At 55.3% G+C, this 230,686-nt stretch carries 210 protein-coding genes, 1 tRNA gene and 1 other RNA gene (2 of these 212 only partly in view); 90 read left to right on the forward strand and 122 right to left on the reverse strand.

Annotated elements, in window-relative coordinates; genetic code table 11:
• The 5 genes from ACFQPC_RS09375 to ACFQPC_RS09395 all read left to right on the forward strand — a co-directional run.
• Positions 1-916: the 3' portion of a Bug family tripartite tricarboxylate transporter substrate binding protein gene (locus ACFQPC_RS09375; protein ID WP_382271600.1), read on the forward strand. Its footprint begins 59 nt before the window's first position; the window shows 916 of its 975 coding nt (coding positions 60-975); its start codon lies beyond the left edge, outside the window; it ends in the stop codon at positions 914-916.
• Positions 917-993: 77 nt separating this feature from the next.
• Positions 994-1,425: a GlcG/HbpS family heme-binding protein gene (locus tag ACFQPC_RS09380; protein WP_382271601.1), complete on the forward strand. Its 432-nt coding sequence runs from the start codon at positions 994-996 to the stop codon at positions 1,423-1,425.
• 36 nt (positions 1,426-1,461) lie between these two features.
• Positions 1,462-1,905 carry a cupin domain-containing protein gene (locus ACFQPC_RS09385; RefSeq protein WP_382271602.1) on the forward strand — a complete coding sequence of 148 codons (444 nt, stop codon included), beginning with the start codon at positions 1,462-1,464 and terminating at the stop codon, positions 1,903-1,905.
• A gap of 43 nt (positions 1,906-1,948) precedes the next feature.
• Positions 1,949-2,845 (forward strand): NAD(P)-dependent oxidoreductase, encoded by an 897-nt coding sequence (locus ACFQPC_RS09390; protein WP_382271603.1) that lies wholly within the window; start codon positions 1,949-1,951, stop codon positions 2,843-2,845.
• A gap of 64 nt (positions 2,846-2,909) precedes the next feature.
• Positions 2,910-3,848, forward strand: coding sequence for an alpha/beta hydrolase (locus tag ACFQPC_RS09395; protein WP_382271604.1), 939 nt, complete (start codon positions 2,910-2,912; stop codon positions 3,846-3,848).
• A 164-nt stretch (positions 3,849-4,012) separates the two neighbouring features.
• Here the strand turns inward: ACFQPC_RS09395 and ACFQPC_RS09400 are convergent, their stop codons facing one another.
• The 5 genes from ACFQPC_RS09400 to ACFQPC_RS09420 form a co-directional block, all read right to left on the reverse strand.
• Positions 4,013-4,939, reverse strand: coding sequence for a CysB family HTH-type transcriptional regulator (locus ACFQPC_RS09400; RefSeq protein WP_382271605.1), 927 nt, complete (start codon positions 4,937-4,939; stop codon positions 4,013-4,015).
• 62 nt (positions 4,940-5,001) lie between these two features.
• Entirely contained in the window at positions 5,002-6,069 is a 1,068-nt protein-coding gene (locus ACFQPC_RS09405; protein WP_382271606.1) for a sulfate/molybdate ABC transporter ATP-binding protein, read from the reverse strand.
• Complete coding sequence (cysW, locus tag ACFQPC_RS09410) at positions 6,066-6,974, reverse strand: sulfate ABC transporter permease subunit CysW (RefSeq protein ID WP_382271607.1); 909 nt, start codon at positions 6,972-6,974, stop codon at positions 6,066-6,068. Before cysW ends, ACFQPC_RS09405 begins: the two co-directional genes overlap by 4 nt.
• A 1-nt stretch (position 6,975) precedes the next feature.
• Positions 6,976-7,839: a sulfate ABC transporter permease subunit CysT gene (gene cysT / locus ACFQPC_RS09415; RefSeq protein WP_382271608.1), complete on the reverse strand. Its 864-nt coding sequence runs from the start codon at positions 7,837-7,839 to the stop codon at positions 6,976-6,978.
• A 390-nt stretch (positions 7,840-8,229) separates the two neighbouring features.
• Positions 8,230-8,925, reverse strand: a complete 696-nt coding sequence (locus ACFQPC_RS09420) for a TetR/AcrR family transcriptional regulator (protein ID WP_382271609.1) — start codon at positions 8,923-8,925, stop codon at positions 8,230-8,232.
• Between the two features lie 120 nt (positions 8,926-9,045).
• Between ACFQPC_RS09420 and ACFQPC_RS09425 the strand changes: the two genes are divergently transcribed.
• Complete coding sequence (locus tag ACFQPC_RS09425; protein WP_382271610.1) at positions 9,046-10,341, forward strand: NAD(P)/FAD-dependent oxidoreductase; 1,296 nt, start codon at positions 9,046-9,048, stop codon at positions 10,339-10,341.
• A gap of 13 nt (positions 10,342-10,354) precedes the next feature.
• On the opposite strand, the gene copD is transcribed toward ACFQPC_RS09425, so the two are convergent.
• From copD to ACFQPC_RS09445, 4 genes are all read right to left on the reverse strand, one after another.
• A complete protein-coding gene (gene copD, locus ACFQPC_RS09430; protein ID WP_382271611.1) occupies positions 10,355-11,287 on the reverse strand; it encodes a copper homeostasis membrane protein CopD in 933 nt (310 codons plus the stop codon).
• Positions 11,288-11,290: 3 nt separating this feature from the next.
• Positions 11,291-11,677, reverse strand: a complete 387-nt coding sequence (gene copC, locus ACFQPC_RS09435; RefSeq protein ID WP_382271612.1) for a copper homeostasis periplasmic binding protein CopC — start codon at positions 11,675-11,677, stop codon at positions 11,291-11,293.
• 83 nt (positions 11,678-11,760) lie between these two features.
• Positions 11,761-12,753, reverse strand: a complete 993-nt coding sequence (locus ACFQPC_RS09440; RefSeq protein WP_382271897.1) for a copper resistance protein B — start codon at positions 12,751-12,753, stop codon at positions 11,761-11,763.
• A gap of 14 nt (positions 12,754-12,767) precedes the next feature.
• Positions 12,768-14,654: a copper resistance system multicopper oxidase gene (locus tag ACFQPC_RS09445; protein ID WP_382271613.1), complete on the reverse strand. Its 1,887-nt coding sequence runs from the start codon at positions 14,652-14,654 to the stop codon at positions 12,768-12,770.
• A gap of 239 nt (positions 14,655-14,893) precedes the next feature.
• Here ACFQPC_RS09445 and ACFQPC_RS09450 point away from each other — a divergent pair, with 239 nt between their 5' ends.
• Both ACFQPC_RS09450 and ACFQPC_RS09455 read left to right on the forward strand, forming a co-directional pair.
• Positions 14,894-15,577 carry a heavy metal response regulator transcription factor gene (locus ACFQPC_RS09450; RefSeq protein WP_382271614.1) on the forward strand — a complete coding sequence of 228 codons (684 nt, stop codon included), beginning with the start codon at positions 14,894-14,896 and terminating at the stop codon, positions 15,575-15,577.
• A complete protein-coding gene (locus tag ACFQPC_RS09455; RefSeq protein WP_382271615.1) occupies positions 15,567-17,009 on the forward strand; it encodes a Cu(+)/Ag(+) sensor histidine kinase in 1,443 nt (480 codons plus the stop codon). The genes ACFQPC_RS09450 and ACFQPC_RS09455 overlap by 11 nt, the downstream gene beginning before the upstream one ends.
• A gap of 41 nt (positions 17,010-17,050) precedes the next feature.
• Here ACFQPC_RS09455 and ACFQPC_RS09460 read toward each other — a convergent pair whose 3' ends face one another.
• Positions 17,051-17,389, reverse strand: a complete 339-nt coding sequence (locus ACFQPC_RS09460; protein WP_382271616.1) for a hypothetical protein — start codon at positions 17,387-17,389, stop codon at positions 17,051-17,053.
• A gap of 160 nt (positions 17,390-17,549) precedes the next feature.
• Here ACFQPC_RS09460 and ACFQPC_RS09465 point away from each other — a divergent pair, with 160 nt between their 5' ends.
• From ACFQPC_RS09465 to ACFQPC_RS09475, 3 genes are all read left to right on the forward strand, one after another.
• On the forward strand, positions 17,550-17,777 hold the full coding sequence (locus ACFQPC_RS09465) for a ParD-like family protein (protein ID WP_382271617.1): 228 nt from the start codon (positions 17,550-17,552) through the stop codon (positions 17,775-17,777).
• Positions 17,777-18,568, forward strand: coding sequence for a type I methionyl aminopeptidase (map, locus tag ACFQPC_RS09470; RefSeq protein WP_382271618.1), 792 nt, complete (start codon positions 17,777-17,779; stop codon positions 18,566-18,568). Before ACFQPC_RS09465 ends, map begins: the two co-directional genes overlap by 1 nt.
• Before the next feature lie 86 nt (positions 18,569-18,654).
• Entirely contained in the window at positions 18,655-18,903 is a 249-nt protein-coding gene (locus tag ACFQPC_RS09475; protein ID WP_012078653.1) for a DUF3297 family protein, read from the forward strand.
• A gap of 75 nt (positions 18,904-18,978) precedes the next feature.
• On the opposite strand, the gene ACFQPC_RS09480 is transcribed toward ACFQPC_RS09475, so the two are convergent.
• The 20 genes from ACFQPC_RS09480 to ACFQPC_RS09575 all read right to left on the reverse strand — a co-directional run bounded on the left by ACFQPC_RS09480 (position 18,979) and on the right by ACFQPC_RS09575 (position 41,357).
• Complete coding sequence (locus ACFQPC_RS09480; protein WP_382271619.1) at positions 18,979-21,765, reverse strand: autotransporter family protein; 2,787 nt, start codon at positions 21,763-21,765, stop codon at positions 18,979-18,981.
• Between the two features lie 554 nt (positions 21,766-22,319).
• Positions 22,320-22,895: a phospholipase D family nuclease gene (locus ACFQPC_RS09485; RefSeq protein ID WP_382271620.1), complete on the reverse strand. Its 576-nt coding sequence runs from the start codon at positions 22,893-22,895 to the stop codon at positions 22,320-22,322.
• A gap of 103 nt (positions 22,896-22,998) precedes the next feature.
• Positions 22,999-23,697, reverse strand: a complete 699-nt coding sequence (locus ACFQPC_RS09490) for an alpha/beta hydrolase (RefSeq protein ID WP_382271898.1) — start codon at positions 23,695-23,697, stop codon at positions 22,999-23,001.
• Positions 23,698-23,909: 212 nt separating this feature from the next.
• Complete coding sequence (locus tag ACFQPC_RS09495; RefSeq protein ID WP_382271621.1) at positions 23,910-24,365, reverse strand: GFA family protein; 456 nt, start codon at positions 24,363-24,365, stop codon at positions 23,910-23,912.
• 164 nt (positions 24,366-24,529) lie between these two features.
• Positions 24,530-25,960: a DUF1254 domain-containing protein gene (locus tag ACFQPC_RS09500; protein WP_382271622.1), complete on the reverse strand. Its 1,431-nt coding sequence runs from the start codon at positions 25,958-25,960 to the stop codon at positions 24,530-24,532.
• 83 nt (positions 25,961-26,043) lie between these two features.
• Positions 26,044-27,495 (reverse strand): DUF1254 domain-containing protein, encoded by a 1,452-nt coding sequence (locus ACFQPC_RS09505; protein WP_382271623.1) that lies wholly within the window; start codon positions 27,493-27,495, stop codon positions 26,044-26,046.
• A gap of 313 nt (positions 27,496-27,808) precedes the next feature.
• Complete coding sequence (locus ACFQPC_RS09510; protein WP_012078650.1) at positions 27,809-28,000, reverse strand: DUF1427 family protein; 192 nt, start codon at positions 27,998-28,000, stop codon at positions 27,809-27,811.
• 55 nt (positions 28,001-28,055) lie between these two features.
• Complete coding sequence (locus tag ACFQPC_RS09515; protein WP_012078649.1) at positions 28,056-28,268, reverse strand: XapX domain-containing protein; 213 nt, start codon at positions 28,266-28,268, stop codon at positions 28,056-28,058.
• A gap of 91 nt (positions 28,269-28,359) precedes the next feature.
• Positions 28,360-29,784 (reverse strand): acetamidase/formamidase family protein, encoded by a 1,425-nt coding sequence (locus ACFQPC_RS09520; RefSeq protein WP_382271624.1) that lies wholly within the window; start codon positions 29,782-29,784, stop codon positions 28,360-28,362.
• 254 nt (positions 29,785-30,038) lie between these two features.
• Positions 30,039-31,082, reverse strand: a complete 1,044-nt coding sequence (locus ACFQPC_RS09525) for an XdhC family protein (RefSeq protein ID WP_382271625.1) — start codon at positions 31,080-31,082, stop codon at positions 30,039-30,041.
• A gap of 9 nt (positions 31,083-31,091) precedes the next feature.
• Complete coding sequence (locus ACFQPC_RS09530) at positions 31,092-31,796, reverse strand: ABC transporter ATP-binding protein (RefSeq protein WP_041296370.1); 705 nt, start codon at positions 31,794-31,796, stop codon at positions 31,092-31,094.
• Complete coding sequence (locus ACFQPC_RS09535) at positions 31,783-32,577, reverse strand: ABC transporter ATP-binding protein (protein WP_382271626.1); 795 nt, start codon at positions 32,575-32,577, stop codon at positions 31,783-31,785. Before ACFQPC_RS09535 ends, ACFQPC_RS09530 begins: the two co-directional genes overlap by 14 nt.
• Positions 32,574-33,614 carry a branched-chain amino acid ABC transporter permease gene (locus ACFQPC_RS09540; protein ID WP_382271627.1) on the reverse strand — a complete coding sequence of 347 codons (1,041 nt, stop codon included), beginning with the start codon at positions 33,612-33,614 and terminating at the stop codon, positions 32,574-32,576. Before ACFQPC_RS09540 ends, ACFQPC_RS09535 begins: the two co-directional genes overlap by 4 nt.
• A gap of 2 nt (positions 33,615-33,616) precedes the next feature.
• Positions 33,617-34,489: a branched-chain amino acid ABC transporter permease gene (locus tag ACFQPC_RS09545; protein ID WP_012078643.1), complete on the reverse strand. Its 873-nt coding sequence runs from the start codon at positions 34,487-34,489 to the stop codon at positions 33,617-33,619.
• 101 nt (positions 34,490-34,590) lie between these two features.
• Positions 34,591-35,748 carry an ABC transporter substrate-binding protein gene (locus tag ACFQPC_RS09550; RefSeq protein WP_382271628.1) on the reverse strand — a complete coding sequence of 386 codons (1,158 nt, stop codon included), beginning with the start codon at positions 35,746-35,748 and terminating at the stop codon, positions 34,591-34,593.
• 65 nt (positions 35,749-35,813) lie between these two features.
• The gene (locus ACFQPC_RS09555) at positions 35,814-36,425 is read right to left on the reverse strand and encodes an SRPBCC family protein (RefSeq protein ID WP_382271629.1); all 612 of its coding nucleotides are present in this window, start codon (positions 36,423-36,425) and stop codon (positions 35,814-35,816) included.
• Positions 36,415-36,951: a (2Fe-2S)-binding protein gene (locus tag ACFQPC_RS09560; protein ID WP_382271630.1), complete on the reverse strand. Its 537-nt coding sequence runs from the start codon at positions 36,949-36,951 to the stop codon at positions 36,415-36,417. The genes ACFQPC_RS09555 and ACFQPC_RS09560 overlap by 11 nt, the downstream gene beginning before the upstream one ends.
• Positions 36,948-37,766, reverse strand: a complete 819-nt coding sequence (locus tag ACFQPC_RS09565) for an FAD binding domain-containing protein (RefSeq protein ID WP_382271631.1) — start codon at positions 37,764-37,766, stop codon at positions 36,948-36,950. The genes ACFQPC_RS09560 and ACFQPC_RS09565 overlap by 4 nt, the downstream gene beginning before the upstream one ends.
• Positions 37,763-40,162 carry a xanthine dehydrogenase family protein molybdopterin-binding subunit gene (locus tag ACFQPC_RS09570; protein WP_382271632.1) on the reverse strand — a complete coding sequence of 800 codons (2,400 nt, stop codon included), beginning with the start codon at positions 40,160-40,162 and terminating at the stop codon, positions 37,763-37,765. Before ACFQPC_RS09570 ends, ACFQPC_RS09565 begins: the two co-directional genes overlap by 4 nt.
• Positions 40,163-40,841: 679 nt before the next feature.
• Positions 40,842-41,357 (reverse strand): MarR family winged helix-turn-helix transcriptional regulator, encoded by a 516-nt coding sequence (locus ACFQPC_RS09575; RefSeq protein ID WP_382271633.1) that lies wholly within the window; start codon positions 41,355-41,357, stop codon positions 40,842-40,844.
• Between the two features lie 180 nt (positions 41,358-41,537).
• Between ACFQPC_RS09575 and ACFQPC_RS09580 the strand changes: the two genes are divergently transcribed.
• From ACFQPC_RS09580 to ACFQPC_RS09600, 5 genes are read left to right on the forward strand one after another with little or no spacing between them, the layout of a single operon-like run.
• Positions 41,538-42,803 (forward strand): amidohydrolase/deacetylase family metallohydrolase, encoded by a 1,266-nt coding sequence (locus tag ACFQPC_RS09580; RefSeq protein ID WP_382271634.1) that lies wholly within the window; start codon positions 41,538-41,540, stop codon positions 42,801-42,803.
• Positions 42,800-43,183 (forward strand): oxalurate catabolism protein HpxZ, encoded by a 384-nt coding sequence (hpxZ, locus tag ACFQPC_RS09585; RefSeq protein ID WP_382271635.1) that lies wholly within the window; start codon positions 42,800-42,802, stop codon positions 43,181-43,183. The genes ACFQPC_RS09580 and hpxZ overlap by 4 nt, the downstream gene beginning before the upstream one ends.
• The gene (locus ACFQPC_RS09590) at positions 43,180-44,397 is read left to right on the forward strand and encodes an amidase (protein WP_382271636.1); all 1,218 of its coding nucleotides are present in this window, start codon (positions 43,180-43,182) and stop codon (positions 44,395-44,397) included. The genes hpxZ and ACFQPC_RS09590 overlap by 4 nt, the downstream gene beginning before the upstream one ends.
• Before the next feature lie 19 nt (positions 44,398-44,416).
• Complete coding sequence (locus ACFQPC_RS09595) at positions 44,417-45,550, forward strand: oxamate carbamoyltransferase subunit AllG family protein (RefSeq protein ID WP_382271637.1); 1,134 nt, start codon at positions 44,417-44,419, stop codon at positions 45,548-45,550.
• 39 nt (positions 45,551-45,589) lie between these two features.
• The gene (locus ACFQPC_RS09600) at positions 45,590-46,189 is read left to right on the forward strand and encodes a nucleotidyltransferase family protein (RefSeq protein ID WP_382271638.1); all 600 of its coding nucleotides are present in this window, start codon (positions 45,590-45,592) and stop codon (positions 46,187-46,189) included.
• Here the strand turns inward: ACFQPC_RS09600 and ACFQPC_RS09605 are convergent.
• On the reverse strand, positions 46,186-47,100 hold the full coding sequence (locus ACFQPC_RS09605) for a LysR family transcriptional regulator (protein ID WP_382271639.1): 915 nt from the start codon (positions 47,098-47,100) through the stop codon (positions 46,186-46,188). The two genes, ACFQPC_RS09600 and ACFQPC_RS09605, sit on opposite strands and share 4 nt — an antisense overlap.
• Before the next feature lie 258 nt (positions 47,101-47,358).
• Between ACFQPC_RS09605 and ACFQPC_RS09610 the strand changes: the two genes are divergently transcribed.
• The 3 genes from ACFQPC_RS09610 to ACFQPC_RS09620 are packed head-to-tail and all read left to right on the forward strand — an operon-like array spanning position 47,359 to position 51,217.
• Positions 47,359-47,820, forward strand: a complete 462-nt coding sequence (locus ACFQPC_RS09610; RefSeq protein ID WP_012078630.1) for a (2Fe-2S)-binding protein — start codon at positions 47,359-47,361, stop codon at positions 47,818-47,820.
• Position 47,821: 1 nt separating this feature from the next.
• Entirely contained in the window at positions 47,822-50,164 is a 2,343-nt protein-coding gene (locus ACFQPC_RS09615; RefSeq protein ID WP_382271640.1) for a xanthine dehydrogenase family protein molybdopterin-binding subunit, read from the forward strand.
• Positions 50,165-50,176: 12 nt separating this feature from the next.
• Complete coding sequence (locus tag ACFQPC_RS09620; RefSeq protein WP_382271641.1) at positions 50,177-51,217, forward strand: XdhC family protein; 1,041 nt, start codon at positions 50,177-50,179, stop codon at positions 51,215-51,217.
• A gap of 19 nt (positions 51,218-51,236) precedes the next feature.
• Here the strand turns inward: ACFQPC_RS09620 and ACFQPC_RS09625 are convergent, their stop codons facing one another.
• From ACFQPC_RS09625 to ACFQPC_RS09645, 5 genes are all read right to left on the reverse strand, one after another.
• On the reverse strand, positions 51,237-52,616 hold the full coding sequence (locus ACFQPC_RS09625) for a putative bifunctional diguanylate cyclase/phosphodiesterase (RefSeq protein WP_382271642.1): 1,380 nt from the start codon (positions 52,614-52,616) through the stop codon (positions 51,237-51,239).
• A gap of 166 nt (positions 52,617-52,782) precedes the next feature.
• Entirely contained in the window at positions 52,783-54,486 is a 1,704-nt protein-coding gene (locus ACFQPC_RS09630; RefSeq protein ID WP_382271643.1) for a ShlB/FhaC/HecB family hemolysin secretion/activation protein, read from the reverse strand.
• A gap of 55 nt (positions 54,487-54,541) precedes the next feature.
• Positions 54,542-58,051, reverse strand: coding sequence for a two-partner secretion domain-containing protein (locus ACFQPC_RS09635; RefSeq protein ID WP_382271644.1), 3,510 nt, complete (start codon positions 58,049-58,051; stop codon positions 54,542-54,544).
• 143 nt (positions 58,052-58,194) lie between these two features.
• Positions 58,195-58,839: a response regulator gene (locus ACFQPC_RS09640; protein WP_382271645.1), complete on the reverse strand. Its 645-nt coding sequence runs from the start codon at positions 58,837-58,839 to the stop codon at positions 58,195-58,197.
• A 72-nt stretch (positions 58,840-58,911) separates the two neighbouring features.
• On the reverse strand, positions 58,912-59,718 hold the full coding sequence (locus ACFQPC_RS09645; protein ID WP_382271646.1) for a ParB N-terminal domain-containing protein: 807 nt from the start codon (positions 59,716-59,718) through the stop codon (positions 58,912-58,914).
• Positions 59,719-59,865: 147 nt separating this feature from the next.
• Between ACFQPC_RS09645 and ACFQPC_RS09650 the strand changes: the two genes are divergently transcribed.
• Positions 59,866-60,009 carry a hypothetical protein gene (locus ACFQPC_RS09650; RefSeq protein WP_382271647.1) on the forward strand — a complete coding sequence of 48 codons (144 nt, stop codon included), beginning with the start codon at positions 59,866-59,868 and terminating at the stop codon, positions 60,007-60,009.
• Between the two features lie 78 nt (positions 60,010-60,087).
• Here ACFQPC_RS09650 and ACFQPC_RS09655 read toward each other — a convergent pair whose 3' ends face one another.
• From ACFQPC_RS09655 to metE, 7 genes are all read right to left on the reverse strand, one after another.
• Positions 60,088-62,550 (reverse strand): TonB-dependent siderophore receptor, encoded by a 2,463-nt coding sequence (locus tag ACFQPC_RS09655; RefSeq protein ID WP_382271648.1) that lies wholly within the window; start codon positions 62,548-62,550, stop codon positions 60,088-60,090.
• Positions 62,551-62,644: 94 nt separating this feature from the next.
• Positions 62,645-63,649: a FecR domain-containing protein gene (locus tag ACFQPC_RS09660; protein WP_382271649.1), complete on the reverse strand. Its 1,005-nt coding sequence runs from the start codon at positions 63,647-63,649 to the stop codon at positions 62,645-62,647.
• 17 nt (positions 63,650-63,666) lie between these two features.
• Complete coding sequence (locus ACFQPC_RS09665) at positions 63,667-64,203, reverse strand: sigma-70 family RNA polymerase sigma factor (protein ID WP_012078618.1); 537 nt, start codon at positions 64,201-64,203, stop codon at positions 63,667-63,669.
• 85 nt (positions 64,204-64,288) lie between these two features.
• Positions 64,289-64,825 carry an AAA family ATPase gene (locus ACFQPC_RS09670; RefSeq protein ID WP_382271650.1) on the reverse strand — a complete coding sequence of 179 codons (537 nt, stop codon included), beginning with the start codon at positions 64,823-64,825 and terminating at the stop codon, positions 64,289-64,291.
• A 26-nt stretch (positions 64,826-64,851) separates the two neighbouring features.
• Positions 64,852-65,775 carry a DUF2145 domain-containing protein gene (locus tag ACFQPC_RS09675; RefSeq protein WP_382271651.1) on the reverse strand — a complete coding sequence of 308 codons (924 nt, stop codon included), beginning with the start codon at positions 65,773-65,775 and terminating at the stop codon, positions 64,852-64,854.
• Positions 65,772-66,227: a hypothetical protein gene (locus tag ACFQPC_RS09680; protein ID WP_012078615.1), complete on the reverse strand. Its 456-nt coding sequence runs from the start codon at positions 66,225-66,227 to the stop codon at positions 65,772-65,774. The genes ACFQPC_RS09675 and ACFQPC_RS09680 overlap by 4 nt, the downstream gene beginning before the upstream one ends.
• Before the next feature lie 280 nt (positions 66,228-66,507).
• Complete coding sequence (gene metE, locus ACFQPC_RS09685) at positions 66,508-68,799, reverse strand: 5-methyltetrahydropteroyltriglutamate--homocysteine S-methyltransferase (RefSeq protein WP_382271652.1); 2,292 nt, start codon at positions 68,797-68,799, stop codon at positions 66,508-66,510.
• A 109-nt stretch (positions 68,800-68,908) separates the two neighbouring features.
• Between metE and ACFQPC_RS09690 the strand changes: the two genes are divergently transcribed.
• From ACFQPC_RS09690 to ACFQPC_RS09705, 4 genes are all read left to right on the forward strand, one after another.
• Positions 68,909-69,820, forward strand: coding sequence for a LysR family transcriptional regulator (locus tag ACFQPC_RS09690; protein WP_382271653.1), 912 nt, complete (start codon positions 68,909-68,911; stop codon positions 69,818-69,820).
• Between the two features lie 286 nt (positions 69,821-70,106).
• The gene (locus ACFQPC_RS09695) at positions 70,107-71,258 is read left to right on the forward strand and encodes a formyltransferase family protein (RefSeq protein ID WP_382271654.1); all 1,152 of its coding nucleotides are present in this window, start codon (positions 70,107-70,109) and stop codon (positions 71,256-71,258) included.
• 193 nt (positions 71,259-71,451) lie between these two features.
• Positions 71,452-72,579 (forward strand): aminotransferase class V-fold PLP-dependent enzyme, encoded by a 1,128-nt coding sequence (locus ACFQPC_RS09700; RefSeq protein WP_382271655.1) that lies wholly within the window; start codon positions 71,452-71,454, stop codon positions 72,577-72,579.
• Between the two features lie 72 nt (positions 72,580-72,651).
• Positions 72,652-73,020 (forward strand): c-type cytochrome, encoded by a 369-nt coding sequence (locus tag ACFQPC_RS09705; protein WP_382271656.1) that lies wholly within the window; start codon positions 72,652-72,654, stop codon positions 73,018-73,020.
• 8 nt (positions 73,021-73,028) lie between these two features.
• Here ACFQPC_RS09705 and ACFQPC_RS09710 read toward each other — a convergent pair whose 3' ends face one another.
• From ACFQPC_RS09710 to ACFQPC_RS09750, 9 genes are all read right to left on the reverse strand, one after another.
• Positions 73,029-73,580 (reverse strand): RBBP9/YdeN family alpha/beta hydrolase, encoded by a 552-nt coding sequence (locus tag ACFQPC_RS09710; RefSeq protein WP_382271657.1) that lies wholly within the window; start codon positions 73,578-73,580, stop codon positions 73,029-73,031.
• A complete protein-coding gene (locus ACFQPC_RS09715; RefSeq protein ID WP_382271658.1) occupies positions 73,577-74,422 on the reverse strand; it encodes an EAL domain-containing protein in 846 nt (281 codons plus the stop codon). The genes ACFQPC_RS09710 and ACFQPC_RS09715 overlap by 4 nt, the downstream gene beginning before the upstream one ends.
• 73 nt (positions 74,423-74,495) lie before the next feature.
• Complete coding sequence (locus ACFQPC_RS09720; protein ID WP_012078607.1) at positions 74,496-74,714, reverse strand: TOBE domain-containing protein; 219 nt, start codon at positions 74,712-74,714, stop codon at positions 74,496-74,498.
• Between the two features lie 47 nt (positions 74,715-74,761).
• Complete coding sequence (locus ACFQPC_RS09725; RefSeq protein WP_382271659.1) at positions 74,762-75,595, reverse strand: ATP-binding cassette domain-containing protein; 834 nt, start codon at positions 75,593-75,595, stop codon at positions 74,762-74,764.
• Positions 75,596-75,875: 280 nt separating this feature from the next.
• On the reverse strand, positions 75,876-76,706 hold the full coding sequence (gene ssuC, locus ACFQPC_RS09730) for an aliphatic sulfonate ABC transporter permease SsuC (protein ID WP_382271660.1): 831 nt from the start codon (positions 76,704-76,706) through the stop codon (positions 75,876-75,878).
• A gap of 9 nt (positions 76,707-76,715) precedes the next feature.
• Positions 76,716-77,864, reverse strand: a complete 1,149-nt coding sequence (gene ssuD / locus ACFQPC_RS09735; RefSeq protein ID WP_382271899.1) for an FMNH2-dependent alkanesulfonate monooxygenase — start codon at positions 77,862-77,864, stop codon at positions 76,716-76,718.
• A gap of 75 nt (positions 77,865-77,939) precedes the next feature.
• Entirely contained in the window at positions 77,940-78,920 is a 981-nt protein-coding gene (locus ACFQPC_RS09740) for a sulfonate ABC transporter substrate-binding protein (RefSeq protein ID WP_382271661.1), read from the reverse strand.
• Positions 78,921-79,055: 135 nt separating this feature from the next.
• The gene (ssuE, locus tag ACFQPC_RS09745; RefSeq protein WP_012078602.1) at positions 79,056-79,646 is read right to left on the reverse strand and encodes an NADPH-dependent FMN reductase; all 591 of its coding nucleotides are present in this window, start codon (positions 79,644-79,646) and stop codon (positions 79,056-79,058) included.
• A gap of 24 nt (positions 79,647-79,670) precedes the next feature.
• The gene (locus ACFQPC_RS09750; RefSeq protein ID WP_382271662.1) at positions 79,671-80,675 is read right to left on the reverse strand and encodes a sulfate ABC transporter substrate-binding protein; all 1,005 of its coding nucleotides are present in this window, start codon (positions 80,673-80,675) and stop codon (positions 79,671-79,673) included.
• A 220-nt stretch (positions 80,676-80,895) separates the two neighbouring features.
• Here ACFQPC_RS09750 and ACFQPC_RS09755 point away from each other — a divergent pair, with 220 nt between their 5' ends.
• Positions 80,896-81,945 carry an NADP(H)-dependent aldo-keto reductase gene (locus ACFQPC_RS09755; RefSeq protein ID WP_382271663.1) on the forward strand — a complete coding sequence of 350 codons (1,050 nt, stop codon included), beginning with the start codon at positions 80,896-80,898 and terminating at the stop codon, positions 81,943-81,945.
• A gap of 78 nt (positions 81,946-82,023) precedes the next feature.
• On the forward strand, positions 82,024-82,578 hold the full coding sequence (locus ACFQPC_RS09760) for an NADPH-dependent FMN reductase (RefSeq protein ID WP_382271664.1): 555 nt from the start codon (positions 82,024-82,026) through the stop codon (positions 82,576-82,578).
• Positions 82,579-82,666: 88 nt separating this feature from the next.
• Here the strand turns inward: ACFQPC_RS09760 and ACFQPC_RS09765 are convergent, their stop codons facing one another.
• Complete coding sequence (locus ACFQPC_RS09765) at positions 82,667-83,068, reverse strand: diacylglycerol kinase (RefSeq protein ID WP_012078598.1); 402 nt, start codon at positions 83,066-83,068, stop codon at positions 82,667-82,669.
• A gap of 225 nt (positions 83,069-83,293) precedes the next feature.
• Here ACFQPC_RS09765 and ACFQPC_RS09770 point away from each other — a divergent pair, with 225 nt between their 5' ends.
• A complete protein-coding gene (locus tag ACFQPC_RS09770) occupies positions 83,294-84,070 on the forward strand; it encodes an IclR family transcriptional regulator (protein ID WP_382271665.1) in 777 nt (258 codons plus the stop codon).
• Between the two features lie 80 nt (positions 84,071-84,150).
• Here ACFQPC_RS09770 and ACFQPC_RS09775 read toward each other — a convergent pair whose 3' ends face one another.
• From ACFQPC_RS09775 to ACFQPC_RS09785, 3 genes are all read right to left on the reverse strand, one after another.
• A complete protein-coding gene (locus ACFQPC_RS09775) occupies positions 84,151-84,462 on the reverse strand; it encodes a hypothetical protein (RefSeq protein WP_382271666.1) in 312 nt (103 codons plus the stop codon).
• 82 nt (positions 84,463-84,544) lie between these two features.
• Entirely contained in the window at positions 84,545-85,762 is a 1,218-nt protein-coding gene (pbpG, locus tag ACFQPC_RS09780; protein ID WP_382271667.1) for a D-alanyl-D-alanine endopeptidase, read from the reverse strand.
• 227 nt (positions 85,763-85,989) lie between these two features.
• Complete coding sequence (locus ACFQPC_RS09785; protein ID WP_382271668.1) at positions 85,990-86,874, reverse strand: DMT family transporter; 885 nt, start codon at positions 86,872-86,874, stop codon at positions 85,990-85,992.
• A gap of 238 nt (positions 86,875-87,112) precedes the next feature.
• On the opposite strand from ACFQPC_RS09785, the gene ACFQPC_RS09790 reads away from it, so the two are divergent.
• Positions 87,113-87,679: a phasin family protein gene (locus ACFQPC_RS09790; RefSeq protein ID WP_382271669.1), complete on the forward strand. Its 567-nt coding sequence runs from the start codon at positions 87,113-87,115 to the stop codon at positions 87,677-87,679.
• A 105-nt stretch (positions 87,680-87,784) separates the two neighbouring features.
• Here the strand turns inward: ACFQPC_RS09790 and ACFQPC_RS09795 are convergent, their stop codons facing one another.
• Positions 87,785-89,422, reverse strand: coding sequence for an ABC transporter permease (locus tag ACFQPC_RS09795; RefSeq protein ID WP_382271900.1), 1,638 nt, complete (start codon positions 89,420-89,422; stop codon positions 87,785-87,787).
• A 104-nt stretch (positions 89,423-89,526) separates the two neighbouring features.
• Here ACFQPC_RS09795 and ACFQPC_RS09800 point away from each other — a divergent pair, with 104 nt between their 5' ends.
• The gene (locus tag ACFQPC_RS09800) at positions 89,527-90,612 is read left to right on the forward strand and encodes an ABC transporter ATP-binding protein (RefSeq protein WP_382271670.1); all 1,086 of its coding nucleotides are present in this window, start codon (positions 89,527-89,529) and stop codon (positions 90,610-90,612) included.
• Positions 90,613-90,628: 16 nt separating this feature from the next.
• Here the strand turns inward: ACFQPC_RS09800 and ACFQPC_RS09805 are convergent, their stop codons facing one another.
• The gene (locus tag ACFQPC_RS09805; protein WP_382271671.1) at positions 90,629-91,429 is read right to left on the reverse strand and encodes a competence/damage-inducible protein A; all 801 of its coding nucleotides are present in this window, start codon (positions 91,427-91,429) and stop codon (positions 90,629-90,631) included.
• Between the two features lie 16 nt (positions 91,430-91,445).
• Positions 91,446-92,366, reverse strand: a complete 921-nt coding sequence (locus ACFQPC_RS09810) for an EI24 domain-containing protein (RefSeq protein ID WP_382271901.1) — start codon at positions 92,364-92,366, stop codon at positions 91,446-91,448.
• A 186-nt stretch (positions 92,367-92,552) separates the two neighbouring features.
• On the opposite strand from ACFQPC_RS09810, the gene ACFQPC_RS09815 reads away from it, so the two are divergent.
• Entirely contained in the window at positions 92,553-92,909 is a 357-nt protein-coding gene (locus ACFQPC_RS09815) for an FKBP-type peptidyl-prolyl cis-trans isomerase (protein WP_382271672.1), read from the forward strand.
• A gap of 61 nt (positions 92,910-92,970) precedes the next feature.
• Complete coding sequence (locus ACFQPC_RS09820) at positions 92,971-93,225, forward strand: acyl-CoA-binding protein (protein ID WP_382271673.1); 255 nt, start codon at positions 92,971-92,973, stop codon at positions 93,223-93,225.
• A gap of 58 nt (positions 93,226-93,283) precedes the next feature.
• Here ACFQPC_RS09820 and ACFQPC_RS09825 read toward each other — a convergent pair whose 3' ends face one another.
• From ACFQPC_RS09825 to ACFQPC_RS09835, 3 genes are read right to left on the reverse strand one after another with little or no spacing between them, the layout of a single operon-like run.
• Positions 93,284-93,568: a polyhydroxyalkanoic acid system family protein gene (locus tag ACFQPC_RS09825; protein WP_382271674.1), complete on the reverse strand. Its 285-nt coding sequence runs from the start codon at positions 93,566-93,568 to the stop codon at positions 93,284-93,286.
• A gap of 4 nt (positions 93,569-93,572) precedes the next feature.
• Positions 93,573-94,556, reverse strand: a complete 984-nt coding sequence (locus ACFQPC_RS09830; RefSeq protein ID WP_382271675.1) for a 2-hydroxyacid dehydrogenase — start codon at positions 94,554-94,556, stop codon at positions 93,573-93,575.
• A gap of 10 nt (positions 94,557-94,566) precedes the next feature.
• A complete protein-coding gene (locus ACFQPC_RS09835) occupies positions 94,567-95,973 on the reverse strand; it encodes a sodium:proton antiporter (RefSeq protein WP_382271676.1) in 1,407 nt (468 codons plus the stop codon).
• A 275-nt stretch (positions 95,974-96,248) separates the two neighbouring features.
• Here ACFQPC_RS09835 and fdxA point away from each other — a divergent pair, with 275 nt between their 5' ends.
• The 7 genes from fdxA to ACFQPC_RS09870 all read left to right on the forward strand — a co-directional run bounded on the left by fdxA (position 96,249) and on the right by ACFQPC_RS09870 (position 103,843).
• Positions 96,249-96,572 (forward strand): ferredoxin FdxA, encoded by a 324-nt coding sequence (gene fdxA, locus ACFQPC_RS09840; RefSeq protein WP_012078583.1) that lies wholly within the window; start codon positions 96,249-96,251, stop codon positions 96,570-96,572.
• A 232-nt stretch (positions 96,573-96,804) separates the two neighbouring features.
• On the forward strand, positions 96,805-98,040 hold the full coding sequence (locus ACFQPC_RS09845; RefSeq protein WP_382271677.1) for a polyhydroxyalkanoate depolymerase: 1,236 nt from the start codon (positions 96,805-96,807) through the stop codon (positions 98,038-98,040).
• Between the two features lie 113 nt (positions 98,041-98,153).
• Positions 98,154-98,846, forward strand: a complete 693-nt coding sequence (gene rsxB / locus ACFQPC_RS09850; protein ID WP_382271678.1) for an electron transport complex subunit RsxB — start codon at positions 98,154-98,156, stop codon at positions 98,844-98,846.
• A complete protein-coding gene (gene nth / locus ACFQPC_RS09855; RefSeq protein ID WP_382271679.1) occupies positions 98,847-99,497 on the forward strand; it encodes an endonuclease III in 651 nt (216 codons plus the stop codon).
• A gap of 113 nt (positions 99,498-99,610) precedes the next feature.
• Entirely contained in the window at positions 99,611-100,129 is a 519-nt protein-coding gene (locus tag ACFQPC_RS09860) for a sigma-70 family RNA polymerase sigma factor (RefSeq protein ID WP_382271680.1), read from the forward strand.
• A 1-nt stretch (position 100,130) separates the two neighbouring features.
• The gene (locus tag ACFQPC_RS09865) at positions 100,131-101,132 is read left to right on the forward strand and encodes a FecR domain-containing protein (protein ID WP_382271681.1); all 1,002 of its coding nucleotides are present in this window, start codon (positions 100,131-100,133) and stop codon (positions 101,130-101,132) included.
• Positions 101,133-101,347: 215 nt separating this feature from the next.
• Positions 101,348-103,843 (forward strand): TonB-dependent siderophore receptor, encoded by a 2,496-nt coding sequence (locus ACFQPC_RS09870; RefSeq protein WP_382271682.1) that lies wholly within the window; start codon positions 101,348-101,350, stop codon positions 103,841-103,843.
• 114 nt (positions 103,844-103,957) lie between these two features.
• Here the strand turns inward: ACFQPC_RS09870 and ACFQPC_RS09875 are convergent, their stop codons facing one another.
• The gene (locus ACFQPC_RS09875) at positions 103,958-104,575 is read right to left on the reverse strand and encodes a malonic semialdehyde reductase (protein ID WP_382271683.1); all 618 of its coding nucleotides are present in this window, start codon (positions 104,573-104,575) and stop codon (positions 103,958-103,960) included.
• Between the two features lie 135 nt (positions 104,576-104,710).
• Between ACFQPC_RS09875 and ACFQPC_RS09880 the strand changes: the two genes are divergently transcribed.
• A complete protein-coding gene (locus tag ACFQPC_RS09880; RefSeq protein WP_382271684.1) occupies positions 104,711-105,133 on the forward strand; it encodes a DUF1841 family protein in 423 nt (140 codons plus the stop codon).
• Between the two features lie 63 nt (positions 105,134-105,196).
• Here the strand turns inward: ACFQPC_RS09880 and ACFQPC_RS09885 are convergent, their stop codons facing one another.
• From ACFQPC_RS09885 to ACFQPC_RS09895, 3 genes are all read right to left on the reverse strand, one after another.
• Positions 105,197-105,550: a c-type cytochrome gene (locus ACFQPC_RS09885; protein WP_012078577.1), complete on the reverse strand. Its 354-nt coding sequence runs from the start codon at positions 105,548-105,550 to the stop codon at positions 105,197-105,199.
• A 12-nt stretch (positions 105,551-105,562) separates the two neighbouring features.
• Positions 105,563-105,883: a c-type cytochrome gene (locus ACFQPC_RS09890; RefSeq protein ID WP_012078576.1), complete on the reverse strand. Its 321-nt coding sequence runs from the start codon at positions 105,881-105,883 to the stop codon at positions 105,563-105,565.
• 171 nt (positions 105,884-106,054) lie between these two features.
• A complete protein-coding gene (locus ACFQPC_RS09895) occupies positions 106,055-108,193 on the reverse strand; it encodes a site-specific recombinase (RefSeq protein ID WP_382271685.1) in 2,139 nt (712 codons plus the stop codon).
• 114 nt (positions 108,194-108,307) lie between these two features.
• Between ACFQPC_RS09895 and ACFQPC_RS09900 the strand changes: the two genes are divergently transcribed.
• Together ACFQPC_RS09900 and ACFQPC_RS09905 are read left to right on the forward strand one after the other, a co-directional pair.
• The gene (locus ACFQPC_RS09900) at positions 108,308-109,162 is read left to right on the forward strand and encodes an AAA family ATPase (RefSeq protein WP_012078574.1); all 855 of its coding nucleotides are present in this window, start codon (positions 108,308-108,310) and stop codon (positions 109,160-109,162) included.
• A gap of 9 nt (positions 109,163-109,171) precedes the next feature.
• On the forward strand, positions 109,172-110,341 hold the full coding sequence (locus ACFQPC_RS09905) for a vWA domain-containing protein (RefSeq protein ID WP_382271686.1): 1,170 nt from the start codon (positions 109,172-109,174) through the stop codon (positions 110,339-110,341).
• A 6-nt stretch (positions 110,342-110,347) separates the two neighbouring features.
• On the opposite strand, the gene ACFQPC_RS09910 is transcribed toward ACFQPC_RS09905, so the two are convergent.
• Positions 110,348-111,178 (reverse strand): response regulator, encoded by an 831-nt coding sequence (locus tag ACFQPC_RS09910; RefSeq protein ID WP_382271687.1) that lies wholly within the window; start codon positions 111,176-111,178, stop codon positions 110,348-110,350.
• Positions 111,179-111,559: 381 nt separating this feature from the next.
• On the opposite strand from ACFQPC_RS09910, the gene ACFQPC_RS09915 reads away from it, so the two are divergent.
• The 5 genes from ACFQPC_RS09915 (at position 111,560) to ACFQPC_RS09935 (ending at position 118,556) form a co-directional block, all read left to right on the forward strand.
• Complete coding sequence (locus ACFQPC_RS09915; RefSeq protein ID WP_382271688.1) at positions 111,560-113,545, forward strand: DNA topoisomerase IV subunit B; 1,986 nt, start codon at positions 111,560-111,562, stop codon at positions 113,543-113,545.
• Between the two features lie 43 nt (positions 113,546-113,588).
• Positions 113,589-115,904 (forward strand): DNA topoisomerase IV subunit A, encoded by a 2,316-nt coding sequence (gene parC, locus ACFQPC_RS09920; RefSeq protein ID WP_382271689.1) that lies wholly within the window; start codon positions 113,589-113,591, stop codon positions 115,902-115,904.
• 13 nt (positions 115,905-115,917) lie between these two features.
• Entirely contained in the window at positions 115,918-117,018 is a 1,101-nt protein-coding gene (locus ACFQPC_RS09925; RefSeq protein ID WP_382271690.1) for an MBL fold metallo-hydrolase, read from the forward strand.
• Between the two features lie 414 nt (positions 117,019-117,432).
• Complete coding sequence (locus ACFQPC_RS09930) at positions 117,433-118,026, forward strand: hypothetical protein (RefSeq protein WP_382271691.1); 594 nt, start codon at positions 117,433-117,435, stop codon at positions 118,024-118,026.
• A 47-nt stretch (positions 118,027-118,073) separates the two neighbouring features.
• The gene (locus ACFQPC_RS09935; RefSeq protein WP_382271692.1) at positions 118,074-118,556 is read left to right on the forward strand and encodes a DUF2846 domain-containing protein; all 483 of its coding nucleotides are present in this window, start codon (positions 118,074-118,076) and stop codon (positions 118,554-118,556) included.
• Between the two features lie 43 nt (positions 118,557-118,599).
• Here ACFQPC_RS09935 and ACFQPC_RS09940 read toward each other — a convergent pair whose 3' ends face one another.
• The 5 genes from ACFQPC_RS09940 to ACFQPC_RS09960 all read right to left on the reverse strand — a co-directional run bounded on the left by ACFQPC_RS09940 (position 118,600) and on the right by ACFQPC_RS09960 (position 122,543).
• On the reverse strand, positions 118,600-118,860 hold the full coding sequence (locus ACFQPC_RS09940) for a PAS domain-containing protein (protein WP_382271693.1): 261 nt from the start codon (positions 118,858-118,860) through the stop codon (positions 118,600-118,602).
• A 258-nt stretch (positions 118,861-119,118) separates the two neighbouring features.
• Positions 119,119-120,312, reverse strand: a complete 1,194-nt coding sequence (locus tag ACFQPC_RS09945; RefSeq protein WP_382271694.1) for an aminotransferase-like domain-containing protein — start codon at positions 120,310-120,312, stop codon at positions 119,119-119,121.
• A 68-nt stretch (positions 120,313-120,380) separates the two neighbouring features.
• Complete coding sequence (locus tag ACFQPC_RS09950) at positions 120,381-120,839, reverse strand: RidA family protein (protein ID WP_382271695.1); 459 nt, start codon at positions 120,837-120,839, stop codon at positions 120,381-120,383.
• A gap of 202 nt (positions 120,840-121,041) precedes the next feature.
• Positions 121,042-121,935 carry a DMT family transporter gene (locus tag ACFQPC_RS09955; RefSeq protein WP_382271696.1) on the reverse strand — a complete coding sequence of 298 codons (894 nt, stop codon included), beginning with the start codon at positions 121,933-121,935 and terminating at the stop codon, positions 121,042-121,044.
• A 17-nt stretch (positions 121,936-121,952) separates the two neighbouring features.
• Positions 121,953-122,543 (reverse strand): LysE family translocator, encoded by a 591-nt coding sequence (locus ACFQPC_RS09960; RefSeq protein WP_382271697.1) that lies wholly within the window; start codon positions 122,541-122,543, stop codon positions 121,953-121,955.
• A gap of 139 nt (positions 122,544-122,682) precedes the next feature.
• Between ACFQPC_RS09960 and ACFQPC_RS09965 the strand changes: the two genes are divergently transcribed.
• From ACFQPC_RS09965 to ACFQPC_RS09990, 6 genes are all read left to right on the forward strand, one after another.
• Positions 122,683-124,149 (forward strand): aminotransferase-like domain-containing protein, encoded by a 1,467-nt coding sequence (locus tag ACFQPC_RS09965; RefSeq protein WP_382271698.1) that lies wholly within the window; start codon positions 122,683-122,685, stop codon positions 124,147-124,149.
• Between the two features lie 151 nt (positions 124,150-124,300).
• Complete coding sequence (gene htpG / locus ACFQPC_RS09970; RefSeq protein ID WP_382271699.1) at positions 124,301-126,217, forward strand: molecular chaperone HtpG; 1,917 nt, start codon at positions 124,301-124,303, stop codon at positions 126,215-126,217.
• Positions 126,218-126,496: 279 nt separating this feature from the next.
• Positions 126,497-127,387, forward strand: a complete 891-nt coding sequence (locus ACFQPC_RS09975; protein ID WP_382271700.1) for a CsgG/HfaB family protein — start codon at positions 126,497-126,499, stop codon at positions 127,385-127,387.
• Between the two features lie 158 nt (positions 127,388-127,545).
• Positions 127,546-127,935, forward strand: a complete 390-nt coding sequence (locus ACFQPC_RS09980) for a DUF1090 domain-containing protein (RefSeq protein WP_382271701.1) — start codon at positions 127,546-127,548, stop codon at positions 127,933-127,935.
• Between the two features lie 57 nt (positions 127,936-127,992).
• On the forward strand, positions 127,993-128,499 hold the full coding sequence (locus ACFQPC_RS09985) for an FUSC family protein (RefSeq protein ID WP_382271702.1): 507 nt from the start codon (positions 127,993-127,995) through the stop codon (positions 128,497-128,499).
• Positions 128,489-129,058, forward strand: coding sequence for a GNAT family N-acetyltransferase (locus ACFQPC_RS09990; protein WP_382271703.1), 570 nt, complete (start codon positions 128,489-128,491; stop codon positions 129,056-129,058). The genes ACFQPC_RS09985 and ACFQPC_RS09990 overlap by 11 nt, the downstream gene beginning before the upstream one ends.
• 64 nt (positions 129,059-129,122) lie before the next feature.
• Here ACFQPC_RS09990 and ACFQPC_RS09995 read toward each other — a convergent pair whose 3' ends face one another.
• Together ACFQPC_RS09995 and ACFQPC_RS10000 are read right to left on the reverse strand one after the other, a co-directional pair.
• Entirely contained in the window at positions 129,123-129,599 is a 477-nt protein-coding gene (locus ACFQPC_RS09995) for an ecotin (protein WP_382271704.1), read from the reverse strand.
• Positions 129,600-129,671: 72 nt separating this feature from the next.
• Positions 129,672-130,421: an SDR family oxidoreductase gene (locus ACFQPC_RS10000; RefSeq protein ID WP_382271705.1), complete on the reverse strand. Its 750-nt coding sequence runs from the start codon at positions 130,419-130,421 to the stop codon at positions 129,672-129,674.
• A gap of 66 nt (positions 130,422-130,487) precedes the next feature.
• On the opposite strand from ACFQPC_RS10000, the gene ACFQPC_RS10005 reads away from it, so the two are divergent.
• Genes ACFQPC_RS10005 through ACFQPC_RS10020 form a run of 4 tightly spaced genes read left to right on the forward strand, consistent with a single transcriptional unit; the run spans position 130,488 to position 134,549 of the window.
• Positions 130,488-130,985 carry a DNA-deoxyinosine glycosylase gene (locus ACFQPC_RS10005; protein WP_382271706.1) on the forward strand — a complete coding sequence of 166 codons (498 nt, stop codon included), beginning with the start codon at positions 130,488-130,490 and terminating at the stop codon, positions 130,983-130,985.
• Between the two features lie 25 nt (positions 130,986-131,010).
• On the forward strand, positions 131,011-131,841 hold the full coding sequence (locus tag ACFQPC_RS10010; RefSeq protein WP_382271707.1) for a spermine/spermidine synthase domain-containing protein: 831 nt from the start codon (positions 131,011-131,013) through the stop codon (positions 131,839-131,841).
• Positions 131,842-131,896: 55 nt separating this feature from the next.
• Positions 131,897-133,696 carry a type IV pilus assembly ATPase TfpB gene (tfpB, locus tag ACFQPC_RS10015; protein WP_382271708.1) on the forward strand — a complete coding sequence of 600 codons (1,800 nt, stop codon included), beginning with the start codon at positions 131,897-131,899 and terminating at the stop codon, positions 133,694-133,696.
• 58 nt (positions 133,697-133,754) lie between these two features.
• Positions 133,755-134,549 (forward strand): alpha/beta hydrolase, encoded by a 795-nt coding sequence (locus ACFQPC_RS10020; protein ID WP_382271709.1) that lies wholly within the window; start codon positions 133,755-133,757, stop codon positions 134,547-134,549.
• Positions 134,550-134,857: 308 nt separating this feature from the next.
• Here ACFQPC_RS10020 and ACFQPC_RS10025 read toward each other — a convergent pair whose 3' ends face one another.
• Together ACFQPC_RS10025 and ACFQPC_RS10030 are read right to left on the reverse strand one after the other, a co-directional pair.
• Entirely contained in the window at positions 134,858-136,327 is a 1,470-nt protein-coding gene (locus tag ACFQPC_RS10025) for a sensor histidine kinase N-terminal domain-containing protein (protein WP_382271710.1), read from the reverse strand.
• A complete protein-coding gene (locus ACFQPC_RS10030; protein WP_382271711.1) occupies positions 136,324-137,007 on the reverse strand; it encodes a response regulator in 684 nt (227 codons plus the stop codon). The genes ACFQPC_RS10025 and ACFQPC_RS10030 overlap by 4 nt, the downstream gene beginning before the upstream one ends.
• Before the next feature lie 290 nt (positions 137,008-137,297).
• On the opposite strand from ACFQPC_RS10030, the gene ACFQPC_RS10035 reads away from it, so the two are divergent.
• From ACFQPC_RS10035 to ACFQPC_RS10055, 5 genes are all read left to right on the forward strand, one after another.
• A complete protein-coding gene (locus ACFQPC_RS10035) occupies positions 137,298-138,269 on the forward strand; it encodes a Bug family tripartite tricarboxylate transporter substrate binding protein (RefSeq protein ID WP_382271712.1) in 972 nt (323 codons plus the stop codon).
• A 126-nt stretch (positions 138,270-138,395) separates the two neighbouring features.
• Positions 138,396-139,496 carry an ABC transporter substrate-binding protein gene (locus ACFQPC_RS10040; RefSeq protein WP_382271713.1) on the forward strand — a complete coding sequence of 367 codons (1,101 nt, stop codon included), beginning with the start codon at positions 138,396-138,398 and terminating at the stop codon, positions 139,494-139,496.
• A gap of 137 nt (positions 139,497-139,633) precedes the next feature.
• A complete protein-coding gene (locus ACFQPC_RS10045; RefSeq protein WP_382271714.1) occupies positions 139,634-141,439 on the forward strand; it encodes an ABC transporter permease in 1,806 nt (601 codons plus the stop codon).
• 13 nt (positions 141,440-141,452) lie between these two features.
• The gene (locus ACFQPC_RS10050; protein ID WP_382271715.1) at positions 141,453-142,547 is read left to right on the forward strand and encodes an ABC transporter ATP-binding protein; all 1,095 of its coding nucleotides are present in this window, start codon (positions 141,453-141,455) and stop codon (positions 142,545-142,547) included.
• A gap of 113 nt (positions 142,548-142,660) precedes the next feature.
• Entirely contained in the window at positions 142,661-143,728 is a 1,068-nt protein-coding gene (locus tag ACFQPC_RS10055) for a porin (RefSeq protein ID WP_382271716.1), read from the forward strand.
• A gap of 108 nt (positions 143,729-143,836) precedes the next feature.
• Here the strand turns inward: ACFQPC_RS10055 and ACFQPC_RS10060 are convergent, their stop codons facing one another.
• The gene (locus ACFQPC_RS10060; protein ID WP_382271902.1) at positions 143,837-144,550 is read right to left on the reverse strand and encodes a TerC family protein; all 714 of its coding nucleotides are present in this window, start codon (positions 144,548-144,550) and stop codon (positions 143,837-143,839) included.
• A 540-nt stretch (positions 144,551-145,090) separates the two neighbouring features.
• Positions 145,091-145,996: an SDR family oxidoreductase gene (locus ACFQPC_RS10065; RefSeq protein WP_382271717.1), complete on the reverse strand. Its 906-nt coding sequence runs from the start codon at positions 145,994-145,996 to the stop codon at positions 145,091-145,093.
• Between the two features lie 12 nt (positions 145,997-146,008).
• Here ACFQPC_RS10065 and ACFQPC_RS10070 point away from each other — a divergent pair, with 12 nt between their 5' ends.
• The 4 genes from ACFQPC_RS10070 to ACFQPC_RS10085 all read left to right on the forward strand — a co-directional run bounded on the left by ACFQPC_RS10070 (position 146,009) and on the right by ACFQPC_RS10085 (position 149,664).
• The gene (locus ACFQPC_RS10070; protein ID WP_382271718.1) at positions 146,009-147,037 is read left to right on the forward strand and encodes a CDP-6-deoxy-delta-3,4-glucoseen reductase; all 1,029 of its coding nucleotides are present in this window, start codon (positions 146,009-146,011) and stop codon (positions 147,035-147,037) included.
• A gap of 253 nt (positions 147,038-147,290) precedes the next feature.
• Positions 147,291-148,493, forward strand: coding sequence for an acetylornithine transaminase (locus ACFQPC_RS10075; protein WP_382271719.1), 1,203 nt, complete (start codon positions 147,291-147,293; stop codon positions 148,491-148,493).
• Positions 148,494-148,501: 8 nt separating this feature from the next.
• Positions 148,502-149,029, forward strand: a complete 528-nt coding sequence (locus tag ACFQPC_RS10080) for a C40 family peptidase (RefSeq protein WP_382271720.1) — start codon at positions 148,502-148,504, stop codon at positions 149,027-149,029.
• A gap of 20 nt (positions 149,030-149,049) precedes the next feature.
• A complete protein-coding gene (locus tag ACFQPC_RS10085; RefSeq protein WP_382271721.1) occupies positions 149,050-149,664 on the forward strand; it encodes a DUF459 domain-containing protein in 615 nt (204 codons plus the stop codon).
• Between the two features lie 72 nt (positions 149,665-149,736).
• Here ACFQPC_RS10085 and ACFQPC_RS10090 read toward each other — a convergent pair whose 3' ends face one another.
• From ACFQPC_RS10090 to aceE, 6 genes are all read right to left on the reverse strand, one after another.
• Complete coding sequence (locus tag ACFQPC_RS10090) at positions 149,737-150,243, reverse strand: hypothetical protein (protein ID WP_382271722.1); 507 nt, start codon at positions 150,241-150,243, stop codon at positions 149,737-149,739.
• Between the two features lie 186 nt (positions 150,244-150,429).
• Positions 150,430-150,996, reverse strand: coding sequence for a hypothetical protein (locus tag ACFQPC_RS10095; protein WP_382271723.1), 567 nt, complete (start codon positions 150,994-150,996; stop codon positions 150,430-150,432).
• Positions 150,997-151,103: 107 nt separating this feature from the next.
• Positions 151,104-152,918: a dihydrolipoyl dehydrogenase gene (lpdA, locus tag ACFQPC_RS10100; protein WP_382271724.1), complete on the reverse strand. Its 1,815-nt coding sequence runs from the start codon at positions 152,916-152,918 to the stop codon at positions 151,104-151,106.
• Positions 152,919-153,005: 87 nt separating this feature from the next.
• Positions 153,006-153,575: an Ntn hydrolase family protein gene (locus tag ACFQPC_RS10105; protein WP_382271725.1), complete on the reverse strand. Its 570-nt coding sequence runs from the start codon at positions 153,573-153,575 to the stop codon at positions 153,006-153,008.
• 16 nt (positions 153,576-153,591) lie between these two features.
• Entirely contained in the window at positions 153,592-154,953 is a 1,362-nt protein-coding gene (gene aceF, locus ACFQPC_RS10110; RefSeq protein ID WP_382271726.1) for a dihydrolipoyllysine-residue acetyltransferase, read from the reverse strand.
• A gap of 120 nt (positions 154,954-155,073) precedes the next feature.
• A complete protein-coding gene (aceE, locus tag ACFQPC_RS10115) occupies positions 155,074-157,770 on the reverse strand; it encodes a pyruvate dehydrogenase (acetyl-transferring), homodimeric type (RefSeq protein WP_382271727.1) in 2,697 nt (898 codons plus the stop codon).
• A gap of 304 nt (positions 157,771-158,074) precedes the next feature.
• Here aceE and folD point away from each other — a divergent pair, with 304 nt between their 5' ends.
• The 6 genes from folD to ACFQPC_RS10145 all read left to right on the forward strand — a co-directional run bounded on the left by folD (position 158,075) and on the right by ACFQPC_RS10145 (position 163,992).
• Entirely contained in the window at positions 158,075-158,926 is an 852-nt protein-coding gene (gene folD / locus ACFQPC_RS10120; RefSeq protein WP_382271728.1) for a bifunctional methylenetetrahydrofolate dehydrogenase/methenyltetrahydrofolate cyclohydrolase FolD, read from the forward strand.
• Positions 158,926-161,001 carry a M3 family metallopeptidase gene (locus tag ACFQPC_RS10125; protein WP_382271729.1) on the forward strand — a complete coding sequence of 692 codons (2,076 nt, stop codon included), beginning with the start codon at positions 158,926-158,928 and terminating at the stop codon, positions 160,999-161,001. Before folD ends, ACFQPC_RS10125 begins: the two co-directional genes overlap by 1 nt.
• 53 nt (positions 161,002-161,054) lie before the next feature.
• A complete protein-coding gene (locus ACFQPC_RS10130; RefSeq protein ID WP_382271730.1) occupies positions 161,055-161,669 on the forward strand; it encodes a glutaredoxin family protein in 615 nt (204 codons plus the stop codon).
• A 58-nt stretch (positions 161,670-161,727) separates the two neighbouring features.
• Positions 161,728-162,153, forward strand: coding sequence for a DNA polymerase III subunit chi (locus tag ACFQPC_RS10135; protein WP_382271731.1), 426 nt, complete (start codon positions 161,728-161,730; stop codon positions 162,151-162,153).
• Complete coding sequence (locus ACFQPC_RS10140; RefSeq protein ID WP_382271732.1) at positions 162,150-162,539, forward strand: hypothetical protein; 390 nt, start codon at positions 162,150-162,152, stop codon at positions 162,537-162,539. The genes ACFQPC_RS10135 and ACFQPC_RS10140 overlap by 4 nt, the downstream gene beginning before the upstream one ends.
• A gap of 136 nt (positions 162,540-162,675) precedes the next feature.
• Positions 162,676-163,992: a D-amino acid dehydrogenase gene (locus tag ACFQPC_RS10145; RefSeq protein WP_382271733.1), complete on the forward strand. Its 1,317-nt coding sequence runs from the start codon at positions 162,676-162,678 to the stop codon at positions 163,990-163,992.
• Positions 163,993-164,063: 71 nt separating this feature from the next.
• Here ACFQPC_RS10145 and ACFQPC_RS10150 read toward each other — a convergent pair whose 3' ends face one another.
• A complete protein-coding gene (locus ACFQPC_RS10150; RefSeq protein ID WP_012078530.1) occupies positions 164,064-164,573 on the reverse strand; it encodes an Lrp/AsnC family transcriptional regulator in 510 nt (169 codons plus the stop codon).
• Between the two features lie 143 nt (positions 164,574-164,716).
• Between ACFQPC_RS10150 and ACFQPC_RS10155 the strand changes: the two genes are divergently transcribed.
• A complete protein-coding gene (locus ACFQPC_RS10155) occupies positions 164,717-165,862 on the forward strand; it encodes a branched-chain amino acid ABC transporter substrate-binding protein (RefSeq protein WP_382271734.1) in 1,146 nt (381 codons plus the stop codon).
• A 107-nt stretch (positions 165,863-165,969) separates the two neighbouring features.
• On the opposite strand, the gene ACFQPC_RS10160 is transcribed toward ACFQPC_RS10155, so the two are convergent.
• The 10 genes from ACFQPC_RS10160 to ACFQPC_RS10205 form a co-directional block, all read right to left on the reverse strand.
• Entirely contained in the window at positions 165,970-169,287 is a 3,318-nt protein-coding gene (locus ACFQPC_RS10160; protein ID WP_382271735.1) for an autotransporter family protein, read from the reverse strand.
• 586 nt (positions 169,288-169,873) lie between these two features.
• The gene (locus tag ACFQPC_RS10165; RefSeq protein WP_382271736.1) at positions 169,874-170,470 is read right to left on the reverse strand and encodes a helix-turn-helix domain-containing protein; all 597 of its coding nucleotides are present in this window, start codon (positions 170,468-170,470) and stop codon (positions 169,874-169,876) included.
• 153 nt (positions 170,471-170,623) lie between these two features.
• Complete coding sequence (locus tag ACFQPC_RS10170; protein WP_382271737.1) at positions 170,624-171,913, reverse strand: M20 family metallo-hydrolase; 1,290 nt, start codon at positions 171,911-171,913, stop codon at positions 170,624-170,626.
• A gap of 14 nt (positions 171,914-171,927) precedes the next feature.
• A complete protein-coding gene (locus tag ACFQPC_RS10175) occupies positions 171,928-173,223 on the reverse strand; it encodes an amidase (protein ID WP_382271738.1) in 1,296 nt (431 codons plus the stop codon).
• A 13-nt stretch (positions 173,224-173,236) separates the two neighbouring features.
• The gene (locus tag ACFQPC_RS10180) at positions 173,237-173,944 is read right to left on the reverse strand and encodes an ABC transporter ATP-binding protein (protein ID WP_382271739.1); all 708 of its coding nucleotides are present in this window, start codon (positions 173,942-173,944) and stop codon (positions 173,237-173,239) included.
• Positions 173,941-174,765, reverse strand: coding sequence for an ABC transporter ATP-binding protein (locus tag ACFQPC_RS10185; protein ID WP_382271740.1), 825 nt, complete (start codon positions 174,763-174,765; stop codon positions 173,941-173,943). Before ACFQPC_RS10185 ends, ACFQPC_RS10180 begins: the two co-directional genes overlap by 4 nt.
• Positions 174,765-175,928 carry a branched-chain amino acid ABC transporter permease gene (locus ACFQPC_RS10190; protein ID WP_382271741.1) on the reverse strand — a complete coding sequence of 388 codons (1,164 nt, stop codon included), beginning with the start codon at positions 175,926-175,928 and terminating at the stop codon, positions 174,765-174,767. The genes ACFQPC_RS10185 and ACFQPC_RS10190 overlap by 1 nt, the downstream gene beginning before the upstream one ends.
• A gap of 1 nt (position 175,929) precedes the next feature.
• Positions 175,930-176,859, reverse strand: coding sequence for a branched-chain amino acid ABC transporter permease (locus ACFQPC_RS10195; RefSeq protein ID WP_382271742.1), 930 nt, complete (start codon positions 176,857-176,859; stop codon positions 175,930-175,932).
• A gap of 91 nt (positions 176,860-176,950) precedes the next feature.
• Entirely contained in the window at positions 176,951-178,126 is a 1,176-nt protein-coding gene (locus tag ACFQPC_RS10200) for a branched-chain amino acid ABC transporter substrate-binding protein (protein ID WP_382271743.1), read from the reverse strand.
• A gap of 626 nt (positions 178,127-178,752) precedes the next feature.
• Complete coding sequence (locus tag ACFQPC_RS10205) at positions 178,753-179,061, reverse strand: c-type cytochrome (RefSeq protein WP_382271744.1); 309 nt, start codon at positions 179,059-179,061, stop codon at positions 178,753-178,755.
• A gap of 151 nt (positions 179,062-179,212) precedes the next feature.
• Between ACFQPC_RS10205 and ACFQPC_RS10210 the strand changes: the two genes are divergently transcribed.
• A complete protein-coding gene (locus ACFQPC_RS10210) occupies positions 179,213-179,428 on the forward strand; it encodes a TIGR04438 family Trp-rich protein (RefSeq protein WP_382271745.1) in 216 nt (71 codons plus the stop codon).
• A gap of 164 nt (positions 179,429-179,592) precedes the next feature.
• Complete coding sequence (locus ACFQPC_RS10215) at positions 179,593-180,972, forward strand: sensor domain-containing diguanylate cyclase (protein WP_382271746.1); 1,380 nt, start codon at positions 179,593-179,595, stop codon at positions 180,970-180,972.
• Positions 180,973-181,209: 237 nt separating this feature from the next.
• Here the strand turns inward: ACFQPC_RS10215 and ilvD are convergent, their stop codons facing one another.
• A complete protein-coding gene (ilvD, locus tag ACFQPC_RS10220; RefSeq protein WP_382271747.1) occupies positions 181,210-182,883 on the reverse strand; it encodes a dihydroxy-acid dehydratase in 1,674 nt (557 codons plus the stop codon).
• A gap of 187 nt (positions 182,884-183,070) precedes the next feature.
• Between ilvD and ACFQPC_RS10225 the strand changes: the two genes are divergently transcribed.
• From ACFQPC_RS10225 to ACFQPC_RS10235, 3 genes are read left to right on the forward strand one after another with little or no spacing between them, the layout of a single operon-like run.
• Entirely contained in the window at positions 183,071-183,964 is an 894-nt protein-coding gene (locus ACFQPC_RS10225) for a LysR family transcriptional regulator (RefSeq protein ID WP_012078515.1), read from the forward strand.
• A 3-nt stretch (positions 183,965-183,967) separates the two neighbouring features.
• On the forward strand, positions 183,968-184,765 hold the full coding sequence (gene lgt / locus ACFQPC_RS10230; protein WP_382271748.1) for a prolipoprotein diacylglyceryl transferase: 798 nt from the start codon (positions 183,968-183,970) through the stop codon (positions 184,763-184,765).
• A 25-nt stretch (positions 184,766-184,790) separates the two neighbouring features.
• Positions 184,791-185,402: a phosphatase PAP2 family protein gene (locus ACFQPC_RS10235; RefSeq protein ID WP_382271749.1), complete on the forward strand. Its 612-nt coding sequence runs from the start codon at positions 184,791-184,793 to the stop codon at positions 185,400-185,402.
• Here the strand turns inward: ACFQPC_RS10235 and ACFQPC_RS10240 are convergent.
• The 25 genes from ACFQPC_RS10240 to ACFQPC_RS10360 form a co-directional block, all read right to left on the reverse strand.
• Positions 185,399-186,850 carry a lipopolysaccharide biosynthesis protein gene (locus ACFQPC_RS10240; protein WP_382271750.1) on the reverse strand — a complete coding sequence of 484 codons (1,452 nt, stop codon included), beginning with the start codon at positions 186,848-186,850 and terminating at the stop codon, positions 185,399-185,401. The genes ACFQPC_RS10235 and ACFQPC_RS10240 overlap by 4 nt on opposite strands.
• Entirely contained in the window at positions 186,847-188,076 is a 1,230-nt protein-coding gene (locus tag ACFQPC_RS10245) for a hypothetical protein (RefSeq protein WP_382271751.1), read from the reverse strand. The genes ACFQPC_RS10240 and ACFQPC_RS10245 overlap by 4 nt, the downstream gene beginning before the upstream one ends.
• On the reverse strand, positions 188,076-189,494 hold the full coding sequence (locus ACFQPC_RS10250) for a mannose-1-phosphate guanylyltransferase/mannose-6-phosphate isomerase (protein WP_382271752.1): 1,419 nt from the start codon (positions 189,492-189,494) through the stop codon (positions 188,076-188,078). The genes ACFQPC_RS10245 and ACFQPC_RS10250 overlap by 1 nt, the downstream gene beginning before the upstream one ends.
• A gap of 11 nt (positions 189,495-189,505) precedes the next feature.
• The gene (locus ACFQPC_RS10255; RefSeq protein WP_382271753.1) at positions 189,506-190,663 is read right to left on the reverse strand and encodes a sugar phosphate nucleotidyltransferase; all 1,158 of its coding nucleotides are present in this window, start codon (positions 190,661-190,663) and stop codon (positions 189,506-189,508) included.
• Between the two features lie 52 nt (positions 190,664-190,715).
• Positions 190,716-191,735, reverse strand: coding sequence for a UDP-glucose 4-epimerase GalE (galE, locus tag ACFQPC_RS10260; RefSeq protein ID WP_382271754.1), 1,020 nt, complete (start codon positions 191,733-191,735; stop codon positions 190,716-190,718).
• A gap of 235 nt (positions 191,736-191,970) precedes the next feature.
• Entirely contained in the window at positions 191,971-193,149 is a 1,179-nt protein-coding gene (locus tag ACFQPC_RS10265) for a WecB/TagA/CpsF family glycosyltransferase (protein ID WP_382271755.1), read from the reverse strand.
• Positions 193,139-194,326 (reverse strand): glycosyltransferase family 2 protein, encoded by a 1,188-nt coding sequence (locus tag ACFQPC_RS10270; protein ID WP_382271756.1) that lies wholly within the window; start codon positions 194,324-194,326, stop codon positions 193,139-193,141. Before ACFQPC_RS10270 ends, ACFQPC_RS10265 begins: the two co-directional genes overlap by 11 nt.
• Positions 194,323-195,567, reverse strand: a complete 1,245-nt coding sequence (locus tag ACFQPC_RS10275; RefSeq protein ID WP_382271757.1) for a glycosyltransferase family 4 protein — start codon at positions 195,565-195,567, stop codon at positions 194,323-194,325. Before ACFQPC_RS10275 ends, ACFQPC_RS10270 begins: the two co-directional genes overlap by 4 nt.
• Positions 195,564-196,124: a serine O-acetyltransferase gene (locus ACFQPC_RS10280; RefSeq protein ID WP_382271758.1), complete on the reverse strand. Its 561-nt coding sequence runs from the start codon at positions 196,122-196,124 to the stop codon at positions 195,564-195,566. The genes ACFQPC_RS10275 and ACFQPC_RS10280 overlap by 4 nt, the downstream gene beginning before the upstream one ends.
• A complete protein-coding gene (locus ACFQPC_RS10285) occupies positions 196,124-197,551 on the reverse strand; it encodes an Atrophin-1 multi-domain protein (RefSeq protein ID WP_382271759.1) in 1,428 nt (475 codons plus the stop codon). Before ACFQPC_RS10285 ends, ACFQPC_RS10280 begins: the two co-directional genes overlap by 1 nt.
• A gap of 20 nt (positions 197,552-197,571) precedes the next feature.
• Positions 197,572-198,546: an acyltransferase family protein gene (locus tag ACFQPC_RS10290; RefSeq protein ID WP_382271760.1), complete on the reverse strand. Its 975-nt coding sequence runs from the start codon at positions 198,544-198,546 to the stop codon at positions 197,572-197,574.
• On the reverse strand, positions 198,543-200,024 hold the full coding sequence (locus ACFQPC_RS10295; RefSeq protein ID WP_382271761.1) for an O-antigen ligase family protein: 1,482 nt from the start codon (positions 200,022-200,024) through the stop codon (positions 198,543-198,545). Before ACFQPC_RS10295 ends, ACFQPC_RS10290 begins: the two co-directional genes overlap by 4 nt.
• Positions 200,025-200,028: 4 nt before the next feature.
• Positions 200,029-201,105, reverse strand: a complete 1,077-nt coding sequence (locus ACFQPC_RS10300) for a glycosyltransferase family A protein (protein WP_382271762.1) — start codon at positions 201,103-201,105, stop codon at positions 200,029-200,031.
• Between the two features lie 12 nt (positions 201,106-201,117).
• Positions 201,118-202,137: a polysaccharide pyruvyl transferase family protein gene (locus tag ACFQPC_RS10305; protein ID WP_382271763.1), complete on the reverse strand. Its 1,020-nt coding sequence runs from the start codon at positions 202,135-202,137 to the stop codon at positions 201,118-201,120.
• 16 nt (positions 202,138-202,153) lie between these two features.
• Positions 202,154-203,056 carry a chain length determinant protein tyrosine kinase EpsG gene (gene epsG / locus ACFQPC_RS10310; RefSeq protein ID WP_382271764.1) on the reverse strand — a complete coding sequence of 301 codons (903 nt, stop codon included), beginning with the start codon at positions 203,054-203,056 and terminating at the stop codon, positions 202,154-202,156.
• 44 nt (positions 203,057-203,100) lie between these two features.
• A complete protein-coding gene (gene epsF / locus ACFQPC_RS10315) occupies positions 203,101-204,504 on the reverse strand; it encodes a chain length determinant protein EpsF (protein ID WP_382271765.1) in 1,404 nt (467 codons plus the stop codon).
• Between the two features lie 13 nt (positions 204,505-204,517).
• Positions 204,518-205,306: a polysaccharide export protein EpsE gene (gene epsE / locus ACFQPC_RS10320; RefSeq protein ID WP_382271766.1), complete on the reverse strand. Its 789-nt coding sequence runs from the start codon at positions 205,304-205,306 to the stop codon at positions 204,518-204,520.
• 37 nt (positions 205,307-205,343) lie between these two features.
• Positions 205,344-206,747 carry an undecaprenyl-phosphate glucose phosphotransferase gene (locus ACFQPC_RS10325; protein ID WP_382271767.1) on the reverse strand — a complete coding sequence of 468 codons (1,404 nt, stop codon included), beginning with the start codon at positions 206,745-206,747 and terminating at the stop codon, positions 205,344-205,346.
• Positions 206,737-207,939 carry an XrtB/PEP-CTERM-associated polysaccharide biosynthesis outer membrane protein EpsL gene (epsL, locus tag ACFQPC_RS10330; protein ID WP_382271768.1) on the reverse strand — a complete coding sequence of 401 codons (1,203 nt, stop codon included), beginning with the start codon at positions 207,937-207,939 and terminating at the stop codon, positions 206,737-206,739. The genes ACFQPC_RS10325 and epsL overlap by 11 nt, the downstream gene beginning before the upstream one ends.
• A 685-nt stretch (positions 207,940-208,624) precedes the next feature.
• Positions 208,625-209,083, reverse strand: a complete 459-nt coding sequence (locus tag ACFQPC_RS10335) for an EVE domain-containing protein (RefSeq protein WP_382271769.1) — start codon at positions 209,081-209,083, stop codon at positions 208,625-208,627.
• A 127-nt stretch (positions 209,084-209,210) separates the two neighbouring features.
• Positions 209,211-209,390: non-coding RNA, 6S RNA (gene ssrS, locus ACFQPC_RS10340), on the reverse strand.
• Positions 209,391-209,427: 37 nt separating this feature from the next.
• A complete protein-coding gene (locus tag ACFQPC_RS10345; RefSeq protein ID WP_012078491.1) occupies positions 209,428-209,739 on the reverse strand; it encodes a cell division protein ZapA in 312 nt (103 codons plus the stop codon).
• Positions 209,736-209,999 carry a DUF904 domain-containing protein gene (locus ACFQPC_RS10350; protein WP_382271770.1) on the reverse strand — a complete coding sequence of 88 codons (264 nt, stop codon included), beginning with the start codon at positions 209,997-209,999 and terminating at the stop codon, positions 209,736-209,738. Before ACFQPC_RS10350 ends, ACFQPC_RS10345 begins: the two co-directional genes overlap by 4 nt.
• A 133-nt stretch (positions 210,000-210,132) precedes the next feature.
• A complete protein-coding gene (locus ACFQPC_RS10355) occupies positions 210,133-213,408 on the reverse strand; it encodes a UvrD-helicase domain-containing protein (RefSeq protein WP_382271771.1) in 3,276 nt (1,091 codons plus the stop codon).
• Positions 213,408-216,086, reverse strand: a complete 2,679-nt coding sequence (locus tag ACFQPC_RS10360; RefSeq protein ID WP_382271772.1) for a PD-(D/E)XK nuclease family protein — start codon at positions 216,084-216,086, stop codon at positions 213,408-213,410. The genes ACFQPC_RS10355 and ACFQPC_RS10360 overlap by 1 nt, the downstream gene beginning before the upstream one ends.
• A gap of 298 nt (positions 216,087-216,384) precedes the next feature.
• On the opposite strand from ACFQPC_RS10360, the gene trxA reads away from it, so the two are divergent.
• A complete protein-coding gene (gene trxA, locus ACFQPC_RS10365; protein ID WP_012078487.1) occupies positions 216,385-216,711 on the forward strand; it encodes a thioredoxin TrxA in 327 nt (108 codons plus the stop codon).
• A gap of 108 nt (positions 216,712-216,819) precedes the next feature.
• Positions 216,820-218,085, forward strand: coding sequence for a transcription termination factor Rho (rho, locus tag ACFQPC_RS10370; protein ID WP_012078486.1), 1,266 nt, complete (start codon positions 216,820-216,822; stop codon positions 218,083-218,085).
• Positions 218,086-218,181: 96 nt separating this feature from the next.
• On the opposite strand, the gene ACFQPC_RS10375 is transcribed toward rho, so the two are convergent.
• Positions 218,182-218,790, reverse strand: a complete 609-nt coding sequence (locus ACFQPC_RS10375) for a trimeric intracellular cation channel family protein (protein ID WP_382271773.1) — start codon at positions 218,788-218,790, stop codon at positions 218,182-218,184.
• 218 nt (positions 218,791-219,008) lie between these two features.
• Here ACFQPC_RS10375 and ACFQPC_RS10380 point away from each other — a divergent pair, with 218 nt between their 5' ends.
• From ACFQPC_RS10380 to ACFQPC_RS10430, 11 genes are all read left to right on the forward strand, one after another.
• Positions 219,009-219,275 carry a type B 50S ribosomal protein L31 gene (locus ACFQPC_RS10380; protein ID WP_382271774.1) on the forward strand — a complete coding sequence of 89 codons (267 nt, stop codon included), beginning with the start codon at positions 219,009-219,011 and terminating at the stop codon, positions 219,273-219,275.
• A 170-nt stretch (positions 219,276-219,445) separates the two neighbouring features.
• Positions 219,446-221,182: an ArnT family glycosyltransferase gene (locus ACFQPC_RS10385; protein ID WP_382271775.1), complete on the forward strand. Its 1,737-nt coding sequence runs from the start codon at positions 219,446-219,448 to the stop codon at positions 221,180-221,182.
• A 108-nt stretch (positions 221,183-221,290) separates the two neighbouring features.
• A tRNA-Leu gene (locus tag ACFQPC_RS10390) sits at positions 221,291-221,375 on the forward strand.
• 714 nt (positions 221,376-222,089) lie between these two features.
• A complete protein-coding gene (locus tag ACFQPC_RS10395) occupies positions 222,090-222,392 on the forward strand; it encodes a hypothetical protein (RefSeq protein WP_382271776.1) in 303 nt (100 codons plus the stop codon).
• Positions 222,389-223,621, forward strand: a complete 1,233-nt coding sequence (locus ACFQPC_RS10400; protein WP_382271777.1) for an efflux RND transporter periplasmic adaptor subunit — start codon at positions 222,389-222,391, stop codon at positions 223,619-223,621. The genes ACFQPC_RS10395 and ACFQPC_RS10400 overlap by 4 nt, the downstream gene beginning before the upstream one ends.
• Positions 223,614-226,751 carry an efflux RND transporter permease subunit gene (locus ACFQPC_RS10405; RefSeq protein WP_382271778.1) on the forward strand — a complete coding sequence of 1,046 codons (3,138 nt, stop codon included), beginning with the start codon at positions 223,614-223,616 and terminating at the stop codon, positions 226,749-226,751. Before ACFQPC_RS10400 ends, ACFQPC_RS10405 begins: the two co-directional genes overlap by 8 nt.
• Positions 226,752-226,771: 20 nt before the next feature.
• Positions 226,772-228,088 (forward strand): TolC family protein, encoded by a 1,317-nt coding sequence (locus tag ACFQPC_RS10410; RefSeq protein WP_382271779.1) that lies wholly within the window; start codon positions 226,772-226,774, stop codon positions 228,086-228,088.
• A gap of 14 nt (positions 228,089-228,102) precedes the next feature.
• Positions 228,103-228,591, forward strand: a complete 489-nt coding sequence (locus tag ACFQPC_RS10415; RefSeq protein WP_382271780.1) for a hypothetical protein — start codon at positions 228,103-228,105, stop codon at positions 228,589-228,591.
• Positions 228,592-228,603: 12 nt separating this feature from the next.
• The gene (locus ACFQPC_RS10420; protein WP_382271781.1) at positions 228,604-229,329 is read left to right on the forward strand and encodes an MgtC/SapB family protein; all 726 of its coding nucleotides are present in this window, start codon (positions 228,604-228,606) and stop codon (positions 229,327-229,329) included.
• A gap of 59 nt (positions 229,330-229,388) precedes the next feature.
• Entirely contained in the window at positions 229,389-230,459 is a 1,071-nt protein-coding gene (locus ACFQPC_RS10425; RefSeq protein ID WP_382271782.1) for a sensor histidine kinase, read from the forward strand.
• On the forward strand, positions 230,456-230,686 hold the start of the coding sequence (locus ACFQPC_RS10430) for a response regulator transcription factor (RefSeq protein WP_382271783.1). The gene runs 411 nt beyond the window's last position; 231 of the gene's 642 nt are visible here — the first part of the coding sequence; the start codon lies at positions 230,456-230,458; its stop codon lies off the right edge, out of view. Before ACFQPC_RS10425 ends, ACFQPC_RS10430 begins: the two co-directional genes overlap by 4 nt.

The raw sequence follows: 230,686 nt of genomic DNA on the forward strand, positions 1-230,686 counted from the left end.
CCACGCCGATGATGCCTATCCGCAGCAAACGATACGGCTGATTGTTCCGGCATCGCCGGGGGGCGCTGCAGATGCCATTGCCCGCCTGGTCAGCCCCGGCCTGTCGGCAAGCCTGGGGCAACCGGTGGTGGTCGATAACAAGGCGGGGGCATCCGGCACCATCGCCGGTGCGGCGGTCGCCAAATCGAAACCAAACGGCTATACCTTGTTGATGGCGCAATCGACCAGCATCGTGATCGCCCCACACATCTACGAACAACTCTCCTACAACACGCTGAAGGATCTGGTGCCGGTAACGCAAGTCGTGCGCGTACCAAATATCCTGGTCGTTAATCCACAGGTGCCGGCAAAGACTGTTGCCGAATTCATTGCCCTCGCCAAAACCAAACCAGGCGTGTTTAACTTTGGCTCGGCCGGCATCGGCTCGCCCAGCCACGTCGCCGGCGAAATGTTCGACCGGCAAACCAAGATCCAGATGATGCATGTCCCCTACCAGGGATCCGGCCCTGCCGTCATCGCATTGCTCGCCAATCAGATCCAGGTGATGTTCGCACCGATCACCGCGGTACTGCCCCTTATCAAGTCCAACAAATTGCGCGCACTGGGGGTTACCACCATCGTACGCCAGCCGGCATTACCGGACGTGCCAACTATTGCAGAATCGGGCGTACCCGGTTTTGACATCAATTCGTGGTTCGGGGTTTTCGCTGCCGCGGGTACCCCACCTGACATCATCGCGCGTCTGAACCGCGACATCATCCAGGTACTGAAGGATCCCCACGTCGCCAACGCGATTGCGCTGCAAGCATCGCAAGCAGTCGGCAATTCACCGCAAGAATTTGCCGCATTGGTGCGCAACGAAAACCAGCAGTTCGCCACACTGATAAAAGAAATCGGCCCGCAAACCATGAGGTAGCTCCGCCATCCCGGGGCACATGTGCCCCGCTCCAACTCCACCTTCAACCTAACCGCAACATTAACGGGAGATCACGCATGTCCGCTCTAAGCTTGAAACAGGCCAACAACATTATTGAAAGCGCCCTCGCGCATGCCCATGAAGTCGGCATCAAGCCACTCGCAGTGGTCGTACTCGATGCCAGCGGCAACATCATTGCCGCACAACGCGAAGACAACGCCAGCATGTTCCGCCTCGACATTGCACTGGGCAAAGCCTGGGGCGCCGCAGCCATGGGTTGCTCCAGCCGTGCGCTCGGCCTGCGCGCCAAAGACAACCCGGCCTTTTTCACGACACTGGCGGCGACTGCAAAAGGTCGCTTCCTGCCACAAACCGGCGCCGTACTGATCAAAGGTGAAGACGGTGCGATTCTGGGCGCAGTCGGTGCCAGTGGTGGTACCGGCGATGAAGATGAAGCCTGCTGCCTCAAAGGTGTGGAAGCTACCGGCCTGCTTAGCAATGCAGCATGAATGGCAGGATCGCCGCAATCTCAAGGAAAGAACAATATGACTACCAATACCAAAAACAAGGGTGCGGTTAAAGCAGGTAACGGCACATACATCTTCGCCTTGCCGGAGATGGCGGGCATGGCTGCCGGTATCGGTTACTCGACCGCTTTCGGCCCGGTTGTCGAAGGCGAACGCATGCAGGTCGGCCTGATCAGCAAGCCTCGTGGTACTGGTGCGAAACCACATACCCATCCAAACGAGCAATGGAATTACATCGTGCAAGGCACCCTGCGCGTAAGCATAGGCGATCAGCCCGAGCGGCTATGCGGTCCCGGAACATTGTTGTACTTCCCGGCCAATATCGTGCACTCGACAGTCGCAACGCCGGATGAAGACGTGGTTTTCCTCACCGTCAAGGATTTGTCACACGGCATCCATGGCAAGGCTGTCGATGGCACGACGGACGGTGGCTATTTCGAACCCGGCTTCGGGAGCAAGTAACACAACAACACGCAATCCGGGCGGCCACAGGAGAAACACAGCGATGGATAACATCAGGAATATCGGTTTCATCGGCATAGGCAATATGGGGACGCCTATGGCCGGACAGCTCGCGCGCAAAGGTTTTAACCTGACCGTATACGACAGGCAGGCGGCGACCGCCAATGCATTCGCACGCGAACATGGGGCACGCGTCGCACGCAGCGCGGCAGAAGTGGGAGCAGGCGCCGATGTGGTGATTTTCATGTTGCCCAGTGATCAGGTGGTGCGGCAAGTATTGTTTGATGATGGACTTGCGACGCAACTCGCACCCGGCAGCATCGCCATCGACATGGGCACTTCCGCTCCGGCGGTAACACGCAGCATCAGCGCCGAACTTGCCGCGCTGGGTATCGGCTACCTGGATGCACCGGTCATGGGCGGGGTGGTATTCGCGCAGGATGCCAGCCTCGACATCATGGTCAGTGGTGATGACGCATCGATAGAGCGCTGCCGGCCATTGTTCGATGCGATGGGGCGCAAGCTCTGGCCGTGCGGCGACATCGGCAGTGCGCATGTACTGAAGGCGATGACCAATTACATCAATGCATGCGCACTCATCAATACGCTGGAAGCGATGACGATAGGTCGCAAGTTTGGCCTCGACAGCAAGGTCATGGCCGAAGCCATCGATGTGATGTGCAACGGTCGCCAGCATCCGGTCGTCAAAAAAATCATCCCGCATGTGCTGACGCAAAAATTCGGCACCGGCATGGCGATGCAACTCATCGCCAAGGACGTAAAGATCGCCGTCGACAGTGCACATAGCGTGGGCGCAGCGGTACCGTTAGGTGAAGCGACCGAGCAACTGTGGCGCGCCGCCTGTGAACAAATCGGCGGCAGCCGCGATCACTCGGAAATCGTCAAGTACTGGGAAACCGCAAGCGGTGTCCAACTCTGACGCGTCACAAGCAACTGTTTCCCATCACGTGGTTTCAATTGAAAAATAACCTTAGGAGAATTGAATGAACGCAGTACACAAGATATCTGAAAACACTGTGCAAGGTGTCGAGCATTGGACCAACAAGGGTGACGTCCGTTTGTTTTTATGGGAAAAATTTGTCGATACACCGGAGGATAAACCTGCGGTACTGTTTGTCCACGGTTCGTCGATGGCATCGCAACCGACCTTCGACCTCAAAGTACCGGGCCGGGCCGATTCATCGGTAATGGATTGGTTCGCCAAGCGCGGCTTCGTTTGCTGGTGCGTCGATATGGAGGGATATGGCCGCTCTGATAAAACACGTGATATCACTTGCGACATTTCCAACGGTGCTGACGATCTTGCTGCCGCCACCGACTATATCCGTCGTACACGCGGCATTGAAAACTTCCTGACCTACGGCATTTCCTCGGGTGCCCTGCGCGCCGCCTTGTTTGCACAACGCTTTCCCGACCGCGTATCACGGCTGGCACTCGACGCCTTCGTCTGGACTGGCGAGGGTGCACATACGCTGGAGCAAAGACGCAAGAAGCTGCCTGAATTCCTCGCGTCGAATCGACGCCCTATCGATAGGGCTTATGTCTATTCGATCTTTGAGCGCGATCACGCCGACTGCGCAGAAAAACGCGTGGTGGAAGCGTTTGCAGATGCGATCCTGGCACTCGACGACTCCATGCCGAACGGCACGTATATCGATATGTGCTCCAAATTACCATTGGTTGATCCGGAGAAAATTACCGTGCCTACCGTCGTGTTACGCGGCCAGTTTGATGGCATCGCAGCCTTTGACGACCTGATTGAGTTCTTCAAACGCCTGCCCCACCCCGACAAACAGTTCACCATGTTGAACGGAATTTCCCATGCCAGCTTCCAGCAAAAAAACTATCTGATGGTTTATCAAATACTGCACGCATACTTTACGCAACCAGTGCCGGTATACGTTTCAGCAGGAGAGCATTGAGATACAGTCCGCTGCTGAAGAAAACGGCATAGTACAAGGCCACGGCTGCTTGTACATCGCATCTGGCTTGAATCCCTGTTTAAAGTGAATGTAAAAAAAAGCGTGCTGCCTGATCCGGACAGCACGCTTTCATTTTTTTCGCCCTGACAACAGCAGCCAACTAATCAGGCATGTACCTTCATCGCTTCATCGATATCCGCACGCGTCAGGTCCGGTGCAAATTGCTGGATGAAGTCATATGTGTATTGACGCAGGTAAGCACCACGACGTACCGCCAGGCGTGTCACGTTTTGTGCAAACAGGTGTGAAGCATCAATCACCTTCAGGCCATTACTGCCATTGTGCTGCAAGGCCATCGAAGCGACTATGCCGACACCCAGGTTGAGCAACACGTATTGCTGAATAACGTCCGAGTCCATCGCGGTCAACACGATATCGGTAGTGATATCCGCCTGCTTGAACGCATCATCGATGTGACCACGACCGGTAAAGCCGAGATCATAAGTAATCAATGAATACTGCGCCAGGTCAGCCAGCGTGATCAATTTCTTTTCCAGCAAGGGATGACCGTCCGGTACGACTACCGAGTGATGCCAGCGGTAGCATGGGAAAGACACCAAATCTTCGAACTGGCTCAAACCTTCGGTTGCGATACCGATATCCGCCTTGCCGGACAAAACCCACTCAGCGATATGTTCCGGCGTGCTTTGTTGCAGGGCGATACGCACTTTCGGGAATTCCTTGCGGAACACCTGCACCACCTTAGGCAGCATGTAACGTGCCTGCGTGTGGGTAGTCGCCACTGCCAATGTGCCGATTTCCTGTCCTGCGTATTCCTGGCTCGCACGTTGCAGGTTTTCCGCTTCCAGCAATAAACGGTCGATGATTTGCAAAATGCCGCGACCGGGATCGGTCAGGCCGGTCAGGCGTTTGCCATTGCGTTCAAAGATATCGACGCCCAGCTCTTCCTCCAACTCGCGAATCTGGCGGCTGACGCCAGGCTGCGATGTGAACAGCACATTCGCCACCTCGGTCAGGTTGTAACCGCAACGCGCGGTCTCGCGGATCGATCGTAGTTGTTGAAAATTCATATCCAGGCACCTCTATCTATACTTGCGCAATAGTGCGGTGACTAACGGTCAGCGTTTAACGCTTACACCGATTCGTCAACAAACACTTGCAAACGTTTAGGACGAACGATCAGCGTTTCGCCCTCTTTCAATTTCAAATGACCAAAGCGTTCATTCGAGATCACGGCTTCAATCAACTCGCCGTTATCGTCACGCTCCAGCTCCAGTTGTGCCAGCGGGCCGATCGCATGGGCGCGGCGCAATTGCACCACGATGCCTTCCGCACCAGTCGTGTACCTGTCCACTTCCAGGTCATGCGGACGCACATAGCCGATACCCTTGGTATCCTGTGTTTCTGCATGCTCGGGCGCCTCGAATGCGATGCCTGACGATTGCAAAATGCCTTCATGTACGCGACCGTGGAACAGGTTCACATTACCGAGGAAGCCATAGACGAAAGGCGAAGCCGGGTTGTTATATACATCCTTGGGCGCACCGATCTGCTCGACATTGCCCTTGTTCATCAGGACGATCTGATCCGCCACTTCCAGTGCTTCTTCCTGGTCATGCGTCACGAAAATACTGGTGACATGCAGGTCGTCATGCAGGCGACGCAACCAGCGACGCAATTCCTTACGGACTTTTGCATCCAGCGCGCCAAATGGTTCATCCAGCAACAAGACGCGTGGTTCCACTGCCAGAGCACGGGCCAGCGCAATACGCTGACGTTGGCCACCGGACAATTGCGGCGGATAACGATCAGCCAGCCAGTCCAGTTGCACCAGTTCCAGCAATTTGGTGACTTTTTCCTTGATCTGCGCCTCCGATGGACGGGTCGCCGCCGGGCGCACGCGCAAACCGAAAGCGATGTTTTCAAACACGGTCATGTGCTTGAACAATGCGTAATGCTGGAATACGAAGCCGACCTGGCGTTCGCGCACATGGCGCGCCGAAGCATCTTCGCCATCCAGCAACACTTGCCCGTGGTCCGGTTGCTCCAGACCGGCAATGATGCGCAACAAGGTGGTTTTGCCGCAGCCCGAAGGGCCCAGTAATGCAGTCAACTCGCCCGCCGGAAAGTCCAGCGATACATTGTTAAGTGCGACAAAATTGCCAAATTGCTTTTGAATATTCTTGACTTCGATGCTCATGATCCCTGCTCCTGAAACTGTTCGTGTGTATCTCGTAAACGCCATTCGATGAATGATTTGAGCGCCAGTGTAACCAGTGCCAACATTGCCAGCAACGATGCTACCGCGAATGCCGCTGAAAATTGGTATTCGTTATACAGAATCTCGACCTGCAAAGGAATCGTATTCGTCTGGCCGCGGATATGGCCGGACACCACCGAAACTGCACCAAATTCACCCATCGCACGGGCATTACACAAAATCACACCGTATAACAAACCCCACTTAATATTCGGCAAGGTCACATGCCAGAAGGTTTTCCAGCCGGAAGCGCCCAATACCAGCGCCGCCTCTTCTTCTTCACTGCCCTGCGACTGCATCAGCGGGATCAATTCACGCGCGACAAACGGGAAAGTCACGAAAATTGTCGCCAGCACAATGCCGGGAACCGCAAACAGGATCTTGATATTGTGTTCCTGCAGCCAGCCGCCGAACCAGCCCTGGGCGCCAAACAGCAAGACATAAATCAGGCCCGAGATGACAGGTGAAACTGAAAACGGCAAATCGATCAGTGTCAGCAAGATGCTTTTGCCACGGAAATCAAACTTGGCGATACACCAGGAAGCCGCCACACCGAACACCAGGTTCAGCGGCACGGCAATCGCCGCCGTCAGCAAGGTCAGCTTGATCGCCGACACCGCATCTTCTTCCAGGATCGCCGCAATATAGGCATCCCAGCCTTTTTTCAACGCTTCGGCAAACACCGATGCCAGTGGCACAAACAGGAATAGCGTCAGGAAAGCCAGCGCAACAATAATCAATAAAGTGCGTACCCAAGTTGGCTCCAGCGTTGCTGCGGGAACGCGCGGCGCACGCGCCAAGCTAACCGGAAGCGCACTACTGGAAGGAGGAGCGATCGCCGCCATATCAAACTTTCTCCGCCTGACCACGCTTGCGGGTCCAGGCTTGCAATAAATTAATCGTCAATAACATCAGGAAGGAAGCCAGCAACATCACCACCGCAATTGCTGTTGCACCTGCATAGTCATACTGTTCCAGCTTGGTCACGATAAACAGCGGCGTGATCTCGGACACCATCGGCATATTGCCGGCAATGAAAATCACGGAACCGTATTCACCGGTGGCACGTGCGAACGCCAGCGCAAAACCGGTCAGCAAGGCCGGGAATACCGTCGGAAAAATCACCTTGGTAAAGGTTTGCCAGTGGCTCGCACCGAGGCTGGCTGCGGCCTCTTCCAATTCACGCTCAGCATCTTCCAGCACCGGTTGCACGGTACGCACAACAAACGGCAAACCAATAAAAGTCAAAGCGATGATCACGCCCAAAGGGGTAAAGGCAACCTTGATGCCGATCGCTTCCAGGTAACGACCGATCCAGCCATTTGGCGAATACAGTGCGGTCAATGCGATACCCGCAACCGCGGTCGGCAATGCGAACGGTAAATCAACCATCGCATCAATAATCTTCTTGCCGGGGAATTTGTAGCGCACCAGGACCCAGGCCACGATGCCGCCAAAGAAAGCATTCAACACCGCGCCGATCAGCGATGCGCCAAAGCTCAGCTTATAAGAAGCAATCACGCGATCCGAAGTGACGGCCGCTATGAAAGCGTCCCACGTCATCGTGAATGTTTTCAGGAAGACGGCCGACAGCGGTATCAGGACGATCAGGCTGAGATAAAAGATCGTAAAGCCAAGCGACAAATTGAATCCGGGCAAAACCCTGGATGCGGTTTGTTTCCTGACAGGAAGGGCAAGGACGGCTGACATAAGCTCTCTTATTACAAATATGGCTAACAGGCTGCAATAATCACACTTAGGCGTTATAAAGAAAACGAATCTTTTTGCATTTTGTTAGAAGAAAAACGTATATAGAAATCAGTCATAACTATTCACAGCAGCCTGACCCCTACAGTCAAACAGAAAAATAATCCATTAAAATCAAATACTTAAAATAAAAATTGCAGATGAAGCAACTCGTGTGCAGATAACGATCATTCCTGGTAGACCTTGCCATACCCCCAATGCCACCTCCCAAACCTATGCCGCGATGGTCATGACTGGGTGTAAACGGTAACGACAAACACATGTAAAAAAGGGCGATCATCGATCGCCCTTTCTTTAAGTATGTTGCGCGGTGATAGCACACCGTATTCAGCGCTATGATTTTTTCATGCTCGCAAGCACCCGGCCGCATAAATCGCAGGCTTCTTCAAGATGTTGCGCCAGATGTAAATGCCTGGAATTGGCTTGCCACTCCTCCATCGCGGATCTGAATGTAGCAACCCACAGAGTCGCCACCATGCGCAACTCGCTACGCCGTTCGGGCTCCGGCCACACCATAGTCAGAGCCTGTAACAATGCCCGCTCCCATTCCATGAACGATGCATGAAAGCTCATGCGCAATTTTTCGGTAATGTGCATCAACTCTTCCATTGCAACGATTTCATCGTTTGCATGCCTGGAAAGGTGTTCTTTAAATACCCTGTGTATGAGCTGAAATGGAACGTTATCCCGCGACGCGGCTGCAATATCTTCCAGCAAGGGTGACCAGCAGCCCCGGTGCCAGGCAACCAGGAGCTCTTCCTTGCCCGCGAAATATGAAAAGAAAGTCCGGCGCGAAATCGCGGCCGCTTCAGCAATCGCATCCAGGGTAGTAGCGTGGTAACCATGTTCGACAAACAAGCTCATACCCGCATCAACTATGCGTAGATAGGTATCGCGCCGTTTCTGTTCGCGCAATCCGAGCGTGGCCGGAGAGTCAATTTGCTGATTCGTATTCACCATGGCTCCTTGCAATTTTGCACTTAGTGCAATAATATTTGCACTAAGTGCAAATATTTTACTCAATTTCATCCGCCTTACCGTCGTCACCAATACTATTTTTCAGCACCTGTTGCGAAATCGATGCACACGCAATGTTGAATGGAAATGCAGGAACGATAGCAAGCGCCGGGTACGGCTCAGGGGAACAAGTTGAAGCAAGAAAACATAGTAGTGGTTGGCGGCGGCATCGCCGGCCTTGAAATCGCGAGCTCACTAGGCCGGAAGTTCAAATCCGGCAATTCGAATTCACCGTCAATTACCGTACTTGATCGCGATTCTGCCCACATCTGGAAGCCGATGTTGCATACCATTGCGGCAGGTACGCGAGACATCTCGCAACAACAAACAACATACGCGGCGCAAGCCAGGGATTGTGGCTTTACATATCAACCGGGCGAATTGAACGGTTTGGATCGTACCGGCAAGCACATATCCATCGCCGCGCTGTATGCACCGGATGGGCGCTTGCTCATTCCGGAACGCACCCTTCCCTACGATAAATTGATACTGGCAGTCGGCAGCCAGGCCAACGACTTTGATACTCCGGGTGTCAAAGAGCATTGCTACATGATCGACTCCCGGGTGCAGGCGGATGCATTTAATCGTGAAGTGCGCTTGCGCATGTTCCAGTGCCTGGGTCTCGATCAGGAATTATCGATTGCCATCGTGGGTGGCGGCGCGACTGGGGTCGAGCTTGCAGCGGAGCTGATCCAGCTGGCTGAAATTGCAGAGAGCTATGGTGCCGTCGGTCTGGGATCAAAAATCCACATCACTTTGATACAGAGTGGGCCGCGTTTGCTGGATGCTTTCCCGGAATCCATTTCGCAGGCGGTCAGGGACAAGCTGGAAGCACTGGGTATTAAAGTATTGACCGATACACGTGTACTGTCAGCTTCGGTGGACGGGCTAAACACTGCGGATGGCAACTTCATTCCAGCAGCCATGTTGGTGTGGGCAGCGGGTGTTAAAGCGGCCGAAGTGATGAGCCAGCTGGATGGATTGGAGTGCAATCGCAACAACCAGTTGATAGTCAACAATCGTTTGCAAACCACGCTGGATGATTCAATCTATGCGGTCGGCGACTGCGCGAGCCTGACCTTGCCGGGTTCTGCGCGGCCACTTCCGCCAACCGCACAAGTGGCACACCAGCAAGCCGTTTACCTGATCCGTCATTTCAACAAGATACTGAAGGAACAAAAAATACCGGACTTCCGCTATCGCAATCTCGGCGCACTGGTAGCGCTAGGCGAATACGATGCCTATGCTTCTTTGGGCCAGTTTGGTCTTTTCAAGAATGGTTTTATTCGCGGCAAAATTGCGCAAATAAGCCACGCGATGCTGTACAGAAGTCATCAATCCAATTTGCATGGTTTCTGGCGCGGGAGTTTGCTATGGATGGTAGATCAGCTGAATAAAAAAGTACGTCCTTCCATACGACTGGATTAATGCACCAAGCTAGCTAAACAGGACGAAGCTGTGTGGGCGACAGCACCCCTAACCACGCCACGCAGGCAATCACGAGTACAACCAATGCCGTTTCCGTCAACATGGCTCTGCGCAGCAAGCTCACAGCCTTGAGTTGATTCCCGGCTTGCAAGGCTATCTCTACACGCGGCCCCAGGAAGAAACGATTCGCCGCCGCGAGGGCCAGCATACCTGTGAACAGTGCCAGCTTAAGCGATAACAATATACCGTACTGTGTTGTGATCAAGCCTTTGATCGATGGCCCTACGATCAATAGATAGTTCGCGATGCCTGTAGTCATCAAGGTCGCTACGATCACCGTTCCGAAGTGGGCAAAGCCGTTTGATGTCTTGCTCAGTACTTCCGCCGCATCGGGATAAAACCTGGGCTTCATCAGCGCCAGCATCACAAAAGAGAACAGCGCGCCGACCCAGGCTCCTGCCGCAAACAAATGCGCGATATCTGAAACCAAGTGGATCATCCCTTGTACGCCGTCGTTCATTGCGGCATGGCCGGACCAGGCGAGCGTCGCCAGTGCAAGTGCGGAAAATGCAGCCAGCCAGCCGTAATGAAAGCGCGCCCCCGAGCTGGCCACGATGATGACACATGCAAGCAAGGCCACGATACGCAACGCCCACGCCAGGCCCATGTCCGTGCCGGTAATAACCATGCCCAGGATATGGATAGACAATTCACTGTAACTCTCCGCACCTGACATCGCCTTGGCCATCACCAGCATGGACGCGATAGACAGTATCAGGCTGAGGATAGCTGCTGCCGCTGTGAGGATGGTGTATTGCCTGTCAAAGTAAGCAAACTTCACCGTTAGCCGCAGCGCATAGAGTCCGAATACGGCGACGCCAAACAGCGCAGCCATGCTGACGTAAAGACCAAATCGCAATGCGATGTTGAGTCCGTCGTCAGCCATGGCTTACTTCACCTCGAAGGAAATAGTACCTTTGACCGGATGCGTGTCCGATGAAACCGCGCGCCATTCAACACGATAGCTGCCGGCCACCAAAGGTTTTGCAGGTGTGATCACCATGGTCTTGTCATCGCTGCCGCCGGATACGCTGGCTCCCATTTTCATGGAACCGTGATTCGCCATACCCGGCATTTCCGTCATGATGAGTGTCGCACCGGAAAATTTCTTGTTCAGCGCTTCCGTAAATTTCAGTTCTATCGTGGCAGGCGCTACACCTTGGGATTTATCAGCCGGATTGGAAGAAACCAGTTCAGGATGGGCAAAGGCCGATGCCGCAACAAACATCGCTGCTGCAGCGAAGGCGAGTTTGGAAGAAAAATGAGGGGCAGACATAAGGATTCCTTTCTTTTAGTAATTGATACATCAAGGCTTAAAAATTTCGTTGTATGCCCTGCATCCGGCATCCATTCAATTGCTTAGAACCAGAAGCGTAAACCGGCAACGACGCGGGTCTTGATTGGTTTGCCGCCATCTGCGCGAACGAAGTCAGCCGTTTCGCCAAAGCTGCCGGCGCGCTCGACACCGATGTAAGGTGCAAACTGACGCGTGAATTCATAGCGCAGACGCAAACCCGCGGATGCTTCAGCCAAACCACTACCGAGCCTGAGTGCCGGATCGCGTTTACCGAATGCCTGCAGTTCCATCTTCGGTTCGAGTATCAGTTTTTGTGTAATCAAGAGTTCGTAACTGGCTTCGAGTCGAAGTGCGGTACGTCCGCCACTCCCCACATAGGCGGTCGCATCCACTTCAAACCAGTACGGTGCCAGTCCCTGGATACCAAATGCCGCCCATTGGCGGTCCGGGCCTTCGCGGCTGGAGTCCAGGCGTACACCAGCCTGTACATCCCAGTAAGAAGCAATCGCGCGACTCCACAGCAACTCGGTACGAGATTCCTGGATCCGACGTTTTTCCGCATCACCTTCGGCCTTGATGACAAAACGGTTGTAGGTAGTGCCATACCAGCCTTGCAAGCTGTATGCGGTCGAGTCATTGCCACCGTCGTTAAACCTGCGCTCCAGTTGCTCGCCGCGTATCGATGCAAATGTATGTTCGTCTGCCAGCATCAGGCGATCAACACCAGGCACCATGTAGTCGCCGTCGCCCAACTTGATACCGTTGGAATAGGCGTGCGGATCACGCGCATCTGCCGGGGCCGAACCACCCTGCATCTGCATGGCACCATGGTCCATCGCAGCCTCGGGAGCCGCGGCACCCGACATATTGTGACCTGCGTGTGGATCGGCCACCTCCGGTTTCACGCCCATAGCATGTCCGGCATGCGGATCAGCGGCGTCCATCTGCATGGCGCCATGACCTGCGTGCGGGTCTGCTGCCTGCGCATACACCGCCCCGCTCACAAAAGACGCACAGACTACCGCCATGGCCTGAAGATTTTTTGCTCTGAATATCATCTCTTTCCCCATCATCTTTCAGACACCACGACCTCGCGGAACATGCCCGCGTCCATATGGAACATCAGGTGGCAATGCCATGCCCAGCGTCCAAGTGCATCGGCTGTCACCAGGAAGCTGATGCGTTGCGCCGGTTGTACCGGCAAGGTGTGGCGACGTACGAGGAACTCACCATCAGGACTTTCCAGGTCACTCCACATACCGTGCAAATGCATCGGATGCGTCATCATGGTGTCGTTATGCAGGATGACGCGCAGACGTTCGCCATAGCGGAAATGGATGGGTGTCGAGCTGCCAAATTCCAGTCCGTCTATCGACCAGCTATAGCGTTCCATATTGCCGGTCAGGTGCAGCTCGACTTCGCGCCCGGGTTCACGTTTGTCTATCGGGCCTGATGGCGTGCGCAAGTCGGCCAGTGTCAACACGCGACGACCGTTGTTACGCAAGCCTATGCCCGGATCATCCAGATTGGTACGCGCCATATCCACACGCATATCGGTACTCGGGCTATACTCGGTGCGTGCATGTCGTGCGGTCTTGGACGGTACCGCCAAACCTGATTTGCCTGACATGGAATCGCCATCCATCATGCTCATGCCATCCATGCCCGTCATGCTGTCATCGTCCATGCCGGACATCGCACTATGATCCATGGTCATACCACCCATGCCAGCCATGTTGTTATGGTCCATCCCGGCCATACCGCCGTGGTTCATGCCACCGTGACCGCCAGAACCGTGCTGCATGTCACCCATCATGTCGCGCATGGTCAGCCATTCAGCCTTGTCCAGCGCCGGTACCAGTGCTTGCAAACCTTCACGCACCGCCAGCGTGCCGCGCGCAAAGCCGGTTCTGTCCATGGACTGGGCAAACAGGGTGTAAGCCTCATCCTTGGGTTCCACCATGACGTCTATGGTTTCACCGGGACCGAAGCGGAATTCATCTACCGTCACCGGCTCGACATCCAGGCCATCGACATGCACCACCTTCAATTTAAGGCCGGGGATGCGCACGTCATAGAAAGTATTGCCGGTGCCGTTGATCATGCGCAAACGCACGCGCTCGCCCGGGCGGAACAAGCCCGTCCAGTTACCGGCAGGCGTGATGCCATTGGTAAGGTAAGTCAGGGTCTTCGAAGACAGGTCCGCCAGGTCGGTCGGACTCATGCGCATCTCGTTCCACATCTTGCGTTTGTCGAAGGCAGCACCAAATCCTTCGCGGGCTGCGTCACGGAAGAAATCGACGACGGTCGGCTGGTTATAGTTGTAGTAGTCGCCCTGTGACTTCAGTTTGGCGAAGACGCGCATCGGATCTTCGTCGGTCCAGTCGGACAACAGCACCACATGATCGCGGTCGGCACGGATGGTTTCGGGACCTGCAGGATCGATGATGATGGCACCATACATGCCGGTCAGTTCCTGCATGCCGGAGTGCGAGTGATACCAGTAAGTGCCGCTTTGCTGGACCTTGAAGCGATAGGTGAACGTAGTTCCGGCAGGGATACCGGCAAAGCTGATGCCCGGCACGCCATCCATTTGATACGGCAGGATAATGCCGTGCCAATGGATAGAAGTGCTTTCTTTCAGTTTATTGTGCACGCGGATAGTGACGGTCTCGCCTTCGCGCCAGCGCAGTGTGGGTGCCGGGAGTGAACCATTGATGGTCGAGGCCAGGCCCGGCTTGCCGGTGAAGTTGACCGGTAACTCTTCCACCACCAGGTCAAATTCATTGCCACGCAAAACCGGCGCAGCGCCGCGACTCACCTGCTCGCCACGCGCGACAGCACTCAGGGCCGACACCGACAGGCTGGCCAGCACCCCGCCCGCAGCCAGGCCCTGCACAAACCGCCTGCGGCTCAAGCCGGCAGAAGGAAGGATGATCGGTAATCGACGTGACATGTGTAATTCCTTATTAATAGAATTGCGTCTTGCAGAATCGCCAGTGATATTGCCTGACCCGACGCGATGGTAGCTATCCTATGTGCCGGCTACTGTCAGGGAAATTACGACTTCATTACATTCCTGTAATGTTGGTGTCATCTGGATGCCGGATTCCATCAAGTAGATGCTTAGCCGTGTAAAAATACGTCTGCACGCGGGCTTGCCCACCAGTGGCCGGACTACCTACAGAGGAAGTAATGAAAATATTGGTTGTGGAAGACGAGAACAAGACTGCGGACTATATCCGGCAAGGCCTGCGGGAAGCCGGATTCGTGGTTGATGTCGCGCGCAACGGCCTGGACGGTCACCACATGGCCATGAACGAGTCTTACGACTTGGTATTGCTGGACGTGATGCTGCCCGATGTGGATGGCTGGCATATAGTCAAAGCACTGCGCGATGCGGGTCACCAGGTGCCGGTACTGTTCCTGACCGCACGTGGCAGCGTCGATGACCGCGTCAAGGGACTGGAGCTGGGTGCGGACAGCTACCTGATCAAACCTTTTGCCTTTTCTGAATTGCTGGCGCATGTTCGTACCCTGTTGCGCCGCAGGAATGTCCCCGCCCAGGCTGACCAGTTGCAAGTCGCCGACCTGGTGCTCGACCTCGCGCGCCGTAAGGCAACACGGATGGGCCAACGCATCGTGCTGACCAATAAGGAATTTGCCTTGCTTGAGTTGCTGGCACGGCGGCGTGGTGAAGTACTGCCGCGTTCACTCATCGCTTCCCAGATCTGGGACATGAATTTCGATAGCAATACCAATGTCATCGACGTCGCGATACGCCGCCTGCGCGCCAAGATGGACGAACCCTATGAGCCCAAACTTATCCATACCGTGCGCGGCATGGGCTACACACTGGATATCCCGGATGAAAACTGAGATGGCCGGCAATACCGCGGAAAAACGTCGCCCGGCGTCACTCGCCTTACGCGTGACCATACTCGTCGGTATTACTACAACACTGGTATTCATGGCATTCAACTGGGTCATCGTCCGATCCCTGGAAATGCACTTCGCCGAGCAGGATACAACCGAACTGCAGGCTGTCGCCGGAGCGGTAGTCAAAACCTTGACTGAAGTACCGCACGAGGAAGGCAATGACTCTGCGATGGTGAAACAGCTTGCCGCCATCGCCATCGGACGGCACGGCGTGACCTACAGCGTGTACGCCAAGTCAGGCACCCCGGTCTATATCGGTCACGGCGCCGACCTGAGCCTGCTGCTCAAACGCGGCAAGTTTGACTCGACCATCGCGGACGACGACGTGATCATCTGGCAAGACGACGGCAGGTCCTATCGCGGTGCGGCGCTGGAAGTGGGGCCTGAAGCAACACCCGGTGGCATTCCGTTTGTGGTGGCGATTGCGATGGACATCGATTTCCACCTGGATTTCCTGACGATGTTCAAGACCATCTTGTGGTGGGCCACGCTGATCGTTTCCGTCATCGCACTCATCGTTGCCTGGTGCGCGGTGCAATGGGGCCATCGTCCAATACGCAAAGTATCCCGCGATATCCGCGCCATCCGCTCGTCCCGCCTGGATGTGCGGCTCGACCCGACCGAGGTACCGATCGAACTGGCAGAGCTCGCCGCATCATTTAACGATATGCTGGGCCGCATAGAAGACGGCTTTGCAAAGCTGGCGAATTTCTCTGCCGATATCGCACATGAACTGCGGACACCTGTCACCAACCTGGTGATGCAAACCGAAGTCGCACTCAGTCAAAGTCGTTCATCAGCCGAATACCGCGAAATCCTCTATTCCAACCTGGAAGAGTTCGAACGCATGAGTCGCATGATCAGCGACATGCTGTTCCTGGCGCAGACGGAGAACGATCCGCACAACCTTCATTTGTCGGATATCTCCATCGCTGCGATGATCCAGGATCTGTTTGACTACTTTGAAGCGCTCGCTGAAGAAGCCAACATCACCCTTACGCTGGCGGGGAATGCGGCACCTGTCAAAGCCGACCGCGAAATGATGCTGCGCGCGCTCAGCAACCTCATCTCCAACGCCATCCAGTATTCAGCTCCCGGCTCTATTGTCATCGTGCGCTTGTCGCAGGACAGGCAAGTGACGACGGTAAGCGTGGAAAATCCGAGCGAGCAGATAGTCAAGGAAGACTTGCCGAAACTGTTTGATCGCTTCTTCCGCACTGATCCATCGCGCAAGCGGAAAGCCTCGGGCGCTGGACTGGGCCTGGCTATCGTGAAGTCCATCGTTGAAGCACACGGCGGGACGGTACAGGCCACTTCAAAACAGGCGCGGGTTAAATTTGAAATCAGCCTGCCGCATATCCAGAAGGCGTAAGCCCGCAGGACTTTGCCTGCGTGTATACAGGCCAAGCCACCTTAGTCACGCAAGGGCACGAGTAAATGTATCGGCGGAAGCTGTAAGGCGTTTGCCTCTCCCATAGACCAAAGATCCAGACCTCCTAGCAAGTTGTCCTGTTCGAAAACGAATGCGCCAAACTGATGGCCATGCTCATCCGTCCATTGATAGTCAGCCAGTATGCGCATTCCAAACGTTTGAGGACGCTTTCCATCAATGGAAAAATCGATGCTGGCGCAACCACACTGGCAGTGAGAAAACACTTTCGCTTTATCCAGTTGCGGCAGGAAATCTTCAGCACCGTCTATGCCGTGACGCAACAGCCACGCCGTTAACTCGAACTCTTCCTGGGTGAGCAAGCGTGGCTCGGCTAGCACTCCTAGTTGGCGTGTCGTGGGTGTTGGTAGGCCAGGTTGAACCGCAGGCCTCGGCATAAACCGTTTCCGGCTCAGCCATGATAATATACGTTTCATATACGTTTCATATACGTTTTATACATACTTTATATAAACACACATCATGGGCATCGTCAAAATCACCGAAGAAATGCACACCAATCTGCGCCTGACCAGCGGCGCGATGAGCCGCTCCATCAATTCTCAAGCCGAGCACTGGCTGCGCGTAGGCATGATTGCAGAATTGAATCCCGGACTTTGTTATAACGATATCTGTCAAAAATTGATAGAGGCCGAGCAGCAGGCAGGAACATCCAGTCGCGACCTCAGCCTCTCACTGGAAAAAACCTGATGCCTAAAGTCGAACTCAAAAGCGCAGCCGATATAGCGATGCTGCGCATTTCCGGCGGTCTGGCGGCAGATGTCCTGCGCATGATTGCTGAACACGTCAAACCCGGCGTCACGACCAATCAGCTGGATAAGCTATGCCACGACTACATTGTTGATGTGCTGCATGCGGTGCCTATTAACATCGGTTATCACGGTTTTCCTAAAACGATATGCACCTCGGTCAATCATGTCATCTGCCATGGCATCCCTTCCGACAAGGTATTGCGGGATGGCGACATCATCAATATCGACGTCGCATTGACGAAGGATGGCTGGCATGGCGATACCAGCCGCATGTATTGCGTCGGCCAGCCGAGCATCCTGGCACAACGACTGGTGACCACGACCTATGAAGCGATGCGCGCAGGCATACTCGCGGTCAAGCCGGGAGCGACCTTCGGCGATATCGGTTATGCCATTCAATCCGTCGCACACAAGGAAGGTTTCAGTGTGGTCCGCGAGTATTGCGGTCACGGCATAGGCCGGATTTACCACGAAGACCTGCAGGTGCTGCATTACGGCCAGCCGGGTACGGGACTCACCCTGCAAACCGGGATGGTATTCACGATAGAGCCGATGATTAATGCAGGCAAACGCCATTCGAAGGAATTGGCGGACGGCTGGACCGTCGTCACCAAGGATCACTCCCTCTCTGCACAGTGGGAACATATGGTCGCGGTAACGGAAACCGGCTTTGAAGTCCTGACGCCATGGCCGGATGGCTATGGGGAATATTCAGCGCTTTCGGCCTGAGCAATGCGGGATGGCTGATTGATGACGATTAGGCAAAACCAAGCAAAAACTTGTTTTGCTTAATCCAGTAGTTGATAATTGCCGGCATGAACGACACTACACAACTCCCCCCGCTCCCTGACCGCCTCTCCATTGATCCGCGCAGCCCGTTCCACGTCGCCGCCATCTTTGAACACGAGGTTGGCATCAAACTCAACGATAAAGAACGCTTTGACGTTGAAGAATATTGCATCAGCGAAGGCTGGGTCAAAGTCCCTGCCGGCAAGACTCTGGACCGCAAGGGTAATCCCTTGACGATCAAGGTCAAAGGCAAGGTTGAAGCTTTTTATCGTTAAGTAGATGCCTGCTGTGGGTCGATGCCGGAATAACTGCAAGCGACCCACAGCCACCATTCGTTAAAAGCATTGCGCTTACCACTCTACCCTTAAGCCTAATTTCGCTTCATAGGCATAACTGTTTCCATCAAACGCACGTTGATAACCCAGCGTGCCGTACAGGAATTTCCCACGGCTAAGCTGTTTGGTAAGTCCGCCTTTGATTTCGCCCCAATTGCCACCCATATCCGCCGGGAAAGAGACAGATCCATTTGGCCCGGTAAAGTCGACCTTCGGTTGACCACTGAATTCCCGCAAGACACTCAATCGTACCCAGCCCGTCGAATCGCGCAGCTCCGCATTTTTTTCCTTCGTCCGGCTGCGTCCGATACGTACGCCCAGACGTCCAATCATGGAATGCCCATCGCGAAAAGAAACACTACCGCCGGCATCATTGGTATCGTCCAGATCAAGTTTGCTATAGATGACTTGTGCCTGCGGTTCAATCAGCCAGTCATTCTGCAAATGGAAGGGATAACCGCCTTCCAGTGACAAGGTATAGCCCATTCCTTGTGTCTTGAGTTCGGACAAGCCACGCCTGCTATCGCCTTTGGCGTCATACCAGGTTGCCTGCACCACACTGTCGATGTACCAGTTGGTCGGGCCGAAATGTGTCCAATAGCCGCCTATCGTGTAAGCGTTGAAACTATTGCGCCCTGCCGCAGTGCCATCGAAGTGGGTCACGTTACCCTTGCCGTAACCGATTGCGCCATACACACCCGCATGCTGGTGGCCGTTGCTATCTTTGGAGCGATACAGATCCATACCCGCCTGCATCGCATAAAAGTCATGGTTGTAACTCGGACCGACACCGAATACATTATTTGCCTGTCCATCACGTTTACCGTGCTGTCCTATTACGCGTCCCCACATGCCGTCCGGATAGTTCTTGGAACCAAGTTCATTCATGCTGTCGCCACTGCTCAAGCCGGTCGCGCCGCCACCCATCCATTGCGTATCTTCACCCCAGCGTTCATCCAACGTATCGATAAGCTTGCCACCGTACAGGATGCCCAATACCGGCAACACCGCATACAAGGACGTTTCCGGACGAACGCGGGTTGAACGGAGATACCAATTATCCGGCGCAATGGCATTGCCGCTACCGCGGAATAAACCATAGTCATAGATACCGGCTACGGCCGGTGCACCCAGTGCAAAGGCATTTGCGGCAGTCGTACCGCCATTAATTGCCTCGACGACCAGAATGCCACTGCCTGTGGTTTCTGCACCGGTGCCGCCTGCATTGGCAATACGCAGGAAGGAGTTTCCACTCGCAGTGCCACCATTAATGATGAGTTTGTCTGAGGGCGAGACATCGGTACCCAGCTGGGTATGGAGACTGATAGTGCCACCAGCTCCCACATAACTATTCGTAGTAAGCGTCTTGAATACACCACCCGACGGCGCAGAAAAATTAATCTGGCTTGCACTATTTGCCAGGCTGCTGACGACTGAGCTATCCGTCATATTCCAGCGACTGGCGCTCGCAAACTGGAAATTATTCCCCTTCGGAGTCGCACCTGTCCAGGTAGAGCTATTGGACATCGCCAAATTAACCTGACTACTACCGTCGGCGAGGATGTTGCCATTGAGCGTAACGTTCTGGTTTGCGAGCAGGCTAAGCTGGCTATTCGTTAGCGCCGACACCAGGGTCGGGCCACTGACACTGGTACCGTTCTGCAAGCTCACGGATGTAATCGAGTTTGTACTCTTTATGGCGAGCGCCTCACTACTGACACGTGCACCGTCAAAGACCGCGCTTGTTCCTATGTTTTGCGTACTAAGATCGATTGCCGTGCTGGTGCCGCTCACCGTGAGATTGCCACGCGTCATGTTTACAGTCGAACCACCTGCGATACTAATGCCCTCGCTATTTGTGCCCGTCGTGATGTCGGTATCGGTCAATTTCACCACCGCCCCGCCCGCCACATATGCGCCCCAGCTGTCACTGCCCAGGTTGAGACGCGAATTATTGGCAGTGACAGACACTGGATTCCCGCTCGCCCAAATACCTACACTTTGATTGCCCGTTGTGAGCGCAACATTATTCCAATTGGCGGCCGCACCTGTCGTGATGCCGGTATCGGCAGCGATGACGAATACATAGGCACCCACACTTTGATTGCCTGAAGTGAGATTGACGTTGGTGAAATTGGCAACTGCTTGTCCCCTGACCCATGACGCATACGAGTAGTTGCTGCCACTGCCGTTCCCGACAGTCACGTTCGAATTGCTTAAGTTGACAGTCCCCTGTGCATTCGACGACGGCAGCCCGCCACCCGGTGCCGTGTTGGAAGCTTGCACTGCAAATGCCCTGCCATAAGGAAGATAGATATTGATACCATCAGCATCTATGATGCCACCACCAAAGGCGGCAACGCCGGCCACAGTGGCCGTTGACGGGAAGCTCGGCTGTTGTGTAACCAACACTCCGCTCCCCAGTTTGAGGTAGCCGGTAGTCGACGCAGTCACAATGGCTAAACTCGCTTGCTGTGCTGCATAAATCGTCGTGTTCGTAAACGTGGCACGTGCGTTACCTTCGTAAACTGAAACCGGGGTGTAATAGGCACCCGGCGAGCCTGCCTGGCCAGTAATGGTGAAATTATCCGCAGTAAGGTTGGCACCGTAAGAAGAACGCACAGTCCCCCATGTTTCGCCATTGCGCGTTTCCGGTGTTCCGCCCACTATAAACAAGCCGGCGGTAGGACCACTGCCCGGTGCGCCGACACCCGGGTCGCCATATAGTTGTTCACTGTTGGGCGGGGGCTCACCATGTAAGGGCGGTGCTGCATAAATATAGGAGGCGATGCAGCTTTGCACCGCAATGCATAACAAGGTTCGTCGTACGCCGGATAAGCGATGAAAACTTCGATGTGGCAGTTTGATAGAGTCCGCTTCTCTCGCAACGGACGGCGAACAATTCGTGAAACAAGTACTGATACGAGAATGCGAAACCATATCGATATCTCCTTGACTACCAGTCTGTTGATCCCACTGTTGCGCGCTACAGGCACGCACTTCCTTGTAACGACGTCTTTAATTTTTTAGCTACCGCCGTGTAGCCATCTATCGAGGTAAGTCGGACAATGAGAAGCATCGTTGGCAAGGGCTAGCAGCCGCCCTGCGTTCCTGCAATTTTTTCTTTTATTTCTGCGCTTCGGTATAAGGATGAGGAGCGATCCAGGATGGTGCAGCTTTTCAGCATACGGGGAGCGTGTCAATTGCCCTCTAGTGCATGCTCGAGAGCACTTATGGGAGCCTCCACACGTTCGGCACAATGGCGTGACGCGAATAGTGAGTACCTGCTTTGGGCCGATATTGAACATCGGCGCGCGAATGAAAAACCTGTCTGGCTTGTCGGTATTTGGTGTTCTTTAATTTTGTACAGGGAATATCACTCCCTGTTCCCAACGCGAATCCCAATGCTTTACATAGGCGGCTGCCAACACGGGATCATTCCACACCACCAAAACGTTTTCACTATTCGAATCGGCTGCACCGGCGGTGTAGTTATAGCTGCCGCTTTGCACGTGTTGACCATCGACCACAATATATTTGTCGTGATGCAAGGCATAAAATGCATTCGTCTTTACTGCAATGCCCGCATCCGTTAATTGGCGCAGCGCTGACAGGCTCGACTTTCCGAGATTTCTTTTGTAATCAACAATCACACGCACATCAACGCCACGCTGCCTGGCAGCGAGCAGCGCTTTGACCACTGTGGGCGAAGTAAAAGAGTAAGCAGCAAGGCGTAACTCTTTCTTCGATGCATAGATCACTTTAAGCACAAGATTCTCCCCACCCGCTTCCGGCGAGAATGCACTTTCGATGACAGGAGCTGCGGCCGCCATCTCCACCGGCGGCGCTGCCTGCCTTTGATCTGCCATGGACTGCGTGGTGTAAACGCCCAGGAACAGGATCAGCGACAAAGCGGGTATGATTTTCTTCATATCGGTTATTACATTTAAATTTGATTTCAACGCTGATGAACTTGGCCCCATTCCCTGCTCTTATGACAAGCGATGAGCTGCGGGGCCTCTTGGAACAGACACGTTAAGTTTGCGATGTTGCCCTGCCGGCCTCATCGATCAAAGCCGTTACCTCTGATGGTTGGGATGCCAGGGAGGCGTGACTCGCTTTCAAGGTGATGACCTTTTTTGCACCAAGCCGCGCTGACATCCTCTCCTGGTTTTCCGGAGAGATCATCCTGTCCTCGCTTGAAATTTGATACCAGGATGGCTTTGCTTTCCACGCCGGTGTGCTGATCGTGTCACCAAAGGTTCCGGCAAGCGGGGCTTTTTGCGTCGCCGCCATCACAAGTCCTTCATCCCGGGTCATATCTTGGCAAAAACTCTCATGGAATTTATCACGCTTGATCCACAGGTAACCGTCACTATCAGGTACCAGATTGGGCGCAGCAACAGGCAGGTGTTCTTGCGTAATGCCGCCGGGACTTTCTCCGGCATCCGGCGCAAACGCGGCAATGTATACCAGACCGACGACATTAGGCTGGTTCCCCGCTTCAGTAATGACCGCCCCACCATATGAATGGCCGACCAGCAATACCGGACCTTGTTGCTGGGCAATCATTTTCCTCGTACGTTCGACATCATCTGCCAGTGAAGTCAGGGGCAATTCCACAGCGTAAACGGACGTATACGCCTTGCGTGAAAGTTCGAGTATGACCTTGCTCCAATGCGCGGCTCCTCCCCAAAACCCGTGGACCAGGATAATCGCAGGCTTGTTGCTCATCGTCTTTCTCCTTATCAAGAAAAGAAAATTACAGCTTCTTTTTAAACCATTGAACAAGGATATGCGAATGCGCAAAAGATTACGAGGTCGAATTTTCGACAGCAATTCGGAGGCCATACCATCCGGACATGGACACAAGGATAAGCTTGCATAGGCAAGCAGCGAGCTAAGGACTGCTTACAAGCCGGAGCGGGTCTCCTTTAATTCAAGCATCAGTTTTCAGGTATTTCCGGATTGGCCTGATAACGTAGCCAGCCTGCAATTCCTGAAGTACCGCCAACGCTATCCTTTGGGTGTGACCTGCCTTCATTCACAGGAACTTCCGCAAAATCAAAGGGGCTCATTCCTTCAATGCAGGCAACATTGACACCGTACTGATGCGGAGAAGAACGACGTTGATGAAAAGTGTAAATGCCACAGCATGAACAAAAGTAGTGCTTGGCCTCGCCAGTATTAAACTGATAAAGCGTCAGCACCTCTTCACCCTGTAGTACCTTGATGTCGTCCAGGTTGGCAGACACAGCCACCGCACCACGCATGCGGCAATATGAACAATTGCATCTGCGCACAGTGCGCAAGCCATCAGTCAGTAGCACGGTAAAGCGGACGGTGCCACAGTGGCAAGCGGCATGATAGACAGGCCTGTTATCAAGATTATTTTCAGTCATTTGCCAATTCTAATCGAAGTCTGCTTTCGGCCAAGAGCAGACGCAGTGAGAGGGGATGCCACTGGCATCCCCTCTCAATCGCTTAGCTTATCAATTCCAGTGTGGATAGTGCTGATGCACAAACTGGACCGCTTATTCGGACGAGTAAGCAGTGATCAATCAGTTTATGGTTTGATCCGTTCGACGTCGGGCAATTTCCAAATCTTTTCGGCAAATTCTTTCTTCGGCCCATAGAGTCGGAACAGCAATTCGAACTGCCCCTTGGGATCGGTCGGTACCCAATTGGATTTCTTGCCGGCCGGTGCAACCGGGCCAAAGTAGATATCCGTCGAGCCATCCGCGTTTTTCTGTACTGAGGTATCGTTCGAAGCCAGGCTCGGGCGAGACATCCGTTTGATGAGCGCATGTGTCGCGCGATCATAAACCGTCACCGACCAGTACTGCTCAATCGGTGCATTCGGTGGTACCGTCAGGCGATAGGTACTTTTTCCGTCCAGCGGCTTGCCCGTACGATCGACGATGTTGATGAGGTAGAACTGGCCGGCACCGAGTACCTTCGCGCTGAAATAAGCCATGTGGTACATCACCGCACGGCCATCAAGGCCATATTCGTTGGGATCTGCAAAGTTGCTGCTCAGGCCATCCCGTGTTTCAGGTGGGACAGGCACCGACCAGTGTGTTCCATCGAAGAATGCTGGTACGAAGTTACCTTCGTATTTCATGCCGATGACTGCGTGCGCCTCCTGCGCAGCCTTGCTTAAAATCGCTTTAGTCTTGGCATCCGGTTTGAAGGGCTTGCCTTTCTCTATGCCCAGCGTCTTCAATGCATCGATCATGACTTTATCGCGCGTGAGCCAGGGCTCCAGTTGCACAAAGCGATTAAGCAATTCGAAGAAAGTCGCATCATAAGGAATTGTGGAGTCGAATGATTTGTCATAGGCATCCACGAATACTGTCGAATTCGGATCGCCGCCCAGTGGATAAACTTTTACCCGCTTGCCGTGATCAACGGCAGACTTGATATCCGCATCGCTGCGGCTCTTGAAGTTGGAGCGCAGGATCACAAAGCCACGGTATGTTTCGGATGGCAATACGATGTAACCATCCGGGGCTTTTTCCTTATATCCCGGCGGGGTGACCAGGTACTTGGCACCCTTGCCCTTATCCATGCCGGCCGGACCGACGTCGGCCAGTGCGTTTTGCCATGCGACGTCGAAACTACCCACGATCACATGGTCCGCATCAGCCTGTGGAATTTCCACCACGACCGGGCCGTTCTTCGTGTCATAAAAAGGATTGAGGTAAATCGTGTCCGGATTTGGCGTCAGCGTCTGGTTTTTCCAATTCACCGGCCGCGACCAATAGACGACTTGATTCGGCTTGGCACCGTTATCAGCCGCCGCCTGCAGCATGCGCTCATAGTTGACTGCCGGCATGCCCCAGATGACCGCCTCGACCGCACGACGATAGATGGTTCGCTCGACCACCTGGCCGGCAGAAGTGGCGGCCTTTTCCCTGGACGTTGAGTCTGCAGCAAACGCGGAAGACGAGCAAATGGCGCACAGCGTGGCCAGGAAGGCGACGATCTTTTTCACGATACTTCTCCTTTATTTTTCAGACGAAAAATCCGCCGCCAGGAAGGCTGCATACAAGCTTCCCGGCATCAAGGCACAGCGTTCTATTTCACGATTTCAAAGTCGGCAGGCTTCCACGCACCATTGAAGGCGGCTGCTTCCGGGCCATAAATCCGGAAATAAGCGAACCAGCCCTTGCCCGGCCTGGTCTGTATCCAGTGATTTTCTTTACCCTTCGGTGCCTTGGGGCCGAAATACAACTCTGTTACCCCGGTCTTCGGTGCGTCTTTCAATTCGAACAGGGAGCGCAGTGCAGCCTTGCCCTGGTCCGCCACTACCTGGCTGCGGGTTTCCGCATCGTAGACAGTGACCGACCAGAATAAATGGCCCGGCACCGGTTGCGGGACGACCAGCTTATAGGTCTTGCCGCCATCAAGAAATGCTCCGGAACGGTCGCGCTGCGCCAGCCAATACAGCGATCCCGCCTGCGGATCACGGCGGAACATGGCCGGTGAAGAACCGATCGCCTGGAAGAACCATTTGTCGCGTGCATAGGTATCGACAAAGTTCGCCGCATTGAAATCACCATCCTCGAAACGCAGCGCAGCCCATTCCCATTTGCGGTCCGGCCATACGATGCGATCTGCCCGACGGTCGGCAAAGGACTCTACGCGCATCTGGGCATTAGCGATTTTTGCAGCTTCGGTCAGGATGCGTTTGATACGTTCATCAGGTTGAAACGGTTTGCCCTTTTCGATACCGAGTGCGGCGAGTTCACCATAAGCATCGCGATAACCGTCGAAGGGTGCCTCTTTCTGTATCACTTCATTCAGTGCTTCCCAATATTTGAAATTATTTTCCCAGGCCAGCGGGGTCGAATCTTGCGGCTTGGGTGTCAGGTCTTTCCAAGCTGAGGCGCTCCATTCCGTCCAATTCGCGTCCGGGTTGAGCGGTCGTACCTTGATCGTCTTGATACGCTCAATAGCACCGGGAACATCACCAGCTACCGGTAGTGAACGTACACCTACGAGCATTTGATAAGTCGTGGAGCGGGCGACGCGGTAACCCTTGGGTTCCTCTCCCTTATAGCCAGGAGGCAGGAATACCACTTTATCGCCCTTGCCGGCAGCCGGGCCGGGCACGCCAAGATCGGCAACCCAGCGCTGGTTGATATCCATCGCGATGCAGATGAGCGGGCCGGCCGGCAATTCCACCACCATCGGCCCGTTAGTCAGATCGAGAAAGAGCGGTGCATAAGGCGTGTCGGAATTCAGTGTGTAACCAATATGCTTGGGCTGGGTGTCGAGCGTGCCGGAAACCTTGTTGGGGAAGATGCCGATCTTCTCATTACCCTTGAGCATTGCATAACCCGAAACCGTCGGATAAAAAATGCGATAGGCCTGGATGGCGCGATTCATGTCGAGGCTGTCGTATGCTTTACGCACAGTCTCCGGTGTCGGGTAGCCACCTTTAAATTTGTAATCATCTGCGTATGCAGGTGAAAAAGTGAATGCGCCCAATAGCGTCAGGCCGAGCAATGTAGTTCCGGTTTTCATGCGATGTTTCCTTTCGTTTGTAGGCGCAAACAGATCAGAATGTGAGGGTCAGGAATTCAACTTGTGAAATGCCATCGTCAACACCACAAGACCAGCCACTATGCCGCGATGCCCTGACAGAAACGAAACTCAAAATAGCAAAATGAAAGGGGCTGTGCTATTGCCTGTATGGCCTTGCGCCATTGCCCTTTGGTGCAGAATGCTGGACTGAATAGCCCGGGCACCCCATGAATATAGGGCGCGGAAAAGAAAAGCCCGCATCCTGGTTCAGGATGCGGGCTTTTGCACGCGGAATGCTTTTGACGGTAGCTAATTACACAAAAACCAGCTGACCACGCAAGGCGGCAACAAAAACATAACCAATGAAAGTACCAAGGATGGCAAAGATGCCGCCGAGGACGTTAGGTGCCGGGATCGGTGCGCGTACGGATGTGTAAATCAATCCGGTCACCAGACCGACGCAAGATGCCAGAATTTCGGTCTGACCAAAGCCAATTTCAACCATGAGAGTCTCCTGTTTTCTTTAAATAACGATTGCTGTTTTTTGCTTGGCTGTGTGTTTAATCGTTCTTTGGACGACCGAAGACAACCGCTTTGCGTATTTTTTGTACGATCAGGTAACCGATGTAGGTAAAGATGATCGCGAAAATCCCGCCGAGGACCGGTGGCGCAGGGATAGGCAGGCTCAGCCAGGAATACAGGGTGCCGGTGATCAGGCCGACGACCAGGGCCACGATTTCATTTCGGCCTACATAAACGTGTTCAGGTTTCATTGCTTTTTCTCCTCCAGGATGGACGGCAAATATTTGCCGCTTACATTTTTTAAATTTGATGCTGACGGGTGTAGCCCGTCAGCGCACTGCATTACTTTGGAAAGATGGCCTTCTTGATGATGGCGTGCACGCCCCAGTTGCCATCGACGACTTGCGTAATACCGAAGTCGACCGATACCGAGATCAGCGAAATCGCTTCGTCTTCAGTCAGGTTGCGGGTATCCATGAAGAAGCGACGGGTCTTGTTGAAGGCGTCGGTCATTGCGCTATCGAGCGAGGACTTCTTGAAGATCTCCGACGCATTGTCGGCACCGAATTCCTTCAGGTAGTTCGGGCTGCTGAAGCCATGCACGATCAGTTCGCTTGCGGTTTCCAGCAATGGATAATCGAGACCCTGCAGCTTGGTACCCGCCAGGTCGGCTTTCTTGTGCACGATGAACTGGAACAAACCGGTCAGCGAGCATTCGATAGCGGTACCGCAGAGTTCTGCATCGCCTTGCGAAGCATGCGGATCGCCGACCGAGAACATGCCGCCGGCCACAGCGACCGGGAAGAATGCGGTAGCACCTTTGCCCATACGCCAGTTATCGAAGTTGCCGCCGGTGTAGTTCGGCACAATCGACGACACCATATCGGCTTCAGACGGTGCGACACCTATCGTGCCAAAGTGTGGACGCACAGGGATTTCATAGCCCTTCAGCACGTCGTAATTTGGCTTGATCGTATTTCTGTCGACAGGTACACCCGGATAATCGATGATCGGATGCACGGTGCCAAAAGGATCGGTTTGCGGTGTCCAGCGATAGTTATAGACCGCCTTGGCCCAGGTCTGGTCCCCCTTGGCATCCACTTCATAAATAGTGATGACTTCACGGCCCTTAGGCTCGGTGATCAGGTTATTGTAGTGGTAGCCCCAGTTACTGGCGACGTTGGAACCAAAGGTCTTGCCACGGTAATCAGGATTAGCGGATGGACGTTGCATGGTGTCGATGATGCGTACTTCCAGCACATCGCCCGGCTCCGCGCCGTTGACGTAAATAGGACCGGTACACACGTGTACACCAAGGCCGCCGCCGGCACCCAATGGATCATCCATCGCACCTGCACCACGGCGATTCACCGCCTTGCTCTTCGCATCCCACTGGAAAATGCTTTCCGCACCGGCATCACCCTTGACCATGCGTTCGATATCGTCGTTCGCATGATGGGTCACGGTTTCTATCGTCGCGTAGTCGCCGGATTCCAGTTTCAGCAGCGGCTCCATGGTCTTGCTGAAATAGCCCCAGTGGATGGTCTTGTTGTTGGCCGGAACGTAGTAATGGCTGACTTGTTCGCCGGCTTTTTTGGACGGCAAGGGACGGTGCGTCACGCCAGCCAAACCTGCTGTGCCGGTAGTTGTGTTTCCGCCTATGCTGCTACGCAGGCTTTGACGGGCTTCCTTGAATTCGCCTTGCAGATCGGCATCGTTCAGGTGTGAAAAGTGCTGGCAGCCAGCACCACAAGTATGATCTGACATATATCTCCTAATTTTTCTAAGTAACCACTGGATCGTGGTCTTGCTCAGATCATAGGAGCGGGGAATTTTTTATTCTTGTCTGCAGGCGCACGATTCGTTGTCAAACCAGGCTGCACGCCTTGTTTGCAATGCAACAAATGGCCGTTATTGAGAATAGTCTTAGTGGATATGCGGGAAACGCGCAGGTACCCATGTCCGCAGGTAAAAAAATGCAGGTACAAAGTATCCTTTGCACCTGCAAAAACGGAGAAAAACTAGGAAAAATGCATGAGGGTGTCAGTCTTCATGCGAAAGTCATCTTTTTGCTTGTTGCTCGCCACATCCAGGTCCGCGCGCTGCACACCATTCTTGGCTGCGACCACTTCGGCCATGATGCTGATGGCGATTTCAGATGGGGTCTTGCTGCCTATATAGATACCTACCGGGCCGTGCAGTTTGGCCAGGCTGGCATCGCTGAGTGCGAAATGCTCGGCCAGCCGGCTCCGTCGTGCGGTATTGTTGCGACGACTGCCGATTGCACCAACATAGAAAGCAGGACTTGCCAGCGCTTCTATCAATGCCAGGTCATCCAGCTTCGGATCATGCGTCAATGCGACCACGCAGCTGCGTTGATCCAGTTTCATCGCCAGCACCGCATCATCCGGCATGCCTTCGATGAACTGCACATTCGGCACGCTCCACGCACGGCGGTATTCTTCACGCGGATCGCAAACCGTGACCGCAAAACCACTGAACACCGCCATCGTCGCCAGGTATTCAGTCAACTGCCCGGCACCTATCAGCAACATCCGATAACCAGGCCCGAACACTGCTTTCATGTCGTGTTTGGTAACGCTCAAGGCAGAAGGACGTTCAGCCGGTGTCAATACGACTTGGCCGCTGCTGAGATCGACCTGGCGTTGCACCAGCGCCCCACCCTCCAGTTGCCTGACCAATTGCGTCAATAGTGCTGCGTCCGGATTGAATTCCAATAGCAATTCCAGCGTCCCGCCGCAGGGCAAGCCGAAGCGATGCGCCTCATCTGCCGACAAGCCATAACAATCCCATTGCGGACGCCGTGCCTTGCCTTCCGCAGTGACAAAAGTCTCCCACGTCGCGAAGCGCCGGATCAGGTCATCCTCGATGCAACCGCCGGAAACCGACCCGACCACGCTGCCCGTTTCGCATAAAGCCATCAGCGAACCCGGCGGTCGCGGTGACGCGCCCCAGGTTCGCGTCACCGTTGCGAGTACCGCATTCTTTCCCTGCAGACGCCAGTCCCGCAAGGTCCTCAGTACGATCAGGTCGAGGTTTTCCATCAGGACTCCTTATCCGCCCAGATAGGCGCGACGAATTTCCGGATTGGCACGCATTTCTGCAGAACTGCCCTGCGTCACGATATGGCCGTTTTCCAGCAGATAACCACGGTCACACATCGCCAGTGCGGCATATGCATTCTGTTCAACGATCAGCACCGTGGTTCCTTCACTGCGGATTTCGCGGATCAGGCTGAAGATCTGTTCGACGATATTCGGTGCCAGTCCGAGTGACGGTTCGTCAAACATGACCAGGCGCGGACGCGACATCAGCGCACGTGCAATCGCCAACATCTGTTGTTCACCACCGGACAAGGTGCCGGCTACCTGCTGCACGCGCTCACGCAAGCGCGGGAACTTGTCGAACATGCGTTCCATATCGTCGCGTACCTTGGCTTTATCCTTGCGCCGATACGCGCCCATCTCCATGTTTTCGCGCACCGTCAGTTGCGGGAAAACACGGCGTCCTTCCGGACAATGCGAGATGCCGTGGTCGATGACTTCGGCCGGTGACGCACCGGATACCAGATGGCCATTCATGCGGATACTGCCATGTGCCAACGGCTCAAGTCCGTTGATGGCACGTAGCGTGGTCGACTTGCCGGCGCCGTTGGCACCAATCAGCGTGACAATTTCACCTTCATGGACTTCCAGCGAGATCTTGTTGATGCCGGTGGTAGCGCCATAACGTACGGTGATTTCTTCAATTTTCAGCATGTTCGATCCCCGATCCAAGATAGGCGCGAATGACTTCAGGGTCATTCTGAATTTCCGATGGTGAACCGGTGGCGATCAGGCGGCCATAGTTCAGCACCACGATGTGATCCGAGATTGACATCACCATATGCATGTCATGTTCGACCAGCAATACGGTGACGCCGCTCTGTCCGATACGCCTGACCATTTCCTTGAAGGCTTCGGTCTCAGAAGGATTGAGGCCGGCCGCCGGTTCGTCCAGCAACAAGACCTTGGGCTTGGCCGCCAGCGCCAGGCCTACACCCAACAGGCGCTGCTCGCCGTAAGACAGATTGGATGCCAGGGTATTGGCGCGTGCGCTCAAACCGAGGAAGGCCAGCAAGTCATTTGCCTGCGTGCGCAAGTCGGCTTCTTCGCGACGGAATTTCTGCGTCCGCAACAAGGCTTGCAGCACACCGCACTGCCCTTTCAGGTGCAAGGCGGTCAGGATGTTTTCCGCCACCGTGCAAGCTGAAAAGATACTGGTGCGCTGGAAGCTGCGCACCAGGCCGAGTTGCGAAATCTGTTCCGGCGCCATACCGGTGATGTCATGGCCGAATAATTTGACGCGACCCGAAGTCGGTTTCATATAACCGGAAATGACGTTGTAAGTCGTTGTCTTGCCGGCACCGTTCGGACCGATCAGGCTGACGATCTTGCCGGCCGGGACGATGAAACTGGCGTTATCCACCGCCGTCAAACCGGCGATGCGCATGGTCACGCCCTGCAGTTCGAGCGCGGCTGTCGTGTTGGATTGGCTCATGCTATTTTCCTCCGTACGACCGGTGTTTGTTCACTCATGGACTTGGCGGAATAGCGACGCAGCAAATTACCGGCCGATGGCACCACACCTTTAGGCATGAAGACCAGTACTGCGATCATCAACACACCGTAAATCATCCACTGGATTTCCGGCGACACCACACCGCGCAGTACTTCCGGCAACAGGCCGAACAGCAAGCCGCCGACCACCGGTCCGGCCAATGTGCCCTTGCCACCGACGATGACCATGATGACCATCATGATGGTGAACATGAACATGAAGACATCTGGATCAATAATCCTGACCGTATGCGCGTACAGCCCACCGGCGGCACCGGCGATACCGGCGGCAAAGATGGTGGCAATGCCGAGATAGTGGGTAACGCGTATGCCGACCGAACGCGCGAGGGTTTCGTTTTCACGCAGGGCTATCATCGCGCGACCGATCCGGCTATGCACAATCGCCGCAACCAGCAGGTAGGACAGCACGGCCACCGCCAGCACCAGCCAGTATGTGGAGACCTTGGATGCAAGGTCGATGACGCCCTCGCCCGGTACCCACATCGTCAGCGCCGGGATATTGTTCAGCGCCATCGGTCCTTCGGTCAGGTCGACCCAGTTCAGCGACACCATGCGCATCACTTGCGCGAAGCTGATGGTGACGATCACAAAGTAGGCACCGCGTACCCGGAACGCCAGCTTGCCCAGCAACCAGCCGGCAATGGCGGCAAACAAGATACCGCAAGCGAATGACAGCCAGACCGGCTTGGCCGTTACCACCAGCGGTTCGGTCATCCCCCACAGCGTGACGTCAAAGCCGAGCGACAACAAGGAAGTGGTGTAAGCACCGAGGCCAAAGAACGCCACATGGCCGAGGCTGAGCTGGCCGGTGTAACCCAGCAACAGGTTCAGGCTGATCGCGGCAATCACAAAGATACCGACCGAGGCCACTACCGACAGCAGATAAGGGTCCGGCCAGACCAATGGCAGCAAGGCCAGCGCCAATACAGAGACAAGAAAAGTGATTTTCTTTTTCATGATCAACCTACTCTTTCCCGAATAGTGAACAAACCTTGTGGCCGGAAAATCATGACCGCAAGGATGACAAGGAAGCCCAGTGCATCGCGATACGCGGTAGAGATATAGCCGGCGCCAAACTCTTCCACGATGGCGAGGATGAAACCACCCAGTGCCGCGCCCGGCAGATTGCCGAGTCCGCCTAGGATGACAATGGCAAATGCCTTCAGGCTCGCCAGGTCACCCATGGTCGGCGTCACCACGAACACCGGTGCCAGCAAGGCACCCGCGACCGACGCCAGGCAGGAACCCAGCGCAAAGGTCAGCGTGTAGACATGCGATACATTGACGCCGACGATCTTCGCTGCATCCTTGTCCTGGAAGGTGGCGCGCATTGCCAGGCCGAGACGCGAACGTTCGATCAGCAGGTAGAAAATCACCAGCAGGGCCAGCGCCGTCACCAGTACGAACAGGCGGATCGGGGAAACAGAAATCGCACCCCAGACGATAGGTTCCTGGCTGAATGGTGAAGGTACCGACTTGGCGACACCGCCCCACATCAACAATTCCGCGTTCTGCATGATGATCATCACGCCTATCATGATCAGCATGACTTCATCGATGGCCTTCAGGTCACGCCGTCGCAACAGGAAATATTCAATTGCAGTGCCAAACAGGAAACCAACGATGGCCGCCACAATCAGCGAGCCGAAAAAGTTCATGCCAAACATGGCCACCACGCCATAAGCGACATACGCACCCAGTGCATATAATTCGCCGTGCGCAAAATTCACCACCCGCATGATCCCGAAGATCAGTGTCAGGCCGATCCCGAGCAAGGCGTAGGTCGAGCCCAGCACGAGAGCGTTAAGCGTATGCTGTAATAATTGGTCCACAGGATTCCTCCTGCAGGCGGCGTGATCAAAGAGATGTCACGCACTGCCCACGTGTAGGTGAGTAAGGGCGAAGTCGCAACAGCGACTCCGCACGCCATGCATTACTTGACCGTGACCTGGCCGTCTTTCAGTTCGACGACATAGACATTCGGATTCGCCTGGCCGCTTTCCTTGCCGGCCACACCGACCTTGCTGAAGGCGATATCACCATTGGTACCCTTGACCTGCACCTTCCACAGCGCATCACGGATGGCGGCAGGTTCAGCTTTACCGGCCAGCTTGATCGCTTCGGCGATGGTCAGGATTGCGTCAAAGCCACGGAAGCCCTCAACCTGGCCTGCGAGTTCCAGGCCGCGTGCTTTCCAGCCATCCATGAAGGCTTTTGCCACTGCCGGATGCTTTGCACGTTCTGGTGCCCACGGTGCGAAGAACAAGAGATGCTGGCTGACATAACCTTTAGGGCCGGGCGTTTTCAACAGTGGTTCCGGGAAGGCGCCGCCGGTAGTAATGATGCGTTGTGGCAGGCGTTGTTCCCCGGCCTGGCGGATCGCCAGTGTCAATTGTTCGATACCCGAGGTAACGAATACCGTATCCGAGCCACTACCCTTCAGGGCTGCCAGCTGTGCCGACAGATCGGTCATATCAGGGGTCATGGTTTCGGTACGACCGATGGCAATACCTTTTGCTTCCAGCATCTTCTTGAACTCGACTGCCGCGCCCAGGCCCCAGTCATTGTTCACAACGAGGAAATCAGCCTTTTTGCTTGCCGGGTTATAGCCGTCTATCACTTTGGAAAATGCCTGTGCTTCCATCGCGGAAGTCGGGCTGGTGCGGAATACCCATGGATTGCCCGCGGTGGTGATTTTGCTGGACGATGCCGCTTCTACTACCAGCGGCACTTCGTATTCGATCAGCTTAGGCATGATGGCGAGTGTAAAGGTCGAGCTCCAGGCACCCATCAGGACCGGTACCTTGTCTTTCAAAATCAGTTTCTCCACCGAGTTGACGGCTTCACGTGGATTGGACTTGTTATCCTCGATCACGAGCTGGATTTTCTTTCCCAGTACACCGCCGTTTTGATTGACATAGTCGGCGGCGATCCGCGCACCGTTGGTAACGTAGGTACCGGCCGCTGCGACCGGCCCGGTCAGGGGTTCGGTTACACCGATCTTGATGGTTTCCTGTGCATATGCGGAAGTTGCTGCAAACATGGCCATGCCGATACAGGCTGCCAGGGATTTTTTAATGTGCCAGTTCATAATAAGTATCCTTTGTGTCCGAATTAATGGAGTAATTGAGTAAGTTGTTGGGTAACTAAGTGCGTTTAATTTCGACGACTGGAAAACAGACCGGCCAGCCATGCCTTGAGTAAGGTCCAAAGGTCTATCGAAGATGTATCCCTGTGCGCCGGGCGTGGTGTTGCTGGTGCTGCTCCCGCATCCGCGACGCCACTGCCATGCACAGCACCGGCTGTGGCAGGCAAAGGCAAACGCGCTTGCAGGTTTTCAGCGAACTGCTTGGTCAACTGCTCGGCCAGTGCCCGCACTATCCCTTCGCGGCTGAACTGCGCCAACGAACCGGTAATGCTGTGATCGACCTTGACCTGGACATCGGTGCCGCCGGCTGCTGCCGCTGTGACGGTAAAGCTGGCTTCACCTTTCACCCGGCTATTGCTGCGCGCGTCCACTGCGGTGCCAATGATCGCGCCGCTGTTGGATGTCTCATCCAGGTTCAGGCGTCCCTGTCCGGCAAAACTGGCGGCGATAGGGCCGAGCTTGACCTTGAACAGCAAGGGGATAGCGCCCTCTTCGCTGGCTGTCGCCTCTCTGTTAATGGAAGCGCCGGGCAAGCAATCGACCAGCAATTCGATATCGTGGAAAGCTTTCCAGACAGTGTCGGTCGGAGCTGCGATGTGAAAGGATTGTTCAAGCTGCATGAGTATTCTCCTGAGATGAAACTGATTGGGCGCGTTCATGCAGCACACGCAGGATTGCGCGCACGATGCCGAAGTAACCGGTACAGCGGCACAGATTGCCCGCCAATTCTTCGCATACCCTGGCCTCGTCGGCATCAGGCAAACGCAATACGATGTCGCGCGCGGTCATCAACATGCCGGGGGTGCAGTAACCACACTGCAACGCATGTTCGGCAGAAAAGGCCGCGCGGAGTTTGGCCATCAGCGGATCGTCGTCGAAAGCTTCCAGCGTACGTATCTGCTTGCCTTCGAAACGCTTGGCAGACTGCAGGCAACTACGCTGTGGCGCACCGTCTACTTCGATGGTGCAGGCACCGCAGACACCCTGTTCGCAACCGATATGCGTAGCAGTCAGGCCGCAGTGGTCACGCAGGGCATCGGCCAGGTGGGTACGCGGTTGTAAGGTCAGCTGGTAATAACGGTCGTTGACATTCAGTTCCACTGCAGTGGTTTCCACCGTCGGAAAATCTATCGGTAATGCGCTCATCGTGTTTTCCCCATATCCAGTGCCACCAGCCTCAACATCTCCATCAAGGTGTGGCGACGATCAAGTTCCAGCTCGGGCGCAGCCTGCCGCACGATCTGTTCACGTACTGCGCCTTGCAGCAATTCCGTCATCAGGCCCGGTCTTTCAACGACGAAGGGCGCGCCATCCAGTGCTCCCACCACGACCCGCTCGGTACCGTCGCTGCTATCGCGTATGCCGGACGTCATCGCATGCGAAAGTTCACCGGTCTTGCGGCATAACTTGCGATACGACCATTGCATGCTGGTGGTGCGCTTGGGCACGCTGACCGCGATCAGGATTTCACCGTCCACCAATTGGGTTTCATACGCAGAAGTCATGAAATCGCGTGCGGCGATATCACGCTGACCGGCAGGACCGAGTACATGCAGGGTGGCTCCCAGCAAAGGCATGGTGCTGATCCAGTCTGCAGCCGGATCGGCGTGGCACAGGCTGCCACCGAGGGTGCCGCGATTACGTACGGCACGGTAGGCAATGCCGCGTGCGACGAATGGCATCAGGCCCTGGCTGGGATCCGGCACGCGCTTGTCTTCTATTGCTGCATGCGTGGTCATCGCACCGAAGCGGATTGCAGTGCCGGCATCCGTCACTGCGCGCAGTGATTCAAAGGCATCGAGATCAAGCAGGGTTTCCGGTTGTGCCAGGCGCAAATTCAACATCGCACCCAGTGACTGGCAACCAGCGACCGGTTTGCTGCCCCAGCCACTTTCAGCAAGTTGCGCGGCAGCTTGCGCGAGGTCATCGGCCCTGATCAGGCTATAGGCTGAAGGTTTCATGCGTGTACCTCCTTCGCTGCGGCGATGGCTTCCAGTACCCGGCGCGGATTGGCCGGACACTGCAACAGTTCAGCGCCCAGTCCATACAGCGCATCATTGATGCCGTTGATGATGGCAGCCGGTGGCGCAATCGCACCACCTTCACCTATGCCCTTTTGCCCGTACTTGCTGTTCGGGCTCGGGGTTTCCATATGCAACATCTTGAGCGGCGGCATCTCACCGGCACCCGGCAACAGGTAATCCTGCATCGTCGAAGCCAGCGGCTGACCTTCGCTATCGAAAGGCATTTCTTCGTACAAGGCGGTACCTATGCCCTGCGCCAGCCCGCCATAAATCTGGCCTTCGACGATCAGCGGATTCAGCAACACACCACCGTCTTCACAAATAACGTAATCGAGAATGGCGACATGACCGGTGGCGGTATCGACTTCAAGCAGGCAGGTATGGCAGGCATAGCTGAAGGTACCGGCGTCCGGCATCATCTTGTAACCGGCCACCACTTCCAGTCCGCCCGGATCGACCGAGCCGACCGGCAGTTTTTGCGGGGCGCGATACCAGGTATGCGCGATCTCGCTTAATGACAGGCGTTTGACGCTGTCTTGCACCCCGACCGAACTGTCTTTCAAATTCATCAGGCCTGCATCGCTATCGAGCAGTACCGCCGCCATGACCTTGACGCGCTCTGCCAGTTGTTCACAGGCGGTACCTACCGCACCCCCAGCCATCACCGCACAACGCGAACCCCAGGTACCGGTGGAGTACGGCGTCATGCCGGTATCACCGTGGATCACGCGCACTTTTGCGATATCTATGCCGAGTACCGTATGCGCGATTTGCGCCATCGAGGTTTCCAGCCCCTGTCCGTGTGAATGCACGCCGATACGCAATTCGAGGATGCCGTCAGGAGTAAAGCGCGCGGTACATTGTTCGTAACCCGGCACCATTGGTATGCCCCAGCCGTGGTAAACCGATGTGCCGTGCGCGCCCTGCTCACAAAACACCGCCATGCCGAGGCCGAGGCGTTTCTGTGCCGGGTCGTCGCCATTTGCAGCGTGACGTTCGCGCTGCTTTGCGCGGCAGCCTTCCCAGTCGATCGCAGCAACTGCCTTATTCATGCAAGTCGTGTAATCGCCGGAGTCAAATAGCTTGTTGGTGATATTTGCGTATGGCATCGCAGCGGCAGGCACCAGACTCTTGGCGCGTAGCACATGTGGCTCGATGCCGAGTTCACGCGCTGCAATATCCAGCATCACTTCCAGCGCGAAACAAACACCGGTACGCGCCACGCCGCGGTACGGCAGGATCGGAGGTTTGTTGGTAGCAGCCGAACGTGTGCGACAAACAAAGCTGTCCATCACATACGGACCGGGCAGGATAGAACCGATCTGCGCGGCTTCCAGGCAGGCACTGAATGGATACGATGAGTAGGCGCCAGAATCGACCACTGCATCACAACGGATGCCGGCCAGGCGGCCTTCGCCGGTCACATCGACCGCAATGTCGTAGCCGTGTTCACGGCAATTGGCATTGGCAGTCAATTGTTCACGCCGGTCTTCCAGCCAGCGGATCGGACGCTTCAGGTGCATTGCCAGCCAGGCACAGCAGATTTCTTCCGGCAGCAAGATACCCTTGTAACCGAAGCCACCACCGACATCCGGTGAGATAACGCGTATCTGTCCTTCATCCAGGCCCAGGCATTCAGCCAGGCCGGTGCGATTGATGTGCGGTACCTGCGCCGCTGTGTACATAATCAGTTGGTCGACACGGGTATCCCACCAGCACAACACCGCGCGCCCTTCCATCGGCGCCATGCATTGGCGTGCCATACGTAGTTTGCGGCTGACGCTGTGGACTGCTTCATCCGTCGGGCTGACGCGCTTATCTATATTGGTTTCGGCAAAGACGTTTTCGCTCCAGTCGTCATGTACGCGGGTATCGCTTTGCAGCGTGCCGTACATATCGGCCATCACCGGCAGTTCCTGGTAATCAACGAATACAGTCGCTGCGATATCTTCCGCCCGTGCCCGATCCGGTGCGATACAGGCTGCGACCAGTTCACCGACATGGCGTACTTTGTCTTGTGCGAGTGGGTACTGAGCTGAAAGTTTGAAACCGGGCAATGAGGATGCCGCGACGATGGGACGGACGCTGGTCAGGTCCGCCATCGTGTAAACCAGGTGTTCCATGCCTTGCGGCTTTTCTATCTGCCCCAGACGGGCATGTGCCACCGGCGAACGGACAAATGCAACTTCAAGCATATCCGGCATGCGCATATCGCCGACGTATTTACCCTGGCCCAATAGCAGCCGTTTGTCTTCCTTGCGCAATACCTCGCGACCAATCCCTTGATCGGTACCGGATTGCATGAGCAAATCGGGCATCACCAGATCATTCATCGATATCTCCTGAACATTGCCGAAACATGAAAATGAATTCCATGTTCCTGCATCTCCAATAATTATGTGGCATACCACATTTATGTTGTTATATGTGATTCATTTTTGCGTTACGAGCGTGAATTATTTTCACCTCCTTTGCGCCGTACTACGATTTAATTTCAGTGAACCCCATCCTGCAAAAACCAAGAACAGGGTGCTACGGAACTGTCGTGATACTGAATACTAAACATCAACCTAAATGTGCTTTTCCAAGCTATGCCCACATACATAAAACTGACGGAATACCTTTAGCAATGACCATGCCAACCTTGCAGACATGTCAGATACTACGCCAGTCAAGTCATTGATTTCAATAAAAATTATTGAATTTCAATTTATGTGGTACAGCACATTTATTGGACTTGCATCAAACAATATTCTTGAATGAGTACCGATATTTGCTGTTGTACATGAAAATCACACGCTTTGCATCAAATTGGAAAAAATTTGTGTCAAAAAGGTGCAACAACATTTTGATTTGCGCACCACTTTGATCACAAGCAAATTCAACGTGACGTAAAACCGCATGCATCATGCCTGCCATACACATACCGCATGAACGTGATGAATCATCTCAAAGCAAATGAGAAAATGCACGCTGCAGTGCAATGCAAATTTTTTTAGTGAGGAAAAATTGTTAGCGCGCTTTGAGTAAAGGCACTCTGTCTGTAGCTTCGCTTTCCACCAGTCGTACCATCAACAGAATGAATAGCTTGCGCTCTTCCGGTGTGAGGCTTTCGATTGTGCGATCGTGCGCATTTTGCACTGAAGGACGCATCTTCTTTACCAATGCCCGCCCCTTGCGCGATAACTTGACGTACTTGACGCGCTTATCGTGCTCGGACTGGCTGCGCACGATCAGCTCACGCTGCTCCAGTCGCGGCAATACTTCCGCCACACTGGTGCGTTCCAGGCCGATATGGTGCGCCAGCGAGTTCTGGTCCAGCTCGCCGTACTCTTCCAGCGCCGTCAGCAGGCTGTACTGCACCGGCGTGATGTTGTGTTCCAGTGTTTCTTCCATGAACAGGGCACTGTGGATTTGATGCAAGCGACGAATCAGGAATCCCGGCCGTGTAAACAACAGGGAGCGTGCTTGTACTGACTCCATTTCGCTCATCAGGGAGGGCAAGGCTGCTTCTTCAATCTTGTTCATGGATAATTTATATATAAGGGAACTGGATGGAATCCGATGTGCCGCAAACCAGAAGTATATGTGAATCTGCAACAAAACCGGCAATAAAAATAGTTTATAAATGTGGTGCACCACATTTATTTAAACTTGGCATAGAATATGCGGTGCACCACATATTATCCCAACCATGAAGGACTTGCCATGAATCATATAATTCTCAAAGGCGGCCGTGTAATTGATCCAGCAGCCAATCGCGATGGTGTCTTCGATGTATTGATCAAGGACAATGTCATTGCTGCGATAGACCGCGACATCGCGGCACCGGACAGCAAGACAACAATTGTTGACTGTCGCGACAAGCTGGTCTTGCCCGGCCTGATCGACACGCATGGGCATGTGTACCAGGGTGTCACCGGTCGCTTCGGCCTCAATGCCGACATGTGCGGCGTGTATTCAGGCGTAACCACTTTGGTCGACCAGGGTGGTGCCAGCTGCATCACCCTGCCCGGCTTCCGCCAGTATGTGATCGAACCGTCGAAGACGCGGGTCGTCTCATATATGTCGGCCTATCTGGTCGGCGGCCTGGAAGGACATTTCTATCCTGAGCTATATCGTCCGGATTGCCTCGACGTGGAAGCAACGGTTACCGCCGCCAAAAAGAACAGCGATATCGTGCGTGGCCTGAAAGCACATGCGGAGATCGGTGGCTTTTCACGCTGGGGCGTGGATGTCATGCGCATCGCCTCGCAAATCGGACGCGAAGCGGCCCTCCCTGTTTATATCCACTTCGGTCAATTGTGGCCCAAGCCGGAAGACGGTGGCGCGCCGGTCAATCCGGACAGCATTTTCAACCAGGTCGTCGATATGTTGAAACCGGGCGACGTCCTGGCCCATCCTTTCAGCCGCCATCCGGGTGGCTTCGTTGAAGTGAATGGTTCCATCCATCCGATGGTCAAGGAAGCGATTGCGCGCGGACTGAAGATAGACGTCGGCCATGGTTCACACTTCAGTTTCAAAACCGCGCGCATCGTGCTGGATGCCGGTGTCGTGCCGGATACCCTGGGTGCCGATATGCATGGCTATAACACCATCGTCCCGCCACCAGCCGGCACGCCATCCTGGCACCCGGATGAAAGCGTCCATATCTTCAAGGGCAATGAACGCTTCAGCCTGGTATCTGCGATGACCAGCATGCTGGCGCTTGGCATCCCACTCAATCACGTAGTTGCCATGGTGACCAGCAATGCCGCCAAACTGGCCCGCATGGAAGATGAGATCGGCACCCTCAAGGTGGGTGGTGTCGCCGATGTCAGCGTACTGGATGACCTGCGTGGGCGTTGGGTAATGCATGACAATGAAGGTACGCAAGTCATTACCGATCGCATGCTGCATCCTGCGTTCTGCTACCGCAATGGCCAGCGCTACGATGCCACTGCCACCATCCTCCCTGTTGCAAAGGCCGCATGATGAAAATCAACCAGCCACTTACCCTGCAAGAAGTCGAACAAGTGTTCGACGCCTACGAAAAAGCATTGGTCGGCAATGACGTGGTCAAGCTTGATGAGTTGTTCTGGGATGATGCCGCAACCTTGCGTTACGGTGCGACGGAAAACCTGGTTGGCTATGAAGAGATACGTGCCTTCCGCCTGCAACGACCGTCCGCCAACCTGGCGCGCACCGTGACCAGTCGGCACATCACGACCTTTGGTGACAATTTTGCGGTGGCCAACATTACCTTCACCAAAGAAGGTGTGACCCGCATCGGACGACAAACCCAGACCTGGGTCAAATTCCCGGATGGCTGGCATGTCGTCGCCGCGCACGTCAGTTGGATGGATGCCAAATGAATAATCCACATAGTTCATACAACAGCGAGCTGCAACCCGGTACCGGCGGTGCCTTCCTGGCCGAAGCCTTCGGCCTGCCCTTGCAGGCGCATCTGCCGCTCGGCAATAAACTGGAAGGCGTGCGCTTCGCCGTCAAGGACGTGTTCGACATCGCCGGCACGCGTACCGGTGCCGGCAATCCGGTCTGGCTCTCCGGCAACTCGGCAGCGAGCAAGCATGCGGCGGCGGTTGAGCGCTTGTTGTCAGACGGTGCCAGATTCGTCGGCAAGACACTGACCGATGAACTCACATACAGCCTGGCAGGTATCAATGCGCACTATGGCGTACCGCGCAATCCTGCCAGCCCGGATCGCCTGCCCGGCGGCTCTTCGTCCGGTTCGGTCGCTGCAGTCGCGGCTGGCCTCGCCGATATTGCACTGGGTACCGACTGCGGTGGCTCGGTGCGCTTGCCGGCCAGCTACTGTGGTGTATGGGGCATGCGCCCTACACATGGCCGCCTGTCCGGACACGGTTGCCTCACACTCGCACACAGCTTTGATACGGTAGGCTGGTTTGCCGATACGCTGGAGCACCTTGAGCAAACCTTTTGTGCACTGGCCCATGCTGAAACCACCAGCATGCCGGCGACGTTCCTGACGCTCAATGATGCCGGCATCAACGGTTTGCTGGATCCCGCAGTATGCAATGCATTCAGCAGGCTGAAAAGCGCACAAAGCGATTTTCTTGCAGTAGACAGTGAACTCGACCTGGCATCCTGGGCGGCCGCCTTCCGCGTCCTGCAGGCATCCGAAGCGTGGATGGAACATGGGCTGTGGGTGACGCAGCATGCGGATGAACTGGGTGTCGATATCCGCCAGCGTTTCAATATCGCCGCCGGTGTCACCGCAACCCAGGTCCGCGCCGCGCAGGAAGTCCGCATCGCCGCCATCCGTGAACTCAATCGCATCCTGGACAGCCAGCACAAGGTCATCGTGCTGCCTACCGTACCGACACCCGCCCCCTTGCTCAGCGCTGACGGTGCCACGGTCGACGACGTGCGCATGCGTTCGCAACACTTGTTGTGTATTGCCGGGCTGGCTGGTTTGCCGCAACTCAGCATGCCATGGATACAAGTCAATGGCGCACCAGTCGGCCTCTCCATCATCGGCGGCCGCGGCTGCGATGAAATCGTGCTGCATGCGGCACACAAGCTGCAAGCGCGCATTACGAATTAAACCCTGACGGAGACGCAATATGAATCCCAATAAATTCGATGAAGAGATCGCATTGATTGCCAGCCGTTTCGACGACATATTCTGGACGGATATTCAATTGCGCTCCGCAGTTTTACCCGCTTTGCCTGCCACCGCCATGCTGCATGCGGGGCCGCCGCTGACAGGTGTAATCCCTGCGGCGATCAGGCAAGCCGCGCTGGAAGCGATCCTGTTTGAAGGATGGGCGGAGAACCACGAGGCCGCGGCACAATTGCTTGCGCAGGGAAAAGTCACCTTGCTGCCGGCGCAAGACCATGGTGTCGTCACACCACTGGCGCAAGTTGTATCGGCATCCATGCCATTATTCGTCGTCACGCGGCAAGGTACAACGCGCTATGCGCCGATGGTAGAAGGCACACCGCCTGCGCTGCGCTTTGGCAAACCGGGAACCGCTTCACGCACGCAATTACAGTTGCTCGCGCAATTTGGCCAGCATGTGCTGCAGCCCATACTGGCACGCCGGCCCGTTGCGCTATCCAGGTCGATTCATCACGCGCTGGCCGGCGGCGAGGAATGCCATGCATTAACAGCACGCGCCAACGTCGCCCTTGTGAAGCAGCTGGATGGACTCAAGCCGCAAGACCGGCAGGTGATCCTTTCCAATCCGGGTTTCGTATTACCACTGTTGATGGCAGTGTGTGCCGTGCGTCTCGAACAAAGCGGGCATATCGTCGCTGCCGGTGGCAACGGACTAGTGTTTGGTTATCGTTTGCGCGAATCGAATGAGTGGCAGGCTATCCCGGCCACACCGCCACAAGGTACCCGTTTCAGCGGACATGAAAACACGATCGCACTGGGTGCGATAGGCGATAGCGCCGTCATCGATTTCTGCGGCCTCGGCGCCCAAGCACTCGCGTTTGTACCAACGCTGGCAAACGACTGGAAAGAATTCCTGCCGCTCGACCTGCATGTACATCGCACACAATTATTGAATGAACACAGCGGCATGGTCGACCTGAAAAATATCCTGAGCCGTGATTGTGCACCGATGGTCAATCTCGCGATCCTCGACAAGACAGCGGAGGCAGGCCTGATCGGACGCGGCGTATTCACGGTGCCGACGCAATTGTTTGCGGACCCGCAGGAGCAACTTAAGGATGTCCTGATCAGTTAGCGTTTAGAATCGACTATCATCTTCGCCATGAACCCAGCCATGCAGTCACATGACCATGAACAGATAGTCGGCATTTTGCTGGCAGCCGGTAAAGGGCTGCGCTTCGACCCGTCCGGTGCGCAAAACAAATTGCTGCAAACCACCATCGACGGCGACACCGTTGTGATCGCCGCCGCCACTGCCTTGCTCGCCGTATTGCCACAAGTCACGGCGGTAGTGCGCAATGCAGAAGATGCCGTAGCGAGTGAGTTGACGCAGCTCGGATGCAAGGTAGTCGTTTGTCCTGATGCTGAACAGGGCATGGGTGCCTCGCTGGTTTGCGCACTGGAACAAAACCAGCAAGCCACCGGCTGGATCATCGCCCTGGGTGATATGCCACGCGTGCAAACCAGCACGATAGCGGCACTGGCGAACGAACTAAGGAATGGAGCCGGCATCGTCGCACCGTTTTACCAGGGCGAACGCGGCAATCCGGTCGGCTTTGGCAAGCAGCACCTGCCCGCACTATTGATGCTGGGCGGCGACCAGGGCGCACGCTCCTTGCTGAAAAATCATCCGGTCACCAAAGTCGCGGTCGACGATCGCGGCATCCATTACGATATCGACACCGTGGCAGACCTGCAATCCCGGGCAGATTAAACTGTCTTTTCAAAAGTTGCCGGATCCGACAATATCTCGACGATACGATCAAACACCAACCTGATGCGCGCCGGCACCGGTCCACGCTGCGGACGATAGACATACAAATCCCAGGGCTCCGGCTGGTATTCATCCAGCACCGTCACCAATTGACCGGAACGTATATACGGCTCGGCCTGATGACTCGATAGCTGGCCGTAGCCGACGCCGGCTAGTACGGCATTGCATTCCACCTCAGGATCGTCAGTGACAAAAGTCGATGCGGTAGGTGTCAGCAAATGATTCTCGGCAAAATACCAGGGCCAGATCCGCCCGGTATTACCGTCCATCAGCGCCGTCGTTGGCAGTTTCGATAAATCCTGTGGCGTCTTCGGCTTGCCTCGGGCGGCGACCAGTTCCGGCGTACCAACTATATGGAAAGAGATTTTTGCCACCGAGCGCGCAACAAAGCCGCTATCGCGTAGCTGCCCTATCCGCACCCCGATATCTATTTTCTTATCGACGACGTCTGCCACCAGGTTGGTCACACCCAGCTCCAGCCTTAAACCGGGATGACGGTTAATCAAAGGCAGCAAAGACTGTAATAGATGATGACGCCCGATGATGCTGGGAGTGGTAATCCGCACCAGGCCGGCCAGATCCTTGTCCGATTGTTTATCGCTGTGATGAAACAGACCGTCAACCCCTGTCACCATTTCACGCGCGTGTTCGGCCAGATGGGTACCAAACTCGGTGATCTGGATGCCACGCGTATTGCGGTGGAACAGCAATTCGCCTACCGCCTCTTCCAGTTCCTTGACGGCACGGGTGATGGCCTGCGGCGATGTGCCCAGGCGGGCGGCGGCCTCCTTGAAGCTGTTTGAGTCTGCGGCGGCACAAAAAAGGCGCAGCATCTCCAGGCGGTTCAGCACGTTTTGTCCCCTTTTCTATCCGTTATACGCCAAACAGATAGCGCACATGCGAATTCCAGATTTTGGAATTCTCAAATCTTAACATTTTCATTTATTGCGCGTGCGGGACTGCAGATACTACAACTCGTTATCACCACTCGTTTCACAAATGTTTGCGAGACGAGCATGGATGTTTGTGAAATGATTTTCATTACCAACTTCGCTCAAAACAGGCAACTTGGTCAACCGTATTCCATCCCACCTCACTCCAAAAAAATCATGGCGACTCTCACTATCAACGGCAAACAACATCAAATGGACCTGTCTGACGACACTCCCTTGCTGTGGGCATTACGTGACCACCTGGGTATGACGGGAACGAAATTCGGTTGTGGCATGGCTTTATGCGGTGCCTGTACCGTCCATCTGAACGGCCAGGCTATCCGATCCTGCATCACACCGGTTTCGGCGGCAGTCGGGCAAAACATTACGACCATCGAAGCAATGTCGGAAGACAGTGTAGGCAAGCGTGTACAACAGGCGTGGACCGAACTCGGTGTGCCGCAATGCGGTTACTGCCAGTCCGGACAAATCATGTCCGCCACCGCCCTGCTGAAAACCACGCCGCATCCGACCGATGCCGAGATTGAATCGGCGATGAGCGGCAATATTTGCCGCTGCGGCACCTACACACGCATACGCGCTGCGATCAAGCAAGCTTCCGCGAAGAAGGGACAATAATATGAGCACAGTATTCGATAATGAAAATGGCAATGGCGCACCGGCGCTGCCCGCTTTGCCATCCATGACACGCCGCACCTGGCTCAAGGGCGCAGGCGCCCTCACCGGTCTCGCACTCACGGTCGGTGCCGCCGGCATCGTACGTGCCGCCACCAGTGATGAAATCAAAAAATACGGTGGCGACGGTATGCCGGGTGGCCTGGTCGATGACACCCTGGTGTTCGTCTCGATCGCTGCCGATGGCATCGTCACCATCGTCGCCCATCGTTCCGAAATGGGACAAGGCGTGCGTACCAGCCTGCCTATGGTGGTAGCTGACGAACTCGAAGCAGACTGGAGCAAGGTGCGCGTAGCCCAGGCCCTCGGCATGCAGGAAAAGTACGGCAACCAGAATACCGATGGTTCGCGCAGCATGCGCCACTCATTCGAACCCATGCGCCGCGTCGGTGCGGCGGCACGCCAGATGCTGGAACTGGCGGCGGCACAACAATGGAATGTAAAGCCGACGGAAGTGCAGGCGAAGAACCACGAAGTCATCCACACCAAAACCGGCCGCCGCCTCGGCTATGGTGCATTGGCCGAAGCTGCCGCAAAAATCACACCGCCTGCGGCCAAGGACTTGCGCCTGAAAAAACCGGCCGAATTCCGCTACATAGGCAAGGAAAGCACACGCGGCATCGACCTCAAGAATATCGTCACCGGCAATACCCAGTACGGCATAGATACCCGCCTGCCCGGCATGCTGTATGCAGTCGTCGCGCGTCCTATGGTGATGGGTGGCAAAGTGCGCAGCTTTGATGCGTCGGACGCATTGAAAGTGCCTGGTGTCATTCAAGTCGTGGAGCTAAAGAGCAGCCCCGCACCGGCCGGCTTCAATCCACTCGGAGGTATCGCCGTCATCGCCAAAAATACCTGGGCCGCGATCAAGGGACGTGAAGCACTCAAGATCACCTGGGATGATGGCAAGCATGCCAGCTATAACTCGGTCGAATATAAAAAGACTTTGCAGGATGCAGCACGCAAACCGGCCAAGGCCGTACGCAACAATGGCGATACGATGAGCGTGTTGTCCAAGTCTACGCGTCGGATGGAGGCTGAGTATTACCTGCCGCATATCGCCCACGCGACAATGGAGCCACCGGCCGCCACAGCACATATCGTAGATGGTAAATGCGAAGTCTGGGCTTGCGTCCAGGCGCCGCAGGCAGCGCGTGAAATCGTCGCCACCCATCTCAAACTCAAACCGGAAGATGTCACAGTGCATGTCACGCTATTGGGCGGCGGCTTCGGTCGCAAGTCCAAACCCGACTTCGCGGCAGAAGCAGCCTTGCTGTCACAAGCGATGAAAGGGGTGCCGGTCAAAGTGACCTGGACGCGTGAAGATGATATTCATAATGACTATTTCCACACGGTTTCCGTCGAACGACTGGAAGTGGCGCTGGACGCTGGCGGCAAACCCACGGCCTGGCTGCATCGTACCGCTGCGCCGACCATAGCATCGATCTTCAGCGAAGGCGCCAAGGGTGAACAGCCGTTCGAACTCGGCATGTCGGCGGTCAACATCCCGTTTGTCATACCCAACTTCCGCGTGGAAGCACCGGAAGTTGAAGCACACACCCGCATCGGCTGGTTCCGTTCGGTCTCCAATATTCCACATGTGTTTGCAATCCAGTCATTCGTAGCCGAACTGGCGGCGGCAGCCAAGCGCGACCACCGGGATTATTTGCTGGACCTGATCGGACCGGCACGCAAAATCAATCCGAAAGATATGGCGGATGAATGGAATTATGGCGAATCGCCTGAACGTTATCCATTGGATACCGGCCGCATGCGCAACACCATCACGCTGGCCACCAACAAGGCCGGCTGGGGTCGCAAGCTGCCCAAGGGACATGGCCTCGGCCTCGCGGTTAGCTACAGCTTCGTCACCTATGTGGCGGTGGTCATCGAAGCGGTGATTTCGGACAAGGGTGAACTCTCGATTCCACGCGTTGATATCGCCGTCGATTGCGGCGCACAAATCAATCCGGATCGTGTCCGCTCGCAAATTGAAGGCGCCTGCATCATGGGCCTGAGCCTGGCGCTGACGGGTGAAATCACTTTCAAGGATGGTCGTGCCGAACAAGGCAATTTCCATGAGTATGAAGTCATGCGCTCGATGGATGCGCCGCGTGAGATACGCGTGCACTTTATCAAACATGATTTTGACGTACCGTTGGGTGGCGTCGGTGAACCGGCTACGCCACCGATTGCGCCCGCCTTGTGCAATGCAATCTTCGCGGCAACCGGCAAGCGCATACGCGACCTGCCACTGCGCAATCAATTGCAGGCATCTGCAAAATAGTGAGAAATCGCCATGGATAGCATCGACCTCGAAGTACTCAAAGCCGCCGATAGCTGGCTGGATGCCGGTCACGCTTGCGAGCTGGTCACTGTCGTGCAGACCTGGGGCTCCAGCCCGCGTCCGGTCGGCGCAATGATGGTACTGCGCGAAGATGGCCTGGTCATCGGCTCGGTCTCCGGCGGATGCATCGAAGACGACCTGATGGCACGTGTGCGCAATACCGGACGAAAGCAGGAAACGCCTGAATTGCTGACGTATGGCATCAGTGCGGAAGAGGCTTTTCGTTTCGGCCTGCCGTGCGGTGGCACTATCAAACTGGTAATCGAACCACTATCAGGCAAAAGCCGGATCAAGCAATTGCTGGCACATGTCATGCACCATAATCTGGTCATGCGCCAGCTGGACCTGGTCAGCGGCGCAGTCCGGCTCGCACCTGCACAGGCAGGTGCGGTGCTGGACCTCACGCTCAGTGTATTGACGACCATCCATGGTCCGCGCTGGCGCTTGCTCATCATCGGAGCCGGACAGCTATCGCAGTTCCTCGCGCAAATCGCGACCGGCCTCGATTACCAGGTGGTGGTGTGCGACCCACGCGAAGAGTATCGCCTGGCCTGGCAAGTAGCCGGCGTAGACGTCATCCATGCGATGCCGGATGACCTGGTGCTGGAAATGAAAATGGATAGCCGTACTGCAGTGGTCGCCCTCACCCATGATCCCAAGTTGGACGACCTCGCCTTAATGGAAGCCTTGAAATCCGAGGCCTTCTATGTCGGCGCGATTGGTTCGCGCATCAACAATGCGCGTCGCCGCGAACGGCTGAAAGAATTCGATCTCAGTGATGCACAGTTGCAGCGTCTGCACGGCCCGATCGGTCTGTATATAGGCAGCAAGACGCCGGCTGAAATTGCGATTTCCATCCTCGCCGAACTGACTGCAATACGCAACGGCGTCGCCCTGCCTGACAAGATGAGCGTCGCCAGCGCCAAGGATGAGATTGAGCTGCCACTGTGGTCACCAGCGGGGCGCGAGGTAGTGCCGACACAACTCAACTGAAGATTTTCTGCACGGATTATCAGGACAGGTTTTCGCTCAGTGCCGGCTTGTCGGCGGCAAGATGCGGTGGCTTGAGCGCTGCATTATGTGCCAGTACCACTACTTCAAATTCGGCATTTGGTACCGGTCGGCTCAGCAGGTAACCCTGGAATGACAGGCAGCCGAGCTCGGCCAGGAATTGCCTTTGTTCCTGCGTTTCCACGCCTTCCGCTATCACGTGCAAACCCATGCCACGCGCCAGCTCCACTACCGTACGCACAATCGCGACATCATTCGAATCGAACAGCATGTCACGCACAAAGGACTGATCGATCTTGAGCTGGTCCAGCGGCAGTTTTTTCAAGTAGTTGAGCGATGAGTAACCGGTGCCAAAATCATCCAGCGACAGGCGTATCCCTTTCGCTTTCAGGGCATTCATCTTGGCGATGATATCGTCCACATCATTGACCAGCATGCTTTCTGTCAACTCGAGTTCCAGCAAATGCGGATCTGCGCCTGACCGGTCCAGTACCGATACGACCTGGCTGACGAAATCAGCTTGTTTGAACTGCAGTGCGCTGACATTGATCGCCAGGCTTAAATGCGCCATCGCCGGATTTTTTGACCATGCGATCAATTGCGCACAAGCCATGCCGAGCACCCAATGCCCGATCGGCAGGATCAAACCGGTTTGTTCCGCCAATGGAATAAAATCAGCCGGCGACACCATGCCTTTGACCGGATGCCGCCAGCGCAACAATGCCTCCGCCCCCACAATTTTCCCGTCATTCCCGGTTTGCGGCTGGTAGTACAGCATCAATTGATTATCCCGCAGCGCCTCGCGCAAATCCGCTTCCATGGCATTGCGTTCCGACAGGTCGGCCTGCATCACCCAGAGCAGCGCCCACAACAGGCCGCTGACCAATATATTGTGCATCCACGTTCCGGCTACCCGCACATCCGCACCCAGCGCATAATCGCGCGTTGGCACCCATGCGGTGCTGGCGAAGAAAATAAAACCGAGCAAAGCCAGCAAGACCATGCCGTGCCGCAGCCATCGCTTATCACCCTTGAAGACCAGCCATGCAAACAATCCGACAACCAGGAAATAATTATGATTGGAGCGCGGCGCTTCCGGTGTCGGTACGTCAAGGAAGGCACAGAACACACACAGGATGAGATAGACCGCGCAAAACAGGATGATGGACGCTGCACGTATATGTCCGCGCAAAGTCAGCACCGCGGCAGCCACGGCAACTGTGATGGAAACCACATTGAGGGGCCAGATATCCCAGTTACCCTGCATCACAAAATACAGGCCCCACAACAAAGACACGCCGGCCAACACGATAGAACTCAGCAGCAAAGCGCGGCGCATACGGAGCGACTGCGTACTGCTGGAGTTGACCGGCATACCCATGAATAGCTTCCCCTGTCCGGGCCCGGCATTTGGTCACCGAACCTGCTTGCAGAAAAGTCTACGCTTGCACAAAGTCTGCAGCAAGGAAAACCGGATGGGAAGGGAGCGGCGTTAACATTAATTAACTGCCAGGCCGCGGCGAACGTATATGGCCGCGCCAGGGCGCTTAAAACATGAAAGCCAGCATGCCCCAGATCCGACCGGAGCGGTCGGTATCGCTGCGGGCGACCGCATTGCCGACTTTATGGGCGTACATCAGGCGCAATTCAAGTCTGTTTTGCATCGCAAAAGACAGGCCCACGCCTGCGCCGGACAAGCGGCGCTGGTTGTCACCATGGATGAATGGTCGGGCATTGGTCTCGACCATACCGCTATCGATAAAGCCGCTCAGCATCAACTGGCCCGGGAATAATTGCTGGTCCAGCGTATGACGAATTTCCGCAGTCGCCACATAACCTTTATCACCCGACGCCTCACCGCTCGGATAGGCACGCACCCCGAATGGGCCGCCGAGGGACATTTTTTCCGCTGAATCGAGATTCTTTGACGCCTGTTGTCCATTGAGCGACAACAGTAACATGGTGCTGTTACTCAGCCATTGATACTGCGCCAGCGCGTAAGTGTAGCGTTGATAAGCACCATTGGTGCGCGCTGATAAAGCATCAATATCGCGTGCCAGCGGCGTTTCGATATCGAGTCGTCCGCTTTCGGCACGCAGGCTGAAGGTAGTCGTGCCTTCGGATGAAGCGATACGATTCCGCACATCACCGCTCAAACCCAGGCCGGCAACCTGATTACTTTTACGTGTACTGCTGGCAAAGGCACCGACATTATCCTGCAAGGATTTTTGATCCAGCCCTGCTTCCAGGTTCAAATTGAAATCACGTGAGCGTCGCAACGGATAGCTGGCGGTCGCTGACCATACACCGGCACGACCGTATGCATCCAGTGCGGCGAAATTACCGCCAACCTGATAGCGCGATTCAACATAGGCCAGACCCAGGCGCAAGCCGTCACCGCCGACTGCGATGCTATAGCCCAGGCGCGCGTAATCCTGCCCGTCGGCAGTTGTAAACACACGGGCATCCAGACGATCTGCATTGCCGCTAGGATTGTTCCATTGCACGGCACCGCCGAAACGGTTACGGCCGGTATTGCGCACGCCATAGTTATCGGCTTCGAGTCTTGCCTGCCAGCCCGCAGCCGGCCCGACCTTGAGGGTAAGGTCAGTTGTGCCAGGTAACGCACCGGGTTGAAGGTTGCCGCCAGCCTGGGCCGCCTGCGTGACATCCTGTATCAGCAGGATGGCGCGCTCCAGCTTTGCATCACTGACCGTTTCACCCAACTGTTGCGGTGTCAGGTAGCGCTGCAGGATGGCATCGGAAAAACCGGACTGATTGTCCAGCCTGACCTTATCGTAATGACCTTCCAGCACGGCGATCTCCACCACACCATTCTGGATATCCTGTGCCGGAATATAAGCACGCGCCACCAGATAACCATGTTCACGATAGTAGGCCGTGATGCGTGACGCAGCCTGCTCCAGTTCACCCAGGCTGCGCTCGGCGCCGGTGACATCCTGCACCAGCGGCAACAGCAGCGCGCTATCTATGGACTGATTCCCGCTGATGCGAAACGCCTGGACCTGGAAGCGTATGCTATCAACCGTCGGCACCGGTGCCGCCGGCTCCGGTGGCAACTGGATAGTGCCCGTCGCAGGCATGGGCAAGGCCGGTGCCGATTGCTGCGATTCGCGCAAGGTGCTGCCGGCATTCGGTATCAATTGTGCGACAGCGGCGGTAGTAAAGGTGCTGCCCAGGTACAAGGCCAGGACAAGCAGGGACGGCGTAGCGCTACGGCAAGACGACATGCTGGCTTTCTTCATTTTGGGTAATACTCAGGTTGAGCTGGTGAAACCATGTATTTCATCGCTTGGAAGCGGAATTTGTGGCCGCCCTGCTATCGCCCAATAGCTCGGCAATTTTGTTCGTGAGTTGTCCGATATGCACCATGGCCTCAGCGCCGAATTTTTGCAACTCCTGACTGTTGGTAAATGTCTGCTGATTGGCCGCTGTAGCGGGGGTATTTGGCCGCGCTCCGCCAGAGCTCGGTAACACATCGCGCAGGCTAGGCCTGACGCCATTGCGTGGATTAGTCGCTGCCGCAGATTTGTCATCGGCAAGTCCTGTGGCGGCCTTGGCCACTGCGGCTATCCTTGCCGCAGATGACAAACTGCCCGCACCATTTGCAACGGCATCCGTTCCATCCTTCACCGCATCCTGCATCTTTTGCTTGGCCGCATCCACAAGTGCGCTAGCCTCCTGCGTGGCGGCTGCCACTCGCTCACCACTTGTTTGTCCTTTATCAGCGGCTGACTGCGCCGCTTTTGCGTCATTTTCAGCTTTTGCTTTCGCCATCGCTTCCTGGAATTTTTGTAGCGCTGTATCCTTGGCATTTGTATCACCGGCGCCGGCTTTTTTATCCGCCTCCAGCCTTGCCTGTGCGTTTTCTTTGGCTGCCGTTGCTGTTGCATCCAAAGGTTTATCCAGAGGCGCGACTTGGTTCAAATCCAGCTTGCTCGCAACATCACTGAGTGTATTATTGATAGCGTCAATCCTGGCCTGTACAGTAGCCGGATCTACTTTGCTATCCGCCTTCGCCTTCTTCGTAAGATCTTCGAGCAACTTAGTAAATTCGCTCATAAGTTTATTGAATGCTTCGACGGCAGCCGGAGACATTTGTGAAACATCGGTGTCACCTGCCGCAGCGTTTATCTTTGCCTTCTGCTGCGCGATAAACGCGTCATTTTCGGCATCAATCGTTGCCTTGTCCTTCACGATGGATTCGATGAGCTTGGTATCGCTCGACTTAATCAGGGAATCCATGTAATCGGCGATGTCGGCTATTTGTTTAAGAACGCCCAGTGTCGTTGCGTGTATTGCGTTGACGCTTTCGGACAAAGCAGGATTATTGGTATTGGGAGTGAGTACTCCTGTTTGTGGAATGAAGTGCCATTGGAAAACCGGGCCAGTGCCGACACTTTTCCAGACATTCGCAAAATCCCAACCGACGAAGGTTGGACGCGCACCGCCATTACCCTGCATTTCCTGGGTAGTCCGACCTTCGCCGCCGGCACTGCTTGCTTGTCCCGAGGTTTGCGTATTCCAATAGCTGGCATCAACGATGGCGAGGGCGTCGCCTGGTATCAGGACCGTATTGCTGCCGGCAAGTCCGCCGACATTGCCGCCGCTGCCGCTGACCGCACCGCTTGCATATGTATTGCTGATGCGCCCGCCATTTTGCATATTGCCTATCAGGCCGCCGATGCCATTCATGCCACTGACCGCACCGCTCGCATAAGCGTTGCTGATATGGCCACCGTCATTCAGTCCGACCAGGCCACCCACACCCTGCTGTCCATTTACATTCCCGCTCGCATACGCCTGGATGATCTGGCCGTAGTTCCAGCCGACCAGGCCGCCCACATTATTGATGCCGCTCACCGAACCGGTGGCGAAGGATTTCGTGATACTGCTGTTGTGATAATTGACGCCGACCAGGCCGCCGACGAAATCACTGCCACCGGCATTACCACTGGCATTGCCGGTGCCATGGGCATTGTAGACATGCGCATCCAGCAAGGAACCAGCCAACGGCCCGACATAACCGGCACCAACAAAGCTACCGCCTATGACACCGATATTGCTGAGGGTGCCGCCTTCCACCTGACCAAAGAGACCGACATATTGCTGCGCCAGGCGATTGATCGTCATATTCGCGACGACGTGTCCCTGCCCATCGAAATTACCTTTGAAAGAATCTACGCCATTACCAATCGGTACAAAGCCTGCGCCACTATTCCATCCTGCGGTACCGCCTGCTTCGATATCATTCATCAGCCGATAACTGCCCGCCAGCAAAGCCGCACTGCTGCCTACACCTTGCAAGCCATAGACATCGGTGATTTTGTAAGCATTTGCACTGCTGCCGTCACCACCTGCCGCACGCAGGAAGCTGCCGCTATTGATACGGAAATCCTGCGCGCTGAAGGCAGCCAGATTGCTGCTGTTTTGTATCCAGTTGCCACCATTCAGTGTGAAGGTTTTGACGTTCACCGCTGCCGGTGCGCTGATGGTATTAACCGCATTCAGTGTCAAACCGCCCTGTCCTGCATTGATCGCGGCATTCAGGTTGATATTGCGCTCTGCTTCCAGCGTCAGGGTATTCCCCGAGTTCCAGCTCACAGCATCATTGACAAAGATGTCGCCATTACCGGCATGACCATCAGTAACGGTCTTGAACGTTATATTGGTGCCGCCCAACAAGCTGCTCAGGCTAGTGGCAGCAATGTCGCCGCCGCTGTTGGCGATGACGAAGTCGTTCGGGTCTATCAGCCACATGCCGGTCTTGCCATGCGTTGCTGTTGTCGTGACTTGCACGCTGTCTGCGATCTTGACCTTGCCGCCGGACGTATCGATGAAGCCGCCATTGCCACCAGCTGTGGCGGACGCATCCAGTGTGCCGTCGACCAATGCGGTACCGCCATGCGCCATCAAGCGGATTTCACCATTTTGATTGCTGACTGTGCGTGCCTGAATGACGCCCGTGTTGTTGACCACGCCGGACAACACCGCGTCCTGCCCTTTGCTGCTCAGCAGTACCACGCCACCGTCCGCCTGGATCAGGTGATGGTTGGCGGCCAGCGCATCCACCGCGCCCTGGTCTATGCTCAAGGTCAGCAAATTATGCGCTGCCAGTGTCAGGGTCATTTCCTGACCGGCTGCCAGCGTCACATTGCCGCCATCTGCAATAAGTTTTCCTTCATTAATGACTTTCGGTGCCAGCAAGGCAATATAGCCACCGTTAGCTGTAATCTCACCCTGGTTCACTACACTGGCTCCGGCCACGCCGCCCGGTGTAAATACGTACTTGCCATTGCTGTTCATGAAGTCGCTGTCACTCAGCTTCATGGTCGTTGCGACCAGACCACCGACATTGACTTGCGCACCGTTGCCGAACAGGACGCCATTTGGATTCAGGATAAATACCTGGCCGTTGGCTGACAGGTTGCCGAGGATTTTTGACGGGTCCTGGCCCAGCACACGATTGAGTGCAATCGCATGCGCACCGGGCTGGTTGAAGCGCACGCTCTCATTCGCGCCGATATTGAAGCTGTTCCAGTTGAGCGCTAGGCGATCGCTGTTTTGCTGGATGGTGGTGGTATTGCCGCTTTGAGAAATAGTGCCGCTGCCCGCGCTCACTTCGCCACCGACCGGCGCTGCACAGGCCAGCGCTGCCGGTAGCAGGCCGGACAGGAGTGCCGCCAGGCGTCGCGCACTGCGACGCTTGTTACGCCTGCCGCCGGCAGACAGTTCGGAGACGGCGATTAATGCACCGTGGGTCCTGCTCCTGATCACGCGGTAGATATGGTTCATGCCGGCCTCGCTCGATTGCTGTAAGTGCAGGCATGATAGGAAACTTTCCCTGTATCCACATTGGACTAAAGTCTCATGCGGACCAAATGGTATTGTGAGTATTTTTGCAACAAGCAGTTGCGGATAAACGCTGCGGTAAGCAGTTAGCGCGGTTTGCCCAGCAAGCCCGCGCGCCGCGCCACCACGGTCGCCTGCGTGCGGTTGAGGACATCGAGGCCGGACAGGACGGCGCTGACATGGGCTTTCACGGTTTTTTCCGTCATGCCCAATTGTGTGGCGATTTCACCGTTACGCAAACCATCACACATCAGGCGCAATACTTCCATCTGGCGCGGCGTGAGCCGGCTCAACAGGGATGCATCATCGTTACTGCCACCATCCTGCGTATCCAGGTGGCTAAATGCAGGCGGCAGGTAGCCATGCCCCTGCATCACGCTGGTCAATGCAGCGAACAAGGTTTTGCTGTCCGCCGATTTATGAATGAAGCCATGGGCGCCACTGGCCAACGCATGCCGCACATCGTCCGGATCTTCCGAAGCCGACAGTGCGAGTATGCGCAGCCCGGGGCGCAGTTGCCGCAAGCGTTGCAGCAAAGCGCCGCCGCCGATATCGGGCAGGTAGTAATCCATCATGGCAGTGCTGATGGCTGTTTCAGTTTCCAATAACTGCAGGGCTTCATTGCCGCTGGCAACGCAATGGATGTGCAGCGTCGGATCAGCCTGCGTCAATGCCAGTGTCAGTCCCTCGCGGAACATTGCATGATCGTCGATCAACAAGACTGATGACACTGGTGCTTCTCCCCGGCTTTTAGCTGACCCGTATTATCGCTTAGTTCAAAAGAACCTCACCCGAAGGCAGCTTTACTGCGCGCCACGTGCCTCTGCAAGCGCGATAGTCAGGTGCTGCACTTTCTTTTTCAATTGATCGCGCTCTTCGTTCAGTTCGATGATCTGCAAATTCAATTTATGAATGGTGATCTGGTCCGGCGTTGCATCGGCCGGCGGCGGGACCGGCTCCGGTTTCGGCGGCAACCTGGCTTCACGTACCTGGCGCGCGACCTGACGCAATTCCTTCTTGCCGCCGGCCACTGCTTCTTTCTGCTGTTCTTCCGGCAACGATGAAATCACGGCAGCGGCATTAATCGACACCACGCCGGTCTTCACCGCATTGACCAATTCAGGAGTCGCGGTTTTCTGGATCTTTTCGATTTGTCCCAGTGTCACGCTGCTGACGCGCGCGGCGCGCGCAATCACGTCACGTGTCAGCGCCGGTTCATCTGCAGGTGGCGTGGCTGCTTCCGCATCCGTTGTTGTCGCTGCCTCTTTCGATTGCGCCACACGCGTCGATAGGATTTCCTTCTTGCGCAAAGCCAGCACACCGCGCTGGAAGTCCGATACGCTGCGCCGTCCCAGATGATTATCAATCATCCAGAGGTGGACATCATCCATCGATTTGAAGGTTGCGTTTTGGACCGTATTAAAGCTGATGCCATGCTTCTGGCAGATACCGTAGCGATTGTGACCATCGATCAACAGCTCACCCCACAGCACCAGTGCATCACGGCAACCTTCCGCTAGCAAGCTGCGTTCCAGCGCTGCATATTCGTCGCTGGTCAGTGGATCAATATAAGCCTTCAGTTCATCATTGACGGTAATGTTGGTGGTCATGGTTCTGTTAAAAATGAGTAAGGCGACAGTTTACACACAGGCATGTCCTTGTCGCAAAGTAATTCCTAGCATCTCCATACCGCGATAGTTGGCATTTCCACAATCACAGGAGTATTGTTAAGCCGGATATTGGCCAGTAGCGTGCACATGATTATCTGGTACTTCGGCAACGCGATTGGTTCTTCGGTTGGCGCATGGGCTTATGCACATGGCGGCTGGGAACTGGCGTCGCGGGTTGGACTATCGTTGCCGGTGATCGGCCTATTGTATTTCGCGACTGAAAAAAAATAGAAGCACTGACTGTGCGTCACTCTCGCGAATGTGGGTCGGGCAGCATGCGGTGCCCGACCCACATAAACAGCTTCTGATTTAAAACGGCATCTGTGCCGAGAACGCTACACTGCGCGGAGTACCCAGGTAGTAGCTGTTAAGCCAGTAATCACGATCAGCTACGTTGTTGACATTCAGGCGTAGCGTCAATGGACGACCTGATACCTGCGTAACATAGCGCATACCCAGGTCAACTGTCGTATATGCAGGCAAGCGACTGGTATTCGTCTCGGATGACCACTGTTTTCCGACATGATAAACGCCGCCGCTCACGCTCAAACCCGTCACCCAGGGCAATGCATATTCCGAATACAGCTTGGCCAGCATCTTCGGCACATTTGCCGGCGCACCACCATCAAACTCGCCGCCCTCGACTTTCGCTGTCAGCATGGTCACGCCGCCCACCACACTCCATGCATTAGTCAGTTTACCGAATGCCGATACTTCGGCACCTCGATTGCGCTGCTTGCCATCCTGGCGGTAAGTACCGCTCGCGTCAGTGAATTCATTAGCCTTCTCAATATCGAACAGTGCGCCACTTAGGAGTACGCCACCCAGCTCCGCCTTCACGCCGATTTCTTTTTGCTTGCTTTGCATCGGTGGCATGATCGCCAGCTGATTGGTCGCGGTCAGGGGTGCTGTGCCTCCTTGCTCCAAACCTTCAATATAAGTAGCGTAGGTTGTCAGCCATGGCACCGGCTTGAATATCAGCGATGCGCTGGGTGAATTGCGTGAGCGCTTATAGTCTGGCTGTTCGACGTTGGTGCTACCATCCGGCTCCCGGCCTATGGTCTTGATCGTGCTGCGATTGACTCCCACCAGGGCAGACCATTGATCATTGAATTTCACCAGGTCACCGATCATAAAATTGTCATTGGTGGTGCGGCTGGCGTAGTACATGGAGTTTGGCGGAACCGCCGGCCACACTGGTTGTGCTACATGCGTAGGCGTGCCGAAGCCATAGGGCCCCTGCCAGCCAGTGTTCGGGGAATAGGAAGTCTGCCATTGGCTATCGGTATATCCAAAATAACCCAACGTTACCTTATGACTGATTGATCCTGTAGCGAAAGAGAGATCGGCGAGTGCCTGCTTGCTTTCGGATTCCGTTTTGGAGTAACCGGAATGGATGCGGATCTGTGAGTATCCGGTCGGCGAGCTGACAGAATTCATGGTGTGATCCTGCTTGGGCCGATCCTGATCCTCGCGTATATATGCCACACGCAAAGTAAGATGTTCGTTGGCCTCGAAAGTCGCCTTGGCCATTAATTTCCTGGTTTCCATCTCATCCCGGATCCATGGCTGGCTCCAGTTCTTGCTCGAGTCCGGTGCCTTGATGCGCGGCACCCCTTCTTCAAAGAACCAATAGGCAGTGGGTGCCTGCATCTTGTAGTCGCTGTAGGAGCCACCGAGCTCGACCTTGAACCGATTCGTAATATTGAAGTCCAGCGCCACACTCGCCAGCGTCCGGTCTATCTTTTGATCATCGACTGCGGTCTCGCCATCCTGGCGTACGAGGTTGACGCGATAGCCGATCTTGCCGTCGGCGTCGAACGAACCACCGAAGTCACCGTGGATGTAGTTCTGGCTGCCTCCGTAATTACCAACCGTAATGCTGTTCAGACGATCTTTGGTGGGACGCTTGTTCACATAGTTCACCATGCCGCCAGGCGACGCTGCACCAAACAGGAAGCCGGAAAGACCATTCAGCACTTCGACGCGCTCTTTGTCTTCCATTGACACTGCAAAGCCATATGAACGGCGCAGGCCATCTTCGGCACGATCGTAACTACCGAAGCCGCGTATCTTCACCATTGGCGCCCAGCCACTGCCTTGCGGTGTTTGCGACAAGGTGGATGGACTGATTTTGTACACATCGTCAGGCGATTGTGCCTGGATATTTTTTATTAACTCTTGCGATACGACGTTGACGGAAAACGGCGAATCAAGCAAATCCATATTGCCCAGTGCGCCCATCGACGATACCGACCTTGTGCGATAGCCATCGGCCGCTTTGCCTTCCCCCTGCAAGGACTGTGTATAGCTTTCATTTACCGCCAGCACCGTAACCGCCGGCAGCAAGCCGCTATCAGGTGTCGTTTGCTTCTTCAATGTGTATTTACCGCTGCCGTTATTAACGATTTCGAGATTACTGCCCTGCAGGATCCTGGCAACGCCATCATTGATGCCGAACTCGCCCTGCAAACCCGGGCTGTTCAGGCCTTCTACCAGCGCCGGCGGATAAACCAGCAACACACCCGAGGTCTTGGCAAACGAGGTCAAGGCAGCCTCCAGCGATCCGGCCGGAATGTTGTAACGTTTGCTGGCCGGACTGGCTTGCGCGGTTTGCGCCAACGCTGCGGTGCTGGCCGCAAGGGTGCCTAAAGCGAGTGCTACCGCCGCCATCCTGAATACGGCGAGGCGCACCGAGTGGGCCAATGGTTGAAGTTTCAATGGTGCAGCGAGGTAAAGAGTGCCGTGACGGCTCTTTGTAGCGAATTTCATGGTTACCTTTTCTTGCGTCAATGGAGTGTTCTTATCTCTGTTGTCGCGCTGCTCGGGAAAAGGTACAGAAATTAATTGAAATATTTTTAAACGATCATGAGGCTGCCGTATCCACCGGCCCTGCCGGCACTATCCGCGTCCAGTACCTGGTAAATGTTTGCACCCGTACCGGTAATACTTCAGTCAGGGAAGTCAGTATCTTTTGCATATCATTCAACGGAAATACGCCGGACAGGCGCAAACTAGCGCTGGCCGGATCGCACGACAGATGGCCGGGACGATAACGCTTCAGCTCTGCAATAAAATCATCGAGCCGCATATCAGATGCAATCAGCACACCCTCGGTCCATGCGGCCTGTGCACTAATGGCGTGTGGCGGCGTCACCACGCCTTCGGCGTTGAAGCTGCCTGCCTGTCCCGCATCCAGCCGCACTACCTGCCCCGGCTTATTGGCAGGGATTAATTCCACCGCTCCTTCCAATACTGCTACCTGGCTAATATCGCCATCGTGTCGCACCGTAAACTTTGTACCCAGCGCAAGGATGCGGCCGGCAGCGGTTTCCGCCATGAAAGGACGTGCCGGTGATGCACTATCTTTGGCAGTGGTGATCAATAATTCGCCACGCACCAGTTGCACCAGGCGCAAGGCCGAGTCATAGCGCACATTCACTGCGGTATCGGTATTGAGCTCCAGCTGCGTACCATCAGTCAGCTTGAAATTGAGCTGCTCGCCGGTCGCGGTGCGTATTTCACTGCTGAGGGTTTTCCACAACATGGTTTCTGATGACAACCATGCGGCGGTACCCACGGTCACAACAGCAGAGAAAGTCTTGAGCGCTTTACGGCGGCTGCGCGAAGCCGGCTGCGCAATGCTCGCTATCGCGGTGTCGGCAGACACGCCATTCATACGCCCGCGCAATTGCTGGTTGACGTCTTCAATATGCAACCACGCACGTTCATGTTCCGGATCTGCCGCGCGCCATTTCTGCCATGCGGCGCGACTATCCGAGTCGGCGCTGCCCGACCACAGATGCACCAGCCATTCGACAGCTTTATCGATGACTTGCGGATTGAGTGTTGCGGTGTTTGATTCAGGCATGAGTTTTGTGTCGACAATCAGGCTTGCGCGCCAGGAAAATAAATCTGGCGTATCGCACGTGCCATGTACTGCTTGACGGAACTGAGGGAGACATCCAGGCGTTCCGCAATCTCGGCATAAGGCATGCCGTCAATCTGCGCCCACAGGAAAGCCGTCCTGACCTTGGCTGGCAAACCGTCGAGGATGCGATCGATTTCAAGCAGGGTTTCAATCACGATGGCTTGCGTTTCCAGTGACGGCACCAAAGGCTCGGGCAGATCGGCAATGCTATCGAGATAAGCACGCTCGACTTCGAGGTGACGGAAATAACTGGCGAGGACGCGCTTGGCGATGGTGGTCAAAAAGGCACGCGGGGTATCGATCTCGACCGCATTGCGCGTTTCGATCACACGCATATAAGTGTCATGCGCCAGATCCGCCGCATTGTGTGGACAGCCGGTTTTTTTACGCAACCAAGCCTTCAGCCATCCGTGATGGTCACTGTAGAGCCGGGTAAGCGAATCAGAAGAACTTGCGGTATGCACGACATGCTCCAGGGCAGATGCACTAAGCATCATTAAATTGGCTGGCGGCACAAAGGCGGGGCTGGCTGGTCTAGTTGAGAACTGTTCTCATTATTCCAGTGCGGCTGGTACAGCGTCAATGTTTTGCGGCGAATGTGTTGTAGTCGTGCGAATGGCGTAGCGCAAGCACCCGCTGCAAGCGCTCTTCCGTAGTAAGGTCACCTTCCAGGTACAGCACCGTGCACTTTCGCATACCCAACCATTGCCTGTGGCGTTCCAGGCTGCGACCTTCAGCCGTGCCTTCGTCATATTGCGCGGCCCAGGCAAGGAATTCCGGATCAGCCTTACCGAAGCGGTGTTCTTCGCGTAGCTTGAGGCGTGCCAGCCTGAGTTCGGTCGGGATGTACAGGAAAACCACCAGGTCGAAAACATCTTCCAGCTCCTGCCCCCAGCCGATCAGCGAACCCGCAACGACGGCGTCTGGCTTGCTGCGGATATCCTGCAACAAGACGCCGCCACGTTCAGCTTCTGCGCGCTTGTGTTGATAGGGTGGATCGCTGGGCAGCCAAAAGTAATCATCGGTTTCAATGAAAGTCGCATGGGTGGCTTCAGCCAATGCTGCTGCAAGCGTGGAAGTGCCGGAGCCGGCAGCGCCGGTAATGAGGATATGCATAGAACCAAGAAAAGGCGTGGGTAATATTAGCCGTCAAGCGGAACCACGCGGTCACCCTCGCCCGGCACGCAACCATCGGCAATCGGGGTCCAGCCGCGATGCACGACAACCTGCTTGCCGTCATGGCAGATTTCCACGCGCTCACTGCTGGGGTATTGCTCATGGACGAAGGTTTCCACCGTCGACGGCAAACTGATTTTCAACTTCAGCGCATAGCGGTCTTCGGCCGGATGATCATCCAGATGCAGCAGCGGAACGAAGCTCGATGCAAACATCAGCCAGTGTGAGTTAACAGGTGTCGGCTCCGGCGCGTAATGCGCCTGCTGCAACCAAAGCTGTGCACGCTTGCGCAAGTCTGCGCCATCGTCCAGATGTCCCCAGCCGGCCGCCATGGTTTCCATCACCCACTGATTGCAGTTCTGATAGTTGAGGCCGTAGGCATAGGCATTTGCACTATAGGTCGCCGCCAGCAAACGCAATACGCGTTGCTTGTCCAGCGCCGCTTCCTTCAGCATTTGTGCCGCTTCGGCCGGAACCTTGACGATGGAAATATAGCCCAGCGCAGGATTATCGATGCCCATCGCAAACCCCGCCATGCCCTGGTCGTAAATGCGCGGACGTTCTTCTTCACAGGCATAGTAAAGCTGGCGAGCAGTCCACACTTTGTCTTCATCGCGCCAGGCAATGGCGGCATGCGAATAACGAATATTAAAGCGTGACAGGTCGAGGCCGGAGCGGCTGATCAGGACGGTATCCGTGTTGGCAAGTGCCAATTCCTCGCGCACGACAGCCGCGAAACGCAATATGCGATCCTGCTGTCCGGCCGTGAGTTGATGCGCGCGATCACAGAAATTGGAGGCGGCTGACGAGCCGGAAGCGGCGTGTGCCGCACCGGCTGCGGTAAAGACCGCAACCGTCAGCGAAGAGTAAAAGAATTGCCTAAACCTCACAGACCGACAATACGCGGCGCGAGTTCTTCATGCCATTTGTCGGCAAGTACCAGATAGAAAGCTTCGCGCGTATCGCTACGGGCGAACTCGAGGCCATACACGCGATGCTGTGCATATACCAAGTCACCACGGCCGAGGCCCTGCTTGTCCAGGATATTGACCGGCAGGTCGAGCACGATGCGTTGCTGCGTTTCATCAGCCTGCATCGTTACACGACGAAAATCACCACGCTCCGGCGCTTCAGCCACATCGATGATGCGGTAATCGCCATCGGCGCGCTTGTCATCCTTACTCGAACTATCGCTGGATTCATGCAGCGAAGCGGAGACACTGCCGCTGGAAGCCGAACCTGCACTCGAAGCCGATGAAGGCAGGCTTTCAGCATGCGCCTGAAAGGCAAGACTCGTTATTGCAGCAAAGCAAGCAAGGCGAAGACCGTGGGGGAAATTCATGAAAGACTCCTTTTTATTATGCAAAACCAATATGAGATATCTGACTGGCAAGAAGCTGCAGAGTTCTCATAAGCGGCGGTTTCGGCACAATTTCTGGTACTCGACGCACTGAGTAGACATCGACATCTTATATTGTCTGCACAAATTTGAATGAGAAACCCGTCATTAAATTTGTATATGACAGGAAATCCCACCCTTGCCATTTGCCAACATCTGCAAATCGCCGACGACGCAAATAAAAAAGCCCGCTGAAAAGCGGGCTTTTTACTCTTGCAGACAATCAGGCTGATTGACGCAGGGTCTTGGCTGCTGCCACCATATTGTTCAGTGCCGGCAAGACTTCCGCCCATTGACGTGTTTTCAAACCGCAATCCGGATTGACCCACAGGCGCTCCGCAGGGACACGTTCTGCCGCTTTCTTCATCAGTTGCACCATGTGCTCCTGGGTCGGAATGTTAGGCGAGTGAATGTCATACACACCAGGGCCGATCTCATTCGGATAGTTGAAGTTATCAAACGCATCCAGCAACTCCATATCCGAACGCGATGTTTCGATCGTGATTACGTCGGCATCCATATCGGCGATCGACGCGATGATGTCATTGAACTCCGAATAGCACATATGGGTATGGATTTGTGTTTCATCTTCCACGCCATTGGCCGTGATACGGAACGATTCCACCGCCCAGTCCAGATATTCCTGCCATTGCGATTTACGCAGCGGTAAACCTTCACGCAGTGCAGCTTCATCAATCTGGATCACGTGCACACCGGCTTTTTCCAGGTCCAAGACTTCTTCGCGAATAGCCAGCGCCAACTGTTTGCATGAAACCGAACGCGGCTGATCATCACGCACGAAAGACCAGTTCAGCATCGTCACCGGACCGGTAAGCATGCCCTTCATTGGCTTCTTGGTCAGGGATTGGGCGTAAGTGCTCCATTCAACTGTCATCGCTTGCGGACGGCTGATGTCACCGAACAGGATAGGCGGTTTCACGCAACGCGAGCCGTAGGATTGTACCCAGCCGAACTGGCTGAAGGCATAGCCTTGCAGTTGTTCACCAAAGTATTCAACCATGTCATTACGCTCTGCTTCACCGTGCACCAGCACGTCCAGGCCCAGTGTTTCCTGTTCACGTACGCTGCGCTCGATCTCAGCCTGCATTGCAGTTTTATAGCTCGCATTGTCCAGGCGGCCGGCCTTGAATTCGCTACGTGCATGGCGAATCTCGGCGGTCTGCGGGAAGGAACCGATAGTCGTGGTCGGGTATGCCGGCAACTTAAGCAATGCAGCCTGTTTCTTCGCACGCAATGCGTAAGTGTTGTCACGTTTGCCCAAGCCTGCATCGATCTTGGCGATAGCTGCCTGCACTGCCGGATTGTTGACACGTGGCGACGCACGGCGTGCTGCCAGTGCTGCCTTATTCTCAGCCAACTCTGCTTTAACCGAATCACGCCCGCTACGCAGTGCTTTACCCAATACACGCAATTCATCCAGTTTCTGGATCGCATAGGCAAGCCAGGACTTGATCTCTGCATCCAGCTTTTGTTCGCTGTTCAGATCGACCGGCACGTGCAACAGGGAGCACGACGGTGCAACCCACAAGCGCTCACCCAGGCGTTTCGCCAACGGCTCTATCCAATCCAGCACGGCAGTCAGATCGGTTTTCCAGATGTTGCGACCATTGATCACACCCAGCGACAATACTTTGTCGGCGGACAGCAAATCGATCAGCGGCAATACATCATCACGACCATTGATGGCATCGACGTGCAAACCTGCAACCGGCAGGCTGGCGGCCAGTGCACGGTTTTCCAGCAATTGTCCAAAGTAAGTCGCCAGCAACAATTTGACGCGGCTGTTTTTCAACTGCTCGTAGGCAGCCTTGAAAGCGTTTTGCCAATCAGTGTCCAGTTCGGTAACGAGGATAGGTTCGTCGATCTGCACCCATTCCACACCTTGCGCGGCCAAAGCATCCAGCAATTGCGCATACACCGGCAACAAACGTGGCAACAAAGCGAGTTTGTACAAATCGTCCTTGGCCTTGCCTTGCGCCAGGTAAGTGATAGGGCCGATGATGACCGGCTTCGCCTTCACGCCTTGCGCCTTGGCTTCTGCCAGCTGCTCCAGCAAACGCGTGGTATCGAGCTTGAATTCGGTTGCAGCTGTGAATTCCGGCACGATGTAGTGATAGTTGGTATCGAACCACTTCGTCATTTCGCCGGCAGCAACACCGCCACAGCATGTGCCATGGTCTTCCGCGCCTTGTGCGGAACGGCCACGTGCAACGCGGAAGTAGTTGTCCAGCGTGTCACCGTGGAAACCACGTACACGTTCCGGCAGGTTGCCGAGAGTGAAGCTCATGTCGAGCATTTGATCGTAGAACGCGAAATCGCCGACCGGAACGAAATCCAGGCCTGCCTGGTTATCCCAATGGCGCTTGCGCAGTTGCGCGCCCAGATCTTTCAGGGCGTCGCGTGTAGACTCGCCCTTCCAGTAGGATTCGAGTGCAAATTTCAATTCACGCTTTGCGCCGATACGCGGAAAGCCCAGGTTATGTATGGTGGTCATTCGTTCGCTCCAAAAAACAAGAACAAACATGGTAGGCCGCGCAATCCATGAAGTAAAATGGTATTATCTCAGACATACATGAATTTCACTCATGCATTGAATTAGGCCCATGTTAGAGCGCATCCACCTCGCCGTCGTCCTCGAAGTAGAAAAACAAGGTTCCCTGACCGGTGCCGCCAACGTTCTGCACGTCACACAATCCGCACTGAGCCACAGTATGAAAAAACTGGAACAGCAACTCGGCACCGACATCTGGGTGCGCGAGGGACGTGCGTTGCGCCTGACGCAAGCCGGGCAATACTTGCTGGCGGTTGCCAATCGCGTGCTGCCGCAGCTGACGCTGGCCGAAGAACGGCTGCGCCAGTTTTCGCAAGGTGAACGCGGTGCCTTGCGCATAGGTATGGAATGCCACCCTTGCTATCAATGGTTGCTGAAAGTGGTGTCGCCTTACCTCACGGCCTGGCCGGATGTCGATGTCGACGTGAAGCAGAAATTCCAGTTCGGTGGCATCGGCGCCTTGTTTGCATATGAAATCGATTTGCTGGTCACACCGGACCCGCTGTACAAACCCGGCCTGCACTTCGAACCTGTATTCGACTATGAACAAGTACTGGTGGTACCGCGTAAGCACGCGCTGGCGAAGGTGAAGCATGTCGAACCGGAACAGCTGATGAGCGAAGTCCTGATCACTTATCCGGTGGCAACCGACCGGCTGGATATTTACAACCAGTTCCTGCTGCCGGCAGGCATCACACCCCGGCGCCACAAGACCATAGAGACGACCGACATCATGCTGCAAATGGTGGCCAGCGGCCGTGGAGTGGCGGCATTGCCACGCTGGCTGGTGCAAGAGTACGCCAGCAAAATGGACGTCGTACCGGTACGCCTGGGACCGGACGGTATCGCCAAACAGATTTTCCTCGGCGCGCGTGAAGCCGACCTCGATACCGACTACCTGCAGGCCTTTATTGCACAGGCACGGGAGCCTGTAGCCTCGTTTGCAAAAGGGAAAAAATCATAAGCCTGGCCGCCGTCCGGCCAAGCGGAAGCTGGCTGGTCGGTGCTGCCTTTCTGGTATCCTTGCGCGCTAGATGCTGCAAATTCGCTGTAAATTCAGTACCTGCAAGCATCCTGTTCCGGTCCCGGTGCGCCGCATGTTTCCGGGCGATCAGGCAGTCTCGGGCACAAGTTCATATCGTCATATGGCTAGCGTATAGCGCTAGTTTTAAAGGCAGTGCATCACACCTTGCACGCCGGGTTTCAAATTTGTATTTAACGGTTTTAAATAAATTGAGGGATAGATAAAAATGAAATGTGCATTGGTAGGTTCGCGCTATTTCGGCGCCTTGGTATTTGAGACGCTGCGCAAGGAAGAAGGTATCGAATTCACCAGCGTCGTCGCGCCGTCGGAAGATGACCGCCTGGCACAAGCTGCGCGCGCTGCCGGTGTACCGCTGCATGTGATGGAAAACCCGCGCTTTGTCCCGGGCGAAGCAATCGCAGAAGGTACCGACGTCATCCTCGCCGCCCACACCCATGCCCGCGTCAGCGATGAAGCACTGGCCCGCGCACGCCTCGGCGGTATCGGTTATCACCCATCCCTTTTGCCTAGACACCGTGGCATTGCTGCAGTCGAATGGACCATCCTCGAAGGCGACCCTATCGCCGGGGGCTCCATCTATCACCTGGCCGATGGCTGGGATGCCGGTGCGATTGCCGCGCAAGACTGGTGCTTCGTTGAAAAAGGTGAAAGCGCACGTGAACTGTGGGAGCGTGCACTCGCACCTATGGGCCTGAAACTGTTGAGCCAGGTCATCCATTACGCGGCTGAACACAATGCACTGCCAGCGTTTGAGCAAGACCAGCGCTTCGCAACCAAGGCACCGATGATCCGTCGCTCGGTGGTGCTGGCGGAAGAAGTCGAATCCAACACAGTTTCCCTTATCGTTTCCATCGTCGGTACTGACCGTCACGGCATCGTGCGCTCGCTGGCAGAACGTGCAGAACGCTACGGCGCGAACTGGGCCGCCAGCCGCATGACACGCCTGGCAGGTGAGTTCGCCGGTATGGTGCACTTCGAAGTGCCACGCGAAAACGCCGATGCCTTGACCAACGCATTGCGCAGCCTGGATTCCAGCGGCCTGCAAGTGGTCGTGGCGAAGAGCGATGGTGCAAATCTGTCCGATTCGATCAAGAGTGTCGAGCTCGAACTGGTCGGCGACGACCGCGTCGGCATCGTCAGCAGCCTGACCAAGATGCTGGCCGAGCGCAATATCAGCATCGAGAGCATCCACACTGAAATCGTACGCAGCGGCGTCTCCGGCAAGCAAACCTTCAAAATCGGCGCGCACCTGCTGGTCCCGGGCAAGCTGTCCATCGATGAGCTGCGTCAGGAACTGGGCGCACTGGCCCATGAAATGACAGTCGATATCGCCTTGGGTGAGAAGCCTGCGGCATAAAACTGAATTCCGCCGGATTAGCATTCCGACATGCCAAATAGATAATTAAGTGGCAATTCGGCGGACATTCTGAGCTTTACCCGGAGTTGGACGCCCGACTTTGGTAAAATCTACCCTTTTCGGTATTTCAATGTGTGGCCTGGCCAGGTAATCCCTGTTCAGGCCGAATTTCTTTATTATTGCTGGAGCAAACGTGCCAGGTCTCTTACCCAACGTCGATCCCGACGGTCTTCTTGAATACTCCGTCGTCTACACAGATCGTGCGATCAATCACATGTCCGAACGCTTCCAGGGCGTCATGCGTGACATTTCCAAGACTTTAAAACATGTCTACAAGGCGCAGTCCGCCATCGTCATGCCAGGCAGCGGTACTTTCGGCATGGAAGCGGTCGCCCGTCAGTTCGCTACCAAGCAGCAATGCCTGATCCTGCGCAATGGCTGGTTCAGCTATCGCTGGACCCAGATCCTGGACACCGGCAGCATCCCTGCCGCGACTACAGTACTGAAAGCACGTCAGTTGGAAGACTCGGCACAAGCGCCATTCGCACCGGCACCTATCGCTGAAGTCGTCGCAACAATCAAAGCGGAAAAACCGGCAGTGGTATTTGCGCCGCACGTGGAAACCGCTTCCGGCATCATGCTGCCGGACGATTACCTGCGCCAGGTTTCGGATGCAGTGCATTCGGTCGGCGGTTTGTTCGTACTCGATTGCATTGCTTCCGGCACCATCTGGGTCGATATGCAAGCGACCGGCGTCGACGTCCTCATCAGCGCACCGCAAAAAGGCTGGAGCGCTTCCGCTGGTTGTGCCTTCATCATGTTGAGCGCACTGGCCCGTGAAAAAATCGAATCCACGCAAAGCACCAGCTTCGCCTGCGACCTGCGCAAGTGGCTGCAAATCATGGAATCGTATGAACAAGGTGCAGTCGCCTACCACACCACCATGCCTACGGATGCATTGACCATCCTGCGCGGTGTAATGGAAGAAACCGCAGCTTACGGCTTCGACAAGGTCCGCGCCGAGCAACAGGAACTGGGCGACAAGGTCCGTGCCTTGCTGGTCTCCAAGGGTTTCAAGAGCGTGGCAGCCGAAGGCTTCCAGGCACCAGGCGTGGTCGTCAGCTACACCAACGACGACGGCATCCAGTCGGCCAAGAAGTTTGTCGCAGCCGGTTTGCAAACCGCTGCTGGCGTGCCATTGCAATGTGATGAACGCGCTGACTTCAAATCCTTCCGCGTCGGCCTGTTCGGCCTCGATAAGCTGCACAACATCGAGCGCACCGTAGCAAACCTGTCGAAGGCTTTGGACACGATCGTTTAAATACTGTCGTTTCCATTGCCGCTATGCGTGGTGGCTGTTCCAGCCATCACGCATGTCAGGTTCTGATCAAACATGTTCAAGAAATTATTCCTGTCGCTAGCACTTGGATTGCTGGCATCCGCCAGCCATGCAGCGGGTGATGTCGCCGCCGGTAAGCGTGTGTTTGCGAAATGTGCAAATTGCCATCAGGTCGGGCCTTCCGCCCGCGGCAACTTTGGACCACAGCTCAACGGTATAGTCGGACGCACGGCGGGAACGACGAAGGATTACAAGTATTCGGCGGCGATGAGTTCTTCCCGCGTGGTGTGGACTGAAGCGAAATTACGCGCCTTCATTAAATCGACGGATGATGTGATACCGGGTAACAAGATGCGCTTCTTTGGTATCAGCGATGAAAAGCAGATCACCGACTTGCTGGCTTATCTGCAAACCTTCAAATAAATCCATCCTCAGTTGCAGCTCGGATGCACCATATCCAGCAGTGTCTGCAACTGGCGCAAGCCCTGCTCCCAATCGCCCAGATCGGATTCCGCATTGATATGTCCGAGCGCACCGGCGCTAAGGAAACCACAACCCCAGACATCGGCCCAGTAAGCGGCGCGATTGCTCGCCATCCAAGGATCATTGCTACTGCCGATGACGATGGACGGGCATGGCAGGCGTGCATCGCGCAAGATATCGTCGACGCCGAATTTCTCCGGATCTGCCGGCGCTACCAGTAAGGCACCGGCCAAATCGAAACGACCATTGCTGGCCGCCTGCATCGTGGTCAGGCAACCGAAGCTGTGCGCGACGATCAATGTGGGTTGGTCCGATTCGCTGAGTACCTCTGTCATGCGCTGCGCCCAGCGCGCCAGGTCAGGCTGCGACCAGTCATCCTGCACGACGCGCTGGAAACTCGGATACAGGCGCTCCCAGCGTGATTGCCAATGTTCGGGGCCACTGCCATGCAGGCCCGGCACCACCAGTACACGATAATCGGATAAATAAGGAAGGGTCATGATTCCTGGCCTGCCGTCGCAATTGCTTCCGGCTCGCTTGCATCCTGCGCAAAGCTGGCCTTGGGTTGATCCCACAAATATCCCTGCGCCAGTATGGTTTGTTGTGCCTGGGCACCCAGCTTGCGCAGCTTGTCATAAATCTGGCTTGATTCTACACGTTTGAAAACCAGCTTCACATTCTTCTCACCGGCTACGCAGAGCAAGTCCAGGGTAGCGGCTTCATCCGTGATTTCCCGTACATCAACCTTGATCACATCCGGCTGCACCTGCTCCAGCAAGTCCAGCCCCTGCCGTGCATCAGCGGCATTCACTGCGAGGCGGAAACCGTTGCGCCGATAGTTGTCAGCGACATAGTTCATCAGCCAGGCCTGGTCCGGCTGGATCAGCGGCAATTGCAAAACGATTTTTTTATGCGGCAAACCGAGTACATCGAGTACACGGCGAAAGGACATGCCGTGATTGCTGTCGACTGCTGCCAACAGGCGTGCATGTACGCTGAGGTAGAGATCGTAATCAGCCATTTCCGGCTGGCGGTAAAAATTCACTGCATGCAGCAAGCGGCACAGTCTATCCAGTTCCACCGATTGTTCATCAGTGGCACCGGTATCCAGCAGTTTCCAGATACTCAGGCCGGTGTCGTTCCTGGAATAGCTGCGCATGAAGCCCTGCACACCTACGATGCTACCGGTTTCCGGCGTGCGTATCGGCTGGAAGGCGCTGGTCAGCGTCGAGTTGAAGTAGCGTCCGTGGGCTCGCCCCTGCTGGTCGAGCCACAAGGTACTGTCGGCTTGCGGGGCATCGTGCAAGCGCGATAAATATTGCTGCAAGGCGGGGAAACTCATGCTGCTCTTCCTTGATCATCAAGGAGACATCTGAAGGCGCATCGATGACACGTCTTTCAGACGCGCCTTAGGTTCATAACAATTTGGCGATCGATACTTCGGTTGCCTTGACCAGCGCCACTACTTCGGTACCGATCTTCAGTTCCAGATCCTTGACCGAACGTGTCGTGATGACCGAGGTAACAATACCGGCCGGTGTTTCGACATCGACTTCCGATACGACGTCGCCCAGGATGATGTTGCTGATCTTGCCTTTGAACTGATTGCGTGCGTTGATTTTTTCGATACTCATGGTGTTTCCTTTGTGTGGGTTAAAAATTCATTCAAATAAAAATCAGATCAAACTGCCCAGGCAAACTGGTTCACTGTTTTCAACAGTGATACATCGCCCAGGGAAGAATCTTGTGCATCCGCGGAAGGCGGAATCTGCAATACATGCGCCAGTATCCGTTCTTCCAGTTGTGCAAAGGTGGCATTGCCGCGCGCACGTGGTCGCGCCAGCGGGATACGTTCATCCAGTGTGATACGACCGTCTTCGATCAGGACCACACGATCGGCCAGTGCAATCGCTTCCTGCACATCGTGGGTTACCAGCAAAGCAGTGAAACCACGCTTTTGCCACAAGGTCTCGATCAATTGCTGCATCTCGATACGCGTCAATGCATCCAGCGCACCGAGTGGCTCATCCAGCAATAACAATTCAGGGTCATGCACCAGTGCACGCGCCAACGCGACACGCTGACGCTGACCACCGGACAATACGGCCGGCCATTCACCGGCACGTTCTTCCAGCCCGACTTGCCGCAAGGCCTTGAGCGAATCGTCCTTCTTCGGCAAACCGAGAGCGACGTTGTCTAGCACCCGCTTCCATGGCAACAGGCGCGAGTCCTGAAACATGATGCGGGTTTCCGGTTTGGTCTTGCCGTCACCGAAAGTGAGCTTGCCGCTGTCTGCCGTTTCCAGTTCCGCGATCAGGCGCAACAAAGTACTTTTGCCGCAACCGCTACGACCCACTACGGCGACAAACTCGCCCGGCTCCAGTACCAGTTCGATCGACTTCAGCACCTCACGTCCGGCATAGGACTTGTAGAGATTTTCTACCGCGACGCGGATACCGCGCCCGGCCGTCGGCGCAGTCGCCACCGCTGCTTGTTCTGTCTGATTAATTTGCATGGTCTGTCCCATCTTAGAACTCATTTCACAAATATCCGTGAGTGCGAACGCGGCTATTTGGGATGTAGTGCAAGGCGTGTCGCGCCGCCAAGGGTGGTCCCCTTGGCAAGCGGCGCAACGCAGCAGTACGCCCAAATAGCCCGTTCCCTTCGGGTTCTTACCAAAAGCGGCGCTGGCCGCGTTGTGCTCCTTGCGCATAGGCTACTATGCGACGCGTCGCACGCCTTGCCAGCACCGCTTTTGGTAAGAACGCATCTCACGGATATTTATGAAATGAGTTCTAATGGCGGTAACCCGGATGCCAGCGCAACCAGTAACCTTCAAGCGTGCGCGATACCACATCGGCCAGCTTGCCCAGCAATGCGTATAGCAGGATGCCGACCAGCACCACATCGGTTTGCAGGAATTCGCGTGCATTCATCGTCATGTAACCGATACCCGATTGCGCCGAAATCGTTTCTGCCACGATCAACAACACCCACACCAGGCCCAGCGAGAAACGCACGCCGACCAGGATCGATGGCAAGGCCCCTGGCAAAATGACATCGCGATACAGCGACCAGCCGGACAAGCCATAGCTCTTCGCCATTTCGATCAAGCCCTTATCGACTGAACGTATGCCGTGGAAAGTATTCAGGTAAACCGGGAAAAACACGCCGACCGCCACCAGGAAAATCTTCGATGTCTCTTCAATGCCGAACCACAGGATCACCAAAGGAATCAGGGCCAGAGCAGGAATATTGCGGATCATTTGCAGCGTGGTATCCAGCAGCGTTTCCGCAGTCTTGAATGTGCCTGTCAGCAAGCCCAGCAACAAACCCAATCCGCCGCCAACTGCAAAGCTGGTAGTCGCACGCCACAGGCTGACCTTGACGTGCGTCCACAATTCTCCGGAGAGTGCCAGCTCCCATGTCGCCTTCGCTACCGCAAACGGCTCCGGCAAGATACGGCTCGAGAGCCAGCCAAGTTGCGACGCGAGTTGCCACACGCTGATCAGCAGGACCGGCACGATCCACGGCACCAGTTTCTTCAAACCGCTGGCACGCCAGCTTGATGCTGTTTTGCCGCCGGTATTACTGCCAGTCGCAAGAGTCGGGAGAACTGCACTCATGGGAATTCCTTAGCTCTGTGAAACTTTAGGCAGGATGTCATTGGAAATGACTTCGCCGAATGGACCGGTCAAGACCGCTTCACCCGAACGTGCCTTGCCCTTGCCCAGCAATGGGAATACCAGTTCGGCAAAACGATACGATTCCTCCAGATGCGGGTAACCGGACAGGATGAAGGTTTCGATACCCAGGTCTGCGTATTCCTGCATACGTGCGGCCACCGTTTCCGCATCGCCTACCAATGCAGTCCCTGCACCGCCACGTACCAGCCCTACCCCGGCCCACAAGTTAGGCGACACTTCAAGCTTGTCCTTTTTACCGCCATGCAAGGCCGCCATGCGGCGCTGGCCTTCCGAATCCATCTTGTTGAATGAAGCCTGTGCCCGTGCGATCAGATCGTCGTCAACATACTTGATCAGTTCATCGGCGGCTTTCCATGCCTCTTCATTGGTTTCGCGCACGATCACGTGCAGGCGTATGCCAAACTTCAAGGTACGGCCGTGTTTGGCCGCACGTGCACGCATGTCGGCAATTTTTTCCGCCACCGCTGCCGGTGGTTCACCCCATGTCAGGTAGACATCGACTTGTTCTGCAGCCAATTCATGTGCCGCTGGTGAGGAGCCGCCGAAGTACAGCGGCGGATATGGTTTTTGTACCGGCGGGTACAAGGTTTTCGCGCCCTTGACCTGGATATGCTTGCCTGCGAAATCGTAGCCGGCATCACCGCCCTCACCAGACAAGGAGGCGCGCCATACTTTCAGGAATTCATCAGTGATTTCATAACGTTCTGAATGGCTTGCATGCAGGCCATCCGCTTCCAGTTCGGCTTGATCGCCACCGGTCACGACATTGATCAACAAACGGCCCTTCGACAAACGATCGAAAGTAGCAGCCATGCGCACGGCCAGGCCCGGGGTACTCAAACCCGGACGTACCGCGACCAGGAATTTCAATTGTTTGGTTTCACCGATCAGGCTCGACGCGGCAACCCATGCGTCTTCGCACGAACGGCCGGTCGGCAGCAAGACGCCGTCGTAACCCAGCGTATCTGCCGATACCGCGACCTGTTTCAGATAATCGAAATCAACCTGACGCGCACCTTTTGAGGTCCCCAGATAACGACTGTCGCCATGGGTCGGCAAAAACCAAAATACATTCAAACTCATGATCTCATTCCTTAAAACAAACTGGCGCCGTCATAACCATGCCTGCTGACTGACGCCCTGCTGCATTACTTAACGCTTGGCCGTAACCAGCGCATCCTTGACTGTGATTTTTTTCGGAATCAGTTTCAGATTGCTGAATACATCCGCAATCTTTTGCTGCTCGGCGATCACTTCCGCCGTCACCGGTTTGACGCCGTACGAATAACGTTTGGCTGCCAGTTCGACGCTAGGCTGATCGAGGCCGGTCTGGGCCGCCAAAATATTGGTGACTTCTTTCAGATTCTTGCTACTCCACTGGTCAACCTGGTCCAGTTCGTCGAGCAGGATAGAAACGATCTTCGGATTCTTTTCCGCATACGCACGCGAAGCGAGGAAGAACTGATGGTTGGCCACGATGCCGGTGCCATCCGCCAGCACGCGCGCACCAATCTGCTTTTCGGCAGCGGCGAGGAAAGGATCCCAGATCACCCACGCATCCACGCTGCCGCGTTCAAATGCAGCACGCGCATCGGCAGGAGCGAGGAAAATTGTTTCAATATCCTTGTAGTCGAGGCCGGCTCTTTCCAGCGCCTTGACCAACAGGTAGTGCACATTCGAACCCTTGTTCAGTGCAACTTTCTTGCCTTTCAGGTCGGCCACTGTTTTCAGCGTCGAGTTTTTCGGCACGATGATCGCTTCGCTGGTCGGCGAAGGCGGTTCATTGCCGACATACACCAGGTCTGCACCGGCCGCCTGCGCGAAAATCGGCGGCGCTTCACCTACGGTACCGAAATCGATACTGCCTACATTCAAACCTTCCAGCAGTACCGGGCCGGCCGGGAATTCGGTCCATTTGACTTCGATATTTTCTGCCGCCAGGCGTTTTTCCAATGTGCCGCGGCCTTTCAGGATCACCAGCGTGCCGTACTTCTGGTAACCGATACGCAAGACACTCTTGTTTTGCGCGCCGGCAAAATTCGGTAAACCAGCGCTCAGTGCACCTACCGCGGCAGCCGACAAATAACCCAGTGTGCGGCGTTTAGCCAGGCGCTTCTCGTTAGCATTGCTCATGTCGTTTTCCTTGTTATGCAAAAAATTGGCGAAAAAACTTCCCCATCGGTGCCTGGGCACCGATTTTTTCAAACTACCGGATAGAGATTTGTGCGGCTAAACTGCTTGCGCAGCTGTGTTCAAGCTAAGGCTCAATCAAACACTGCAGCGCACGCTGGAGAAAGGAATCGAGTCGAACTCGTTAAGCGCCACATCATTCAGCGCCGACAAGCTGGCGGAAAGGTTCTCTATACCATCGCTTACTCGCTTGGCAATCGCGGCATCCAGTGTCAACCCCTGCTCCGCAGACCAGTTGATCTGCAAATCAGTCGCATAAATGCTCGGCAATACATGCTTGGCATCCAGCGCCGACAACACAGGGCGCAAACCGTAATCGAGGGCCAGCATATGGGACTGGCTGCCACCTGTTGCCAGGGGCAAGACCAGCTTTCCACGCAAGCCGTCTTGTGGCAGCAGGTCGAGGAAGGCTTTCAGTATCCCGCTGTACGCCGCCTTGTAGACCGGCGTAGCAATCACGACCGCATCAGCCTGCGCCACCTGCTCCCGCGCAACCCGCAACAACTCATCATTAAAATCTGCATGCACCAGCGCCTGGGCAGGCAAATCACGTACATGCAGCTTCACATAACGGTGTCCCAGCAAAGCCAGTCTTTCGCCTACGTGATGCAGCAAGCGGGTAGAACGTGATGGTGTTGAAGGACTACCCGCGAGCAACAAAATATTCATTTCTGTTCCAAAGAATGATGCAGATTATTTTTTACCTGGTTGATAGATTTGGTCGAATACGCCGCCATCAGAGAAGTGCTTCTTCTGTGCTGCAGTCCAGCCGCCAACATCCGCAATCGTGTACAGCTTCACTTTTGGAAATTGCGATGCGTATTTTTTAGCTACTTTTTCATCAACAGGACGATAGTAGTTTTGCGCTGCGATTTCCTGGCCTTCGGTCGAGTACAAATACTTCAGGTACGCTTCAGCAACTTTACGTGTGCCGCGACGATCAACGACTTTGTCGACAACTGCAACTGGTGGTTCAGCCAGGATGCTCGACGAAGGAGCGACGATTTCCACCTTGTCCGGGCCCAGTTCCTTGATAGCCAGGATCGCTTCGTTTTCCCATGCCAGCAAAACGTCACCGATACCGCGTTCTACAAAGGTAGTGGTCGAACCGCGTGCACCGGAATCCAGCACAGGTACGTTTTTGTACAGTTTCGAGATGAACTCGGTGGCCGTTGCTTCAGTACCGCCCGGTTGTTTCAATGCATACAACCATGCAGCCAGGTGGTTCCAGCGTGCGCCACCCGATGTTTTCGGATTTGGTGTGATGACCGATACGCCTGGTTTCACCAGATCGTTCCAGTCCTTGATGCCTTTAGGATTGCCCTTGCGCACCAGGAATACAATGGTCGAGGTGTAAGGCGAGCTATTGTGCGGCAGGCGCTTTTGCCAGTCTTTGGCCAGCAAACCGTGTTCTGCAATCGCGTCGATGTCATATGCCAGTGCGAGGGTAACTACGTCTGCTTCCAGACCGTCGATCACGGCACGACCTTGTTTACCGGAACCGCCATGCGATGTCTTCAGCTTGAGGTCGTCACCGGCTTTGGCTTTCCATTCTTTGGCGAAAGCTTTATTGAATTCCTGATACAGTTCGCGTGTTGGATCGTACGAAACGTTCAACAACGACACTTCGGCAGCGTGCACGCCAGGCGCAACCAATGCGATTGCGAAAGCAGTGCCGAGCAGTTTTTTGAGCAACATTTTCTTCCCCTTGGGCGATTTCGTTTTCTGGAGATTGAAGATTAAATTGCCGCCGAAAAAAACAAAACGAATTGTTTCATCGTTCCTTATGCGTTTTATGCATAAGGAATATCTGCCCTTCTGCTGAAGAATCTCTTCTTTTCCAGCTTATAACCCCGCCGTACCTCATTCCTTAATTGTTGCTAGACTAAAAAAGCCAACCCTGAAAGGAATGCATGCAATGAAGTATCAGCAACTTGGAAAAACAGATATCAAAGTAAGTAATATCGCACTAGGCACCATGACCTGGGGCGAGCAAAACACCGAAGCCGAAGCACATGCCCAGCTCGATATGGCGATTGCCGCCGGCGTCAACCTGATCGACGCAGCCGAGATGTACCCGGTACCACCCAAACCTGAAACACAAGGCCTGACCGAACGTTATCTCGGCACCTGGCTGAAGAAATCCGGCAAACGTGATCAATTGATCATCGCCACCAAGGCCGCCGGCCCGGCCCGCCTGCCGCACCAGCCACAACATGTACGGCATGGCAAAACCAGCTTTGACCGTACCAGCCTGACCGAAGCCCTGCATGGCAACCTGGAACGCCTGCAAACGGATTACATCGACTTGTATCAACTGCACTGGCCGGATCGCAGCGTGAATATCTTTGGTCGGCAAAACTACACGCACTTCGCGGATGAAGATACCGTCCCTATCGCCGAGACCCTGTCGGTACTGGCCGACTTCGTCAAACAGGGCAAGATTCGCTATATCGGCGTGTCGAATGAAACACCGTGGGGCCTCGCTCAATTCCTGCGCGCATCCGAGCAATTAAACTTGCCACGCATCGTCAGCATCCAGAATCCGTACAGCCTGGTGAATCGTTATTTTGAAATCGCGCTGTCGGAATTCTCGCATCAGGAACAGATAGGCTTGCTCGCATATTCACCCCTGGCCTTCGGTGTCTTGTCCGGTAAATACCTGAATGGCGCGCGTCCTGCCGACGGTCGCATCACGCTGTTTGAACGCTTCGTACGCTATAAGGCACCACAAGTGGAAACCGCGGTGGCAGCCTATGTCGCACTGGCGCACAAACATGGCCTGGCCCCCGCGCAAATGGCTTTGGCATATGTCAACACACGACCGTTTTTAACGAGTACGATTATCGGTGCAACCACGCTTGGGCAATTGCAAAGTAATCTGGACAGCATCGATCTCGAACTGGATAAAGCAGTCCTGGACGGCATCGAAGAAATTCACTCCCGGCATCCGAATCCCGCTTCGTGATACCGGGTATCAGCATCAATAGAAGCAGCACTACACATCAATAAGTAAACGCAGCACTTCTCCCACGAAAGGAAGGTCATGAGTAAAACTTATAACGTCGCTGTTGTCGTCGGCAGCCTGCGCAAGGATTCGATGAATCGCAAGATGGCACATGCGCTCATCAAGCTGGCGCCGGAATCATTGAAACTGAGCATAGTGGAAATCGGCGAGCTGCCGCTTTTCAACCAGGACCACGAAGAAACGCCAACGCCTGCCATCAGCGATTTCAAGCAAAAGATCAAGGCGGCGAATGCGGTACTCTTCGTGACACCTGAATACAATCGTTCAGTACCGGGCGTCCTGAAGAATGCGATCGATACCGGCTCCCGCCCATATGGCCAAAGTGCATGGAGCGGCAAACCCGGTGCGGTTGTCAGCGTCTCGCCCGGTGCTGTCGGTGGCTTTGGCGCGAATCATCACCTGCGCCAGGTGCTGGCTTCGGTCAATGTGCCAACCATGCCGCAACCGGAAGCCTATATCGGTAACGGCAATAAATTATTCGATGCCAACGGCGATATCACAGAACAATCGACTGCCGATTTCCTGAAGAAATTCCTGATCGCGTTTGATCTCTGGATAGAACGTAATATCTAAGCAGGCCGATCCCGGGTTACAAATAAAAACGGCGTAGCAAGGAGGACATCCTTGTTACGCCGTTTTTTATTCGAATACCTTTACAGCATCAGCCGCCGGTAAATAAAGGCCACAGGATTACCAGCCAGGTTGCACCCGCCAGGAACAGGGCCAGCATCACTGCGGCACTACCAAAGTCTTTCGCATTCTTGGACAAGGGATTGCGCTCCAGCGAAACACGATCCACCACCGCTTCGATCGCCGAATTCAACAACTCGATGATCAAGACCAGCACAAAGACACCAATCAGCAATAACTTCTGCAACGCCGGTACCGGCAGCAGCAATGCCGCGATGGTCGCGATCACGACGACGAACAATTCCTGTCGGAAGGCATGCTCGCCCTTCCATGCAGTCTTGAAGCCGGCAATCGAATAACCGACTGCGGAAAAGATGCGCTTCAAGCCGCTTTTGCTTTTGAATTCGCTAACAGGTTGTTCTTGATTGATCATGCGATTCACAGGATAGGGATAAGGGAAAATAATGCCGCGCAACAGGCTGCTGCGATTATCGGTGCAAGACCGGCCGGACACAAGCGCGGCCAAGCCGGAATTATCCGTATCCAGCTGTCAACACCGCGTTAAGAAAGCTTGCTTTCACTCAATAAAACGAAAGTAGACTTTTGTCATCTTTCACAATGTGATATAAAGTCTGGACTGCAATGCACAAACCAGAACATGAAAACAGCAGCAGATACGGATAAAACCTCGATTCAAGTCATAGAGCGCATGGTTGCGCTATTGGATGCCTTGGCGCTCTACCCTGACCCGGTCAGCCTGAAAGAACTCTCCAGCGTGACCGGCCTGCATCCTTCCACCGCGCATCGCATCCTCAACGACCTCGTCATCAAGCGTTTTGTTGATCGTTCCGAGCCTGGCACTTATCGCCTCGGCATGCGTTTGCTCGAGCTCGGCAACATCGTCAAGAGCCGCCTCGACGTACGCGAAGCAGCATTGGACCTGATGCGCCACCTGCATCGCAAAACCAATCAAACCGTGAATTTGTCGGTACGACAAAACGACGAAATCATTTACATCGACCGCGCCTTCTCCGAACGCTCGGGCATGCAGGTGGTGCGCGCAGTCGGCGGTCGCGCGCCCTTGCACCTGACCTCCACCGGCAAATTATTCCTGTCGATAGACGAGCCACGCATGGTGCAGGCGTATGCAACGCGTACCGGCCTCGCCGGCCACAACAAGAATTCGATTACCGACCTGAAGAAGCTCGAAGGCGAATTGAATCAGGTGCGCCTGCATGGCTATGCCCGCGACAATGAAGAACTCGAGCTCGGCGTACGCTGCATGGCGGCGGGTATCCATGACGACACCGGCAGGCTGATTGCCGGCTTGTCGATCTCCGCACCGGCAGATCGCCTGCAGGAAGAATGGCTGGCTGATTTGATGGATACGGCCAAGCAAATTTCTGCAGCGCTTGGTTATAGCGAAGCGGCGTAGATTTATTCCCCGCTCAGTCAGTGAGCGCCAATAAAAAAGGCGAACCGCAGTTCGCCTTTTTTATTGCCGGGATGCCTGGTTTAATCAGACTTTTTTCGTACAAGCGCTTTGCTTCCCTGCAACACGCCATATACAAGCATTGCTGTGTAAAACCACACTCCCCAAATGAAGATAAACAACAATGAATTCCACTCCAATGCAGACGGGGACGGATCGCTTTCACCGACGAGCATGAGTATGCCCAGCACTAGCAAGACCAAGATGCCAACAAGTACGCACGCCCGGCTGAATCTGCTTACCGACCAGAATCGAATCGCAACTATAGTGGACGGCAGCACCACGGCAATGAATCCGACCAAGAGCAAAACAAAATATCCGGCACTGAATTCCATTTCATCATCCATCAAGTAAAAACGGCAGGATCCGAAATCGAATCCTGCCGTTAGAAATTTAGATAGTTCTTTAAACCAAAGATCAGCTCTCAACCGCTCTGCGCTTGCCCGCAATATTTTGCGGGTGCTGGGTTTCCAGCCATTTGCGTATACGCGCTGCGTCACCGAGACGGGAGAGCTTGCCCTTGGAATCCAGGAAGATCATGACGATAGGACGACCATTGATATTGGCTTGCATCACGAGGCAGCGACCTGCTTCAGAGATGTAGCCCGTCTTCTGGATACCGATTTCCCAATCAGGATTATTGACCAGACGATTCGAGTTTGCGTATTGCAGGGCACGACCACCTGGCTCAACTACATATTTGGTATCGGTCGAATACTGGCGCAGTATCGAGTGATTGGAAGCTGCGATCACCAGCTTGGCCAGGTCGGCAGCGCTTGCCACGTTGTTGCTGGACAGGCCGGTCGAATCTACATAGTGGGTACCGTTCATGCCGAGCGTACGTGCTTTTGCATTCATCGCCGCAACGAAGGCGCGGATGCCGCCCGGATAGTGACGACCCAGCGCCGATGCCGCGCGGTTTTCCGAACTCATCAGTGCGATGTGCAGCATGTTTGCACGTGACAATTGCGAACCTACTCGCAGGCGCGACGAACTATTCTTTTCGCGATCGATATCTTCTTCGGTCACTTCCAGGATTTCATTCATATCCTGCTGTGCTTCGACCACAACCAGGCCGGTCATCAGTTTGGTGATCGATGCAATCGGCAAAGTCACGTTGGCATTTTTTTCAAACAGCACAGCCGATGTCGATTGATCCAGTACCAGTGCGACGTTCGATGCGAGTGCCAGCGAATCGCGCGTCATGTTGAGGCCGGCGATATCGCCTGCAGTCAGCACCGGTGGCACCACCGTCATTACGGGTTTCGCTACGCGTTGGTAGATGACTTGCTTTTTGCCGCGCACGACGACTTCTTTCTTTACCAGCTTTTCATTGCTGTTAAGGGAAGTGGTGGTGCGTGCCTGTTTGGAGTTTTTGCCGGAAGCAGCTGCTTGTTTGCTGCCGGCCTTGCCTGATTTGCTTGCGCTTTTTGCTGGAGCTGCGCTCTTCTTGCTGTTCGCAGCTTTTTTGGTGCTGGTAGTTTTTTTGGCCGCGGCTTTGGATGGCGTAGCCGATCCAGCTTTCTTCGCAGTCGACTTTTTAGCCGTGGCAGAGCTCGGCTCTTTAGCCAGCGCCGTGGGGGCGTTGAAAACGACAAATAATGAAAAAAATATCCCCAGCGCGGACTTAAGCATCTGCGACTCCCCAAAACGTACGATGAAATATGGCTTGCAGTTTAGCAAATATCGGAAAATGTGCAAGATAATTAGATAGTTAGCTGTTTTCATTAATCTATTTTCTAACTAACGATATCTTTTTTCTCACACTATTGGTGCATTTTTCCATCGAAAAACGCTGGAAAAACACCGGATTTTATTTCCGCAAACCAATATCCGTCATAGGGAGAAAAGCCCTGCCGGGCTCACTTTTTCACGACAAACGCCACCCCTATCACAGCAAGCAGCATGCCCGCGATGCCGACCAGGCTAAACACCTCGCCAAACGCCACCCAGGCCATCAAAGCCGTGGTTGGTGGCGTCAGATACAAAAGGCTGGTGACCTGGGTCGCTGCGCTTTTCCGTATCAAAGCGAACAGCAGGAAGATTGCACCTATCGACAGCGCAACCACGGACCATAGCAAGGCCCCGATAAAACTCGGGGTCCACTGCACGCCCTGCAAGGCCGGTGAAAAATCTTCGAAGTAAATTGCAAACGGTACGACCACCGCACAGGATGCCGCGAACTGGATGATGGTGCCGGTACGCAGGTCAAAGTGCGGACAATAACGCTTCTGGTACATGGTACCTATCGTGATCGACAGCAAAGCCATCACGCACAGCGCAATGCTTTCCCAGGTCAGGCCGATTACCGTGATCTTGTTGGCGACTACCAGCGCGACGCCGCACAGGCCGAAGATCAAACCTATCCATTGGCGCGGCCGTACCCGCTCCCCTATCAAGGGTGCGGCAAAGGCGGTCAGTACCGGCTGCATGCCGACGATCAGCGCCGATAAACCGGCCGGCATGCCGAGCTTGATCGCGCACCAGACGCCGGCCAGGTAACCGGCTTGCACCAGGATGCCGGCCACCGCGATATGCCGCATGGTTCCGACCGGCCATGGCGCACGCAATAACAACACCAGCGGCAGCAGGATGATCAGTACGCCTATGAAGCGCAAGGCAAGGAAGGTCAGCGGCGGGGCATAGGGCAAACCGAATTTCGCCACGATGAAACCCGTACTCCAGATCAGTACGAAGAAAAACGGCATGGCGGCCAGCCAGGGGCTACTACGTGCATCTGTGGACATTTCTACTCTCTGTGCGGCGTCTATGTGCGCCTGCATTATCTTTGTCGCCGTTTTCCCTCGAGAAACGGCCTCTCTGCAGCGGGAAACCACTGTTTCCGGCTTGAATATTTATTTTGTGCAACGCAACAAAAAAGACTTGACAGGCTATTTGCAATGCCTAAAAATAAGTCATGCTGCAACGCACAACAGAATTTTAACCCATGTAGTGAGATATGCCCTTCATATAAAGGAGTAACCCATGTTTACTATCCCGGAACAGTTTTCCGCCGCCACCAAGCATCAATTCGAATCCCAGCTGGCGATCCTGAACTCGCTGACCAGCACCGCTTTCGATAGCGTACAGAAAATCGTCGACCTCAACCTGAATGCAGCCAAAAGCTCGTTGCAGGAATCCAGCGCTGCCGCACAAAAACTGGCAACCGCCAAAGATCCACAAGAATTCTTTTCGCTGAGCGCCGCACATGCGCAGCCGAATGCTGAGAAAGCACTGGCTTACGGCCGTCACCTGGCAAGCATTGCCAGCAGCACGCAAGCCGAGTTTACCAAAGCAGCAGAAACCCAAATCGCTGAAACCAATCGCAAGGTATTGTCGCTGATTGATGAACTGAGCAAGAACGCACCGGCCGGTTCGGAAAATGCAATCTCCATCCTGAAATCGGCTATCGGCAATGCCAGCGCCGGTTACGATCAATTGTCGAAAACCACCAAGCAGGCAGTTGAAGCTTTGGAAGGTAATTTGAATGCGGCTGCCAATCAGTTTGTCAGCGCCGCTGAAAAAACCACTACACGCTCACGCAAATCGTAAGTCGTCACCGAGTCTCCTCACTGGCCGCAGACTCACACTGCAGCGCCACTTCAATGCCCCCTTCTGCGGGGCATTTTTTTATCCTGCTATTCCTTGCGCTTTCCTTCAGCGCCGGCCGACCGCAATCGCACGCGCAAGGATGATGACCGGCACAATGGCGATCATCACGATGGTCAATGCAGGTAGCGCCGCTTCACCCAGGCGCTCATCAGATGCCAGCTGATGCGTGATCACGGCCAGCGTATCAAAATTAAAAGGCCGTATCGTCAGCGTCGCCGGCAACTCCTTGACCACATCGACAAACACCAGCAAACCCGCAGTCAACACACTGCGCCACAGCAAAGGCATATGGATGCGCATCAACATCGCGCCCAGCCCATCACCCAGACTACGCGCGCTGGCATCCATCGCCGGTGTGATCTTCAGCAAACCGGCTTGCACCGTCTGGAAAGAAACCGCGAGGAAGCGCACCAGGTAGGCATACACTAGGGCAATCACACTGCCACTCAAGACCAGTGCCACGCCATGTTGCGCATTCCAGTTATCGAGATAAGACAAGGGAATCAGGATGCCAACGGCAATCACCGCCCCCGGAATCGCATAACCCATGCTGACGATGCGGTTACAGACCGCTTGCACCTTGCTGTTGGACACACGTGCCGCATACGCCAGCAAGATGCAAATCGCGACTGCGATCAAAGCCGTCACACCGCCGAGCACGATAGTGTTTTTGAACCAGCCGATATAACGTGTACTGAAGCTGATGACTTCTTCCTGCCACAACAGGTGCAACAGGATAGACAGCGGCGCGAAGAAGCCGAGGACCACAGGCAAGGCGCAGAAAGCCGTCGCCGCCCAGCCCTGCCGACCTTGCAGCGTTGTCAGTCTTTGTGCCGCACTACGCGCACCCACCGCGTAGTAACGTGCGCGCCCGCGACTCTTTTGTTCCATCAGCATCAAAGCCATCACTGCCAGCAGGAGTACGCCGGCGATTTGTGCTGCGGCATTGCGATCAGAAAAGATGTACCAGGATTTATATATCCCGGTCGTCAGTGTCGGCACACCGAAGTAAGCAACCGCACCGTAATCTGCCAGCGTTTCCATCAGCGCCAGCGCAATCCCGGCGACGGCAGCAGGCCGCGCCAACGGCAGGCTGACCTGGAAGAAAGCTTGCCACGGACTCGCACCCAGTGTGCGCGCCGCATCCCACATACGCGGACTGCGTTCTATGAAAGCATTGCGCGCCAGCAGGTAGACATACGGATACAGGACAAAGGCGAATAGCAAACCAGCGCCGCCGACCGAACGAATTTGCGGGAACCAGTAAGTCGGCTCCTGCCAGCCAAACAAGGCGCGCAAGCCGCTTTGCACCGGGCCGGTGAATTGCAGGAAATCGGTGTAGGCATACGCGACCACATACGCCGGCATCGCCAGCGGCAGGATCAGCGCCCACTCAAAGAATTTTTTACCGGGAAAATTGAAGACGGCGACCAGCCAGGCACAGCCTACACCCAGCACCGCGGTCAGTACGGTGACAATCAGGGCCAGCAACACGCTGTTGCCTATGTACTCCGGCAATACCGTCGCCCACAGGTGCGCGAAGGTGCTGAGTTCGGCGCCAGTACCACCGGACAACAGGTTGGACAGCACACCGGCGACCGGCATGCCGACCAGCACGGCGATCGCAAGCGTAACCAACAGCAAGGGATGCAGTGATCCGCTTTGTCCTTTATGCACGCAAATGACCCTGTATATAAAAAAGCATGAATACGCCGCGATGAGCGAAACGAGAATTATAATCAATAGCCCATTTCACCCAGCCAATTATTTCCGGGACACTGTGCCTCATGTCAGCCATTCCTCCTCCGTCAGCGCATTTACAGGTTGAAACGATCCGTGTCGGTTACCAGCTCGGCGCACATATGCATGAAATCGTGCACAGCTTGTCCTTCGCCTTGCAACGTGGCGAAATCGGCTGCCTGCTCGGGCAATCGGGGTGTGGCAAGACGACAGTGCTGCGCGCCATTGCGGGATTTGAATCACTGATCGCAGGCCGCATCGCACTCGGTGGCAAGGAACTCAGCAACGCACAGCACACGACTGTGCCGGAAGCACGTCATGTCGGCGTGGTATTCCAGGACTACGCGCTCTTCCCCCATTTATCCGTCAGTGACAACATCGGCTTCGGCTTGCGCAAGCTGGGGGCCAGCGAACGCAATGTACGGATTAAGAAATTACTGGAACTGGTCGGATTGCAGGCGCAGGAAAAGAAATTCCCGCATGAGCTGTCCGGCGGCCAGCAACAACGCGTGGCATTGGCACGCGCACTGGCGCCGCAACCGGATCTCCTGTTGCTGGATGAACCGTTCTCCAACCTTGATGTGGATTTGCGCGAGCGCCTCGCCAGTGAAGTGCGCGACATCCTGAAAGAAGTCGGCACCACTGCGGTACTGGTGACACATGACCAGCATGAAGCATTTGCCATCGCCGACCAGATCGGTGTGATGCAAAACGGCGTCATCGTGCAATGGGACCAGGCTTATAACCTCTACCATCGTCCGGCCAGCCGTTTCGTCGCTGACTTTATCGGGCAAGGTGTATTTGTATCCGGCACCGTGAATCAACATGATGTTGCGATAGAACTGGGAACCTTGCCGCTGTGCCAGGGCTTGCCGGTTTGTGACGTGGACGAACAAGGAGAAGTGGATGTCTTGCTACGCGCGGATGATGTGATTCATGACGACAGCAGTCCACTCAAGGCAGAAGTTGTACGCAAGGCTTTCCGCGGCGCGGAATTCCTCTACACCCTGAAGCTGCCCAGCGGCCAGCAATTGCTGGCGCTGGTGCCCTCACATCACGATCATGCATTGGGTGAACACATAGGCATACGCGTCGAAGCCGACCATGTCGTGACCTTCCCACGGCAAGACTAGGCTTGCCTGCCGGTCCTTACACGTGTTGTAGTTCCAGCTTGCGCTGTTCCAGCTCTGCCAGCAGTTTGTCAAAGGCCAGCGCGCCCTGCTCTGCATCACCCTTGACGCCCAACTCTATGTGTCGGCGCGTATTCGCGTCACCCACGCTAGGCAGGCTGAATACTTTCACCTGCGGGAATTCGCTCTCTATCTCTTCCATCAATGGCGTCAGTGCCGACTCCATCGCCTGATAGACCAATACCGATTTTTCAAAATGGGCGAACTGATGGAATAGATGCGGATAGTGGGTGTCGAGTATCCACGCTATCATCGGCCACGCCATCACCGGGAAGCCCGGCATGAAGTAATGTGCACCACCCTTGCCGTGATGGATCGCAAACCCCGGGATCTTGTTATACGGATTCGGCACGATTTCCGCACCTTGCGGGAATTCACCCATCTTCAGGCGATGCAGGTTTTCCGGCTTATTCAAATCAAACGGCACGTTCGCTTCCTGTGCCATTTCCAGCATGCGTTCCTGGATTTTTTGCTTCGCCTCCGGATGCAATTCGATAGGTACGCCCAGTGCCGCCGCAGCACATTGCCGAGTGTGGTCATCCGGCGTCGCGCCGATGCCGCCGCAACTGAAAACAATATCGTCAGTGGCAAAGGTACGCTTCAGGGTCGCGGTAATACGCGCCCTGTCATCACCCACCACTTCCGCCCAGGACAAGGACAAACCGCGTGCTGCCAGCAACTCCACGACTTTGGGGAAATGTTTGTCACTGCGTTTGCCGGAGAGGATTTCGTCGCCGATGATGATGAGTCCGAATGCCATGATCTTCCTTCTTGTCTCAGGTTTGCGGGTTCTGTGGGTTACCTGGCTTATCGTCGGCCGGCGGCGGCAATACGATGACAGCTTCGGCCGGGGTCGGTGCAATGGCCTGGGTGACAGCCTGTTCGGCGGCTTTTGCCGCAGCTTGTTGCGCGCGGTACTGCGTCAATGCATCCATACAGTAATGCTGGAACCACAAACCGCTGAAGATAAAGACCAGCACATACAACCAGATCGCACCGGCGGCCAGCACCGGGAAAAATATGACCGACAAGGCGCCACCCAGCCACAGCAAGGTCGGTGCAGCGCCCATCGCACCGGTAATCGCACCGATCACCAGCAACTGCCAGCGGTGGATGCGCAGGATAATTTTACGTTCCTCCGGATCGGCGTGATCGGCCAGTGCGTCATACGCCATCACCCGATACGTCAGCCAGCCCCACAACACGGGCTGGATCACGAAAGTCAAAGGAGGGATCAGTGACAGCGGCAACGTAATCAGCCACAGCACCAGGAAAATCGTGAAGGATGAGGTCGACATCCACAGGCTGCCGAAGAAAGTTCCGCCCTTGCGTGCTTCCAGGTCCTTGTAGCGCCGGCTGCCTACATGCTTGACGATGACCGGCATCGCCATCACGCCGACAAAGATGAGTGCCGTCAATATCATCAGCGGCAACAGTATCCACATCGCAATCAGCGGCACCACTACGGTCTTCAGTGCACCCAGGCCGAGCCACATGAGTAATTCATTGGTGACACGGAAGCCGTCATTTTCCACGAAGTAATTTTGCAGCCAGTCAATCATGGTTTGCAGGTAGAGCCACAAACCTATGCCCCACACAATGATAGACAGCACGAATGGAATCACGCTCAGCATCAGCATCCTGAAATGCAGCTGGGACAGCAAGGCTCGTCCGAAGGAGGTCAATACCTGGCGCATGGTGAAAATATCCTTAGAAAATCCGTTTGCAGCGGCTGGCAGCATGCCGATAGCCGGGCCAGCCATTTTACCGTGCCGGCCTGTCGCGCGCCTGCCGCCGCCCCGTCGTCAGCGCCAAGGCTGATAAAAGCAGGCTCACCTGCTACAATCTGCTGCACTTTCTGATCTTATTTTTAAAGGACCAACATGGCTACCACCTCGACCTCCTCCGGCCTGCAATACGAAGACAAAGTTGTCGGCGACGGCGCAGAAGCAACTGCAGGCGCGCACGTTACCGTGCATTACACCGGCTGGCTGCAAAACGACGACGGCAGCGCCGGCGCGAAATTCGATTCGAGCAAGGATCGCGGCGACCCGTTCCAATTCCCGCTCGGCGCCGGCCATGTCATCAAAGGCTGGGACGAAGGCGTACAAGGGATGAAAATCGGCGGTACCCGTACCCTGATCATCCCATCGTCGCTCGGCTACGGTGCACGCGGCGCAGGCGGCGTGATCCCGCCACACGCTACGCTGATTTTCGAAGTAGACCTGCTGGGCGTATAAAAGTCCGTATGGCGATGCCTGCATCGCCGGTTTGACTGTCAATTTTCGCAAAGGACTATGTATGAGCCTGCAAGAGCAATTCGATCAAGCACTAGCCGATTCCAAAACCTTGCCGGAACGTCCGGACAACCTGACGCTGCTGAAAATCTATGGCTTGTTCAAACAAGCCAGCGGTGGCGACGCGACCGGCGAGCAGCCTGCCATGACGGATTTCGTCGCCCGTGCCAAATGGGATGCATGGAATAACCTGAAAGGCGTCTCGCAAGACGATGCCAAGCAACAGTACATAGACCTGGTGAACGAGCTGAAAGGCTGATGCACCGCTCCAATAAAAAAGCCCCGTTAGTACGGGGCTTTTTTACGTGTGCCGCAACTTATGCTGCTTCGGCAAAATACTTCTTCATATTGCGCGCCACTTTTTCCTGCAACGGACCGGCGAAAGCCTTGAACAGGAAATCCAGCGTGATATCGATTTGCGCCTCTTTCTCGCGCAAGGCCAGTGTACCGGCCACGCCGCTGCGCTTGAACGACAAGGTGTCGCCATCCCACTGCGTCGTCATATCGAATTCCGCCGCCATCTTGTCTGCCACTTTTTGTGCTGCGTCTTTTGCCTGTTGCAGCGGAAGCTGATGCTCCTGCCTGATGCTGATATCTGCCATGTGCTTACTTCTTCGCTTTCACTTCCGGGTTGAGTAAATTCGGCGGTTGCTGGCCGCTCATCGCCGCCGCCAGGTTGGCCGATGCGCAATCAGCCATCGCCCTGCGGGTTTTTTCCGAGCCGCTGCCAATATGCGGTGTCAGCACCACATTCGACAAGGTGAGGAAATCCGGATGCAAGGCCGGTTCATTTTCGAATACGTCCAATCCCGCCGATGCAATGCGGTTTTCACGCAATGCCGCTATCAGCGCGACATCGTCGACGATGCCGCCACGCGCAATATTGACCAGCGTTGCAGTCGGCTTCATCAATGCCAGTTCTGCTGCACCTATGATGTGATGCGTCTGCGGCGAATATGGCAAGACCAGGATCAGGTGATCCGCACTGCGCAGCAATTCTTCCTTGCTGACATAGCGCGCATTGTTGGCATAGGCTTCCTGCTCCGGCGTCGCACGTGAGCGATTGTGATAAATCACATTCATGTCGAAACCGGTGGAGCGACGTGCAATCGCCTGCCCGATACGGCCCATGCCCAATATGCCGAGCGTCGCGCCATGGATGTCGGCACCGAGGAAGCTATCGAAGCGCCAGTGTTTCCAGTTGCCGGCGCGCAGCCAGTGTTCGGATTCACAGACCCGGCGCGCATTCGCCATCAGCAGGGTCCACGCATAATCGGCCGTGGTTTCATTCAGGACGTCAGGCGTGTTGGTCACCATCACACCGGCTGCAGTCGCTGCCGCCACATCGATATTGTTGTAGCCGACGGCGACGTTACAAATTGCCTTCAATTGCGGATTGGCGACGATGACATCTGCCGACATTTTTTCGCTGGCGGTAATCACTACTGCATCCTTGCCCTGCATTTTTTGCAGTAATTCGGCAGGAGAAAAAATCTTGTCTTCCTGATTCGATTCAACCTCGAACTGTTGCTGCAAGCGTTCAATCACGTCGGGAAACGTTGCGCGCGCGACGAGTACTTTCGCCTTCATATATCTCTCCTCAGGTGAAAAAAATGAACGTCATTAAAACGAATAAAGGTATCAGGATCGCACAAGACCAGGCCATGTATCCAAAGAAAGAAGGCATCTTGATACCACGCTCTTCGGCGATCGCCTTGACCATCATGTTCGGTGCATTACCGATGTAACTGTTTGCACCCATGAACACTGCGCCGCAGGAAATCGCGGCCAGGGTTGCACCCAATGTAGTCATCAGGGTCTGGGCATCGCCACCGGCCGTATTGAAGAAGACCAGATAAGTCGGCGCATTATCGAGGAAGGAAGACAGGATGCCGGTCGCCCAGAAATACATCGCATTGATCGGCTGGCCATTGCCATCGGTCACCGCCCGCACGATAGCGGAGAAAGCGCCGGATTCACCGGCGCGCAACATCGCAATCACCGGGATGATCGTGATGAAGATACCGGCAAACAGTTTGCCGACTTCCTGTATCGGTCCCCAGGAAAACTCGTTGCCGCTACGTGCGGTTTTCGGTGTCACCGCCAGCGACAGGAACACCACCGCGATCAGGGCGACGTCGCGCAACAGGTTTTGCAATTCAATCGTGTTGCCGACGAATACATACGAAATACCCGGTTTCCAGAAACCGCTCATCAATACCATCGCCACGATAATGCCGAGCAGGATGAAATTGATTTTTCCTTCGAAGCGGATCGCCGAGTCCGGCGTCGGGTCCAGCTCCGGCGGCTTCACTTCTTCACGCTTATGGTAGTAGTGGCTGTCCAGGACATAAAAAATAATCAGTAGCGCCACGCATACGAACAAGGTAGGTGCAAACAAGTGGCGTACGGTCCAGAAGAAATCCACGCCTTTCAGGAAACCCAGGAACAGGGGCGGGTCGCCCAGCGGCGTCAAGGCACCGCCGGCATTCGCCACCAGGAAGATAAAGAACACGACGATATGCGCACCGTGCTTGCGGTTATCGTTGGCGCGGATCAGCGGGCGGATCAGCAGCATCGCGGCACCGGTGGTTCCCATGAAGCTGGCGAGTACCGTGCCGATTGCCAGCAAGCCGGTATTGAGTGCGGGCGTCCCATGCAAATTACCGCGCACACAAATCCCGCCGGCAACCACAAACAGGGAAGTGATCAGGATCAGGAAAGGCAGGAACTCGGCGACAAAGGCATGTACCGCACCATGCACCGCGGTCGACGCGCCAAAGTAGTACGCACATGGCAGCAGGAAGGCGAGCGACCAGGCCAGTGTCAGCTTGCCGAAATGGTGATGCCAGAAACCAGGCGTCAGCAAGGGACAGAGTGCAATCGAAAGCAGCAGGCCGGCAAAAGGAATTCCCCACAAAATGGACAAGCCGCCGCCGTTTAATTCTGCCGCACCACATAGGGCCGGGCTCAGGGCAAGCATGCCGACGAAAAAATTTGCGCGCATGGGGACTCCGTATTGAGGGGATGCCATTTTAGCCCAGAAAAATTATGTCTACGCAGCAATGCCTGTCAGCACGGCAAGCGATGAAATATGTGCATCCGGCATGCACATAAGATGCCCTGCGCATTTGCTTATTTGGAATCGGTATAAGGGTGGTTTGTGGGAAACAGCGATTTGCCTTAAAATACAGGGCTTTCCGGCTGCGATCCGGCGGTATGAAATGCCGCACGCGACTGAGTAGCCGATGCTCAAATCAAATATTTACTGTTAGGACTGGTATGACCCACGTAGTGACCGAATCCTGCATTCTTTGCCGTTACACAGACTGCGTAGATGTGTGTCCGGTGGATTGCTTTCGCGAAGGCCCGAATTTCCTGTCTATCGACCCGGATGAATGTATCGACTGCGCAGTGTGCGTAGCTGAATGCCCTGTCAACGCCATCTTTGCCGAAGAAGACGTGCCGGCCGACCAGCAGGTATTCATCAAGCTCAACGTCGATTTGTCGCGCGAATGGCCATCGATCACCAAAACCAAACCACCTATGGCGGAAGCCGAAGAGTGGAAAGACAAAACAGACAAGCTGCAGTACCTGGCACGCTAAGCCGCTGCTGTTATCCTGCTAAAACGCCCTCTGGTTCGCCACAGGGCGTTTTTTATTATGCGTACCCTTGGTGTGCAGCAATAATGAGCAGCACATATTGCAGCAATAGCAACAAATCGAATTATTGCATCTGATATGCGTTGTTAAACGTAGAATAGTTATCAATGGTGCATTGCAATATAATAGCTTTGTCCTGACAATCAATTGACTAACGCCAACGAAAGAAGTCTCTATGCTTTATCAATTGCATGAGCTCAACCGCAGCCTGCTTAATCCCTTGATCCAATGGGCGGAAGCATCGTCCAAGCTGTTCAGCGATCCCGTTTCCCCCCTGGCTTACACGCCATTCGCACAACCGATCGCCGCCGGCTACGAGTTGATGTATCGCCTCGGCAAGGATTACGAAAAGCCACATTTCGACATCAGCTCGGTCAGCGTCAATGGCAAGGACGTCAAGATTATTGAAGAAGTGGCAGAAGAGAAATCCTTCTGTACGCTGCTGCATTTCAAGAAAGACATGAGCGCCAAGGCTTATGCCGCGCTCAAACAACCAACCATCCTGCTGGTCGCCCCGCTATCCGGACATCACGCCACATTGCTGCGCGATACCGTGCGCAGCCTGCTGGTCGAACACGATGTCTACATCACCGACTGGCGCGATGCGCGCATGGTGCCGCTGAGCGAAGGCCCGTTCCACCTGCATGACTACATCTACTACATCCAGGATTTCATCCGTCAACTCGGACCCAACCTGCATGTGATCTCGGTGTGCCAACCAACGGTACCGGTACTGGCGGCGATTTCGCTGATGGCCAGCGCGCGCGATGCGCACCTGCCGAAATCGATGACGATGATGGGCGGCCCTATTGACCCGCGCAAATCGCCAACGCAGGTGAATAACCTGGCGACAGAGAAGCCGTACTCATGGTTTGAAAACCAGGTCATACACAGCGTGCCGGCCAGCTATCCGGGCTTTGGCCGCAAGGTTTATCCGGGCTTCCTGCAACACGCGGGTTTCATCGCAATGAATCCGGGCCGCCATGCGCAAAGTCATTGGGACTTCTATATGCACTTGCGCGAAGGCGACAATGAATCTGCCGAAGAACACCGCAAGTTTTACGATGAATACAACGCGGTGCTGGATATGCCTGCCGAGTATTACCTCGAAACCATCAAAACCGTGTTCCAGGAACATCGCTTGCCGTTGGGTACCTGGGAAGTCGAAGGCAAGCTGGTCAAGCCGCAAGATATCAAGACCGTTGCACTGTTCACCATCGAAGGCGAACGTGACGACATTTCCGGTCTGGGCCAAACCCATGCGGCACAAGACTTGTGTTCCTCGATTGCCAAATCCAACAAACAGCAATTCACTGCACCGCAGTGTGGGCATTACGGTATCTTCTCCGGCCGCAAATGGCGCGAGATCATTTGCCCGAAAATTACCGACTTTATTGCGAAGCATTCTTAATTAGCACAGCCCGAAGATAAAAAATCGGGCTGTTCTTCCCTTCCTGCCGTTTTCTATTTGGCGCAGTCGCCCGGATAAGACGATAATCTTGTTTTATCCTTTACACGCCTGCTGTGTCACCACCTAGCCCAAAATCGCTCGCTGATCAGCTGGAAGATCTGCTACCCCAAACGCAATGTACGAAATGCGGCTATCCCGCATGCCGTCCGTATGCGCAAGCGATAGCCGACGGTAGCGCCAATTACAACCAATGCCCGCCCGGCGGCCTCGAAGGCGTTGCGCGTATGGCGCAATTGCTGGGCAAACCTGTCATCCCCATCAATCCGGTCAATGGCCATGAACGGCCGCGCCCAGTTGCCGTCATCGATGAGAGCCTGTGCATCGGTTGCACACTCTGCATCCAGGCCTGCCCGGTCGATGCCATCGTCGGCGCCGCCAAGCAAATGCATACCGTCGTCAACGATCTCTGTACCGGCTGCGATTTGTGCGTTGCACCCTGCCCGGTCGATTGCATTGCGATGGTCGATGTCACGCCCGGCAAAACCGGTTGGGATGCATGGTCACAGGCGCAGGCCGATGATGCGCGCGCGCGGCATGACTTCCGCACGCAGCGCCTGCAACGCGAAAAAGACGAGAACGATGCCCGCCTGGCCGCCAAGGCCGCAGCCAAACTGCAATCCGTGCAAGCTGAAACACCGGCCTCGGATGAAGAGAAAGCCGAACAAGCACGCAAGAAAGCCATTATCCAGGCCGCGATAGAACGTGCCCGCCTGAAAAAAGAACAAGCGGAAAAGGACGCCAAGTAAATGAATGCAGAAAAACGCCGCGAAATTTTCAACCGATTACGCGCTGCCAATCCGCACCCCACCACCGAACTCGAATACCAGACCCCGTTCCAGCTACTCATCGCTGTCTTGTTGTCGGCACAGGCGACCGACGTCTCGGTCAACAAGGCGACCCGCAAGCTGTATCCGCACGCCGGCACGCCCAAGAAAATTTATGCGCTCGGCGTCGACGGCCTGATTCCCTACATTCAAACCATAGGCCTGTACCGCACCAAGGCCAAGAACGTCATCGAAACCTGTCGCATCCTCATCGCCGAACATGGTGGTGAAGTACCGCGTACGCGTGAAGAACTGGAAGCATTGCCGGGTGTGGGCCGAAAAACCGCCAACGTGGTGATGAACACCGCATTCGGCGAACCGACGATTGCCGTCGATACGCATATCTTCCGCGTCTCGAACCGCACCGGCCTGGCACCGGGCAAGAACGTCGATATCGTCGAGCAGAAGTTGATGAAATTTGTCGCACCGGAATTCCAGCAAGATGCCCATCACTGGCTGATCCTGCACGGACGTTACACCTGTATCGCCCGCACGCCGAAATGCTGGAACTGCGTAATTGCCGACTTGTGCGAATACAAGGCCAAGACACCGCTACCGGCCAAAGGCGTCTGACACCCCGCTTAGACCGGCAAGTCGCATTTCCACAACGCCGCACAGTCATTGATTGTCGGCGCAGCACTCCTCAGCTATTATGAGAACAATTCTCATTTAGATTGAGCTGTTCCATGCTTGCCGCCCCTCCTGCATCAGCAGATATCCAAACCCTATACGTCGATCATCATTCGTGGCTCTTACGCTGGCTGCAGCGACGCCTGCATGACGCCGGACTGGCCAGCGACCTCGCGCAAGACACCTTCGTCAAGATACTGGTCTCACGCAGCTGCAGCGAAATTATCCAGCCACGTCCTTTCCTCGCCACCGTTGCCAGCCGCCTGATTGCCAATCATTGTCGACGCGAAGAATTGGAGAGGGCATATCTGGATGCGCTATTGCATCTGCCGGAAGCCAGCTATCCATCGCCGGAAACCTTGTCTATCCTGGTCGAATCGCTGCAGTTGATAGATCGCGCGCTGGATAAACTGTCGAGCAAAGCGAGATCGGCTTTCCTGATGGCACACCTGGATGGCATGAGCTATGTCGAGATTGCGGAGCAACTTGATGTCAGTACACATTCGGTCAAAAAATACCTGAGCAAAGCCAACCTGCTCTGCTTCTTTGCCGTGCCTGACTTTGCTTCGCCCTGATATGCGCACTGCGACCAGCAATCAGTCGGGGCGCGTCTATGCCGATGGCCAGTTGATCGATATGGATATCGCGATGCAAGCCGCGGAATGGCTGACCACGCTGATGAGCGGACAGGTAACGTCGGCCGAGAAAAATGCGTGGACCAACTGGCGGCAATCGCATCCGGACCATGAGCGCGCATGGAAGCATATTGAAAAAGTCAGCGGCAACTTCCAGGGACTGGACAGCACTGCCAGCCGCCAGGTCCTGACGCAGCGCCCGATGACACGCCGCAAGGGCTTGAAGATGCTGTTGTGGCTATCCGGCACAGGCGTCATAGGCTGGACCGGTATGCGCACTGAAAGTGCACGCACCATGCTGGCAGACATTTCCACCGGCGTCGGCCAACGCCGTGAATTGACACTTGCCGATGGCAGCCAGCTGCATCTGAACAGCAGCAGTGCAGTCAACATCCGTTACAGCAATACGCAACGCCTGCTGCAATTGGTGAAAGGCGAATTGTTTGTCGCAACCGCACAGGAAGCGGAGCAAGCGTATCGCCCCTTCCTGGTGGAAACCAACCATGGACAAGCCCTCGCACTCGGCACGCGCTACTCGGTCAGGCAGGATGGTCAATTCACCACCGTCGCCGTGCAGCAGGGCATGGTAAAGATCACACCACGCTCCGGCAGTGCCAGCGTCATTATCAATGCCGGACAAAGTGCCACCATGGATGCCGAGCGCGCGGATGCGGCGCAAAGCGTATCCGCCAATGCCTGGGGCTGGATGCGCGGACAAATCCTGGCGGATGGCATGCCCTTGCGCGACTTCCTGAACGAACTGAGCCGCTATCGCCACGGCTTCCTCGGCTGCGATGATGCGATTGCCGATCTGCGTATTTCCGGTGTCTTCCCACTCGACGATACCGAAGCCGTACTGCTGTCCATCGCCAATTCATTGCCGGTACGCATACGTTTCCGCACCCGCTACTGGGTACAGGTGGAAGCGGCACAGGAAAGCTAAGTAATCCCGCCAATCTTCATCCTAAAGCGCGATGCTGGCCGGCATCCTGCGTCATACGCCAGTCCCGATGCCAGGGCGGCAGCCGAAACGCCCTGCTGCCTGCATCCACCCGCAAATGAAATTTCATCCGAATACAAAAAAACATTACCCGTTTCCGATTCTGACGTGACCTGTGTATGCAAAGTCTTTTTCGATTACTTCAATACAAGGTAACCATGTCAGCCAATATTTACGCCACCAGCCGGGGCATTAAACGCAAGCCCATGGCGTGTGCCATTCATTTGATCTTCGTCGGTTCAGTCTTCCTCCTGAACTCTCCTGCGCCCGCGCTGGCACAGGCCAGCGATAGCGTTGCACAGCAGGCGGCGCACAACTTCCGTGTAACAGCGGGTGAACTCGCTCCGGCGCTGCGCCAGGTTGCAAGCCAGGCCGGTGTCATCCTGAGTTTCACACCCGAGCAAACCAATGGCAAGACAACCGCCGGCGTCAACGGACGCCTGAACGTGCACGAAGCGCTCAATGGCATATTGCGCGGTACCGGCCTGAAGGCCGAGCGCGATGCAAATGGCAGCTATGTGCTGCGTACAGCCAGCAGTGATGCACCATCCGTGTTGCCCGAAGTAACGGTAACGGCGCAGCAGGAGGCGACCGAAGGTTCCGGCTCTTATGTTTCGCGGATTCCGTTAAGTACCGCCACCCCGCTCGGCCTGTCATTGAAAGAGACGCCGCAATCGGTGAGCGTAATGACCAAACAGCGTATGGAAGACCAGGGGCTCACAACCATCCAGCAAGTGATGGCCCAAACGCCGGGTGTCACCTACTTCTCACTCGGTAGCGAACGCAGCGGTTTTTCTTCACGCGGCTATCCTATTACCAACTATCAGCTTGATGGCGTCAACACGCACTCGGAAAACCTGGGCTTGAATGCCTTGCCATCACAAAGCCTGGCGGATATGGCCCTGTATGACCGGATTGAAGTATTGCGTGGCGCGTCCGGCCTTATGACTGGAGCCGGTGATGCATCGGGCGCCATCAATATGGTACGCAAAAAACCTACTGCCGAATTCCAGGCCTCGGCCGAAGTTGAGGTCGGCTCATGGAATAACCGTCGCGGTATGCTCGATCTGTCCGCGCCACTCAACGAAGCTAAAACCGTACGCGGACGCCTGGTCTCGGTGTACCAGGATGGCGACAGCTACATCGATAACTACAGCCGCGATAAACAGGTGTTTTATGGTGTGGTCGAAGCCGATATAAGCTCACGTACCAAATTGACGACTGGTATCGAATACCAGCGCAACAAATCATATGGCTCACTTTCCTATCTCGGCTTCCCGCTGTTTTACAGCAATGGCGAGATGACAAATTTACCGCGCTCGTTCAGCCCGGCCGCCACATCCAATCAATTCTCCAGCGACTCCACCAATGTCTTCGTCACACTGGAACACGAATTGATCAACGACTGGAAATTGAAAATCTCGGCGAACCATTTGAGTTCATCCCAGGATGAACGCTCCGTCTACCTTGGCGTGGCTGATGGCTTCGCCGACAAGGTCACCGGAGACGGATTGCTGCTCAATGCCAACCGCCGCGCTTATGATTTAAAGTCGAACAGCGTAGACATCAATGTGCGTGGTCCGTTTACCTTGTTTGAGCGCAAGCATGAATTGGTCCTGGGAATGGACTACAACGATTTTGAAAGCAAAACAGACGGCAGTTTTGATTGGGGTATTCAAGGTACGCCGGCCAACCTGTACACCTGGAATCGTTCCGCATCGCCAGTCTTTGGCGATAGCTATGTAACCTATGACAGCACGCGGCGCCAGTCCAGCCTGTATGCTGCAGGCCGTTTTACGATCAGTGACAAACTCAAACTGATTGCCGGTGGCAAAGTCATGCGCTACAAGGAAAACTACATCACGGATGCGCCGACAATTCCGTACTACAGCGCTTCACCCGCATCCGAGAAACATGTCTTCACACCTTACGGTGGCCTGGTCTATGACATAGACGGTACCCATACCGTTTACGCCAGCTACTCCACCATCTTTCAACCACAGGCTTCGCAAGACCGCAACGGCACATTGCTCGCGCCACGTGAAGGCAGGAACCTGGAAGTCGGGCTCAAAAGCGGCTGGCTGGACGGACGCCTGAATACCGCAGTGTCCCTCTATGAAATCAGCCAGGATAACCTGGCCGAAGCAGATCCCGGCTACATGGTCCCGGGTACGACCAACGCTGCCTATCGCGCCATCAAGGGAGCGAAGACGCGCGGTGTAGACCTTGAAGTCAGCGGTGCCATCACGCCAAGCTGGAATGTATCGGCATCATGGACATATAGCGAAGCGGAAAATGCAGAAGGCAAAGCCATCCAAACCACCTTCCCGCATCAATTGGTCAAACTGTGGACTACCTATCGCCTGCCTGCCGATCTGAATCGGCTCACCATCGGCGGCGGCGTGAACTGGCAGAGCAAGGTTTATTCCAATATCAGTGCGTGGCAAATTGGACGCGATCTGTATTGGGAACAAAAAGCTTATGCAGTGGCGAACCTGATGGCGCGCTACGATTTCAGCGACAAGCTGACAGCGACGCTGAACGTCAACAATCTGTTCGATAAAAAATATACCGCTTCGGTATCAGACTGGTGGTACTCGGGCATGTATGGCACACCGCGCAGCGCGACCCTGAATCTCAGGTACAAATTCTGACGCCGGCCAGGGGCAGGCTTGTGCGCCCACCTTATTTATCTTGAACAACAAAAAGCCGGCTTTAACATCAGCCGGCTTTTTTACATCTGGATAAAAACCTGCAGTGCGACTTATTTACAAAACAATCGCGCACGCCGCCTCAAACGTCAGGCGCGGCAGGCGCGGTTTGATTTTTTCATGGTCGCCGTAACCGATGCTGCAAATGAAGTTGGCCTGCACCTTGGTACCGACAAAGAAAGCTTCATTCACCTTGGCTGCATCGAAGCCCGACATAGGACCGCAATCCAGCCCGATCGCACGTGCCGCCATGATGAAGTAAGCACCTTGCAGCGATGAGTTGCGGAAAGCCGTTTCTTCGGTCAGTTTTTCATTAGCTGCAAACAATGCCTGCGCATCCATGTGCGGGAACAATTGCGGCATCTTGCGCGGGAAGGCCATGTCCATGCCGATGATGGCGGTAATCGGTGCGGTCAATACTTTTTGCACATTGCCGGCGGAGACGCAGGCAGCCAGCTTTGCTTTGGCTTCCGGCGACTTAATGAAGGCGATACGGGCCGGTTGCGAATTCATCGAGGTCGGTGCCCATTTCATCAATTCGTAGATTTCACGCAACTGGCCGTTGGTCACTGGTTTATCTGTCCAGACGGTATTGGTATGGGCTTTGGTAAAGAGGGTATCGAGCGCTTCCTGGTTCAACATGGCGACTTCCATTTTCAGATTTTCAAAAGACATGCCCTGGTAAGGCAATATCGCTAATAGGCAATTAGGCGATATGTTATCCGAAACCCGGCCAGCAGTTCAGCGCCAAGCCACGTACAATTGCGGTCTGTACCCAATATCCGGCTTTTAAGCAGCTCCCGAATTCCAATGTTTACACCTTCACAACACGATGTACGCCGCTTTTTCTGCGAAACCTTCCGCAAGCAGCGTGCCAATGAAATCCTCACGCCGCTGGAAGCGATTGCGCGCGACTGGATCATCCAGCACCCGGAATACGCGGATGCGCTGACCGATGTCGAAGCCGCACTGGCACAGGATTACTCGGTAGAGTCGGGCCAGGCCAATCCTTTCCTGCACCTTTCGATGCACCTGTCGATTGCCGAACAAATCTCGATCGACCAGCCGCCCGGCATACGCGCCGCCTATACCGGCCTGGCGCGCCGCCTGGACTCGGAGCACGAAGCGCATCACCACATCATGGAATGCCTGGGTGAAATGATCTGGAGTTCGCAGCGCAGTGGCTTGCCGCCGGATGGAGCCGCCTATATCGAATGCATCAAGCGCCGCTGATCAGCCGGAGCTGAAATGAAAAAAGCCACGCTGAACGTGGCTTTTTTATTGGGTGCTGCCTGCTTACTTGCGCAGTACCAGATTGGTCGGCAGGCTGTGCAGATAAGCCGCGATATTTTCGATATCCTGGCTCGACAATTGTTTGGCCAGCGGTTCCATGATCGGATTGCTGCGACCATTCGACGCTTTATTGCCGCGCTTGTACGACACCAGTGCATGCTTCAGGTAATCCTTGTGCTGGCCGGCCAGGATAGGATAGGCCGGATCAATAGGGGTCTTGAAGTCAGCGCCGTGGCAGGATGCGCAATTGAATTTGGTGACTGCAGCCTTGCCTGCATCGATTTTGCTGTCAGCCGAAGCGTTCAGTGACACGGCTGCCGACAGGGAAAGGATCGCCAATGAGATGATTTTTTTCATGGTGGGCTCTCCTTATTTCTGCTGCGAGTAGTAGGCAGCGACGTCAGCGATGTCCTGATCCGACAGGCTCTCTGCGATACCGCGCATGGATGGATGATTACGGTCACCCTTTTTATATGCGTGCAAGGCAGCCGCAATATATTTATCCGACTGTCCACCTATCATCGGAACTTGGTATACCTCAGGAAACGTCGCCTTGTATCCCGGGATGCCATGGCATCCGATACACATCGACACCTTGTTGGCACCCGCCTTAGCGTCACCAACGATTTCCGCTGCGGTAGTGATGTGAGCCACACCCGCGAGCGCGAGAAGCGCAAATAGTTTTTTCATGATAGCTATGGATAAGTGAGACGAAACCTGCGGGTGGCGTGGCTGCGGACAGCTTTTTATATAGTGAAATTATTACTTCGCCACACCAAAACCGCTCGATTCTACCCCAAGACTGTGGGAGCGTCCACGCTCAATTCCTGCGGCGTGGACAGTATCCGACAAAGCACTTCCCTACTCGTCGCGAACCCGCACCGCTGCTTGCTCTTCGTCTTTTTCGACGGCGCTTTCAAGCGGTGCGGCAGGAGCAGCCGCCTCTGGCTGGGTCGGCCAGAAGAAGATATATGGCGTCAGGGTAAAACGCCGCAACATGGCGCGGAATACCAGGCGACGCACCCGTTTCGGCACGTCACGCGCACGCAATGCCAGGGTCAGTGCACAGCCGAATGCCACACCGACGTTGAGCAAACCGATAGCGACGATGCCGACGCAAGCCAGCCAGAATTCCGGCGTTGCCATGACTTGCCAGCCCAGCGTGGTAACTGCAGCCGCCAGCGTCGCGGTGGATAAGGTCACATGCCGCACATCCAGTGGCAAGCCAAAGAAATGTGCAATGACCGGCACCATACCGAGCAGGATGGCCAGGGACACGTTGGCGACGATGCCTGAGATATTGTGTTCCAGCCAGTCTGCCCAGCGCTGCGCTCTGCTCGCGCCCAGTGCATGCACCAGGCGACGATGATGTGCGATTGATTCCTTCAGGCGACGCAAGGCAAACCAGTTATCGGCAAAGCCGGAAATCAGGCTGGCCAGCCACAGCAGGATGCCGGTGAAGGCAGCGAACAAAGGTGTAACGCCGACGAAGGACAGCGAAGCGATACTGGCATGTGCCTTGTCTGCACTCATCACCGGTTTGCCGGTCATGTAAAGGAAGGCAAACGAGAGTCCGATGATGACAGGTGCAACCGCCAGCAAGTTACCGAACACAGCCGCAGCCTGCGAACGCAGCAAGGCCGCAATCTTGGCCAGCAACTCGCGCAAACCCTCCACCGTTTCCAGCTCGCCCATCTGCGCTGCCAGTGCCGGTGCCGTGACCGCCGGTTGCTTGGTCGCCAGCACGCCACCGATCGCCGTAATCAGCAAAAAACTCACTGCATAATTGATGGAAAGGAAGGCCCCCTCGAAGAATTGCGCCAGACCCAGACCGGTAATGCCGACCTTGGCCAGGGCGGTGAATGCCGTGATGAAACCACCGAGCAAGGCCGCTTTCAACATCGCACGATATTCAGTGCGATCACTGGCGATGTAATGCTCGCCGTGGCTGGCGTTACGCTCCACCATCTTGCGCGCCAGCAGTGAGAAGCTGCGATTGACGAGTTCACGTATCGACGAGCGGCGGTGATGGGCAACGATCAGATCCACCAGCACGGCCTGCACCTGGCCCGAACTCTCTTCCACATGCGAGGTATTACGCAAGTCCAGCAAACGTGCCACACGCGTCAACTGCGCGCGCATGCGTTCGACGTTATAAACGAGTCCGACTGACACACCGTATTCATCCAGATGTGCATAGATCTTGTCGGTCTGTGCCTGGCACACGGCAATCAGCATGCGCACGCTGCGCAGCGCACCTTCATCGCGCTCACTGGTCACCAGATAATTTTCCAGTTCGCGACGCAAAGCCATGAAAGGAGTTGCCAGCAAAGGCATGCGCGGTTCCAGGCGCTGGCGGAAGGCCGGACTGATGCCGATGGAAATCACCATAGTCACCAGATACAGCATGGCTTCATCTATCTGCTTGCGGTAACCATGCGCGATGCCATCATCAGCGCCCAGCTTCCACAGGCGCGACAGGGTCTGCGCATCCAGCTCCAGCAACCAGTCGGCATCTGATTCATCCGGGAACATCGCGGTGAACAGGGTCGATAAATCATGCTGGTTCAGTGGCGGTGGCAGTATGTGTTTGACTACCCGCTCCGACAGTTCGGAAAAGAAGGCAGATTCGCGTGGCAAGCCGGTCGCCGAAAATAATTCCGGACCGGTTGCTTCACGCAAGGTCTTGCGCAAGGTCGCTTGCACGGTCTGGCGTATATCGCGGTTTTCATCCAGCCAGTCCAGCATATAACGTATGCGCAGGGTCTTGATACGGCTCCACTCGGCTTCGTCCAGCAGCGACACCTTGGGTTCGCGTCGTATCCAGTCGGCCAGGTCTATCATCCAGTTGGCACGCATCTGCCATGACGCATTCTGATCGGCACGTCGTGCCAGTGGCTCGATTTGTTGCAGGTAGCGCGCATTATCGGCGTGGTGTTGCAAAGCGCCATGACGGAATCTGCGCCACACTGCGAAGATTCTAAGGAAAGAGATTTTCATTATATTTATTGTAAGGAGAAGCTATGCTGAAGCGTAGCAGCCATTATCGCTGCTGTGCAGAGTGCCAGCCTTCTCGCTTATACTCCGATTTCTTTTCATTTTAATGACACCGCCATGCGACAAGAAACACGCTTCGAAGGTTCCCAGAGCTATGTCACCACCGGCGACCTGAAGCTGGCCGTCAACGCCGCCCTCACCTTGCAGCGTCCGCTGCTGATCAAGGGTGAACCGGGCACCGGCAAAACCATGCTGGCCGAAGAAGTGGCCGCTGCGCTGGGTATGCCGCTGTTGCAATGGCATATCAAATCCACCACGAAGGCCCAGCAAGGCTTGTACGAGTACGACGCCGTATCGCGCCTGCGCGATTCGCAGCTCGGCGACGAGCGCGTCAAGACGATCGGCAATTACATCGTCAAGGGCGTATTGTGGCAGGCATTTGCCGCCGACCAACAAGTTGTTTTGTTGATTGATGAGATCGACAAGGCGGATATCGAGTTCCCCAACGATTTGCTGCGTGAACTCGATCGCATGGAATTCTATGTGTACGAAACGCGCGAAATGGTCAAAGCCAAACATCGCCCGCTCGTCATTATTACATCGAATAACGAAAAGGAACTGCCGGACGCCTTTTTGCGCCGCTGCTTCTTCCATTACATCAAGTTTCCCGACCGCGACACGATGGAACAAATTGTCGCCGTGCATTTCCCTAACTTAAAGCGTGAATTGCTGGCCAAGGCACTCGAAGTGTTTTACCAGATACGCGAAGTCAGCGGCCTGAAAAAGAAACCATCCACCTCGGAATTGCTGGATTGGCTGAAGCTCTTGCTGGCGGAAGACATCCCGCCGGAAGCCCTGCGCAGCCAGGACGACAAAACCATCGTGCCGCCACTGCACGGTGCTTTGCTGAAAAACGAACAGGACATCAATCTGTTCGAACGCCTGGTCTTCATGTCGCGTACCAATCGCTGAGGATAGAGTGTGCTGATCGATTTTTTCTTCATGCTGAAAGACGCCAAAATTCCTGTTTCCATCAAGGAATTCCTGGTGCTGCTCGAAGCATTGGAAAAAGAAGTCATCAGCCTCTCCTTCGATGACTTTTACTATCTGGCACGCCTGACGCTAGTCAAGGATGAAGCCAATTTCGATAAATTCGACCGTGCCTTCGGCCTCTACTTCAAAGGCATCAGCACCGCCTTTGAAGAAAACGCCAACATCCCGCTCGACTGGTTGCTCAAGAATGCCGCGCGCAAGCTGTCACCGGAAGAACAGGCGCTATTGCAGAAATACGGCTACGACAAACTGGCCGAACGCCTGCAGCAACTGCTAAAGGAACAAAAGGAAAGACACGAAGGCGGCAGCAAGTGGATAGGCACCGGCGGTACTTCGCCTTTCGGCAATAGCGGCACCAATCCGGAAGGCATACGCATAGGTGGTGAAAGCCGCAACCGCACTGCCGTCAAGGTATGGGAACAACGCACTTACCGCGATTACGATGCGGACAGGGAAATCGGCACGCGCAACGTCAAGGTCGCCTTGCGCCGCCTGCGCAAATTTGCGCGCCATGGTGCGGCCGATGAATTCTCACTCGACGATACGGTACGTGCGACCGCGAACAATGCCGGCTATCTCGATATCAAGATGCAGCCGGAGCGCAAAAACAATATCAAGGTATTGATGCTGCTGGATGTCGGCGGCACCATGGATGAACACATACAGCGCACCGAAGAATTGTTTTCCGCGGCCAAGGCGGAGTTCAAGAATATGGAGTTTTACTACTTCCATAACTGCGTCTACGATCAGCTGTGGCGCAACAACCAGCGCAAGCGTACAGAGCGTTTTTCGACCTGGGATGTACTGCGCAAATACACGCCGGATACCAAGGTAATTTTTGTCGGTGATGCGACCATGAGCCCATATGAAATATTGCAGGTGGGTGGCGCGGTCGATTATCACAATGAAGAAGCCGGGGCCGAATGGCTGCAGCGCTTTACCAAAACCTTCCCCAACTACATCTGGCTCAATCCTGAACCTGAACACATCTGGGAATATCGCCAGTCGATTGCCATCATCCGTCGACAAATGGATAACCGCATGTATCCGCTGACACTCGAAGGGCTGGAACGCGGGATGCGCACACTCAGCAAATAAGCTGCGCTAGCGCGGCAAATGCATGAATTTCTTGAGCGCGCTGATGAAATGGTGGGCCGCCACCGGCTTGGTCAGGAAGCCGTCTGAACCGGCCTGGCGTGCCAGCTCGGCATCGTAACCACTGCTCTTGCTCACCAGGAAAATAACCGAGGTACGGTCAGACGGACGTATCGCCTTCACCGTCTGGCACAGGCGATACGGATTGATTTCCGCCATCGAGGTATTCACCACCACCACCGCCACGCGCTGGCGCGCGCACGCACCCTCGGCTTCGGCTTCACTGCTGGCCCACAGGACTTCGGTCTTGTTGCGCAACAATAATTCGGCAATGTAATCGCGGAAAGCCGGTGTCTTGTCTATCACCAGGACCGCACCGCCATGCGGCAACTCGGTACGCATGCGCTGGTATTCAGCCGGATCGGTCAGGTCGATATCGACCCGGTCGCGCCGCCGGCGTTCCGGCACGGCCACCACATCCGACGCTTCCAGGCGCGACAAGGCATCGGCCCGTTTCTCTATCAGCTTATCCAGGGCATCGAACAGGCGATGCCAGCGGATCGGGCGTTCCACGCTCGGATACGGCAAGGCGACGCCGGGCGTACCCACCAGCAGGGCCGGCCGTACATCACTGGGGCGCAAATCGGATAAAGCCACCAATGCCTTCAATTCTTCGGCATTGGCGATGTATAAATCGGGGTCTTGCAGATTGTCTTCCGACAGGCGGACATAGCCGTATCCCTTGCCTTGGTCCAGGGCAAATGTGGCATCGAAAATTTCGATTTCCTGAGGCTTGAAGCCAATCAGGCGTACCGCAAAAGGAATACTGTTAGCTGACATCGACTAGTTGTTGAGGGAGCGCAGGCTAGGCGCAAACCGGGGTAATCCACTACCATGCAACATTTATGCATTGATAAAATCCGCTGCAGCGCCATCTGGATGGGCAGGCGGCAGGCCGGCAAGCACAAATACTTGTCGGCAATTTGTCAAACCAGATACATTTGAACGCTTTTAACAAAAAAGTGCCAGAAATGCGTGGTGGATCTAACTATATTTAACAATTTGGCGGTTTCGCCCGGCATGATGGATAGGATAAAAGGTGGAGATTGCCTTTTTTCATTAGAATGCAGACACTTCCGATGTTTCATGCTGTTTTGCAATTAACACTTTTAGACCTTATTTCAGCATCCTTTTCAGCACCCCTTACCAGTATTCGATTGAATGGCCACTAAAAAATCCTCTGCAGACTATAGCGAATCATCCATCCGTGTTCTCAAAGGCCTTGAACCGGTCAAGCAGCGTCCCGGCATGTATACGCGTACCGAGAACCCGCTGCACATCATCCAGGAAGTCATAGACAATGCCTCCGATGAAGCACTGGGCGGCTATTGCAAGAACATCGTCGTCACCCTGAATACCGACGGCAGCGTCAGCGTCGAAGATGACGGCCGTGGTATCCCGGTCGGCCTGCACCCCGAAGAAAAAGTCCCGACCGTGGAAATCGTGTTCACGCGTTTGCACGCCGGCGGCAAGTTCGACAAGGGTTCGGGCGGTGCTTACGCCTTCTCCGGCGGTTTGCACGGCGTTGGCGTATCCGTCACGAATGCACTGTCAACCCGTCTCGAAATCACCGTATGGCGTGAAAACGGCGTGCACAGCCTGGCCTTCGCCGGTGGCGACGTGGTCGAACCGCTGAAATCGCGCCCACTTGCACGGGATGAAAAACGCAGCGGTACCCGCGTCACTGCGTGGCCGGATGCCAAATATTTCGATTCATCCGTCATTCCGCAAGCCGAACTGCAGCGCCTGTTGCGCTCCAAGGCGGTGCTGCTACCGGGCGTCAAAGTCACACTGGTGCATGCGAAGAGCGGCGAAATCCAAACCTGGCAATACGACCAGGGCTTGCGTGGCTACCTGACCGAATCGCTGGCGCAAGCGTCGAATTCGGAAACCCTGATCCCCTTGTTCGAAGGCGAGCAATACGCCGGTGCCGATGCCGAAGGTTTTGCCGAAGGCGAAGGCGCGGCCTGGGTCGTCGCGTGGACCGAAGACGGCGCGGTAGTACGCGAGTCTTACGTCAACCTGATCCCGACCTCGAACGGCGGCACGCATGAATCCGGTTTGCGTGAAGGCTTGTTCGGCGCGGTCAAAAGCTTCGTCGAAATGCATTCGCTGCTGCCGAAAGGCGTCAAGCTGCTGCCGGAAGACGTGTTTGCACGCGTTTCCTTCGTACTGTCGGCCAAGGTGCTGGACCCACAATTCCAGGGTCAGATCAAGGAACGCCTGAACTCACGCGATGCGGTGCGCCTGGTTGCGTCATTCACACGCCCTTCGCTGGAGCTGTGGCTGAACCAGCACGTCGAGTACGGCAAGAAGCTGGCCGAACTGGTCATCAAGCAAGCGCAATCGCGCCTGCGTTCCGCGCAAAAAGTGGAAAAGAAAAAATCCTCAGGCGTGGCAGTCTTGCCGGGCAAGCTGACCGATTGCGAATCCACTGACATCTCGCGCAATGAACTCTTCCTGGTCGAAGGTGATTCCGCCGGTGGTTCTGCCAAGATGGGCCGTGACAAGGAATTCCAGGCCATCCTGCCATTGCGCGGCAAGGTGCTCAACTCATGGGAAACCGAACGTGACCGCCTGTTCGCGAATAATGAAATCCACGATATCGCGGTAGCGATAGGTGTCGATCCGCATGGCAAGAACGATACGGTCGACCTCAGCAACCTGCGCTATGGCCGCATCTGCATCCTGTCCGATGCGGACGTCGATGGTTCGCACATCCAGGTCTTGTTGCTGACACTCTTCTTCAAGCACTTCCCGCAACTGATAGACCGCGGTCATATCTGTATTGCACGGCCGCCGCTGTATCGCGTCGATGCGCCGGCACGCGGCAAGAAGCCGGTGCAAAAAATCTATGCACTGGATGACGGCGAACTGGAAGCCATCGAAGACAAGCTGCGCAAGGATGGCGTCAAGGAAAATGGCTGGACCATCTCGCGCTTCAAGGGCCTGGGTGAAATGAATGCCGAACAATTGTGGGAAACCACGATGAATCCGGATACCCGTCGCCTCTTGCCGGTATCGCTCGGTGAATTCGACCTGGACTTCTCCGAAGCGCGCTTCAATATGTTGATGGGCAAAGGCGAGGCAGCTGCACGCCGCACCTGGATAGAAGAGCACGGCAATGAAGCCGAAGCCGATATCTAAACCCCTGAGCCCTCACTTCATCGAATAATTTTTCAGAACAATAATGACTGATCAAGCCAATCTTTTCGACCAGGAAGCACCCGCCGATGGCGGTGAAGCGCTGACACTGGCTACCTTTGCCGAGCGCGCCTACCTGGATTATGCGATTTCCGTCGTCAAGGGTCGTGCCTTGCCGGATGTCTGCGACGGCCAGAAGCCGGTACAGCGCCGCATTCTGTTTGCGATGAATGAACTGGGACTGAACTCCGCAGCCAAGCCGCGTAAATCGGCAGCGGTGGTCGGTGACGTACTCGGTAAGCTGCATCCGCACGGCGACCAATCGGTATATGACGCACTGGTGCGTATGGCGCAGGATTTTTCGCTGCGTTATCCGCTGATCGACGGCCAGGGTAACTTCGGCTCGCGCGATGGTGACGGTGCTGCGGCGATGCGTTACACCGAAGCACGCCTCACACCTATCTCGAAACTGTTGCTCGATGAAATCGATATGGGCACGGTGGACTTCCAGCCGAACTATGACGGTTCGACCGAAGAACCAAAACTGCTGCCGAGCCGGCTACCCTTCGTCCTGCTGAATGGCGCTTCCGGTATTGCCGTGGGTATGGCGACCGAAATTCCTTCGCACAACCTGCATGAAGTGGCAAAGGCAGCCGTCGCACTGATACGTAATCCCAAGCTCACGCATGAAGAATTGATGGCCATCGTCCCCGGCCCTGACTTCCCGGGCGGCGGACAAATCATTACATCGCCAACAGCGATCAGCGACATCTACTCCAGCGGCCGTGGCAGCGTCAAAGTGCGTGCGACCTGGAAGATAGAAGACATGGCGCGCGGCCAGTGGCAAGCGGTCGTAACCGAACTGCCGCACGGCACGTCGTCGCAAAAGGTATTGGAAGAAATCGAAGAACTGACCAATCCGAAAATCAAGCTGGGCAAGAAATCGCTGTCGCCGGAACAACTGGCGCTCAAGCAAACCGTCCTGTCCATGCTCGATACCGTACGCGACGAATCCGGTCGCGATGCGCCGGTACGCCTGGTATTCGAACCAAAATCGAAGAACCAGGACCAGACCGAATTCACCAACCTGCTGCTCGCGCACACCTCGCTGGAAACCAGCGTCTCGATTAACCTGGTGATGATAGGCGGCGATGGCCGGCCGCGCCAGAAATCGCTGGGCGACATCCTGCGCGAATGGATAGAGTTCCGCTTTACGACAATTACCCGCCGCTCGCAATTCAAGCTGCAAAAAGTTGACGACCGTATCCATATCCTCGAAGGCCGCGAAGCCATCCTGCTGAATATCGACAAGGTCATCAAAATCATCCGTGAATCGGATGAACCGAAACCGGCGCTGATGGATGCCTTCCGCCTGTCGGAACGCCAGGCCGACGACATCCTCGAAATCCGCTTGCGCCAACTGGCCCGTCTGGAAACCATCAAGATCCAGCAAGAACTGGCTGAACTGCGCAATGAAAAAACCACGCTGCAGGATTTGCTCGACAATCCATCGTCGATGAAGCGCCTGGTCATCAAGGAAATCGAAGCCGATGAAAAACAATTCGGCGATGCACGTCGCACACTGATCGAAGTCGCGGAAAAAGCATCGGTAGAAACCAAAGTCATCGATGAACCGGTGACAGTCGTCATCTCGCAAAAAGGCTGGGTACGCGCCCGCACCGGCCACGGCCACGATGCTGCGCAATTCACCTTCAAGGCCGGCGATACGCTGTACAACACCTTTGAATGCCGCACCGTCGATTCCTTGCTGGTATTCGGCTCCAACGGTCGCATCTATTCGGTTCCGGTCTCCGCCCTGCCCGGCGCACGTGGCGATGGCGTCCCTATCACCACGCTGGTCGAACTGGCGAGCGGCAGCCGTATCCTGCATTACTTCGCAGGCCCGGCCGACGTCACACTGCTGCTGGCATCGACTGCCGGTTACGGCTTCACCGCCAAATCCGGCGATATGGTCAGCCGCACCCGTGGTGGCAAATCCTTCATCACGCTCGACGACGGCGACGAACCATTGGCCCCATGTCCTGTGACCGCCGGCGCCAGCGCGATTGCCTGCCTGTCGGAAAAAGGACGCTTGCTGGTATTCGGTATCGATGAAATCAAGACCCTCACCGCAGGTGGCCGCGGCGTGATCCTGATGGACCTGGAAAAGAATGAGAAGCTGCTGGCGGCGCAAGCCATCAGCCAGCGCGGCGTCATCGTCTCCGGCGCCGGTCGCGGCGGCAAGACACAGGAAGTACTGCTGTCTGCCTCCGGTCTCGCACCGCATATCGGCAAACGTGCACGCAAAGGCAAGGCGCTGGAATCGAAAGTCAAAGCGACCACCCTGACCGCACAAAAATAGATAAAGCATAGTCATGAGCAGTACGGAACCATCCCCATCAGTTTCATCTGCACAGACTCCACCATCGAAGACGCGCCGCCGTCTTCGATGGGCTTTATTTGCGGCATTGCTGATGGCCAGCTATGGTTGCTACCGCGCCTATATCAGCCCGCCACCACCGCTCTACAAAAACAACTACCTGCAAGGCGACATCGGCGGTTCCTTCCTGAAATGGCAATGGGAAAGGCTGACGCAAGGCTTGCCCAAACCGCCGGCCAATGGCTATCACTTCCCCATCGTCAAAGCGGATGCAGGCTGGTTGCAGGCAAATAGGAAAGTCTCGACCGCCACCTGGATAGGCCACGCCACCGTGCTGGTACAAATGCGCGGTCTCAACATACTGACCGATCCGATCTGGTCGGAACGTGCGTCACCCTTCACCTTCATGGGCCCGCAACGCAAAGTGCCGCCCGCACTCGACTATGCGCAACTACCGCACATCGACGTGGTGCTCATCTCGCATAATCACTACGACCACCTGGACAAAGACACGGTACTCAAGCTGAACCAGCAGGCCGGTGGTGCGCCCCTCTTCCTAGTACCGCTGGGCATCAAGCAATGGATGGCAGACATCGGCATCACCAATGTGCAGGAACTGGGTTGGTGGGATAAAACAGACGTAGGTGGCCTGGCTTTCAACTTCGTACCGGTCCAGCACTGGTCGGCACGTGCGTTGAACGACCGCTTCCAGACACTGTGGGGTGGCTGGGCTGTCACGACTGCGGTTAATGCCAAGCCAGCGCAATCATTTTTCTTCGCCGGCGATACCGGCTACTCCAGGGATTTCGAAGATATAGGCAAACGCTTCGCGCCTTTCGACCTTGCATTGCTACCGATAGGTGCGTATGCGCCGCGCTGGTTCATGAAAGCACAGCACGTCGATCCGGGTGAGGCGGTGAAAATCCATCAGAACGTGCACGCCAAACGTTCGATAGCCATCCATTGGGGCACATTTGAACTGGCGGATGAATCGCTGGATGAACCACCCAGGGCTTTGGCGGAGGAATTGAAAAAGGCGCATATTCCGGCGGCGGATTTTGTCGCGCTGGAGCATGGGGAAATGGTGCGGTTTTGATGCGTGCGTTTAAATACTGAACGTAAGCGAAGAGAATGTCTGCTATCGGCCAAAACACCGATATTTCCAACGTACTTACTTGATTTATGGGATAGCAAAAACCTTTATGCTTGATTAGAATCCCGCTTTTATAATTTTATGTCGATGGCATCATTCAGCGGTCCCTTGGTGACCGCTATTTTTTTGCCGCAAAACTTGCTGCTTCTTGAAGCCCGCCGCTATACGACCGACGCAGACCATCATTTGCAGCAGTGGGTTGGAGTATGAGGCGGCAGCTTCTTTTCGCGGCTTGGGAGATACCGATGAGACCAATATTAGAAAGTAATAAGAACATAAATATTATTCGTCAGAGAGTTTGCACTTGCGATGTCCTCTTATGTCGATATGAAGATTTATAAAATTTAAAAGGACGACATGAAAAATATAATGTTTTGCAGTGCCCTAGCTTCAATACTGAGCGGTTGCGCAGTGATGTATAAGGAACCGACGGGAGCTGAAGCAACGGCAAAGTTGCGCTATACACAGGAAGAGACGAGTTCATATTGGACTCAGATAAGACGTTATGACCAGGTGGCATGCAAGCCAATAGATACCTTGGGATATGTAATTTCACCAGGCAGGTATGACGGTGACATCGATAAAAATCGCATTGGTATGCCTAACTCTGTGGCCCCTCGCCAAGGAATTCTCGAACGAGTGATTCCAGCCAATGCCCCTTTCGCGACGTTAGTTCTCACAGGTTACGAAACGTCTTTTCTCGATCTGATGGGAGCCGGATATGGCGGTCTGGCGCATAAGGCTTCTGCAGCATGCAACTTACCTGTGTTTACCCCGGAGCGTGACAAGCAGTATGAGTTAAGCATAAATCCTGGCATTCGAGCATGTGAGGTGAAGCTTTATGTTCTAGATCAAGGAGCAAATGGTAAAACTATTAAAACTGACATTACGTCGCAGCAAAAAGTATTTCAGGACGCTATACAAGTCTTCCAAGGAAAATGCTCTAGATAAGGGGGTTGTAGTGAAACTATATATTCTACAAACATACTAAAAACGTCATGCGTCCAAAATCACTCATTTTTATCGCTATTTCGCTATTCTTGTTCGGTTGTGCCGCTACAGTCCCAATGGAGTCAGCAACAAAAGATGCGGAATTAAAAAAATTCGTCCCAAAAGATAATCTTGCCGGCATTTATATTTATAGGAGCGAAGAAGATGCTGTCTCCATTAAAGCGTCAATAGAAATTGATGGTGACTATGAAGGAGATCTTGCCGCGGGAACGTTTCTTTATAAAGAGGTTTCACCGGGTAAGCATACTATTTTGTCCAAGGCAGAGAATAAGGATTGCATTGAACTGAATGCTGACGCAGGAAGATTGTATTACCTCTGGCAGGACATGAAGAGGGGTGTATTTTTCGCGCGCTCAAAATTAAGTATCGTGAATGAAAAAGAAGGACAGACAGGAGTCCTGCTGTCTAACTTGGCAATTACTAGAAATACTTCCGTTGCGTCTCTTAACGAGCTACCTCGGTGCCCCTGATGATATTGTCGTTACTAAATTCATCACGACGGTGCTTAAGGTGTCACGATGAATAGTTATACAAACTTATTACGTCAAGGTGCATGCGAGATTCCAACGCCCTGGCAATCTGCTCAAGAAACCAGTTTGCTTTCTCAGGTTTGACCATGTCTGAAATATACAAGCCGATCAGGCCGGTACCATCGTGGTAATAACGCGTATCGCGACCACCGAACACTGCAACGTATTTGCCGCTGCGAGACAGGGTGAAAGCCGGATCCGGCAAGGCTTCAAGAGTTAAGTCCATCTGTTCAAAATTGATCATGAAGCGCTTCTTCCGGGCCGTTTAATTGATGCCAGATAATGAGGTTTAAAAAGGACGGTCCAGTCCATCGGCATATTGATGACTGAGGATGCCATTATGCCATCGCCGCTTGAGCGAGTGTCCTGCAAGCAATGACTGCCTTAGACATTTAGCCAACTCCTTGCCCGTCCTACTTGCAGTGCTCAAGAAAAACCACCGGGCCAATAAAAAAACCGCCCAGTCAAAAACTGAACGGCTTCTTTACCCGAGCTGAACAGCTCAAATCTTCGCAGCGATCAACTTGGCCAGCTTGGAAACACCTTCCCGTATTTTTTCCGGCGGCACCGTCACAAAACTCAGGCGCAAAGTGTTTTTCTCCGGCTCATTCGCATAGAAAGGTGCGCCCGGTACAAAGGCAACCTTTTGCGCAATCGCTTCTTCCAGCAACTGCATGCAGTCGATATGCTTGGGCAGTGTTACCCAAATGAACATGCCGCCTTCCGGCTTGTTCCACTTCACACCTTCCGGTGCAAATTCAGCCAATGCATCCAGCATCACCTGGCACTGGTTTGCATACAAGGTACGTATCGATGGAATATGTTCAGCAAGGAAACCATCCTTGATCGCTTCGTACACCACCATTTGCGTCAATTGCGAGGTATGCAGATCGGCGGCTTGCTTCGCTTGTTCCAGTTTGCGGATCAATGGAGTCGGGCCGACTACATAACCAAGGCGTATGCCCGGTGTCAGTACTTTCGAGAAGGAACCCATGTAAATCACGCCGCTAGGATTCATGGTCAGCATTTTTGGCAGCGGTTCACCGCGATAGCTGAGTGCACCGTAAGGATCATCTTCGATCAATGGCAAACCGCGACGCGCGCAGGTTTCGACCAAAGCGATACGACGTTCTACCGACATCGTGCGGCCGGTAGGATTGTGGAAGTTCGGTAATGCATACAGCAGGCGCGCACCATCGGCGATGCCATCCACGGCTTCCGGCAACAAGCCGTAGTCATCAGTAGGCACCGAAACGAATTGCGGCTGATAAACCGAGAAAGCTTGCAGGGCACCCAGGTAGCTTGGTGTTTCCACCAGCACCTTGCTGTTTTCTTCGATCAGTACCTTGCCGAGCAAATCCAGCGCCTGCTGCGAACCGGACACCATCAAGACCTGGTCCGGCGTAATCGTCGCGCCTGCTATCGACAGGGAGTCGGCGATCCATTCGCGCAGCGGGGCATAACCATCGCTGGGTCCGTATTGCAACGCGATCTTGCCCTGGCGTGACAATACATTGTCGAAAGCCGCTTTCATATGCTCGACCGGGAAGGTTTCCGGTGACGGCAAACCGCCGGCAAAGGAAATGATGTCCGGGCGCATCGTGATCTTCAGGATTTCGCGGATGACCGAGCTTTGCAGTTGTTCTGCACGTTTGGCGAATTGCCAGTTGATCGGCGTTGGATGTTCGATTTTCATGATTACTTCACGGTATAGACAAGGCTCATGCCCCGGCATTCCGGGGCATGGGTACTTATGTGTACTTCTTAGATCACTTCAGCGATCAATTCGATTTCTACGCAAGCGCCAAGCGGGATTTGCGCCACGCCAAAAGCGGAACGGGCATGCACGCCCTGCGCGCCGAATACTTCGCCGAACAATTCGGAGGCGCCATTGGTGACCAGGTGCTGCTCGGTGTAATCGCCGGTGGAGTTCACCAGGCTCATGACCTTGACGATGCGCTTGACGCGATTGAGGTCGCCGCCGCACGCTGCCTGCAGCGTTGCCATCAGGTCGACCGCGACGCCGCGTGCTGCCAGCTTGGCTTCTTCGGTGGTCATGTCTTTACCCAACTGACCTACCCAAGGCTTGCCGTCTTTTTTGGCGATGTGGCCCGAAAGGAAAACCGTATTGCCGCTTTGTACGTACATGACGTAAGCCGCAGCCGGAGTGGCTACTGCAGGCAATTCGATATTCAAGGCTTTCAGCTTGTCGTAAAAAGACATAAGTGCTCCAAAAAATTGATGCCACTCCGCGCAAAACAGGAGTGGCAATGAACAGAAGTCCGTGGCTGCGCTGATGGCAAAATGCCATCGCTGCGGGAAAGCAGCAAAAACGCTCACGGCAGGAATCCCGTGATTATCTCAAATCCGCGGCTTTCCTTCCGAACTATCGACAGGAAATCCGCAGTTCGGAGCGATTCTGTTATCAATTTGGGCGCTTGATGCTCATCTTCCTTCCTATTGCCACCACGGCAATGATTGCGAGTGCAAACAAAAAGGTACGCCATTCCAGTACTTCGCCGAGGATGACCGCGGCGCCGAGCAGGGTTAAAAACGGTTGTATCAATTGCACCTGCCCAACCCGTGCGATCCCGCCCAACGCCAAACCCTTGTACCAAAAGAAGAAACCGATAAACATCGAAAACAGTGACACATAGGCAAACCCTGCCCATGCCGCCGGCGAAGCGCTGACACCGTGCCGCCAGCCCAGCCATACCGTCACCGGCAAGACGACGGGCATGGATAAAACCAGCGCCCACGAAATGACTTGCTGCCCGCCCAAGGTCTGCGACAGGCGGCCGCCTTCTGCATAGCCCATCGCCGCCGCCATCACGGCAATAAATAATGCGAGGTCGGCAATATGCAATTCACCGCCGCCTTGCTGCAAGGCAAAACCGACCACCAATGCGCTGCCGATCACCGCCGCAATCCAGAAACCCAGCGAAGGCCGCTCACCAAAACGCAAAGCACCAAACAGCGCAGTAGCCAAAGGCAGGATGCCGAGGATGATGGCACCATGCGAAGCCGGTACGTAATGCATGGCGATCGATGAAAACACCGGGAAGCCGACCACCACGCCGAGCGCGGTGATAAACAGGGACTTCAATTGCGTCCGGTTCGGCAATACCGCGCCGGTCCACCACAGCAGCACCGCCGAACAGGCAGCCGCGACCACTGCGCGTCCAAGCGCAACGAACACCGGATCCAGTTCGGCCACCGCCATCCGGGTAAAAGGCAAGGTCAGGCTGAAGAGCGCGACGCCGATTGCACCCAGCAACATGCCCTTGGTTTCTTGTGTTATCACGGAAGAGCTTGTCATTATTTTTGATTGAATATTCATAGCCAGATTGCTGCTGCAGAGTACAAGGTGAGGATGATCATGATGGCGCAAAACAGGCGTCGCCATTTAGCCTGTGTCAGGTAACGTCGCAGCACTGCACCGGTGCCGGCCCAGATACCTATGCAAGGCAAATTGATGATGCCGAAGATGAAGCAAAACACGGTGATCGCCAGCCACACCGGTTGTACCGGCGGCAGGAAAGCGGCAGCGCCGGTCACCGCCATCACCCATGCCTTCGGATTGGCAAACTGGAAGAGCGAAGCACCGATGAAGGACATCGGTCGCACGCTATCGTCATCGCCCTGTGTAAAAGCCATGCCGCGTAACTGCCAGGCCAGGTACACCAGGTAAGTCGAACCTATCGTCTTCAACAGGATATGCAAGGCCGGCATGGCGACGATCAGGCTGCCTATGCCGGCCGCACACAATGCAAGGATGACGCTGAAGCCAAAGACCACGCCAAACATATGCGGCAAGGAACGCACAAAGCCGAAGCGTATGCCGGATGAAGTCAGCATGATGTTATTCGGCCCCGGCGTAATCGACGAAACAAAGGCGAACAGGGCAAGCGGTAACAGGGATTCCATAATGGCCCGGGAAATGGCGACGCGATTTACAAGTGTTGATAGCCAGACAAACAGGCTATAAGGTGAAAATATCGTAATCGACAAAACCAATACAGTACCAGTACACTTAAGGAATTAATTCACTCACTGTCATGGCAAAATGACCAATACAGCCAAATCACCAAGCACCGCTCCCGCAACCACGGAAGCGCCGCGCCCCCTGCTGTCACGCACTGCAGGCAGCTCGCTGATAGAACAAATCGTGCAACTGATTACCAGCCGCATCGATGACAAAATCCTGCGCACCGGTGCGCGCATGCCATCGATACGCCAGTTTTCCGACCAGCACCAGGTCTCGCGCTTTACCGTGGTCGAAGCTTATGACCGCCTGGTGGCAGGCGGCTTGCTGGAATCACGGCGCGGCTCCGGTTTCTACGTCAGGGATCGCGCCCCCATGCTGACGCCGCGCGCACAAGGCGTGCAAGCGGCCGCGCAGCAACCGGTCGATGTTGTATGGTTGGTGCGCAATATGTTCCGTCAGTTGCCACCGCAAAAAATGCCGGGCGTCGGTTTGCTGCCAAATGAATGGCTGGATGGCGACCTGGTCGCCAATGCGCTGCGTGCGGTGAGTCGGCAAAACCCCAACCTGCTGCTGCAATACGGCATCCCACAAGGCTTCCTGCCGCTGCGCCAGCAATTGCAATTGAAAATGGCTGAACTGGAAATCTCGGCCACGCCGGATCAGTTCGTCACCACCGCTGGCGTGACCCAGGGCCTGGACCTGGTGGCCCGTCATTACATCCAACCGGGCGACACCATCTTTGTCGACGACCCGGGCTGGTTCCTGATGTTTGGTTCTTTCGCCGCACTCGGTGCCAAGGTAGTCGGCATCCCGCGCCTGCCGGATGGACCGGATATTGCACAACTGGCCGAGCTGGCGGAGTTACATCGGCCCAAGCTATTCATCATCAATTCCATCCTGCACAACCCGACTTCGACTTCGCTGTCTGCCGCCAAGGCTTTCCAGGTCTTGAAGATCGCCGAGCAATACGATTTCATGATCGTGGAAGACGATATCTACTGCGATATGCATCCCGGCACCGCAGTGCAGGCGGCGACCCGGATTGCGGCGCTGGACCAGTTGAACCGCGTGATTTACCTCGGCGGCTTTTCCAAGACGCTGGCGGCCAACTTGCGCGTCGGCTTCATCGCCACTTCACCCGAAATCGCGCGCCAACTGGCCGACCGCAAGATGCTGACGGCGCTGACCACGACTGAAATTACCGAACGCGTGGTCTACCGCATCCTGTCTGAAGGGCATTACCGCAAGCACACCGACCGGCTGCGCACCAAGCTCAATGCGGTGCGCGACAAGACCATACGGCAAATGGAACGTATCGGGATCAAGATCCATTTCAACACGCCGGCCGGCATGTTCGCCTGGACCGACGTCGGCTGCGACGCCACCATCCTGGCGGAGAAAGCGATGGAACAAGGTTACCTGCTGGCACCGGGCGCCCTGTTTTCACCAAATCAACTGCCGTCAACCAATATGCGCTTCAATGTCGCAGCGATGGCCGATCCGGGTATCATGCGTTTCCTTGAGCGGGAGATAGGCAAGTCTTGAAATCGGCATAGACAACCCCATCTGCACGCAAACCTTTTGAAAGCCTGGAGTGATCCACCATGCGCCAGGCAATATCATGGCGGCTGGCACTTATCCGCACTGACAGGCTTTCAAACCCAATTCCGCTAATTCATTGATTCTTGAGGTAAAAATGGCTGTCTCCGAACAAAAACAAACCCTGGGCTTTCAAGCCGAAGTAAAGCAACTGCTGCAATTGATGATCCATTCCTTGTACTCGAACAAGGAAATCTTCCTGCGCGAACTGATCTCGAATGCGTCCGACGCGGCCGACAAGCTGCGCTTTGAAGCGATCAATAACGGCGCCCTGTTTGAAAACGATCCCGACCTGAAGATCAAGGTCAGCTTCGACAAGGAAGCACGCACCATCACGATTTCAGATAACGGCATCGGCATGACCCGCGATGATGCGGTCGAACACCTCGGCACCATCGCCAAATCCGGCACCAAGGAATTTTTTTCGAAACTGTCCGGCGACCAGCAAAAAGATGCAGCACTGATCGGTCAATTCGGCGTCGGCTTTTATTCCGGCTTTATCATCGCCGACCGCATCACGGTCGAAACCCGTCGTGCCGGCACCGCTGCCAACGCCGGTGTGCGCTGGGAATCCGAAGGCGCAGGTGACTTCACGGTAGAAGCGATCGACAAGGCAAATCGCGGCACCGATATCATCCTGCACCTGCGCGAAGGTGAAGATGAATTCCTCTCATCGTGGAAACTCAAATCCATCATTCGCAAATACTCCGACCATATCTCGCTGCCTATCATGATGCAGAAGGAAGAATGGGATGAAGAGAAAAAAGAAACCGTGGTACGCGACGAATGGGAAACCATCAACCAGGCCAGTGCCTTGTGGGCACGCAGCAAAAATGAAATCACGCCTGAGCAATACATCGAGTTCTACAAACATGTATCGCATGACTTCGGCGAACCGCTGACCTATACGCATAACCGCGTCGAAGGTCGTAGCGAATATACGCAATTGCTGTACATCCCGAGCCAGGCACCGTTCGACCTGTGGGATCGCAACAAGCGCGGCGGTATCAAGCTTTACGTCAAGCGCGTCTTCATCATGGACGATGCCGAGCAGTTGATGCCGGTCTACCTGCGCTTCGTCAAAGGCGTGATCGATTCGGCCGACCTGCCACTCAACGTCTCACGCGAAATCCTGCAGGAATCACGCGACGTCAAAGTCATACGCGAAGGCTCGACCAAACGCGTGCTGTCCATGCTGGAAGAATTGGCCAACAGCGATGAACAGGCGGATAAAGATAAATACATTACCTTCTGGAATGCCTTCGGCCAGGTCTTGAAAGAAGGCATAGGCGAAGATGCGACCAACAAGGAACGCATCGCCAAATTGCTGCGCTTCGCTTCCACCCATAACGACAGCGATGCACAGACTGTTTCTTTCGCCGATTACATCGCGCGCATGAAGGAAGGCCAAAGCAAGATTTACTACGCGACCGGCGAATCGTATAACGCTGCCAAAAACAGCCCGCACCTCGAAATCTTCCGCAAGAAAGGCATCGAAGTATTGTTGCTGACGGATCGCGTCGATGAATGGATGTTGTCCTTCCTCGAAGATTTCGACGGTAAGGAATTGTCATCGGTAGCAAAAGGCGACCTCGACCTCGGCGAGCTGGAAGATGAAGCAGAGAAGAAGCAACACCAGGAAACCGAAGACCAGTACAAGGAGCTGGTAGCGAAGATGCAAACCGCATTGGCCGATAAAGCCAAGGAAGTGCGCATCACCTTCCGCCTCACCGATTCACCAGCCTGCCTGGTGGCCGGTGAAGATGAGCTGTCCGGCAACCTGATGCGCATGCTGAAAGCGGCGGGACAAGATGCACCGGACGCCAAGCCGACGCTGGAAATCAATCCTGACCATCCACTGGTGCAGCGCCTGAAATACGAAGACGCGAAATTCGACGACTGGTCGAATATCCTGTTCGACCAGGCTTTGCTGGCGGAAGGCGGCAACCTCAACGATCCGGCCGGCTTCGTGAAACGCCTCAATGAAATGCTGCTGGGCCTGGCAAGCAAATAAAGCGAGCCAGCCCCGCAGGCTGTAAATACCTGAAAAGCCGCGTGTATATCACGCGGCTTTTTTATTTCCCCGTCGAAATTTATCTTCTATCGACCGCCAAGAGAAATCTTGTTAAAAATGTAAATATTCGGCTATACGAGACTTTTCCACGCCTACAGGCCTAAATTTACAAAAAAATCGCGTAATATTTCACATTCACAACTCCGGCATACCGGGGCGTAGTCAAAAAAATTAGATTCAAGCTCATTTTTTATTTGATTTAAATAGGGGAAGAAAGAAATGTCGAAACGTTTACTGCGCATCTTGCCGCTCTGCCTGACCGGTGTCCTGCTGAGTGCCTGCTCCACCATGGACATGGGTAACAGCGGTGCAAAAACCGCAGCGACCGGCTCCGCCGGTGGTGCCAATGCACAAAATGCCAACACTACGCTGGAACGTTGCGATGCTCCTCTGGGTACTATCGCCATCATCGAAGATACCAGCGCACCATGGTATGGCGTCCTGACCGGCCAATACAAACTCGGTTCGACCGTTCCTGTCCTCAAACTGCTGGTCCAACAATCGAACTGCTTCGTCGTGGTTGAACGCGGCCGTGGCATGAACGCCATCATGGGCGAACGCGCGCTGGAACAATCCGGTGAACTGCGCAAGAAATCGAATTTCGGCAAAGGCAAAATGGTTTCCGCCGACTATGGCCTGGTGCCATCGATCACCTTCAGCAACAACAATGCTGGCGGCATGGGCGGCAGCGTAGCCGGTTTGCTGGGTGGCGGTCTGGGTAGCGCAGTTGCAGGCCTGGCAGCCAACGTCAACAGCAAGGAAGCCAGCACACTACTCAGCGTGGTCGATAACCGTTCCAGTGTACAAATCGCAGCAGCTGAAGGCAGCGCGAAAAGCATGGACTTCGGTGCGATGGGTCAACTGTTCGGCTCCAGCGCAGGCGGCAGCATGGGCGGTTACTCGAACACCGCTGAAGGTAAAGTCATCGTTGCTGCTTTCACCGATTCGTATAACAACGTGGTACGCGCTGTGAAAAACTACCGTCAACAAACTGTAAAAGGTGGCCTGGGTACCGGTGGTCAGCTCAAAGTGCAGGACGACGATGGTCAGCCGGTAGCCAAGAAGAAAAAAGCCCCAGCCAAAGCAGCAGCTAAACCAGCTGCCCAATAAGCACTGAGGCGGTAGCGGCAAGCGTCAAAACTTGCCAGTACCACGTTACGGCGACCTCCATGGTCGCCGTAATCATTTCCGGCACACTATTTGTGTTGCCATGTTTCCTACACTTCCTATACAGTGAAGCGACTTCCCACCTAGCCAGGAGTTGCGTAATGAAGATCATCACGACCAGCTGTTTGTCCGGCCTGCTGTTGGCAGCCGTCATCACCACTGCACACGCAGCCGAACCCTTGACTGGCTGCGCCGCCAAACGCCAGGAAGTACAAACCCAGATCGAACACGCACGTGCGCATGGCAATAAAGCGCAAGAAAAGAAATTGAATATCGCACTCAAGGAAATCGTCGATCACTGTACCGATGAAGGATTGCGCCGTGAACGCGAAGCCGATATCAAGAAGAAAGAAAACAAGGTAGCCGAACGCAAGGCTGATCTCGAAAAAGCACAAGCCAGCGGCAAAACCAAAAAAATCGCGCAACAGCAAAAGAAACTGCAACAGGCCGAAGCCGAGCTGCAGGAAGCCAAAGATCAACTCACAAAGTAATGTCGTCCTGAACGGCGGTACTGAACCGCCGGCATTTTTTCGAGTCTGACGGGCAACATGGAATTCAATTTCATCACCCCCAGGAAAAACGCGCTGGTCTACATCATCAAGATCCTCTCCGGATCCCTGATCCTGTGGTACGGGCTACGCGCGCTCGGCTTGCAAGAGCCTTACTGGGCAATGATCTCGCTCATCATCGTGACCGAGCCCGATATGACAGTCGCCAAGGCCAATTTCAAGGCGCGCCTCGTCAATACCATTTCCGGCTGCTTCATTGCCTGCTTCTCGTTACTCCTGTTCGGCACCAGCTTCTTTGCGATGCTGATCGCGATGACACTGGCCGTCGTGGTTGCCATGCTGTGGCAAAACTATCCAAGCAACTGGCGCCTCGGGCCGGTGACTGTCGTCATCCTCATGTCTGCCGCATTTTCGGGTGCCGGTGTAAATGAAGAATTGCACCTGGCCTTCCTGCGCGTCGCCGAAGTCATGGCCGGCAGCATCGTCGCCCTGCTACAAACCGTAATCTATATGCAGATACAGAAATGGCAGCAAAATGATTCCTGAAGCTTCCATCCCGGTACTACAAGGAACACGCGTCCTGTTACGCCACTGGACCGATGCAGACCTGGCGCCCTTCGCCGCAATGAATGCCGATGCCGAAGTCATGCAGCACTTTCCGGCCACACTAAGCCGCGCAGAAAGCGATCAGCTCGCAAGCCGCGTACGTGCGCATTTCGAACTATATGGTTTTGGTGTCTGGGTACTGGAAATTCCCGGCGAATTGAGCTTCGCCGGTTGCGTCGGTTTGCAACAGGTATCCTTCGACGCCCACTTCACGCCGGCGGTGGAAATCGCGTGGCGCCTGGTACGTCCGGCATGGGGCAAACACTATGCAACGGAAGCGGCAGAATGTGCGTTGCGCTATGCCTTTGAAGTGAAACAATTTCCGGAAGTGGTTTCTTTCACAGTACCGGCCAACCTGCGCTCGCAAGCGGTGATGCAACGCCTGCGCATGCATAACAAGGCTGAAGACAATTTTGCCCATCCCAAACTACCGGCAGGGCATGCGCTCAGCGCGCATGTTTTATATCGATTGCGGCACGAGGAATGGATAGCCAAATAAAAAACACGCCCGACACTGTTCAGTGAGGAGCGTGTTTCAGTAAACAACACAAGATTAAACGCTATCAGCCCTGCTCGATTTTTTTCACTTCGTCACCGGCACGCCAGATACGATAACGGACTTCCACACCTTTAGGCACGTACACCACCAACGGCAAGCGGCTGTTGTAACGAATCAGGTAAGGACTGCCACTAAGCGTGATGAAGCGTGTCACTTTAGGTGCATTCGGATCGACCGCCATCAGGGTGCCGGCCATAGGACCGAGCTTGGGCACGACATAACGTGTATAGCCCCAGCCATCGATATTTTTCTCTTCGATCACGCCACCAAAGAAATAGCGATTGCGTTCATCGGTCGCCACTTCCTTGCCGACGATCAGTTCAACCTTGAAAGCGGATTCATCACTTTGTGCCGGCAATTGCAGGACATGACGCGTCATGCCTTTCTCTGCCGGCGGGAAGGCTTTCATATCATCTGCCGCATGTGCCAATGGCATAGCCAATAGCAGTGTCAGGAAAGCCGGGATCCATATTGTTTTCATTTTTTCTCCTGTTGAAGGTCGATGAAGGGGTACTGCATTTGAAACATGCCCTGCGATGAGTGGCGACGCTGCTTATCGTCCGCCGGCCACATCGAGGAAACTGCCGGTGGTATACGACGCCTGATCGGACAGCAACCATATTGCCGCCTGTGCGACTTCGCGTGCCTCACCACCGCGCTGCATCGGCACTGAAGCTTTGACGCGATCCACGCGCCCGGGTTCACCGCCGCTGGCATGGATTTCCGTATAGATTACACCCGGACGCACCGCGTTCACACGTATGCCTTCGTTGGCGACTTCTTTCGCCAGGCCTATCGTCATGGTATCGACCGCACCTTTCGATGCCGCATAGTCGACATACTCACCCGGGCCACCGGCACGCGCCGCGACCGATGAGATATTCACGATAGCACCGCCTGTACCACCGTATTTGGTCGACATGCGCTTGACCGCTTCACGTGCGCAAACAAAGGTGCCGACGATATTCGTATTGAAGATGCGCTGCATGCGCGCGACATCCATCTGGTCCACCCGCATCTGGGTTTCCAGGATACCGGCATTATTGACCAGGGCCGTCACCGTACCCAGTTCCTTATCGACGGTTGCAAACAGGCGCAGGATGTCCGCTTCCACCGCCATATCCGCAGCGACTGCAATCGCCGTGCCGCCGGCTTCACGTATAGCAGCAACGACTACATCGGCCGCCGTCTTGTTCTTTACATAGCTGATACATACCGCATAATCATCGGCCGCAGCCAGGGTCGCGATTTCGGCGCCTATGCCGCGGCTGCCACCGGTCACGATCATTACTTTCTTGCTCATCCCTCATCTCCCGATAGTTCTGTCGCCCAGGTCGTAACATGACACGAGCTGCATTAAAATACCAGCATGCCCGCTACGCGCCCCCCCTCACTCCTGACCGGCTTTCCGCCCGTCATCGACCAGCAAACCGAAATCCTGATCCTCGGTAGTTTTCCGGGTGCAGCCTCACTGGATGCACAACAATACTATGCGCACCCGCGCAACCAGTTCTGGAAGCTGGTAGGTTCGTTGATTAAGGAAGACCTGCCGGGCTTGCCGTATGCGGAGCGCCTGCTTAGTTTAAAAGCGCATCGCATAGGTGTCTGGGATGTGATTGCGGCCTGTGCACGTGAAGGCAGCCTGGACAGCGCTATTCGCCAGGCCCAACATAATGACTTCGCACTGCTGAAACAGGAATGCCCCAAGCTGCATCGTGTTTGCTTTAATGGCAAGACCTCAGGCAAACAGGAAGCCGTATTCGCCGAAGCCGGCTTTGACACCCTGGTACTGCCCTCCTCCTCTCCGGCCTATGCCCTGATGACATTTGAGCAGAAGCTGGCGCTCTGGCGCGGTATCATGCTGTAAGTAAAAAATCCCAATAAAGAAATACATGCTGATCAAACGTAAATCCATAGAAGCCGATGCCAACCTGAAGAGCGGCCCCGGCAAGAAAGCACCTCCCGCAGCCAAAGCCAAACCCGTGCGCAAGGTAAAGTTTGCGCCCGTCACGCTATCCGAGCAATTCGGCATCCGCTACCTGCACTTCGGTACTGAATGGGTGCAAGGCGCGATGCGCATCAGCAAACCCGACTGGATAGAACTGGAATACGCGCAGCAAATGATGGCGTGGATGCTGTTCAACGATAAACCTCGGCACATCGTGCAACTGGGACTCGGGACCGGCGCGCTGACCAAATTCAGCTACAAGCGCTTCCCGGAAGCCCGCGTCACGGCGGTGGACCTGAATCCATCGGTCATTACCATTTGTGCATCGATGTTCAAATTGCCGCCGAATGATGAACGCCTGACCGTGATCGAAATGGATGCACTCGAATACGTCAACGACCCGGCCAATCTCGGCCGTATCGACGCCTTGCAGGTCGACCTGTACGACGCTACCGCCCGCGGTCCGGTCTTGGATACGCCCGAGTTTTACCAGGCGTGCGCCGCCTGCCTGACGGCGGACGGCATCATGACCGTCAACCTGTTCGGCGATCATCCGAGCTATGCACGCAACCTGAGCGCGATGCACTACGCCTTCGACACCGTCATTTCCTTGCCGGAAGTACATGAAGGGAATGTCATCGCCATCGCCTTCAACAGCACGCCGGAACTGGATATCGCGGCGCTGTATGAACGTGCGGCGCAAATCACGGCAGCTACCAAGTTGCCGGCAAAATCGTGGGTAAATGGCATCAAGGCGTGGCAGGCACAGCAATAATCGACTTGCCCTGTGTTAACATCAATCCCACTGTTCCACCTTACGGGTCACGGTTATGCCAACTGCCGCATCAATTGCCACCAAGGCTAGTCCCACCAAGCTGGATTTACAGCAGATTTTTACCTGGCTGCTGGCGGATGGCATCGTCACCAAGGAAGGCGTCAAAGTCTTTTATAACCAGGCGCAGGGCATTTTCAAGAATGCATCGATTGCGATGCATCCGCTGGTCGCGGTAGCGCAGTGCAAAATCCTGTCCGCCAATGAACCGCACCGCCCGGTCACGCTGGACTGGCTGACCGAATGGCTGGCCGGCAAGGTCAAACTGCCCTTCTTCCGCATTGATCCGCTCAAGATAGATTTCACCCGCGTGGCGGATGTGATGTCGGCGTCGTATGCGACCCGCTTTCACATCCTGCCGGTCGAACTCACGCCCAGCGAACTGGTGGTCGCGACGACGGAACCCTTCGCCACCGAATGGGAAGCGGAGATCGCGAAAATCACGCGCCGCAACGTCAAACTGGTGATCGCCAATCCGCTCGATATCGCGCAATACACGACACAATTCTTCGCCCTCGCCAAATCGATCAAGGGCGCGAAGAAACTCAATGGCCAGGACGTCGCGCTACGCAATAACTTCGAACAGCTGGTCGAGCTGGGCAATCACAAGCAAGTCGATGCCAACGACCAGCACATCATCAATATCGTTGACTGGTTGTGGCAATACGCATTCGAACAACGCGCGTCCGATATCCATCTCGAACCCAAGCGCGACCTCTGTGCGATCCGCTTCCGCATCGACGGCGTGTTGCATCAGGTGTATCAGGTGCCGCCTACCGTCATGATCGCGATGACGGCGCGCATCAAGTTGCTGGGCCGGATGGACGTAATCGAAAAACGCCGGCCACAGGATGGCCGCATCAAGACCCGGACCAATAACGGCCAGGAAGTCGAGCTGCGTTTATCCACCATGCCGACCGCCTTCGGCGAAAAACTGGTGATGCGTATCTTCGATCCGGATGTGGTCGTCAAATCGCTGCCCGAACTCGGCTTCCCGCCGGATGATGCACAACGCTGGGACAAGCTCACGACACGGCCGCACGGCATCATCCTGGTGACCGGCCCGACCGGCTCCGGCAAGACGACTACGCTGTACACCACGCTCAAGGCGCTGGCAACCAGCGAAGTGAATGTCTGCACCGTCGAAGACCCGATTGAAATGGTGGAAGGATCATTCAATCAAATGCAAGTACAGCACGGCATCGACCTGTCCTTCGCGGACGGCGTACGTTCACTGATGCGGCAGGATCCCGACATCATCATGGTCGGCGAAATTCGTGACCTGGAAACCGCCGAAATGGCGATCCAGGCTGCATTGACCGGCCATCTGGTGCTGTCCACCCTGCATACGAATGACGCACCATCCGCCGTCATGCGCCTGCTGGAGCTCGGCGTGCCTTACTACCTGCTGGAAACCACGCTGATCGGCATCATGGCGCAGCGCCTGACCCGCACCCTGTGCAACCATTGCAAATCACCCGATGGCGAAATGCTGGATGAAGTATGGGAAAGCCTGAGTGAAGGTTCGGCCTTGCCGAAACCGGCCATCATCTATCGCCCGGTCGGTTGCCCGGAATGCCGCCAGACCGGCTATCGCGGTCGTACCGGTTTATATGAATTGCTGACAGTCACGCAAACCTTTTCCAAGATGATCAAGGCCGAAACCGATATCCATGAGCTAAGGCAGCAAAGCATGGCCGATGGTATGAAGCCGCTACGCCTGGCCGGTGCACTGAAAATCATCGAAGGCACGACTACGGCAGAAGAAGTATTGAAAGTCACCGCTGCATTGACATGAAACATTGAACATACAGCCCGGCTTTTCATCACATCACCAGTTTCCCAACGGAGCACATATGAACAACTTGATGAAAACCGGCCTAGGTTTAATCCTCGCCTGCTGCATGCCATTCACGCATGCACAAAGCGCTCCGAAAGTAATCGACCTCACCAGCCGCCCCGGCGTCATCCAGCGCATGCTGGTACTGGCACCGGCCCAACCCAAGGCCGCAGTCATTTTGCTGGCAGGCGGGCATGGCGGCTTGCAAATATCACCGGATGGCAATATCCATTGGGGCAAGGATAATTTCCTGGTACGCACACGGCAGCTATTCGCAGACCAGGGCTTCCTGGTCGTCGTGCCCGATGCACCATCGGACCGCCTGTCGCCGCCTTTCCTGCGCGGCTCGCGGGAAACGCCGGAACATGTAACGGATATCAAGGCCGTAATCGCCTGGATCCGCAGCCAGACCAAAGCCCCGGTATGGCTGGTCGGCACCAGTCGTGGCACGCAATCCGCCGCCTATGTCGCGACCCAACTCGCGCCGCCTGATGGCCCGGATGGTATCGCACTCAGTTCCAGCATCCTGGTCGATGACAGGGAAGGCGCTTCGGTGCTTTCGATGCCTGTGGAAAAACTGAAGATACCGGTCCTCATCGTGCATCACGAACAGGATGGTTGCCACCTCTGTCCTTACACCCTGATTCCCAAATTGATGAATAAGCTGACGGACGCCCCGCGCAAACAACTGTTATCGTTCACCGGTGGTGAAAACATAGGCAATGCCTGCAACTCTGCCGCGCATCATGGATACAACGGACTGGACAATGAGGTGGTCGGCAAGATGTCCACCTGGATGCTGGCTAATTGAAACCGCAAATAGTCCGGCTACACGCAGATTCATTGCTATAGTGAGGCATGGGCGGTAAAGCGCTGCTTGATCCATTGCAATACATTACTCACGGAGAGCATCATGAGCAAAAGTCAGGACAGTAAGAAAGCCGTAAAGAAAGAACCGGCAAAGACGATGAAAGAAAAAAAGGAAGCGAAGAAGCTGAAGAAGGAAGCAGCGAAGCGCCAGTAATTTTTCAGATGTCTTAAGGTTTACCTGCATCAGCACGCATCGTCGTGCTGATTTCAATTCAGGCCGGCACTACTGCGCTTGCCGGCCCTCGTCCCTCATAACAAAGGGAAACTGATCGTGATCTTCAAGCCACGGGCGGCGACATTGCCCGGATCGGCATCCGATAGTGTGATATCCCCGCCATGGGACAAAACTATATCCCGGACGATCGCAAGGCCCAGTCCGGCACCACCGAGGTTTTGCTGCTGCGCCAACGGAGAGCGATAAAAGGCGGAAAAAACCTGCTCCCTTTCTTCTTCGGGTATTCCGATACCGCTATCTTCCACTTCCACTATCGCGCGTTGCAAGGCTGCGTCGCGCCGCACATGCAGAATGACCCTGCCATTTGGTGGCGTGTAATGAATCGCATTGTCCAGCAAGTTGCTGATCAATTCGTGCAACAGCAGATTATGGCCTTTGATCGTCACCTCTTCCGGCGCATCAAACGACAAATCAATTTGTTTCCTGACGGCCGCAGGCGCATGTTCCAGGCCGACCTGACGCGTTATATGCGTCAGTGAAACCGCTCCCATCTCGCTTTCCTTCACACCATGCTCGGCACGCGCCAGTGTCAACAGGCGATTCGCCAGGTGCGCGGTGGATTCGGTCGTATCCGCAATACTTTCTATGATCTCGCGCATTTCTTTCAGGGCGGATGCATCGTGCGGATCCCTCTCTAATTGCCGCAACGCCAGTTCCGCCTGCGTCTTCAGCACAGTCAGTGGTGTACGCAATTGGTGTGAAGCGTCTGCGATAAAGCGGCGTTGCCCGGTGATCATGGTCTGCAACAATCCCATATAGCCATTCATTGCAGTCACCAGCGGACGCACTTCCTTGTGCACACGCTCCGGATTGAAGTCTGCCAGGTCGCTGGGCGAACGCGCTTCAACTTCCGCCTTCAGTTGCATCAGCGGACGTAACACCAGCCGCACCGCAAACCACACCAGCAAGGCCGCCACCATCACCAGCAAGCCCTGGCGCCATAAGGTGCTGAAGAGGATTTGTCGCGTCAGGTCGCTACGCGCATCCATGGTTTCCGCAACCTGGATCAGTGCGATACCGCGCATCGAGTCGTCGTAGACCGGCTGGTACAGGGCTGCGATACGCACAGGCTGCCCCTGGTAAGTCGCATGATAAAAATGCACCAGCGCCGGATAGATTTCCGAACGGGGCACATTCGGCGGCAAGCTGGGTAAATCTTCATAGCCGGAAACAAACTCGCCATGCGTGCCGGTTACCTTGTAATAAATCCGTCCCAGCGTATCTGTTTCAAAACTATCCAGCGCCACATACGGCACGTCCGCCACCACCTTGCCATTCACTACCGATACCCGCTCTGCCAGCGCCCGCGTCGAAGCCAGCAAGGCACGGTCATACGCCAGGTCCGCGACATCCAGCGCATTGCGGTATACCGAGAAAGCGTCCAGCACCACCACCAGCAATAGCGGGACCAGCAGCCAGCGCAGTAACTGCCCGCGCAAACTGCCGAAGGATTTAACTGGCTTGTCCGTTGTGCCGGCAATCATTTTTTGGCGGCCACTTCCAGCAAGTAGCCGAGGCCGCGCAAGGTTGTGATGGCGACTGCCTCATCACTTTCGTGCTGTAGTTTTTTGCGTAATCTATGGATATAAATTTCTATCGCATCGGGATTGGCGTCGTCGACGAGCGCAAACACTTCATCGAATAATTTTTCCTTGGATACCGCCCGCCCGGCGCGGCTGATCAAGACTTCCAGCACGGCATGTTCACGCGGCGTCAGGGCCAATGCTGCGTCGCAGTAACTGAACATCCGCGACACCGTGTCGAAACGCAACGCGCCACAGCTGTAAACAGGTGCTTCACCACCTTGCGCGCGCCGCAGCAAAGCCTTCACACGCGCCTCGAGTTCGACCAGTTCGAAGGGCTTGGCCAGATAATCGTCCGCGCCGAGATTCAAGCCCTGTACCCGGTCCTGCAAACCGCCGCGTGCCGTCAGGATCAATACCGGCGTTTTACTGCCACGCGCACGCAGGCGCTTCAATACTTCCAGGCCATCCATTTTAGGCAGCGTCAAATCGAGTATTACCAGCGCATACTGCTGGGTATGCAGCAAACTGTCTGCGTCGGCACCGTTCATTGCGCACTCAACCGACCAATGCGCGTCTTGCAGCGCCTTCGTCAGCCAACGCGATAACTCAACATGATCTTCAATCAGTAAAATGCGCATGGTTTTATACCTAAAGGTAAAGCAATCTCAGCCGCCAATACTCACACAGAAAATCGTCGATAGCAAAATCCCGATGAAAGGAAAATGAAAGATTCGAGCCGTTATGATGAAAAAAAACGAGGGATATGATTTATATCGTTCGTCGCATTAACCGGCTCGCTCGCTCTTGCCGGATGCATAATCAGCCCGCCCGGATTTTCTGTAAAGAAATTTATGCAGGCTGAACAAATAACTAAAACAAAGTCGTTCGAAAAAGATCGAATGGCTATATAGAGGATGGGCAGGAGACAATGACTTCCCGAATCGCATTGATATGTGCACTTGGTGCATGCATCACATTCAGCGCTCACGCAGCGCCGGTGCAATGCATTGCACCGGCCAAACCAGGTGGCGGCATGTCCGTGACCTGCAAGCTTTTACAACAAGGCTTGCAGGCACAGCAAACATCTGTCGACAAAGACCTGGAGGTCAAGATCCGCTATTTACCCGGCGGGATAGGCGCGGTTGCCTGGAACTCCATCGTCACGCAGCGACGCTCAGAAGCCAATACGCTGGTGGCCTTCTCCGGCGGTTCCCTGATGAACCTGGCACAGGGGAAATACGGCCGTGCGGATGTCGATGATGTCCGTTGGGTTGCCGCTATCGGGGTGGACTACGGCATGATTGCAGTCCGTAACGACTCGCCATACAAAACCCTGCGTGAATTGATAGACGCACTCAGGCAAAATCCGGCCAAACTCACGATAGGCACGGCAGGCACCGTGGGTAGCCAGGACTGGCTCAAGGTTTCACTGCTGGCCAAGCAAAGCAAAATCGACCCGAAAACCCTGCGCTTTGTCGCACTGGAAGGTGGCGGTGATGCGTTCACCGCCTTGCGCGCCGGCCATGTCCAAATCATCTCCGGCGATGCCTCCGAAGCCACGCTGCACACCTTTGACGGTGAAATCCGCGTACTCGCCGTGCTGGCCGAAAAACGCCTGCCCGGCGCATTGGCACATGTTCCCACTGCGATAGAACAAGGCGTGGATGTCAGTTGGCCCATCATCCGCGGCTTCTATATGGGGCCGCAGGTCAGCGACGAAGCGTATAAGCGCTGGGTACATACCTTCGATCAAATGATGGCGACGCCGGAGTTCGATCGATTACGTGTTGCCAATGGTTTATTTCCCATGGCTTTGACCGGTGAACAACTAAACAAATACATCCACAAAACCGTAGAAAACTACCGTAAGCAATCTGACCAACTTGGCTTAATCAGGTAAGTCTGGCACCGCCGAATCACTCGGCAAAAACATTCCGTGAAGCGCATACAGCGACAAATCCACTAGGACTTGTCCGGGGTTCCCTGCGCCTTGCTGAATAACTAAAACCACTAGGAGACGAAGCAAATGTTGATTAAAAAACCTATCGCAATCGCACTGGCAGCATTTTCATTGAGCTTCACATTGCAGGCATCGGCACAGGTTCCACCCGGTTACTCGCCCGACTACGCGAAGATCGTCGAAGCGGCGAAAAAGGAAGGCAAGCTGGTGATTTACAGTGCCACCGACTCCAAGGCGGTCGAGCCCCTGCTGAAGGATTTCGGCACCATGTATCCGAGTATCAAAATCGAATTCAATGACATGAATTCGACCGAAGTCTATAACCGCTTTATTTCAGAAGCCGCGGCCGGTGGCGCGACCGCCGACGTGCTGTGGTCGTCTGCGATGGACCTGCAATTCAAACTGGTCAGCGAAGGTTATGGCGCAACTTATAAATCACAGGAAACAGCAGCCATCCCCGCATGGGCCAACTACAAGGATAGTGCTTACGGCACCACCTTCGAACCATTGGCCATCGTCTATAACAAGCGCCTGGTCAATGCCGATGAAGTCCCTGCCACTCATGCCGACCTGCTCAAACTGCTCAACACCAAGACTGATAAATTCCGCAACAAAGTCACCAGCTACGACATAGAGAAATCAGGCGTCGGCTTCCTCTTCATTACCGAAGACACGCAAGTCAATCCGCAATTTTGGGACCTCGCCAAAGCCTTCGGTGATGTCGCCATGCGCGTGCAATCATCGACCGGTACCATGCTGGAACGCATTTCTTCCGGCGAAAACCTGATCGGCTACAACGTCATCGGCTCCTATGCACAATCGCGCGCAGCCAAGGATCCATCGATAGGCGTGGTCTTCACCAAGGATTACAACCTGGTCTTGTCACGCGTGGTGTTCATCAATAAATCCGCCAGGAACATGAACGCCTCCAAGCTGTGGATCGATTACCTGCTGTCCAAACGCGGCCAGACCATCATCGCCAATGAATCGCAGCTGTACTCACTGCGCTCCGATGTCAGCGGTACCTCCACCCTGGCCAGCCTGACCACCCAACTGGGCGGCGCACTCAAACCAATCGCATTAACACCGGCCTTGTTGCAATACCTGGACCAGGGCAAACGCCTAGCTTTCCTGAAGCAATGGAAAGAAGCCGCAGGCAAAAAGTAAACGCGCTGTAGCGGCATGGCCGGATGCGAGATGCGTTCCGCCATGCCTGCATGTATCGCGACGGATGTAACACCCGAGGCCTGGTCCGCCCGTGCTTCCAGCTGGCTTATGCAAAGTATTTCTCAAGGTATTTTTTTATGACTTCTATTACTGCACCCCAAGCGCTACCCGGCCGTTCGTGGCTGGCACGCCTGAACTGGCCACGCGGAGTGGTCGTTACGCTGGCGGCGATTGTGATTTTCCTGCCACTGACACTGATTTTTTATCAAAGCTTTTTATCTGCACCATTTTTTGCACCGATCAAAACATTGAGCCTGGAACCATATCGTTTCATCTTCGATGATCCTGATTTCCGCCAGGCCTTCGTGAACGGAGCATTGCTGGCCAGCGGCCTGGCATTGATTGCCGTGCCGCTCGGCAGCATGCTGGCTTTCCTGATGGTGCGCACCGACCTGCCCGGTCGCAACTGGATTGCCCCGCTCTTGCTGGTACCTATTTTTGTATCACCGATGGTGATTGCCTTTGGCTATGTGGTGTCGATGGGACCGGTCGGCTTTTACACCGTATGGATGCAAGACATGCTGCGCCTGGTCGGGATCGAGGCGACGCCATGGAATGTGTATGCCTTCCCCAGCATCGTCATCATCGCCGGCCTGACCCATGTACCGCACGTCTATCTGTACGCATCCGCTGCGCTCAAGAGCCTGGGTGCCGATGTGGAAGAAGCCGCGCGCGTGGCCGGTGCTTCGCCGCTGCAGGTGGCGCTGAATGTCTCCCTGCCGATGATCATGCCGGCGCTGGCCTATGCCGGCGTACTGGTGTTCTTCCTGGGCTTCGAAGTGTTCGGACTGGTACTGGTATTGGGTGATCCGGAAGGCCATCTGGTCTTGCCTACCTATTTGTACAAACTCACCAACAAGCTGGGCACACCGTCCTATCATTTAATGGCAGCCGTCGCCGTCTGCTTGGTAGCAGTGACACTGCCGCTGGTCATGCTGCAGCGCTGGTTGCTACGTTCGGCCAATAAATATGTATCGATCAAAGGCAAAGGTGCGCGCCAAAAAGCACTGCCGCTGGGGAAATGGAAATGGCTGGCTTTCAGCCTGATCGCGGCATGGCTGATTTTCACTATCGTGATTCCTTTATCCGGTATCGCCTTGCGCGCCTTCGTTTCACACTGGGGCTATGGTGTGTCGCTATTCGAGGCACTCACCTTCCAGCATTTCCGCGATATCTGGGAACAGCCATCGCTGGTACGCGGCATCGTCAATACCATCCTGATCGGCGTCATTGGCGGCGCACTGGCAGTGGTCTGTTATTGCGGTATCGCGCTGGCCATGCATCGCAAATCGGATGGCATTACCCGCTTCCTCGATTACAGCGTATTGATTCCACGTGCGGTACCGGGCTTGCTGGCCGGCCTGTCCTTCCTGTGGGTCTTCCTGTTCGTGCCGTCCTTCCTCGATAACCTGTTGAAGGGCTATGACAATTTCATCGCGGTCTGGCTGGTCGATCACCTGATCCCTTTACTACGTGAATTGCGCTCCACCATTTTTTCGGTATGGCTAGCGTATTCGGTGGTGTGGCTGGCATATGGTTTGCGCCTGATTACCACCGCCTTGCTGCAAGTCGGGCCGGAACTGGAGGAAGCCGCGCGTGCGGTCGGCGCGCGCCGCTCGCAAGTGACGCGCGACGTCACCTTGCCCTTGGTGCGTTACGGCGTACTGGGCGCATGGCTGATGGTGTTCCTGATTTTCGAACGGGAATATTCCACCGGCGTTTACCTGCTGTCGCCAGGTACCGAAGTCATCGGCGCACTGATCGTTTCGCTCTGGGCTTCCGGCTCGGTCGATCTGGTCGCCACCCTCTCCTTTATCAACATCACGCTGGTGGCAATCGGCCTCGGCATCGCACTGCGCTTCGGCGTCAAGTTGCACGACTAATCAGGAAATCATCATGAGCGAATTAAGTGTTAATGACTTGCATCTCGACTATGGCAGCGGCGCCAATGCCAACCAGATCCTCAAAGGCGTGTCGATGGATCTGCAGCGTGGCGAAGTGGTCGCCTTGCTCGGCCCGTCCGGCAGTGGCAAGACCACCTTGTTGCGTGCGGTAGCAGGTTTGGAATCACCCAAATCGGGCGAAATAAAGATAGGCGATCGAACCATGTTCGACGGCAATCGCAAACTCGAGATACCGGCTGAAGAACGCAATCTCGGACTGGTCTTCCAATCCTATGCCTTGTGGCCGCACAAGACTGTTTTCGATAACGTTGGTTATGGTTTAAAGCTGCGCAAGATGAATAGCAGCGAGATCGACGAACGCGTCAAGGCAGTCCTGAACCAGCTTGGCCTCGGTCATCTCGGCGATCGCTTTCCACATCAACTCTCCGGCGGCCAGCAGCAACGTGTGGCCATCGCCCGTGCACTGGTTTATAACCCGCCGGTCATCCTGCTGGATGAACCACTGTCGAACCTGGATGCAAAACTGCGCGAGGAAGCGCGTGCCTTCCTGCGTGAACTCATCGTGCGCCTCGGTTTATCGGCGCTGATGGTGACGCACGACCAGTCCGAAGCAATGGCAATCTCGGATCGCATCCTCTTGCTTAATAACGGCAAGATTGAACAGCAAGGCTCCCCGCAAAGCATGTATGAAACGCCGGACACCCTGTTCACGGCGGAATTCATGGGCAGCAACAACCGCCTGTCAGCCCGGATATTGCAACGCGAAGGTGAGCGCGCCTTATTGCAAATTGCCGGCGGCAACGTGCAAGCCACGCTACGTGGACAGCCCGGCACCAACAACGACGCCACCGCCATCATCCGCGTCGAGCAAATCAATATTTCCGATACAGCCGTCAACAACGCCATCCGCTTGCCACTCTCGACCTGCATGTATTTGGGTGATCGCTGGGAATGTGTGTTTCGCGATACGACCGAGAACGGCACCTACGGCACGGTATTGCGTGCCTACGCCAAGCAGCGCCTGGCGCCCGGTCAGTACTGGCTGCAGTTCCCGCAAGACGCGCTATGGGCCTACCAGGCGCACTAAGCACCGGTTCCGGCAAACAGAAAGGAGGATAAACCAGTCGTACGCAATAGCCTTTGTGCAGCGCTTTGTATCGCACAACCAACAAAAATATTAAATAAATGGGGACATCAAACATGAAGAAGAAATACCTTGCAGCAGCAATACTTGCCGGATTCGGCGGCCTCGCATCGAATACTTATGCGCAATCCAACGTGACCATTTATGGTCGGGTGGATGCCGGTGTCGAATACCTCACTAACGCCAATGCCAACAAGGACGGCCTGGCGCGCCTGAGTTCCGGTGCCATGAACACCTCACGCATCGGCTTCCGCGGTACCGAAGATCTGGGTGGCGGCCTGAAAGCGGTCTTCCAGTTGGAAAGCGGTTTCAAGACAGATACCGGCGAGCAGGATGATCCCGAGTTTTTTAAACGGCAAGCCAACGTCGGCCTGGAAGGGAAATGGGGACGCCTGGTCGCCGGTCGCTCTTTCACTACCACTTATGATTTTATTTTGCCGTTCGACCCGATGGGCTATTCAGCCGCCTACTCATGGATTACCTCGGCTGGCGCAACCGGTGGCCGCAAGGATGGCATGGTGACCAACCTGGGCAATATCCTCAAGTACGAAGGCAAATTCGGCGACTTCAAACTGGGGGCCACCTATAGCTTTGGTGAAGTCGCAGGCAGCACCAGCGACAGCGCCAAACTCGACCTCGGTGCAGGTTACGAGAAAGGCCCGTTACGCCTGGCCACGACAGTACAGCGCGCAAACGGTACGGCAAACGGTGTCGGTGTGTACGATAAAACCACCATCATCCATTTGGCCGGTGACTATCAATTCAACAGCACCTGGGCGGTCGACCTCGGTTATCGCAATTACAAAAAGACCCTGGCCAATAATGCGCCGGAACTCCGTAGCGATTTCTACTGGGGCGGCGTGACATTTAAAGCCACGCCGGCACTGAGCCTGATCGCATTGCTGTCCTACCAGGACATCAAAAATGTCGCCGCGAATACCGATGCAGATCCTTACATGCTTTCATTGCGCGCAAAATACGCGTTATCGAAACGCACGGATTTGTATTTGAGTGCGGCATACGCGAAGGCCAAGAACCAGCAACTGGTCGGCTTGTCGCGTGACGACACCGCTTTTGGTAATAACCAGACAGGTGTGATCGGCGGTATCCAGCATCGCTTCTGACCGAATACTTTTTTCGGCCATAAAAAAAGGAACCCGGACAGGGTTCCTTTTTCATTTCAGCCATCTGAACAGTGATGCAGCACCTGAGTGCTGCATCACTTTACTTCATTAAGCTGTGACGCCGTGTGACTGTACCGACTCAGGAGCATCGCATGCTGCCAGGTGATGATTGCGACGCATACGGATGTTGAACAGTTCCACCACCAGCGAGAATGCCATCGCACCGTAGATGTAGCCTTTCGGGATATGCAGCTCGAAGCTCTCAGCCACCAGTACGGCACCGACGATGACCAGGAAGCAGAGTGCCAGCATCTTGATACTTGGGTACTCATTGACGAATTCGCCAATTGCTTTTGCCGAGAACATCATCACACCGACTGCGATCACGATAGCAACAATCATGATCTCGACTTCTTTCACCATACCGACCGCGGTAATCACCGAATCCAGCGAGAACACGATGTCGATCACGGCGATCTGCGCCAGGGTCATCGCGAAGCTGGCTTTCTTACCAGTAGCTTTCGATTCCTCTTCTTCGTGCGTGCCCATCAACTCCTTGATCTCGGACGAAGCCTTGTACAAGAGGAACAGACCACCGAAGAACAGAATCAGATCGCGTCCGGAGAAGCCCTGACCAAACGCACTAAAGATCGGTTCGACCAGACCCATCATCCACGACAGGCTCAGCAGCAAGAGGATACGTGTACCCATCGCCAGACCCAGACCGATGATGCGGCCTTTTTGTTGTTGATGCGCCGGCAGGCGATCAACCAGGACCGAAATGAAAATGATGTTGTCGACGCCGAGCACGATTTCCAGCATCGCCAGCGTTGCCAGTGCGATCCATGCTTCCGGCGTCGTAAATACTTGTAAAAATTCCATATTAGTCTCAGATAGTTGGTTAGTGACGAACGATGTATCAGCCCCAGGGGTGTCGAGTGCGGATCTCGTTACGGCAATTTTTTATCGTTAAAGCCAATCCCTTAGCTGGCAATCGGCGCCGGTGCTTCTACATCGGCCATCTCCCTTAAATCCCTGTATTGATCGCTGCATTTAGCAGATGGGCAGACTTTAACGGAATCCTAACATTCTTGGAAATCGAATTTCGCATGATTTATATACGAAAAAACCGAACAATTAAATTCTTAAGAATATAAAAACTGAACTTAAAGCGTGCATTTTGGCAATTTATTTGCGCCAAAACAGTGATTTTTCAGAGGGAAACATTGAAATCAGCGGTAAAAGCACCCGATTCGGGCATTTTGAAAAAACAGAAAATACCGGGATGGGTAAGGATGCAGCAAAAAACATAAAAAATGGCGTAAAACGCCATTTTTTTATTAACACTATCTTCACAATGTCTTATTTTTGTCCGGCCCTGTCCTTGAGCCCGGCCAGCGCATCAGCCACCCTGGGGTAGCGCAAGCTGACGCCAAGCTCAGCCTTGATGCGCTGATTGGACAAGCGACGCGACTCCGACATGAAAGACAACATCATCGGCGACACTTCACGCTCCAGCTCCGCACGCGGCAAGCGTGGCGGACGTGGCAAGCCCAGCGCATCAGCTACCGCATCGAAGTAAGCGCCCATCTTCAGGTCGGTATCGTCGACCGCGTGATACACGCGGCCGGATTGTGCACGGAACAAGGCCAGCGCAATAATCCGCGCCAGGTCATCGGCGTGGATATGGTTGGTATACACATCTTCCGCCTCCAGCAAAGCCGGCAAGCCTTTCTGCAGGCGCTCCAGCGGCAACCTGTCATCGGCGTAAATCCCCGGTACGCGCAAGATGCCCAGGCGTCCCTTGGCGCGACGCGCCCACTTGCGCAACACCTGCTCCGCATCGACCCGGCGCCGGGCGCGCAGGTTGCGCGGATTGACGGCACGGGTCTCCGTTATCCACTCGCCACCGCAATCGCCATATACACCGGAAGTGCTGACATAAACCAGAGTCGCGTGGTCGGGTAAAATGGCGGTCAGATTACGCGTGCGCTTATCCACACTGCCGTCCGACTGCGGCGGCGCCAGATGGATGATGCTTGGCGCCAATCTTGCCAAACGGGCCAGCGTAGCCGGCTCATCAAGGCTGGCAATGATGGGAATGGCGCCGGCGGCACGCAACTCTTCCTGCCTGGATACCTGCGTAGTGACGGCAAAAATGCGAAAACGGTCGCGCAACAGCGGCAGCAAACGCATGCCCACGTCGCCACATCCGAGTATCAGCAGGCGCGGTTTGCCGAAGTGTTTGTTTGCAGTATTTATATTCATGATCGAGATTGTATGACGTTCCAAGTAACTGTTAAGCCCAGCGGACGGCAATTTAGCTGTGACGCCGACGAAACCATATTGAATGCGGCGCTCCGCGCCGGTGTCGGCCTGCCATACGGCTGTAAAAACGGCGCCTGCAGCAGTTGCAAGGGCCTGGTCCTGTCCGGCTCCGTGACACACGGCCCACACCAGGCACGTGCCTTGTCCGCCGCCGATGAAGAAATCGGCTTTTCATTGTTTTGCTGCGCGCGTCCGAACGGCGATGTCGTGATCGAAGCACGTGAAGTACTGGGCATAGGCGAATTCCCTGTCAAGAAATTACCGGTACGTGTCGCCAAAGTCGAAAAGCTCGGTGATGACGTCATGCTGATCGCCTTGCAGCTGCCGGCCAGCGAACGCCTGCAATACCGTGCCGGCCAATATATCGAATTCCTGCTGAAAGACGGCAAGCGCCGCAGCTATAGCCTCGGCAATGCACCGCATTCGGATGAACACCTGACGCTGCACATCCGCCACATGCCGGGCGGTTTGTTTACCGATCATGTCTTTACGACCTTGAAGGAACGCGACATCCTGCGCTTCGAAGGTCCGCAAGGCAGCTTCTTCCTGCGTGAAGATTCGAAGAAGCCGATGGTCCTGCTGGCATCCGGCACCGGCTTTGCGCCTATCAAGGCCATCGTCGAGCAGGCGCTGCATGACAAGAGTCAACGCCCGATGACACTGTACTGGGGTGGTCGCCGCCCCAAGGATTTGTATATGCACGCATTGTGCGAACAGTGGGCACGCGAGATTCCGCACTTCAACTACGTCCCGGTCATCTCGCATGCAACCGCCGACGACCAATGGCAAGGCCGCAGCGGCTTCGTACACAAGGCCGTGATGGAAGACCTGCCCGATATGTCGGCCTACCAGGTATATGCCTGCGGCACGCCGGTGATGGTGGAAGCGGCGCAAGCCGAATTCAGCGCACTGTGCCAATTGCCGCGTGAAGAGTTCTATGCCGACGCCTTCACGTCGGAAGCAGATCTGGCGCAGGGTTGATTGTTTAATATGTAAGCGGGGTAAGGCGAAAAACGTTTTGACGCACTGCGCAAAACGTCATAATATTCTTCACATGAATATGACCGCCAAACTCTTGCGACGCCGTAACCAGCTGCCCCAGCCTTGGATGCCGTGCGTGTAAGCGTAAGCCGATCACTCAGCCACAGGCAAATCCTGTGGCTTTTTTTTTAGTCATTCCCAGTAATTTTAGTCCCGAATATTTTTCACTTATTTGCACTCAGGAGTAGCCGAAATGGAATTCAGCCAGTACCCCGTCAATTCACTGCTCTACATCACCAACCGTCCTGAACTGGTTTTTACCGAAGGCGACGGCATGTGGCTGACTGACCACAAAGGCAAACGCTACCTCGACTACCTGCAAGGCTGGGCCGTCAACTGCCTCGGCCATTCGCCACTATGCATACAGGATGCGCTGAGCACCCAGGCGAAAAAACTGATCAATCCGTCGCCGGCCTTCTACAACGAACCGTCGATCGCCTTGGCAGCACTGCTGACGGCGAACTCCTGCTTCGATCGCGTTTTCTTCGCCAACAGCGGCGCGGAAGCCAACGAAAGCGCCGTCAAACTGGCGCGCAAATGGGGCAAACTGAATAAGAACGCAGCCGGTGAAAACCGCTACGAAATCATTACCTTCGACCACAGCTTCCACGGTCGTACCCTGGCCACCATGTCAGCCAGCGGCAAAGCCGGCTGGGATACTATCTACGCGCCACAGGTACCGGGCTTCTTCAAAGCGACCTTGAACGACATCGATAGCGTCAAGCAACTCATCACTGACAAAACCATCGCCGTGATGCTGGAACCGGTGCAAGGCGAAGGTGGCGTCATCCCGGCGACGCGCGAATTCATGCAAGCACTGCGCGCCCTGACCAAGGAACGCGGCGTGTTGCTGATCGTCGATGAAGTACAAACCGGCATGGGTCGTACCGGCGAATTGTTCGGCTATCAATTATCCGGCGTCACGCCGGACATCATGACGCTGGGCAAAGGCATAGGCGGCGGCGTACCACTGGCAGCCATGCTGTGCCGCGAAGAAGTCGCCTGCTTTGAACCCGGCGACCAGGGCGGCACTTACAACGGCAACCCATTGATGACAGCTGTCGGCAATGCGGTAGCACAGGCACTGCTGGCACCCGGCTTCCTGCAATCGGTCAAGGACAAAGGTGCTTACCTCAGCGCTGCATTGCTGAAGCTGACAGAGAAACACGGCCTGGCCGGCGAACGCGGCGACGGTTTGTTGCGTGCATTGAAGCTGGGCTCGGACATCGGTCCGCAAATCGTGGAAAAGGCACGCGACCTGGAACCGGTCGGTCTCTTGCTGAACTCGCCGCGCCCCGACCTGCTGCGCTTCATGCCTGCACTCAACGTCACCTATGAAGAGCTGGACCAGATGATAGAGATGTTGTCCGGCGTCTTGAGCGAACTCAAGCGCTAAGCACAATGATGCTATCCGGCATAAGCCTCACGATCTCCGGTATGCGCGGGCTGGTGCTCGCGCTGCTGGCGGCATCGCTGCTCGCTGCCTGCGGCACCTCGACACCTGTAAAACGACCGGCCGCGCGTGCCATCCTGTACGAACCGCAGCCGGTCAGTGAAAAAGGCAATGAAATCGCGCTGTATGCGATGGGCATGATAGATACCGGTTACCAGTTCGGTGGCAAGAACCCGGAAGCAGGGCTCGATTGCAGCGGCATGGTGTCCTATATCTATCGCCAGGCCTTGAACATGAATGTCAGCGGTAGCGCGGCGGACATCGCACGCCGCGGTAAGGAAATTGATCCACGCACCCTGCGCCCCGGCGACCTCGTGTTCTTCAACACCATGAACCGCCCGTTTTCACATGTCGGCGTCTATATCGGTGATGGCCGTTTCATCCACGCGCCATCCAGCAAAGGCAAAGTACGTATAGAGCGTATGGACAATGTCTACTTCGCGCCAAGATTTGAAATGGCACGTACTTACTTCGACTGAACCTTTTGGGGCCACCCATCGTGAGCGATTACCATCCCAAAGCCAAAACCGATCATCGCATCTGCTTTGTCGGCGACTCCTTCGTCCAGGGCACCAGCGATCCACTCTGCCTCGGCTGGGCCGGACGCATCACACAGGATGCCGTAGCACGCGGCACCAACATCACCCATTACAACCTCGGCATACGCCGCGATACCAGCCGTGACATTGCAGCACGCTGGGAACAGGAGTGCGCAGCGCGCTTGCCGACGGATTGCGAACAACTCGTCGTGTTTTCCTTTGGCGTCAACGATAGTTCGATCTTTGAAGGCAGTTTGCGCGTACCGGAAGAAGAAAGCCTGGCCAATTGCGAACGTATCCTGCGCTCTGCTGCGGCGCGCTACAAGACACTGATGGTAGGACCACCACCGATGCCGGACGCGCCACACAATCGCCGCGTTGCACAACTGGACAAGCAGTTTGCTGACATTGCCGTCGGATTAAATGTGCCCTACCTGTCTGTATATGAAGTGCTGCGCAAGGACGAGCATTGGCTGAAGGAAGCGATTGCCAATGATTTTGCGCATCCGGGAAAGTTTGGCTATGACCGTTTGGCTGACTTGGTACGGGAATGGCCGGGGTGGTGGTTTAAATAATCATCTGACTGATTGTTGAACCGAAACGTAGCAATAAGAAAAAAGCGACGCATTGCGCCGCCTTTTTTTTACTCAGTTGCTTTGGCCTTGCTGCGCGCTTGCTATGTCTGAGGATTCCTGTTTCCCATCAGGCACTTCTTTCGCTAAAGAAGGCTGCCCGGTCTTATCGTCAAAGCGATCAAATGTCAGCACTTTTCCAAAGACCAATCTAATCCATTCGGGATAAGTATAAGCAGTTCCCTTATTGTGGTCGATGACTGCCCCTATCCCGCCACCAAAAATAATGTTCCCCCACATCCCGCCGTTAGCACGTGAAATGGCCGCTGCTTGCGCGTCCGGATAGCCGTCTTTCTTACATTCGACATGCAAATTCTCGGAAGACCTGCGGGTCAAAATTTGCGTGCCGGAATCTCCGGAAGTTGTGCCAAAATTATTTTGCATCGTGCACTTTGCCCCCGCCACGACAGCACCATCCTGGTTAACGGTTTCAACCCGAACATGCTGCGCCGTATCCCCGGTTATAGAGGCGCAACCGGAAAGACCTGCCATTGCCGCCATGATGGCGATCATTGTTTTCATATAACTCCCTGATTATTTTTTTATATTCCTCCACTCAAGATGAAGGCCAAGCAATGTATGCTGAAATCTATCATTAAACAAGCCATGGATATGGGAAACTGCTTGTTGGAAGCCATATTTAACAATTAAAAAGGCGAGCTGATAGCTCGCCTTTTGTATCGCCCTAAACAAAACCCCCCGCCAGGTTCAGGACATCTCTTTTTTCACATCCTGGACAGGCGCAAAAGAAGGCGGAACCGTTTTCGATCCCTCAATCAAACCGTAGACGGCGACATTCAATGCCGTTTCAGCTCCTATCGTCCTGCTACATTCAGCAACGATAAATGCAGTCGCCAATGTCGCCGCTTGTGCGGCCTGTTCAAAATCCAGATTATTTTCTTGCGCGATGAGCAGCATGCCATCCTGCAACGAAGTAATGGACGCCTCGAAGGACAAGTTAGGCTCTTCGCCACGCAAGGACTTGTCCCCGCCCAGCTTTTGCGTATCCAATGGTATTCCCCGGCTTGTCAGTGCAGTGGACAGCAGCGCCAGCAAGTCAGGCGTTCTTTCATTGGCTTCTGCCGACAACACGATCGCTCCCGGCTCTAACTTATCCAGCTCGAAGTTAAACGAACGCAAAAGAAAACTGCCGGACAGGCGCGCAACTACCGCGATGACGGTTTCCGGATGTATCGCGCGATTTTGACCTATCCGCGTTGCCAACAGTTCGACTATCTGTCCGGCTGCATTGTTTTGTTCACTTGTGACGTTCAAAAATCCTCCTGATGTATTCATCTTGCTATGCAGATCTAATTTCACAACTGTGTATATAAAAAAGCGACGCATTGCGTCGCTTTTTTTTGCACCTGAATATCGCTTGCTTACTTCTTGCGTGCCGGCGGCAAATCGGTACAAACCCCTTCAAATACTTCCGCCGCCATACCGATCGACTCACCCAGGGTCGGATGAGGATGGATGGTTTTGCCGATATCAACCGCATCTGCGCCCATCTCAATTGCCAGCGCGATTTCACCGATCATGTCACCGGCATGGGTACCAACGATGCCACCGCCGACGATGCGATGGGTTTCGGCATCGAACAGCAACTTGGTGAAGCCTTCGTCACGACCATTCGCCACGGCACGACCCGATGCGGCCCAAGGGAAGTGGCCTTTTTCGAGTTTGATGCCTTTGGCCTTGGCTTCATCTTCGGTGATACCGACCCATGCCACTTCCGGATCAGTGTAAGCAACCGAAGGAATGACGCGCGCGTCGAAGTAGGCTTTTTCACCGGCAGCTGCTTCAGCCGCCACGTGTGCTTCGTGCACTGCCTTGTGCGCCAGCATAGGTTGACCGACCAGGTCGCCAATCGCGAAGATGTGCGGCACATTGGTACGCATTTGCGCATCGACTTCGATGAAGCCACGATCAGTAACAGCAACGCCCGCCTTGTCGGCAGCAATTTTCTTGCCATTCGGGCTGCGGCCTACTGCTACCAGCACCATGTCATAGACTTGCGGTTCCGGTGCAGTCGCACCCGCTTCGGCTGCCTCGAAAGAAACCTTGATGCCTTCTTTCAATGCTTCGACCGCTACGGTTTTTGTCTTCAACATGATTTTGTCGAAGCGCTTTTCGTTGAATTTCTGCCAGACCTTGACCATGTCACGGTCTGCGCCCTGCATCAGGCCATCCATCATTTCGACCACGTCTATACGTGCGCCCAGCGTCGAATAAACCGTCGCCATTTCGAGGCCGATGATGCCGCCGCCGATGACCAGCATGCGCTTGGGCACACTGCGCAATTCGAGCGCGCCGGTCGAATCAACGATACGCGGATCCTGCGGCACAAACGGCAGGTTCACGACCGAGGAACCGGCCGCGATGATCGCCTGTTTGAACTGGATGGTTTTTTTGCCGCCGTCAGCTGCAGTCACTTCGATATGGTTGGGACCGACGAACTGGCCTACGCCTTGCACCACATTAACCTTGCGCGCTTTCGCCATGCCGGCCAGGCCAGTGGTCATCTTGCCGATGACTTGTTCCTTGTAGCCACGCAGTTTGTCGATATCGATTTGCGGTTTGCCGAAGGTCACGCCATGTGCCGCCATCGATGCTGTTTCATCGATCACTGCCGCTACGTGCAGCAGGGCTTTGGATGGGATGCAGCCGACGTTGAGGCAGACACCGCCGAGTGTCGAATAACGTTCAATCAGGACAGTGGACATGCCGAGGTCAGCGGCACGGAAGGCAGCGGAGTAACCGCCAGGGCCTGCACCGAGGACCATCATGTCGCATTCGATATCCGCACTGCCACTGAAGCTGGCCGCACTTGGTACCGCAGCAGCTGGTGCTGCAGGAGCTGGTGCAGGTGCAGCGGCAGGAGCGGCCACAGGCGCCGGTGCAGCAGCTGCGGGAGCTGGTGCCGGGGTTGCCGCAGCGACTGGAGCAGGCGCACTGTCGGCCGCTTCCAGTACCAGCAGCAAGGAACCTTCAGCAACCTTGTCGCCCAACTTGATTTTCAATTCCTTGATGACGCCGGCGTGGCTGGATGGGATTTCCATGCTGGCCTTGTCGGACTCGACCGTAATCAGCGATTGATCGATTTTGATCGTATCGCCCACTTTGACCAGCAACTCAATAATTTCAACTTCCTTGAAATCGCCGATATCGGGGACTTTCACTTCAATCATGCTCATCGCTTTAGCTCCGTATTTTTTATCCTGCCGCCCTGCTCCGCGCAGCGCGTCCCGGATTGATATTTTTTAGTGACCTTGAATTACACACTATCCCTGCATGGGAAAACTGAGGATTTGAAACGGTCCTGCCGTACTCTTATCGAACTCGGCTCCTGCATGTACGCCGATTTCCGCGATTTCGCGTGCGCTGGCTGCACCTTCATACGCTGCATACATCGCACCCAATGCAAAATTGCGGCCACTGCCTATGCCCCAGAAACGATCAAAACTGAATACTTCACGATACGAATAAATACCGAAGATACCGTAAGGATTTGCTACCAGCGTCGCGATCTGCGATGACTCGTAAGGATCGTCTTCCTCTTCCTTGGTGTTGAGGAAGTATTGATCCTTGAGGATCTGGTGCGCCTTCGTGAACGTATCGAATACTTCATCGCGGCTGTTCAGCTTGCAGTCCTCGCCCATCCCCGTCAGCAATTTACGCATGACCGGGAAATGTGCTGCGGTACCTGCCAGCGTGACGTAAGACTGGCCGATCTGAAACATCTTGTTGTTCTCTTCGTACGCATGCGACAAACGCGTGTCGCCAAAAGTCACCAGCGAATCGCAGGCAATGGCGATTTCGCGGTTCTTTTTGACGACGACGCAGGTAGTCATGCAGGCACTCGGCTGATTACAGCAGGGACTTGCGCAAGTCGGACAACACTTCGCTGAGGTAAGTCACGAAGCGTGCACCTTGTGCGCCATCGATCACGCGGTGATCGTAGGACAGCGACAAAGGCATGATCAGGCGTGGCACGAATTGCTTGCCATCCCATACCGGTTTCATCGAGGTTTTCGACAAACCGATGATCGCCACTTCCGGCGCATTGATCAATGGTGTGAAGTAAGTACCACCGATGCCGCCCAGCGACGAGATCGTGAAGGTTGCACCCTGCATGTCCGCAGGTTTCAGTTTGCCTTCGCGCGCCTGTGCCGACAGATCGCCCATTTCCTGTGCAATCTGCGTAACCGTTTTTTGATCGACGCCCTTAACGACAGGAACCACCAGGCCTTGCGGGGTATCAGCAGCGAAGCCGATGTTGTAGTACTGCTTGAGGATCAGGTTTTCACCGTTTGCATCGAGCGAAGAGTTGAACTCAGGATATTTCTTCAGTGCGGCAACGCAAGCCTTGATAACAAATGCCAGCATCGTCAGTTTGACGCCGGATTTAGCCAATGCCGTGTTGGTCGATTTACGCAATTCTTCCAGCTCGGTGACATCCGCTTCGTCGTATTGCGTAACGTGCGGGATCATGACCCAGTTGCGATGCAAATTCGGACCGCTGATTTTCTTGATGCGCGACAGTGGTTGCAAGGTCGTGGTACCAAACTTGCTGAAGTCCAGCGATGGCCATGGCAACAGGTCCAGGCCTGCACCGCCACCCGATTTCACCGGTGCCGCAGCGGCAGCCGCAACCGGACCGGCGGCAATGACGCCCTTCACATAATTCTGTACATCTTCCTGCGTGATGCGCCCTTTAGGACCGGAACCGGCAACCTTACCGAGGTCGACACCGAGTTCGCGCGCGAACTTGCGTATCGACGGTGATGCGTGTGCCTTGCTGTTGGCAGCGCTGGCAGGTGCAGCAGCGACTGGTGCAGCTGGCGCTGGTGCCGGAGCAGCCGGAGCCGCGACAGGTTCTGGCGCAGGTGCTGCAGCAACCGGGGCCGGTGCAGGAGCAGCTACCGGAGCAGGTGCAGCAGGTGCTTCAGCTTTCGCTGGTTCTGCTGCAGGTGCCGGAGCAGCTGCAGCACCCGATTCTTCCAGCAACAAGACCAGCGCGCCTTCCGCAATCTTGTCACCGAGTTTGACTTTCACTTCTTTGACCACACCAGCGTGGCTGGATGGGATTTCCATGCTGGCTTTGTCGGATTCAACCGTGATCAGGGACTGATCGACCTTGATTGTATCGCCCGCCTTGACCAGCAGCTCAATGACTTCGACTTCCTTGAAGTCGCCGATATCCGGGACTTTGACTTCGATCATGCTCATCTTTTATCTCCGTGCGTATCCACCATCACGACAGCGGGGAAGCAAGTGGTTGACAGTATTTTCTGCGCGCCATCTGCATCCCCGTCGCCTCACTGATGAGGAAGGATTTTTGTATGTAGATTACAGCGTTACCGGATTGATTTTTTCCGGATTGATACCGTACTTCGCAATCGCTTCTGCAACTACGGAAGTGGCAATCGCACCTTCATCCGCCAAGGCCTTGAGTGCCGCAATCGTCACGAAATAGCGGTTGACCTCGAAGAACTCACGCAGTTTCGCGCGGCTGTCCGAACGACCGAAGCCATCGGTGCCCAGCACTTTATAGGTACGATCTTTCGGTACGAAAGCACGTACTTGTTCTGCAAAGGTACGCATGTAATCGGTTGCAACCACGATAGGACCTGCGGTGTCTTGCAGCGACGATGTGATGTGCGCCTGACGTGGCTTGTCGGTCGGGTGCAACATGTTCCAGCGCTCTACATCCTGGCCATCGCGTGCCAGCAGTGTGAACGATGGTGCGGACCAGACGTCAGCAGTAACACCCCAGTCGTCTTTCAGCAAATCGGCGGCAGCGATCACTTCGCGCAGGATGGTGCCGGAGCCCATCAGCTGTACGCGGTTCTTCGCTTTTTTCGCGCCTTCCTGCAACAGGTACAAACCTTTGAGGATGTTTGCTTCCTGGCCTGGCTTCAGGCCTGGCTGCGCGTAGTTTTCATTCATCAGGGTGATGTAATAGAACACATCTTCCTGGTTTTCGATCATGCGCTTCAAGCCATCGTGCATGATGACTGCGACTTCATGCGCGAAGGTTGGATCGTAAGGAATACAGTTCGGGATGGTCGACGCCAGGATGTGGCTGTGACCGTCTTCGTGTTGCAAGCCTTCGCCGTTCAATGTGGTACGGCCAGCGGTACCGCCGAGCAGGAAGCCACGTGCGCGCATATCGCCCGCTGCCCATGCCAGGTCGCCGATACGTTGCAGGCCGAACATCGAGTAGAAGGTGTAGAACGGCACCATGATGCGGTTATTGGTCGAGTACGAGGTCGCCGCAGCGATCCACGACGCCATCGCACCTGCTTCGTTAATACCTTCCTGCAGGATCTGGCCGGCTTTATCTTCACGGTAGAAGCTGACCTGGTCTTTATCGACCGGTTCGTACAACTGGCCTTCACGGTTGTAAATACCGATTTGACGGAACAAACCTTCCATACCGAAGGTACGGGATTCATCCACCAGGATAGGTACCAGGCGTTGACCCAGGTTCGCATCGCGCAGCAGGATCGAAATAATCCGTACATAGGCTTGCGTGGTCGAAATTTCACGACCTTCGGCGGTAGCATCCAGCACTGCCTTGAATGCAGCCAGTTCAGGTACTGGCAACTTTTCGTCCGCCTGTTGACGACGTTGTGGCAGGTAACCGCCCAGCGCCGCACGACGTTCGTGCAGGTACTTCATCTCCGGTGCATCGTCAGCCGGTTTGAAGAATGGAATGTCGGCCAGATGTTCGTCAGCGATAGGCAGGTTGAAACGATCGCGCATTTCGCGCACTGCTTCGTCATCCAGCTTTTTGGTTTGATGCGCAGTGTTACGCGCCTCACCCGATTTGCCCATGCCATAACCTTTGACGGTTTTGACCAGCAGGACCGTCGGTTGGCCTTTATGTTCTTGCGCTTGCTTGAAGCCGGCGTAAACCTTGTGTGGATCGTGACCGCCGCGCAGCAGGTGCCAGATGTCGTCGTCCGACATGCGCGAAACCATTTCCAGCAATTTCGGATGCTTGCCGAAGAAGTGTTTGCGCACGTAAGCGCCATCCTTGGCTTTGTAATTCTGGTATTCGCCGTCCAGCGTTTCCATCATCACGCGCTGCAGGATGCCTTCTTTGTCTTTGGCCAGCAGCGGATCCCAGTTGGAGCCCCAGATGATTTTGATGACGTTCCAGCCGGCACCACGGAATTCGCCTTCCAGTTCCTGGATGATCTTGCCGTTGCCGCGCACCGGACCGTCCAGGCGTTGCAGGTTACAGTTGACGACCATGACCAGGTTGTCGAGTTGTTCGCGACCGGCGACACCGATAGCGCCCATCGATTCGACTTCATCCATCTCGCCATCACCGCAGAATACCCAGACCTTACGGTTATCGGTTTTTGCGATATCGCGTGCTTGCAGGTATTTCAGGAAACGTGCCTGATAGATCGCCATCAATGGGCCCAAGCCCATTGATACGGTAGGGAATTGCCAGAAATCCGGCATCAGTTTCGGATGCGGATAAGAAGACAGGCCTTTGCCATCAACTTCACGACGGAAGTTGATCAATTGTTCTTCGCTCAAGCGGCCTTCCAGGAAAGCGCGAGCATAAACGCCAGGCGACGAGTGGCCCTGGATATATAACAGATCACCGCCGTGGTCTTCGGTCGGTGCGTGCCAGAAATGATTGAAGCCGGTGCCCAGCATGTTCGCGAGCGACGCGAAGCTGGAGATATGGCCACCGAGGTCGCCATCAACGCGGTTGGCTTTGACCACCATCGCCATTGCATTCCAGCGCATCCATGAACGCAGGCGTTCTTCGTATTCGAGGTTACCCGGAGAGTTTTCGCCGAGGTCGGCAGGGATGGTGTTTACATATGCGGTATTGCTGGAGAACGGTACTTGCGCGCCACGGCGGCGGGACAAATCGATCAATCGCTCCACCAAGTAGTGGGCGCGGTCAGGGCCCTCGTTTTCGATAACTGCTTCGAGGGCGTCCAGCCACTCTTGCGTTTCCATTACATCGGGATCGTTGGCGGCTTGCGCCAATACCTGGTCGAGCTGGGCTGACATAATTTGTCTCCTGATTTGTCTTTAGTACCGTTCTTTGTAAGAACGACCCGTCATTTTTAAAACTGATAACACGTATAGTCGTGTAGTTTGCGCTGAGTTTAACAGCAGTTTTTGTTATTTTCAAATGGCGATATCATTTCTCACAATGCGAAATTATGCGGCATAGCAGCATTTTTACAGGCTTTTAGCGGCATTTTAAGAGCATGTAAACTTGCGGGATAAGCCCGTTCGGACATGCCCCTATAAGCCTTTATAATCTAGGACTTAGTCCCTCATTTACCCCTTACCTACTCATATTCGACTCATGACCGCACAAATCATTGATGGAAATTTGCTATCCCAACAACTCCGCAAGGACGTCGCCGTCCGCGCCGCCGCGCTGACCGCCAAAGGCACACAGCCCGGCCTGGCGGTGATCCTGGTCGGTGCCGACCCTGCTTCCCAGGTGTATGTGCGCAACAAGGTCAAGGCTTGCGAAGATAACGGTCTCTATTCATTACTGGAAAAATATGACGCAGATATGACCGAGGCTGCGCTGCTGGCGCGTATCGCGGCGCTGAACGCCGATCCGAAGATCCACGGCATCCTGGTGCAAATGCCGCTGCCCAAGCATATTGATTCAAATAAGGTGATTGAAGCGATTTCGCCACGCAAGGACGTCGACGGTTATTCGGTGCTGAGCGCCGGTGAACTGCTGACCGGCCTGCCCGGCTTCCGTCCATGCACCCCGTACGGCTGCATGAAACTGATAGAAAGCACCGGCACCAAACTGGCCGGCAAGCATGCAGTCGTCATCGGCCGCAGTAATACAGTAGGCAAACCAATGGCATTATTGCTCTTGCAAGCCAACGCAACCGTCACCATCTGCCATAGTGGAACCGCGGATCTTGCTTATCACACACGCCAGGCCGATGTCGTCGTAGCCGCAACCGGCCGCCGCAACACCCTGACCGCAGAGATGATCAAACCCGGTGCCATCGTGATCGATGTCGGCATCAACCGCGACGACAACGGCAAGCTGTGCGGCGATGTCGACTTTGCCAATGCCAAAGAAGTTGCCAGCTACATTACCCCGGTGCCTGGCGGCGTCGGTCCCATGACTATCACCATGCTTTTGGTTAACACCATAGAAGCAGCAGAGAGAGAAACCAACTGATGAATATTGCCCTGAACCCGCTGCTGGATTTTTCCGACCTCCCACAATTCGAAGCCATCAAACCCGAGCACATAGGCTCGGCGATTGACAGCCTGCTCGACCAGTGCCGCACCGTCGTCATTGAGCTGGAAGCACAAAGCGCCCAGGTCACCTGGGAGAACTTTGTCGAACCACTGGAAAACGTAACGGAAAAACTCAGCCGGGCCTGGGGCATAGTCGGTCATTTGAATTCCGTCGTCGATACGCCGGAACTGCGCGCCGCCTATAACGAGAACCAGCCGAAAATCACCGAGTTCTGGACCGCGCTGGCGCAAAACCTGACGCTGTTCACCAAGTACAAAGCTTTGCAGCTGGGCCCTGATTACTCCGCCTTCTCTGATGCGCGCAAGAAAATCATCGAAAACGCCGTGCGCGATTTCCGCCTCGGCGGTGCCGAGCTGGCAGAAGAAGACAAGCCGCGCTTTGCCGAGATCCAGGAGAAACACGCAGCACTGACCACCAAGTTTTCGGAAAACATCCTCGATGCGACCAACGAGTACGCACTCTATATAGAGGATGAAGCGGAATTGTCCGGCCTGCCGGATGATGCGAAGCAGGCTGCGCGTGCCGCTGCCGAGAAAGATGAGAAGCCGGGCTATAAATTCACGCTGCACTTCCCGTCCTACTTCCCGGTGCTGCAATATGCCGACAACCGCGAGTTGCGTGCAACGATTTATCGCGCCAATGCAACCAAGGCTTCCGAGCTCGGCGGCCAACCGGCCTGGGACAATACCCAAAACATCGTCGACATCCTGAAACTGCGCAACGAAGAAGCCAAGCTGCTCGGCTATAAAAACTTCGCTGAAGTCTCACTGGTATCCAAAATGGCGCAAACGCCGGACCAGGTCATCAGCTTCCTGCAAGACCTGGCCAAGCGCGCCCGTCCATTTGCAGAAAAGGATTTGGCAGAATTGCGCAGCTTTGCGCAAAAAGAACTGGGCATAGAAAAGCTGGAAGCCTGGGACGTCACCTACGCTTCGGAAAAACTGCGCGAACAGCGCTATGCCTTCTCGGAACAGGAAGTGAAGCAATACTTCCCTGAGCCTAAAGTCGTGGCCGGTTTGTTCCGCACGATAGAAAGCCTGTTCTCGGTCTCGATCAAACCGGATGAAGCACCAGTCTGGCATCCGGACGTCAAGTTCTTCCGTATCGAAAAAGACGGCGCGCTGGTTGGCCAGTTCTACCTCGACCTGTATGCACGCCAGGGCAAACGCGGCGGTGCATGGATGGACGATGCGCGTGGCCGTCGTCGTATTGCAGAAGGCAAGGATGGCATACAGACGCCGATCGCCTACCTCACCTGCAATTTCACTGAACCGGCGGTCGTCAACGGCCAGGCCAAGCCTGCGCTGTTCACGCATGATGAAGTCATCACGCTGTTCCATGAATTCGGCCACGGCTTGCACCATATGTTGACGCGCGTTGAAGAGTTGGGCGTGTCCGGCATCTCCGGCGTCGAATGGGATGCGGTCGAATTGCCATCGCAATTCATGGAAAACTTTTGCTGGGAATGGGATGTGCTGTCGCACATGACCGCGCACGCCGATACCGGCGCGCCGCTGCCACGTGCACTGTATGACAAGATGATCGCGGCGAAGAACTTCCAGTCCGGCCTGCAAACCCTGCGCCAGGTTGAATTCTCGCTGTTCGATATGCACCTGCATTACGACTACAATCCGGACGGCAACAAAACCGTGCAGGACGTATTGAATGAAGTACGCGCGCAAGTGTCGGTCATGACGCCACCTGCCTTCAATCGCTTCCAGCATTCGTTCTCGCATATATTCGCCGGTGGCTACGCGGCCGGTTACTATAGCTACAAATGGGCGGAAGTCTTGTCGGCTGATGCCTACGGTGCGTTTGAAGAAGCGGGGCTAAGCAGCGGCAATGTCTTGTCCGGCGATACCGGCGCCCGCTTCCTGCGCGAAATCCTCGCAATGGGTGGTTCGCGTCCGGCCATCGACTCGTTCAAGGCCTTCCGCGGCCGTGAACCGACTATCGATGCACTGCTGCGCCACAGCGGAATGGCCGCCTGAGTAATGAAGTAAGGGCGGAAGTAAGGGCGACCTTATACGATGGAGAAGATGAAATGAATAAGCGCTGGTCCTGGCTCCTGTTGTCTTTGCTACCGCTGCTGGCGGCAAATGCGCATGCCCAACTATATAAATGGGTGGGCCAGGACGGCAAGGTGACGTATAGCGATACGCCACCACCCGCTTCCGTCAAGAAAGTGGAAGAAAAAGCCATTTCATCTTCGAGTTCCACAACTTCCAACCTGCCCTTTGAGCTGGCCAGCACCGTCAAGGCCAATCCGGTCACGCTCTACACCACCAGCAAATGCAGCGGCTGCGACAGCGGACGTGCGCTATTGAATGCACGCGGTATCCCCTACACGGAAAAAACCGTCAACAGCAATGACGACATCGCGCGCCTGCAACAAGTCGGCGGCGACAAGCAATTGCCTTTCCTGACGGTAGGCCGCAACAAACAATCCGGTTTCGAAGCCGACGCCTGGAATACCATGCTGAGCAGTGCCGCCTATCCGGAAGCCAGCCAGTTGCCGGCCAGCTATCGCAATCCGCCACCGCAGGCGGCGGCACCGAAGAAAGCAGCCGAGACCAGGACAGAGGCAGCACCGGCACATGAAACACCAGGCGACAGCCTGCCGGCCGCCGGCAATGCGCCGCCGGGATTCCGTTTCTAAAGACCCGGCTGACGCCACACGGTTCTATCGATTATTCGTTTCCAACTATTCAGCTCTTATGACCCGTATCGACTTCCACAGCAACGTGCCCGACAAAATCAGCTATACCTGCCGACTGGCGCGCAAGGCGCGTAATGCGAATTTCCAGATCGTGATCCTGGCGCAGGACCGGGCACAGCTGGCGCAGCTGGATGAAAAGCTATGGACCTTTTCCGAACAGGATTTCCTGCCGCACGTGATGCTGGACGATGCGCTGGCGGCGCAAACGCCGATACTGCTGACAGCAGACAGCGCGATGGAATCGCCGCATACGCAAATCCTCATCAACCTGTCGGATACCTCACCTACCCACTTCGCGCGTTTCGAGCGCATGTTTGAAGTCATTTCGACCGAAGACGCCGACAAATCGGCCGGACGCGACCGCTACAGTTTCTACAAGCAACGCGGTTACCCACTCACCCATTTTGTGGCGGAACCGACATGAGTAACTCATCCTCGCAAGATTTCGGCATCCCGGTCCTGACCGAAGTCATCCCGACGCCGCCACGCGTGGTGCATGCGGAAGCCGCGTCAACGCCTGTAGACGACAATCCTACCGATCCGGCCGCGCATAAGCCCATCGATAGCTGGCTCGACGAAGAATGGTCGCGCATGGAGCAAAAGATCAGTGAGCGTGTACTCACACAATTGCTCGAGCGCGTAGAGCCGGTGCTGGAACAGCGCATCAAGGACAGCCTGGCACAAGTCATGCAGCTGGCGGCTGAAGGCATCAAGCAGGATTTACATCAAACCCTGGCCGACGCCATCAGTGATGCCGTGGCGCAAGAAGTGGATAAAATCCATTTTTCAAATAAACAAAATAATCTCTGATTTTTTTGTTTTTAAAACAAAATGAAATTTATTTTGTTTTTTACTCAAAATAATTGACGCGATAATGAACGCCTAAAAAACAAATAACTTTCTACAATTTAGCCATTGGATAACACTTAAATGGTTGGAGATTGTGATGAAAGTAATTGTTTTGGGTTCTGGCATTATCGGTACCTCTTCCGCGTGGTTTTTGAACAAACTGGGCCACGAAGTCACCGTTATCGAACGCCAACCCGGCGCCGCACAGGAAACCAGCTTTGCCAACGGTTGCCAGATCTCGGTCTCGCACGCCGAGCCTTGGGCCAATCCTGCCGCGCCCATGAAAGTCTTGAAATGGCTGGGCAAGGAAGATGCACCGCTGTTGTATCGCTTCCGTCCGGAATGGCTGCAATGGAAATGGGCGCTCAACTTCCTGCGTGAATGTACACCGGCCCGCACCAATGACAATATCCGCCAGATCGTCGCGATCTGCGAATACAGCCGCCAGACCCTGCAAGCAGTACGTGCTGAAACCGGCATCAACTACGACCAGCTGACCAGCGGCATCCTGCACTTCTATACCGATCAAAAAGAATTCGATGATTCGCTGCCAGCCGCCAAGCTGATGCGCGACCTCGGTTGCCCACGCGACTCCATCAGTGCAGATGAAGTAGTACGTATCGAACCGGCACTGGCCAGCATACGCAACAAGATCGTCGGCGGCGACTTCACCGCAACCGATGAATCCGGCGACGTCTACAAATTCACCAGCGGCCTCGCCGCCAAGGCCGCCGAAGCCGGTGTCAACTTCCAGTACAACACTTCAGTCACACGTTTGCTGACCGAAGGCAGCGGCGCCAATGCCAAGATCACCGGCGTCGAAGTGATCGGCCCGGATGGTCGTCACAAAGTCTTGCACGCCGACGCTTACGTCATGGCGATGGGTAGCTTCTCGGCGGAACTGGTGCGCCCGCTGGGCATAGACTTGATGATCTACCCGGGCAAAGGTTATTCGGCCACTTACAAAGTGACCGATCCGGCCGCCGCCCCGACAGTATCCCTGACGGACGACGGCTACAAATTAGTGGTCTCGCGCCTCGGCGACCGCCTGCGTGTAGCGGGCACCTGCGAGTTGAATGGCTACACCCGTGATCTGAATACCGCACGTTGCGAAGCCATCACGCGCCGTACCAAGGAATTGTTCCCGGACGCATGTGACTATGAAAATCCGGTGTACTGGACCGGTTTGCGTCCGTTGACGCCATCGAATGTGCCTTACATCGGTAAAACCAAGTACAGCAATCTGTACCTGAATACCGGCCACGGTACACTGGGCTGGACCATGGGCTGCGGTTCGGGTCGTGCACTGGCGGAAATCGTTTCCGGCCTGCAACCAGACCTGGACTTCAAATTCACCGGCATGCCTTACCGCCCTTCGCGTCAGCTGACGACAGGCGTTTCCCAACCGGCCTGATCCGATTAAGTATAAAAAACGCTGCATGTTCATCACATGCAGCGTTTTTTATTGTGCGTAAAGTTTTGCAGCTATTTCTCTATCCTTACCTGTACCGCGGCCGACTTTTCATCGAAGGCAATCCGGGTATCAAACTTCGCCCGTTTCATAGGGAAACGCGACTGGAAATGCCGCACGTTGCCGGAACCTGAAATCGCGCGCCGCACGAACTGGTAATAGGCATCCATATCTACTACGTGTACCACCAGGAAATAATCGTAATCGCCGGACACGAAGTAACACTGCATCACTTCAGCCTCCTTGCCCATACGCACTTCAAATTCCTGCATATGCTCGTCGGATTGGTTGCCCAAGGACACTTCGAGGAAAGCCAGCATGCCATAACCCAGTGCAAACGGGTCTATCATCGCCACATCGGCACTGATAATGCCGGCATCGCGCATATCACGGATACGCCGCAAACAGGTCGGCTGCGAGATATGCACCTTGTCGGCCAGCGTCCGCGTCGGTGTCTGGTTGTCCTTTTGCAGCAAGTTCAGCAGCTTGCGGTCAACTTTATCCAGGGTATGAAGTTTGCTCATATAAAATCGTGTGAACCTCGAAAATTGCACAAAAACGCTTTGCGTCGCATTTTCTTATGTTGTAAGGTCATTATCTTGCAAGGCCTGCGTGCCGCCCAGTGTTGCAGCTACTCTGTATTTTTACAATCCTCAGGAGAAAATATATGCAGTTCAAGACAAAAATGATTCCCTTAACTGGTGCAGTCCTCCTGGCACTCGCCGGCAGCGCACTGGCACAGGAACAAATCGTCAAAATCGGCCACGTCGGTCCGGTCACCGGCACCGATGCACACATGGGCAAGGACAATGAAAACGGCGCCCGCCTGGCCGTCGAAGAACTCAATACCAAAGGCGTCGTCATCAACGGCAAGAAAGTCAAACTGCAATACATGCCGGAAGATGATGCAGCCGATCCCAAACAAGCTACCGCAGCGGCGACCAAGCTGGTTGACTCCAATGTCGCCGTCGTCATCGGCCACCTGAACTCGGGTGCGACCATCCCGGCTTCGCGCATCTATGCCAATGCCGGTATCGTACAAATTTCGCCTTCTTCCACCAATCCGAAGTACACACAACAAGGCTTTAAAACAGCCTTCCGCGTAGTTGCCAATGATGCGCAACTGGGTCGTGTTCTGGGCCAGTACGCAGTCAAAACCCTGGCTGCCAAAAACGTCGCCGTGATCGATGACCGTACTGCTTACGGCCAGGGTGTGGCAGAAGAATTTGCCAAAGGCGTCAAGGCCGCCGGTGGCAGCGTGGTCGCCAGCCAGTACACGAACAACAAGGCGACCGACTTCAACGCCATCCTGACTGCGATCAAGGCGAAGAAACCGGACGTCATTTTCTTTGGCGGCATGGATGCAGTCGGCGGCCCTATGCTGCAACAAATGAAACAACTGGGCATCAATGCCAAATTCATGGGTGGTGATGGTATTTGTACTGGCTCCCTGCCGGGTCTGGCAGGCGCAGGCCTCGGTGAAAATCAGGTCTACTGCGCAGAAGCTGGCGGCGTGGAAGATGCACGTAAAGCAGGCCTGGATAAATTCCGCGCAGCCTACAAAAAACGCTTTGGCATCGACGTCGTCTACACCGCAGCCTATGCCTACGATGCAACCTATGCAGTAGTCGATGCGATGCAAAAAGCCAAATCCTCGGAACCGGCCAAGTACCTGCCTGAGCTGGCCAAAATCAGCTACCCGGGCGTGACCGGCACTATCGCTTTCGATGCCAAAGGCGATATCAAGGACGGTACCCTGACGCTGTACACCTACCGTGGCGGCAAACGTACGGAACTGGCTGTCGTGAAGTAAGCGCTTCCACCTCTCCACAAAAATCGCCCGCCTGCAAACGCGGGCAATTTTTTTATCTATAGCCTGAAATTAAACCGCCTCTTCAATAGCGAGGAGCAGCACTGCCTTTAGAACGCGATCTTGATGCCCACGATTCCAGCAAGAGCGTAGCTGTCACCAAAGCGGTTCAAACTGGTATTGACGCTACCCTCGCCGTAGACCTTGTATTTACCATCAGCCCAACTGTAGGAGCCGCCCACACCAACACCGCCCCAGAGCCGCTCGTTGGCACTGGCGAAACTTGTACCGGCCACATCAACCCGTGTCCCATTCAAGAACTCATTGTAGAGATTGACGATGCCATATGTTTGCAGGCGTTTCTTCTGCCCCGTGGCATCGCGCCAGGCATGTTCATAATCCAGCGACAAGCCCAGTCGTGCACGCAAGCTCTTGCCCCTATCCAGCGCCACCGCTGCACCGAATACATCGGTAAAGCTGTCAAACGACACCTTGGAGTACATCAGCTGTGCCTGCGGCGTGACGCTCCAGCCGGGTGCAACCGTGTAGCGCCGCCCTACTTCGCTCGACAGCGCATAGCCTTTTCCATTGTTGCCATTGACGAGTGTGCGTCCGGCCGTCGTTGATGCCAGCTTGCTGTCGTAAAAAGTAAGTTGCGCCTGGTTGTCGATGTAGAAGCCATTATCGCCATACCAGGTCAATGTGCCGCCGACACCATAGCCATCCGTATTGATACGGCCATTGCCATAGATGGACGAGACCTTGGTACGGCCATTGCCGTAATGCAGATTGAGACCGCCGAACAGTCGCCCCGCGCTCGTTTCATGCAGTAAACCATCAAGCCCGACCTGCATCTTGTAACGATCCACATCGTAGCTGCTCATGCTGTCGGAGCGCGTCGGATCGAAGCGCTCCACACTGCCTTCAATACGAGCCCAGCTCCCCGTGTTCGGGTCGGTGCGCGAGGAAATGTCGGCATCCGGCTCCGCTCCCGTACGCCACAAGCGATTACCGATGCGTTGCTGCATGGTCGACACGCTGTTAAGTGTCAGCAATGCCTGCGGGTAAGCTTCATACACGGGTACGCCCGCCTGGTACAAAGGCTGTTCCGGAGGCAGGTTTTTCAAGCGAGAGCGTAGATACCAGGCACCATCGTGAGGTGTACTCACGCCGTTCTTGTGCAAGGTATAAGCGTAAGCACCACCGACCACTGCCTGCTGCCCGGCAATGATGTAATCCCCGCTCAAAACGAATTCACCGGCAGAGTTGCCATCCACTTCGATCACGCGGATACCTTCTACCGTCTGAGCGCCTGGTCCACCCACATTGTTGATTGCCAGCTTCGATACTCCAGCCGTGTTGCCGCGTATGCGCAAGCGATCAGTGCGGCTGGTATCGTCATTGAGTTCCGTGTTCAAGAGCACGGTACCGCCATTACCGGTGTAGTCGCCGGTGACAGTCAAGGTGGTGCCGACCGCGCCGCCCTTGAAATTGGTCGCGGTGGTACCGGCATTACTCAGCGATGCGACCGTTTGATCGAAGCCGTTGGCATCCAGCATGCCACTCGCTACTGTGAAATCGGAAATTGTGTTGAAGGCGGTAGTCGAGCCAGCTTGCAAGGTGCCGCCAGTGACAGCGGTACTACCGGTATAGCTGCTGATACCCGACAACTGTAGTGTGCCAGCACCAGTCTTGACGAGTGCAAACTTGCCGGCACCGCCATCCCTCAGCAAACCCGAGAAACTGCTGTTGCCAAGCCCAGAAGTATCGACAGTAAGTACACCATCGGCGGCACCGCCGTTTTCGATGATGCCGGAACCGGCACTTATGCTATTGATGCCACCGATCACCGTGCTGTGCCCGTTGAGCTTGACCGTACCGCCCGGGCCACCATGCATCTTCTCGAAGAAGGTGTTTGTATTCTTGGTAAGCGCATCGTCGACAAGTACATTCAGCACGCCAGCCCGAGTAAAACTCAGCGTTCCACCGTTGACGGCACCGGCGGCCGAGGCATTCAACACACTCATGTCGTCGAAGCTCTGAAATCCGCTGCTGACGGCATTGGTGACCAAGGCGTTCAACACACTCATCTTGGTGAAACTCTGGCCTCCGCCGCTGATGGCGTTCCCGGCTGAAGCGTTCAGCACACTCTGTGCATAGAAAGTCTGAACTCCGCCGCTAATGGCGTTAGCGGCCGATGCATTCAGCACACTCTCGCCTTGGAATGCCTGATATCCGCCGCTGATGGCGTTGGCAACCAAGGCATTCAGCGTGCTCTTGTCGTCGAAACGCTGTCCACTACCACCACTGATGGCGTTGCTGCCTGCAGCATTCAACACACTCTCGCCATAGAAATCCTGAAATCCGCCGCCGATGGCGTTGGCCACTGTGGCGTTCAGCACGCTTCTGGTGATGAAACGTTGCACTCCACCGCTGATGGCGTTAGCGGCCAAGAGATTCAGCACACTATCGTCGGAGAAATCCTGCGTTCCACCGCTGATGGCTTTGGCGATGGTGGCGTTCAGCACACTATTGTTGACGAAATATTGATTTCCACCGCTGACAGCATTGGCAGCGCTAGCGTTCAGCACACTATCGTCGGAGAAATCCTGCCTTCCACCACTGACAGCGTTGGCAGCGGTAGCGTTCAGCACGCTCGCGCCGAAGAAATACTGCTCTCCACCGCTGATTGCATTGGCAGCGGTGGCGTTCAAGGTGCTCTTGTCGTAAAAGGTCTGCTCTCCACCGCTGACGGCATTCTCAGCCGAGGCATTCAGCGTGCTCATGCTGCGGAAAAGCTGCATTCCACCGCTGATTGCATTGGCAGCGGTGGCGTTCAAGGTGCTCTTGTCGTAAAAGGTCTGCTCTCCACCGCTGACGGCATTCTCAGCCGAGGCATTCAGCGCGCTCGTGCTGTAGAATTCCTGCGCTCCGCCCTTGATAGCGTTGGCTACCGAGGCGTTCAGCGCGCTGGTAGCGCCGGTGAAACGTTGTATGCCGCCGTTGACGGCACCCGCATCCAGGGCATTCAACACACTCGCGTCGCGGAAATATTGTAATCCGCGGCTGACGGCACTGGTGACCAAGGCATTCAGCACGCTCGAGTTATTGAATTCCTGAAATTGGCCGCCGAGACCATCGGCGACCAAAGCGTTTAATACACTCGAATCGTAGAACCGATACTGTGCGCCAGCCCCTGCACTGCCAAGTGCATCGGCGGCCGAGATATTCAGCACGCTCTTGTCGTTGAATACCCGAAACCCGGTAGTGAGGGCATTCGCCGTTGAAGCGTTCAGCACGCTCTCATCGTGGAAGTTCTGATATGAGTTGCCGCTGGCAGCGTTGGCAACAGAGGCATCGAACACACTCTTGTCGTAGAAATTCTGTGTGCCTCCGACAAACGGCCCGCTGCTTGTATCGTTCCCCATATAGTTTTGAGCTCCGACGGGGAGACATAGCGTGCCAAAAGCAAGGAAAGACACCATCGTCAACAATCCGGCTGGCACAGCCACTGCCCGGCGAGGGTGTAACTTGATTGGGCAAACGCGAGCAATGTTATTCGTCATTCTTTTACTCCATAATCAATCGCCCAAGCGGGCCAGAAGCTTTCGCGCTTTGTCCGCTTTATTCAAGAAGACAGAAAACACGAATCACTGCGGGCCATTTTTAGGTAATTGAATACGGGCGTATTGGACGTTCATCCGTCTTAGAACAATCGTCTTTTAATTACTGTTGTTAGCAAATGTTTGCAAAGTTGCTGAATGTCAATACAGCATATGAATGATCGTTAAACGTTCATCCCTCATGCAGACTGATAAGCCTCCGTTTATCGGACAAGACTCATGTATTCGGAAGCTCGGGAGCAGGGAGATGAAGACAGAAAGAAAATAAAAAAGGGCTGAGTCCGTTTATACAGAACCCAGCCCTCAAGATTTAAGCACCTGACATGAACATCCAATGTTATGGACTCAGTTCAGGCAAATACTTTTTGCAAACCGTTACAACTGCCATGCACTAAAAAGTGGCGGGCGAATTCACCCACAATACCTTGGCCACCGTCTTGCCAATATTGCTGTAACCATGCGGCACATTGCTGGCAAAGGTAAACACATCACCAACGGTAATTTCATAACGCTCGTCACCCAGGCGCAACTCCAGCGTACCTTCCAGTACATAGCCGACTTCTTCACCGATGTGTTCGATCTGGCCGTCGCTCTCGGCACCCGGCTCTACGATATGGATATTCGCCTGCAACAAACCGCCACGGGTCGGCAAGACCAAGCGCTCCAGAGAAATGCCACCGGTCTTGATCACCGGCCGTTCACCTACACGCAACACCGGACCGACGACCGGCATTTCTTCCGACATCAGGCTCGAAATATTACTGTCCAGCGCGACCGCAAGCCGGTGCAGCATCGCCAGTGAAGGTGTAGCCGAACCGCGTTCTATCTTGGAAATCAGGCTCTCTGAACACTCTGCTTTCTTCGCCAGTTGAATCAGGGTCAACCCCGCCACCAGGCGGGTATGGCGCAAGCGCACACCCAGCCCGGATACCGAGGTTTTCTTCTCGACAGCTTCAACGCTGGCAGCAGTACTGCGTTTGGTCTTCAATTTCTCTATCCGTAAAAAAGGAATGATCAAATACCTCAGCCAGACATCTTTAAGGCCTTTGCAAATTCAAGCTGGCTAGGCGCGCCGACGCAGGCAGTACGAGTAGTACGACAAGGAGGCGCAACAACGCCAGCTTGGTTTTGCAACGGCCGTTTAACGGTTCGCCAGCTCCACCACTGTATAAGCCAGTGCCTGTACGCCCAGATACAAATCTTCCGGCGCGGTTTCCTCGGCCGCATTGTGACTGATTCCGCCCTTGCTTGGCACAAAAATCATCGCCGTCGGACAATATTCCGCCAGGTACATGGCGTCATGGAAGGCACCCGAAGTCAGATGTTGCGGCGCACCGCGCCCGGCCAGGGTACCGGCACGGACGCAGGCTTGTTCGATCAGGTTCAGCATGTCTTGCGGGAAAATCGTCGGCGGACGCGAGAAGAAGCATTCAAAACCGATCTTGCCACGCCATTGGTAAGCTGCCACCGTCTGAGTCAGGAATTGTTCAAAACGTTCCAATACGGCAGCATCGACGCAACGCACATCGATGGTGAATTCGACATTGCCCGGGATAGTATTCACCGAATTCGGGCCAACCTGCCAGCGCCCGAGCGTCAGGCGCAAATTGTTCGCAGCTTCGGCCGCCGCATGTGCATACAGCTGTTGTGCCAGCGTGACTGCCGCCTTCATCGCATCACTGCGCTCATCCATAGGAGTGGTGCCGGCATGTGCCGCCATCCCCACGCATTCGACACGATACCAGCGCACACTCTGGATGCCTGTCACCACGCCCAATGCGGCATGCGCACGTTCCAGCACCGGGCCTTGTTCAATATGCAGCTCGACGCAGGATGCGATGGGCTGGCGCAAACCGCGATGTTTAACATCAGCCGCTGCCTGCAAAGCGGTATCGACCGCCGCACCGAAAGTAATATTGTCGCCATCCTTGACTTCGCGATAAGCCGGCAGGCGCGATGGATCGACGAAGGCGCTGGAACCCATTGCACCGGGACCAAAGCGACTGCCTTCTTCGTTGGTCCATGCCACCACTTCAATCGCACGTTGCGTCTGGATCCCGGCATCGTTCAAGGCTGCGATCACTTCCAGTCCGGCCAGTACGCCATATGCGCCATCCAGCTTGCCGCCTACCGGTTGCGTATCGGCATGGCTGCCGGTCAGCACCGGTGGCAAATCAGTTGTACCTGGACGGCGGAAAAACAAATTCGCGCAATCATCAATTTCGACTTCGCAACCGAGCGCGCGCGCCGATGTAATCAAATGACGGCGTGCTTCCAGATCGATTGCAGTCAGGGTTTCACGCGCGACACCACCGTCATCACGGCCGCCAAACGCGGCGAGAGCGGCAATCGCATCCTGCAGGCGATTGCTGTTGACGTGGTCTTGTGCTTTTTCTGCGGCACTGCCGGCCGCCTGGTTTTGCTGACTCATGCTATTCCTGTTCTTCAGTTGATCGAAGCAAAAGTGCTTTCGAGTAAATTGGCTGCGGCCAGCGTGCTGGCATCTGCCCAGCGTGGGCCGATCAGTGTCACGCCTATCGGCATGCCGCCAGGGCCTGCACCCAGCGGCACGTGTACACACGGATTGCCGAGCAGCGACCACATGCGGTTGAAAATCGGATCACCGGTTGCATCCAGACCGGCCGGTGCTTCACCTTCGGTACTCGACGCGAGCAGGATATCGACGGTTTCAAATACGCCTGCCACCATCTGGCGCGAAGCCGCTGCCAGTGCCTGCGCCGCAACATAGCTCGTGCCGTCTATGCCGCGCCCGGCTTCCAGCACTGCAGCAAACGCCTTGCTGAAGCCTTCCGCATGACTGCGTGCCTCAGGTTCGAAGGCCGCTGATGCTTCATAAGACATGATGCGTATCTGTGCATCCGTCAGGCCGCCGCAAGGCGCGGGTAAATCGATATCGCACAGCACTGCTCCGCTGCGTTCCAGCAAGCGCGCCGCCCGCTCGATGGCATTGCGGGTCGCGTCACTCGCCCGCTCCCAGTTCGGCGTGCGGCAAATACCGACGCGCAAACATGATGCCGCTTCCGGTGCCAGCATCGAAGACAAAGGCAGGCGTGCCAAGGCACCGATGAAAAATGCGGCATCGGCGACAGTGCGTGTCAACACGCCTACCGTATCCAGGCTGGGCGACAAGGATTTGATACCTGCCAGCGGCAAGGTACCGAAGGTCGGTTTGTAACCAACCACGCCGCAATACGCAGCAGGCCGGACGATGGATCCGGCTGTTTGCGTGGCAAAGGCTGCCGGCACCATGCCGCTGGCGACCGCTGCCGCCGAACCGCTGGACGAGCCGCCCGGCGTATGGTCTGTCGCACCATGCGGATTACGGGTCGGACCCGGCTGGAAAGTGGCAAATTCGGTAGTGACGGTTTTACCCATCAGGAGTGCACCCGCACTGCGGCTGGCGGCGACGCAGGCGGCATCCACCAGCGGCCGGTAGTTTTCATAGATAGGCGAACCATAGGTGGTTGGCATATCCGCGGTATCCATCAAATCCTTCACACCGATCGGCAAGCCGTATAGCAAACCCTGGTGCGGCTGTGCATCAAGCCGGCGTGCCTGTTCGATGACATGTTGCGGATCGAAGTGCTGCCAGGCGTAAACAGCAGGTTCGTATTCTTCTATATGCGCAATCCCGGCACGCGCCACATCTTCCACCGATACTTCACGGCGGGCGATGCATGCGGCCAATTGTTTCAGCGATGAGCTGGCGTAATCTCTCATTCAGTTCCCCCGCTTAACCGAAGTAAGCCGAACGCACATCATCATTGCTGGACAAGGCTTCCGCCGTGCCCTGCGCCATCACACGCCCCTGCGACAGGACATAACCGTAATGCGAGATCGCCAGCGTCTGGCGCGCATTCTGCTCGACCAGCAGGACCGTGATGCCAAGTGCATTGATTTGCTTGATGACCTTGAAGTTTTCTTTCACGTACAGCGGTGACAAACCAAGCGAAGGTTCATCGATCACCAGCAACTTCGGTTCCGCCATCAGGCCGCGGCCGATCGAAACCATCGCCTGCTCACCACCGGACATGGTGCCGGCCAGTTGCGCAGCACGTTCCTTCAGGCGCGGGAAAATTTCGTACACACGTGCGAGGCGATCACGCACCACATTGCTGCTGCTTTCCAGGAAAGCGCCGAGTGCGAGGTTTTCTGCCACCGTCATGCGCGGAAAAACCTTGCGACCTTCGGGGATGCAGGAGATGCCGCTGGCGATAATGTTGTGGGTTTTCTCTCCGGCCAAATTCTTGCCGCCCCACAGGATTTCGCCCTGGCGTGGTGGTGTCAAACCAAGTATCGAACGGATCAGCGTGCTTTTACCCGCACCGTTGGCACCGAGGATACAGGTGATCTTGCCGGGTGCGACTTCGATGGAAACATCGTGCAATACATTGACCTTGTCATAGCCGGTGGTCAGTCCCTTGACGATCAGATTGCTCATTCGGCTTCTCCCAGGTAAGCAGTTTGCACATTAGGATCAGCGGTAATTTCTGCGTAAGTGCCTTCGGCAATCTTCTTGCCGTAGTTAAAGACGATGCAGCGATCGGTAATGCGCTCGATCACATTCATTTCATGTTCAATCAGTACGATGGTCAGGTTTTCCAGCTTGCCGCGGACTTGCAGGATGTCATCCATCAGGGCTTCGGTTTCATCATGCGTCATACCCGCCGACGGTTCATCCAGCAACAACAATCGTGGCTGGCTCAGCAAGGCGCGGCAAACTTCGATGCGGCGACGATCTATCATGGTGAAAGTACCGACCGGTTCAAACATGCGTGCGACCAGTGGCGGACTGAAAATATTCAACAGCGCTTCAACCTTGCTCACATAGGAATCGTATTCAGCACGGAAGGCTTTGCGCTGAAACAGATTGAAGAACAAGCCATGGTTCATGTGCTGGTAATCACCGATCACGATGTTGTCGAATACCGTCAGCGGCAAGGACAAACGCGAACGCTGGAAAGTACGGGCGACACCACTGCGGTAAATCTCTTGCGGTGTCTGTCCGATGACTTCCTGGCCTTTATAAATAATCGAACCGCTGGTGGCTTTATACAAACCGGTGAGGACATTGAAGAAGGTGGTCTTGCCGGAACCGTTAGGCCCGAGCAAACCCAATACCTCGCCTTCATTGATTTGCATATTCAACTGGTCCAGCGCGGTCAGGCCCCCGAAGCGCATGGTCAGGTCGGTGACGCCGACCAGCTTGCCGCCTATGGTATGCGCGGCGTGTTGTGCGTGATTCATGGTCGCGGCATTCATCAGGCGTCCTTTCGGCTAAAGAACAAGCGTGTTTTGCGTGGCAGCAGGCCTTCCGGGCGGAACAGCAGGATTGCAATCACCAGTGCTGCGTACAACAGGACGCGATACTCCTGGATGAATTGCAGCTTCTCCGGCAGCATCAGGACGATGATGGCGGCAGGAATCAGGCCGACCGGGTTCCCCAGGCCGCCAAGGATCGCAATCGATACCAGCAAGAGGGAATCAGAGAAGGTGAAATTGTTTGGTGCGATGAAGCCCACCATCATGCCGTACACACTACCGGCGATACCGGCAAACAGATTACCCATGGTGAATGCAATCACCTTCCAGCGTGCGATATGCAAACCGAAAGTGGCAGCAGCCGTTTCATCGGTACGCACCACATCCATGCTCAAGCCCACCCACGAACGTTCCAGCGCTTTCACCAGCACGAAGGCACCGGCACAGATCACCAGGCTCAGCAAGACATAGGAGACATAGAAAGAAAACTCGATGCCGAACAGCGTGAAGCCTTCATTGAAGGCATGCCCGAACAATTGCATGCCCGGTACTTGCAAGCCTTGCGGACCACCGAGCACATCGTTGACTTCGATAAAGGTCTTGAACAGGATGCCGAATGCGATCGTGACCAAAGCTGCATAGTGACCACGGGTACGCAGCACCGGCAAGATCAGGACCGAACCGATGACGGCGGCGACCACGCCGGAGATCGCAATATTCGCCAGTTGCGGCAAACCGGTATGCGTCGCCAGCACGGCGGTGGTGTAACTACCGATACCAAAGAAAGCAGCGCCGGCAAAGTTGGCTACCCCGACAAAGCCGAACTGCAACGTCAGGCCCATGCAGGCAGTCGAATACAGCAAGACTGCGCAAATCATCATCAGCACGAAATGGCTATCGTAAAAGGCTGCCACCAAAGCCAGCAAACCCATCACCATCCAGATCCGTGCCAGGCCCGGACGGCTGGCCGCGGCCTGTTCGATACGTTGCGTGGTGCCCAACTTCTTGCCAACGATAACCAGCACCAGCGCCAGCACGATCAAGGCACCGATGGCGAGCTGCGATTCTGCATGCAGGAACAGCCACATGTATGCAGTCACCAGGATGGTCGCCAGCGCCAATACCAGCTTGGCTGAATTTGTTTTCAATTTGATGTCGCTCATATCAGACTCGCTCGCTTGATTTTTCGGCAATGAGGCCGGTTGGTTTCCATGCCATCAAGATGATGACGACAGCAAAGGCGAAGACGTCTTTGTAGGCGCTAGGGATATTCGGTATCAATGCCGGCAACAAGGCGCTGCCGAGCACTTGCAGTGCCGCGAACAGGAAGCCGCCGAGGATGGCGCCGTAAATATTGCCCAGCCCGCCCAGGATCGCCGCCGAGAAACCGATCACGCCGAGCAGCAGGCCGACGTTGAAGTTAATCTCGTTGTAGTACAGGCCATTCATCACACCGGCCAGCGCGGCCATGCCGGAACCCAGTGCAAATGTCAGCAAGACCACTGCTTCGAAGTTGATACCCATCAGGCGTGCGGTTTCACCATCCTGCGCCACTGCGCGTATCGCCATGCCGAGGCGGGTGCGCGTAATCAGGAAGTGCACGCCGGCGATAATCGCCAGGCCGCTGATCAGGAGGATCACGTTATCGGCCCGTAGCGCCAGCGTGCCGATATCGACCGAACCGGTCGGCAACAAGGAAGGGAAAGGTTTGGAATTCGAACCGTCCGGATAAAACAGGCGGACTGATTCGCGCATCACCGTACCCAGCATCAGGGTCGCCAGCAGCGTGTTCAGTGGCGGTGCCTTATGCAGGGGAAGAATCAGGAATTTGGCGATAGCCGCACCGAGTAAACCGGTCACGCACACCGCACTTAAGACTACTGCCAGCAAACGTATCCAAGGTGAATTGATGTCCAGCATCAGTACACCGGTGGAAGCCGTCAGGCCTGCAAACGCACCGACCATCAAAGTATCGCCGTGCGAAAACTTGATGACGTCCAGTACGCCAAAAAACAAGGTAAAACCGACTGCCACCATGGCATAGATCATGCCCAGCATCAGTCCGTTAAACACATATTGACCGATTTCACTCATCGTTTGCTCCGTTCCAATTTCTTTCAGGCAGCAGGTCCCCGCACAGGGGCGGGGCCTGCGATGTCATGCCTGTTTTATGAATACTTAGAGCTTAGAGCCCGGACAACTTGCGCTTGCCGGTGGCATAGCTGCTGTCTTCCCAAATCACCCACTTGCCGTCTTCGACCACATACTTGGTCACCAATGGCACGATGTTTTGGCGATGGTCATCGAACGTCACTTTACCGATCAGGGTATCGACGTCTTTGGTCTGGTTCAGGACATCACGCACCTTCTTGCGATCCGGGCCGACTTTTTCCACTGCATCCATGATCAGGTTGGCGGCGGCGAAAGCGAATGGACCGTATGCTTCAGGTGGTTCGCTGTATTTTTGTTGCTGGTATTTGGCGGTGAAGAACAAGCCACCAGGAATTTTTTCCCATGGTGCGCCTTCGATGAAGGACAAGGAACCTTCCGCCACCTTCTCGCCTACGCCCTGGATGTATGCATCCGACTTGATACCGGAGGTGCCTTCAAACTGCGCCTTGATACCGAGCTTTTCCATCTGGGTGCGGATACGGACACCGAGCGGTGTCAGGCCGCCGAAGTAGACGACATCAGGTTTCAGTTCGCGGATCTTGGTCAGTTCGGTAGTGAAATCCTGCTGGTCGGCAGTCACACCAAAAGTCGACAGCACGGTGCCGCCATTTTTCTTCACGAATTCGGAGAAGTACTTATTGTGGCCTTTGCCATAGTCGGTGGTGTCATGGATGATCGCCCACTTCTTATAGCCCTTGCTGATCATGAACTTGGCAGCCACTTCGCTCTGGTTAATCATCGTGCCGTTGACGCGATGAACTTCCTTGAAGTCATTACCGTATGTGATCTCAGGCAGCACAGCGCCCCACACGATGACCGGCAAACCGAAACGGTTGTAAACACCAACGGTACCCATCGCCACTGCGGAACAGAAATGGGTCACACCCGCGACGATGCTCTTGTCGGCGGCGATTTTGGTAGCAACCTGCACACCGACGTTAGGACGGCACTCATCATCCTGGGTCACCAGCTGATACGTGTATTTGGCTTTCGGATCAGCATTGCGCAAGCGCACTGCGAGGTCGGCGGAATTGCGCCCGCCCAGGCCGATAGAGGAGACACCGCCAGTCAGCGGCCCAACAAATGCAATCTTCACGACATCCTTAGCCGATGCCGTCATGCTCAGCAAACTCATGCCTACTGCAGCGCATACTACTGCTGCCTTTAATACAGTGTTGGTCTTGCTCACTTTTATCTCCTTGGAAAACAATCGGCGGGAACATTTCAAGTTGCTTGAATGACAGTAACAACAAAAACTTAAATATTCAAGTAGCTTGAATTATGTTCAGCAACAAGCGTGCCAATCGGAAAATGGAGGAGGTCGCTCTATATAGAGCAGGAGTGAAACAGGGGCAAAACCACTGTGGTAAAGACATCACAAATGTCCTGAACGAATCAGCAAAGTGATGGGAAAGACACAAGACTATGCGCCGAAATGGGCTGCACGCACCGAATGCGGGAGAAGTCGTGTGCGTATGCGCAAAGAGGCTGTTGACCTTCATCCGCTTAGGCGCTGCCGTTTGTGCGAGGCAAAAAATGGAAAAAGAAGTGGACGTTGTCTGAGCGTAGCGAGTTTCGTCCGCTTCCCATTTTTTTGCCTCGCACAAACGGGAACCCCGCAGGGGCTGCGGCTTCGCGGTCGCCTTCTTTTGCTTACTTTTCTTGGCGAGACAAGAAAAGTGAGCGGCTGCCGGGCCGCCCCCGGCAACGCACTTCTCCACGAAGAGAGAACTGTATCAACAACAGCAAAACCAGACTCATTCGCAATAAAAAAGCGCCCCACAGGGCGCTCTTAGTTATGCCAACAAAGCATGCTTATTTCAAGGTCATGATCCAGCTAACCAGGGTGCGTGCTTCCGCCTCGCTCACCTGCGCATTAGCCGGCATCGGAACAGCACCCCAGGTACCGCTGCCGCCCTTCAATACTTTTTGTACCAGCTTGTCTTCCGCGCCTTTTTGGCCGGCGTATTTAGCTGCAATATCTTTAAACGAAGGGCCCACCACCTTGTTTGTCACCGAATGACAAGCCATGCAGTTTTTTGCTTTCGCAAGATCGGCATTCGCCATCGCGGCATTCGACACGCCAGCAGCCAGAACCAAACCCAGCAACAAAGTACGTTTCATGCTTTTCTCCACAAGATTGATCGCCGCTATTCTACCGTGTTTCAGGAATACGACGCCCTACAGTGATACAACGCCAAGCTAACACAAGAGTTGACACCCGCAATTGACCGTTACTCTTTTTCACAATATGCTCCGGGCTAAGGGAGAACTCATGCCGCTCATTATCGCGATCGTATTATTGACCGTTTTGAAATACTTTGAAGTCGGCCCGGTTGCCGACCTGTCATGGTGGTGGATAGCCGGTTTGTTCGCGTTCGCCTTCCTCTGGTTCGAGTTTGGCGAGCGGATGCTGGGACGCGACAAACGCAAAGCCCACGAGCAGCTGGAAAAAGCACGCCAGGAACGCGTCAAAAAGACCTTCAAATAGCCACGCTCGTGACTATTTCCACAAGGGCTTATCTACAACAGCTCTTGTCCTACATCGAGTAAACATTTCTAAACAAAGACCGCCCGTCCTTGACCCTGTACGACAGACCGGTTCTACTAGGAACTGCAGAGCCTGTTCAATAAATCTTAAAGTGAGGCCACGTCATGCGCCTACCTTTAATGTTTACAGCGCACCCCACCAGCCCTACCTGGCGACTTCCCATCATCGTATTCCTGCTGACCGCCATGGTTGGCGGCTGGATTTGTTTCAAGACCGAGTCCAACCGCCGCGAGATCGAAATGGCGCGCGCGAACCAGTTGGTCTCCAGCTATGCCACCGCGATTACCCGGCAATTCGACCATGCGCTATCCGCTGCCAATGCGCTGGCAGTGATGGTGCACCAGGGTAAAGGACGCGTTGCTGAATTTCCGCGCCTGGCGAAATACATGCTGAATATGTATAAAGGCGCTTACGCCTTGTCCCTCGCACCCGACGGCGTCGTGCAGCAAATCGAACCGGCTGCCAGCAATTCCTGCGTCAACGGTCACAACATGCTGGCCGGGATGGACCGCGCCACACTGATACCGACCATGGATCAGAATGTGGTCGAATTCTATGGCCCTATCCGTTTGTTGCAAGGACCTATGGGTGCGATCGGCAAACTGCCTGTATTCCTGAAGAATGCTGAAGGCAAAGCCCATTTCTGGGGTTATACCCTGGTGACGCTGAAGTTTCCGGATGCCTTCAGTGATGCGCATCTGGAAAATATGGAGGCCCGTGGCTACAGCTATCGCCTGACCGGCAGGAACCCGCAAACATCCCGGGTCGAATTAATCTCGGCATCGCGCAAACCCATGCAAGGCCGTATCTACACGCGCCAGGTCAAAGTGGGCAATGATGAATGGACGCTGGAAGTCAGTAAAAAGGATGACTGGCAAAATGGCACACGTACACTCGTCGCAGCCGTCATCGTCATCATCAGCAGCCTCTGCATGGGCTGGTTCACCTATGTGCTGGTCGCCGTTGTCCGTAGCCGCAAGGAATTGCAAAGTATCGCGCAGTACGATGCATTGACCGGACTGCCGAATCGTCGCCTGCTGGAAAGCCATCTGAAGCACGCCATCGCAGGTGCTGCAAATGGCGAACATCAGGTCGCTGTCTGCTTCCTCGACCTCGATGGCTTCAAAGAGATCAACGATAGCCTCGGCCATGCCGCCGGCGATTACCTGCTGCAGCAAATGTCGCTGCGCTTGTCCAACTGCATGCGCACAACCGATATGCTGGCGCGCTTTGGCGGTGATGAATTCGTCGTGGTCCTGAGTGAATTGCATTCGATAGATGAATGCGAAAAAATCCTGGCACGCATGATCAACGCTGCGCAGGAACCGGTAGAAATCAACGGCAAGCAGGTCGTCGTATCCGCCAGCATAGGCGTCGCCATGTACCAGCCTGGTATCGGACGCGATGAGCTCATGCAGCGGGCCGACGCAGCGATGTACCAGGCCAAGCAGCTTGGTAAAAATAAATACGTGTTCGCCGATTGATTTGCCGGGTACTTGAGCTAATGCACAAGCGATGAAGTCACAACTTGTGCAAAGGCATCACCTGATAGGCAATTTATACCGAAGCCAATAACGGCAAGGCTGTGCGCGCTGCGACTATGAGTTTCCCCCAGACTTATCCACAGAAAATGTGGATAAAGGAAACAAACAGCGCGGTTCCACACACCCATAACAAAAGCCGGCATCAGCCGGCTTTTTTACGCGTACAGCAAGCAACTATCAGCCAGTGACCGCACCTTTGCTGGCCGACGAAGCCAGTGCGGCAAATTTCGACAACACGCCACGTGTGTAACGCGGTGCAGGTTGTTTCCAGTTGGCGCGACGACGTGCGATTTCTTCTTCCGGTACGTTCAACTGGATCAGCAATTTGTGTGCATCGATGGTGACCGAATCACCCTCTTCCACCAGGCCGATCAGACCACCGACAAACGCTTCCGGCGACACGTGGCCGACTACCATGCCCCAGGTACCACCGGAGAAACGACCGTCGGTAATCAAACCAACTGACTCACCCAGGCCTTGGCCAACCAGTGCCGAAGTCGGCGCCAGCATCTCAGGCATGCCAGGACCGCCTTTTGGTCCGAGATAGCGCATGACCAAAACGTCGCCAGCAACAATCTTGTTCGCCATGATCGCGTCCATCGCTGTGTATTCGTCATCGAATACACGTGCCGGGCCGGTGATCACAGGATTTTTCAAACCGGTGATTTTTGCCACGCAACCTTCAGGCGACAGATTGCCTTTCAGGATCGCCAGATGGCCTTGCTCGTACAGCGCATCCTTGATCGGGTGGATCACGTGCTGGTCGGCGCGTGGTACCGATGGGATGTGTGCCAATGCTTCCGCCACGGTCTGGCCGGTGATCGTCATGCAATCGCCGTGCAGCAGGCCTGCATCCAGCAAGACTTTCATGACTTGTGGAATACCGCCGGCTTTATGCAAGTCGGTCGCAACATATTTACCCGATGGTTTCAGGTCACAGATGACAGGTACTTTCTTGCGCATGCGTTCGAAATCGTCGATCGTCCATTCCACTTCAGCGGCATGTGCAATCGCCAGGAAATGCAGGACTGCATTGGTCGAACCGCCGGTAGCCATAATCACGGCCACTGCGTTTTCGATGGCCTTGCGCGTCACGATGTCGCGTGGCTTCAAATCATTCTTGATCGCTTCGATCAGCACGCGTGCGGATTCCGCTGCGGAGCCGACTTTTTCATCGTCAGGGTTGGCCATGGTCGACGAGTAAGGCAGGGCCAGGCCCAGCGCTTCGAACGAAGACGACATAGTGTTCGCGGTGTACATACCGCCGCAGGAACCGGCCGATGGGCAGGCATTGCGTTCGATACCGTCGAAATCTTCCTGCGACATGCGACCGGCAGTGAATTCACCGACGGCTTCAAACGCGGAAACGATGGTCAGGTCCTTACCTTTCCAGTTACCCGGTTTGATGGTGCCACCGTATACATAGATGCTTGGTACGTTGGTACGCAGCATCGCGATCATGCCGCCCGGCATATTCTTGTCGCAACCACCGATTACCAGCACGCCATCCATCCACTGGCCGTTGACAGCTGTTTCGATACAGTCGGCGATGACTTCGCGCGAAATCAGCGAATACTTCATGCCTTCGGTACCCATCGACATACCGTCCGAAATCGTCGGGGTGCCGAATACTTGCGGATTGCCGCCGGAATCCTTGATGGTCTTGATCGCGATATCAGCCAGCTTTTGCAGGCCGGAGTTACATGGCGTAATTGTCGAGTGGCCGTTGGCGACGCCGACCATAGGTTTATCGAAATCTTCCTTTTCGTAGCCCATTGCGTAATACATGGAACGATTCGGGCTGCGGGAGATGCCTTGCGTAATATTTTTCGAACGGCGATTGAATGCCATGATGACTCCAGAAAGAAAACTATCGGTAGTACGTCGCAATTTCAAAGGGCTGCGACGCTTGCCTGCCCGGTAACAGGGCAAATCCTTGAAAAGACGCCTAGATTGCCTTGCGTCGTGCCATGTGTCAAATATATGATTCCATCATGATCAATATGCAAAATATATTGATATGAGGTAAATTAAGGCCATGAACATCGAACTCAGGCAGCTCCGCCACTTTGTCACCGTCGCTGAAGAAATGCATTTCGGCCGCGCCGCGCTGCGCCTGCACATGACGCAACCGCCGCTGTCGCAGTCAATCCAGGCGCTGGAAGCCTTGTTGGGCGTACAGCTGTTCCGTCGCACCAGCCGCAGCGTCGCGCTGACGCCGGCCGGTATTGCGCTCTTGCCGGAAGCACAACGCATCCTGCAACAAACCGCCGCCCTGCCCGACCTGATGCGGCGCGCCGCTTCCGGCGCTTCCGGCCGCCTGTCGCTGGCTTTCGTCTCGACCGCCGACTACAGCGTGCTACCGCACTTCCTGCGCGAATTCCGCGAAGCCTATCCGCAGGTGGAAATCGATTTGCGCGAAGCCACCACGGACGTCCAGCTGGATGAACTGGCGCAGGGACGTATCGACGTCGGCTTGCTGATCCCGCCTTTGCCAGACAAGGCCAAGCTGCAACTCGATTATTTGCCGGTTTTATCTGAACCTTTGATCCTGGCTGTACCTAAGGGACTGAAGGCTGTGCGCGGCAAGCAAACGGTGGCATTGCAGGCGGTAGCCGAACTGCCGCTGATTATTTTCCCGCGCCGGATTGCACCAGCCTTCCATGATGCGATCCTGGCTTGTTATCGCGACGCCGGTTTGACGCCGCATATCGGGCAGGAAGCGATACAGATGCAAACCATCATCGGCCTGGTATCGGCCGGCATGGGCATCGCGCTTGTGCCACAATCCGTATCAAACTTAAAACGCCCCGGCGTCGACTACAAGGCATTGGCAGATAAAACGCCTCTGGTCGAAACCGGTATGGCATGGCGACGGGATAATACCTCGCCGGTATTAAACGCTTTTCTGGAATTATTGCGAAAGAAATAAATTATGTGGATACACCCTATGCCCGATCCGGTTGCACTTTCAATCGGTCCCCTCGCCATCCGCTGGTATGGTTTGATGTACCTGGCGGCCTTCGCGCAATTCATCTGGCTGGCACGCATCCGCATCAAACAACCACATATCGCCCGTGCCGGCTGGAAGAAGGAAGACATCGACGACATGCTGTTTTACGGCGTGCTCGGTGTGATCATCGGCGGCCGCCTCGGTGAAGTCCTGTTTTACGATCCCAGCTATTACTTCTCGAATCCGCTCGAAATTTTCAAGGTCTGGAAAGGCGGCATGTCCTTCCACGGCGGCTTCCTCGGCGTTTTGCTGGCGATGAGCGTATGGGCCCGACGCCAGGGTCGCAATGTACTGGATGTATGGGATTTCATCGCACCCATGGTGCCGCTCGGTTATGCCTTCGGCCGCCTCGGCAATTTCATCAATGCCGAACTGCCGGGCCGCATTGCCGATGCCTCGCTGCCCTGGGCCATGATCTGGCCGAACGTCGATAACCTGCCGCGTCATCCTTCACCTTTGTACCAGGCACTGGTCGACGGTTTGCTGATGTTCATCCTGCTGTGGCTGTTTGCGCGCAAGGAAAGACCGCGCATGGCGGTCGGTGGCATGTTCGCCTTGCTGTACGGTTCGGCACGCTTCTTTACTGAATACTTCCGCATGCCGGATTACGAAGTGCACTTCGCCGGCATCACTATCTCTGCCGGACAAATGTTGTCAGTACCGCTGATCGTATTGGGTATCGTCATGCTGCTGATTGCTTATCGCAAAAAACCTGCATGACGCCTTACCTTTATTGATTGGACTTATGACAGCCTGGCTCGCCTTTACCAAACTCGCCGATACCAACTTCACGATGCCGCTCGCCGCACTGCTTGCAGTGTGGCTGGCGACAGCACGCGCATGGCGTCCGGCACTTTGCTGGTGCCTGCTGTTTGGCGGCGGGATCTTCCTGGTCGCCGCGAGCAAGATTGCCTACGTCGGATGGGGTATAGGTATCGCTGCAATCGACTTCAAGGGCTTTAGCGGCCATGCAATGCGGGCGATGTCTATCGCACCTGTATTCATGTATTTGCTGCTGCAGGAACAGGATGCGCGCAAGCTGCGACTGGCCGTGCTGGCCGGCCTCGGCTTCGGCCTGCTGATCGGTATCTCGCGACTGGTACTGGGCGTACATTCGATATCTGAAGTGATCACCGGCTTGCTGCTGGGCGCAATCATCAGCCTCGGTTTCATCGCATATGCGCATGGCCGGGCGACCATCGTCTTTGATCGCAAGCTGCTCATCATAGGGGCGATTGCCTTGCTCCCCATCCTCTCGTTCAAACCGGCACCGACCGAAGGCTGGATAGAACGCATCGCGATCTACCTGGCCGGCAGCGATAAAAACCTGCACCGCCATCCGACCGAGCAACGCTAACTACCCTGCTTCAATTCACCACCGCTACGCCAGTTCGCCCACAGGCCGGACAGGTGTTCGCGGTGCAGCAAGAGTACTGCAAGCGCATAGCTCAGGGCTCCCACCGCCATCGATATAAACAGCATCGCCACCAGCGGCAACGCCAGGTGCTGCAAACCGCGCTGGGCCGCATAGACACAAGCCGCCATAAAAGTGACGCACAGGAAAGGCGACAGCAAAGGCTGCATTTGCTGCCGGATCGGAATCGCCGCGTACTTTCGTAACAGATGCAAACCCAGCGGATAAGTCACGGCAACGCGACAAGACCACGCAGCAATGATGTAAATCGCAGACTGGTGCGCGGTCAGGAACACTGCTGCGATGGTACAGGCACTGGCACACACCGCCGGCAACAACAAGGCACGCGGATGGCCGAGCGCACGCAGGTAAGGACTGACGAACACGCGGGTAAAGCTGATCGCCCACACGAAACACAGGATCACGATCATCGGGATTGCTTCCGCCCACTTGTCACCGAGCAGCAGCGGCACCCATTGTGCGGTCGTCAAGGCCAGGCCGACGAAGATGGGCGTGGATACGAAAGCCATCACCTGCGTGGTTTGCAAGAAGGAACGCTGCAAGCGTTCCTTGTCCGCCTGCATCGACGAGAACAATGGCAGGCCGATGCGTCCCGCCACACTGCCGACGATATTCGACAGGGCATCGGTCGCCTTGAATGCGACACTCACAAAACCCAGCATGCTCATGCCGTGGATCGCACCGATCAGCAGGCTGAAGACGCGTGTCAGGAAAGCCCATAACGCGCCTTCCAGCATCACCGGGAAACCGAACACGATCAATTGCTTCGCATGCGCCCATGAAAAACGACGTTGCGGCATGCGTGTATGCCCACGCCAGAAAATCACCGTCAATAAAATATTTTGCACGATACCGGCAATGACGATGCTCCATACGCCGAACTGCGCCAGTGCCAGCCCTATCGCCACGATGCAGTAACTCAGCTTGCCGGCAACCGTGCGGCGCGCAATCGCCTTGGTGCGCAATTTGCGGTCCAGCATTGCCGACGGCAAAAGGTTCAGGCCGGTGAACAGGCAAGCAGTCCCTTCCGCCAGCAAGATGGTGCCGACCAGGTTTTGCTCCAGATGAAAAATGAAGTACAGGCCAACGCCTACGCAAAACAGGAAGCCGGACAAGCCCAGCGCAATCGCCATCCAGAATGCACTATCCAGATGCAGCATATCGATGGGCCGGCGCTGGATCAGCGCTTCATTGATGCCGAGGCCGATCACCAGTTGTGTCAGTAGTACGATGGATTGCGCGAAGGCGACACTACCGAAATCTGTCGGCGTCAACACGCGTGTCATGATGGCCAGCGTCAGGAAACCGAGCAGGCCCACTCCCAGGCTATCGACGATGGCCCATGGCACCACCCGTCGCATATTTTTCATCTTGCCACCAGCCTGCGTTTGAACGAGCCCAGCATGCGCCTGAGCTTGCCGAAGATGGAGAAGGTATTCAGGAAGCGGTTCTTTCTGATCGAGAGCTTGAGCATGCGCAACCAGGATTCATCGATCTGGCGCGTCTCCGCAATCTGTACGATTTCTTCCAGCAAGACCAGCTGTGCATGGTTTGCCGCACGCAGGCGCAGGATCTGCGCATCGCTCGGGCGACCTGCCAATGATTCCGGCAAGACCGCGCCTACCGCCATGAAATTGAGTTTGGTCCGCAAGCACTTTTCGCAACGTCCGCAATTGCGCCCGGTAGTCGGTCCTTCCCAGCACACACGCAGATTACGCAAGCCGACGGCCCAATCCAGTATGCCTTCCGCTTTTTCGGTGCGCGCGAATTCGCCACCGTCATACACAATCTGGAAGTCACGGCTGGACAGCATCGTATAAGTAATCGGATTACCGCCCCAGGGCAAGACCAGGCGTGCATAGTCTTCATCGGAACCGACCAGGCCGGCGCTGGCACTACCCTGCCAGTTGCGCAGGCAAGTCGCGACGCCATTGCCGAATTCCATTTCCCAGTTCACGCAGGCGACGGTGCGCCAGTTAGTCTTCAAGGTCACCAGCGGCACGCTGATCGAATGCAGGGTATCGGCGGCCGATGCGATTGTCGTATCGAATGCAGCCTTGGCATCCAGTGCTATATCAAAGCCCTGGATCAGCACGCCGGCATGTAAGGAATAGCTGCGCCGTCCGGCGCGACCGGTGACGTGCCGCCATGCGGTAAACGATGCATCAAGGCCGCCGGAAAATGCCGCGACTGCACGCGGCGCATACGGCGCGGGGATCGCGCTGTCCGGCAATTCCTGCGCTGCGCCGACACGGATCGGCCGATACAGGTCAGGCCGCCACGCGACCCAGCATGCGACCAGGTCTTCCATATTCTTCAATAAGGAATAAGTGACCGGGCCATCGATATACAAATCCTGGCCGCGATGCATCGCGACAAAGACCAATGCCGTCGCCGCCATATCGTGCGCCACCAGCGGTGCCGGCAAGCTATGCTCGGGCCCGGCCAGCTCCCACCAGACTTGCTGGTTGCCGAAACTGGCACTGCGCACGACCCGGCCTTCACTGCGCTTTTCGCTCAGCCGCACAATCAGCGGACGCGTCGCATTTTGCATGAAAGGATGTTCCTGCAAATTCAGGTGGTCGGACAAATTCATCAAGCGCGTTGATAAACATCGTCGAAACGCACGATGTCATCTTCTCCCAGGTAAGCTCCCGATTGCACTTCGATCAGGTGGAGCGGCATCTTGCCCGGATTCTCCAGCCTGTGTGTCATGCCTATCGGGATATAGATAGATTCATTTTCCGTCAGCAGCCTGACGTTTTCGCCGCAAGTGATGCGGGCGGTTCCTGTTACCACTACCCAATGTTCGGCACGATGGTGGTGCATTTGCAGCGATAATTTTTCACCCGGGTCGACCGTGATGCGTTTGACCTGAAAGCGTTCACCGGCATCTATGCCTTCATAGCAACCCCATGGCCGGTACACCCGCGTGTGGTTCAGGTGTTCGCTGCGTTGTTCCAGTTTCAGGTGTTCGACCACTTGCTTGACGCGCTGCACCTGGTCTTTCGCCACGATCAGCACCGCATCCCTGGTTTCGACCACGATCAGGTTATCGACGCCTATCGCCGCGACGAAGCGACTCTCGGAACGGATCAGGGTATCCGTCACGCCATCCGCATAGACATCGCCGTGCAGGATATTGCCGTCCTTGTCGCCCGGCTTGATCTCGGCCAGGGCCGACCATGAACCGACATCGCTCCAGCCGATATCGACCGGAATCACCAATGCATGCGGCGTATGTTCCATCACGGCAAAGTCGATGGATTCCGCCGGACAGGCGGCATAGGCCGTTTCATCGAGCCGGCAAAAGGACAAGTCGCTATACGCATCATGCACAGCCAGTGCGCAACATTGCGCCATTTCCGGCTGCAGGCGCTGCAGTTCGGCAAGGTAAGCGGAAGCGCGGAACATAAACATGCCGCTATTCCATGAGTAATTCTTATCTGCGATGAATTTTTCAGCGGTGGCGCGATCCGGTTTTTCCACGAAACGCTCGACCGCAAAACAGGTATTCGATGTATCCAATGCCGCACCGCGCCGTATATAGCCATAACCGGTTTCGGCGGCGGTCGGTACGATGCCGAAGGTCGCCAGTGCAGTACTGCCTATTGCATCCGCCGCCAGCATCACGGCGAGATGGAAAGCATCATCGTCAACGATGACATGATCAGCCGGCAGCACCAGCATTACCGCATCCGGGTCGATGGCGGCCAGGTAATTGGCGGCGGCTGCTACCGCCGGTGCGGTATTGCGACCCTGCGCCTCCAGCAATATCGCGGTCGGTGTAATGCCGATCTGGCGCAATTGTTCGGCCACCAGGAAGCGATGATCATCACCGCAAACTACCAGCGGCGGCGCCATGCCTTTCCAGCCGGAGACACGCAGGACGGTATCCTGCAACATGGTGCGTTCCGATACCAGTGGCAGCAATTGCTTGGGTAAGGCAGCACGCGACAAGGGCCACAGGCGACTGCCGGAACCACCGGACAAAATGACGGGATATATATTCACATAACCCCGCTTCAGGCCACGCCGGCAAGTTTGCGTGCCTTGACTTCCGGCGCGCGCGTCTTGCCGCGGCGGTCACGGGCGTCGCGCCAATAATCTTCCACGCATTCGGACACATGCTGCATCTTGCCTTCGCGGCTGACACAGTAATCCTTGCACACCACCAGCTCGGACATATTGGAATGCGGCGACACGCGCGTGTATTCAAACAGCACACTACGCGCCACTTCCGAACCACTGCAAATCTGGCTGCCATGGCCAATCCAGGTCGGGCCGATAATCTTGCTGCCGGCTTCTATCGTGGTGCCGGAACCTATGTACACCGGCCCTTCTATCGTCGTGCCTTCCCAATCAATATGTGTGTTCAAACCAACCCACACACCATCGGCAATCTGCGTGCCGGGCATCGTCATATGCGCAAGTTCGCCCTTCAGGACATTTTGCGACACTTGCCAGTAGTCCTTGACGTTGCCAATATCGATCCAGTTGAAAAAGCGCTTTTGCGCAAAGAAGGGCACACCTTTTTCAACCAGCAATGGAAACAGCTGCGAACCGATATCGAATTCGACATCGGAAGGAATCAGGTTCAGCACTTCCGGTTCAAAGATATAGATACCGGTACTGGCCAGGTTGGACAGTGCATCTTCCGGCTTAGGCTTTTCCTGGAAAGACAGCACGCGCCCTTCTTCATCGGTCACCACCATGCCGTAATCGCTGGCTTTTTCGAGTGGGACTTCCTTGGTGATGATGCTGACCATCGCACCTTTTCTTCTGTGTTCGAACAGAGCCGACTTGATATCGAGGTCGATCAGTGCATCGCCACAAATCACCAGCGTCGTTTCATCAAAGAAGCCGCCGAATTCCTGGATCTTTTTCAAACCACCGGCCGAACCGATAGGCTTGGGCATCACCTCGCCTTCATCCGTCATATAGCCTTCGAAGGAATAACCGATCTGCGCCCCGAAGCGCTGGCCCTCACCGAAGTAATCTTCTATCTTTTGGTGCAGATAACTGACGTTGACCATGATCTCGTGTATGCCGTACTTCACCAGATGCTCGACCAGGTATTCCATCACCGGTTTACCGAGAATGGGAATCATGGGCTTGGGCAATTCATAAGTCAGGGGCTGGACGCGCGTTCCTTTGCCTGCGGCAAGTATCATTGCTTTCATGGTGTCCTTGAATTCATGAGTGGAGTGGATAAGGATGGTGCGTACTGTGGTGTCAGGCGTAAGCGAACTTCTCTTCCGACATCGCCTGCCAGCGCCAGGAATCGGCACACATCTGCTCTATGCTGCGTTCGGCACGCCAGCCCAGCTCGCGTTGCGCCAGTGATGCATCGGCGTAACACACTGCAATATCACCGGGACGTCGGGCAACGATGCGGTAAGGAATCTTGCGACCGCTCGCTTTTTCAAATGCACAAATCATTTGCAACACGCTGCTGCCGCAACCGGTACCCAGGTTGTAGGCCAGTACGCCTGCATCTATATTCATTAATCGTGCCAGCGTCTTCACGTGGCCAAGGGCGAGGTCGACCACATGGATGTAATCGCGCACGCCGGTGCCGTCTGTGGTCGGGTAATCGGAACCGTATACCGAGAGCAACTCGCGCCGTCCGGAAGCAACTTGCGCCACATACGGGAAAAGATTGTTGGGAATGTCGTTAGGGTCTTCACCGATCAGTCCGCTTTCATGCGCACCGGCAGGATTGAAGTAGCGCAACAGGGCGATGCGCCATGATGGGTCAGAAGTTGCCACATCGCGCAGCATCTCTTCTATCATCAGCTTGCTGCGGCCATAGGGATTGGTAGCCGCCAGCGGAAAGTCTTCGACGATAGGAACCGTGGCGGGGTCACCATAGACAGTGGCGGAAGAACTGAAGACCAGGCTCTTCACACCATACCTGGCCATTACCTGGAATAGCACCAGGCTGCCTTCTACATTATTGTCGTAATAGCGCAGCGGCTCGGCGACTGATTCACCGACTGCCTTGAGTCCTGCGAAATGCACCACGGCATCAAAATCATATGCGGAAAATATTTCTTCCATCGCAGAACGGTCACGCAAGTCTGCTTCAATGAAAGGAATATTGCACCCTGTGATGGTCGCAACGCGATCCAGTACCGAGAGCTTGCTATTGCAGAGGTTATCCACGACGACGACTTGATAGCCGGCCTTGATCAGTTCTACACAAGTATGTGAGCCGATATAACCAGCTCCTCCTGTTACCAGTATTTGCATTTTCATTCATCCAGGAAGCGGCAAATTTGCACCCTTACAAAGAGAGCTGGATTACTGCAAAGTTCACTATTTAACTAGAAGATTTAACAATAAAGTTAGTTGAAAAATTTACGCGTTTTCAGAGGGAAACTTCATCAAACTGAAATATTTTTCTGTAGAAATTTATCTCGTATTTTTGAAAAAAATGCACGGCAAAAATCGTCAACGCGCGTAACTTTTACAATGAAATTTTTCATCATGCGGTCGTGAGAAAAACAGGCTGTTCGATGCGCAGCAGGTAGTCCGCACAAAACAAATGCAGGGTGCGCAACACATCGGCATGCACGCCGTACAAAAAGAAATTACGCTGCACTTTTGTCTGATGTCCATACAAGAGCATCAGCAAGGCTATGCATGCACTGTCGATGTGCGTGACAGCAGAGAAGTCGATGCGGATATCGCCAGGCGTTGCAGTTGCATCAGAGAATGCCTTGCGCATCGGCTGCAGGTTACTTTCTTCCCACGCGCCACTGGCCGTTATGGTGCACAGGCCAGGCTGCTTGCTGACGCTGATGTGCGCCGCAGCCAATGCGGCTGCATCACACTTTCGACGTCGAAGAAACAGTGCGCATGGAATGACCTGCCGGCTCATCAGCCTGAGCAAGGTCATGCCATCGTGCAAATAGCGTCGCCACAAACTGGGTTCTTCCCAGATACGCCACAACCATTCGCCGCCTATGCGCTGTATCCAACGCGGTGCACGCACCACGGTACCGGCGACGAAATTGACGACTGCACCAAGATGGCTGATGACGGGTGCATCCAGTGCGGCGAGATTGTGTTCTATCCACGCCTGCCCTTTCTTCGCACCGAGGGCAACCACCACGAAGTCGGCCTGGCTGGCATTGATGCGATTAATGATCGCGTTCGTACTCATTTGTTCGACACTGCCGAAACCGGGCGATTCATGACCGGTACACACCAGGCCGGATGCACCGGCATTTAGTTTTTCCGCCGCCGCTTCAGCCACGCCGTCCGGACCACCAAAGAAATACACGCGTAATTTTCCGCGCGTGCGCAAGCGTTCAAACAAGGTGGAACCGGCGACGCGTTCAGTAACAGGCAAACCCAGCAAGCGTGCGATCCAGACCAGCGGCATACCGTCCGCCACAGACAAGTCACTGCGTATGACTGAATCACGGAAATCGCCGCCGGCCAGGCTGGCAACGGCGAAGTTCAGGTTGGGCGTAGACAGGAAGCAGCGCTGGTAGTGCCGGGCCGCATCGGACAGCTTATCGACCGCCTGTTCGGTACTGATCACGTCGAAAGGCAGCCCGAGTATGCACACTACCCGGCGCTGGAAATCAGTTTGCAGCGGATAGGCGGATATGGCTGCGCCAGCGAGGGCAGGCACTGTTGCGTAATTATTCTGCATCGCGTTTGGCCCTCACCCATTCCAGCTGGCGGTTCACGAAAAACTTCATGTACAGCGGCAATTTCCAAAAGGCATAGCCCAGCGCGGAAAACAAATCCTTCAGGCTCAGCACTTGCTGGCCGAAACGCTGCCATGACAAAAGTATTGCCAGCGTCAGTGCCGCCAGCAGCGCAGTCGCCAATAGCAATGGCGCGGCAACATCAAAGACCAGGAAATTCAATGCAGCGACGGCGAACACCGCGCACGAAACCATGGTCAGCAAAGCCAGCGGTGGCACGCACATATCCAGTGCCATCGCAAACAGTGCGCGATTCTTTTCACGCAAGCCCTGCCACAGCAGTGGCAAACCTTCGCTGACTATCATGCCCATATGGCCGTGTTCCCAGCGCGTGCGTTGCATGCGCGCGGCTTCATCACCTTGCGGGAAATAACTGACGACGCAAGCTTCCGGGCAAAACAACGGTGCCGCATCCGCCCGCGCCAGTTCAATGCCCAGCTTCATGTCTTCCGCCAGGTGGCCGTTCGCCAGCGACGCCTGTGCAATCAACCCCCATGGGAAAGCCATGCCGGTTCCCATCAACTGGCAAGGCAGACCGAGGTGATGGAAACCCAGCGCGCGTACCTTGTTCTTCACTATCCATGCGAATTCAGCGATGCGTATTTTCAGGCCAGCACCCCTTGGTGCACGCATCAGGTCCAGCGCCTGTACCGGCCTGTGCATTTCCAGTGCACGACAAGCCAGATGCGTAATCGAACCGGCTTTCAGGCGACAGTCGGCATCGATGATGATCAACACTTCGGGTGGGCTGAGTGCGAGTTGGCGCACACCGGCATCGAGCGCATAGCCTTTGCCGCGCGCATACAAGTCTTCTCGTTCCAGCACCGGCGCGCCGGCGGCCAGGGCCAGTTCCGCAGTGTCATCATCACAGTTGTCGGCGACCACCAGGATACGGTCACCTTCACGTAACTGTTCGCGTATGCCGGCGACAGTGGCTGCGATACCTTGTGCTTCATTGTGCGCAGGAACCAGTACCGCCACCACCGGCCGCCGACCGGTGGGCAAGGCCGCCGGCATAGTCTTCTTGCATGCCGCCAACACCTGCAACAAAAGCACTGCTACCGGCACCAGCAAGGCCAGTACCAGCAAGGACAGGATGAGCTGGAATAAAGTCATCATGATTTACCTCCCAGCAGCCAGCGATCGCCTTCCGCCACCTGGTAGAACAACGCAATCAGCTTTGCCGCTTCGCGATCGATATCGTGGCGCGCCAGCACGCGGGTCCTGGCGCGCGAACCCATGCGTGCCAATTCATCGGCCGGCGTATTCAGGCAGCGTTCCATCGCCAGTGCCAATTCATCGACGGAACCAGGCGGATACAACCAACCGTTTTCGCCTTCAATCACCAGCTCCGGGATACCGGCAATCCAGGTCGTCAACACCGGTCTTTGCACCGACATCGCTTCCATGATCACCACCGGCAAGCCTTCGGCAAAACTCGCCATCACCAGCGCGCGCGCCGCCAGCAGTTCCTGACGCACTTCTTCACTACTGATCCAGCCGGTAATGCGCACCTGCGCCGCCAGGTCATGTTTGGCAATCAGCGCTTCCACCTCGGGTCGCATTTCACCGTCACCGGCGAGTACCAGTTCAAAATCTATCCCTTTGGCTGCCAGCTTTGCCGCCGCTTCGATCAGGATTTGCTGTCCTTTCTGTTCGCATAGGCGGCCTACGCAAACAAAGCGCGGCCTTTCGACCACCTGGGTCGCACCTATCCGATAGAAATCCGGATCGACGCCGCAATGCACGATGTGCATCTTGGCCCAGTGCTGATAGGCCACGCTGCGATACAACTGGCTGCGACAAAAGGAACTGACTGCCGCAACAAAGGTGGCACGCCGGAGTTTTTCCCCGAGGCCGATGAATTCGGCCTTATCGAATTCTTCCGAGCCATGGATGGTCAGGCTGTAGGGGATGCCTGACAGCCCGGAAGCCAGCATCGCCACCTCGGCCGAGTTGGTACCGAAGTGTGCGTGCAAATGCGTTGCACCTTCGCGCTTCAGCCATAGTGCAACCTGGCAGGCTTCGGCCAGGTAAATCAGGTGATATGGCAAGGAACGATCGGCGCGCTTGCTCATACGCCAGGCCTGGCGCAAGCCATGCCACAAGCGGGACGGCGTTGACGTCGCAATCGAAAACATCGCGCGCAATACACCACCCAAACCTTTTTGCAAGACATAGCGGGTTCGTTCACGCTCGGTGAAATCTTCCGCATCGACCAGGTCACCATCCCAGCCGCGCATCGCTATCCTTTGCACATTCATGCCCTGTCGCTCAAGCGCCAGTATTTCCCGCCGGATAAAGCTGTGGCTCACCTTCGGGTACTGATTAATCAGGTAGGCAACACGTATCGCATTCACTTCAATTCCTTTCGGCCATCCATCACGGATGGCATATGTCTTTCTTCTTGTAGATGCACTATGCGTGCCGGTACGCCGACTGCCGTCGCGCCATCGGGCACATCGCACAACACGACTGACAGTGCACCGATACGACAGCCATGGCCAATGCGTACCGCGCCCAGTACCTGGGCATAAGCACCGAATTCCACATCGTCGCCGATCACAGGCACCGCACCATCGGCGCTGCGATTACCTATGGTCACGCCCTGACGCAAAGTGCAGTTGCGACCTATCTGCGCTTCCGGGTGCACAAAGATGCCGCCGAAATGCCAGATACGTAAGCCGCCGCCTATCACTGCCGACTTCGGCAAGCTGATACCGACTACCGTTTCCACCAACCGGAACCACGGCCAGTACACAACCGTCAGCAAACGCCTGATCCGGCCCGGTGCGCGACTGTCTATGCGTCGCCCCATGCGATAAGTCCACACCGCCCAGATCGATTGCTCTTTCAGGAAGGGGCGCCGCATGTCATAACGCTGCAGATCTGCCGACCAGTCGCTATCCATATGCATCAATCCTGTTGCAGTAACTCACCACTGACGGTGGAAGCCGCTCCGGTACCGCTGCTCGCGTACACCGTCACGATGGCGCGTGGATCAGGCCAGGCAAAAGTCTTGCTCTCGCCATGTGCCAGTTCACCGCTATCGAAGTAAAGCGGGTTCCCCGACGGATCACGTACTTGCAGGCGTAATGTGCCGCCACCGCTGGTACGTGCCGTGATGCGATAGTTCTTCCCGGCCTGCGGCAAAGCCCAGTTCACCGGATGCAGGCCACGCGACGAGTAGTTAACTTGTGTCACCGGCTGCGCATTGGCGGGAAATACCACCGCCTGCTGCCAGGTATCAAAAGTCCCCAGGCTGGCACCAGATTGCAATTGCCACGGGCCGCGCATGGACAGGAGATTCATAGGCTTTTGCAAGGTGACCGGCTTGCCATCGCCATCCAGCCAGCCTTGCGCTGACACCACCGGACGCAGTGCCACGCGCATGCGTTCGAGGTCATTGGCCACATTGTTGTCCCAGCCGCCTTTATGCAAATCGAAACCGGCACCGTTTTCCACATAGATGAAGAAAGGCGTGCCGAAGTTACGATCAACCACATAGGCGCCGTAGGTCTTCAGTGTCTCTGCCACTTTGCGTAAATCGGGATTGCTGATCTTGCTGGTGTCGTAAGAAGGCGGCAGCATCAGCAAGGCACCTTCCGGTATCTTTCCCGTATTGCGTGTGGCGGCATCGGTATCTGCCGAAGTCGCAGGGAATACATAAGTCGGTTGCGACGACAGCCCGTCAAAGGTCAGCGACATGGCCAGCGCATGGCGATACATCACATCGCCGTCCTTCACTTCATGCTTGCGTATCAGGCCACCTGCAGTTGCCACCCCGGCCGCGCGCGCACCCTGGAAGTAATGCGCCGGATCACCCCAGCCGCGACCATTCAGTTTGGTCCATGCATACTGTGCGGCGACCCACTTGCCATCCACTTTTTTCAATTGCCAGAACGAGTGGACGATGCCGGTCACCGGATCGACGATATCGGCATGCCCATCGCTGGCGCTGGCGGCCACCACATCGGCAGGCCAGCGCGGGATAGTCACATCATGGAAAGCGGACGCATCCGGGTCCCACAAGCCCTGCGTCTTCGGCAAGCCGCTCACCGTGACAGACTGATCCCCTGCCTTCGCGAGAAAAACACCGGTAGACCACTCACCACCGGCGACACCGGGGGCATAGGTGGATTTCGGGATCACAAAGTCGCCGAGTACCGCTTGCACGGGTCGGCTATTCCACGGTGAAGTCGCGGCAAATGGTTTTTGATACGTGCCCCAGCTACCCTGCGCCGCCGCTTGCATGGGCGCGCCTGTCAGCAGCAACGCGCCGCACAAGGCCAGTGCAGTCGCAATGCTGTTTTTGATACCGACATCAGGGTGGGAAATAGGCATATCCGGGTTCTCCATATTGTTTAAGCTGTTTTCAATTTATTGGCCATCATCTTGCCGCGCGCTATCCACCAGTGTTCAAAGTAGAAGGTAGAGATATGCGCAAGGATGAACAGCACGGCGAAGAGCAATGGCCGTTTCAGGTATTTGATGATCACGTCGCCACTGCCGAGCCAGGTATGCGCCAGTAGCGGATGGATCACATACAGCGCATAGGAGACAGTCGCCAGGTAAACCAGCACGCGACGGTTCAGCATGGTGGCGAGCGTGCTGGCCGGATTAACGATGGTGCTGCCGACCAGCAAGGCCGCCAGGTAAGGACGCAGGTAATTCAGCGCCGCACCCTGCTCATGGCAGGACACCAGCAACAACAGCAGCAATGGCCATTGCGGGATTCTTTTCAACCACGCCAGCACGCGCAAATCACTGCGGTGATGCACCAGTAGCGCCAAAGTACAACCGGCCAAAATCTCATCCATGCGGTAATAACTGATGCTGGATGCATACACGCCATCCGTCACACGCAAGCCGGTGAAGAACAAAGCCAGCAAAGGGAGCAACAACAAGCTGCGCACACCAAACAAGGCAAACAGCAAGGCGATGCCCAGGTAGAACTGCATCTCCAGGCACAAACTCCAGATGTGCTCGGTCAGCGTGACCAGATGCACCGGCGGCAGGTTCGCGTAAAAGAAGAAATGCGATAACCAGGTATCAGCCGATGCCCCCGCCAGCGTCAATGCCAGCGCCAGGTACAGCCACGCCAGCGGCAGGATACGGAAGAAGCGACGCACCAGGAAATCCGAAACCGGCGGGTCCTTCAGCAGGAAGGAAGTAATCAGGAAACCGGACAAGGTAAAGAACAAAGACATGCCGAGCAGGCCGAACATGGCATTCATCTGCAATACCTTGGGCCCCATAGGCAGCAAGTGCGCTGCCAGCACACACAGGATGCTGACGCCGCGCCAGCCATCCAGCACTTCCAGGCGCGGGCCGCTCATCCCACACCTGCCTTCTGTTGCGGCACGCCGCCGTTAACTTTTGCATCAGTTTTAGCCGTAGGCAATGCACCACTGATAGTCGCCAGCGCACAACCGGCTCCGATGACAAACCAGAAGTACCAGTTAAAGACCAGGTAACCGAACATATTGTCCGACGACGACACCACCAGATACACGATCACAATCGCGATCGTGATGAAGGATGCCAGCCGGTCTGCCCTGAACAGTGCTTTCAGTACCAGCACCATGCGTGCATACAGGAAGAGATAAGCGCACAAGCCGAGCACACCGGCGTCAAAGAACCATTGCACATACACATTGTGTGCACCCCAGTTCATCTTGTTTGCAGCCGGGAAAAAGGTTTGTGAGAAATGACGGAAAGCCTCGACACCATAACCGGACAGATAATGACTGGGACGCATCCATTGCAAGCCGCTCTCCCAGATCGACAGACGCCAGGCAAAGGAATTCAGCTTGGCATAGCCGACCGCTTCGGTACCGCTCCCCAGGTCCAGCAGGCGATCGCGGATCTCCGGCACCAGCAAGGCCACTACCGGCAACAGCATCAGGTACAGCAGATAACGCCGCTCAAACAGCAAGGCATAACCGACAAATACAAACAGACAGGCGATCCACGCACTGCGGGTCTGTGTCAGTACCAGCAAAGCCAGCAGGTAAAAGAAATACAGGGTCACCACCACGCGCATGGTGCCACTCAGCGGCATTGCTTTATCCTTCAGCGTGAACAGGGTCAGCGGAATCACCAGCGTCAGGTAAAAAGCGAAGATATTCGGATGGGTAAACGTCGATTGCAGGCGGAAGCCTTCCGCCCCGCCGCTGCCACCATGCAGGGCCACATCAAGCACCGCATACAGCGCAGGCAAAACCGAAGACCACAAGACCAGACGCACGCAATAACGGAAATCCTGCGCCGAGCGCACGAAGTAAAAAGCACTGACAAACATGGCGAAATAAGACAGCAGCGTCAGGTAGGTGCGAATCGCATCACCCTTCTCCGGCGAAATCACGACGCCGAACAATGCCGCCAGCAGGAAAGGCAGCCACGACCAGACCATCTTCTTCGGTAACTGCTGCGGCCTTTCCATCACCAGCATGCAAGCCAGCAGGATCACGCACAGGTTGATGACACCGCCGAGGCCAGTGGTATAGCCGCCTATCGAGAAGCGAGTCGACTCCAGCACCACATCACCGACCGAGCGGAACACGATAATCAGCGTCAGCAGCGCCATGCGGTTAAACAGCAGCAGGAAGCCAAACAGCAGGAAGGCAGGCAAGGCGGCCAGTCGCGCCAGTTTGTAATCCATCACTTCCGCATAAAACGGCACGACGATACCGGCCAGCAGCGCCAGCACGATCACGCCTAGCACCGTATGCGCCTGCCCCTGGTTCGGCAGCCAGCGCATATGTACTTTGCTGCTGCCGGATGCAGTGCCTTGATATGGAATGTCGGTAGGCATGGACTTAAGCGGCCAGTTCCCCGGCCACACTCATGCTGCCCTTGCCCGGGAAACGCCGGATCAGCCAGGAACGGATGGCATTCCATTCACCGGTCTCAGGTGCGTTGCGCGACTGGAACTGGAAGTAACGCCACAGCAAGGCAGCATCCTGTCGCGTCGATGCCGCCTTGCGGAAGATCAGTTCGCGTTCCAGCTCCTCCGACGCACCGAGTCCGCGGCGCAGGGTATACGCCATCTGCGCGAACTCGTCGGAGAAATCAGTCTTGCCGTTCACATCAAACAAAATCCCGCCGTGATTGCAGAATGGCGCCGGATCGAAGTAAGGCAAGCCATGCATGATGCAGAAAGAACGCGTCAGGTAACGCGAAATATCGAGCGACACTTCGACCTGTTCACGGAAACGTGTCGCGCTAACATTGCTGCCGTGCCAGCGATACTGGATCAGCTGTGACGGCACATTGGTGCATTTGCCGAGTATCGCCAGTTGCCCGAACATGAAGTAATCTTCGGCCAGGCTATTCACCTGTAAACGTTTGTCAGCAGGCATCACCTTCAGGAAGTCGGAACCGTAACGCACGCCCAGTTTTTGTACCGCGGCGAAATCCATCATGGCGGCCGGATGCGTAATCGGATTGCGGAAGAAACTGGCGGCTGCGACACGCTGGCGACCGACCGGCATCTTGATATTGCCACCGACTTCGCCCGCACCATTGATCACCGACGATTGTCCGCTGATGGCGACGCAGTCCGGCTGCCGTTTAAAAGCGGCCAGTACGATCTCCATGCGATCAACGAAGCAGACATCATCGGCATCATGCCGCATCACATATTTGCAATCGCTGATCTCCAGGCCACAATTCAGCAAACCAGCCAGGCCTTCGGCCTGCGGGAAGCTGTGCACTTCTATGCGCGGATCACGGCGATGATAATCCTCTGCCAGCTCCAGGCTGCCATCGGTAGAACCATGGTCCAGCACCAGCACACGCCAATCCTTGAAAGTCTGCATGCAAATGCTGTCCAGCGATGCGGCAAGGTAATCGATACCGTTCTTGACCGGCAGTAATACGTCTATGGTTGCCAAAATAATTCTCCCTTAAATGATGGCCGCTAACTGTGCGGCATCTGCGATTCGTGTTGTTCTGGTCTGGGCTGGCGGCGTCTGTGCCTGCTCCAGCGTCACCAGTTCACTACGCTGCGTCCACGCCGCGACATAACGGGAATTTTTGCCATAGCTGTTATCGAGCACGATGTTGGGCCGATTCAGCAGGCAAGCGAGGATGTGGCCGTGCAGGCGATCAGTCACGATGAACTCATGCCGTGCAAACAAACGCGCCGCGTCTTTCACCAGGCGACCTGAGTAAGCAATCCACAAACGCACCAGGATGCGATTCGCGGCGCGTCCCATGCCACGACGATAGAAGCCACCGAGGCCGCGGCGGAACAGATTGATATGTTCTTCACGCTCACCGACGAATTCCGGCCAGTCGGTGACGGTGTCGACATCCAGGTCGCTCATCTCGGCGTGCATACCGCCTTCATCATCGACGCGGCTGATACGCAAGCCGTGCTGCGACGGGCGTTTGTTACCTGCGCGCAGCGGATAAAGCTGATGCGCCATATCCGGCAACAGATAAACGTGATCGCTGAAGGCTTGCGCCATCTGCAGCGACACTTCATCCCGCACACAGATGTGTACATCCGGATGGCTGCGGAATACTTCGGCTGAAGAGGCCTGCTCGGCGGCTGAAGAGAAATGCAGCGATTGCGGCAGCACGATGATGCGATTGTGCGGATGCGACATGACGATGTCTTCCCGCAACTGCTGGAAACACGGATACAGGTCGCCGAAATTGCCGCCACCGTGGAATACGATCACATCGCCCTCGTCTATCCACTCCGGATCATAGGCGTCGTAGGGTGCGATCAGCTTGGGCGACAAACCGTGCTTACGGAAGAAAGCCAGCGTGCCATGCATGATCAGCAGATCGCCGACATTGCCGTGCGTCGGGATATCGACATAGTGGAAAGGCGCATCGCCTATCAGCTCCAGCAATACTTCATGCCGCTGCATCAATTCCTTGCATAGCTGTTTGTGATTCTTCAGGCTCGCCATGTCATCTCATTTAAATTTAGTATTCATTCATGACAGCGCCGACCACCAGCACGCCGCTATGCTTCATCGAATCAACCAGGTTGCCGATCGCACCGACGTGGCTGTTGTCCTTGCGCGCCACGACCAGCGCCGCACCGGCACGGGCGGCCGCGGTCTGGCCATCGGCGTAGTCGTAATCAGGCGGGGTATCAATCAGGATCACATCGAACTCGGTGCTGAAGTCACGCAGCATTTGCGGGAAGGCACCACGTCCCAGCAACTCCTGCGGATTCGGCGGTAACACGCCACTCGGCAAGACCGACAAATCCATCAGCGCTTCTATGCGCTGCACGTCAGTGGCAGCGTTACGTCCGGACAGGATGCCGGACAGGCCACTGCGGTTTTCTATGCCGAATAATTTATGCTGGCGCGGTCTGCGCATATCGGCATCGATCAGCAAGGTGCGCTGGCCCAGCTGCGAAAACAGCACTGCCAGGTTGGCCGCGATATAGCTGCGGCCATCACCACGCTCGGCACTGGTAATCGCCAATGCCGAACGCTGCACGCCGGAACCAAACCAGCGCATCACCAGTTGACTACGCAAAGCACGCAAGGCTTCCACCTGTTTGCTGAACGGATCATAGGCCGCGATAACCTCTTCGCTGACGCTGCTTTCACCACGGCGCAAGTACGGATAGGCAAACTGGCTGGACAGGGCAAAATCGATATCGGCAGCTGTCAACAGACCCAGCGCGACGCCGGTTTCGCCAAAACGTTGCCGGTATTTATGCTGCTCGCGCAGGATGAGTTCAGTATCACCGGCAGTGAGGCGGCCACTCTTGATGAGTATGCTGCCCATCTGGTTGGCGGTGGTCAGCGGACGGGTTTCGCGATAATGCAGTGTGGCCGCATCCTGTATCTGCGTTGCGTTTCTGATCATGATGTTTCCTATCTATAGTGTGCGTTGTGCTGTCGCTTGTGGCGTCAGGCTGGCAACGCGGGTCCGGCAGGGCCCAGGCGCGGAGGATTTCTCTTGCCCAGCTTTTTGGTTTTCTCGATCACGCCTATCAGCGGCAAATCGAAGATGCGCGTCAGGTCTTCCGGTGAACGTACGCGGTGATCCAGCAACTCCATCGCGATCGCTGCACCGACACCCAGCATCAGCCCCACCACCAGCGCCACCAACAGGTTGAGCATCAGGCGTGGACTGGCCGGGCTGCGCGGTGGCGTTGCTGCGGTCAGTACCGAAATATCGGATTGCGTGGACTGCCCTTCCAGGCTGGTCTGGGTCAGACGTTGCGAGGCGGTCTCGTACGCTTTTTTGGCGTTTTCCATTTCATTCGCCAACACGCTCAGTTCATCGCGTGCACCATTCAGCGCCAATACCTTTTTCTTTTGTGCATCCAGTGCCGCGCGAATTTCCCCTTCACGTTGCTGCGCGATTTTCGCGTTGTTCACGACACCACTGGAAGCCAGCCCTATCTGCTGGTTCAGGTTGGCACGCAACTGATCCACTTCCGATTTGGCGGCGATGTATTGCGGGTGATTGATATTGAGTTTTTTCGATGTATCAGCAAACTTGGCTTCCGCTTCCGACAAGCGCGACTTCAGCGTCTGTATCAAAGGATTGGACAAGACATCCGGCGAATCCCCGGCATTGCGCTTGACCTGTTGCTGGCGCGAAGTCGCATCCATCGCTTGTCCTTGCGCCACTACCAGCTGGCTCGACAACTCGTTCAGGCGCGCGGTTTCCACATCCAGCTTGTTATCGCTGCTGAAAATGTTGTTCTTTTGCTGGTAGGCAGACATGCGGTTTTGCGCATCCTCAAAGCGGTCGCGCAGGATTTTGATTTGCTCATTGATGTAGCCGCTGGCCTTCTGTGCCGGCGCCACTTTCAGGTCCACGCTGACTTGCTGGTAAGCAGCAGCGAAGGCATTCGCCACTTTGGCGACGTAATCAGCGTCATCCCCTTTGAAGCTGATGTTCAGCACACTGCTTTCACGCGCCGGTTCCACCGTCAGGTTGCTGCGCAAGCCATCGGCCAGCCAGTCCTGTATCGTGCCGTGGCCCGGGTCCAGGCGCGCATAACGTTCCTTGACCGCAGGATTGTCGGCCAGCTTCAGGTCGTCGATGACCTTCATCGCGACGACTTTGCTGTTCACGATATCGACCTGGGTCGGCATATAGCCCGGCGTCAGTTGTGCCGGCACGTTCAGGCCGGTGACCGGATCAACACCTTTGTTGTTCAGCACCAGTGCGGTGGTTGCCTTGTAAGTCTTGGACATCACCAGGCTGACCACGAAGGCCGACGCCAGCGTCAGTGCCAGCAAGAGCACGATGATTTTGTAACGCGCACGCAGGGTGCGCAGGATTTGGCTGATAGTCATAGTCTTGCCCCGCTCAGAACAGGCTTTCTTTTACATAGACGATGTCGTCCGGCTTCAGCAAATCGTCATGTTTGACGGTCATGATTTGCAGTACGCCATTCGCATCGCGCCGCTTGATGCGGACGCCGCGTTCGGTACCGCGTGGGCTGAGACCACCACCGGTGGACAAGGCTTGCAGCACCATCATGTTGCGTTCCAGCTTGTAGGAACCCGGCTTCTGCACTTCGCCATAGATATAGAAGCGTGGCGCACGTTCGACAAATACCTGGTCACCGGCGACCAGTTCACGGTTCTTGCTTGGATCGCCGGAGCGCACCAGTTCCAGCAGGTCTATGGTTTCCTTGCTGGTTTTGCCGTCACGGGTATGCGTGAGGATGACGGTATCGGCTGCTTCTTCATTCGCACCGCCCGCCATCGCCAGCACATCGGTCAGGCTGCGCCTGCCGTCGACCGGATAGCGCCCGGGCTTGTTGACCTGCCCCAGTACCGACACCTGCTGGCTCTGCATCTCAGTCACCATCAGGTTGACTTGCGGGTTGCGGATGAAGCCGCCCTTATCCAGTAGGTCGGCAATTTTCTTTTCCGCCTGGTTCGACGAGAGGCCGCCGACTTTTACTTCACCGACCAGCGGGAAGGAAATGCTGCCCGCCTCACTGACGCGGGTTTCCACCGTCAGGTCGTTATTGCCGAATACGGTGATTTTCACCACATCACCGGCGCCCAGCGGCACATCGGCAGCGGTAGCCCAACTGCCGACGGTGACCATTAATATCGCTAACATTGCATGTCTTATTTTTTTCATTTCTTACTCCATTTGCTTCGGTATCGGATAGATGCCATTAGTAGGCGTTGTCACGCGTCAGCACGACCTTGAAAGTGCGCAGGATGATCCACAGGTCCAGCGCCAGCGACCAGCGCTTCAGGTAATCGAGGTCATAAGCGATACGCGCTTCCATCTTGTCCAGCGTATCGGTCTCGCCACGCAAACCGTTGACCTGGGCCCAGCCGGTGATGCCGGGACGCACCTTGTGGCGCAGCATGTAACCCTTGATCTGTTTGCGGTATAGCTCGTTATGCGCAACTGCATGCGGGCGCGGCCCGACGATGCTCATGCGGCCCTGCAGCACATTGAAAAACTGCGGCAATTCATCCAGCGAGGTCTTGCGCAGGAAAGCGCCGATGCGGGTAATGCGCTGGTCATCCTTGGTTGCCTGCACCACGCGCGCGCCGTCTTCGCACACCGTCATCGAGCGGAATTTGTAGACGATGATTTCTTCACCATCGAGGCCGTAACGGCGTTGACGGAATATCACCGGTCCCGGCGACCCGACCTTGATCGCAATCGCGATACCCAGCATTACCGGCAACAGCATGAGCTGGATAATTGAAGCGAGCACGATATCGCTGCCGCGCTTGATCATGCTGTTAATGCCTGTGAACGGTGATTCGCAAATTGCCACCACCGGCAAGCCGGCGACGCTGTCAAAGCGCGCCTGGATCAGGTCGAAGACATAGATATCCGGCAGGAAGTAAATCGAGGCGGTGGTGTCCTGCAACTCATTGAGCAACTTGCGTATGCGCGGCTGGGCCGAAATCGGCTGGCTGATGAAGATTGTATTTATATTGTTTTGCCGTACATACGCCGGGATATCGGACATGCTACCAAGCAGGGGCACGCGCTGCTCATCCGGCTGGCGCGATACATCACGGTCGTCGAAGAAGCCGCTGACTTCCATGCGCAAATCAGGATTTTCATCGACGCGCTCCGCCAGCTTGACGCTCAATTCATTGACGCCCACCAGCACCACCGAACGGATACCGGTACGACGCAAGCCGGAGCTGGCTTTCTGCAGGATGATCTGCGCAGCCAGCAGGACCGGCGGTGTCAGCAGCAGCCACAGCACGACCTCATGCTGCGTAAACAAGGTCGCCAGGCCGGCGACATAGCCGAAAAAAAGTAGGAGTACGACCACCGTACTCCATACCAGCAGTATCGATTTAAGCTGGCTCAGGAAATTACGTGAAGAAACATCCCGCCATGGATCACTCCAGCTGAATACGGTAGAACTGATAAAGAAGGTCAGGATGGCCAGCACCACATGCTGCGCACTGAAGCCCTGCCCGATCATCACGCTCACCAGGTACAGCAAGCCGATCGCGATCAAGGGATCCAACAGGCGGCGGTAAAAATTACGCGCGGGAATATCCGCCGGATATTTGATTTGGCTGATGTCAGAATTCATAGCGTGTACTGATATGTGCACCATCGGTGCTGTAGGAGGCCGACGGAATGTTGGAATCCAGGGTGGTACGGAATACCGCCGCGCGGATACGCCAATGCGAAGTCGGCTTGTAGGTCACGCCGAGCAAGGCATTGCGATAGTCATCCGAACGATTTAGCGGATCCAGTCCCGCTATCACGGAAACGCCGTTGTAGCTGCGCTTCTCTGTCATCACCAGGCCATCGACACTGATTCTGCTGGTGGCGTCCCAGGTCGAGGCCAGGCTCACACCCTGGTTACGCGCATAGTTGGCGGCCAGGTTGTCGGTGGCACCGAGCTCGCGCCAGGCACCGAGTGAGATTGCGGTTTTATTGGTCGCCTTCCAGTACGCGGTAAGGCGCGCACTCGGCACGCCGGAATCGCGCTGCGGATTGACCGCATATTCGCGCTTGGCGTAACCGCCGAGGAATTGAATCAGGGTCTTGCCGGTGATTTGCCAGTCCACCTTGGCCTTCACTTCATTTTGCGAATAGGAATTAATGTCCGCATATTGATAATCACCTTCGATGTGGCGTAAAACCACACCCACCTTATTGCCGCTGCGCGCCAGGTAATCGACACCGACATCGGTGATATCCAGCGTACGTTCGGAGGGCTTTTGCGATGCCAGGTCATAGCCCAGGTCGTAATGGCTGTATGCGGTATTCAATTGCCAGCTTGGATGGAAGCGCCACGAACCATCGACATAGGTCTTGGTTTGCGTCTGCATGCTGCGCTCCAGGCTGCGGTAATCCTCGAACGGCGTCAGTGCCTGTGCATAATTGACGCCGACATTGCCGGTGAATTGATTGCCGAGCGCCCACTTCCAGTTGGCAACCGCGTCCTTACCGGTATTGCTGTATTGGTTGAAGTGGTCGTAATCGGCGCGATAGACCGAGGCATCGGCAGTCAATTTTTGCCGGCTGATTTCCTTGTCCATGCGTATGCCCACTCCGGCACGGGTCCAGCGATCGGACAACTGCGCCCCGCTTTGCCGCACGGCGTCCGACTGGCGCAAGAGATTGGCATCGTAGTAGATGCCATAGCTGGCGTAGGGCGTAAAGGTATCGCCTTCTATTGCCAGTGCCGGCAGGCAAGTCATGACCCCGACGAAAGCCAGGGCCGATACGAGGACATAGTCACCGTATCCGGATACATCGCGACGCTTATTCATCACAGCAACCCGTCATCAATAAGCTAGCGCGGTGCAATTGATGTTGCGCGAAAATGTTCGAGCCAGCGATTGCATACTGCAAATTTTCGAATTCAACGCCACCATCATTTTCCCCATCCGTTTTAAATTACCGTTGCGAACATAGACGCAAGCAGGTGAATATTTTTTCTTTCAAATTGCGTTCGGACAAAAATCTCTTACAGCAATAAATTCATATCATTTTGTCTACACAAAGAGCTCGTTAAGAGAAGGCGACGATGAATTAGTTCCGCGTCTGGTTCAGTCAGCGCGCAGAAAAAATACGAGACATTCGCGCTTTGAATCGATAAAAAATAATGAGAAGAAATGGATTGGTTTTCGGCAAGCGCAGGAAGTGCATTGTTTTGTAAAACTTACCTGCAATGCGTGTACATCTTGCGCGCTTGAGGTGCACAACTGCTTAATAATTAAGCAGAAGGCCTGCTTTGAATTTTTTACCGTATAAACAAATGCGAAAAAATGACGAGCAGGATGTCATCAAATCTTCATAAAAATATTGCGATTATTTTTTGTAACTGAGTCGATCACGACCCGACAATTTTCCATTGCAGAAAATATTTACCAGACCGGATTGATGACGAGGGAAGAAGAATGCGCAGGCAAATATTCCGCCTGCGCAATAGAACCATGTTTCAGTAGCAGTGACTCACGCCAATTGCGCGCAAATGAAATTCCATTCATCTGGTGTAACAGGTGTAATCGACAGGCGGCTGCCGCGTTGCAAGAGCACCATGCCACTCAATTCCGGCATGGTCCGCATGTCTGCCAGCGACAACAGACGGGTCTTCTTGCGTATACGCACGTCAACCATTACCCAGCGTGGTGTCTCCTGTGTTGCTTTCGGATCGTAGTAATGGCTGTTCGGCTCAAACTGCGTATGGTCGGGGTAAGCAGTGCTGGCCACTTCGGCCAGGCCGACGATACCGGGTTCGGCACAGCTCGAATGGTAAAACAGCACGCCGTCGCCGACCTGCATCGCATCGCGCATGAAATTGCGCGCCTGGTAATTGCGCACGCCAGTCCAGGCGACGGTTCTTTTGGGAGCGGACCAGGCATCGTCAATGCTGACTTCGCTCGGTTCAGATTTCATGAGCCAATAGCGCATAAGCTGTTCGCGTAAAGAAGTTAAAAATCCGGAATATCGAATTATTCTGAACCAGACTGGCCTGCTTGTCCAAACTGGATGCAGAAATAAAAAAACGGCTGCATTTGCATGCAGCCGTTTTCAGTAATCAAGTCCCGCCAGTGCCGCTTTGCCGGCATCCTGAACCAAGAGGTTCAAGTTGGCCACAGTTAGTTCAACTTCGGGTTCATCGGACTAGCGACGCGCACTCCCGTCGAACAAAATTCCGCAGCCGCTGCGCATAAATGGTTCAAGGATTTTATGGCAATGGCGAACACGGCAGGAGCGCTTAGTTTACTCCAATCGGCGGGCAAGTAAAAGAAATCTCAGAAAAGATTTTCTTGTGGCGCCAATGCGGTATCGAGGGTTTCGTGCATTGCAGCGATTTTTTGCTTGACCTCGGACATCGACATCTCCGACAAGGGGCCATCCGGTGATTTGGTTGCCAGCAGTTCTGCAGCAATTCCGAGCGCGGCCATGACGGCGATGCGGTCATTCCCCTTCAGTTTGCCGGCGTCGCGAATTGCCGACATCTTGCCGTCCAGATAGGCGACCGCCTCTTGCAGCGCGCCCTCTTCGCCTTCCTTGCACGCCAGCTTATAAGGCTGGCCCATGATGGATACGTCGAGCTGGATCATGCGGTCTCCTCATCTTGTTCTTGTGCCGGGATCTTGGCGAGCAGCGCAGCAACGCGCTCGTGCGCTTCCTGCATGCGCCGTGTCAATTCGGCATTTTCGGCTGCCAGGGCGGCCGATTTGATGCGCAAATCCGCGTTTTCGCTCCGCAGCGCCTGGGTCAAATCAGCCAGCTGGCCGATCTTTGCAGAAAGATTGTGAAAGTCTGTAATCATCTCGCCACTATAGATGTGCAGAGGAATGACCGTCAATAGATTGCGCAAACAGAGCGCCGGTTTTCCGCTGCATGGTTCAAATTTATTGACCGGCGGTCAGCGATAGCAATAAATACGGGCTTATACGATTATTCATACCCGTATTCGATTGTCAAAACTGCACGCCGGCGACAGCGCGTCATCATACCTCAGTCAGCGTCCCGTCCACCGTGATCAGCGCGGTGCGGATTTTCAGACCCGGGAACACATCCTGCGCAGCAAGGCGGTAGCGTGCCAGTTGTGCCGCATATGCCACCCGTTCGCTATCGTAGAGATTTCGTTTGTAGTCCAGGATCCACAACTCGTCGTCAAACATGACGACACGGTCAAAGCGCGCCACGCCGGCGCTGCTGACGATCTCCATCTCATTGCGCGCAAAGCGATGTTGCGCCGGATCGAAGAAACGCTGCAATTGCGGTTGCGCAAGGATAACGTCCGCCTGCGTACGCACCACTTCTGCCAACTCACGTGAACAAGGCAGCCATTTCGCCAGTACCGGCGCTGCATGGATCTGCACCGGCCAGGTCTGCGTCAGGCGCTCCATCAAGGCATGCAGCGCAATGCCTTCCTCGATTTCCGCACTGCTGAATGCCTGCTGGATGTCAGGCTGCTCCAGTGGCAAAGGCGGCGGGCTAAAGATAGACAGTGGAAATCCGGCTTCCTGTTTTACATCCGACACCTGCACTGGCCCATCCAGTTCCGGCTCCTCGGCACCCTGGAAGCGTGCATACCAGCAGCCGTCCGCTACCCCGTTCTCCGAGGCACTACGGGCATCGGCGACACCACTCACTATTAATAGCTTCTTCGCGCGCGTGGTCGCTACATATAAGAGATTCCAGTCTTCCTGGGTTTTCAGTTGCTCTTCTTCGGCGAACAGGTAATCACGCGCAGCACCACGCTCGGCCTGGCGACCAAAGACGGAGAAATGGTTAGGTGCATCGGCTTCCTGCTTCCATTCGCACAGCACGCCGTAATCGTCGCGCGCCGGATCGCTATGGTTAGCATCGAGCAACACCACGATATCCGCTTCCAGTCCCTTGGCACCATGGATGGTCAGGATGCGCGCTGCATCCAGCGATGCATCAATCTCGGCTTCATCCGGTGCATCGCTATCAGCCGATTTTTGCAAGCGGCGCAGCGCATCAATAAATTTTGGCAGGCTCGGGTAGCGCCCCGCATCCAGGTTCAGCGCCAGTTCGGTAAAGGCTTCGATATTCGCTAGCACCTGTCCGCGCACCAGCGGCGACGCCGCTTGAGCATAGCGCGCGACCACATCACCTTCATGCAATATGCGATCGAGCAAATCATGTACCGGCAACCGTGCGGCCAGCTCCAGCCATTTTTCCAGCAAGCTGACGGCGCGTTGCAATACATCGGCATTCAGTTCAGCCTGGTGCAAACGCCCCCACCAGGTCTTTTCACTACGCAGTGCCAACGCAATCAAATCACTATCGCTCGCGCCCATGATCGGCGACTTCAATACATGCGCCAGTGCCAGGTTGTCATGCGGCGTGATCAGGAAAGTCAGCAAGGCGATTAGGTCGGCCACTTCGAGCGATTCCAGCAAACCACCGCGCCGGTCCGATGCGAACGGAATCCCGGCTTCACGCAAGGCGCGCTCATACGCACTGAGGTGGGTGCGCTTCTTGACCAGCAACATCACGTCCGACCACTTCGCACCCGGCGTCACTTCCCGCGCACGCAAGATCGCTTGCGCCACTGCACGCCCTTCTTCCAAGCGCCGCGCATCCTCTTCTTCCTCACGCGGCTCGGTCAATGGATCACGCATATTCGCCGGCGACCAGACGACTTTCTCACTCTTTTCCTGTTGCACCAGCGGCAATTGCCAGACTGCGCCAGCTTCATTCGATAAGGTGGTCTGTGCGGTGTAGATCGGATTGGCGCGGAAGCTTACATTCAGGACGTCGACGATGCCGCGTGCATTGCGCCGTGTCTGGTTGGTGCGCAGGAAATCCGCCCCTTGCGCCACCAATACTTCACGCGCGGCAGAAAACACGCGCGGTTCGGCACGGCGGAAACGATAAATCGATTGTTTCGGATCACCAACGACAAACATACTAGGCCTGTCGGTCTCGTTGCCGTAGGCCTTCAACCACGCCTGCACGATGCTCCACTGCAGCGGATTGGTATCCTGGAATTCATCCAGCAAGACATGCTTGTAGCGCGCATCAAGACGGCTTTGCAGATAGGCGGCATGTTCTTCATTCGTCAACAGGCGATACGCCTGCCATTCAAGATCGGCGAAATCAAATACACGTTGCTCGGCTTTGACTGCCTGGTAGATTTCCAGGTAAGCGGCACCTACCGTGAACAGCGAACGATTCAGTGCGATGACCTTGGGCTCCATGCTACGGCGCAGGATTTTCTTCAGCGCTTCGCCTATGCTTTCGAATTCCACTTCAAATGCATACACACCTTCTTCACCCAGGTTATCCAGCAAGGCCTTGGTCAAATTCTTGGTCGCGCGGTTCTTGCGGAACTTGCCGCCCGCATCAAAAAATTCATTTGTCAGTGCATCAAAATTTTCCAACGCCGCACCGGCTGTCACTGCTTTCTCTATCGACGTCGCACGTTCCTGGTTAACAGCTGTTCCCTGCCCCAGCAACCATGCAACCTGATTAATGCGTGCCAACAGCTTGTCATCCGACCACAGCGACAAACGCGCATCCATCACGCCATCCGCACCACACAGTTCCTCCAACCACTCCAGCGGCTCCCCGCCTTGTACCGAAGCCCACCATTCGGCGCGCTTGGCGACAAAGGAATTGAGCAAATTGCGCGTACTGAAGTCACCGACCTGGGTATATAAATCGACCAATGCATCCTTGACGTGCTGCTGGTCTTTTTCATTTACCTGCTGCATGAAGCGGCTGTAAGCATCCGACAACAATTCACCGGTCGCTTCGGTCAGGCTGTAACCATGTGGCACACCGGAAGCCAAAGGCGCGATCTGGATCAGGCGCGCAAACCAGCTATGGAAGGTATCGATGGACAAGGCTTGCGGACTACGTAATACCTTCTCATACAAACCACGTGCCAGCGGCAAGGTTTCAGCCAATGCATGTTCGGCTATCCCGCGTTCGCGCAGCAGGGCCAGCACTTCCGCATCTGTCTTCAGCGTCAATTCATTCAGTAACTGCATCAGGCGTTCGCGCATCTCTTGCGCCGCCTTGCGGGTAAAGGTAATGGCGAGGATGGCGGCAGGTTCAGTCCCGGCCAACAGCAGGCGCAATACGCGTGCCACCAGCAACCAGGTCTTGCCACTGCCGGCACAGGCTTCAACTACCACCGAGCGCGTCGGGTCACAGGCGCGTGCCACGAAGTGCGCGGCATCCGATTGCGCGCCATTGACTTCGTAAGCACGTGGCGTCAGATCCATGTCTTCATGCCCCTGCATCACCATGCTCCCTTGCGGCACAAGCCGCGTACATCGCAGTATTGGCATACCGATTCGGGACCGGTCGCAGGCATAGGCGCATCATGTGCAATTGCACGCATACTGGTGGTAATCTGTACACTCAGGCTTTGCTGCCAATTGTCATAGTCGGGTGATTCCACTTCCTTGATTTTGTCCTTGCTGGCTTCCAGCGGTATATACAGTGCGTTACTCAGTGGCACATCGGACAGCAAGCCATAAAATGGCAATTGATGATCTTCACCTTGCTTGAGCTTGTCACGCAAGGCTGTTTGATTTGTACTCTTGTAATCGAGCACTGCACGTTCACCGGCGGCATTTTCATCCATACGGTCGACGCGGCCATGCAGGATGATTTCGCCATCATCCCAGCGCAAGACCTTTTCAAATTTCTCTTCACCCAGCACGAAGTGCCAACCCTGCGCTTCGCGTTCACCCAGCCATTCGAGATAAGCCGGCATCGCTTTTTGCCAGCGTGCGTAATAACCGAGGGCGGCGGCGCTTTTATCCAGTGCCAGGCCAAATACCTGGTCAGATATCTCGCGCAACAAGGCAGGCCGCTCCGCCACTGTCACTTCATGCAAACGGGTATGGAAGATCGCAAGTATCTGGTGCAGCCAATCACCGTAATCACGTTTCTCCGGCATATCCGATAACTCGTCCAGTCCGGACAAACCCAGCATGCGGGTGGCAAAGAATTGATAAGGACAAGCCACCAGGCTGTTATAGCCGCTGGCCGACAACTTTTGTGGACGCAAGGCAGCCGCATGTGGTGCAGGCATGGTCACAGGTGCAGGCGTCAGGTGACGCGGCGCGATTTTGACCTGATGCCTGGCGATTTTTGGCAACTTCGCACGTTCCAGGTTCAACTCCAGGCGTTCTATCCACGGGCTGACCGGATTCGGCTCGCCATTTTTATGCTCCTGCCACGACATGACAACCTGTTCATTCGCTGCCAATAATTCCGTCACATCACGCAACTGCTGGCGCTGCCTGCTTTCACGTGTTGCCAAACCAAGTTCGCGCCGCACGACGTTGGCGAAGAATAGTGTTTCTGTCGGTTGCGACGGCAGGTGTTCGGCATCCGCACCAACCAGCAAGACCGCGTCGAAGCTGCGCAAGCGCGCACCATTCAAAGGCAGCATCACCACGCGCCGGTCGCGGTTCAATTGCACATAGGCGGTTGCTTCCAGTTGCAAATTGAGGAAGGCGCGCCATTCGGCAAATGAAAAGACATGTCCGACCGCAGTGCAATCCTGTTCTATATCCTGCAACAGCTGCAGCACCTGCGCCCCGGCACCATCGGCTTGCAAAGCGCCGCGCATGCCGAGTACATCCAGCGTTTGCTGGCTCGCCGTGATCCAGTCGCACAAGGTTTTGCCTTTGCTGAACCCGGTCGCCTGTTGCGCCAGCAACTTCACCATATTTTGTGCGGACGGAATCGCGGTCAATGCATCGCCGACCGCTTCCCAGCCACCGAGTACATTCGCGCGGCGCAAGGCAAGTTCACTCGCCATAACGAGGTCGGCTTTATTCTCGGTATTCGCAAAAACAAATGGCGACTTGAGGAAATCCAGCAGGGCGATGGTTTCAGCGCGCGCCGCCACCAGCTCCAGCCACGATGCGAGTGCGGCGGCGGCGCGTGTGGTCGACAGCTTCCAGCCGGTTTCATCGGCCACGATCACTTGCGCCCGTTCCAGCAAGGCGCGGATGCGGCGCGCCACCACGCGATCCTGCGCGACGATGGCGATATTCGTTTTACCCTGTTGCAGCCAGTCCATGATGGTTTGTGCACCGGCCTTGGCTTCCGCTTCGAGGTTATGCGCTGCATATAAAGACAAACCGGGCGGCGTCGCCAGCGCCAAGTCGGCAGGGACGGCATCATCCAGCATCTCCGGCCAGGCGGCGGCATAAGTCGTATTGATATGTTGCGCGCGCCAATCCAGCGTGATCGCGACCACCGGGCGTTGTTGCTGGTAGGCGTCGAGGAAGGCTTGCTCCAGTGCATCCGCTGCCACCGGACTGATCCAGAACAGTGGCAACTGTGCTTGCGCGGCGATGCGCATCATTTGTGCAAAGCGATGCACGATGGCGTCGCTGGCATCCAGCTGGCTTTTCCAGATGGTCCATACCAGTTGCGTTTCATCTGACAACAGATTGCGTGCGACCGGCGACAATTGCTCGAGCGCCGCCTGCCAGCGTGCATCGGCCACATCGGGCGACACCTTGAGCTCAGGCAGCATAGCCTGCGTCAATTCATCCGATAGTGTTAACAATATCTCGGCCAGCGGCAGCAAATCAGTATTACGACGCGCAGTGAACAGCTTCTTCAACCATCCATGCTGGCGCAGGTCGGCATACAGCGACATCAGGCGCTCGCTCGGCGCGGTGGCGGCGGTACCGGCTTGCGGTGGCAACAGCCGTATATATTCAGACAGCGAAGTAATCGTCGGTGGAATGAAGGCAGCGCCCAACTGTCGGCCCAAAGCGCTCTTTAATAGTTGTATATGGGCGAAAGTTGAGACTACTACCCGCAATGAAGACAAATCCCGCAGCGCCGACTGCCGCGTATCCGCCAGCAAATCGCTTTGTAACAATGCACGTGCGGCATCGTCCCAAAAGGCGGCGGAAGGTGGAATCAGTACGGTGCTATGCAGCATCAGGAGCTCAAGTGGGAATCAACAGGGGAAATGGCAATCTCGGACGACACAGACTACCCGGTTTTGCATTTTATGCGAGGCCGGGTGAAATTTTTCGAGCAATGCCCCACTTTTTATAAAATAGGTTATGATTTGCCCAGACCCCGCCTGATCACCTCTGGTTATACCTTCAAAACTTGAATTCAATCGCAACGTCTCCATCTGTGTTCCAGTAAGCGGAGACGCTGCAGGCAAATACCGATTAGTATGGTGATGCCAAGGCGCAGATTTATCCTTTTCCCCTCAGACTGAGGCAAACATGAGCGAAAACATCAAACATATTACCGATGCATCTTTTGATACAGACGTACTGAAATCCGACAAACCGGTTCTGGTCGACTTCTGGGCAGAGTGGTGCGGTCCGTGCAAAATGATTGCACCTATCCTGGAAGATGTTGCCAAAGAGTACGCAGGCAAGATCCAGATCACGAAGATGGACGTTGATGCCAACCAGGCGATTCCGGCCAAATTCGGTATCCGCGGCATTCCTACGCTGATCCTGTTCAAGAACGGTGCACCGGCAGCGCAAAAAGTAGGCGCGCTGGCTAAAGGTCAATTGACCGCCTTCATCGATAGCAACATCTGAAATAAATAAAAATGGCAGCGGTGCGCCCGCATCGCTGCTTGATTACCAACTTCACCACGTCGTTCCCTCCCCCACCTTTTTATCTCCCATCCCGGGAAACTCAAAAATATGCATTTATCTGAACTAAAGGCGTTACACGTCTCCGCCCTGCTAGAAATGGCAATCAGCCTGGACATCGACAACGCTGCGCGCTTGCGCAAACAAGAACTGATGTTCGCGATTCTCAAGAAACGCGCGAAATCAGGAGAACAAATTTTTGGCGATGGCGCCCTCGAAGTATTGCCTGACGGCTTTGGCTTCCTGCGCTCGCCCGACGCCAGCTATATGGCGTCCACCGACGACATCTATATCTCGCCTTCGCAAATCCGCCGCTTCAACCTGCACACCGGCGATTCGATCGAAGGTGAAGTCCGTACGCCGAAAGACGGCGAACGCTACTTTGCACTGGTCAAGGTAGACAAGGTCAACGGCGAATCGCCGGAAGCCTCGAAACACCGCATCCTGTTTGAAAACCTGACGCCGCTGCACCCTAACAAGCCATTGCTGCTTGAGCGCGATATGCGCGGCGAAGAAAACATCACCGGCCGCATCATCGATTTGATCGCACCTATCGGTAAAGGCCAGCGCGGCTTGCTGGTGGCATCGCCTAAATCCGGTAAGTCCGTGATGCTGCAACACATTGCACACGCGATCACCACCAATCACCCGGAAGCAGTCATGATCGTGCTGCTGATCGACGAACGTCCGGAAGAAGTGACCGAGATGCAGCGTTCGGTACGCGGCGAAGTCGTGGCATCGACCTTTGATGAACCTGCGACCCGTCACGTGCAGGTTGCAGAAATGGTGCTGGAAAAAGCCAAGCGCCTGGTTGAAATGAAAAAAGACGTCGTGATCCTGCTCGACTCGATCACCCGCCTGGCGCGTGCATACAACACCGTGATCCCTGCCTCCGGCAAGGTATTGACCGGTGGTGTCGATGCAAATGCTCTGCAACGTCCAAAACGCTTCTTCGGCGCTGCGCGCAATATCGAAGAAGGCGGTTCGCTGACCATTATCGCGACCGCACTGATCGAAACCGGCAGCCGCATGGATGACGTGATCTACGAAGAATTCAAGGGTACCGGCAATATGGAAGTCCATCTCGAACGCCGCCTGGCCGAGAAGCGCGTCTACCCTGCGATCAACCTGAACAAATCCGGTACCCGCCGTGAAGAATTGCTGATCAAACCGGACCAGCTGCAAAAGATCTGGGTCTTGCGCAAACTCTTGTACGGCATGGACGAGATCGAAGCGATGGAATTCATCCTCGACAAGATGAAGGCGACCAAGAACAACGCCGAATTCTTCGACATGATGCGTCGCGGTAATTCCTGATCCATACCTTCAACTGAATTTCAGTTGAAAACAAAAAGCCCGTTTTCCTTGCAGACACTGCAAATGAAAACGGGCTTTTTTATTGGCTACAATTCTTTATCCCGGCAAACGCCAATTCATTTTGACGGCCAGCAGGCGCAAGACCGAAGTCACCAAAATACTGGAAATCAGCGCCACCGCCGACGTCATATCCAGCCACTCCAGCACCATATACACCGCACAACCCAACAGCGAACAGGTCGCATATAACTGCTCGCGGCGGAACACCATCGGAATCTCATTACACAAGACATCCCGCAAGACGCCGCCAAAAATACCGGTCGTCACGCCCATCATCACGCAGATAAACACCGGCATCTGTGCCTCCAGCGCCAATGAAGTACCGACCGCGCTAAACAAACCCAGGCCGAGCGCATCGGCCACGACGATGGTCTTTTCGGCCACCGCGGAGCGCAGATGTGGCAAAAACGGCCCGGCCAACAGCGCCAGCACAAAGACCAGGATCGCATATTCCTGATGCTCGACCCAAAACAGCGGACGCCGGTCCAGCAACATATCGCGCAGGGTACCGCCGCCAAAAGCTGTCACAAAAGCAACAATAAACACCCCGACCAGGTCCATATCCTTGCGCCTGGCCTCGACAAAGCCGGAACAGGCAAAGGCAATGATGCCGCAGGCCTCCACCACTTGCAGCAGCGTACTCATGCTACTTTGCAAACCTATTGCCACAATGTCTCCCTTGTTATTCTGAAACGGCTTAGCGTGGGACTGTAGCATTCCCGTCAGCAAATCTGGCGCAAACCCATGATTTTATTGTATAATTCGCGCCTCGTTCCAACCCAGGCAAGTGATCGACAATCGGGTCAAGAAGCTGTGCGACCGACGAAGTGACGATTGGCTACCAAACTATCTAAGGCAGAAAAATGAAAGAAGGCATACACCCGGACTATCGCGACGTCGTGTTTCAAGACATGTCCAACGATTTCAAATTCATTACCCGTTCGACCATTCAAACTCGTGAAACCATCGAATTTGAAGGTGCTACCTACCCACTGGTAAAGATTGAGGTTTCGTCGGAATCGCATCCGTTCTACACCGGCAAACACAAAATCGTTGATACCGCAGGTCGCGTGGACAAATTCCGCAAGAAGTTCGGTACCGTCGGTTCCAAAACAAGCGTGGCAGAGTAATTCGTCACCGCGTTTTAAAAAGGCAGCTACGGCTGCCTTTTTTATTATTGCATCCCCCTGCAATCGAACTGAAAAGCCTTCTTTTCACTCTATGCGGATGATTCCGCTGCACTGATACAGAAATTTTGCGGCACAATAACGCCGGATCAAATAAAAACAATTACCCCGTCATGAAGCCAGTCCGCCTGCCCGCCTCCGCTACACTCGCACTCCCGCGCTGGGCCTTGTTCGCACTGTGCCTGCTGTATATCCTGCCGGGCCTGGTCGGACGCGACCCGTGGAAACCGGACGACGCTGCCGGTTTCGGCATCATGTGGACCATGGCCACCGGCTCGCTGGCCGACTGGCTGTCACCGAATATCGTCGGCCTCGCGATGCCGGAAGAAGGTCCGTTGGCATTCTGGTTCGGCGCGATCTGCATCAAATTATTCGGCTGGCTGCTTGGCGCACCAATGGCAGCACGCCTGGCCCCTATCTGCTTCTTCCTGCTTGGTTCAGTCGCGGTCTGGTACACCACCTACCTGTTGGGTCGTCGCGCTGAAGCCCAACCACTCAAACTTGCTTTCGGCGGCCAACCGGAACCGAAGGATTTCGGCCGCACGCTGGCCGATGGCGCACTGCTGATTTATCTCGGCTGCCTCGGCTTGCTGGTACACAGTCACGGCACCACCTCGGAAGCACTGCAAGTATCGCTGGTGGCTTGCTCACTGTATGCCACCACCCGCCTGTTCGAAGCACACACTTTGCGCCGCACCGTCGTACTCGGCCTGGCCCTCGGCGCACTGGCGCTGACCCGCGGCTGGGTCACGCCTGCCGCCTTGTGGATAGGCATCGTCGTGCTCGCCGCGATACGTGATCGCGCCCTCTTGCCGCGCCTGGTATTCATTGCCTTGCCACTGGCTGCCATCGTATGCGGCGCATGGATATGGGCTAGTCAACAGGTGCAACCTTTCGGCAACAACCCGGTAGATGCATGGATGGCATGGAATTACCGCCAGGTCAGCGCACCTTCGGCGTCCACGCTGCAATACTTCCTGAAAAATGCAATCTGGTTTGCATGGCCGGCATGGCCATTCGCGATCTGGGCCGTCTACGCCTGGCGCCGCCAGCATGCGGCGCTGCACATCACGCTGCCCTTGACCTTCTTCGCCGCGCTGCTGGTGCTGGCCCTCCTCAACTCGCATGGCGAAGAAGCCAGTCTGTTGCCACTCTTGCCTATGCTCGCGATTCTGGCCGCCTTCGGTTTGCCAACCATGAAACGCGGTGCGATCAATGCAGTCGACTGGTTCTCGGTAATGATGCTGACGACCTGCGCCGCCTTCATCTGGATCGGCTGGATCGCCAAGCAAACCGGCTGGCCGGCACAACTGGCACGCAATGCCTTCAAGATCGCTCCAGGCTTCAAACCTGAATTCAATCTCTTCGTCATGCTGATCGCAGCGGCGGCTTCGGCCGGCTGGATCTGGATCGTCTACTGGCGCGTGTCGCGTCGGCCTTCGGTATTGTGGCGCGCGGTTGTCCTGTCATCCGGCGGGATTATCCTGTGCTGGTTGCTGCTGATGACGCTATGGCTGCCATGGGGTAATTACATCAAGAGCTATGTCAGCGTGGCGCAACAAATCGATGCCGCCTTGCCGACCGTCAAACGTTGCGTAGCATCAAACGTCGGACCGGCACAGCGCGCGTCCTTCGCCTACTTCGGCAAGATAGAATTCGCGCAGTTTGGCGAAAAGAACTGCGATTACCTGTTGCTGCAGGATGCCCATCGTGGCAATGATGCAGCTGCCACCATCACGCGCTACAACCAGCAATGGCAATTGATCTGGCATGGCCGCCGCCCGGCAGACCGTGATGAACGCTTCCGCCTGTATCGCCGCGTATACGGTACGCCGGCAGCACAGCAATGATGTTGATCGGCTATCAATATTGCAAAAAATTTGCTTGCTGACAGCATAATCAGGCGCAATGAGTCTTGCTCAAATCGGGCAAATCGCGCATAATGCTCAGCTTGCGTTGCCGAGATGGCGGAATAGGTAGACGCACGGGACTCAAAATCCCGCGCCGCAAGGCGTGCCGGTTCGATTCCGGCTCTCGGCACCACTAATAAACATGCGGTTCTCAAGAAATTGGGCGCCGCATTTTTATTTCCGCGGAATATGGCCTTTCCGCAAAAACCCGGTCGCACCAGGATTTACCATTCCCGGCTTTTGCACAGCTCGTGCAAATACATATCTCTTCCCAGCCGAAGCCCCCCTCTTTTCGTATCCCATAAAATTTCAATCAAGCCTCCGGCACGCCGGTATTTATTCAATCTTTGCCCAAACACCCTCCAATCCTGCGTGCAGAAGTCCGCACGTCACTCTTTCAAAATCCTGTTTACCTACCTTGTTGTCTTCGTACTCAAACAAGTTGCAAACCTGAATTCGTGTTTGTCGGAAGGATGGCGCCTTCAGCGCATATACCTTGGTATATGCAATGTATGCGTATAGCGATAAAAACGACCCTAACGCCAGCTGGCTCTCCAATTTAATGGATGGCAAAATTCATGCCGCTGTAATCAAGTAGCCATGTAGCGCGAGGATCGCTTCACTATCGATCCTTTATTTTTTGCGCGCATTCCGACGACCATATCTTTGTGAACATCTGACAAAGTACATCGCAAGCAAGGAGAAGACCATCGATCCCGACCCTAGTTGGTGCCGCAGTGCGCCACTCCATTTCCCGTCATTTTTTATTCAGCCGGCACTTGGCTGGAGGTCGCTCATCGCCTGAACGCTGAGTAGCCTCCGCCCGGTTTTTCCCAGGAGGCTTTTCATGCACCACCCACATCTCCATGTTGCATTGCGCGCAGCTATCTCCGCGCGTCGCATCGCAACCCTGCGACAACTATTCTCCGAACACGGCGTACTCGCTTTCGCACAGGCCATAGCCGCGTGTTCACCACGCGTGGCAGCCGATGCGCTGTCCCTGCTTTCTGCATCGGAACGCACTTCCGTTTTACGCCATCTGCCGCTGACCACGCGCGAAAAACTGCGCCCCATGGGTTTTGAGATTGATCAAAACATCAGCACGGCTTGCCGCATTCCTGCCCATCAACTCCGGAGGCAATTCGCATGATTTCCTTACTCGTTACAGGTGTATACACCGAGCTGTCCCAGGTCACGAACAACGCGACCCGGGGCACAACACCACAAGTTACTGTCAAAAAACATATGTGCAAATTGATGGCCGTGCTCGCGTTGATATTGCTATGCATCGCTGTGGCCGGCTGCGATGACAAGACAGCGATATCGGCCGCCCAGGCCGAAACGCATAAAGATAGTGCCGCAAGCGTCATACGCAAAGGCAATGTCATGGAAGTGCCGGAAGGCTCACCGTTGCGCACGCGCCTGCTTATCGGCACAGTAGACGTCAGCGAAATAGAACGTCCGCTGACCGCGCCCGGTGTCATAGAAGCAGTCGCAGAAAAACTGGTCAAGGTCGCACCGCCGGTACCGGGCCGTATTATCCGTCTGCAGCGTACGTTGGGTGATGCGGTCAAGGCCGGCGATCCACTCTTCACGCTCGACTCGGCGGAAATTTCCAGCGCCCGTTCCGAATACACCAAAGCCCGCAATACACAGGCGCAGGCACAGCGTGATTTTGCGCGTCAAAAGCTATTGTTTGATGCAGACATTACAGCAAAAAAAGACTACGAAGCAGCGCAACTAAGTATGGATAGCGCTGACAGCGATGCGCATACCGCGGCTGACCGCTTGGCACAACTAGGCGTCGCCAAACAATCCCATACACGCAGTGAATATGTACTGCGCTCACCGATCAGTGGTCGTGTCATCGAAATGGCCGGTTCACAAGGCGGCTACTGGAATGATATCAACGCACCCATCATGACGGTAGCAGATCTGTCCACCGTCTGGCTCACCGCCAATGTGGCGGAACGCGATCTCAGGCAAGTGTTCATCGGACAAAAAGCGCACATCACGCTCAATGCCTATCCCGACCAGCAAGTCGAGGGCATCGTGCGCTATGTCGGCGAATTACTGGATCCGGAAACCCGCAGCGTCAAAGTGCGCGTCGCAATAGCCAATGCCGACGGACGTTTTCGCCCGGGCATGTTTGCGCATGTAGCGTTTGATGGTCAGAAACAGGAAGCACTGACGATACCGCTCTCGGCCATCCAGCAAAACGGACTGGAAGTACGTGTCTTCATCGAACAGGGAGCGCACCACTACACACCGCGTACCGTGACCGTCGGCGCGCAACTGCATGATCGCGTAGAAGTGACTTCGGGCCTGAAGGCCGGCGACCGCATCGTCATCAAGGATGGAGTACTCCTCAATGATTGAACGTATCGTCAATACCTGTTTTCATCGTCGCGGCATCGTCTGGCTGGTGTTTGCTTTCACCGCGCTGTATGGCGTCTTCAGCTGGAAACAATTACCACTGGAAGCCTATCCCGACATCGCCGACGTCACCTCGCAGATAGTCACGCAGGTGCCCGGCCTCGCAGCGGAAGAAATTGAACAGCAAATCACCGTGCCGCTGGAACGCGCATTGCTGGCAACGCCCGGCATGCATGTGCTGCGTTCGCGCAGCCTGTTCGGCCTGTCGCTCATCACAGTAGTGTTCCAGGATGGCGTCGATGGCTACTGGGCACGGCAGCGCCTGCAGGAACGCCTGAATGAAGTCGACCTGCCCTATGCCGCCAAGGCTGGCCTGGATCCGTACACATCGCCAACCGGCGAAATCTATCGTTATACGCTGGAGAGTAGTACGCACAGCCTGCGTGAACTATCAGAACTGCAATTCTGGACTGTGATACCACGCCTGAAAAAGATACAGGGCGTGGTCGATGTCACCAACTACGGTGGCCTCACGACCCAGTTCATGCTGGAACTCGATCCGGCACGCCTGACCCAGTATGGCCTCACGCTAAGTGAAGTCATCGATGCCATCAATGCCAACAATCAGAGCGGTGGCGGCAGCGTCATCGATCGCGGTGAGCAGTCTTATGTCGTACGCGGCGTCGGCTTGCTGCGTTCGCTAGATGACATGGGCAATGTCGTTATCAAAAGCGTGGGCGGCGTACCGGTACTGACCAAGGACCTGGGCAAGCTCACTTACGGCAATGTGGAAAGGCGCGGCATCCTCGGCAAGGACGATAATGCTGATTCGATTTCCGGTGTGGTCCTGTTACTCAAGGAAAGCAATCCCTCGGTCGCGCTGAACGGCATCCATGATGCGGTGCGTGAGATCAATGAGAAATTGCTGCCGCGCGGCGTCAAGCTGGTGCCGTATCTGGATCGCAGCAGCCTGATCGAAGCCACCACGCATACCGTCGGCAAGACGCTGCTGGAAGGCATGATAGTCGTTACGCTGGTCCTGCTGCTCTTCCTTGGCAGCCCACGTGCCGCCCTGATAGTCGCACTCACGGTGCCACTGGCGCTGCTGTTTGCATTCACCTTCATGCATCACGCCAAGGTCCCGGCCAACCTGCTGTCGCTCGGTGCGATCGACTTTGGCATCCTCGTAGATGGTGCGGTGGTGGTGGTGGAAAACATCTTGCGCCGACGTGAAAAGCAGGAAGGAAAAGTGCTGACACCGCGTGATGCAATCACTGCCACGCTGCAGGTAGCACGTCCTATATTTTTTGGCATGAGCGTCATCGCTGCTGCTTACCTGCCCCTGTTTGCGTTTGAACGCATCGAGTACAAACTGTTCTCGCCGATGGCGTATGCAGTCGGTGCGGCGCTGCTAGGTGCACTTGCAGTGGCCCTGATGCTGACGCCCGGCCTGGCCTGGCTGGCCTTCCACCGGCCGCGCAAGATCTTCCACAACCCGGTGCTGGAACGGCTCAACACACGTTACGCTGATTTCCTCGCACGCACGGTCGGACACTGGCGCTGGCTGGCAGCCAGCATAGTCGCCATGCTGGTCACGCTATTGCTGCTGGCCGGCACCATAGGTCGCGACTTCCTGCCCTATCTGGATGAAGGCTCGATCTGGTTACAAGTGCAAATGCCATCCGGTATCACACTGGACAAAGCCAGCGAAATGGCGACCGAACTGCGCAAGGCTACGCTGGAATTCCCTGAAGTCTCCAGCGTGGTCACGCAAACCGGGCGTAACGATGACGGCACCGATTACTGGACGCCGTCGCATATCGAAGCCAGCATCGCCCTGCATCCTTACAGCAGCTGGCAGTCCGGTATCAGCAAGCAGGAATTGATACGCCGACTGGGTGAACGCTATGCGCAAATGCCAGGTTACGCCATCGGCTTCATGCAACCAATGATAGATGGCGTGCAGGACAAACTGTCCGGTGCACATAGTGACTTGACGGTGAAAATCTTTGGCCCCGACCTGGAAGAAGATCGCCGGATTGCGGAACATGTAGCCACCACCTTGCGCAGGGTCCCGGGTGCTGCCGATGTCGTGGTCGATGTGGAACCACCGTTGCCCAATTTACGGATAGACCTGGATCGCGCTGCTGCTGCACGTTATGGGATTAATGCCGCCGATGTCGCGCAGCTTATCTCCACCGGCATAGGTGGTGCCTCCATCGGGCAATTGTATGTAGGTGAAAAAAACTATGACATGACGGTGCGCTTTTCGCCAGAGACGCGCGCCAACCCGCAAGCGATAGCCGACCTGCGCCTCACTGCTGCCAATGGCGCAAAGATACCGTTGGCCGATGTGGCGCGCATCAGTACCACCACGGGCCAGAGCGTGATCGTCCGTGAGCGCGGTGAACGTCACATTCTGGTCAAACTCAACGTGCGGGGGCGCGACCTCGCCAGTTTCCTGGCCGAAGCGCAAGCAACGATAGAACGCGACATTGAGTACGACAAGCAGCGCCTGCACATCGAATGGGGCGGGCAGTTCGAAAACCTGCAACGGGCAGAAGCACGCCTGTTCGTGATCCTGCCACTGACGCTGGGCATCATGCTGTTGCTGCTGTTCGGTGAGTTCGGCAACCTGCGCCAGCCTTTGCTGGTATTGGGCGTGGTACCGCTGGCCATGGTCGGCGGCTTCGCCGGGCTGCATTTGCGCGGCATGACACTCAACGTTTCCAGCGCGGTCGGTTTCATTGCCCTGTTCGGCGTCGCGGTACTCGGTGGCGTATTGATGGTGGCGCAAATCAATCGCTTGCGGCGTGACGAAGGGAAATCCCTGCGGGAAGCGGTACTGGAAGGTGCGACCAGTCGCATGCGTCCGGTACTCATGACAGCGACAGTCGCCGCCTTCGGCCTGACCCCGGCAATGCTGGCCACCGGCCTCGGCAGTGATGTGCAGCGTCCGCTCGCAACGGTGGTGGTATTCGGCCTGATCAGCGCTACCGCACTGACGCTGTTGCTGCTACCCGCCCTCTACCAATTGATAGAAGCCCGCGTCGAAGCTGCCGCGCTGCAACGCGCGCAAAAGGCGGCGCAGGCAGCAGGCGACACTTCCGATGAAGCCGGCTTATCGACCTAACAGCTGAAACGGAGCTGAACATGACATTCAAGAAAATCGCCATCAGCCAGATGCTGATACTGGCGCTGGGCGGACTGACGGTACATACCGTCCGCGCCCAGGACGTACCAGCAAGCAAACTGAATTTTAAAAACTACCTGAACGCAGTCGAAGCACATAGCCTGGAACTGGCAGCGCAACGCGAAACTATCGTAGCCGCCGAAGCAGGCGTCGGCATCGCCGGCATACGGCCGGACCCTGAGTTCACCTACAGCGCATCGCGTGAAACCGTCAGTGCCATCCACCCCCGGCCCGTCAGCCGCGGACCATCGCTCAGCATGACGATAGAGACCGGCGGCAAGCGTGACGCGCGCATCAAGTCGGCGCGCAGCAATGTGACCCTGACGGAAGCGACTGTTGCCGGTTTCAAACAGCAGCTTTACAGCGATTCGGCGCTGGCCTTTGCCGAAACCTGCCGCACCCGCGATGTATTGGCACGTAAGGAAAATACACTCAAAGCCCTGTCCGAAATCGTGCGGGTCAATGAAGTACGGCGCAAGGCGGGTGATGTGGGTGGCATCGAATTGTTGCAGTCACGAGTGGAACGCGATCAGTTCCAGGCCGATGTCACGCAGTCGCGTGCAGAAGCAACAGCGGCACGCCTGGCGCTCTCACTCACATTGGGCCGTCGCGTCGAAGATGTATTCGGCCCGGCGGTGCTGGAATGCGGCTTTACACCATTCGAACGTGGCAACGATATCGAAGCCCTGGTACCTGCAGCCTTGCAATCACGCCAGGATGTCCTGATCGCACGCGCCACCCTGGAACATGCACGCGATAATGCATCGCTGACGCGTGCCAATCGTTCGGTCGATCCGACGGTATCACTGGGCGTCACCTCTACCCGTGGCTATCCGGGCGGCTTCGACCAGGGTGGCAATGCGATAGACGGGACTTCGCGTTCCAATGTGCTGGCTTTATCGATCAGCATCCCTATCCCGCTCTCGCGTCTCAACCGCGGCGATATCGTGCAAGCCGAATCGGCCGTCACACAAGCCATGCTCGGCCTGAACCAGGCCGAACTCAAGGCAGAGGCGGACGTACGTACCGCACATCAACGCTTTATCGCCGCCCGCGAAAACGTGGATCACTACCGCAAAGATGTACTGGCAAATGCGAACCGCATGCTGGAAGGCATACGCCTGTCCTATCGTAACGGTGCGGCCTCATTGCTGGAATTGCTGGCCGCGCAGCGTTCGGCGGATGAAGCCTACCTGGCGTATCTGCAATCTGAATCTGACATGGCGACAGCCACGGTGCAGCTACAGCTTGCCATCGGCGAAGCGCCATCGCTCTGAGCGGGATGTCGAAAATGGACAAGGGAAAACCTCGCTTTATTGTGCTTGCAGTGATGCTGGCGACACTCACGGCTTGCTCTGCATTATATGAAGGCAGGTATGACTACTCGGACGGCTGGCGGATAGCGACGGTCGAACGCGTGGTAAGCAGGGATGAGGTGCAGGACGGATTACTGAAGGACTGCCGCCCGGAAGACGCCACACCGGCGACCGGGCAAAGCTTTGCGCTAGTGACTTACCGCATCTTCAAGGGGACGCGTAAACGTATTGTGAAGACACCAGTAAATCAATCACTGGAATCGGGCGATTCAATTTACATCAACCTGCGCAGCTGCGAAATGGAAGCCGTTCTTCCTCGTCCCAAAAAATATCCTGGTGAACGCCTGCCACTGGTATGTGAGCAAGCGGATTATTCATCCCACGCAATACCGTGGCGCAACACCTTGGATGGAAATTCCGATGACATCTGTAAAAACCAGATTTTTATGCATGCAACAAACTAAGCGGGAGAAAATATGAATTGGCCTGTCTTTGAACTATCAGCGTGGCTAAGTTCGCTAGCCAGCCTGACTACCGCCTTTATGCTCGGAGCCCTGATCGGCTTCGAGCGCCAGGTGCGCCAGCGTACGGCCGGATTACGCACGAATACCTTGGTAGCCGTGGGCGCAGCCGTATTCGTCGATCTGGCGGTACGGTTCCATGCACTGCACGGAGGCTCACCCGGTCCGTTACAGGTAATAGCCTATGTCGTTTCAGGCATCGGCTTCCTGGGTGCGGGAGCCATCATGAAAGAAGGCTCCAATGTCTTCGGACTCAACACTGCCGCTACGCTTTGGGGTTCAGCTGCCGTCGGCTGCTGTGCAGGTGCCAAGCTGTTCCCCGAAGCGATACTGGCCGCACTGTTCGTATTGGCATCCAATACTTTGCTGCGACCGGTCGTCAATCGTATCAACCGCCGTCCAATACAGGAAGAGTCCAGCGAAGCCACCTATACCGTCTATGTCGTCTGCCAGAGGACCCGGCAAGCGGAAGTGTATGAAAAAATGGTGGGCTTGCTCGAAGAATCCAATTACCCGATCCGGGCTGTCGACCAGCATCCTTTTGGCAACAACGATGTGGAAATCGAGGCAACGCTGTATGCAACGGCAGTCGAGGCGGAAGAACTGGATGGGATGATGGCGATATTATTGCAGGAAGCCGGTGTGCAGCAGGCATTCTGGAATGCAAATTCGGAAGAATGAAAATGGTGTAGATTGATCAGGAAAAATGACCTAAGCACCATAAAAAGAGACTCAGTTCTATGAAACACGATATTTCCAAGCCTATGCGATGGTATCGCGTCCCGGGCATGCTCGGCATGCTAATTGTCATGGCTGCCATTTTTGCGGCAGATACCCTTACGGACTACGCAATTGCGGCGGCCGTTTTCTACTCCGCCGTTATTCTTGCGGCGTCAAGCTGGGTATCCACGCGCACACTGGTGGCTCTTTCCGGTTTTTGTATTTTTTTAACCATACTCAGTTTCTACCTGACTAAATTTGGTTCATACCAGGTCGGCTTGATCAATTCCGGCATCAGCATAGTCGCCATCGCCATCACGACCTATCTCTCCCTCAAGATGAACGCCGCCAAAGCTGCCGCCTATCAGGCCCAGACCCAGCTCTTGCGCATCGCGCGCGTCACCAGCCTGGGCGAACTGAGCACGTCGATTGCGCATGAAGTCAATCAGCCACTCGCCGCCATCGTCACGAGTGGAAATGCATGCCAGCGCTGGCTCGACCAGGATCCGCCGAACCTGGAAAAAGCACGGCTGGCAGTGGGTAGAATTCTCAGTGACGCAAATCGGGCAAGCGATATCATCACCCGTATCCGCAGCCTTACCAAGGGTGAAGTGCCGTATAAAAGCCGCTTCGATCTTAATCAGGCCATCCTTGAAATTGTGGCCATGTCGCGCAGTGATATAGAAGGCCATGGCATATCCTTGAACCTGAATTTAAGCGATGACACGCCATCGGTACTGGCAGACCGTGTGCAGATTCAGCAAGTGATCGTCAACATGATACTGAATGCAACGGAAGCAATGACTACAAATGAAAACCAAAAACGGGATATGCAAATTTTATCGACGATAAGCAAGCCGGGAACGGTTCATTTTTCAATTATCGATACCGGCATTGGCTTTCCTCCGGGAAGCATTGAGCATTTATTCGACCCATTCTGGACCGCTAAAGAATCAGGCATAGGACTGGGACTGACGATTAGCAGGACCATCATTGAAGCAAATGAAGGGAAAATATGGGCAGAACAAAATCCGGACGGGGGTGCCATTGTTCGATTTAGCCTGCCCATCGTAGAGAAGGGAACGCAATGAGTGCAACATCTCCCACGCCAGTATTAGAACTGCCTGTCGTCTATATCATCGATGATGACCATTCCGTCCGTGCAGCCCTTGAGGATTTGCTCGCTTCGGTCGGACTGCAGGCACTATCCTTCGGTTCTACCAAAGAATTCCTCCAGCATACATTGGCCGATGCACCTGCTTGCCTGGTGTTGGATGTCAGGATGCCCGGCCAAAGCGGGATGGACTTCCACCGCCAA

It is taken from the genome of Herminiimonas glaciei, from assembly GCF_042664955.1.
Lineage (GTDB): Bacteria > Pseudomonadota > Gammaproteobacteria > Burkholderiales > Burkholderiaceae_D > Oxalicibacterium > Oxalicibacterium glaciei.

Excerpts from the sequence above, each read along its gene's own strand:
- ACFQPC_RS09380 (WP_382271601.1), top strand. The coding sequence starts at position 994 with ATGTCCGCTCTAAGCTTGAAACAGGCCAACAACATTATTGAAAGCGCC.
- ACFQPC_RS09385 (WP_382271602.1), top strand. The coding sequence starts at position 1,462 with ATGACTACCAATACCAAAAACAAGGGTGCGGTTAAAGCAGGTAACGGC.
- ACFQPC_RS09390 (WP_382271603.1), top strand. The coding sequence starts at position 1,949 with ATGGATAACATCAGGAATATCGGTTTCATCGGCATAGGCAATATGGGG.
- ACFQPC_RS09395 (WP_382271604.1), top strand. The coding sequence starts at position 2,910 with ATGAACGCAGTACACAAGATATCTGAAAACACTGTGCAAGGTGTCGAG.
- ACFQPC_RS09400 (WP_382271605.1), bottom strand. The coding sequence starts at position 4,939 with ATGAATTTTCAACAACTACGATCGATCCGCGAGACCGCGCGTTGCGGT.
- ACFQPC_RS09405 (WP_382271606.1), bottom strand. The coding sequence starts at position 6,069 with ATGAGCATCGAAGTCAAGAATATTCAAAAGCAATTTGGCAATTTTGTC.
- cysW (WP_382271607.1), bottom strand. The coding sequence starts at position 6,974 with ATGGCGGCGATCGCTCCTCCTTCCAGTAGTGCGCTTCCGGTTAGCTTG.
- cysT (WP_382271608.1), bottom strand. The coding sequence starts at position 7,839 with ATGTCAGCCGTCCTTGCCCTTCCTGTCAGGAAACAAACCGCATCCAGG.
- ACFQPC_RS09420 (WP_382271609.1), bottom strand. The coding sequence starts at position 8,925 with ATGAAATTGAGTAAAATATTTGCACTTAGTGCAAATATTATTGCACTA.
- copD (WP_382271611.1), bottom strand. The coding sequence starts at position 11,287 with ATGGCTGACGACGGACTCAACATCGCATTGCGATTTGGTCTTTACGTC.
- copC (WP_382271612.1), bottom strand. The coding sequence starts at position 11,677 with ATGTCTGCCCCTCATTTTTCTTCCAAACTCGCCTTCGCTGCAGCAGCG.
- ACFQPC_RS09445 (WP_382271613.1), bottom strand. The coding sequence starts at position 14,654 with ATGTCACGTCGATTACCGATCATCCTTCCTTCTGCCGGCTTGAGCCGC.
- ACFQPC_RS09450 (WP_382271614.1), top strand. The coding sequence starts at position 14,894 with ATGAAAATATTGGTTGTGGAAGACGAGAACAAGACTGCGGACTATATC.
- ACFQPC_RS09455 (WP_382271615.1), top strand. The coding sequence starts at position 15,567 with ATGAAAACTGAGATGGCCGGCAATACCGCGGAAAAACGTCGCCCGGCG.
- ACFQPC_RS09465 (WP_382271617.1), top strand. The coding sequence starts at position 17,550 with ATGGGCATCGTCAAAATCACCGAAGAAATGCACACCAATCTGCGCCTG.
- map (WP_382271618.1), top strand. The coding sequence starts at position 17,777 with ATGCCTAAAGTCGAACTCAAAAGCGCAGCCGATATAGCGATGCTGCGC.
- ACFQPC_RS09475 (WP_012078653.1), top strand. The coding sequence starts at position 18,655 with ATGAACGACACTACACAACTCCCCCCGCTCCCTGACCGCCTCTCCATT.
- ACFQPC_RS09485 (WP_382271620.1), bottom strand. The coding sequence starts at position 22,895 with ATGAAGAAAATCATACCCGCTTTGTCGCTGATCCTGTTCCTGGGCGTT.
- ACFQPC_RS09490 (WP_382271898.1), bottom strand. The coding sequence starts at position 23,697 with ATGAGCAACAAGCCTGCGATTATCCTGGTCCACGGGTTTTGGGGAGGA.
- ACFQPC_RS09495 (WP_382271621.1), bottom strand. The coding sequence starts at position 24,365 with ATGACTGAAAATAATCTTGATAACAGGCCTGTCTATCATGCCGCTTGC.
- ACFQPC_RS09505 (WP_382271623.1), bottom strand. The coding sequence starts at position 27,495 with ATGAAAACCGGAACTACATTGCTCGGCCTGACGCTATTGGGCGCATTC.
- ACFQPC_RS09510 (WP_012078650.1), bottom strand. The coding sequence starts at position 28,000 with ATGGTTGAAATTGGCTTTGGTCAGACCGAAATTCTGGCATCTTGCGTC.
- ACFQPC_RS09515 (WP_012078649.1), bottom strand. The coding sequence starts at position 28,268 with ATGAAACCTGAACACGTTTATGTAGGCCGAAATGAAATCGTGGCCCTG.
- ACFQPC_RS09520 (WP_382271624.1), bottom strand. The coding sequence starts at position 29,784 with ATGTCAGATCATACTTGTGGTGCTGGCTGCCAGCACTTTTCACACCTG.
- ACFQPC_RS09525 (WP_382271625.1), bottom strand. The coding sequence starts at position 31,082 with ATGGAAAACCTCGACCTGATCGTACTGAGGACCTTGCGGGACTGGCGT.
- ACFQPC_RS09530 (WP_041296370.1), bottom strand. The coding sequence starts at position 31,796 with ATGCTGAAAATTGAAGAAATCACCGTACGTTATGGCGCTACCACCGGC.
- ACFQPC_RS09535 (WP_382271626.1), bottom strand. The coding sequence starts at position 32,577 with ATGAGCCAATCCAACACGACAGCCGCGCTCGAACTGCAGGGCGTGACC.
- ACFQPC_RS09540 (WP_382271627.1), bottom strand. The coding sequence starts at position 33,614 with ATGAAAAAGAAAATCACTTTTCTTGTCTCTGTATTGGCGCTGGCCTTG.
- ACFQPC_RS09550 (WP_382271628.1), bottom strand. The coding sequence starts at position 35,748 with ATGAACTGGCACATTAAAAAATCCCTGGCAGCCTGTATCGGCATGGCC.
- ACFQPC_RS09555 (WP_382271629.1), bottom strand. The coding sequence starts at position 36,425 with ATGCAGCTTGAACAATCCTTTCACATCGCAGCTCCGACCGACACTGTC.
- ACFQPC_RS09560 (WP_382271630.1), bottom strand. The coding sequence starts at position 36,951 with ATGAGCGCATTACCGATAGATTTTCCGACGGTGGAAACCACTGCAGTG.
- ACFQPC_RS09565 (WP_382271631.1), bottom strand. The coding sequence starts at position 37,766 with ATGAAACCTTCAGCCTATAGCCTGATCAGGGCCGATGACCTCGCGCAA.
- ACFQPC_RS09570 (WP_382271632.1), bottom strand. The coding sequence starts at position 40,162 with ATGAATGATCTGGTGATGCCCGATTTGCTCATGCAATCCGGTACCGAT.
- ACFQPC_RS09575 (WP_382271633.1), bottom strand. The coding sequence starts at position 41,357 with ATGAACAAGATTGAAGAAGCAGCCTTGCCCTCCCTGATGAGCGAAATG.
- ACFQPC_RS09580 (WP_382271634.1), top strand. The coding sequence starts at position 41,538 with ATGAATCATATAATTCTCAAAGGCGGCCGTGTAATTGATCCAGCAGCC.
- hpxZ (WP_382271635.1), top strand. The coding sequence starts at position 42,800 with ATGATGAAAATCAACCAGCCACTTACCCTGCAAGAAGTCGAACAAGTG.
- ACFQPC_RS09590 (WP_382271636.1), top strand. The coding sequence starts at position 43,180 with ATGAATAATCCACATAGTTCATACAACAGCGAGCTGCAACCCGGTACC.
- ACFQPC_RS09595 (WP_382271637.1), top strand. The coding sequence starts at position 44,417 with ATGAATCCCAATAAATTCGATGAAGAGATCGCATTGATTGCCAGCCGT.
- ACFQPC_RS09600 (WP_382271638.1), top strand. The coding sequence starts at position 45,590 with ATGCAGTCACATGACCATGAACAGATAGTCGGCATTTTGCTGGCAGCC.
- ACFQPC_RS09610 (WP_012078630.1), top strand. The coding sequence starts at position 47,359 with ATGGCGACTCTCACTATCAACGGCAAACAACATCAAATGGACCTGTCT.
- ACFQPC_RS09615 (WP_382271640.1), top strand. The coding sequence starts at position 47,822 with ATGAGCACAGTATTCGATAATGAAAATGGCAATGGCGCACCGGCGCTG.
- ACFQPC_RS09620 (WP_382271641.1), top strand. The coding sequence starts at position 50,177 with ATGGATAGCATCGACCTCGAAGTACTCAAAGCCGCCGATAGCTGGCTG.
- ACFQPC_RS09625 (WP_382271642.1), bottom strand. The coding sequence starts at position 52,616 with ATGGGTATGCCGGTCAACTCCAGCAGTACGCAGTCGCTCCGTATGCGC.
- ACFQPC_RS09630 (WP_382271643.1), bottom strand. The coding sequence starts at position 54,486 with ATGTCGTCTTGCCGTAGCGCTACGCCGTCCCTGCTTGTCCTGGCCTTG.
- ACFQPC_RS09635 (WP_382271644.1), bottom strand. The coding sequence starts at position 58,051 with ATGAACCATATCTACCGCGTGATCAGGAGCAGGACCCACGGTGCATTA.
- ACFQPC_RS09645 (WP_382271646.1), bottom strand. The coding sequence starts at position 59,718 with ATGACCACCAACATTACCGTCAATGATGAACTGAAGGCTTATATTGAT.
- ACFQPC_RS09650 (WP_382271647.1), top strand. The coding sequence starts at position 59,866 with ATGATTATCTGGTACTTCGGCAACGCGATTGGTTCTTCGGTTGGCGCA.
- ACFQPC_RS09655 (WP_382271648.1), bottom strand. The coding sequence starts at position 62,550 with ATGAAATTCGCTACAAAGAGCCGTCACGGCACTCTTTACCTCGCTGCA.
- ACFQPC_RS09660 (WP_382271649.1), bottom strand. The coding sequence starts at position 63,649 with ATGCCTGAATCAAACACCGCAACACTCAATCCGCAAGTCATCGATAAA.
- ACFQPC_RS09665 (WP_012078618.1), bottom strand. The coding sequence starts at position 64,203 with ATGCTTAGTGCATCTGCCCTGGAGCATGTCGTGCATACCGCAAGTTCT.
- ACFQPC_RS09670 (WP_382271650.1), bottom strand. The coding sequence starts at position 64,825 with ATGCATATCCTCATTACCGGCGCTGCCGGCTCCGGCACTTCCACGCTT.
- ACFQPC_RS09680 (WP_012078615.1), bottom strand. The coding sequence starts at position 66,227 with ATGAATTTCCCCCACGGTCTTCGCCTTGCTTGCTTTGCTGCAATAACG.
- metE (WP_382271652.1), bottom strand. The coding sequence starts at position 68,799 with ATGACCACCATACATAACCTGGGCTTTCCGCGTATCGGCGCAAAGCGT.
- ACFQPC_RS09690 (WP_382271653.1), top strand. The coding sequence starts at position 68,909 with ATGTTAGAGCGCATCCACCTCGCCGTCGTCCTCGAAGTAGAAAAACAA.
- ACFQPC_RS09695 (WP_382271654.1), top strand. The coding sequence starts at position 70,107 with ATGAAATGTGCATTGGTAGGTTCGCGCTATTTCGGCGCCTTGGTATTT.
- ACFQPC_RS09705 (WP_382271656.1), top strand. The coding sequence starts at position 72,652 with ATGTTCAAGAAATTATTCCTGTCGCTAGCACTTGGATTGCTGGCATCC.
- ACFQPC_RS09710 (WP_382271657.1), bottom strand. The coding sequence starts at position 73,580 with ATGACCCTTCCTTATTTATCCGATTATCGTGTACTGGTGGTGCCGGGC.
- ACFQPC_RS09715 (WP_382271658.1), bottom strand. The coding sequence starts at position 74,422 with ATGAGTTTCCCCGCCTTGCAGCAATATTTATCGCGCTTGCACGATGCC.
- ACFQPC_RS09720 (WP_012078607.1), bottom strand. The coding sequence starts at position 74,714 with ATGAGTATCGAAAAAATCAACGCACGCAATCAGTTCAAAGGCAAGATC.
- ACFQPC_RS09725 (WP_382271659.1), bottom strand. The coding sequence starts at position 75,595 with ATGCAAATTAATCAGACAGAACAAGCAGCGGTGGCGACTGCGCCGACG.
- ssuC (WP_382271660.1), bottom strand. The coding sequence starts at position 76,706 with ATGAGTGCAGTTCTCCCGACTCTTGCGACTGGCAGTAATACCGGCGGC.
- ACFQPC_RS09740 (WP_382271661.1), bottom strand. The coding sequence starts at position 78,920 with ATGAGCAATGCTAACGAGAAGCGCCTGGCTAAACGCCGCACACTGGGT.
- ssuE (WP_012078602.1), bottom strand. The coding sequence starts at position 79,646 with ATGAATATTTTGTTGCTCGCGGGTAGTCCTTCAACACCATCACGTTCT.
- ACFQPC_RS09750 (WP_382271662.1), bottom strand. The coding sequence starts at position 80,675 with ATGTTGCTCAAAAAACTGCTCGGCACTGCTTTCGCAATCGCATTGGTT.
- ACFQPC_RS09755 (WP_382271663.1), top strand. The coding sequence starts at position 80,896 with ATGAAGTATCAGCAACTTGGAAAAACAGATATCAAAGTAAGTAATATC.
- ACFQPC_RS09760 (WP_382271664.1), top strand. The coding sequence starts at position 82,024 with ATGAGTAAAACTTATAACGTCGCTGTTGTCGTCGGCAGCCTGCGCAAG.
- ACFQPC_RS09765 (WP_012078598.1), bottom strand. The coding sequence starts at position 83,068 with ATGATCAATCAAGAACAACCTGTTAGCGAATTCAAAAGCAAAAGCGGC.
- ACFQPC_RS09770 (WP_382271665.1), top strand. The coding sequence starts at position 83,294 with ATGAAAACAGCAGCAGATACGGATAAAACCTCGATTCAAGTCATAGAG.
- ACFQPC_RS09775 (WP_382271666.1), bottom strand. The coding sequence starts at position 84,462 with ATGGAATTCAGTGCCGGATATTTTGTTTTGCTCTTGGTCGGATTCATT.
- pbpG (WP_382271667.1), bottom strand. The coding sequence starts at position 85,762 with ATGCTTAAGTCCGCGCTGGGGATATTTTTTTCATTATTTGTCGTTTTC.
- ACFQPC_RS09785 (WP_382271668.1), bottom strand. The coding sequence starts at position 86,874 with ATGTCCACAGATGCACGTAGTAGCCCCTGGCTGGCCGCCATGCCGTTT.
- ACFQPC_RS09790 (WP_382271669.1), top strand. The coding sequence starts at position 87,113 with ATGTTTACTATCCCGGAACAGTTTTCCGCCGCCACCAAGCATCAATTC.
- ACFQPC_RS09800 (WP_382271670.1), top strand. The coding sequence starts at position 89,527 with ATGTCAGCCATTCCTCCTCCGTCAGCGCATTTACAGGTTGAAACGATC.
- ACFQPC_RS09805 (WP_382271671.1), bottom strand. The coding sequence starts at position 91,429 with ATGGCATTCGGACTCATCATCATCGGCGACGAAATCCTCTCCGGCAAA.
- ACFQPC_RS09810 (WP_382271901.1), bottom strand. The coding sequence starts at position 92,366 with ATGCGCCAGGTATTGACCTCCTTCGGACGAGCCTTGCTGTCCCAGCTG.
- ACFQPC_RS09815 (WP_382271672.1), top strand. The coding sequence starts at position 92,553 with ATGGCTACCACCTCGACCTCCTCCGGCCTGCAATACGAAGACAAAGTT.
- ACFQPC_RS09820 (WP_382271673.1), top strand. The coding sequence starts at position 92,971 with ATGAGCCTGCAAGAGCAATTCGATCAAGCACTAGCCGATTCCAAAACC.
- ACFQPC_RS09825 (WP_382271674.1), bottom strand. The coding sequence starts at position 93,568 with ATGGCAGATATCAGCATCAGGCAGGAGCATCAGCTTCCGCTGCAACAG.
- ACFQPC_RS09830 (WP_382271675.1), bottom strand. The coding sequence starts at position 94,556 with ATGAAGGCGAAAGTACTCGTCGCGCGCGCAACGTTTCCCGACGTGATT.
- ACFQPC_RS09835 (WP_382271676.1), bottom strand. The coding sequence starts at position 95,973 with ATGCGCGCAAATTTTTTCGTCGGCATGCTTGCCCTGAGCCCGGCCCTA.
- fdxA (WP_012078583.1), top strand. The coding sequence starts at position 96,249 with ATGACCCACGTAGTGACCGAATCCTGCATTCTTTGCCGTTACACAGAC.
- ACFQPC_RS09845 (WP_382271677.1), top strand. The coding sequence starts at position 96,805 with ATGCTTTATCAATTGCATGAGCTCAACCGCAGCCTGCTTAATCCCTTG.
- nth (WP_382271679.1), top strand. The coding sequence starts at position 98,847 with ATGAATGCAGAAAAACGCCGCGAAATTTTCAACCGATTACGCGCTGCC.
- ACFQPC_RS09860 (WP_382271680.1), top strand. The coding sequence starts at position 99,611 with ATGCTTGCCGCCCCTCCTGCATCAGCAGATATCCAAACCCTATACGTC.
- ACFQPC_RS09865 (WP_382271681.1), top strand. The coding sequence starts at position 100,131 with ATGCGCACTGCGACCAGCAATCAGTCGGGGCGCGTCTATGCCGATGGC.
- ACFQPC_RS09870 (WP_382271682.1), top strand. The coding sequence starts at position 101,348 with ATGTCAGCCAATATTTACGCCACCAGCCGGGGCATTAAACGCAAGCCC.
- ACFQPC_RS09875 (WP_382271683.1), bottom strand. The coding sequence starts at position 104,575 with ATGTCTTTTGAAAATCTGAAAATGGAAGTCGCCATGTTGAACCAGGAA.
- ACFQPC_RS09880 (WP_382271684.1), top strand. The coding sequence starts at position 104,711 with ATGTTTACACCTTCACAACACGATGTACGCCGCTTTTTCTGCGAAACC.
- ACFQPC_RS09885 (WP_012078577.1), bottom strand. The coding sequence starts at position 105,550 with ATGAAAAAAATCATCTCATTGGCGATCCTTTCCCTGTCGGCAGCCGTG.
- ACFQPC_RS09890 (WP_012078576.1), bottom strand. The coding sequence starts at position 105,883 with ATGAAAAAACTATTTGCGCTTCTCGCGCTCGCGGGTGTGGCTCACATC.
- ACFQPC_RS09895 (WP_382271685.1), bottom strand. The coding sequence starts at position 108,193 with ATGAAAATCTCTTTCCTTAGAATCTTCGCAGTGTGGCGCAGATTCCGT.
- ACFQPC_RS09900 (WP_012078574.1), top strand. The coding sequence starts at position 108,308 with ATGCGACAAGAAACACGCTTCGAAGGTTCCCAGAGCTATGTCACCACC.
- ACFQPC_RS09910 (WP_382271687.1), bottom strand. The coding sequence starts at position 111,178 with ATGTCAGCTAACAGTATTCCTTTTGCGGTACGCCTGATTGGCTTCAAG.
- ACFQPC_RS09915 (WP_382271688.1), top strand. The coding sequence starts at position 111,560 with ATGGCCACTAAAAAATCCTCTGCAGACTATAGCGAATCATCCATCCGT.
- parC (WP_382271689.1), top strand. The coding sequence starts at position 113,589 with ATGACTGATCAAGCCAATCTTTTCGACCAGGAAGCACCCGCCGATGGC.
- ACFQPC_RS09925 (WP_382271690.1), top strand. The coding sequence starts at position 115,918 with ATGAGCAGTACGGAACCATCCCCATCAGTTTCATCTGCACAGACTCCA.
- ACFQPC_RS09930 (WP_382271691.1), top strand. The coding sequence starts at position 117,433 with ATGAAAAATATAATGTTTTGCAGTGCCCTAGCTTCAATACTGAGCGGT.
- ACFQPC_RS09935 (WP_382271692.1), top strand. The coding sequence starts at position 118,074 with ATGCGTCCAAAATCACTCATTTTTATCGCTATTTCGCTATTCTTGTTC.
- ACFQPC_RS09940 (WP_382271693.1), bottom strand. The coding sequence starts at position 118,860 with ATGATCAATTTTGAACAGATGGACTTAACTCTTGAAGCCTTGCCGGAT.
- ACFQPC_RS09945 (WP_382271694.1), bottom strand. The coding sequence starts at position 120,312 with ATGAAAATCGAACATCCAACGCCGATCAACTGGCAATTCGCCAAACGT.
- ACFQPC_RS09950 (WP_382271695.1), bottom strand. The coding sequence starts at position 120,839 with ATGTCTTTTTACGACAAGCTGAAAGCCTTGAATATCGAATTGCCTGCA.
- ACFQPC_RS09955 (WP_382271696.1), bottom strand. The coding sequence starts at position 121,935 with ATGACAAGCTCTTCCGTGATAACACAAGAAACCAAGGGCATGTTGCTG.
- ACFQPC_RS09960 (WP_382271697.1), bottom strand. The coding sequence starts at position 122,543 with ATGGAATCCCTGTTACCGCTTGCCCTGTTCGCCTTTGTTTCGTCGATT.
- ACFQPC_RS09965 (WP_382271698.1), top strand. The coding sequence starts at position 122,683 with ATGACCAATACAGCCAAATCACCAAGCACCGCTCCCGCAACCACGGAA.
- htpG (WP_382271699.1), top strand. The coding sequence starts at position 124,301 with ATGGCTGTCTCCGAACAAAAACAAACCCTGGGCTTTCAAGCCGAAGTA.
- ACFQPC_RS09975 (WP_382271700.1), top strand. The coding sequence starts at position 126,497 with ATGTCGAAACGTTTACTGCGCATCTTGCCGCTCTGCCTGACCGGTGTC.
- ACFQPC_RS09980 (WP_382271701.1), top strand. The coding sequence starts at position 127,546 with ATGAAGATCATCACGACCAGCTGTTTGTCCGGCCTGCTGTTGGCAGCC.
- ACFQPC_RS09985 (WP_382271702.1), top strand. The coding sequence starts at position 127,993 with ATGGAATTCAATTTCATCACCCCCAGGAAAAACGCGCTGGTCTACATC.
- ACFQPC_RS09990 (WP_382271703.1), top strand. The coding sequence starts at position 128,489 with ATGATTCCTGAAGCTTCCATCCCGGTACTACAAGGAACACGCGTCCTG.
- ACFQPC_RS09995 (WP_382271704.1), bottom strand. The coding sequence starts at position 129,599 with ATGAAAACAATATGGATCCCGGCTTTCCTGACACTGCTATTGGCTATG.
- ACFQPC_RS10000 (WP_382271705.1), bottom strand. The coding sequence starts at position 130,421 with ATGAGCAAGAAAGTAATGATCGTGACCGGTGGCAGCCGCGGCATAGGC.
- ACFQPC_RS10005 (WP_382271706.1), top strand. The coding sequence starts at position 130,488 with ATGCCCGCTACGCGCCCCCCCTCACTCCTGACCGGCTTTCCGCCCGTC.
- ACFQPC_RS10010 (WP_382271707.1), top strand. The coding sequence starts at position 131,011 with ATGCTGATCAAACGTAAATCCATAGAAGCCGATGCCAACCTGAAGAGC.
- tfpB (WP_382271708.1), top strand. The coding sequence starts at position 131,897 with ATGCCAACTGCCGCATCAATTGCCACCAAGGCTAGTCCCACCAAGCTG.
- ACFQPC_RS10020 (WP_382271709.1), top strand. The coding sequence starts at position 133,755 with ATGAACAACTTGATGAAAACCGGCCTAGGTTTAATCCTCGCCTGCTGC.
- ACFQPC_RS10025 (WP_382271710.1), bottom strand. The coding sequence starts at position 136,327 with ATGATTGCCGGCACAACGGACAAGCCAGTTAAATCCTTCGGCAGTTTG.
- ACFQPC_RS10030 (WP_382271711.1), bottom strand. The coding sequence starts at position 137,007 with ATGCGCATTTTACTGATTGAAGATCATGTTGAGTTATCGCGTTGGCTG.
- ACFQPC_RS10035 (WP_382271712.1), top strand. The coding sequence starts at position 137,298 with ATGACTTCCCGAATCGCATTGATATGTGCACTTGGTGCATGCATCACA.
- ACFQPC_RS10040 (WP_382271713.1), top strand. The coding sequence starts at position 138,396 with ATGTTGATTAAAAAACCTATCGCAATCGCACTGGCAGCATTTTCATTG.
- ACFQPC_RS10045 (WP_382271714.1), top strand. The coding sequence starts at position 139,634 with ATGACTTCTATTACTGCACCCCAAGCGCTACCCGGCCGTTCGTGGCTG.
- ACFQPC_RS10050 (WP_382271715.1), top strand. The coding sequence starts at position 141,453 with ATGAGCGAATTAAGTGTTAATGACTTGCATCTCGACTATGGCAGCGGC.
- ACFQPC_RS10055 (WP_382271716.1), top strand. The coding sequence starts at position 142,661 with ATGAAGAAGAAATACCTTGCAGCAGCAATACTTGCCGGATTCGGCGGC.
- ACFQPC_RS10060 (WP_382271902.1), bottom strand. The coding sequence starts at position 144,550 with ATGCTGGAAATCGTGCTCGGCGTCGACAACATCATTTTCATTTCGGTC.
- ACFQPC_RS10065 (WP_382271717.1), bottom strand. The coding sequence starts at position 145,996 with ATGAATATAAATACTGCAAACAAACACTTCGGCAAACCGCGCCTGCTG.
- ACFQPC_RS10070 (WP_382271718.1), top strand. The coding sequence starts at position 146,009 with ATGACGTTCCAAGTAACTGTTAAGCCCAGCGGACGGCAATTTAGCTGT.
- ACFQPC_RS10075 (WP_382271719.1), top strand. The coding sequence starts at position 147,291 with ATGGAATTCAGCCAGTACCCCGTCAATTCACTGCTCTACATCACCAAC.
- ACFQPC_RS10080 (WP_382271720.1), top strand. The coding sequence starts at position 148,502 with ATGCTATCCGGCATAAGCCTCACGATCTCCGGTATGCGCGGGCTGGTG.
- ACFQPC_RS10090 (WP_382271722.1), bottom strand. The coding sequence starts at position 150,243 with ATGAAAACAATGATCGCCATCATGGCGGCAATGGCAGGTCTTTCCGGT.
- lpdA (WP_382271724.1), bottom strand. The coding sequence starts at position 152,918 with ATGAGCATGATTGAAGTGAAAGTCCCCGATATCGGCGATTTCAAGGAA.
- ACFQPC_RS10105 (WP_382271725.1), bottom strand. The coding sequence starts at position 153,575 with ATGACTACCTGCGTCGTCGTCAAAAAGAACCGCGAAATCGCCATTGCC.
- aceF (WP_382271726.1), bottom strand. The coding sequence starts at position 154,953 with ATGAGCATGATCGAAGTCAAAGTCCCGGATATCGGCGACTTCAAGGAA.
- aceE (WP_382271727.1), bottom strand. The coding sequence starts at position 157,770 with ATGTCAGCCCAGCTCGACCAGGTATTGGCGCAAGCCGCCAACGATCCC.
- folD (WP_382271728.1), top strand. The coding sequence starts at position 158,075 with ATGACCGCACAAATCATTGATGGAAATTTGCTATCCCAACAACTCCGC.
- ACFQPC_RS10125 (WP_382271729.1), top strand. The coding sequence starts at position 158,926 with ATGAATATTGCCCTGAACCCGCTGCTGGATTTTTCCGACCTCCCACAA.
- ACFQPC_RS10130 (WP_382271730.1), top strand. The coding sequence starts at position 161,055 with ATGAATAAGCGCTGGTCCTGGCTCCTGTTGTCTTTGCTACCGCTGCTG.
- ACFQPC_RS10135 (WP_382271731.1), top strand. The coding sequence starts at position 161,728 with ATGACCCGTATCGACTTCCACAGCAACGTGCCCGACAAAATCAGCTAT.
- ACFQPC_RS10140 (WP_382271732.1), top strand. The coding sequence starts at position 162,150 with ATGAGTAACTCATCCTCGCAAGATTTCGGCATCCCGGTCCTGACCGAA.
- ACFQPC_RS10145 (WP_382271733.1), top strand. The coding sequence starts at position 162,676 with ATGAAAGTAATTGTTTTGGGTTCTGGCATTATCGGTACCTCTTCCGCG.
- ACFQPC_RS10150 (WP_012078530.1), bottom strand. The coding sequence starts at position 164,573 with ATGAGCAAACTTCATACCCTGGATAAAGTTGACCGCAAGCTGCTGAAC.
- ACFQPC_RS10155 (WP_382271734.1), top strand. The coding sequence starts at position 164,717 with ATGCAGTTCAAGACAAAAATGATTCCCTTAACTGGTGCAGTCCTCCTG.
- ACFQPC_RS10160 (WP_382271735.1), bottom strand. The coding sequence starts at position 169,287 with ATGGGGAACGATACAAGCAGCGGGCCGTTTGTCGGAGGCACACAGAAT.
- ACFQPC_RS10170 (WP_382271737.1), bottom strand. The coding sequence starts at position 171,913 with ATGAGTCAGCAAAACCAGGCGGCCGGCAGTGCCGCAGAAAAAGCACAA.
- ACFQPC_RS10175 (WP_382271738.1), bottom strand. The coding sequence starts at position 173,223 with ATGAGAGATTACGCCAGCTCATCGCTGAAACAATTGGCCGCATGCATC.
- ACFQPC_RS10180 (WP_382271739.1), bottom strand. The coding sequence starts at position 173,944 with ATGAGCAATCTGATCGTCAAGGGACTGACCACCGGCTATGACAAGGTC.
- ACFQPC_RS10185 (WP_382271740.1), bottom strand. The coding sequence starts at position 174,765 with ATGAATGCCGCGACCATGAATCACGCACAACACGCCGCGCATACCATA.
- ACFQPC_RS10190 (WP_382271741.1), bottom strand. The coding sequence starts at position 175,928 with ATGAGCGACATCAAATTGAAAACAAATTCAGCCAAGCTGGTATTGGCG.
- ACFQPC_RS10195 (WP_382271742.1), bottom strand. The coding sequence starts at position 176,859 with ATGAGTGAAATCGGTCAATATGTGTTTAACGGACTGATGCTGGGCATG.
- ACFQPC_RS10205 (WP_382271744.1), bottom strand. The coding sequence starts at position 179,061 with ATGAAACGTACTTTGTTGCTGGGTTTGGTTCTGGCTGCTGGCGTGTCG.
- ACFQPC_RS10210 (WP_382271745.1), top strand. The coding sequence starts at position 179,213 with ATGCCGCTCATTATCGCGATCGTATTATTGACCGTTTTGAAATACTTT.
- ACFQPC_RS10215 (WP_382271746.1), top strand. The coding sequence starts at position 179,593 with ATGCGCCTACCTTTAATGTTTACAGCGCACCCCACCAGCCCTACCTGG.
- ilvD (WP_382271747.1), bottom strand. The coding sequence starts at position 182,883 with ATGGCATTCAATCGCCGTTCGAAAAATATTACGCAAGGCATCTCCCGC.
- ACFQPC_RS10225 (WP_012078515.1), top strand. The coding sequence starts at position 183,071 with ATGAACATCGAACTCAGGCAGCTCCGCCACTTTGTCACCGTCGCTGAA.
- lgt (WP_382271748.1), top strand. The coding sequence starts at position 183,968 with ATGTGGATACACCCTATGCCCGATCCGGTTGCACTTTCAATCGGTCCC.
- ACFQPC_RS10235 (WP_382271749.1), top strand. The coding sequence starts at position 184,791 with ATGACAGCCTGGCTCGCCTTTACCAAACTCGCCGATACCAACTTCACG.
- ACFQPC_RS10240 (WP_382271750.1), bottom strand. The coding sequence starts at position 186,850 with ATGAAAAATATGCGACGGGTGGTGCCATGGGCCATCGTCGATAGCCTG.
- ACFQPC_RS10245 (WP_382271751.1), bottom strand. The coding sequence starts at position 188,076 with ATGAATTTGTCCGACCACCTGAATTTGCAGGAACATCCTTTCATGCAA.
- ACFQPC_RS10255 (WP_382271753.1), bottom strand. The coding sequence starts at position 190,663 with ATGAAAGCAATGATACTTGCCGCAGGCAAAGGAACGCGCGTCCAGCCC.
- galE (WP_382271754.1), bottom strand. The coding sequence starts at position 191,735 with ATGCAAATACTGGTAACAGGAGGAGCTGGTTATATCGGCTCACATACT.
- ACFQPC_RS10265 (WP_382271755.1), bottom strand. The coding sequence starts at position 193,149 with ATGCAGAATAATTACGCAACAGTGCCTGCCCTCGCTGGCGCAGCCATA.
- ACFQPC_RS10270 (WP_382271756.1), bottom strand. The coding sequence starts at position 194,326 with ATGATGACTTTATTCCAGCTCATCCTGTCCTTGCTGGTACTGGCCTTG.
- ACFQPC_RS10280 (WP_382271758.1), bottom strand. The coding sequence starts at position 196,124 with ATGCATATGGATAGCGACTGGTCGGCAGATCTGCAGCGTTATGACATG.
- ACFQPC_RS10285 (WP_382271759.1), bottom strand. The coding sequence starts at position 197,551 with ATGCCTATTTCCCACCCTGATGTCGGTATCAAAAACAGCATTGCGACT.
- ACFQPC_RS10290 (WP_382271760.1), bottom strand. The coding sequence starts at position 198,546 with ATGAGCGGCCCGCGCCTGGAAGTGCTGGATGGCTGGCGCGGCGTCAGC.
- ACFQPC_RS10295 (WP_382271761.1), bottom strand. The coding sequence starts at position 200,024 with ATGCCTACCGACATTCCATATCAAGGCACTGCATCCGGCAGCAGCAAA.
- ACFQPC_RS10305 (WP_382271763.1), bottom strand. The coding sequence starts at position 202,137 with ATGGCGAGCCTGAAGAATCACAAACAGCTATGCAAGGAATTGATGCAG.
- epsG (WP_382271764.1), bottom strand. The coding sequence starts at position 203,056 with ATGATCAGAAACGCAACGCAGATACAGGATGCGGCCACACTGCATTAT.
- epsF (WP_382271765.1), bottom strand. The coding sequence starts at position 204,504 with ATGACTATCAGCCAAATCCTGCGCACCCTGCGTGCGCGTTACAAAATC.
- epsE (WP_382271766.1), bottom strand. The coding sequence starts at position 205,306 with ATGAAAAAAATAAGACATGCAATGTTAGCGATATTAATGGTCACCGTC.
- ACFQPC_RS10325 (WP_382271767.1), bottom strand. The coding sequence starts at position 206,747 with ATGAATTCTGACATCAGCCAAATCAAATATCCGGCGGATATTCCCGCG.
- epsL (WP_382271768.1), bottom strand. The coding sequence starts at position 207,939 with ATGAATAAGCGTCGCGATGTATCCGGATACGGTGACTATGTCCTCGTA.
- ACFQPC_RS10335 (WP_382271769.1), bottom strand. The coding sequence starts at position 209,083 with ATGCGCTATTGGCTCATGAAATCTGAACCGAGCGAAGTCAGCATTGAC.
- ACFQPC_RS10345 (WP_012078491.1), bottom strand. The coding sequence starts at position 209,739 with ATGATCCAGCTCGACGTATCCATCATGGGCCAGCCTTATAAGCTGGCG.
- ACFQPC_RS10355 (WP_382271771.1), bottom strand. The coding sequence starts at position 213,408 with ATGCAGGGGCATGAAGACATGGATCTGACGCCACGTGCTTACGAAGTC.
- ACFQPC_RS10360 (WP_382271772.1), bottom strand. The coding sequence starts at position 216,086 with ATGCTGCATAGCACCGTACTGATTCCACCTTCCGCCGCCTTTTGGGAC.
- trxA (WP_012078487.1), top strand. The coding sequence starts at position 216,385 with ATGAGCGAAAACATCAAACATATTACCGATGCATCTTTTGATACAGAC.
- rho (WP_012078486.1), top strand. The coding sequence starts at position 216,820 with ATGCATTTATCTGAACTAAAGGCGTTACACGTCTCCGCCCTGCTAGAA.
- ACFQPC_RS10375 (WP_382271773.1), bottom strand. The coding sequence starts at position 218,790 with ATGAGTACGCTGCTGCAAGTGGTGGAGGCCTGCGGCATCATTGCCTTT.
- ACFQPC_RS10380 (WP_382271774.1), top strand. The coding sequence starts at position 219,009 with ATGAAAGAAGGCATACACCCGGACTATCGCGACGTCGTGTTTCAAGAC.
- ACFQPC_RS10385 (WP_382271775.1), top strand. The coding sequence starts at position 219,446 with ATGAAGCCAGTCCGCCTGCCCGCCTCCGCTACACTCGCACTCCCGCGC.
- ACFQPC_RS10395 (WP_382271776.1), top strand. The coding sequence starts at position 222,090 with ATGCACCACCCACATCTCCATGTTGCATTGCGCGCAGCTATCTCCGCG.
- ACFQPC_RS10400 (WP_382271777.1), top strand. The coding sequence starts at position 222,389 with ATGATTTCCTTACTCGTTACAGGTGTATACACCGAGCTGTCCCAGGTC.
- ACFQPC_RS10405 (WP_382271778.1), top strand. The coding sequence starts at position 223,614 with ATGATTGAACGTATCGTCAATACCTGTTTTCATCGTCGCGGCATCGTC.
- ACFQPC_RS10410 (WP_382271779.1), top strand. The coding sequence starts at position 226,772 with ATGACATTCAAGAAAATCGCCATCAGCCAGATGCTGATACTGGCGCTG.
- ACFQPC_RS10415 (WP_382271780.1), top strand. The coding sequence starts at position 228,103 with ATGGACAAGGGAAAACCTCGCTTTATTGTGCTTGCAGTGATGCTGGCG.
- ACFQPC_RS10420 (WP_382271781.1), top strand. The coding sequence starts at position 228,604 with ATGAATTGGCCTGTCTTTGAACTATCAGCGTGGCTAAGTTCGCTAGCC.
- ACFQPC_RS10425 (WP_382271782.1), top strand. The coding sequence starts at position 229,389 with ATGAAACACGATATTTCCAAGCCTATGCGATGGTATCGCGTCCCGGGC.